Annotated in this window: 211 protein-coding genes and 2 pseudogenes (2 of these 213 running past the window's edge); 122 read left to right on the top strand and 91 right to left on the bottom strand. The window is 61.3% G+C overall.

Annotated features, from left to right (window positions below):
• The 8 genes in view from trbE to AC1DXU_RS03450 are tightly spaced (at most 32 nt apart) and all read left to right on the top strand, a layout consistent with a single transcriptional unit that may run on beyond the window.
• Window positions 1–392, top strand: partial view of a conjugal transfer protein TrbE gene (trbE, locus tag AC1DXU_RS03485; RefSeq protein ID WP_477364400.1) — the 3' portion only. 2161 nt of this gene lie to the left of the window's left edge; the window shows 392 of its 2553 coding nt (coding positions 2162–2553); its start codon lies off the left edge, out of view; it ends in the stop codon at window positions 390–392.
• Window positions 393–424: 32 nt separating this feature from the next.
• Window positions 425–1138, top strand: a complete 714-nt coding sequence (trbJ, locus tag AC1DXU_RS03480; protein ID WP_477365985.1) for a P-type conjugative transfer protein TrbJ — start codon at window positions 425–427, stop codon at window positions 1136–1138.
• A 22-nt stretch (window positions 1139–1160) separates the two neighbouring features.
• The gene (trbK-alt, locus tag AC1DXU_RS03475; protein WP_477364397.1) at window positions 1161–1475 is read left to right on the top strand and encodes a putative entry exclusion protein TrbK-alt; all 315 of its coding nucleotides are present in this window, start codon (window positions 1161–1163) and stop codon (window positions 1473–1475) included.
• Window positions 1472–2842, top strand: a complete 1371-nt coding sequence (gene trbL / locus AC1DXU_RS03470) for a P-type conjugative transfer protein TrbL (RefSeq protein ID WP_477364394.1) — start codon at window positions 1472–1474, stop codon at window positions 2840–2842. Before trbK-alt ends, trbL begins: the two co-directional genes overlap by 4 nt.
• Complete coding sequence (gene trbF / locus AC1DXU_RS03465; RefSeq protein ID WP_477364391.1) at window positions 2839–3525, top strand: conjugal transfer protein TrbF; 687 nt, start codon at window positions 2839–2841, stop codon at window positions 3523–3525. The genes trbL and trbF overlap by 4 nt, the downstream gene beginning before the upstream one ends.
• Window positions 3522–4583 (top strand): P-type conjugative transfer protein TrbG, encoded by a 1062-nt coding sequence (gene trbG / locus AC1DXU_RS03460; protein WP_477364388.1) that lies wholly within the window; start codon window positions 3522–3524, stop codon window positions 4581–4583. Before trbF ends, trbG begins: the two co-directional genes overlap by 4 nt.
• Window positions 4580–5794: a TraB/TrbI/VirB10 family type IV secretion system protein gene (locus tag AC1DXU_RS03455; protein WP_477364385.1), complete on the top strand. Its 1215-nt coding sequence runs from the start codon at window positions 4580–4582 to the stop codon at window positions 5792–5794. The genes trbG and AC1DXU_RS03455 overlap by 4 nt, the downstream gene beginning before the upstream one ends.
• Window positions 5791–6018 (top strand): DUF2274 domain-containing protein, encoded by a 228-nt coding sequence (locus AC1DXU_RS03450; protein WP_477364382.1) that lies wholly within the window; start codon window positions 5791–5793, stop codon window positions 6016–6018. Before AC1DXU_RS03455 ends, AC1DXU_RS03450 begins: the two co-directional genes overlap by 4 nt.
• Here the strand turns inward: AC1DXU_RS03450 and AC1DXU_RS03445 are convergent.
• From AC1DXU_RS03445 to AC1DXU_RS03425, 5 genes are all read right to left on the bottom strand, one after another.
• Window positions 6010–6504 carry a LysR family transcriptional regulator gene (locus AC1DXU_RS03445; protein WP_477364379.1) on the bottom strand — a complete coding sequence of 165 codons (495 nt, stop codon included), beginning with the start codon at window positions 6502–6504 and terminating at the stop codon, window positions 6010–6012. The genes AC1DXU_RS03450 and AC1DXU_RS03445 overlap by 9 nt on opposite strands.
• A gap of 47 nt (window positions 6505–6551) precedes the next feature.
• Window positions 6552–7160: an acyl-homoserine-lactone synthase gene (locus tag AC1DXU_RS03440; RefSeq protein WP_477364376.1), complete on the bottom strand. Its 609-nt coding sequence runs from the start codon at window positions 7158–7160 to the stop codon at window positions 6552–6554.
• Between the two features lie 79 nt (window positions 7161–7239).
• Complete coding sequence (locus AC1DXU_RS03435; RefSeq protein ID WP_477364373.1) at window positions 7240–8028, bottom strand: helix-turn-helix transcriptional regulator; 789 nt, start codon at window positions 8026–8028, stop codon at window positions 7240–7242.
• 425 nt (window positions 8029–8453) lie between these two features.
• Entirely contained in the window at window positions 8454–9515 is a 1062-nt protein-coding gene (locus tag AC1DXU_RS03430) for a peptidase M14 (protein ID WP_477364370.1), read from the bottom strand.
• Between the two features lie 66 nt (window positions 9516–9581).
• Complete coding sequence (locus tag AC1DXU_RS03425) at window positions 9582–10766, bottom strand: pyridoxal phosphate-dependent aminotransferase (RefSeq protein ID WP_477364367.1); 1185 nt, start codon at window positions 10764–10766, stop codon at window positions 9582–9584.
• 400 nt (window positions 10767–11166) lie between these two features.
• On the opposite strand from AC1DXU_RS03425, the gene AC1DXU_RS03420 reads away from it, so the two are divergent.
• From AC1DXU_RS03420 to AC1DXU_RS03405, 4 genes are all read left to right on the top strand, one after another.
• Complete coding sequence (locus tag AC1DXU_RS03420) at window positions 11167–11982, top strand: ABC transporter ATP-binding protein (RefSeq protein WP_477364364.1); 816 nt, start codon at window positions 11167–11169, stop codon at window positions 11980–11982.
• A 74-nt stretch (window positions 11983–12056) separates the two neighbouring features.
• Entirely contained in the window at window positions 12057–12791 is a 735-nt protein-coding gene (locus tag AC1DXU_RS03415) for a transporter substrate-binding domain-containing protein (protein ID WP_477365982.1), read from the top strand.
• 179 nt (window positions 12792–12970) lie between these two features.
• A complete protein-coding gene (locus tag AC1DXU_RS03410) occupies window positions 12971–13639 on the top strand; it encodes an ABC transporter permease (protein WP_477365979.1) in 669 nt (222 codons plus the stop codon).
• 71 nt (window positions 13640–13710) lie between these two features.
• Window positions 13711–14448, top strand: a complete 738-nt coding sequence (locus tag AC1DXU_RS03405) for an ABC transporter permease (RefSeq protein ID WP_477365976.1) — start codon at window positions 13711–13713, stop codon at window positions 14446–14448.
• A gap of 32 nt (window positions 14449–14480) precedes the next feature.
• Here the strand turns inward: AC1DXU_RS03405 and AC1DXU_RS03400 are convergent, their stop codons facing one another.
• The 7 genes from AC1DXU_RS03400 to AC1DXU_RS03370 form a co-directional block, all read right to left on the bottom strand.
• Complete coding sequence (locus AC1DXU_RS03400; RefSeq protein WP_477364361.1) at window positions 14481–15344, bottom strand: helix-turn-helix transcriptional regulator; 864 nt, start codon at window positions 15342–15344, stop codon at window positions 14481–14483.
• A gap of 550 nt (window positions 15345–15894) precedes the next feature.
• Window positions 15895–16083, bottom strand: coding sequence for an aldehyde dehydrogenase family protein (locus AC1DXU_RS03395; protein ID WP_477364358.1), 189 nt, complete (start codon window positions 16081–16083; stop codon window positions 15895–15897).
• A 32-nt stretch (window positions 16084–16115) separates the two neighbouring features.
• Window positions 16116–16778, bottom strand: coding sequence for a 3-oxoacid CoA-transferase subunit B (locus AC1DXU_RS03390; RefSeq protein WP_477364355.1), 663 nt, complete (start codon window positions 16776–16778; stop codon window positions 16116–16118).
• Window positions 16778–17500, bottom strand: a complete 723-nt coding sequence (locus tag AC1DXU_RS03385; protein ID WP_477364352.1) for a CoA transferase subunit A — start codon at window positions 17498–17500, stop codon at window positions 16778–16780. Before AC1DXU_RS03385 ends, AC1DXU_RS03390 begins: the two co-directional genes overlap by 1 nt.
• 102 nt (window positions 17501–17602) lie before the next feature.
• Complete coding sequence (locus AC1DXU_RS03380) at window positions 17603–18403, bottom strand: 3-hydroxybutyrate dehydrogenase (protein ID WP_477364350.1); 801 nt, start codon at window positions 18401–18403, stop codon at window positions 17603–17605.
• A 440-nt stretch (window positions 18404–18843) separates the two neighbouring features.
• Window positions 18844–19626, bottom strand: a complete 783-nt coding sequence (locus AC1DXU_RS03375; protein WP_477364347.1) for an HpcH/HpaI aldolase family protein — start codon at window positions 19624–19626, stop codon at window positions 18844–18846.
• A gap of 24 nt (window positions 19627–19650) precedes the next feature.
• Window positions 19651–20535, bottom strand: coding sequence for a beta-keto acid cleavage family enzyme (locus AC1DXU_RS03370; protein WP_477364344.1), 885 nt, complete (start codon window positions 20533–20535; stop codon window positions 19651–19653).
• A gap of 735 nt (window positions 20536–21270) precedes the next feature.
• Between AC1DXU_RS03370 and AC1DXU_RS03365 the strand changes: the two genes are divergently transcribed.
• From AC1DXU_RS03365 to AC1DXU_RS03345, 5 genes are read left to right on the top strand one after another with little or no spacing between them, the layout of a single operon-like run.
• Window positions 21271–22056: an amino acid ABC transporter ATP-binding protein gene (locus AC1DXU_RS03365; protein ID WP_477364341.1), complete on the top strand. Its 786-nt coding sequence runs from the start codon at window positions 21271–21273 to the stop codon at window positions 22054–22056.
• A 27-nt stretch (window positions 22057–22083) separates the two neighbouring features.
• Window positions 22084–22860, top strand: a complete 777-nt coding sequence (locus AC1DXU_RS03360; RefSeq protein WP_477364338.1) for a substrate-binding periplasmic protein — start codon at window positions 22084–22086, stop codon at window positions 22858–22860.
• A 25-nt stretch (window positions 22861–22885) separates the two neighbouring features.
• Complete coding sequence (locus AC1DXU_RS03355; protein ID WP_477364335.1) at window positions 22886–23566, top strand: amino acid ABC transporter permease; 681 nt, start codon at window positions 22886–22888, stop codon at window positions 23564–23566.
• Window positions 23567–24277, top strand: a complete 711-nt coding sequence (locus AC1DXU_RS03350; RefSeq protein WP_477364332.1) for an ABC transporter permease subunit — start codon at window positions 23567–23569, stop codon at window positions 24275–24277.
• A gap of 32 nt (window positions 24278–24309) precedes the next feature.
• Window positions 24310–25692, top strand: a complete 1383-nt coding sequence (locus tag AC1DXU_RS03345; RefSeq protein ID WP_477364329.1) for an FAD-binding oxidoreductase — start codon at window positions 24310–24312, stop codon at window positions 25690–25692.
• On the opposite strand, the gene AC1DXU_RS03340 is transcribed toward AC1DXU_RS03345, so the two are convergent.
• Window positions 25689–26603, bottom strand: a complete 915-nt coding sequence (locus tag AC1DXU_RS03340) for a LysR family transcriptional regulator (RefSeq protein WP_477364326.1) — start codon at window positions 26601–26603, stop codon at window positions 25689–25691. The two genes, AC1DXU_RS03345 and AC1DXU_RS03340, sit on opposite strands and share 4 nt — an antisense overlap.
• A gap of 95 nt (window positions 26604–26698) precedes the next feature.
• Here AC1DXU_RS03340 and AC1DXU_RS03335 point away from each other — a divergent pair, with 95 nt between their 5' ends.
• The 9 genes from AC1DXU_RS03335 to AC1DXU_RS03295 all read left to right on the top strand — a co-directional run bounded on the left by AC1DXU_RS03335 (window position 26699) and on the right by AC1DXU_RS03295 (window position 36653).
• Complete coding sequence (locus tag AC1DXU_RS03335) at window positions 26699–27898, top strand: acyl-CoA dehydrogenase family protein (protein WP_477364324.1); 1200 nt, start codon at window positions 26699–26701, stop codon at window positions 27896–27898.
• Entirely contained in the window at window positions 27895–29013 is a 1119-nt protein-coding gene (locus AC1DXU_RS03330) for an acyl-CoA dehydrogenase family protein (RefSeq protein ID WP_477364321.1), read from the top strand. Before AC1DXU_RS03335 ends, AC1DXU_RS03330 begins: the two co-directional genes overlap by 4 nt.
• Window positions 29010–31100, top strand: a complete 2091-nt coding sequence (locus AC1DXU_RS03325; protein ID WP_477364318.1) for an acetate--CoA ligase family protein — start codon at window positions 29010–29012, stop codon at window positions 31098–31100. The genes AC1DXU_RS03330 and AC1DXU_RS03325 overlap by 4 nt, the downstream gene beginning before the upstream one ends.
• Entirely contained in the window at window positions 31087–32064 is a 978-nt protein-coding gene (locus AC1DXU_RS03320) for a 3-hydroxyacyl-CoA dehydrogenase NAD-binding domain-containing protein (protein WP_477364315.1), read from the top strand. Before AC1DXU_RS03325 ends, AC1DXU_RS03320 begins: the two co-directional genes overlap by 14 nt.
• Window positions 32061–32516, top strand: a complete 456-nt coding sequence (locus tag AC1DXU_RS03315) for an acyl-CoA thioesterase (RefSeq protein WP_477364313.1) — start codon at window positions 32061–32063, stop codon at window positions 32514–32516. Before AC1DXU_RS03320 ends, AC1DXU_RS03315 begins: the two co-directional genes overlap by 4 nt.
• A gap of 31 nt (window positions 32517–32547) precedes the next feature.
• Entirely contained in the window at window positions 32548–33324 is a 777-nt protein-coding gene (locus tag AC1DXU_RS03310) for an enoyl-CoA hydratase-related protein (protein ID WP_477364310.1), read from the top strand.
• Window positions 33325–33485: 161 nt separating this feature from the next.
• Complete coding sequence (betC, locus tag AC1DXU_RS03305) at window positions 33486–34997, top strand: choline-sulfatase (RefSeq protein WP_477364307.1); 1512 nt, start codon at window positions 33486–33488, stop codon at window positions 34995–34997.
• A gap of 4 nt (window positions 34998–35001) precedes the next feature.
• Window positions 35002–35967 (top strand): SUMF1/EgtB/PvdO family nonheme iron enzyme, encoded by a 966-nt coding sequence (locus AC1DXU_RS03300; protein ID WP_477364304.1) that lies wholly within the window; start codon window positions 35002–35004, stop codon window positions 35965–35967.
• Entirely contained in the window at window positions 35967–36653 is a 687-nt protein-coding gene (locus AC1DXU_RS03295) for a GntR family transcriptional regulator (RefSeq protein WP_477364301.1), read from the top strand. The genes AC1DXU_RS03300 and AC1DXU_RS03295 overlap by 1 nt, the downstream gene beginning before the upstream one ends.
• 144 nt (window positions 36654–36797) lie before the next feature.
• Here AC1DXU_RS03295 and AC1DXU_RS03290 read toward each other — a convergent pair whose 3' ends face one another.
• Window positions 36798–37361, bottom strand: a complete 564-nt coding sequence (locus AC1DXU_RS03290; protein WP_477365973.1) for a maleate cis-trans isomerase family protein — start codon at window positions 37359–37361, stop codon at window positions 36798–36800.
• Between AC1DXU_RS03290 and AC1DXU_RS03285 the strand changes: the two genes are divergently transcribed.
• Window positions 37341–37619 (top strand): hypothetical protein, encoded by a 279-nt coding sequence (locus AC1DXU_RS03285; protein ID WP_477365970.1) that lies wholly within the window; start codon window positions 37341–37343, stop codon window positions 37617–37619. The genes AC1DXU_RS03290 and AC1DXU_RS03285 overlap by 21 nt on opposite strands.
• Here the strand turns inward: AC1DXU_RS03285 and AC1DXU_RS03280 are convergent.
• Genes AC1DXU_RS03280 through AC1DXU_RS03245 form a run of 8 tightly spaced genes read right to left on the bottom strand, consistent with a single transcriptional unit; the run spans window position 37596 to window position 45912 of the window.
• Window positions 37596–38510 (bottom strand): dihydrodipicolinate synthase family protein, encoded by a 915-nt coding sequence (locus AC1DXU_RS03280; protein ID WP_477364298.1) that lies wholly within the window; start codon window positions 38508–38510, stop codon window positions 37596–37598. The genes AC1DXU_RS03285 and AC1DXU_RS03280 overlap by 24 nt on opposite strands.
• Window positions 38511–38537: 27 nt before the next feature.
• Entirely contained in the window at window positions 38538–39245 is a 708-nt protein-coding gene (locus AC1DXU_RS03275) for a ribonuclease activity regulator RraA (RefSeq protein WP_477364295.1), read from the bottom strand.
• 8 nt (window positions 39246–39253) lie between these two features.
• The gene (locus tag AC1DXU_RS03270; RefSeq protein ID WP_477364292.1) at window positions 39254–40039 is read right to left on the bottom strand and encodes an SDR family oxidoreductase; all 786 of its coding nucleotides are present in this window, start codon (window positions 40037–40039) and stop codon (window positions 39254–39256) included.
• 4 nt (window positions 40040–40043) lie between these two features.
• On the bottom strand, window positions 40044–41435 hold the full coding sequence (locus AC1DXU_RS03265) for an amidase (protein ID WP_477364289.1): 1392 nt from the start codon (window positions 41433–41435) through the stop codon (window positions 40044–40046).
• Window positions 41425–41883, bottom strand: a complete 459-nt coding sequence (locus tag AC1DXU_RS03260; protein WP_477364286.1) for a RidA family protein — start codon at window positions 41881–41883, stop codon at window positions 41425–41427. Before AC1DXU_RS03260 ends, AC1DXU_RS03265 begins: the two co-directional genes overlap by 11 nt.
• Window positions 41880–43013 carry a M20 family metallopeptidase gene (locus tag AC1DXU_RS03255; RefSeq protein ID WP_477364283.1) on the bottom strand — a complete coding sequence of 378 codons (1134 nt, stop codon included), beginning with the start codon at window positions 43011–43013 and terminating at the stop codon, window positions 41880–41882. Before AC1DXU_RS03255 ends, AC1DXU_RS03260 begins: the two co-directional genes overlap by 4 nt.
• A 39-nt stretch (window positions 43014–43052) precedes the next feature.
• Window positions 43053–44357, bottom strand: a complete 1305-nt coding sequence (locus AC1DXU_RS03250; RefSeq protein WP_477364280.1) for an alanine racemase — start codon at window positions 44355–44357, stop codon at window positions 43053–43055.
• Window positions 44358–44388: 31 nt separating this feature from the next.
• Window positions 44389–45912, bottom strand: coding sequence for an aldehyde dehydrogenase family protein (locus tag AC1DXU_RS03245; protein WP_477364277.1), 1524 nt, complete (start codon window positions 45910–45912; stop codon window positions 44389–44391).
• 273 nt (window positions 45913–46185) lie between these two features.
• Here AC1DXU_RS03245 and AC1DXU_RS03240 point away from each other — a divergent pair, with 273 nt between their 5' ends.
• The 8 genes from AC1DXU_RS03240 (at window position 46186) to AC1DXU_RS03205 (ending at window position 54921) form a co-directional block, all read left to right on the top strand.
• Window positions 46186–47082, top strand: a complete 897-nt coding sequence (locus AC1DXU_RS03240) for a glycine betaine ABC transporter substrate-binding protein (protein ID WP_477364274.1) — start codon at window positions 46186–46188, stop codon at window positions 47080–47082.
• A gap of 167 nt (window positions 47083–47249) precedes the next feature.
• Window positions 47250–48158, top strand: a complete 909-nt coding sequence (locus tag AC1DXU_RS03235) for an ATP-binding cassette domain-containing protein (RefSeq protein WP_477364271.1) — start codon at window positions 47250–47252, stop codon at window positions 48156–48158.
• On the top strand, window positions 48149–50131 hold the full coding sequence (locus AC1DXU_RS03230; RefSeq protein ID WP_477364268.1) for an ABC transporter permease: 1983 nt from the start codon (window positions 48149–48151) through the stop codon (window positions 50129–50131). Before AC1DXU_RS03235 ends, AC1DXU_RS03230 begins: the two co-directional genes overlap by 10 nt.
• Before the next feature lie 27 nt (window positions 50132–50158).
• The gene (locus tag AC1DXU_RS03225; RefSeq protein WP_477364265.1) at window positions 50159–51751 is read left to right on the top strand and encodes a GMC family oxidoreductase; all 1593 of its coding nucleotides are present in this window, start codon (window positions 50159–50161) and stop codon (window positions 51749–51751) included.
• A 71-nt stretch (window positions 51752–51822) separates the two neighbouring features.
• Window positions 51823–52485, top strand: coding sequence for a gamma-glutamyl-gamma-aminobutyrate hydrolase family protein (locus AC1DXU_RS03220; protein WP_477364262.1), 663 nt, complete (start codon window positions 51823–51825; stop codon window positions 52483–52485).
• Between the two features lie 11 nt (window positions 52486–52496).
• The gene (locus AC1DXU_RS03215) at window positions 52497–53753 is read left to right on the top strand and encodes an FAD-dependent oxidoreductase (protein ID WP_477364259.1); all 1257 of its coding nucleotides are present in this window, start codon (window positions 52497–52499) and stop codon (window positions 53751–53753) included.
• A gap of 26 nt (window positions 53754–53779) precedes the next feature.
• Window positions 53780–54658, top strand: a complete 879-nt coding sequence (locus AC1DXU_RS03210; protein ID WP_477364256.1) for a LysR substrate-binding domain-containing protein — start codon at window positions 53780–53782, stop codon at window positions 54656–54658.
• Between the two features lie 122 nt (window positions 54659–54780).
• Complete coding sequence (locus AC1DXU_RS03205) at window positions 54781–54921, top strand: hypothetical protein (RefSeq protein WP_477364253.1); 141 nt, start codon at window positions 54781–54783, stop codon at window positions 54919–54921.
• 283 nt (window positions 54922–55204) lie between these two features.
• Here AC1DXU_RS03205 and AC1DXU_RS03200 read toward each other — a convergent pair whose 3' ends face one another.
• Window positions 55205–56497, bottom strand: a complete 1293-nt coding sequence (locus AC1DXU_RS03200; protein WP_477364250.1) for a ComEC/Rec2 family competence protein — start codon at window positions 56495–56497, stop codon at window positions 55205–55207.
• Entirely contained in the window at window positions 56497–58611 is a 2115-nt protein-coding gene (locus AC1DXU_RS03195) for a S8 family serine peptidase (protein ID WP_477364247.1), read from the bottom strand. The genes AC1DXU_RS03200 and AC1DXU_RS03195 overlap by 1 nt, the downstream gene beginning before the upstream one ends.
• A gap of 441 nt (window positions 58612–59052) precedes the next feature.
• On the opposite strand from AC1DXU_RS03195, the gene AC1DXU_RS03190 reads away from it, so the two are divergent.
• Entirely contained in the window at window positions 59053–59679 is a 627-nt protein-coding gene (locus AC1DXU_RS03190) for a matrixin family metalloprotease (RefSeq protein ID WP_477364244.1), read from the top strand.
• Between the two features lie 294 nt (window positions 59680–59973).
• Window positions 59974–61158: a hypothetical protein gene (locus AC1DXU_RS03185; RefSeq protein WP_477364241.1), complete on the top strand. Its 1185-nt coding sequence runs from the start codon at window positions 59974–59976 to the stop codon at window positions 61156–61158.
• Window positions 61159–61381: 223 nt separating this feature from the next.
• Here AC1DXU_RS03185 and AC1DXU_RS03180 read toward each other — a convergent pair whose 3' ends face one another.
• From AC1DXU_RS03180 to tatA, 3 genes are all read right to left on the bottom strand, one after another.
• A complete protein-coding gene (locus AC1DXU_RS03180) occupies window positions 61382–62314 on the bottom strand; it encodes a hypothetical protein (RefSeq protein ID WP_477364239.1) in 933 nt (310 codons plus the stop codon).
• Window positions 62315–62377: 63 nt separating this feature from the next.
• Complete coding sequence (locus tag AC1DXU_RS03175) at window positions 62378–64081, bottom strand: DUF4403 family protein (RefSeq protein ID WP_477364235.1); 1704 nt, start codon at window positions 64079–64081, stop codon at window positions 62378–62380.
• Between the two features lie 412 nt (window positions 64082–64493).
• A complete protein-coding gene (gene tatA, locus AC1DXU_RS03170; RefSeq protein ID WP_477364233.1) occupies window positions 64494–64763 on the bottom strand; it encodes a twin-arginine translocase TatA/TatE family subunit in 270 nt (89 codons plus the stop codon).
• A gap of 342 nt (window positions 64764–65105) precedes the next feature.
• Between tatA and AC1DXU_RS03165 the strand changes: the two genes are divergently transcribed.
• The 9 genes from AC1DXU_RS03165 to AC1DXU_RS03125 all read left to right on the top strand — a co-directional run bounded on the left by AC1DXU_RS03165 (window position 65106) and on the right by AC1DXU_RS03125 (window position 84647).
• Window positions 65106–74972, top strand: coding sequence for an AAA family ATPase (locus tag AC1DXU_RS03165; protein ID WP_477364230.1), 9867 nt, complete (start codon window positions 65106–65108; stop codon window positions 74970–74972).
• The gene (locus AC1DXU_RS03160) at window positions 74972–80473 is read left to right on the top strand and encodes a hypothetical protein (RefSeq protein ID WP_477364227.1); all 5502 of its coding nucleotides are present in this window, start codon (window positions 74972–74974) and stop codon (window positions 80471–80473) included. Before AC1DXU_RS03165 ends, AC1DXU_RS03160 begins: the two co-directional genes overlap by 1 nt.
• A gap of 45 nt (window positions 80474–80518) precedes the next feature.
• Complete coding sequence (locus AC1DXU_RS03155; protein WP_477364224.1) at window positions 80519–80908, top strand: hypothetical protein; 390 nt, start codon at window positions 80519–80521, stop codon at window positions 80906–80908.
• A 33-nt stretch (window positions 80909–80941) separates the two neighbouring features.
• Window positions 80942–81217 (top strand): M35 family metallo-endopeptidase, encoded by a 276-nt coding sequence (locus tag AC1DXU_RS03150; RefSeq protein ID WP_477365967.1) that lies wholly within the window; start codon window positions 80942–80944, stop codon window positions 81215–81217.
• Between the two features lie 49 nt (window positions 81218–81266).
• A complete protein-coding gene (locus AC1DXU_RS03145) occupies window positions 81267–81653 on the top strand; it encodes a hypothetical protein (RefSeq protein WP_477364221.1) in 387 nt (128 codons plus the stop codon).
• 363 nt (window positions 81654–82016) lie between these two features.
• The gene (locus tag AC1DXU_RS03140) at window positions 82017–82400 is read left to right on the top strand and encodes a sunset domain-containing protein (RefSeq protein WP_477364218.1); all 384 of its coding nucleotides are present in this window, start codon (window positions 82017–82019) and stop codon (window positions 82398–82400) included.
• Window positions 82397–82984, top strand: a complete 588-nt coding sequence (locus AC1DXU_RS03135; RefSeq protein ID WP_477364216.1) for a hypothetical protein — start codon at window positions 82397–82399, stop codon at window positions 82982–82984. The genes AC1DXU_RS03140 and AC1DXU_RS03135 overlap by 4 nt, the downstream gene beginning before the upstream one ends.
• A 1030-nt stretch (window positions 82985–84014) precedes the next feature.
• The gene (locus tag AC1DXU_RS03130; RefSeq protein WP_477364213.1) at window positions 84015–84296 is read left to right on the top strand and encodes a hypothetical protein; all 282 of its coding nucleotides are present in this window, start codon (window positions 84015–84017) and stop codon (window positions 84294–84296) included.
• Between the two features lie 21 nt (window positions 84297–84317).
• Window positions 84318–84647, top strand: coding sequence for a DUF4236 domain-containing protein (locus AC1DXU_RS03125; RefSeq protein ID WP_477364210.1), 330 nt, complete (start codon window positions 84318–84320; stop codon window positions 84645–84647).
• A gap of 234 nt (window positions 84648–84881) precedes the next feature.
• Here the strand turns inward: AC1DXU_RS03125 and AC1DXU_RS03120 are convergent, their stop codons facing one another.
• From AC1DXU_RS03120 to AC1DXU_RS03110, 3 genes are all read right to left on the bottom strand, one after another.
• Window positions 84882–86066 (bottom strand): hypothetical protein, encoded by a 1185-nt coding sequence (locus AC1DXU_RS03120; protein WP_477364207.1) that lies wholly within the window; start codon window positions 86064–86066, stop codon window positions 84882–84884.
• Between the two features lie 363 nt (window positions 86067–86429).
• Complete coding sequence (locus AC1DXU_RS03115; RefSeq protein WP_477364205.1) at window positions 86430–86696, bottom strand: beta/gamma crystallin-related protein; 267 nt, start codon at window positions 86694–86696, stop codon at window positions 86430–86432.
• 248 nt (window positions 86697–86944) lie between these two features.
• Window positions 86945–88387, bottom strand: a complete 1443-nt coding sequence (locus tag AC1DXU_RS03110) for a hypothetical protein (RefSeq protein WP_477364202.1) — start codon at window positions 88385–88387, stop codon at window positions 86945–86947.
• A gap of 1375 nt (window positions 88388–89762) precedes the next feature.
• On the opposite strand from AC1DXU_RS03110, the gene AC1DXU_RS03105 reads away from it, so the two are divergent.
• Entirely contained in the window at window positions 89763–90338 is a 576-nt protein-coding gene (locus tag AC1DXU_RS03105) for a hypothetical protein (protein ID WP_477364199.1), read from the top strand.
• Window positions 90339–90407: 69 nt separating this feature from the next.
• On the opposite strand, the gene AC1DXU_RS03100 is transcribed toward AC1DXU_RS03105, so the two are convergent.
• Window positions 90408–91457, bottom strand: coding sequence for a hypothetical protein (locus AC1DXU_RS03100; protein WP_477364196.1), 1050 nt, complete (start codon window positions 91455–91457; stop codon window positions 90408–90410).
• Between the two features lie 110 nt (window positions 91458–91567).
• Window positions 91568–92695 (bottom strand): hypothetical protein, encoded by a 1128-nt coding sequence (locus AC1DXU_RS03095; RefSeq protein ID WP_477364193.1) that lies wholly within the window; start codon window positions 92693–92695, stop codon window positions 91568–91570.
• Window positions 92696–92848: 153 nt separating this feature from the next.
• Between AC1DXU_RS03095 and AC1DXU_RS03090 the strand changes: the two genes are divergently transcribed.
• Window positions 92849–93451, top strand: a complete 603-nt coding sequence (locus tag AC1DXU_RS03090; RefSeq protein ID WP_477364190.1) for a M35 family metallo-endopeptidase — start codon at window positions 92849–92851, stop codon at window positions 93449–93451.
• Window positions 93452–93762: 311 nt separating this feature from the next.
• Complete coding sequence (locus AC1DXU_RS03085) at window positions 93763–94836, top strand: phospholipase D-like domain-containing protein (protein ID WP_477364188.1); 1074 nt, start codon at window positions 93763–93765, stop codon at window positions 94834–94836.
• A gap of 21 nt (window positions 94837–94857) precedes the next feature.
• On the opposite strand, the gene AC1DXU_RS03080 is transcribed toward AC1DXU_RS03085, so the two are convergent.
• The 4 genes from AC1DXU_RS03080 to AC1DXU_RS03065 all read right to left on the bottom strand — a co-directional run bounded on the left by AC1DXU_RS03080 (window position 94858) and on the right by AC1DXU_RS03065 (window position 97931).
• Window positions 94858–95721: a DUF2182 domain-containing protein gene (locus AC1DXU_RS03080; RefSeq protein ID WP_477364185.1), complete on the bottom strand. Its 864-nt coding sequence runs from the start codon at window positions 95719–95721 to the stop codon at window positions 94858–94860.
• 9 nt (window positions 95722–95730) lie between these two features.
• Window positions 95731–96369, bottom strand: a complete 639-nt coding sequence (locus AC1DXU_RS03075; RefSeq protein WP_477270555.1) for a DUF1326 domain-containing protein — start codon at window positions 96367–96369, stop codon at window positions 95731–95733.
• A gap of 143 nt (window positions 96370–96512) precedes the next feature.
• On the bottom strand, window positions 96513–96812 hold the full coding sequence (locus AC1DXU_RS03070) for a putative quinol monooxygenase (RefSeq protein ID WP_477270557.1): 300 nt from the start codon (window positions 96810–96812) through the stop codon (window positions 96513–96515).
• 42 nt (window positions 96813–96854) lie between these two features.
• A complete protein-coding gene (locus AC1DXU_RS03065) occupies window positions 96855–97931 on the bottom strand; it encodes a class I SAM-dependent methyltransferase (RefSeq protein WP_477270559.1) in 1077 nt (358 codons plus the stop codon).
• Between the two features lie 177 nt (window positions 97932–98108).
• Between AC1DXU_RS03065 and AC1DXU_RS03060 the strand changes: the two genes are divergently transcribed.
• The 3 genes from AC1DXU_RS03060 to AC1DXU_RS03050 all read left to right on the top strand — a co-directional run bounded on the left by AC1DXU_RS03060 (window position 98109) and on the right by AC1DXU_RS03050 (window position 100997).
• Window positions 98109–99014: a LysR family transcriptional regulator gene (locus AC1DXU_RS03060; protein ID WP_477270561.1), complete on the top strand. Its 906-nt coding sequence runs from the start codon at window positions 98109–98111 to the stop codon at window positions 99012–99014.
• 134 nt (window positions 99015–99148) lie between these two features.
• Window positions 99149–99448: a hypothetical protein gene (locus AC1DXU_RS03055; RefSeq protein ID WP_477270563.1), complete on the top strand. Its 300-nt coding sequence runs from the start codon at window positions 99149–99151 to the stop codon at window positions 99446–99448.
• 190 nt (window positions 99449–99638) lie between these two features.
• On the top strand, window positions 99639–100997 hold the full coding sequence (locus AC1DXU_RS03050; RefSeq protein ID WP_477270565.1) for a chloride channel protein: 1359 nt from the start codon (window positions 99639–99641) through the stop codon (window positions 100995–100997).
• Between the two features lie 25 nt (window positions 100998–101022).
• Here the strand turns inward: AC1DXU_RS03050 and AC1DXU_RS03045 are convergent, their stop codons facing one another.
• From AC1DXU_RS03045 to AC1DXU_RS03030, 4 genes are all read right to left on the bottom strand, one after another.
• The gene (locus AC1DXU_RS03045; RefSeq protein WP_477364181.1) at window positions 101023–101544 is read right to left on the bottom strand and encodes a GNAT family N-acetyltransferase; all 522 of its coding nucleotides are present in this window, start codon (window positions 101542–101544) and stop codon (window positions 101023–101025) included.
• On the bottom strand, window positions 101541–101981 hold the full coding sequence (locus tag AC1DXU_RS03040) for a GNAT family N-acetyltransferase (protein ID WP_477270569.1): 441 nt from the start codon (window positions 101979–101981) through the stop codon (window positions 101541–101543). The genes AC1DXU_RS03045 and AC1DXU_RS03040 overlap by 4 nt, the downstream gene beginning before the upstream one ends.
• The gene (locus tag AC1DXU_RS03035; protein ID WP_477364178.1) at window positions 101978–102409 is read right to left on the bottom strand and encodes a DoxX family protein; all 432 of its coding nucleotides are present in this window, start codon (window positions 102407–102409) and stop codon (window positions 101978–101980) included. The genes AC1DXU_RS03040 and AC1DXU_RS03035 overlap by 4 nt, the downstream gene beginning before the upstream one ends.
• Window positions 102410–102699: 290 nt before the next feature.
• Complete coding sequence (locus AC1DXU_RS03030; protein ID WP_477270573.1) at window positions 102700–103245, bottom strand: carboxymuconolactone decarboxylase family protein; 546 nt, start codon at window positions 103243–103245, stop codon at window positions 102700–102702.
• Between the two features lie 120 nt (window positions 103246–103365).
• On the opposite strand from AC1DXU_RS03030, the gene AC1DXU_RS03025 reads away from it, so the two are divergent.
• Entirely contained in the window at window positions 103366–104280 is a 915-nt protein-coding gene (locus tag AC1DXU_RS03025; protein ID WP_477364174.1) for a LysR family transcriptional regulator, read from the top strand.
• Between the two features lie 142 nt (window positions 104281–104422).
• Window positions 104423–104812 carry an MAPEG family protein gene (locus tag AC1DXU_RS03020; RefSeq protein ID WP_477364171.1) on the top strand — a complete coding sequence of 130 codons (390 nt, stop codon included), beginning with the start codon at window positions 104423–104425 and terminating at the stop codon, window positions 104810–104812.
• 707 nt (window positions 104813–105519) lie between these two features.
• Here AC1DXU_RS03020 and AC1DXU_RS03015 read toward each other — a convergent pair.
• From AC1DXU_RS03015 to AC1DXU_RS02995, 5 genes are all read right to left on the bottom strand, one after another.
• Window positions 105520–105993, bottom strand: coding sequence for a DoxX family protein (locus AC1DXU_RS03015; protein ID WP_477364169.1), 474 nt, complete (start codon window positions 105991–105993; stop codon window positions 105520–105522).
• 11 nt (window positions 105994–106004) lie between these two features.
• On the bottom strand, window positions 106005–106790 hold the full coding sequence (locus tag AC1DXU_RS03010; protein ID WP_477364166.1) for an HvfC/BufC family peptide modification chaperone: 786 nt from the start codon (window positions 106788–106790) through the stop codon (window positions 106005–106007).
• Window positions 106777–107805 (bottom strand): MNIO family bufferin maturase, encoded by a 1029-nt coding sequence (bufB, locus tag AC1DXU_RS03005; RefSeq protein ID WP_477365964.1) that lies wholly within the window; start codon window positions 107803–107805, stop codon window positions 106777–106779. The genes AC1DXU_RS03010 and bufB overlap by 14 nt, the downstream gene beginning before the upstream one ends.
• Window positions 107806–107849: 44 nt before the next feature.
• Window positions 107850–108119, bottom strand: coding sequence for a BufA1 family periplasmic bufferin-type metallophore (locus AC1DXU_RS03000; RefSeq protein WP_477270585.1), 270 nt, complete (start codon window positions 108117–108119; stop codon window positions 107850–107852).
• Between the two features lie 231 nt (window positions 108120–108350).
• On the bottom strand, window positions 108351–109196 hold the full coding sequence (locus tag AC1DXU_RS02995; RefSeq protein ID WP_477364163.1) for a patatin-like phospholipase family protein: 846 nt from the start codon (window positions 109194–109196) through the stop codon (window positions 108351–108353).
• Window positions 109197–109234: 38 nt separating this feature from the next.
• On the opposite strand from AC1DXU_RS02995, the gene AC1DXU_RS02990 reads away from it, so the two are divergent.
• The 5 genes from AC1DXU_RS02990 to AC1DXU_RS02970 all read left to right on the top strand — a co-directional run bounded on the left by AC1DXU_RS02990 (window position 109235) and on the right by AC1DXU_RS02970 (window position 113325).
• Complete coding sequence (locus AC1DXU_RS02990) at window positions 109235–109705, top strand: hypothetical protein (RefSeq protein WP_477364160.1); 471 nt, start codon at window positions 109235–109237, stop codon at window positions 109703–109705.
• 234 nt (window positions 109706–109939) lie between these two features.
• The gene (locus AC1DXU_RS02985) at window positions 109940–110854 is read left to right on the top strand and encodes a LysR family transcriptional regulator (protein WP_477270591.1); all 915 of its coding nucleotides are present in this window, start codon (window positions 109940–109942) and stop codon (window positions 110852–110854) included.
• Window positions 110855–111048: 194 nt separating this feature from the next.
• Window positions 111049–111531: a cupin domain-containing protein gene (locus AC1DXU_RS02980; RefSeq protein ID WP_477270593.1), complete on the top strand. Its 483-nt coding sequence runs from the start codon at window positions 111049–111051 to the stop codon at window positions 111529–111531.
• Window positions 111532–111621: 90 nt separating this feature from the next.
• Complete coding sequence (locus AC1DXU_RS02975; RefSeq protein WP_477270595.1) at window positions 111622–112824, top strand: MFS transporter; 1203 nt, start codon at window positions 111622–111624, stop codon at window positions 112822–112824.
• 36 nt (window positions 112825–112860) lie between these two features.
• Entirely contained in the window at window positions 112861–113325 is a 465-nt protein-coding gene (locus AC1DXU_RS02970) for a DUF302 domain-containing protein (protein ID WP_477270597.1), read from the top strand.
• Window positions 113326–113386: 61 nt separating this feature from the next.
• Here AC1DXU_RS02970 and AC1DXU_RS02965 read toward each other — a convergent pair whose 3' ends face one another.
• Window positions 113387–114298 (bottom strand): LysR family transcriptional regulator, encoded by a 912-nt coding sequence (locus AC1DXU_RS02965; RefSeq protein WP_477270599.1) that lies wholly within the window; start codon window positions 114296–114298, stop codon window positions 113387–113389.
• Between the two features lie 278 nt (window positions 114299–114576).
• Here AC1DXU_RS02965 and AC1DXU_RS02960 point away from each other — a divergent pair, with 278 nt between their 5' ends.
• The 4 genes from AC1DXU_RS02960 (at window position 114577) to AC1DXU_RS02945 (ending at window position 118980) form a co-directional block, all read left to right on the top strand.
• On the top strand, window positions 114577–115359 hold the full coding sequence (locus AC1DXU_RS02960) for a 3-hydroxybutyrate dehydrogenase (protein WP_477364155.1): 783 nt from the start codon (window positions 114577–114579) through the stop codon (window positions 115357–115359).
• 80 nt (window positions 115360–115439) lie between these two features.
• Window positions 115440–116540: a patatin-like phospholipase family protein gene (locus AC1DXU_RS02955; RefSeq protein WP_477270603.1), complete on the top strand. Its 1101-nt coding sequence runs from the start codon at window positions 115440–115442 to the stop codon at window positions 116538–116540.
• An 81-nt stretch (window positions 116541–116621) separates the two neighbouring features.
• Entirely contained in the window at window positions 116622–117974 is a 1353-nt protein-coding gene (locus AC1DXU_RS02950) for an NAD(P)/FAD-dependent oxidoreductase (protein WP_477364152.1), read from the top strand.
• 301 nt (window positions 117975–118275) lie between these two features.
• Window positions 118276–118980, top strand: coding sequence for a peroxiredoxin-like family protein (locus AC1DXU_RS02945; RefSeq protein WP_477270607.1), 705 nt, complete (start codon window positions 118276–118278; stop codon window positions 118978–118980).
• Here AC1DXU_RS02945 and AC1DXU_RS02940 read toward each other — a convergent pair.
• The 6 genes from AC1DXU_RS02940 to AC1DXU_RS02915 form a co-directional block, all read right to left on the bottom strand.
• Window positions 118964–119869: a LysR family transcriptional regulator gene (locus AC1DXU_RS02940; RefSeq protein ID WP_477270609.1), complete on the bottom strand. Its 906-nt coding sequence runs from the start codon at window positions 119867–119869 to the stop codon at window positions 118964–118966. The genes AC1DXU_RS02945 and AC1DXU_RS02940 overlap by 17 nt on opposite strands.
• A gap of 469 nt (window positions 119870–120338) precedes the next feature.
• Window positions 120339–121394, bottom strand: coding sequence for an ABC transporter ATP-binding protein (locus AC1DXU_RS02935; RefSeq protein ID WP_477364147.1), 1056 nt, complete (start codon window positions 121392–121394; stop codon window positions 120339–120341).
• A 3-nt stretch (window positions 121395–121397) separates the two neighbouring features.
• Entirely contained in the window at window positions 121398–122177 is a 780-nt protein-coding gene (locus AC1DXU_RS02930; RefSeq protein ID WP_477312536.1) for a carbohydrate ABC transporter permease, read from the bottom strand.
• A 64-nt stretch (window positions 122178–122241) separates the two neighbouring features.
• The gene (locus AC1DXU_RS02925; RefSeq protein ID WP_477364144.1) at window positions 122242–123042 is read right to left on the bottom strand and encodes a carbohydrate ABC transporter permease; all 801 of its coding nucleotides are present in this window, start codon (window positions 123040–123042) and stop codon (window positions 122242–122244) included.
• Window positions 123043–123225: 183 nt separating this feature from the next.
• On the bottom strand, window positions 123226–124491 hold the full coding sequence (locus tag AC1DXU_RS02920; RefSeq protein WP_477364141.1) for an ABC transporter substrate-binding protein: 1266 nt from the start codon (window positions 124489–124491) through the stop codon (window positions 123226–123228).
• Window positions 124492–124526: 35 nt separating this feature from the next.
• A complete protein-coding gene (locus tag AC1DXU_RS02915) occupies window positions 124527–125690 on the bottom strand; it encodes a mandelate racemase/muconate lactonizing enzyme family protein (protein WP_477364138.1) in 1164 nt (387 codons plus the stop codon).
• A gap of 350 nt (window positions 125691–126040) precedes the next feature.
• On the opposite strand from AC1DXU_RS02915, the gene AC1DXU_RS02910 reads away from it, so the two are divergent.
• A complete protein-coding gene (locus tag AC1DXU_RS02910) occupies window positions 126041–126739 on the top strand; it encodes a GntR family transcriptional regulator (protein ID WP_477312528.1) in 699 nt (232 codons plus the stop codon).
• 33 nt (window positions 126740–126772) lie between these two features.
• Here AC1DXU_RS02910 and AC1DXU_RS02905 read toward each other — a convergent pair whose 3' ends face one another.
• From AC1DXU_RS02905 to AC1DXU_RS02895, 3 genes are read right to left on the bottom strand one after another with little or no spacing between them, the layout of a single operon-like run.
• Complete coding sequence (locus AC1DXU_RS02905; protein ID WP_477364135.1) at window positions 126773–127591, bottom strand: alpha/beta hydrolase; 819 nt, start codon at window positions 127589–127591, stop codon at window positions 126773–126775.
• On the bottom strand, window positions 127588–129036 hold the full coding sequence (locus AC1DXU_RS02900) for an NAD-dependent succinate-semialdehyde dehydrogenase (RefSeq protein WP_477365961.1): 1449 nt from the start codon (window positions 129034–129036) through the stop codon (window positions 127588–127590). Before AC1DXU_RS02900 ends, AC1DXU_RS02905 begins: the two co-directional genes overlap by 4 nt.
• 58 nt (window positions 129037–129094) lie before the next feature.
• A complete protein-coding gene (locus tag AC1DXU_RS02895; protein WP_477364132.1) occupies window positions 129095–130321 on the bottom strand; it encodes an iron-containing alcohol dehydrogenase in 1227 nt (408 codons plus the stop codon).
• Window positions 130322–130494: 173 nt separating this feature from the next.
• Here AC1DXU_RS02895 and AC1DXU_RS02890 point away from each other — a divergent pair, with 173 nt between their 5' ends.
• Together AC1DXU_RS02890 and AC1DXU_RS02885 are read left to right on the top strand one after the other, a co-directional pair.
• Window positions 130495–131193, top strand: a complete 699-nt coding sequence (locus tag AC1DXU_RS02890; RefSeq protein WP_477364129.1) for a GntR family transcriptional regulator — start codon at window positions 130495–130497, stop codon at window positions 131191–131193.
• A 167-nt stretch (window positions 131194–131360) separates the two neighbouring features.
• On the top strand, window positions 131361–131954 hold the full coding sequence (locus tag AC1DXU_RS02885; RefSeq protein ID WP_477364126.1) for a DJ-1/PfpI family protein: 594 nt from the start codon (window positions 131361–131363) through the stop codon (window positions 131952–131954).
• Window positions 131955–132028: 74 nt separating this feature from the next.
• On the opposite strand, the gene AC1DXU_RS02880 is transcribed toward AC1DXU_RS02885, so the two are convergent.
• Complete coding sequence (locus AC1DXU_RS02880) at window positions 132029–132919, bottom strand: GntR family transcriptional regulator (RefSeq protein ID WP_477364123.1); 891 nt, start codon at window positions 132917–132919, stop codon at window positions 132029–132031.
• Between the two features lie 269 nt (window positions 132920–133188).
• On the opposite strand from AC1DXU_RS02880, the gene AC1DXU_RS02875 reads away from it, so the two are divergent.
• From AC1DXU_RS02875 to AC1DXU_RS02855, 5 genes are all read left to right on the top strand, one after another.
• The gene (locus AC1DXU_RS02875) at window positions 133189–134139 is read left to right on the top strand and encodes an ABC transporter permease (protein ID WP_477365958.1); all 951 of its coding nucleotides are present in this window, start codon (window positions 133189–133191) and stop codon (window positions 134137–134139) included.
• Window positions 134136–134921 carry an ATP-binding cassette domain-containing protein gene (locus AC1DXU_RS02870; RefSeq protein WP_477364121.1) on the top strand — a complete coding sequence of 262 codons (786 nt, stop codon included), beginning with the start codon at window positions 134136–134138 and terminating at the stop codon, window positions 134919–134921. Before AC1DXU_RS02875 ends, AC1DXU_RS02870 begins: the two co-directional genes overlap by 4 nt.
• A gap of 94 nt (window positions 134922–135015) precedes the next feature.
• On the top strand, window positions 135016–135930 hold the full coding sequence (locus AC1DXU_RS02865) for a sugar ABC transporter substrate-binding protein (RefSeq protein WP_477364118.1): 915 nt from the start codon (window positions 135016–135018) through the stop codon (window positions 135928–135930).
• 72 nt (window positions 135931–136002) lie between these two features.
• Window positions 136003–137013 (top strand): zinc-binding alcohol dehydrogenase family protein, encoded by a 1011-nt coding sequence (locus AC1DXU_RS02860; RefSeq protein ID WP_477364115.1) that lies wholly within the window; start codon window positions 136003–136005, stop codon window positions 137011–137013.
• Window positions 137014–137165: 152 nt separating this feature from the next.
• Window positions 137166–138062 carry an aminoglycoside phosphotransferase family protein gene (locus AC1DXU_RS02855; RefSeq protein ID WP_477364112.1) on the top strand — a complete coding sequence of 299 codons (897 nt, stop codon included), beginning with the start codon at window positions 137166–137168 and terminating at the stop codon, window positions 138060–138062.
• An 88-nt stretch (window positions 138063–138150) separates the two neighbouring features.
• Here the strand turns inward: AC1DXU_RS02855 and AC1DXU_RS02850 are convergent, their stop codons facing one another.
• From AC1DXU_RS02850 to AC1DXU_RS02825, 6 genes are all read right to left on the bottom strand, one after another.
• Window positions 138151–138894 (bottom strand): ribonuclease activity regulator RraA, encoded by a 744-nt coding sequence (locus tag AC1DXU_RS02850; RefSeq protein ID WP_477364109.1) that lies wholly within the window; start codon window positions 138892–138894, stop codon window positions 138151–138153.
• 23 nt (window positions 138895–138917) lie between these two features.
• Window positions 138918–140081 carry a mandelate racemase/muconate lactonizing enzyme family protein gene (locus AC1DXU_RS02845; protein WP_477364106.1) on the bottom strand — a complete coding sequence of 388 codons (1164 nt, stop codon included), beginning with the start codon at window positions 140079–140081 and terminating at the stop codon, window positions 138918–138920.
• Window positions 140082–140115: 34 nt separating this feature from the next.
• The gene (locus AC1DXU_RS02840; RefSeq protein ID WP_477364103.1) at window positions 140116–141213 is read right to left on the bottom strand and encodes an ABC transporter ATP-binding protein; all 1098 of its coding nucleotides are present in this window, start codon (window positions 141211–141213) and stop codon (window positions 140116–140118) included.
• Window positions 141214–141223: 10 nt separating this feature from the next.
• Window positions 141224–142114, bottom strand: coding sequence for a carbohydrate ABC transporter permease (locus AC1DXU_RS02835; RefSeq protein ID WP_477364100.1), 891 nt, complete (start codon window positions 142112–142114; stop codon window positions 141224–141226).
• Window positions 142111–143070: a carbohydrate ABC transporter permease gene (locus tag AC1DXU_RS02830; protein WP_477364098.1), complete on the bottom strand. Its 960-nt coding sequence runs from the start codon at window positions 143068–143070 to the stop codon at window positions 142111–142113. The genes AC1DXU_RS02835 and AC1DXU_RS02830 overlap by 4 nt, the downstream gene beginning before the upstream one ends.
• A 78-nt stretch (window positions 143071–143148) precedes the next feature.
• Entirely contained in the window at window positions 143149–144630 is a 1482-nt protein-coding gene (locus AC1DXU_RS02825; RefSeq protein WP_477245051.1) for an ABC transporter substrate-binding protein, read from the bottom strand.
• Between the two features lie 212 nt (window positions 144631–144842).
• Here AC1DXU_RS02825 and AC1DXU_RS02820 point away from each other — a divergent pair, with 212 nt between their 5' ends.
• The 11 genes from AC1DXU_RS02820 to AC1DXU_RS02770 all read left to right on the top strand — a co-directional run bounded on the left by AC1DXU_RS02820 (window position 144843) and on the right by AC1DXU_RS02770 (window position 156239).
• Window positions 144843–145553, top strand: a complete 711-nt coding sequence (locus AC1DXU_RS02820) for a GntR family transcriptional regulator (RefSeq protein ID WP_477312498.1) — start codon at window positions 144843–144845, stop codon at window positions 145551–145553.
• A gap of 54 nt (window positions 145554–145607) precedes the next feature.
• A complete protein-coding gene (locus tag AC1DXU_RS02815; RefSeq protein WP_477364095.1) occupies window positions 145608–146774 on the top strand; it encodes a mandelate racemase/muconate lactonizing enzyme family protein in 1167 nt (388 codons plus the stop codon).
• A 63-nt stretch (window positions 146775–146837) separates the two neighbouring features.
• Window positions 146838–148196 carry a mandelate racemase/muconate lactonizing enzyme family protein gene (locus AC1DXU_RS02810; RefSeq protein ID WP_477364092.1) on the top strand — a complete coding sequence of 453 codons (1359 nt, stop codon included), beginning with the start codon at window positions 146838–146840 and terminating at the stop codon, window positions 148194–148196.
• 102 nt (window positions 148197–148298) lie between these two features.
• Window positions 148299–148625 (top strand): NIPSNAP family protein, encoded by a 327-nt coding sequence (locus AC1DXU_RS02805; protein WP_126043553.1) that lies wholly within the window; start codon window positions 148299–148301, stop codon window positions 148623–148625.
• A gap of 9 nt (window positions 148626–148634) precedes the next feature.
• On the top strand, window positions 148635–149834 hold the full coding sequence (locus tag AC1DXU_RS02800; RefSeq protein WP_477364088.1) for a mandelate racemase/muconate lactonizing enzyme family protein: 1200 nt from the start codon (window positions 148635–148637) through the stop codon (window positions 149832–149834).
• Window positions 149835–150023: 189 nt separating this feature from the next.
• A complete protein-coding gene (locus AC1DXU_RS02795; RefSeq protein ID WP_477364085.1) occupies window positions 150024–150440 on the top strand; it encodes a hypothetical protein in 417 nt (138 codons plus the stop codon).
• A gap of 90 nt (window positions 150441–150530) precedes the next feature.
• Window positions 150531–151457, top strand: coding sequence for an ArsR/SmtB family transcription factor (locus tag AC1DXU_RS02790; RefSeq protein WP_477364082.1), 927 nt, complete (start codon window positions 150531–150533; stop codon window positions 151455–151457).
• Window positions 151458–151562: 105 nt separating this feature from the next.
• Window positions 151563–153068: an arabinosylfuranosidase ArfA gene (gene arfA / locus AC1DXU_RS02785; protein WP_477364081.1), complete on the top strand. Its 1506-nt coding sequence runs from the start codon at window positions 151563–151565 to the stop codon at window positions 153066–153068.
• Window positions 153069–153181: 113 nt separating this feature from the next.
• Entirely contained in the window at window positions 153182–154456 is a 1275-nt protein-coding gene (locus AC1DXU_RS02780; protein ID WP_477364078.1) for an extracellular solute-binding protein, read from the top strand.
• A 59-nt stretch (window positions 154457–154515) separates the two neighbouring features.
• Window positions 154516–155400 (top strand): carbohydrate ABC transporter permease, encoded by an 885-nt coding sequence (locus AC1DXU_RS02775; RefSeq protein ID WP_477364075.1) that lies wholly within the window; start codon window positions 154516–154518, stop codon window positions 155398–155400.
• Window positions 155397–156239 carry a carbohydrate ABC transporter permease gene (locus AC1DXU_RS02770; RefSeq protein ID WP_477364072.1) on the top strand — a complete coding sequence of 281 codons (843 nt, stop codon included), beginning with the start codon at window positions 155397–155399 and terminating at the stop codon, window positions 156237–156239. The genes AC1DXU_RS02775 and AC1DXU_RS02770 overlap by 4 nt, the downstream gene beginning before the upstream one ends.
• Before the next feature lie 55 nt (window positions 156240–156294).
• Here AC1DXU_RS02770 and AC1DXU_RS02765 read toward each other — a convergent pair whose 3' ends face one another.
• From AC1DXU_RS02765 to AC1DXU_RS02725, 9 genes are all read right to left on the bottom strand, one after another.
• Window positions 156295–157380, bottom strand: a complete 1086-nt coding sequence (locus tag AC1DXU_RS02765; RefSeq protein ID WP_477364069.1) for an ABC transporter ATP-binding protein — start codon at window positions 157378–157380, stop codon at window positions 156295–156297.
• Between the two features lie 141 nt (window positions 157381–157521).
• Window positions 157522–158463 carry an aldo/keto reductase gene (locus tag AC1DXU_RS02760; RefSeq protein ID WP_477364066.1) on the bottom strand — a complete coding sequence of 314 codons (942 nt, stop codon included), beginning with the start codon at window positions 158461–158463 and terminating at the stop codon, window positions 157522–157524.
• Between the two features lie 75 nt (window positions 158464–158538).
• A complete protein-coding gene (locus AC1DXU_RS02755) occupies window positions 158539–159129 on the bottom strand; it encodes a cysteine hydrolase family protein (RefSeq protein WP_477364063.1) in 591 nt (196 codons plus the stop codon).
• 13 nt (window positions 159130–159142) lie between these two features.
• Window positions 159143–160729 carry a gamma-glutamyltransferase gene (gene ggt, locus AC1DXU_RS02750; RefSeq protein ID WP_477364060.1) on the bottom strand — a complete coding sequence of 529 codons (1587 nt, stop codon included), beginning with the start codon at window positions 160727–160729 and terminating at the stop codon, window positions 159143–159145.
• A 73-nt stretch (window positions 160730–160802) separates the two neighbouring features.
• Complete coding sequence (locus AC1DXU_RS02745) at window positions 160803–161834, bottom strand: extracellular solute-binding protein (RefSeq protein ID WP_477364057.1); 1032 nt, start codon at window positions 161832–161834, stop codon at window positions 160803–160805.
• Window positions 161835–161859: 25 nt separating this feature from the next.
• On the bottom strand, window positions 161860–162666 hold the full coding sequence (locus AC1DXU_RS02740) for an ABC transporter permease (RefSeq protein ID WP_477312470.1): 807 nt from the start codon (window positions 162664–162666) through the stop codon (window positions 161860–161862).
• Complete coding sequence (locus tag AC1DXU_RS02735; protein WP_477364054.1) at window positions 162656–163582, bottom strand: ABC transporter permease; 927 nt, start codon at window positions 163580–163582, stop codon at window positions 162656–162658. The genes AC1DXU_RS02740 and AC1DXU_RS02735 overlap by 11 nt, the downstream gene beginning before the upstream one ends.
• Window positions 163566–164711 (bottom strand): ABC transporter ATP-binding protein, encoded by a 1146-nt coding sequence (locus tag AC1DXU_RS02730; RefSeq protein WP_477364051.1) that lies wholly within the window; start codon window positions 164709–164711, stop codon window positions 163566–163568. Before AC1DXU_RS02730 ends, AC1DXU_RS02735 begins: the two co-directional genes overlap by 17 nt.
• 1 nt (window position 164712) lies before the next feature.
• Window positions 164713–164988 (bottom strand): hypothetical protein, encoded by a 276-nt coding sequence (locus tag AC1DXU_RS02725; RefSeq protein ID WP_477364048.1) that lies wholly within the window; start codon window positions 164986–164988, stop codon window positions 164713–164715.
• Between the two features lie 156 nt (window positions 164989–165144).
• On the opposite strand from AC1DXU_RS02725, the gene AC1DXU_RS02720 reads away from it, so the two are divergent.
• Window positions 165145–165876 carry a GntR family transcriptional regulator gene (locus AC1DXU_RS02720; protein ID WP_477364045.1) on the top strand — a complete coding sequence of 244 codons (732 nt, stop codon included), beginning with the start codon at window positions 165145–165147 and terminating at the stop codon, window positions 165874–165876.
• A 78-nt stretch (window positions 165877–165954) separates the two neighbouring features.
• Here the strand turns inward: AC1DXU_RS02720 and AC1DXU_RS02715 are convergent, their stop codons facing one another.
• The 11 genes from AC1DXU_RS02715 to AC1DXU_RS02665 all read right to left on the bottom strand — a co-directional run bounded on the left by AC1DXU_RS02715 (window position 165955) and on the right by AC1DXU_RS02665 (window position 177624).
• Window positions 165955–166938, bottom strand: a complete 984-nt coding sequence (locus AC1DXU_RS02715; RefSeq protein WP_477364042.1) for a beta-ketoacyl-ACP synthase III — start codon at window positions 166936–166938, stop codon at window positions 165955–165957.
• Complete coding sequence (locus AC1DXU_RS02710; protein ID WP_477364039.1) at window positions 166935–168200, bottom strand: adenosylmethionine--8-amino-7-oxononanoate transaminase; 1266 nt, start codon at window positions 168198–168200, stop codon at window positions 166935–166937. The genes AC1DXU_RS02715 and AC1DXU_RS02710 overlap by 4 nt, the downstream gene beginning before the upstream one ends.
• Window positions 168200–168835: a dethiobiotin synthase gene (bioD, locus tag AC1DXU_RS02705; RefSeq protein ID WP_477364036.1), complete on the bottom strand. Its 636-nt coding sequence runs from the start codon at window positions 168833–168835 to the stop codon at window positions 168200–168202. The genes AC1DXU_RS02710 and bioD overlap by 1 nt, the downstream gene beginning before the upstream one ends.
• The gene (locus tag AC1DXU_RS02700; RefSeq protein WP_477364033.1) at window positions 168832–169971 is read right to left on the bottom strand and encodes an 8-amino-7-oxononanoate synthase; all 1140 of its coding nucleotides are present in this window, start codon (window positions 169969–169971) and stop codon (window positions 168832–168834) included. The genes bioD and AC1DXU_RS02700 overlap by 4 nt, the downstream gene beginning before the upstream one ends.
• Window positions 169968–170909 (bottom strand): biotin synthase BioB, encoded by a 942-nt coding sequence (gene bioB, locus AC1DXU_RS02695; protein WP_477365955.1) that lies wholly within the window; start codon window positions 170907–170909, stop codon window positions 169968–169970. The genes AC1DXU_RS02700 and bioB overlap by 4 nt, the downstream gene beginning before the upstream one ends.
• A 176-nt stretch (window positions 170910–171085) precedes the next feature.
• The gene (nadC, locus tag AC1DXU_RS02690) at window positions 171086–171940 is read right to left on the bottom strand and encodes a carboxylating nicotinate-nucleotide diphosphorylase (protein ID WP_477365952.1); all 855 of its coding nucleotides are present in this window, start codon (window positions 171938–171940) and stop codon (window positions 171086–171088) included.
• Window positions 171941–171942: 2 nt separating this feature from the next.
• Window positions 171943–173478, bottom strand: coding sequence for an L-aspartate oxidase (locus AC1DXU_RS02685; protein WP_477364030.1), 1536 nt, complete (start codon window positions 173476–173478; stop codon window positions 171943–171945).
• Window positions 173475–174449: a quinolinate synthase NadA gene (gene nadA, locus AC1DXU_RS02680; protein ID WP_477364027.1), complete on the bottom strand. Its 975-nt coding sequence runs from the start codon at window positions 174447–174449 to the stop codon at window positions 173475–173477. The genes AC1DXU_RS02685 and nadA overlap by 4 nt, the downstream gene beginning before the upstream one ends.
• 66 nt (window positions 174450–174515) lie before the next feature.
• Window positions 174516–175466, bottom strand: a complete 951-nt coding sequence (locus AC1DXU_RS02675) for an NUDIX hydrolase (RefSeq protein ID WP_477365949.1) — start codon at window positions 175464–175466, stop codon at window positions 174516–174518.
• A 161-nt stretch (window positions 175467–175627) separates the two neighbouring features.
• Window positions 175628–176845: an NAD(P)/FAD-dependent oxidoreductase gene (locus AC1DXU_RS02670; RefSeq protein ID WP_477364024.1), complete on the bottom strand. Its 1218-nt coding sequence runs from the start codon at window positions 176843–176845 to the stop codon at window positions 175628–175630.
• A gap of 14 nt (window positions 176846–176859) precedes the next feature.
• Window positions 176860–177624: an HpcH/HpaI aldolase family protein gene (locus AC1DXU_RS02665; protein ID WP_477364021.1), complete on the bottom strand. Its 765-nt coding sequence runs from the start codon at window positions 177622–177624 to the stop codon at window positions 176860–176862.
• 112 nt (window positions 177625–177736) lie between these two features.
• Between AC1DXU_RS02665 and AC1DXU_RS02660 the strand changes: the two genes are divergently transcribed.
• The 20 genes from AC1DXU_RS02660 to AC1DXU_RS02565 all read left to right on the top strand — a co-directional run bounded on the left by AC1DXU_RS02660 (window position 177737) and on the right by AC1DXU_RS02565 (window position 200208).
• The gene (locus tag AC1DXU_RS02660) at window positions 177737–178627 is read left to right on the top strand and encodes a 2-hydroxy-3-oxopropionate reductase (RefSeq protein WP_477364018.1); all 891 of its coding nucleotides are present in this window, start codon (window positions 177737–177739) and stop codon (window positions 178625–178627) included.
• 4 nt (window positions 178628–178631) lie between these two features.
• The gene (locus tag AC1DXU_RS02655) at window positions 178632–179444 is read left to right on the top strand and encodes a shikimate dehydrogenase family protein (RefSeq protein WP_477364015.1); all 813 of its coding nucleotides are present in this window, start codon (window positions 178632–178634) and stop codon (window positions 179442–179444) included.
• Window positions 179437–180243: an SDR family NAD(P)-dependent oxidoreductase gene (locus tag AC1DXU_RS02650; protein WP_477364012.1), complete on the top strand. Its 807-nt coding sequence runs from the start codon at window positions 179437–179439 to the stop codon at window positions 180241–180243. The genes AC1DXU_RS02655 and AC1DXU_RS02650 overlap by 8 nt, the downstream gene beginning before the upstream one ends.
• A gap of 12 nt (window positions 180244–180255) precedes the next feature.
• Window positions 180256–180603: a RidA family protein gene (locus AC1DXU_RS02645; RefSeq protein WP_477364009.1), complete on the top strand. Its 348-nt coding sequence runs from the start codon at window positions 180256–180258 to the stop codon at window positions 180601–180603.
• A 135-nt stretch (window positions 180604–180738) separates the two neighbouring features.
• Window positions 180739–181527: a FadR/GntR family transcriptional regulator gene (locus AC1DXU_RS02640; protein ID WP_477364006.1), complete on the top strand. Its 789-nt coding sequence runs from the start codon at window positions 180739–180741 to the stop codon at window positions 181525–181527.
• Window positions 181528–181816: 289 nt separating this feature from the next.
• Window positions 181817–182527, top strand: coding sequence for an SDR family oxidoreductase (locus tag AC1DXU_RS02635; protein WP_477364003.1), 711 nt, complete (start codon window positions 181817–181819; stop codon window positions 182525–182527).
• A gap of 11 nt (window positions 182528–182538) precedes the next feature.
• The gene (locus AC1DXU_RS02630; protein ID WP_477364000.1) at window positions 182539–183288 is read left to right on the top strand and encodes an SDR family NAD(P)-dependent oxidoreductase; all 750 of its coding nucleotides are present in this window, start codon (window positions 182539–182541) and stop codon (window positions 183286–183288) included.
• 82 nt (window positions 183289–183370) lie between these two features.
• On the top strand, window positions 183371–184318 hold the full coding sequence (locus AC1DXU_RS02625) for a LysR substrate-binding domain-containing protein (protein ID WP_477363997.1): 948 nt from the start codon (window positions 183371–183373) through the stop codon (window positions 184316–184318).
• Window positions 184319–184407: 89 nt separating this feature from the next.
• A complete protein-coding gene (locus AC1DXU_RS02620; RefSeq protein ID WP_477363994.1) occupies window positions 184408–185442 on the top strand; it encodes an amino acid ABC transporter substrate-binding protein in 1035 nt (344 codons plus the stop codon).
• 81 nt (window positions 185443–185523) lie between these two features.
• On the top strand, window positions 185524–186687 hold the full coding sequence (locus tag AC1DXU_RS02615; RefSeq protein ID WP_477363991.1) for an ABC transporter permease subunit: 1164 nt from the start codon (window positions 185524–185526) through the stop codon (window positions 186685–186687).
• A 3-nt stretch (window positions 186688–186690) separates the two neighbouring features.
• Window positions 186691–187770, top strand: a complete 1080-nt coding sequence (locus tag AC1DXU_RS02610) for an amino acid ABC transporter permease (RefSeq protein ID WP_477363988.1) — start codon at window positions 186691–186693, stop codon at window positions 187768–187770.
• Window positions 187771–187779: 9 nt separating this feature from the next.
• Window positions 187780–188544 carry an amino acid ABC transporter ATP-binding protein gene (locus AC1DXU_RS02605; protein ID WP_477363986.1) on the top strand — a complete coding sequence of 255 codons (765 nt, stop codon included), beginning with the start codon at window positions 187780–187782 and terminating at the stop codon, window positions 188542–188544.
• Between the two features lie 58 nt (window positions 188545–188602).
• A complete protein-coding gene (locus AC1DXU_RS02600; protein WP_477363983.1) occupies window positions 188603–190009 on the top strand; it encodes an FAD-binding oxidoreductase in 1407 nt (468 codons plus the stop codon).
• A gap of 116 nt (window positions 190010–190125) precedes the next feature.
• Window positions 190126–191796, top strand: a complete 1671-nt coding sequence (locus AC1DXU_RS02595; protein ID WP_477363980.1) for a thiamine pyrophosphate-binding protein — start codon at window positions 190126–190128, stop codon at window positions 191794–191796.
• Window positions 191793–193889, top strand: a complete 2097-nt coding sequence (locus AC1DXU_RS02590; protein ID WP_477363977.1) for a hydantoinase/oxoprolinase family protein — start codon at window positions 191793–191795, stop codon at window positions 193887–193889. The genes AC1DXU_RS02595 and AC1DXU_RS02590 overlap by 4 nt, the downstream gene beginning before the upstream one ends.
• Window positions 193886–195505, top strand: a complete 1620-nt coding sequence (locus AC1DXU_RS02585; RefSeq protein WP_477363974.1) for a hydantoinase B/oxoprolinase family protein — start codon at window positions 193886–193888, stop codon at window positions 195503–195505. Before AC1DXU_RS02590 ends, AC1DXU_RS02585 begins: the two co-directional genes overlap by 4 nt.
• Complete coding sequence (locus AC1DXU_RS02580; RefSeq protein ID WP_477363972.1) at window positions 195502–196704, top strand: pyridoxal phosphate-dependent aminotransferase; 1203 nt, start codon at window positions 195502–195504, stop codon at window positions 196702–196704. The genes AC1DXU_RS02585 and AC1DXU_RS02580 overlap by 4 nt, the downstream gene beginning before the upstream one ends.
• Before the next feature lie 3 nt (window positions 196705–196707).
• Complete coding sequence (locus tag AC1DXU_RS02575; RefSeq protein WP_477363969.1) at window positions 196708–197520, top strand: NAD-dependent epimerase/dehydratase family protein; 813 nt, start codon at window positions 196708–196710, stop codon at window positions 197518–197520.
• A 467-nt stretch (window positions 197521–197987) separates the two neighbouring features.
• Window positions 197988–199028, top strand: a complete 1041-nt coding sequence (locus AC1DXU_RS02570) for a proline racemase family protein (protein ID WP_477363966.1) — start codon at window positions 197988–197990, stop codon at window positions 199026–199028.
• 190 nt (window positions 199029–199218) lie between these two features.
• Window positions 199219–200208, top strand: coding sequence for a GlxA family transcriptional regulator (locus AC1DXU_RS02565; RefSeq protein ID WP_477312404.1), 990 nt, complete (start codon window positions 199219–199221; stop codon window positions 200206–200208).
• Window positions 200209–200438: 230 nt separating this feature from the next.
• On the opposite strand, the gene AC1DXU_RS02560 is transcribed toward AC1DXU_RS02565, so the two are convergent.
• Window positions 200439–201308, bottom strand: a complete 870-nt coding sequence (locus tag AC1DXU_RS02560; protein WP_477363963.1) for a LysR family transcriptional regulator — start codon at window positions 201306–201308, stop codon at window positions 200439–200441.
• Window positions 201309–201543: 235 nt separating this feature from the next.
• Between AC1DXU_RS02560 and AC1DXU_RS02555 the strand changes: the two genes are divergently transcribed.
• Together AC1DXU_RS02555 and AC1DXU_RS02550 are read left to right on the top strand one after the other, a co-directional pair.
• Window positions 201544–201699, top strand: a complete 156-nt coding sequence (locus tag AC1DXU_RS02555) for a YjiS-like domain-containing protein (protein WP_477312402.1) — start codon at window positions 201544–201546, stop codon at window positions 201697–201699.
• Window positions 201700–201836: 137 nt separating this feature from the next.
• Window positions 201837–202829: a DUF930 domain-containing protein gene (locus tag AC1DXU_RS02550; protein ID WP_477363960.1), complete on the top strand. Its 993-nt coding sequence runs from the start codon at window positions 201837–201839 to the stop codon at window positions 202827–202829.
• A gap of 179 nt (window positions 202830–203008) precedes the next feature.
• Here AC1DXU_RS02550 and AC1DXU_RS02545 read toward each other — a convergent pair.
• Window positions 203009–203248: pseudogene (locus AC1DXU_RS02545) on the bottom strand (2-oxo-hepta-3-ene-1,7-dioic acid hydratase); the annotation flags it as partial.
• Between the two features lie 234 nt (window positions 203249–203482).
• Between AC1DXU_RS02545 and hpaR the strand changes: the two are divergent.
• Window positions 203483–203887 (top strand): homoprotocatechuate degradation operon regulator HpaR, encoded by a 405-nt coding sequence (hpaR, locus tag AC1DXU_RS02540; protein ID WP_477365946.1) that lies wholly within the window; start codon window positions 203483–203485, stop codon window positions 203885–203887.
• Between the two features lie 48 nt (window positions 203888–203935).
• Here the strand turns inward: hpaR and AC1DXU_RS02535 are convergent.
• The 4 genes and pseudogenes from AC1DXU_RS02535 to AC1DXU_RS02520 all read right to left on the bottom strand — a co-directional run.
• Window positions 203936–204007: pseudogene (locus AC1DXU_RS02535) on the bottom strand (flavin reductase); the annotation flags it as partial.
• 134 nt (window positions 204008–204141) lie between these two features.
• On the bottom strand, window positions 204142–204399 hold the full coding sequence (locus tag AC1DXU_RS02530) for a hypothetical protein (protein WP_477363956.1): 258 nt from the start codon (window positions 204397–204399) through the stop codon (window positions 204142–204144).
• Window positions 204396–206288 carry an ABC transporter ATP-binding protein gene (locus AC1DXU_RS02525; RefSeq protein ID WP_477363953.1) on the bottom strand — a complete coding sequence of 631 codons (1893 nt, stop codon included), beginning with the start codon at window positions 206286–206288 and terminating at the stop codon, window positions 204396–204398. Before AC1DXU_RS02525 ends, AC1DXU_RS02530 begins: the two co-directional genes overlap by 4 nt.
• Window positions 206288–208150 carry an ABC transporter ATP-binding protein gene (locus AC1DXU_RS02520; protein WP_477363950.1) on the bottom strand — a complete coding sequence of 621 codons (1863 nt, stop codon included), beginning with the start codon at window positions 208148–208150 and terminating at the stop codon, window positions 206288–206290. Before AC1DXU_RS02520 ends, AC1DXU_RS02525 begins: the two co-directional genes overlap by 1 nt.
• 332 nt (window positions 208151–208482) lie before the next feature.
• Here AC1DXU_RS02520 and AC1DXU_RS02515 point away from each other — a divergent pair, with 332 nt between their 5' ends.
• From AC1DXU_RS02515 to apnL, 7 genes are all read left to right on the top strand, one after another.
• Entirely contained in the window at window positions 208483–209310 is an 828-nt protein-coding gene (locus tag AC1DXU_RS02515; protein WP_477363947.1) for a phosphogluconate dehydrogenase C-terminal domain-containing protein, read from the top strand.
• Window positions 209311–209638: 328 nt separating this feature from the next.
• Window positions 209639–210580 carry a substrate-binding domain-containing protein gene (locus AC1DXU_RS02510; protein ID WP_477363944.1) on the top strand — a complete coding sequence of 314 codons (942 nt, stop codon included), beginning with the start codon at window positions 209639–209641 and terminating at the stop codon, window positions 210578–210580.
• A gap of 95 nt (window positions 210581–210675) precedes the next feature.
• Entirely contained in the window at window positions 210676–211320 is a 645-nt protein-coding gene (locus AC1DXU_RS02505; protein ID WP_477363941.1) for a DUF2291 family protein, read from the top strand.
• Window positions 211317–212864 carry a sugar ABC transporter ATP-binding protein gene (locus tag AC1DXU_RS02500; RefSeq protein WP_477363938.1) on the top strand — a complete coding sequence of 516 codons (1548 nt, stop codon included), beginning with the start codon at window positions 211317–211319 and terminating at the stop codon, window positions 212862–212864. Before AC1DXU_RS02505 ends, AC1DXU_RS02500 begins: the two co-directional genes overlap by 4 nt.
• Window positions 212857–213921, top strand: coding sequence for an ABC transporter permease (locus AC1DXU_RS02495; RefSeq protein WP_477363935.1), 1065 nt, complete (start codon window positions 212857–212859; stop codon window positions 213919–213921). The genes AC1DXU_RS02500 and AC1DXU_RS02495 overlap by 8 nt, the downstream gene beginning before the upstream one ends.
• A 2-nt stretch (window positions 213922–213923) precedes the next feature.
• Entirely contained in the window at window positions 213924–214958 is a 1035-nt protein-coding gene (locus AC1DXU_RS02490; protein ID WP_477363932.1) for a Gfo/Idh/MocA family protein, read from the top strand.
• Window positions 214955–216793, top strand: coding sequence for a D-apionate lactonase (apnL, locus tag AC1DXU_RS02485; RefSeq protein WP_477363929.1), 1839 nt, complete (start codon window positions 214955–214957; stop codon window positions 216791–216793). The genes AC1DXU_RS02490 and apnL overlap by 4 nt, the downstream gene beginning before the upstream one ends.
• A 1-nt stretch (window position 216794) precedes the next feature.
• Here the strand turns inward: apnL and AC1DXU_RS02480 are convergent, their stop codons facing one another.
• Window positions 216795–217508, bottom strand: a complete 714-nt coding sequence (locus AC1DXU_RS02480; RefSeq protein WP_477312627.1) for a transcriptional regulator NanR — start codon at window positions 217506–217508, stop codon at window positions 216795–216797.
• 188 nt (window positions 217509–217696) lie between these two features.
• Here AC1DXU_RS02480 and oiaX point away from each other — a divergent pair, with 188 nt between their 5' ends.
• The 3 genes from oiaX (at window position 217697) to AC1DXU_RS02465 (ending at window position 221526) form a co-directional block, all read left to right on the top strand.
• Window positions 217697–218947 carry a 3-oxo-isoapionate-4-phosphate decarboxylase OiaX gene (oiaX, locus tag AC1DXU_RS02475; RefSeq protein ID WP_477312629.1) on the top strand — a complete coding sequence of 417 codons (1251 nt, stop codon included), beginning with the start codon at window positions 217697–217699 and terminating at the stop codon, window positions 218945–218947.
• Window positions 218948–218951: 4 nt separating this feature from the next.
• Complete coding sequence (locus AC1DXU_RS02470; RefSeq protein ID WP_477363926.1) at window positions 218952–220286, top strand: four-carbon acid sugar kinase family protein; 1335 nt, start codon at window positions 218952–218954, stop codon at window positions 220284–220286.
• A gap of 196 nt (window positions 220287–220482) precedes the next feature.
• Entirely contained in the window at window positions 220483–221526 is a 1044-nt protein-coding gene (locus AC1DXU_RS02465) for a LacI family DNA-binding transcriptional regulator (protein ID WP_477363923.1), read from the top strand.
• A 142-nt stretch (window positions 221527–221668) separates the two neighbouring features.
• Here AC1DXU_RS02465 and AC1DXU_RS02460 read toward each other — a convergent pair whose 3' ends face one another.
• Together AC1DXU_RS02460 and AC1DXU_RS02455 are read right to left on the bottom strand one after the other, a co-directional pair.
• Window positions 221669–222700 (bottom strand): L-idonate 5-dehydrogenase, encoded by a 1032-nt coding sequence (locus AC1DXU_RS02460; RefSeq protein WP_477363920.1) that lies wholly within the window; start codon window positions 222698–222700, stop codon window positions 221669–221671.
• Window positions 222701–222714: 14 nt separating this feature from the next.
• The gene (locus AC1DXU_RS02455) at window positions 222715–223683 is read right to left on the bottom strand and encodes a 2-hydroxyacid dehydrogenase (RefSeq protein WP_477363917.1); all 969 of its coding nucleotides are present in this window, start codon (window positions 223681–223683) and stop codon (window positions 222715–222717) included.
• Between the two features lie 125 nt (window positions 223684–223808).
• Between AC1DXU_RS02455 and AC1DXU_RS02450 the strand changes: the two genes are divergently transcribed.
• The 6 genes from AC1DXU_RS02450 to AC1DXU_RS02425 all read left to right on the top strand — a co-directional run.
• Window positions 223809–224546 (top strand): SDR family oxidoreductase, encoded by a 738-nt coding sequence (locus tag AC1DXU_RS02450; RefSeq protein WP_477365943.1) that lies wholly within the window; start codon window positions 223809–223811, stop codon window positions 224544–224546.
• Window positions 224515–225093, top strand: a complete 579-nt coding sequence (locus AC1DXU_RS02445) for a gluconokinase (RefSeq protein ID WP_477363914.1) — start codon at window positions 224515–224517, stop codon at window positions 225091–225093. The genes AC1DXU_RS02450 and AC1DXU_RS02445 overlap by 32 nt, the downstream gene beginning before the upstream one ends.
• Complete coding sequence (locus tag AC1DXU_RS02440) at window positions 225090–225974, top strand: NAD(P)-dependent oxidoreductase (RefSeq protein WP_477363911.1); 885 nt, start codon at window positions 225090–225092, stop codon at window positions 225972–225974. The genes AC1DXU_RS02445 and AC1DXU_RS02440 overlap by 4 nt, the downstream gene beginning before the upstream one ends.
• An 80-nt stretch (window positions 225975–226054) precedes the next feature.
• On the top strand, window positions 226055–227551 hold the full coding sequence (locus AC1DXU_RS02435; RefSeq protein WP_477363908.1) for a sugar ABC transporter ATP-binding protein: 1497 nt from the start codon (window positions 226055–226057) through the stop codon (window positions 227549–227551).
• A gap of 19 nt (window positions 227552–227570) precedes the next feature.
• Window positions 227571–228626 carry an ABC transporter permease gene (locus AC1DXU_RS02430; RefSeq protein ID WP_477363905.1) on the top strand — a complete coding sequence of 352 codons (1056 nt, stop codon included), beginning with the start codon at window positions 227571–227573 and terminating at the stop codon, window positions 228624–228626.
• A gap of 28 nt (window positions 228627–228654) precedes the next feature.
• Window positions 228655–229127, top strand: the 5' portion of a protein-coding gene (locus AC1DXU_RS02425) for an SMP-30/gluconolactonase/LRE family protein (protein ID WP_477363902.1). The gene runs 463 nt beyond the window's last position; the window shows 473 of its 936 coding nt (coding positions 1–473); it begins with the start codon at window positions 228655–228657; the stop codon falls past the right edge of the window.

The raw sequence follows: 229127 nt of genomic DNA, 5'->3' as shown, positions 1-229127 counted from the left end.
TCGCACCGGCCATCGTCGAGAGCTGTCCGACGCGGCTGTTCCTGCCGAACGAGCGCGCGATCGAGCCACAGATCACTCAGATATACAGACGTTTCGGCCTCAACGACCGCCAGATCGAAATCGTCGCGCGGGCAACGCCAAAGCGCGACTACTACTGCCAGTCACGGCGCGGCAACCGGTTGTTCGAACTGGGCCTTGGTCCGATCGCGCTCGCACTGTGCGCCGCATCGTCCAAGTCCGATCAAGCGGCGATCGATCGGATCATCATTGAGGCTGGCCGAGACCATTTCCTCGAGGCCTGGCTTTCCGATCGCGGTCTTTCCTGGGCCGCTGACCTCATTCCCGATCTCACCAATGTCATCGACCATTCCGCAAAGGAGGTTTCTCCATGAAGTCCGTTCTTGCACGTCACCGCATCCGCCGCATGGCCACCGCCGGCGCACTTGCCGCCGCTGTTGCGCTTTCAGTGGTACCGGCATCGGCGTTCATCGTTTTTGACCCCAGGAACTACGCCGAGAACCTGCTTTCAGCATCGCGAGCCCTCGAGCTGATCCAGAACCAGGTCACCTCGCTTCAGAACGAAGCGCAAATGCTGATCAACCAGGCAAAGAATCTTACCTCGCTGCCGACCTCGTTGCTTGGCCAGATCGAAAGCAATTTTTCCGAGATGAAGAACCTGCTCGGCGAGGCCGACAGACTCGCCTACAGCGTCCAGGACATCGAGAGCCAGTTTACTTCGACCTACGAGAATTTCGGCTCGGATCTTTCCAGCCAGCAGCTTGTCGATGGCGCGCGTGAACGCTGGCAGACATCTGTCTCGGCCTTCGAGCATTCCTTGAAGGCCGGCGCCGTCGCCGTCGACAACATCGAAGGGACACAGCAACAGACGAGTGCTTTGGTCGACGCCAGCCAATCGGCCGTCGGCGTGCTGCAGGCGACGCAGGCCGGCAATCAGCTTCTCGCCGTGCAGGCGAAACAGGTCGCCGATCTCACAGCCATGTTGGCTGCGCAGGGCAGAGCCGATGCCCTGGAGCAAGCGAGGAAAGCTGCGGCTCAGGAGCAGGCACGGGAACAGTTCAACCGCTTCATGACCGGCAGTGGTTACAGCCCGTCCTCGGTCCGCATGTTCCACGACTGAGGTTTTTCCCATGGACCTGAGAATGACGGCGCGACTTGTCGCGGTGACGGCGCTCGCGCTGGCGGTCGCCGCGACCATCGTGTCGCGCAACGATGACAGATACACGTCACCGCCGATCTTGCGCCCGGCCGATCCCGATGGCGGACCGCTCGCCCGCGAGCTTAAGCGTTGCCGCCAGCTCGGGGAGCGCGCGGTCGACGAAGCGGCGTGTAAGGCGGCCTGGGAAGAGAATCGCAAGCGCTTCTTCATGCCCGCCGACAGCGACAAGCCGGCTTGGCCAGCGGACGACCGCTTCGACCGGATCGACCGTTCGATTGGCGAGAACAAGAAGCCATGAACGACACCGGCGTTATCGACCGCTTCCTGGAGACCTTTACCCGCTACATCGATTCCGGGTTCGGCTTGCTTGGTGGGGAAGTCGCGTTCCTCACCTCCACCCTGATCGTCATCGACGTCACGCTCGCCGGCCTGTTCTGGGCCTGGGGTGCTGACGAGGACGTGCTGCACCGGCTGGTGAAGAAGACGCTCTATATCGGCTTCTTCGCTTTCATCATCGGCAACTTCAATTATCTCGCCGGCATCGTCTTCGAGAGTTTTTCCGGGCTCGGCCTGAAGGCTGGAGGATCCGCACTTTCGGGCTCCGCACTGCTGCAGCCGGGCCGCGTCGCGCAGGTCGGCATCGATGCCGGCAATCCGATCCTCGAGGCCGCGAGCCAGCTGATGGGCTACGTCTCCTTCTTCGAAAATTTTGTTCAGATCGCGGTGCTGATGATCGCCTGGGCAATCGTCCTGATCGCCTTCTTCATCCTCGCCGTCCAGATCTTCGTAACGCTGATCGAGTTCAAGCTGACGACCCTTGCTGGCTTCATTCTGATCCCTTTCGCGCTGTTCAACCGGACCGCCTTCCTCGCCGAAAAAGTGCTCGGCAACATCGTCGCCTCGGGCGTGAAGATTCTGGTACTCGCCGTCATCGTTGGGATCGGCTCAGGCCTCTTCAGCGAGTTCACTCAAGGTTTTGGCGGGGAGCAGCCGACGATCACGGATGCGCTGTCGCTTGTGCTGGGCGCTCTGTCGCTGATGGGGCTCTCGATCTTTGGTCCGGGCATTGCGACGGGCCTGGTTTCCGGTGCCCCGCAACTTGGCGCGGGTGCTGCCGTTGGTACGAGCCTCGCTGCCGTGGGCCTTGGTGCCGCCGGCGCCATGGGCGCTCGAGCCACCTTGAGCGGTACCGCGAGTGCTATCGGGGCCGGAGGGCGCATGTCGGCGGCCGCGGCGCGTGGTGGAGCGCATCTAGCCGGCAGCACCTCGACAGCCTGGGGACTTGCCGCCGCCACATCCGGGCAGAGCAGCCCAGGTTCAATCGCCGCCGGCGTGGCGGGTGTCGCCAAAGCGGGTGCCGGCTCCGCCATCCAACCGGTGAAGCAGGCAATGTCGCGTGCGGCCTCAGCCCTGTCTTCCAGCCAGCAGGCCGGCCGTTCTGCCGCCTGGACCGCGACCGGTGGAGTGCAGCCACCGGGAACTGCCTCCCCAGCTGGTGTGCCGGCCGCCGAATTCGGTGCGGGATCGCCGCCGGCCTGGGCCGCTCGCATGAAGCGCGGCCAGACCATGAGCCATGGCGCCAGCATGGCAGCCCACTCCGTCCGCTCCGGCGACCACGGCGGCGGCTCGACGAACGTTTCCCTCAATCAGGATGATCGCCGATGAACCTCTTCAGACGAGCTTCCGTTCGTTACGGAAAGACCCCGCAACCTGAGACACCCCATCAGCGTGCAGCCCAAGTCTGGGATGAGCGCATCGGCTCGGCTCGTGTGCAGGCGAAAAACTGGCGCTTGATGGCCTTCGGCTCGCTCGTCCTGGCCGGCGGTTTTGCTTTCGCTTTGGTCTGGCAGTCGACGCGCGGCACCGTGGTTCCCTGGGTGGTACAGGTCGACAAATTCGGTGAGGCGCAGGCCATCTCCCCGGCCACTGCCGACTATCGTCCAACCGATCCGCAGATCGCATGGCATCTCGCCCGATTCGTCGAGCAGGTCAGAAGCATCGCGGACGATCCCGTCATTGTCCGTCAGAACTGGTTGCGCGCCTACGACTACACGACCGATCGCGGCGCCGTCTCTTTGAACGACTACGCCCGCCTGAACGATCCTTTTACCAAGGTCGGCAAGATCCAGATCGCGGTCGATGTCTCCAGTGTCATCCGCGCCTCGGAGGACTCGTTCCGCGTTGCCTGGATCGAGCGCCGCTATGAGAACGGCAGTCTCGCCAACACTGAGCGTTGGACTGCCATCCTCACAATTGTCATCCAACCACCCCGCGACGCCGACCGGCTGAAGACCAATCCGCTCGGCGTCTACGTCAACGCCATCAACTGGTCGAAGGAACTTTCATGATGCGTGCGGCACGAACACCCAAAACGACGAGACAGATCGCCCGCAACGTGATCAAAGCGCGGCTGCTTGCCGCGGCACTGCTGTCGGCGACAGCGCTCGCCGGCTGCGCCTCGAGAAAATACATTCCGCCCGAGATCCAATATGACGATGCGGTGCCTGCGGTGCGGAAGGTCGACCCACCTGGTCCCGTAAAGGTGGTGGAATTGCCGAAGCCCATGCCGCTCCCCGGCCAGTTGAAGCCTGTCGAGATCAGCAAGGCCAAGGCGGAACCAGCCGATCCCAAACAGCGGATCAGCCAGGCAAATGAGGCGGCGCGGATGCAGCCGGTCCGCAATGGCTTTGTCAACGCGATCCAGCTCTATCCCTGGAGCGAAGGCGCGCTCTACCAGATCTACGCCGCGCCCGGCCAGGTCACCGACATCGCCCTGCAGCCGGGCGAGCAGCTTGTCGGCTCCGGTCCGGTCGCCGCCGGCGACACGGTGCGCTGGATCATCGGCGACACGCAGAGCGGGGCAGGGGATCGGCTTCAGGTCCACATCCTCGTCAAGCCGACAAGGCCAGAGCTCCAGACCAACCTTGTCATCAACAGCGATCGCCGCACCTATCATCTCGAGCTGCGATCGACCGAAAAGACCTACATGGCCTCCGTGTCCTGGCAATACCCGCAGGACCAGCTGATCGCGCTCCGGCGCCAGAACGTCCAGGCTTCCGCAGCACAGCCTGTCGCCGCCGGCGTCGACATCCAGAAACTCAATTTTCGCTATCGCGTCGAAGGCGATGCAGCACCCTGGAGGCCACTTCGCGCTTTCGACGACGGCGCAAAGGTCTACATCGAATTCCCGCCGGGCATAGGCCAGGGGGAGATGCCGCCGCTCTTCGTCATCGGCCCGTCGGGTGGCTCCGAACTGGTCAACTACCGCGCCCGCCAGAATTACTACGTTGTCGACCGGCTGTTCGCCGCCGCCGAACTGCGGCTCGGCGACAAGACGAGCGAGAAGCGTGTCCGTATCGTTCGCACCGACGGCCGACCCCAGCGCAGTGTGGGGCTGTTCCGATGAGCGGCGCTGCAAATGTCCCGAACCCGGACATCAGGGCGCAACTGCACCTGCGGCCTGAACCCGCTGGGGTAACGCGGCTGTCGCGCAAAGTGCTGATCGGACTTGGAGGTGTCGTCAGCGTTGCGATCCTTGGCACACTGATCTGGGCGCTTGATACCAGACGACGCGGCAACGAGCAGCCCTCGGAGCTCTTCACTACGGAAAACCGTGCCACGCCTGACGGGCTGCAGGCGCTGCCAAAGGATTACTCCGGCGTCCCGAAACTTGGCCCCGCGCTTCCCGGCGATCTCGGACGGCCGATCCTGCGCGCGCAGGAACGTGGACAGCCAGCCGAGGTGCCGGACATCAGCGCGCCGCGCGCCGATCCTGACGAGCAGCGCCGCCGGGCAGAGATCGAGGCAGCGCGCGTCGCAAAACTGTTTGCCGACTCCAATGCGCGGGCAAATCCGGTGCGACAGGGTGCTGGTGCAGGACATACCGTTGCGGACGCCATGTCCGGCTTGACGGGGCCGGCCGAACCGCCGGCAATCGATCCAGGTTCCGCTCAGAACGTGCAGGACCGCAAACTCGCCTTCGTCAATGCCGAACCAGACCGACGCACCGTCAGCTCCGATCGTCTCGCCGAAAAGGCCTCGCCCTATATCGTTCAGGCCGGCACGATCATCCCTGCCGCGCTCATCACGGGAATTCGTTCCGATCTTCCCGGCGAGATCACAGCTCAGGTCACCGAGAACGTCTACGACACCCCGTCAGGTTCGTACCTGCTGATCCCCCAGGGCGCAAAAATGATTGGCCAGTACGACAGCCAGGTCGCCTTTGGACAGTCGCGCGTGCTCCTCGTCTGGAACCGGCTCATCATGCCGGACGGCACCTCCATCGTCCTGGAGCGTCAACAGGGCGCGGATGCTCAAGGTTTTTCCGGGCTCGAGGACGAGGTCGACCATCACTGGGGGCAATTGTTTCGCGCCGCGGCGCTCTCGACCCTGCTCGGCATCGGGACATCGCTTGGTTCCAGCAGCGATGAGAGCGACATCGCCAAGGCCATCCGCGAAGGTGCGCAGGATTCGGCGAGCAATATCGGTCAGCAGATTGTGCGCGACCAGCTGAACGTCCAGCCAACACTTACCATCCGGCCCGGTTTTCCGGTTCGTGTCATCGTCAATCGCGACCTTGTACTGGCGCCCTATGGCACAGCAAAGGAGCCCTCATGATCAAGCTGAAACTTTCCGCCATTCCCGATGATCGGCCGGTCAAGATCACAGTCGAACTGCCCGCGACCGTTCACCGCGATCTCGTCGCCTACGCCGAAGTGCTCGGACGCGAGACGGACCAGAAAGTTGCCGATCCGGCAAAGCTGATCGCGCCGATGCTGGCACGATTCATGACGACCGATCGTGCGTTCAGCCGAGCCCGACGCGTCTCTAAGTCAGGGTAAGCGGGTCGCGGCACGTTTCTCTTCCACGAAGCGCAGGGCAATATCCGGCCTGCTCCGAATGAAGTCGGCAACTGCATCCAGAAACTCCGTTGCGTGCAAGGACGCGTCGAAGCCGATCGACACCCTGTCGGTTTGTCCATCTCGGGCCGTCTTGACCATGGCGAGTGTGCCGTCGAGGTCAGTCAGAACGCGGCGAAGGTTGCGCAGGAATTCGACGCCAGCCAGGGTTGGCCGAACACCGCCTGTGTGACGTTCGAACAGAACCGCTCCAAGCGAGTGCTCAAGGTCACGGACGCGCCGGCTCAGAGCAGAATGGTGGATCCCCATGCGTCGAGAGGCGCCGAGGAAGCTACCTTCTTCAGCAATGACGAGGGCGCAATCGAGCGTAATGAGCTGGACGCGTCGCCGCATCGCGCTTTCTGGAGACGTCTTGATCCACCCGCCAGCGTCCGTGAAGTGCTGCGTCGCCTCGTCCGTCGGCTCCATTGAAATATCTGGTTGTCGGGTGCTCCTCTCGGCCACGTTGCGAGCGTTCAACTGTCGACTGCGCCAGCCTGCGGGCCCGCCTTGCGCATTTCATGCAATCTGGCGAGTGTCCGCTCGTCGAAACTCGCGGTCACCGCCACTGTTTCCTCGTTGCCGATGATCCGCGGCAGGCCGAGCGGTGTGACCCTGAAATGCAGTTGCACGAGGCGGAGGAGCCAGAGTGGGTTCATCTCGATGATGATCGTATCGACGCCCCGGTCGAAACCCCATTCGACAATGCCGGAAAGGAGTGCATTCGCTACGGGGCTCAGCATCCTGCCGCGCTCGCGGTGGCCGGCTTCGACACAGTAACGCGTCCACTCCCAGATATTCGGACCGATGGGCGTCGCGCCTTCGCAGAGATCCGACAGGACTTCCGTGAGGAGGTGTGGCCTGGTCGATGGGAGCATCCGTTGATAGCCGACAACGCGGTTTTCAAACGTAAAAAGCATGTGGACCGCGTGCTCGTCGTCGAAGCGGTCGGTCTCGCGACCGTCCTCGCTCGCGAGTTCGGTCCAATTCTTTTCTTCGACGAAAACCCTATGTCGGAGTTGGAAGGCTTGGTCCATCTCGGCGCGATAGAGGTCGATATTCTCGCTTGTCACGATATGCAGCATCGGTTGTTCTCCGTTATGGAAGCCAACCGATTCTGGGCGTGCTAACAGGATTTCGGCATCACGAGATTCCGTGAGATGTCTAACTGATCAGGCCGAGTCGGAAGGCTTCGGCGACGGCGTGAATGGTGCTCGATACGCCTAGCCTCTCCCGGACCGCACGCAGATGAGTGTCCGCTGTGTTGCTGCTGATGTTTAGGCGCTCGGCGATATTGTCGAGAGTGAGTCCTTCAGACGCCCAATGAAGTACGTCCCGCTGCCGTGGCGACAAATGAACAGGATTGTAGTGATTTGGGGGCCCTGCGAGAACGTGCGCGCAACCAAGGGCGTAGGCACCCACGAGTTGGAGAGCTAGCTGCTCGCAAGGGTCGGGGTCCAGTTTGTCTCCGGCGATCGAGAAGCCGACCTGGTGTCGCTCGATAGTCGAGAATGCTATGGTCAAACCTTCACTCAGGCCAAACTCGGTTGCCTCCTGCATGATGCGGCGACCAAACGGGCAGACCTTGCATTGGGCGCTAACGTCGCTCCAACGAAACGGCCCGCTGGCCCTCCTCACGAGCAGGATCGTCGGATCACGGTAAAGATAGCCGTTCGAGAAGTAGCGGCTTGCCCATTCCTCAGGCCAAGCGTCAAGCACCACGTGCGACAGTTGCTCGCGCCGCGACAGACTTGGCGGCGGAATTACTCCGGCAAGTAGGTTCGTCGCGCCGAAGCGTGCTCCATAGGAGAGCAAGCATGCGCAGATTTCGGCGGCTTTACGGCTTCGCCGAATTTCCTCGAAAAGCCCGTACGTGTCGGCAAGATTACGTCGCCAGCTCCGGACTTGGTGGTTCGGTTTTGTCGAGGCCGTGCTTGGCTTCTTTTTCCCCATCGCTACTCACCTGAGATCGACCGACATCGCCCTATCCTTGGCGATCAGATCAAGTGCTCCGCGCCCTCAAGATGCTGAGTTCGCGGAGCTCGAGGGCCTGGGAGCCAAAACGTGGCGTGTTCCATAGTTGCGTGCGAGACCACCTTGAGCTTTGAAAATCGACATCCCTGTAGCCCATACATCTGGGACGCGCGCGATATTCCTTCGGGGTGCGAATGGGTTCAGTCGATGAAGTCTGCGACGCGGACGACGAAGACGCAAAGCCACGATTTATCTTCCCGTAGGGTATCGCGATGTAGATCAAGCATTCATCTTGCCGACGCGCGCTGCTCGAAGATCGGCTTTTTGAATCGCTACTACGCTCGCTCCCAGACCCAGCGCGCCGGCGTCGCCGTCCCGGCTTTCCACATCGGTAATGTTTCCGCCTAATCCTCTAGCGTCCCGTGCTTGGCTGCGGCGCTCGGCGCATCGCCGGCGAGCTTGAGCAGATCGTCCCCAGCCCGTGTCGAACGATGGCTGCGGCGCGTGAAGATGAAACCGGACTGGGGGGCGAGGACATCCACGCCGCCGCCTTCTTCGCCCGGCGCGTGCACAACGCTCGCCAGTCGCTGGCCTTTCTCGACTCGGTCGCCGGGCTTGACGTCGTAGAGGATGAAGCCTGCCTTCGGCGCAGGAAGTGTTTCGATCGTTTCGGTCGTCGCAACAGCACCGCTGAAGGGTTGCGGCGCGAGAACAGTAGGATCCTTCACGACGCCGCGCAGTACAAGAAACCGATAGAGGCCGCTCGCGTCGGATTCGGCCTTCGCCCGGTCCACGTTCCGGACGCCGCGATATTCGATCGTGGCGACAACGAGCCGGTCGAGGCGCGCCTTGTCTCTTGGCAATCGCAGATAGGGATGGACGGATGCTTCCTCGAAAGATCGCCCGCCTTCACCTTCGCGCCACAAGATCACCCCTTCCAGTCCCAGGGCTGCGGCGCAGTCGCTCATGGCAGGCCATAGCGCAGCGAAGGTATAGAGGTAGGCTACACCTTCGTCGTCGCAATGCAGATCGAGCACGATGTCATGCCCCACCGAAAGTTCGACGAGGCGCCTTTTCAGCCTTGCGTCGGCCATCGCCCTTGGATCCGGCGGCGGCAAGCTTGCGGCCTCCGGACGGGACGGCAAGGGAAAGTCCCGATTGAAGTTCGTGCGCGTGCCGAGGTGAAAACGGCCCTGGATCGTGCCAAAGAGGTGTTGCTCCCTACCAATGGGATTGGCCTGCGGGACAAGGGTGATATGTCCTCTGATCCTGTTCTCTGCCTCGGCGTTTCGCAGCATCGGCATCAGAACGTTTATCGCTGCCGTTCCAGGCAATTCGCCTGCGTGCAGTGCCGCCTGAAGGTATGCCCTTGGTGCGCATTCGTCGTTTCCCTTGAAACGGAACACGGGAAACGCGTAGCTCGCGCCCTCGGTATCACCCGAGATCGTCTCGACGGACTTTTCCATTTTGGGCTTCTCCTGGAAAGGAACTATCCGCGCCGCAGGCGCAAACCCCATCGGCCTCCACGCCTCTCAAGCGGCAGCGATCCCGGACTTGTGCGAGTTGATCCACAAAGCCAGTCTGTGAGCGGCTTCCTCGAGTTGGCCGACCTCGCGGAGGAAGCAAAGTCTGAGATAGGCTTCTCCTTCAGCGCCAAATGCACTGCCGGGCGCCAAACCGATATTGGCGTGATCGACAATATCGAAAGCAGCCGCCCGGGAATCGCGAACGCCCTCAACGGTGAAAAACAGGTAGAATGCGCCTTGCGGGATACTGAAGCGCGCGCGGCCAGACTTGCCGAGAATATCGCAGACCATGTCTCTAGCCTTGCGCGCGGCAACGACCTGCGACGCAACGAAGCTGTCGCCATCGTCAAGCGCAGCGACCGCACCGCGCTGCAGAAACTGTGCCACCCCAGAGGATGAGTACTGGATAAGATTCTCGAAAGTGCGTGACAAGGACGGATGAGCGGTCAGCCAGCCAACCCGCCAGCCCGTCATGGCCCAATTCTTGGAAAATGAGTTTACGAAGATAACACGGTCCTCGGGATCCACAACGTCGAAGAATGAGGGCGCGCGACCGGTATCATACTCAAACAGGGAGTATATCTCATCCGCAATGATCCACAGCCCGTGCTTGCGAGCGAGATCCAGGATTGCCTGGAGCGTCCATCGGTCCGCAACCCAACCGGTTGGGTTTGAGGGCGAGTTTATGAAAATTGCTTTCGAGCGCGGCGACAAGGCCGCTGCGATGCGCTCCACGTCGCAGGTCCATCCATTGGCTCCGTCCCGCAGCGGAACCGCGACCGGTTTCACGCCAGCGATAGCCGCGGCCATGTTGATGTTCGGCCATCCAGGCGTGAGATACACCAGCTCATCGCCGGCGCCGGCGGTCGCCTGCAACGCGAGCGTGATTGCCTGCATGCCGCCGATAGTGACGACGAACTCGTCGGGACTGAATGCGCGACCGAAATGCCGTTGGTGGTACCGGGCAAGGGCATCACGCAACTCCGGAAGGCCGCCTTGCCAAGTGTAAAAGGTCTCGCCCCGATCCAAACCTTGAATAGCCGCCTTGCGGATGAAATCCGGCGTCGCAGCATCACCCTCACCGTTCCATAGGCCGATCAAACCTGGCCGATCGCGGCCATAGTTTACGACCGCCTCAATACCGCTGACCGGCGCGTTGCGAGCTTCCGCCCGTAAGGCATTGATGATCATGATCTACTCTCCAACCAAGGGGGCGGGTCGCGAAGCCTTGGGCTAATCCGGCTGTTTGCTTGATAGAATGCCGAAGCCGTTTTGAACCAACGAGATAATCCGAATTCAGATCGAGGCCGCGTCCCGCCCCAGCCCCATCATTCTGTTTCGGACTATCATCACGCTCTCGGAAGCTGCCATCCCCCCGAAGAACGATGCGTCGTTTGGATTGACCATACCGAGACCTCCCCCTGCGGGGGGATGGCGGGGGTCTGCAACGTCGCCGAACATGCGAGAAGAGGCGACCTTGCCAAGATTGTCAGGTCTCAATGCCTAATCCAATGGCCGCCTGAGCAGGACATCTCATGGAAAGCAACTGCACCTGGAGCATCCGAGATACGCAATCAGTGGTAGGCTGCACATGACCAGCCAGTATGCAACGCGCAATCAACACCAGCGCGGGATTTCTTCTGCACCGGAAGCCATTCACGTTGAGAACTTACACAAGAAGTTCGGCCAACTTCATGTTCTCAAAGGTGTGTCCCTTTCAGCTAGCGACGGCGATGTCGTGGCCATCATCGGCGGGAGCGGCTCGGGAAAGTCGACGTTCTTGAGATGCATCAACTGCCTTGAGAATCCCACCAGCGGAATAATCCGCGTGAATGGTGAACACATCAAACTGAAAACCGAGAGCCACGGCAACAGCGTGCCTGCCGACCGCCGGCAAATCGAACGCGTCCGCTCCAAGCTCGGCATGGTGTTCCAGAGTTTCAATCTTTGGAGCCACATGACGCTTCTTCAGAACGTCATCGAGGTTCCAATCCATGTGCTCGGGCTCAAGCGCGATGTCGCCATCGCCACCGCCGAGGCCCTGCTCGATCGCGTTGGACTTCGCGAGAAACGTGACGTCTATCCCGCCTTTCTTTCGGGAGGCCAGCAGCAGCGCGCCGCCATCGCGCGGGCGCTCGCCATCCAACCAAGGGTTATGCTGTTCGACGAGCCTACATCGGCTCTCGATCCAGAGCTGGTTGGAGAGGTTCTTCGCGTAATCGCCGATCTTGCAAGGGAAGGCAGGACGATGGTGCTGGTTACGCACGAGATGAAGTTTGCCCGCGAAGTCGCGACACACGTGATCTACCTCCACAACGGCATGGTGGAAGAGGAGGGCCCACCGGAGCAGATTTTTGGCAATCCCCGCTCCGAGCGCCTCAAACAGTTTATTCGCAACGTCGGCTAAATAAGGCCGAGCAACAGGGGAACCAGAACATGAATGTATGGATCAGAACGCTGGCGACAGCCGGAATTGCGATCATGGTCAGCATGGGCCACGCAGCAGCGGAGCCGCTCAAGATAGGCGTGGCCGCCGAGCCCTTTCCTCCGTTTGCCTCGCCGGACCCCTCGGGCAAATGGGTCGGCTGGGAGATCGACTTCATGGCGGCTATCTGTGCGGAAGCCAAGCTTGACTGCGTGACCACGCCGATAGCGTGGGATGCCGTCATCCCGGCACTGACGACGGGTAAGATCGATGTCTTCGCCAACTCCATGTCGATTACCGAAGAACGCAAGAAAATCATCGATTTTTCAGACAAATACTACGAGTCGCCGGTCGCAATTATCGGCCCAAAGGGCGAGAACTTCCAGCCAACGCCTGAGGGTATGGCCGGCAAGATCATTGGAGTGCAAACGGCTACAACGCACGCCGCATACGCCAAAAAGCACTTCCCGGCGGCAGCGGAGATCAAAGAATACCAGACGATGGATGAAGCCGTGCAGGATCTCGCTGCCGGCCGCGTTGACGCCGTCCAGGCGGAACAGTTCGCCTTGGCAGAATTCCTAAAGACGGACCAGGGCAAACAGTGCTGCGAGATCAAAGGCAAGATTGCACCCGATGTCGATATTTATGGGCCTGGAGTCGGCGTCGGCCTTCGCAAGGGCGATGCTGAACTGAAGGACAAAATCAACGCTTCCATCAAAACGATCCGCGCGAACGGAAAGTATGCGGAAATCACGAGAAAGTATTTCGATGTGGATATCTACGGACAATAGATTCCGTTGAAGTGATGAAGTGGGCCTCTTCTACCGGACTCGTCTGGTTGCGGGCATCAGCTTCAGCCCTGCACTGATATCCACAGATAGGATCGCGGATTATGGATACGTCAGGCGTCTCTTTTGCGACAGCCACGATCGAACTGCTGTCGCCTTTTGGAGGCTGGGGAAGCAATCTTCTGCGCGGATTGCTTCATACTATCGAGATCGCCGCCGGTGCGTTCAGCCTCGGATTGGTGATCGGTATTTCTGGTGCGTATGGCAAGCTATACGCTGGACTGATCGTGCGCGACATACTTCAGGTTTACACGACGCTGGTGAGAGCGGTACCGGAATTGGTGCTGATATTATTGCTCTACTACGCCGGAGCCGATCTAATAAACCACCTGCTACGCGCATCGGGATATCAACCAATCGAGATAAATGGTCTCGCAGCTGGCATCCTGGTTCTTGGTTTTGTGCAGGGAGCCTACTCCACCGAAGTCATACGTGGAGCCATTCTAGCCATACCGCAAGGCCAGATCGAAGCAGCACGCGCATATGGAATGCCGCCTCTCCTTACCCTCCGGCGCGTGACAATTCCGGCGATGCTGCCCTTCGCGTTGCCGGGTCTTGCCAATCTTTGGCTGATTGCAACCAAGGACACAGCCCTGCTGGCCGTGGTTGGCTTCAGCGAACTCGTGCTGGAAACGCGTCAGGCAGCGGGTGTCACAAAGGCGTATTTCACGTTCTTCTCGGCGGCGGGCGTCCTCTATCTGCTGTTGTCGATCGGGTCCAACGCGTTGATCAGCCGCCTCGAAGAACGGGCTAGGCGCGGTATGCCCAAAATGCGGGAGGCCTCGCTTTGACGACAGGCGCGGATGTCGTCAAAGCCGTCTCCAGCCGCGATGCGTCGTGGCTCCGGCCTCATCGCGTTGTCATGATAGGGATGGCCTTCGCACTCGTGACGGCGGCCGCAGTCTTCATGCGCTGGGACTGGCTGCCTCGGTATTATGAGTTGGGTCTGGTTGGGTTGTGGCGCACTTTGTGGTTGCTCGCTGTTACCAGCGTCGTGGGTTTTATTCTCGCCGTTCCGATCGGGCTGGTGCAAGTTGTCGGACCTGCTTGGTTGTCGGCTCCGGCCAGAATTTTCTGCACCATTATAAGAGGCACGCCACTTCTGCTGCAGATTTGGATGCTGTATTACGGACTTGGGTCGCTGTTCCCGCAAGTTCCCTGGACTCGAGAATCTTGGCTCTGGCCTTATCTGAGGCAAGCTTGGCCCTACGGTGCCGTGGCTCTTACTCTCAGCTTTGCCGGCTATGAAGCAGAGGTCATGCGAGGAGCGTTCGCAGGCGTCCCGCGCGGACAACTCGAAGCCGCCCGTGCCTTCGGTATGTCACGGTTCACTGCCTTCCGCCGGATATGGCTCCCCCAAGCCGTTTATCGAGCGTTGCCAACTCTGACGGGAGAGACTGTGCTTCAACTGAAGTCGACGCCACTGGTCGCGACGATCAGCGTCATCGACATTTTTGCCGTATCCTCAAAGGTCCGGCAGGATACCTATCTGACCTACGAGCCTTTGTTGCTGCTTGCCGTCATATACATGGGAATCACATTTGTGCTCGTGTTCCTCTTCCGCCGGCTGGAAGCAAGGATCCCTGTGAAAATCGGTTGATCGACCGTGATGCGTTATCAAAAGGAAATTCCTTAGCCGTGCAGCCTGTCGCCAACGGAATCAGTGAATAGCGTGAAAAGTTCAAATTGGGTCGCGATGCCAAGTTTCGCATAAAGGTTCTTGCGATGCGTTTTGACGGTGCTGATAGAAATGCCAAGCCGCAGGCTGATGGAGAGCGTTGAGTTGCCGCGCAACAGCAGCAAGGCGATTTCTCGCTCCCGAGGACTCAATGTGCCTGTCAGACTACCGATCCCCAAAACGGTTTTGCGTTCAGCGGCGGTGTGGGTAAAGCGGGCCTGGCGCCAATGGCGACGGAAGGCAGCCGCCAGAAACGGTATCACTGTCCTTAACTGCTCGATCTCTCCCGCCGAAAAACCACGATCCCCCCGCTTTCGCGCTAATGTGATCGCGGCGCATTCCTCGCCTTGCATTTCGAGCGTTAGGCAAACCTCTTCTCTTCCGGCCAGCCAACTGTTCGTCAGATGTCCAATTTCTTCGTCAGCCTTCGGAGAAGCCCTGTATTTGGCGGGATCATCGGAATTGGTACCACAAGATTTTGCGAGATCTCGCACGCGGTACGCGCCGGACCGCATACCGGCGCAGTACATCCTGTAAACAGGGTCTATTAGGTAGCTGCTCTTGAGGTAGTTGGTAATGCCGGGCGCATAACGTGCCTCTATCTCACCGTCATATACGAGGATTGGGTTGGCGTTATGACGATACACCATCTGTTCGCAGTGCTCGAACGGAAGAAGTGTGTTCAATGCGCGCGCGAGCAGTTTGGGGAGCACCGGCTCCTCGAGGCATTCGATGATCTCCGCAGTGGCGTCGGCCCAGGCGCCTGGCAGATATTTAGCGCTGCCAGTTTCCGCTTGATATCCTAGAATGTTATACACGTCAGCTCCTTCGATGAAAAAACAAGAGACGCTAGTAACCCTTGAACATTCTCGTAAAGAGCCAGGATGAGCCGGCCAATGATCCGATGGGTTGCTGGTCGACTGGTGCGGGTATCTATCCTTCAGATCAGTAGCCGAGCCGTCCGGGGCTCTTCAAGTCGTCGGTGCCTTTAAGGGGCGGGTTGAACACGCTCACCAACACGAGGTCCTCACTCTCGCCACCGCGAAGGTATGCTTCCAGGTGCTTCCGATGTTGGTGCATGCTTGCCGTGGCACAAGCCCACGTTAGCCGGAAGCGTCGGGTAGAAATATCGACTGCGCGGCGGCAACCACAAACGACGATATCTTACGGACCTGAAAGTGACTGTTACAGATTGGGCTGTCGCTCCGCCTCAGCGACCGCTCCATCAGGGCGTTTCTCGGAAGGCCCGAGCACCTTCAATGAAGTCGTCAGAGGTCGACATCCGTTCGTACATGGGAAGACTGCACCGACCAAGTCTAGCCAAAGCTTCGGTCGCCGGCATCATTTCGATGTGACGCAGGACTTCTCTCATTGCCGCAAGGCCGCAAATGCTGTCGTTAGCCTTTGCGATAGCTCGGCCTCATCCTCAAATGGAAACGCTGCCAGGATCGGTCCAGAAATCTCTTCCCGAACGATCGGCGAGGCATTGTCCTCAAGCGCATAAAGCGTCGGTTCGACAAAATAGCCTAGCTTTTTCTGCTTTGCGCCGCCGAACAAGCGTGCGGTGTTGCTAACAACGCGCAAAGCGCCTAGGTCATGGCACCGGGCGAACCAAGGGCAATGGAAAATTCTGCTGCCGTTTTCGAACGAATTTCATCCACCGTTACGCCATCCGCCAACCCTGTAAGTGTCATTTTGACGTCGCCACGCTTTTGGATTTCGAAAGTGCCGAGGTCGGTTATGACGAGATCCGCCACGCGCTTCCCGGTCAATGGGAGCGTGCATTCGGATACCAGCTTGGGTTGGCCTTTGGCCACATGTTCCATAACGACGACAACACGCTTGACTCCAGCCACAAGATCCATCGCACCACCCATGCCTTTCACCATGTGACCAGGGATCATCCAGTTCGCCAGATCGCCGCTTGAGGAAACCTGCATCGCACCGAGAATGGAAAGATCGATATGTCCGCCGCGAATCATTGCGAAACTATCGGCACTCGAGAAGTAGCTTGTTGTCGGAAGCTCGGAGATCGTTTGCTTGCCGGCATTGATCAAATCAGCGTCCTCGTCGCCCTCATAGGGGAACGGGCCCATTCCCAACATGCCATTTTCGCTCTGCAAATTGACCCTCATTCCGCCGGGAATGAAATTTGCAACCAGCGTCGGAATTCCGATGCCTAGGTTGACATAGTATCCGTCGCGCAATTCCTGACCCGCGCGTGCAGCCATCTGTTCGCGTGTCCACGCCATTAAACTGCTCCATCCGACATGAGTTCGCGCCTGCGTATTGTCCTTTGCTCGATATGCTTTGACGGATTTGGGTCGTGAATGACTGCCGAGACAAATATCCCTTGGGTGTGAATCTGGTCGGGATCCAGTTCACCGATCTGAACAAGGTGTTCGACTTCAGCGACTGTTACGTTGGCGGCGGTGGCCATCACAGGATTGAAATTGCGTGCCGTTTTTCGGTAAACGAGGTTGCCCTCAGCATCGCCCTTATAGGCGTGCACCAGTGCGATGTCGGCCCAAAGACTCCGCTCCATGACATACAACTCTCCGTCGAATTCCTGAGTCGGCTTACCGTCGGCAATAAGAGTTCCGACCCCGGTTTTCGTGTAAAATGCCGGAATGCCAGCACCTCCTGCGCGGATCCGTTCGGCGAGGGTGCCCTGCGGATTAAATTCGAGTTCGAGATCGCCCGACAGGTACTGTTGCGCGAAGAGTTTGTTCTCGCCCACATAGGATGAGATCATCTTTCGGATTTGACGCGTCTCAAGCAAGCGACCAAGGCCGATCCCATCAACACCCGCATTGTTTGAAATGAATGTGAGGTCTTTGGCCCCGGACAACCGCACAGCTTCGATCAGGCTTTCCGGGATGCCGCAGAGTCCGAATCCGCCGGACATAATTGTCATGCCGTCCCGGATAATTTCAGCCAGCACGTCGTCGGCCGCAGATCGAACTTTGCTCACGTAGTCCTCCTCAATCTTGGTCAGACACTGCATTCGCACCTTGCTTCCCGCCCTATGAAGCAGAGCTGGTGTCGTAGATCGTGGGCCGTCCGGACCGTCTTCTCAGACTACGATGCTTGCGCCATCGACCGGCAATGCCACGCCCGTTATCGAGCGCGCCGCATCGCTGCACAGGAACAGCATTGCGGCGGCAATCTCTTCGGTTTCCACGAAACGCTTTGTCGGAAGATCGCGCAGGAAATGCTGACGTGCCGTTTCGTCAAAGGTCAAGCCAAACGCCGCGGCCTTTGCCTCAACCTGCTTTCGAACCAAAGGCGTCAGCACCCAACCCGGGCAGATCGCGTTACAGGTGATGCCGAGCTCCGCTCCTTCAAGCGCGATCTCCCGCGTCAGTCCCAGAACGCCATGCTTGGCCGAAACATAGGCCGCCTTGCGTGGCTCCGCCGTCATGGCGAGAGTCGATGCCGTGTTGATGATCCGCCCCCATCGGCGTTCGCGCATTCCCGGCCATGCGGCGCGGATCGCGGTAAAGGCCGCCGTTAGGTTGACGGCGATCAGCCGGTGCCATTCGGCATCGGGAAAGTCCTGAATATCGGCGACGTGCTGGATACCCGCATTGTTGATCAGGATATCCACACGCCCCATCTCCGCAATCACATCCGGCACCAAGGCGGCACCCTGATCGTGCACGGAAAGATCGTGCCCGAAGTGGCGCGCCACTGCACCAAGACCTCCGAGTTCGTTCAGGACCGCTGCGATCTCGGCGCTGTCTCCCAGACCGTGAAGCGCAACCGACGCGCCGTTACGGGCCAGTACGCGGGCAGTCTCTAGTCCCATGCCGCTGGTTGATCCGGTGATCAGCGCGACCTTGCCTTGCAAGGGAACGGCAATGTCGATGGCCATCGGTTCCTCTCAATCCGGTAGAAATTGTGTGTGGTTGGGCCAGCTTTCAGCAGCGGCGCCCGGGCGAGCAGTCCTAAGATCTGGCCTCGTTGGTACCGTGCCTTGCCAGCACGTTTCGGGTATCCGCTCCATATTTGCGCGGATAGCCGGGGGCAGTGACAGGCGAGTCCCGCCCGCCCAACCGGATGGTCGGCATGACGGATGAAGGCCACGTTGTTCGCAGCTTCTGACCCGGTCAAAGCCAGTTGCTTGCGCAGATCGGCATAGCGCGCCAACGGCTCACGTTTCCCATCGGAGGCGACATAGGCATCGCCGTCGATCCGCCCAATTGCGATCCGGCGCCGGACCTTTCGCTTCACTGGCCCAGAGGAACGCCATCTGCACGGCGCAGTGCAGGACGACGCGAGTTCCGCAAAGTGACTGATATCGCTTGTCACGCATCAGCGGCCGCTATTGATCGTCAGTTTGGCTCGTACTTCCGCCATTGCATCACGCCCGCCCAGCACCAGAAAGCCGGTGTCAGAGCCAAACGTGAAAACGCTGAAGCCCAATGCCATGAAAGTGGGGATGAAATCGGAAGAGGCCACGTCGATGCCAGCCACAATACCTTTTTTGGCCGCTGCAGTAGCTACGCTTTCACAGGCGGCCAGCAATTCGGGATGAAGCTCGCCGGGCTTTAATCCCAGCGATAGAGCGAGATCCGCCGGGCCAATGTAAAGTACGTCGACGCCCTTAACCGCCGCGATCCCGTCGATATCTTCAACCGCCTCGCGCGTTTCGATCTGCAGGATGACCAGGGTGAGCGTATCCGCAGTGGCAAAGTACTCTTTCTCGTCGAGATAATAGTTCGATGCGCGCCATGCGCCGGCGCCACGCGTTCCCAGTGGCGGGTACTTTGTAGAGGAGACGGCAGCGCGCGCTTCCGCCTCAGAGTTGATCATCGGAACCATGAGGCCCGTCACGCCTTGATCGAGCGCGCCTTTTATCAACTCCGGCGTTTTCCACCGCACGCGGTAGATCACGGGCATATTGTGAAGTTCCGTGGCCGGCAGAAGCGCACCCAGACTGTCGGGCGGAATGGGAGCGTGTTCGCCATCGACCAATAGGAAGTCGGCGTTTGTCTGAGCCAGGGTTTCGGCCACCATGGGGTGGGGAATGCCCATCCAGATGCCAAACACAGTCTGGCGGGAACGTATTTTTTCCGCGAAAGCCTTGCGATCCACGCGCGTCTCCTTGGGTTGAGAAACTCAGGCTTTCGGTTGAAGACCAAGCCGTTCGCGGGTGGCATTGGAAGAAAGGACTTTGGCGCCCATGCCTTCGACAATAGTCTTGGCCCGCGCGACCAGCTGGGCATTGGTGGCCAGAACGCCGCGCTCAAGATAGAGATTGTCTTCGAGACCGACCCGGATATTGCCGCCCATCAAAACCGCCTGCGCGGCCATCGGCAACTGCAAAGCGCCCAGGCCGAAGCCCGCCCAGATCGCATTTGCCGGCAGGGCATTCCGCATTGCCATCATCGCATCGGGCGTTGCCGGCGCGCCATATTTGATGCCGAGGCAAAGCTGGAAGATCGGTGGCTGCCGAACAATGCCTTCCTTGATCAGCTGCTTTGCGAGTTCGATATGGCCGAGTTCGAAAACCTCGATCTCCGGTACCACACCACTTGCCTGGTAACCGGTGCACATTTTGCGCAACCAGGTCGGGGTGGTCGCATAAAGCGCCTCGTCGAAATTGAGCGACCCGGTATCCAGGCTGGCGATTTCCGGCTTGAGTTCGACAATGTGCTGCATGCGTTCTTCCGGGCCAACGAAATCCGTGTCCGGCGTCGGAGGGAAGGGCTTTTCGGCCGGTCCGAACAGGATCTCTCCGCCCATGCCGCCGGTGAGGTTGATGATGACGTCCGTGTTGCGTTCGCGGATGATCGTTACGAGTTCCCGGAAAAGGCCAGGGTCACGGCTACCAAGCCGGGTTTTCGGATCGCGGACATGTAAATGTACGATGGCCGCACCCGCCTCATGGGCTTCGAGCGCACTGTCGGCTATTTCCATCGGCGTGACAGGGACATGTGGGCTTTTGCCGGCGAAGTCGCCGCCGCCGGTCACGGCGCAGGTAATAAAAGGTTCGCGGTTCACCGCTGTCTCCACCCGTTGCGCTGCCTGCATCAATCCGACGAGTCCGCAGGTTCGCGGCACGGTTCATCGGGCAGGCTGAGCGATTGTCAAATCGGTGGCATTGTTTCTGAAGCCAGCAACGCGATGACGTGTCTGTTCTGAAACCTAGAATGCCTGGCGCACCTAAGGGCGACAATCACACCGGCGACAAGTGAATGGTGTCGTTGGAAGTTGAATCATTTCGACGAGAGATGCTTTGTGAGGACAAGCACGAGCCCGTGCGCCGGTTAAGATGGCCGGGCGGAACGGCAACGGCGGCTGTGCGGATCATATTTGTTCGAATAAGCTCTCGGATTGTGACAGGGATAGCCGATTTCCGCTGTTTCTGGCTGCTCCGCGCCGGCGAGGCTGATCACGCGACGTCGCCGTTCGACGTTAGGATTTGTCAGCCGCTACAGGCAAGATAGAGCGCCGCCGAATACGCGATCGCATGCCGGGCAGTCGCCGGATAGGCAGATATTACTCACATATTGCCACCAAAAAATCAATTGATGCCCCGGCTACTTTCCGAGAGCTTTCGGGTGCAAGGCAAACGCTGGTGGCGGTGATGGCGCCGCCTGGGTGAGAAAGGAACGCCTTCAGCATTTAATTGCATGCCGCGCCGAGCAATCGACTGCTGTATACAGCTATTGACAACGGTCGGAATCTGCACCAGCCTGTATACAGGTAGGTCAGTTTTTTAGCACAGGATACTTGATGGAGCAGGGCTCAGCAGTCGCGGATCGACCCCTCCTGGAGGTTCGAAATCTCAGAAAATCCTTCGGTCCGCTGGAGGTGCTCAAAGGCGTCAACCTTGCGGCGAACAAAGGAGACATCCTGACGTTGATCGGCAGTTCCGGGTCTGGCAAAAGCACGCTGATCCGCTGCATCAATTTTCTGGAAGAGCCGACCGCGGGCGATATCGTGCTGGACGGCGCGGTCTTTCCGGCGGTTCAGGGCGGCAAGCGGTCGCGCAGACAGAGCGGCGAGCTGGTCATTCTCAGGCGCAAAGTCGGCATGGTCTTCCAGTCGTTCAACCTCTGGCCGCATCGCAGCGCCATTGAAAACGTGATGGAAGGGCCGCTCCAGGTGCTGCGCGTATCCAGGAAAGAGGCGCATGACCGTGCGAGCGCCTATCTGGACAAAGTGGGGCTTACCGACAGGAGCGGTCACTATCCGTCGCAGCTTTCCGGCGGCCAGCAGCAGCGTGTCGCAATCGCCCGCGCGCTGGCCATGGAACCGGAAATCCTGCTGTTCGACGAACCGACATCGGCGCTCGATCCCGAACTTGTCGGCGAGGTGTTGCGCGTGATGCAGCGCCTTGCCGTCGAAGGCCGGACGATGGTGATCGTGACGCACGAAATGCACTTCGCCCGCGAAGTGTCGTCCGAGGTCATCTACCTATCGGGGGGGAACATCGAGGAAAGAGGCAAGCCAGAAGACCTTTTGACGGCGCCGAAATCGCCGACACTGGCATCCTTTCTGCAGAGATATCGATCGTAAGTGAACCACAACAAAAAGGGGAACAAAATGAAAATGCGTAACCTGCCGGCAGCAATCTTCATGACTGCCGTGAGTCTCATGCCTTTCTCGACGGCCAATGCCGACGAAGCAATCAAGATCGGCATCGATGCAGCCTACAAGCCCTTCGCCTTCATCGACGCCAATGGCGAGTTGACAGGTCTTGAGCCGGACCTCGTCAAGTTGGTCTGCGCCGAGATCAAGGCAAATTGCGAAATCTCCAGCGTGCCGTGGGATGGCATCTGGACGGCCCTGGAAACCGGGACGATCGACATGGTCGGAACGACTGTCACGGAAACCAAGCCGCGCCTTGAAAAATATGACGCGACGCGGATCATCTACAAGGTTGGCTACGCCTTCCTGGTGCCTCAGGACGCCGACATTTCCGCGGGCATCCCCGGACTGAAGGGCAAGCCGATCGGCACCATCGTCGGAACGCAGTCCTACTACGATTACATCAAAGCCACACTTGGCAACGACACCGAAATTCAAGGCTATGAAAGCCCGGATGCCGCCGTTCTCGATCTTGATGCCGGACGCATCGCAGCGTTCCAGAACGACAATCTGCAACTCCAGCAGCAGTTCGTCAGCACCGGAAAATACAAGCTGGTGGACAAGCCCAGCTTCGACAAGCAGTTCGTCGGCGATGGCCGCGGCTGGTTCTTCCGCAAGGGATCAACCGACCTGGTCACCAAGTTCAACACCGGCCTCGACGCGGTGATCGCGTCCGGCAAGCTCAACGAACTCGGTGAGAAATACCTGAACACCAAGCTCCAGTCCGAGTGATGCTTCTGGGCTACGGTGACGTGCAATGATCTATATCGTTGCACCCTATTTTGTCTTTTGGTTGAAGGGCGCAGCCTTGACCCTCGGGTTGTCGGCTGTGTCCTTTCCCATCTGCGTTGCAATCGGGCTGGCGGTTGCGTTCGCCAGTTTCTCACCGAGCCGGCCGGTCGCGATGTTGGGGGCCGGATATATCAATTTGTTCCGCGGTCTGCCAGAAGTGATTGTCATCTTCATCGTCTTCTACGGCTCCAACATCGCGTTCGCGGGGATCGGCAAGGCCATCGGCTTTCAGCTTGGTGGAACGAACCCCATGATCGCCGCCGTGGTAGCGCTGTCGGTCCAGTTTGGTTCCTACGCAGCCGTCATTTTCAAGGACTGGATGGGCGTGCTTCCCCGTGGATACACCGAAGCGGGGCTGTCGATAGGAATGACGCCCTTCCAGATCCGCCGGCGCATCGTCGTGCCGCTGGTGTTGCGTTCCGCGACGCCAGCGCTCGGCAATTTGTTCCTGGTGATGCTGAAGATTTCCGCGCTAGCTTCGCTCATAGGCGTGCAGGAACTCAGCCGTACCACCACCATCATCGCCGGATCAACGCGTGAGCCTATGTTGTGCTACATGATCGCGGCAGGCATGTATCTTGCCATTTCTGCCGTGTCCGGCCTGATCCAGCATCGCTTCGAAGCAATTATCGATAGGTCTCGATAAATGCTGAATTTCGCAATCCTGAACACGCAGGTTTTCTGGTTGGCGGTCGCCAATGGCTTCATTGTTACCGTCGCGCTGACCGGGCTCAGCATGGTGTTCGGTTTTCTGCTCGGCGGTATCCTGGCGTCGATGCATGAATATGGCCGACAGACGGTCCGCCTCATCGCCAAGGCCTATATCTTCGTCTTCCGCGGCGTGCCGCTGCTGATCCTGCTGTTTCTTGTCTACTACGGCATGCCGCGAATCTCCTGGCTGCGTGGCGGACTGTTCTGGGACCTTGTGCTCAGTTCGCCGTTCCGCACGGCAGTCTTCGTGCTCAGCATCAACAACGCGGCCTATCTGGGCGAGACAATCAGAGGTGGTTTGAAAATGGTGCCACGCGGACTGCTCGAGGCAGCCCTTGCCATCGGCATGACGCGGACCCGCGCCTTTTTCCGCGTTCACGCGCCGCTTGCGCTGAGGTCGATCCTGGGAAATCTCGGCAGCGAAACGGTCGCCGTGGTCAAGGCCTCAGCCATAACAAGCGTCATCACCGTTCACGATTTGATGGGGGGACCGACCGTCCTTGGCAAAGTCTATCTTGATCCTTTGACGCCGCTGCTGGTGGTCGGCGTCGTCTATATCGTCATCGTCCAGATCATCGATCATGTCGTAAAGCGGATCCATCGGCATCTGACCATTCCCGGCGCGGTACACACGCAGCACCTCTAGCTACTGGTTCTTTTGTCCACGAAGGAGATGCGATGGATCTGATCGAGACCCTGAAGGCAGGCATCGGCGCGGACAACGTGCTGGTCGGCGACCAGGTCGCTGCCCGATACTGGACGGACGCGGCAGGACTTGAACCGAAAGGTCCGCTCGCCGTGGCGCGGCCATCCACCACGCAGGATGTTGCTACCATTCTTAAGTTGTGCAGCGCCGCGTCCCAGCCCGTGGTCATCCAGGGCGGGCTGACCGGCGTCGTCGGTGGCGCACACCCTCTAGCGGGTGAAATCGCCGTTACAACGGACAGGATGTGCCGGATCGAGGAAATCGACCCCGTCAACAGGACGATGACGGTACAGGCCGGGGTCACGCTGGCTGCCGTGCAGGAGGCGGCGCGGAAAGCCGGCTTTTTCTACGGCGTCGATCTCGGCGCGCGCGGTTCCTGCACGATCGGCGGCAACGTCGCCACCAATGCCGGGGGCGTACAGGTGCTGCGCTACGGCATGACACGGCAGCAGATCGCCGGCGTCGAAGCGGTCTTCGCCGATGGCACGGTGCTGTCATCGCTCAACAAATCGGTGAAGAACAACACCGGTTATGACTGGCCGCAGCTGATGACGGGCAGCGAAGGCACGCTTGCGATCATCACGCGTGTCTGTCTGCGGCTGATGCCGTTACCCAAGCCCTTACAGACCGCTCTTTGCGCCGTGGATAGTGTCGCATCCGCGCTTGTGATCCGAAGCCGGCTGGAGGAGCGTTTCGACGGCAAGCTCGTCACCTTCGAAGGGATGTGGCGCGACTATATGCAAGCCGGCGAAAAATGGGGCTTGGTCGTACAGCCCTTCGAAAGCCCATGCGAAATCACCCTGCTCGTCGAAGCGGCGCTGGGCCACGATGGTCAAGGCCAGGTCTTGTTCGAAAAAGGGCTGTTCGACCTGATGGAAGGGGGCCTGTTGCAAGATGCGCTGATCGCGCGTTCGGACGCCGACCGGCAACGCTTCTGGGCTTACCGGGAAGCGAACTACGAATTTTACCGCTACGCACCGGGCGAGGTTCATTTCGATGTCAGCCTGCCGCTCAGCGGCATCGCCGAGGCGGTCGAGGAAATCCATCGCAGCGCTGCCAGGGACATGCCGGGCGGACTCGCGCTCATCTACGGCCATCTTGGGGACGGCAACCTCCATGTCGCCGCCTACCCTGGCGATGCGGCCGCCGACATGGGCCCGTTCAGTGTGTCGGTCTACAATCTGGTGGGCAGGCTTTCCGGCAGCATATCGGCCGAGCACGGGATCGGCATGCAAAAGCGCAAATACCTGCGCCAGACGCGGTCGGCAGCCGAAGTCGCCTTTATGAAGGCGATCAAGCGGATGGCCGATCCAGGGAACATCCTCAATCGAGGCCGGATATTCGAGCTTTCCTAGTCTCTGGTAACACCGAGCTTGATCGTGCCCGGCAGGGATTGCATCCACTGCGCAAAGACAAGCGCGCTGCGCGGCACGGGCCGAGATATCGGTGTGAGAACCAGATAGGACTTGTCTTCCTGAACGGCGATATTCGAGAGCGATATCAGCGTTTTAGCTCGCAGTTGGGAACGCACCACGTCCCGCGGCAAGAGCGCAACGCCATCTCCTGCCAGACAGCCGGCCAAGGTTAGATTGCCATCCAGATAGACCGGTCCCGTTTCCGCCAGATCGACGTCAAAATCGTAGTCAAGAGCGGTTTTCTTCAGCCACATGCGCCAGAAGCTGCGGTCGGCATCATGCAGCAGCGTGAGCCGGGCGATATCATTCAAATCCGTGTAACCGACTTGGGCAAGGTAGTCAGGCGACGCGACGGGGATGGTCAGTCCTTCCAGCAGCGGCATTGCGACGAAATCGGGAAAATCGCTCGAGTTCCCATGCTGGACCGCAACGTCCACCTTGGCCGGATCGATGGTATTCTCAGCCCTGGAATATTGAACCGCGACCTGAATGTCTGGATGCTTGCCCCAAAAGTCATGCATCTGCGGCATGAGCCAGCAGACCGCGAACATCGGCAGGCATGACACGCGTATCAATGGCGATGCCTCGCGCTGGCGCAGCAGCTCGGTCTCTCCATGGATCATATTGAAGGCTTCGCAGACCTTCACCTTGTAACGCTCACCGGCCTCGGTCAGACGAATGCCGCGGCCGCTTCGCTCGACAAGTGCCATCCCCATCCATTCTTCGAGTTTTCGGATCTGGTGACTAACGGCGGAATGCGACACGCAGAGCTCTTCAGCGGCCCGAGTGACACTGCGCATCCTTGCGACAGCCTCGAACGAACGGAGTGCCTGCAAGGGCGGGAGCTTCATGCCGATAGGTCTATCATATTCACATTTCGCCAGACAATACGAAACAATCTGTGGCCATCGGGACTGCTATCAATCTCATAGTGGAGGTTTTTGCAATGGACGCGCTCAGCCGAGATTTGACTGATCCCCAGGCGATTGAATTCCGCCGCAAGATCAGGACATTTCTTTCCGAAAATCTGCCGGCTCATATTCGCGATCAGGTCAATTTCGAACGCATGGACCTGTTCAAGGAAGATCAGCGCATTTGGCACAGGATCATTCGTGCCCATGGGTTCGCCTGCCCGGCATGGCCCAAGGATCACGGCGGCGCGGGACTTTCCGATAGCGAACTTTACATCCTGGAGCGCGAGTTTGCGTTGGCCGGCGCGCCAAGGCCGATGATCTATGGTGCATCCATGCTTGGGCCAGCGCTGATTGCTCATGGCACGCCTGAGCAGAAGCAACGTTTCCTGCCGGGAATCCTCGAAGGCGACACCTTCTGGTGCCAGGGGTTTTCCGAGACCAACGCCGGATCGGACCTTGCCAGCCTGAAGTGCAGCGCGCGGCGGGACGGCGATGAATATGTCATCAACGGTCACAAGATGTGGACCAGCGAAGGACATATAGCCGACTGGATGTTCGGTATTTTCCGCAGCGACTCCTTAGGCCGCAAGCAGCAGGGCATCACGTTTCTGCTTCTGGACCTCAAGAGCCCAGGCATCACGGTACATCCGATATGGACCTTCGATGGCACAGGCATCGAAATCAACCAGGTCTTCTTCGACAATGTCCGCGTGCCGGTGGACCAGCGCATTGGCGAGGAAGGCGCTGGATGGGAGATCGCCAAGAGCGTTCTGACATCAGAGCGTTTTGGCAACGCAGAGATTTCGCGCTCTATCGCGTCGCTCGAACGCCTCAAATCATACTGCCGCAACCAGTGGATCGATGGTCGGCGGCTGATCGATGAGCCGAGCGTGTCGCGGCAATTGGTCGAGCTCGACATAGCCCTGAGCGCGGTCGAACGGACCGAACTGCGGTTTCTTTTCCGGGCTGGCGAGGAATTGGGTGCCGAGGCAGCCTTGCTGAAATTGCGTGGCACCGAGGTGCAGAACGACATTCTCGCCGCCGCTGCCGACATGTACGGGCCGAGCGCCTGCATTGATATTGATGAGGCAGCGTCGTCCGATATGCCCCAAGACCATATCAGTGCCAGCTACGCGCTGAAGGCGCATATGAATTATCGCAAGACGATGATCTATGGCGGCTCGAGCGAAATCCAGCGCAACATTTTGGCGCGGGGAGTGCTCGGCCTATGATCCGCTCCCTGGGGCTGAACGAAACGGAGGCGCAGGTCCGCGACATGGTCGCGGGCCGGCTTGCCTCCCTGCTGAATGGGATCGAGGGGAGCGGCAATCTCTCGGGCGCAGCTTTCCAGGCACTTGCCGAATTGGGGGTTCTTGCAGTGCCCTTACCCGAGGTTTTGGGCGGCATGGGCGAGGGGCTTGGCAACGCCGCGCTCGTTCTCGAACCGCTGGGCCAGCAGGCGCTTGTAACGTCCTATCTCGAAAGTGTTTGCGTGCCGGCGGCGATTGCCGAGTTCTATCCCGCATTCGCGCGCCTACAAGCGTCGCTGGAAATGGCGGCGAGCGGGAAGGCAGGTGCAGTCATGGCCTGGATGGAGAAAGGGCAGGGCTGGAACCGGACGCCTCGTTTGACCAGTGCTGTCAGGAGCGGTGCAAATTGGGTGTTGAGCGGCCACAAGACGCTTGTTCGTTGTGGTGATCTTGCCAGCGCCTTTCTGCTGACGGCCAACGTGAACGGCGCACCCGCGCTTTTCTGGCTACCAGTCAATACCAAGGGCGTCGGGGTGACATCCTACCATGCCGCCGATGGTCGCGGGTTGGTCGATATCGAACTCGACGGTGTCGTGCTCGCACCAGAGTGCCGCATCGACGACGGCAATGCCGAAGCCGCAATCGACTACGGTGTGGATGCGGGTTCCGCACTTTCGCTTTGCGAGGCGGTGGGCCTGATGAACCGATCGCTGGAGTTGACTGTCGACTACCTAAAGACGCGGGAACAGTTCGGCAATCCCCTGTCAAAAATGCAGGCGCTGCAGCACCGGATGGTCGACATGTACGCGCATGTCGAATGCGCATGGTCGCTCGCCCACGACGCAGCATGCTGCTTGTCCATGAAGACACCGGTCTCGATCCGGCATGCCACTGTCTCCAAGGCGAAGGCCTATGTCGGACGGACGGGTCGGCGCGTGGCGCAGGAAGCGCTGCAGATGCACGGGGCGATAGGGATGACGAAGGAATATCCGCTCGGCAGCTACCTGCAGCGGCTGACGGCCATCGATCTCGATTACGGCGACAGCAATTGGCATATCCGTCGCCTGGAGTGCGCCTTGCAGGGGGATGAGGCATGAGCCGGAATTTGATACCGCTCTTTGCACCATCTTCGGTTGCCGTGTTCGGCGCCAGCGGGCGCGAAGGCCGACCTGGCTATGAGATCGTAAAGGCGCTCAAATCCTACGGCGGACCGCGGCGAATCTACCCAATCACGCCGAGCTACGCGGATATCGAAGGGATTGTCTGCTTTGCCGATCCGCAGGCGATCCCGGAAAGGATTGATCTGGGCGTCATCGCCAGCGGCCCGACGCGGATTCTCGACGATGCTGTTATTGCCCTGTCGCTCGGCGCGCGTGCATTGCATGTCATGGGCGACCTCGATGCCAACGCCTGCAGGCACCTGGCAGCCCTTGCCAAGGATGCCGGTTCGCCGCTGCTTGGTCCCAATTCCATTGGCTTCATCGACTATGTCGGCCGGACCGCGTCGACCTGGGTGATGCCGCCAGAACGGCATAGAAGTCCCGGCAACATCGCGCTCATCATGCAATCCGGCGCGCTGTTTTCCTACGCAAACGCTATCGATCCACGGCTTAAATTCTGCGCTACCTTCCATCTGGGACGGGAAGCTGACGTCACACTGGTCGACGTCATCGACCATGCGTTGTCGATGGATGAGACGAAGGTGATCGGCATCTATCTCGAAACGGTCGGTAACGGCACCGCGTTCGTTGGGGCACTGGAACGGGCTGCCCTTCGGGGCGTGCCGGTCATCGTACTGGCGCCCGGTCAAACGCCGGAAGCCGCCGAAGCGATTGCCACCCATGCCGGTCGAATGGCTGGCGGAAAGGCTTCGCTGGAAGCGCTGTTCCGGCGGCACAATGTGGTTGCCTGCGTTTCGCTCGACCAGTTCTGGTGCACGCTGCACCTGTTTTCCAAAGGGATCATTTTCGACCGGGGCGGCGCCGTGATCGTCACCGATTCCGGGGCGCAGCGTGCCATGGCAATCGACGCGGCAAGCCGCGCAGGACTGCCGCTGACCCGGTTCTCCAAGGCGACCGAGGACGCCCTTCGCGGTACCCTTGCGCCGGAACTGACGACGGCCAATCCCGTGGATATTTGGTCCGGCGAAAAAGACGTCGCCCTGCATGTCGCCACTTGCCTGTCGACTGCGTTGGCCGATGCCGGTGCTTCCGTCGGCGTCGTCCTCACGGAGTTCGGTGCCTCGGAAGTCGATACGTTCGCGACGCATATGGCCGAAGGCGCTCTGCGCCTTGCAGGCGGCGAAAAACCCGTTATCGCCATTGGTTTTTCGACGCGACATTTCAATGCCGAGCGCATTCTCCACATGGAACAGGGCGGGCTGCCAGTGCTCGACGGACTGGAAACGTCATTTGCGGCGTTGGCGCAGCTCCGTCACTATCAAACGCGCAAGCGCTACCTTTCTGTAGCCGGCTTTTCGGAAATACAGAGACGCCACGTCGGCGAAGCATTGGAGCGGCTTACTCCGAACGACGAGAATGCTGCCCTTGACCTGATGGCCGCCGCCGGCATTCCGACAGTAAGGCGCAGTTTATCCATGGCTCTAGACCATGCTCTCGAAGCGGCTGAGGCCATCGGATATCCGGTGGTCGTCAAGACGGCGGAACCGGTCGCGCATAAGACTGAGCAACGCGGCGTCTGGCTCGACATCGCCGATCCAAAAGCGCTCGAAGAAGCTTTCCTGGACCTCACTTCCCGGCTTGGTCCGCGTGTGCTGGTCGCGTCGATGATCAAGGGCGGCGTGGAACTGGCGCTGGGCGCCGTGGTCGATCCGCTCGCCGGCCCTATGGTCATGGTCGCCGCCGGCGGCGTGATGGCGGAGCTTTTGGCTGACCGGCAGTTCGCGCTGGCGCCTGTCAGCCAGGACGAAGCCCGTGATATGGTGCGCGCGCTGACAGTCAGTCCTACCCTTGATCCCTACCGTGGCAAGCCTGGCATCGATCGTGAAGCCGTCGCGGGCGCCATTGTCGCGCTGTCGCGATTGATCAGCGACTTTCCGCATGCCATCGCCGCCGTCGACATCAATCCGGTCATCGCCACTGCGCAAGGCGTGGTCGCGGTCGATGCCCTTGTCTCGCCGAAGGGCGAACACTCAACGATGGAGTTGCTGAATGTCGCATCCTGATAGCTCCGCTGCGCGCAAGATCACCAAGGTAACCTGCGTCGGAAGCGGTCTGATCGGCGCCGGGTGGGCCGCGCATTTCATGCGTGCCGGCCTGGACGTCGTGGTTCATGACCAGTCTCCCGAACGAGAAGCGTTTCTTCGCCAAACCCTTGCCAAGGCCATGCCGGTTCTCACCGAGCTTGGGTTGGCGCCGGGCGCCACGCCCGAGCGGGTCTCCTTCACAACCGATCTCGTGGAAGCACTCGACGACACCGGATTCGTCCAGGAAAGCGCCACCGAAGATGTCGACGCCAAGATCGCGCTTATCGCGCAAATCGACGCACTCACTGCCCCCGACGTCGTTATCGCGTCGAGTTCGTCCGGCTTTCTTACCGGACATCTGGCCAGCAAGGCGCAACGCCCCGAACGCATCCTTATCGGCCACCCCTTCAACCCGCCTTTCCTTGTGCCGCTGGTTGAAGTCGCCGCCAGCGAAGCGGCCAGGCGAGCTGCGGCCGAAGCCAGCGCGTTCTATCGCTCGACAGGTTGCGAGGTTGTCCAACTGGACCGCGAGATCGACGGCTATATCGGCAATCGCGTCCAGATGGCCGTTTTAAGGGAAATTCTCTATCTGATGTCGCAAGGCGTCGCCGACCTTGCGGCGATCGACAGGGCGATCGCTACCGGTCCGGCCATCCGCTGGGCGGTCATGGGACCGTCGTCGGTGTTCTTCCTGGGCGCGCGCGACCCATCCCTCTATGGAGAGTTCGTCGACCTTCTCGCCCACGAAATGGCGAGCGGTTATCTTGCCCCGCCAGAGTTCCAACCGGACAGGAAGCTGATGCGCGACTACGCCGATCAGGTTGTGCGAGGTTTGGGAGCGGGCGGACAGGCGGGGCTGATCGCCTTGCGCGATTCCGGCGTAGCCGGCATTCGAAGCGCTTTGCAGCGCGTCAAGGCAACGCTTGACGGCGGCGCGACATGACCTGGGTCACCACCCTGGAGGCGGTTGTCGAAAAGGACTGGCTCGACGAACTCGACCACGTCAATTTTCTGACCTACCAGCGCATCGCCGATCTCGCCAGCATGGAAATCTGGCGGTGTGCGCGAGAGGGTGATGCATCTGCGTCCCATCTCGAATTTGTCATGACCGAGACGCATGTCCGCTATCTCCGCGAACTGCGGCTCGGCGCACTGGTCGAAATCCGCACGGGGCTGATCGCCTTTGACACGAAACGGTTCCAGCTTCTGCACCGCATAGAAAGCGMAGGCGTCGTCGCCTGCACGGTGGAAACGCTCAATCTCTGCTTCGATCCGGCAAGCCGCAAAGTCACCAATTTCACGGCAGCCATGAACGGCTATTTCATCTCCTGGGGAAGCCCACCGGATGACGCCACCCCGCAGCTGCCCCTAGACCGGAGGCTGGCTCATGCCTGACCCTATCGTTCTCACCCAAAGGATCGGCAACGTGCTTGAGATCATGCTCAACCGTCCGCCGGTCAATGCCATCAACCGTGAGATGAGCAGGACGATCCATTCCGCACTCAAGACCTTGCAGGACGACCCGGAGATTCGCGTCGGCGTCATCATTGGCGCCGGCGACCGCATTTTCTCGGCAGGCTGGGATCTCAAGGACGCCGCCATGCCAGGTTTCGACCCGGCTGCGGATGCGGACAACGAAACCGGCCATGGGCCCGGCGGCTTTGCGGGCATCGTCGAGTATCATGGTTTGCTGAAGCCCGTGATTGCCGCCGTCAACGGCGTTGCCGTCGGAGGCGGCTTTGAAATCGCGCTCGCTTGCGACATCATCGTCGCGGCCGATCATGCCTATTTCGAGCTTCCAGAAATGCAGAGGGGCTTTTTGGCGGATTCCGGTGGTGTCCAGCGCCTCCCGAAGCGAGTGCCTTATAATGTTGCGAAGGACTTGCTGCTGACCGGCCGGCGGATGACGGCCAGAGAGGCGTTGAGCTGGGGCCTCGTCGCGTCTGTGCATAAAAGCGCGGATTTGAGGCGCGCCGCGCTCGATCTTGCGGCTACCATTGCGAAGGGCGCACCCCTTGCGCTGCAAGCGATGAAAGAAGTCATGGCGCATATCGAGACCATGCCCACCGCCGACGCCCTGACACTCACAAAGCCGGGCAAGAGCGGGCTTGCGATGTATGAACGCATGGCTCAATCGGAAGATTTTCTGGAAGGCCCAAAGGCTTTCGTCGAAAAGCGGCCGCCGGCGTGGAAAGGCCGATAGGTTTCCTCCACCGCCAGCCCTTTGACCGGCAATATGACGCCTTGGGATGCTGTATACAGCTATTGACTTGCGCAGTTTTTTGCGCGTAGCTGTATACAGGGCGATCGCTTTTTTAACGATCGGCGACAACGCGCCGCCCGGCGCTATCCAATGGACGAGCGATGAAGCCGAATATTCTTCTCATCATGGCCGACCAACTCTCGGCCAGTGCACTGCCCTTCTATGGCAACCCGGTGGTGCATGCCCGCAATCTCTCGGACCTCGCGGCGAACGCAGTGATTTTCGATGCCGCTTATTGCCCGAGTCCGCTCTGTGCGCCGTCGCGCTTCGCGACGATGACCAGCCGTCTGCCATCGCGAATCAGCGCCTATGACAATGCAGCGCATTTCGGCTCCGACCTGCCGACATTCGCCCATCATCTCAGAAATGCCGGTTACAAAACGGCATTGTCCGGCAAGATGCACTTCGTCGGTCCCGACCAGCTTCATGGCTTCGAGGAACGGCTTACGACCGACATTTATCCGGCGGATTTCGCCTGGACGCCCAACTGGGCGGATGCCGACGCGACGGCAGACTGGTCCTACGCGCTGCCGGCATTCATGGAAGCCGGGCCATGCATCCGCTCCAACCAGATCGACTACGATGAGGAGGCTGTCTTTGCCGCCCGCCGCTGGCTGTATGACCGCGCACGTTCAAAGGATGGTCAGCCCTTTGCGCTCACCTTGTCACTCTCGCATCCGCATGATCCGTATTTCATCGGCGAGGACTATTGGAGCATGCATGAGCTCGACGAGATCGACCTGCCGAAATGTCCGAACAACCCGCTGGCGGACGATCCACATTGGCACCGGCTGCGCACGCTCAACATAGGTGTCCGCCCGGAGCATGTTGTCACCGACGATATCGTCCGGCGTGCGAGACGGGCTTATTACGGCGCCATCGAATTCGTCGACGACCAGGTAGGACATATCTTGAAGACGCTGAAGGATTGCGGCTTCGACGACAATACGGTCATCGTCTTCACCGCCGATCACGGTGACATGCTGGGCGAGCGCGGGCTTTGGGACAAATCGACGTTTTACGAGAATGCTGCGCGTGTGCCGCTGTTTTTCCATGCACCCAAGCAGTTCAGCCCGGGACGCGTGAAGAGCGCGGTTTCGACGCTCGACTTCCTGCCGACCTTCGTGGAGCTCGCGACTGGCGTGCCGATGGAACAGGGTGTCGGCGATATTGACGGCCACAGCCTCGTTTCACAACTGAATGGTGGATCAGGTCATGACGAAGCCGTTGGCGAGTATCTTGGCGAAGGTACACATTGGCCATTGCTGATGATCCGTCGCGGCGACTACAAATATGTCCGCTGCCATGGCGATCCCGAGCAGCTTTTCGATCTCTCCAACGATCCGCTGGAAACGCGCAATCTTGCAGGCGAAAATCCAGACAGTCCTGTCCTGCGGGCTTTCCAGGCCGAAGCGGACGAGCGCTGGAAGGAATCGGAGCTGCGTGACGACGTCATCGACAGCCAACGGCGCCGGCGGCTGATCGACCGTGCGCTCATAACCGGCAAGCCGCACCCGTGGGATTTCCAGCCTTTCGTGGATGCCAGCACCACATACATCAGGGAACGCGGCACTCTGGATGTGCGTGAGGCGCATCGACGCCTCATCGGGTAACAATATGCACAAGCCTGCTCGCCTCGATGATGCGCCCGCATCATGTTGCCTGCGGTCGGGACGAAAATCGGAAGAGGTTTTACGTCTCGAGCGAGAGTTTTTGCCGCAAGCACGGCCAGATCGGCTCGTACGGATATCGCGGCGGCAGGTTCTGGTGGGCACCGACACGCCCATTCTACCGCATGACGGTGAGGGACCCGTACGCCGCCTGCGCGTCAAGGCGTTCGAGATCGATCCCTATGCCGTCACCAACGAATGGTTCGCACGCTTCGTCGCGCAGACCGCTTACCGCACCGATGCCGAGAGGTTCGGCTGGTCGTTCGTCTTCCATCAATTTGCTGCGCGATCGCCAAGGTCTGAGACCGTTGACGGCAGCGAATGGTGGGTAAGGGTGGAAGGCGCGACATGGCGGACACCCTTCGGCCCGCGGTCAACCCTGGATGGCCTGTCACATCATCCTGTCGTGCATGTCTCGCGCAGGGATGCACAGGCTTTCGCGGACTGGGCGGGCGGGCGGCTCCCAGCTGAAGCCGAATGGGAGGCCGCGGCGCAAGGCACGATGCGTTGCGCACGCTATCCCTGGGGCGATCGCGAGCCCGACGACGAAAGCTTTTTTCCGCTGAACATATGGCAAGGCACCTTTCCCACCCGAAACACCGCAGGGGACGGATTTAGCGCAACGGCCCCCGTTGACGCTTTTGCACCCAATTCGATCGGCCTGCACAACATGTGCGGCAATGTCTGGGAGTGGACAGCGGACAATTCGGGGGGCGGAAATGGTCCTGCCGGAGGCAACCGCGCCCTCCTCAAAGGCGGCTCATATCTCTGCCACCGGTCCTATTGCTGGCGCTATCGGATCGCTGCCCGGATTATGGTAGAGGAGGCCACATCGACGGGTCATATCGGGATGCGGCTGGCCTTCGATGGCGACCGAGGGGAAGGATTTCGGATGAGTAAGGTCGGAGCTTGATGTCGTTGGGATTAATGCGCGGTGGCGATCTGCGCGAGGAGCGGAAGGGGCTCGCCTACCGCATGCTGTTGCTAAGGATTTGCGATCTCGAATATCCGCCGGGAACCATATTGAGTGAGACATCGCTCGCGGACGAGTTCGGCATCAGCCGCACACCGCTTCGCGAAGTGCTGCATCAGCTTGGCTTCATGGGCCTTGTCGCACCGAAAAACGGCGTCGGCACCGTCGTCACGGATCTCTCCGAGCAGGAGAACGCCGAGCTCGGGCATCTGAGGTTGTCACTGACCGAAATCCTGCCGAACATGCTCGACATGTCCGGCGCAGACGCGGTTCGCCGGCAGTTCTTGGCGTTGAAGGAAACGAATCTGCAGCTTCTTAAGCGACAGGATTTCCACGCCTATGCAACCATCGGCGTGGCGATACAGGAGGGTGTTGGTGGGCTGATCCACAACCGCGAGTTTCGCAGTATCTGGGACAAAGCCTATTACAGGCATTCCCGATTTGCCTACAAACTCATGAAGCTCGATTGGGACCGCTGCATCCTTGGCCAGGATGCAGAATTGCAGGGTTTCATCACTGTCTTGGAAAAGTCTGACCCGCATAAGTTGGCGGCGCACTACCGAAAGACTTTTGAGTTTTGGATGTCGTTCGCCTCGAGTGTGGGAGGCGACGACCACACGCTCTAATGGTTCAAAACCACAGCTTCCATGCCGCCGATGCGACAGGTTTTGGCGAAGGTCGGTGGCGGCCATGATACTGGTTCATACCCTTGGTAGTCCTCCGCGGTGTGCGGGTTCTCCTCCACTGGATTTTTTTACTGCTGCCATCAATTACCACCAAGTTCTGAGAAGCTGGCCGAAACCAGGGATGGGCTCTTTCCAACCTGCAAGTCGTAGCGCGTGCCAGAACGCGGCCTGATTGGACGATACGCAAGGCAGTCCCGTTGCGGCTTCGATCTCATCGATGGCGTCTAGTGCCTTGGTCGCCGTGCAGGAGATGAAGATCGCTTGCGCGTCCCTGTGGTCTGTGTTGCGGGCTTGCTCGAGATAGGCTGCGCGTGGCACCGAACCGATGTCCATGTCGGTATCGAAGCCGAAACATGAGACTTGAACCGGCTCGATGCCCCCGTCAGTGAGCATGCGCACGACGTTCGCGGTGTTTGCAACTGTATATGGTGTAATGACCGAAACGCGCTTGGCTCTCAGTGTCTTCAGCGCGGCGATGGCGCCGCTGCCAGGGTTGGTGACGTTTACCCCCGGCCGGGCGCTGCGCACGAGGTCGGCGACGCGCGCCTCGCCGATGTACGATGTTGCCGAAGTACACCCGAAGACGATCGAATCTAACCTCAGCAGCGGACACAGGAGCTTTACCGTATCGGGAATTCGATCGGCCATATCCAGAAAAGTGCGCTTCGAGTTAGGCTGCTCCAGGAAGATCCGCGACGTGACGAGGGCCACGCGGTCATCAGGTATCATTCGCGCGAAATCGCGATCCACCGCAAGATCGTCGCACAGAGCGATCAGTCCGACCCGGACCTTGTCGCCGTAATTGTCTTCCATCTTGCCGGGAACTGGCACTTGGCGGATTTGGGGCGTCGCTTGGGTGGCGGTCATCAAGTCATCTCCTCGTCAGTGCGTGCCGCGTTGGATTGAAAGTCGGTCAAGCTCTTGTAATTCGGATTCCAGCGTCATCGCTTCCGTAGCCATGAGGCCTTCCAAAGGAGGCCTCACACGTGCCCAGCTCAGATGCTTGTCGCGCCGCGCCAGCATTGCCTTCATGGCCGGAATGGGCCGATGACGCTGAACGGTAAGGCGATAGCGATCGATCTCAGCCTCGCGTTCAAGCGCGTCCGGCGCGTCGGCAGCCTTAGCAAGCGCCGAGATGGCCGACGCGTTGACGTTTGCCGTTGCGGTGATGCAGCCTTTGGCGCCGGCCTGGATCGATCTGACCAGCCGCAATTCGTTGCCAGGAAAGACTGTGAAATCCGGAACTCCGGCAAGAAACGCTGCCGTGTTATCCCAGTCGCCGCCGCTATCCTTGATGCCTACGATGATGCCTGGAAAATTCCCGACCAGACGCTGGACCAGCGGGATCGAAAAGCCGACCTTGGCCACTGGCGGGATATGGTAGAGATAAATCCGTAGTGTCGTCTGGCCAACGCCTTCGATGAGCCGGGCGAACCAATCGTATAATCCATCGTCGCTGACCTCTTTGTAGTAGAAAGGCGGCAGCACCATCACTCCCGATACGCCAAGTTCCAAGGCATGACGGCAGAGCCTGACGGTGTCGGGCAAGGCGGTGAGGCCGGTGCCGGGTATCAGCCTATCGGGTGCGACGCCGGCGGCGACCAGGGCTTCAAGCAGAGCCATGCGCTCATTCATACCCAGTGACGCGGCCTCCCCTGTGGTGCCGAAGGGAGCGAGCGCAGTGCAGCCGTCCGCCAGCAGACGCTTGGCGTGCACAACGTAAAGCGCGGCATCCAGTGAAAGATCGGCGTTGAACGGGGTCAGATTGGGCGCAATGACGGCGCGATCAAAATGCATGGCGGCACCTGGGATAGTTTCTGGGCTTCAGCTCCCGCTCGCCGTGAAAGCATCATAGCGAGCGCGCGTTTCGGCATTCATTGGATAGAGGCCGGGCAACGGCACACCGCGTCCGACTTCCAGCATGATCCAGGCTTCCATGCGTTCCTGTTCGACAGCTTCACCAACAACATCGGCAAGCAGGGCCACGGGAATGACCACGGCGCCGTCGTCGTCGGCGACAATGGTGTCGCCGGGGAAGATGGCCACGCCGCCACAACCAATCGGCTCCTGCCAGTTCACGAAGGTCAGACCTGCGACCGAGGGTGGTGCGGCTATGCCCTGGCACCAGATCGGTAGGTTGGTGGTCAACACGCCGGCGAGGTCGCGCATCACGCCATCAGTAACAAGTCCCGCGACACCGCGATGGGCCATGCGCGCCGCAAGGATGTCGCCGAAGATACCCGCATCGGTGATGCCCATGGCGTCGGCCACGGCGATGCAGCCCTCCGGCATGGCTTCGATAGCTGCGCGGGTCGAGATCGGCGACGACCAGCTTGCCGGTGTTGCCAAATCTTCGCGTGCAGGCACGAAACGCAACGTGAAGGCTTCGCCCACAAGGCGGCGCTGGCCTTTGGCCAGGGGCGCGCTGCCGCGTATCCAGACGTTTCGAAGACCTTTCTTAAGAAGAACGGTGGTCAGCGTCGCTGTCGAGACGCCTTCGAGGGCAGTGCGGTTGTCGGGGGTCAGGGTCATGGGTCCTCTCAGATGCTTGGGATCAGGCCGCCATCGACGCGAATGACGGAGCCGGTGATGTAGGATGCGCGGCGCGATGCAAGAAAGGCTACCGTCGCCGCATATTCGGCCGGTTCGCCGTATCGGCCTACAGGAATGGTGCCGGTGCTTTCGGTTGTCACTTCAGCCGTGGTACGGCCCTCACGCTTGGCCTTCTGTTCGTCAAGGAACAGGATGCGGCCGGTGGCGATGCGGCCCGGCAGGATGATGTTTGTGGTGATGCCGTCCTTGCCGACTTCACGCGCCAGCGTTTTAGACCAGCCGACCAGCGCCAGGCGAAGCGCATTCGAAATGCCCAGGTTTGGGATCGGTGCAACCACACCGGACGACGTCGAGGTGATGATACGGCCCCAGCCGGCGGCGCGCATACCGGGAAGGACGGCGTCCGTAACCGCGATGACTGACCGCACCATCTGGTCGAAATATTTCGACCAGATTTCCGGCGATTGACCGGAGACAGTGGTGGGCGGCGGCCCACCTGTGTTGTTGACCAGAATGTTGATCGTGCCGCACGCGGCCTCGATCGTGGCAAGCCGCTCGGAAAGCACGTCCAGATCGCCGATGTCCCAGACCAGCGCCTGCGCCGTGCCACCCGCCATCCGGATTGCAGATACGGTCGCTTCCGCTGCGGCTGCGTCGATATCGGCAACCGTGACCTTGGCGCCCTCGGCAGCAAGCTCCCTGGCGATCGCGCCGCCGAGGCCGCCACCTGCGCCAAAGACCAGCGCACACGTTCCCTTCAAGCCCAGATCCATATGGTCAATTCCTCCAGAGGCGGTGCAGTACGGTTTCGACCGCTTGCGCGGCAGCCAGCAACTTGCGGTCGGCGCCGCGCCGACCGATCATCATCAGCCCGACCGGCGGCTGGCCGGGGTCGCTGATGGGAAGCGAGATGGCGGGAAGGTCGAGGATGCTTGCAATCAAGGTGTTGCGCAGCGCGGCCGCGTTGAGCGCGAAGAAGGTCTCGTCGTCGTCGAGTTCAGCCAATCGGGGCGGCAGGATGGCCACGGTCGGCATCAGGATCGCATCGAAACCCTCTGCCGCCGCATCGAACTGGCGCCTGAGCGCCGCGATGTGTCGCTTTGCACGGACATAGTCGGTCGCCGGGATCGTTTCGCCAGCGCGCATGCGGACGATGACGCGCTGGTCGTAGCGATCGTGTTGGTCGAACAGGGCGCCGTGCGCCACCAGTCCCTCGACTGCCGTGATCTGCCCGGCACGCAACGCCGTTGCCGGCGCAGCCCAGTCGAAATCGCCGAAAGCGTCGATCCGCGCTCCAGAACCAGTCAGCCGGTCAAGCGCCGCGGCGATTGCCATGGCAATCTCGGGCGCAAGATCTTCGAACGGCATGCCGTCTGCCCGGCCAAAGCGGAGCGCCGATAACGGCGGCACCGCAACATCGTCGGCTCCGGCGCCGGTCAGCACCGCGTCGAGCAATCGGCAATCCTCGGCGGTGCGCACGATGAGGCCGGGTGTGTCGAAACTGGCTGCGAGAGGGAAGGCGCCATCGCCCGGCATGCGCCCTTGTGAGGGACGCCAGCCGATCAGGCCGCAAAAGGCCGCTGGTATTCGAGTCGAGCCGCCGGTGTCGCTGCCAAGCGTGGCATAAGCCAGGCCATCGGCCACAGCTACGGCTCCGCCGGAGGTCGAACCCCCGGGTGATCTGCCCCTGCCTACATCGATCTCGCGCTGCCAAGGCGAGCGCGGCTGTGCAAAATGCGGATTGGTGCCCAAGGCCGAAAAGGCAAACTCGTTCATATGGGTGCGCCCAAGGACCACCGCGCCGGCCTGGCGCAGCCGCGCCACCATGGCCGCATCCGCCTCGGCAGCCGGGGCATCAGCCAGAACGCGCGAGCCCGCCGTCGTCACCTGACCGGCAATGTCGAAAAGGTCTTTCACCGCGACCGGCAGACCAGCAAGCGGGCCGGCCTTTCCGTCGTTGCGCAGGCGATCCGCGGTACGAGCAGCAGTTCGCGCGCCCTCGGCATCGACCGAGAGATAGGCGCGTTCGCCCTCGCTGCCTGCTGCGGCAATACTCTCGAGCAAAGAGTCGACGAGAGCCTGTGCCGTAAGACGTCCCTCGGCCAGGGCGGTCAGGACCGCACTGGCCGAGGGTGGCAGCGCCAGGGAGGATGCGCTTTCAACGGACATGGAAGATCGCCTCGACCTCGACGGTCACGCGGCTGGGCAGCGAACCCATGCCAACGGCACTACGTGCATGCCGTCCCTCCTCGCCAAATACTTCGACGAACAGGTCGGAAGCGCCGTTCACGACCTTGGGATGGTCGGCGAAATCCGGCGCCGCGTTGACCATGCCGAGCAGCTTGATCACCGATAGCCGGGAAAGCTCACCTGCGGCTGACTTGGCCACCGCGATGAGTTGCAGGGCGCAGGCTCGAGCATGCTGGTAGCCTTGCTCGACAGTCGTATCCACGCCCAGGCGCCCCACCATGGGCTGTCCGTCCTGTCCGCGCGGGACTTGGCCGGACAGGAACAGAAGCGATCCCGCGAATCGGAAGGGGATATAGTTGGCTACCGGAACCGGCACCTCGGGCAAGGTAATGCCCATTTTGGCAAGGCGCTCTTCAGGAGTGGTCATGCCAGATACCTTTCGGCGATGCTGCGGTAGACACGCACCGACGATTCGAGCTTGTCGATTTCGCAATATTCGTCGGGCCGTCCGCTGTGGCCGACCTCGCCCGGTCCGATGATCACCATCGGCAAGTTGAGCACAGGGGCAATTACCGCGCAGTCAGAGTAGTAAGGTACGCCCTCCGGACCATCGCCATACCCCGTCTCGTCTTTCAGCGCGGCGAGGCACAGCTGCACGAATGGGTCGTCGTCAGGTGTATCCACCGGCGGCTTCGAATCGAGAATGGACAGCGCGATATCTGGTCCAGCTACGGCCTGGAAAGCCGCCAGCACCGCTTCGGGCACCAGTCCGGGAACAAGCCTGACGTCGATGTCGCAGACCGCGCGCGGCGGCGTCAGCGGCGTCGACAAGCCACCCGAAATCATACCCGGATTGATTGTCGGCGGCTTCAGGTTGCGATGCGGCGGCGCCTTCAGGTCCAGGTCGTGGATGCGATCGATGAAACGTGCCAGCCGCACGATTGCGTTGCCGCGATCACCGGTCTCTCCGTCGCGGAAGGCCGAGTGACCAGTGTCGCCGCGCGCAATCGCGCGAATCCAGACGGTGCCCTTCTCGGTCACGAACAGGCGCATCGACGAGGGTTCGGAATTGAGCAAGGCGCCGACGCCATCAAGATAGCCGCCTTCAACCAGCGCCTTCGCGCCGAGCAGGCTCGAATTCTCGGCCGCCGTGAAATGCAGCACGAGATCGCCGCGGAGGGGTGTTCCGGCGCGCTTGATCTCGATTGCGGCCATCGCCATCGCCGCGATCCCGCCCTTCATGTCGGTGGAGCCGCGACCGTAGACGCGGCCATTTTCGACTTCTCCGGTGAAGGCGTTTCGCGTCCAGGTCGCTGGGTCGACGCCGATCGTGTCGAAATGTGCCGACATCGACAAGGCAGGGCGGCCGCCAGTGCCTTTCAACCGGGCGATCAGATTGGTGCGGCCGGGCGCGATCGTCTGAAACGTCGATTCAATCCCCTCAGCCGCCAGCACGCGCGCCACGATCTTGGCCGCCACCTCTTCGTTGCCAGGTGGATCGATCGTATCGATCGCCAGCATCTCACGCGTGAGCTTCAGGACTTCACTTTCGTTCATAGCTCGCTTGCCTCTCCAGCTGGGCTCGACCGTTGCGCCTCAAAAATAGGTCCGGACCGCGCCTGTCACGCGGTAGTCGTCGTCAACAAGCAGCACGGATCGCCACTTGTCGAAGGTGGTACAGACATGGCTCACCCCGAAGCCGATCAGATCGCCGAGCTGGAAGGGTGAAGGGTCAGGCACGCGCAGGAATGCATGCTGGTCGTTCAGGCGCGTGACGAATACGCCGGGTGGAACCGGGCAGGGTGCTGAGTCGCGGCCGGGCCGGAACCAATGCACGGGTACCGGCATCTCGATATCATAAGAAACATCGCGCTTGCCCATCGTGGCGAAGCCCAGGCCGGGCTCCGGCTGCGACTGCACCGCAGCCCAAACTTCCAGCGCCGGTGTCAGCCCCGGCCCAATCTCGGCAAGTCCGGGATCGCGGACCAGCATGCGTTCAAACATCTTGGCGAAAGACAAATGGTCGTGCGTCAGATAGCAGCCGCTGCGGATCACCGGGATGACCTCGCGGCCGGCGATGCCGCCCGAAAGCGCCTGCGCAGCAAGGTCGAAGAATTCAGTGCCGCCCGCGGTCATCAGGATCGGACCGTCTGCGAAAAGGCCTTCGCCTGCGGCGACATGGGCAAACGTCGCGACCTCTTCGACCATTTGGCGTGCCAGCGCTGTGCGGGAATCGGGAGCGTGGTCGCCAAAGACACCCTCGTAAGCCTCGACGCCCGACAGAGCGAGCCAAGGATGCAGCATTGCGATGTCGCGAGCCAGCACCAGTGCGGCTTTGCCGCCGCGTACGCCGGTACGGGCTCCCAACGCGCCAATTTCGATCAGGACCCGAAGCGGCCGCCTCAGCTTTCCATGCGCACGAACGGCATGCGCCAGGAGGTGCGCGCCTTCCGCGGAATCGACGAGGCACCACAGGTCGAGGTTGGGGTATTGTGCGATCAGCTCAACGACGACGCGGATGTTCTCCCGGCCGACAAGCTGATTGGCAAGAATGATGCGACGTATGCCGAATGCGGCGAAGGTGGCCGCCTGCTGGGCGGTGGCCGCGGTGATGCCCCACGCACCATCCTGCATCTGCATTTGCGCTAGGGCAGGGGACATTGGCGTCTTGCCGTGGGGCGCGATTTTGACGCGGGTTCTGGCGAGAAACGCCCGCATCCAGGCCCGATTCTGAGTCAAGGCCGATTGGCGAAGCACTGCGACCGGCAGAGGCAGGTCGCCGTCAAGCAGCGAGAGCCCCCTGGTGGCCACGCTGGCGAAATCGCCCGTCATGTCGGACGGGATACCCTTGACGGTTCCGTCCAGGGTCAGGGTGGCTTCGAGGGCGAGCCGTCCCGCCATAGCTGCCGCGTCGTGACTTTGCCTTAACATGTCACCCTGCCAGGCCAAGTTCTATGCCCGACACGAGCAGGGTCTTGGTTTCGAGATAGGCTTCCATCTGCTCGGCGCCCATATCCTTGCCGAAACCCGACATTCCAAGTCCGCCGAACGGGAAAGAGGGATCGAGGAAGCCGTGGCCGTTGACGTAGATGGTGCCGGCATCGATTGCACGGGCCGCGGCCAGGACGCGGCCGATGTTCCGGGAATAAATCGCGGCGCCGAGACCATAGCGGGTATCGCGCGCCTGTCGAAGAACGTCTTCGGCGCCGTCGGCGCGGCTGAGTGCCAGGACCGGGCCGAAAATCTCCTCGCGCCAGACCGGATGCGTTGTCGGAACCTCCTCAACGATCACCGGACCGACGAAGTGGCCGCGATTGTGTACCTGCGATCGATCCAAGGCGAATGGAAGACCATCACCCTGCGCCCGCTCCACATAGGACATCACCTTCGTGCGGTGGGTGTCCGAAACCATCGGCCCCATGTCGCTGCCCGGATCGAGACCGGGAAGGACTTTTACCGAGGACGCGAGACGGACCAGACGCTCGCGCACTTGGTCATAGAGCCGCGCATCTACGATCGCCCGCGATGTGGCGTCGCAAACCTGGCCGGCATTGAAATAGATGCCGTTGTACAGTCCCTCGACGACCGCATCGACGTCGCTGTCGGCAAAGACCAGAGCCGGAGACTTGCCTCCCAGTTCCAGGGTCAGCCGCGTCATGTTATGCAACGCGGCCTCGCCCACGCGCAATCCGGTCGCGGTCGAGCCGGTGAAGCTGACCTTGTTGACGCCGGGGTGGCCAACAAGGGCCGCGCCCGTCACCGCGCCGGTGCCGTTCACCACATTGAACACGCCGGACGGGAACCCCGCTTCTGCGATCAGCTCGGCGAGGCGAAGCGTGCTGACGGGGGTTACTTCGCTGGGTTTTGCCACCACCGCGCAGCCCGCGGCGAAGGCAGCGCCGATCTTCCAGATCAGGGTTTGAAGCGGAAAGTTCCAGGGTGCGATGGCCGCGACGACGCCGACCGGCTGGCGCAGCGTCAGCCCGAGGAAATGCTTGTCATAGGCGGCCATATCGCCGGTGCGGCCGGAAATCTTGGTGGCCCAGCCGGCGAAATAGCGCAGGCAGTCGATCGCACCGCCGATGTCGATGGCCAAGGCTTGCGAGCGCGGCTTGCCGACGTCGACGGATTCGAGGAACGCCAACTCGTCCTGATGCGCTTCCAAGCTGTCGGCGAGCTTGAGGATCAGGGTCTGCCGGTCCAGGGGACGCAGGGCGCTCCAGGCGCCGTCAAAGGCACGCCGTGCCGAAGCGACGGCCCGGTCGACAATCTCGGCGCCGGCCTCGAACGTCTCGGTCAGGCGGCCGCCGGTGCTGGGCTCGGTCACCGCGATCGGTGCGCCCGAAATCAATGGCGCGCCGTCGATCCAATGCGCCACCGGACGGCGAACGAGCGCCGAACGCTCGGCGGGAACCTGCCAGCTGGTGAGATAGTCGGTGACGAGGGTGTCGGTCATCGTTCAGCCCGCAGGGTTCGAATGACCCGATACTGGTTGCGGACCGGCCTGATAAAAAGCAAATTCGGTGAACATACCTGAACAAGAATATTACACCTCAATGCCGAGAAAGGAGGCAGATGGGATCATTCAGCCCAGTGAGATGTAATAGGACGTTACAGATTGGTTCACGTTCATTGTTTGTCGACGACCTGCCGGTTTCGTATTGTATCGACAACGCCGTCACAGAGCGGTGCAAGGCAGCCGCGGCTGCGCCAACAGGGGAACATGGGCATGCACTACAAAAGCGCGACCATCAAACTGCTGGCGGCAGCCAGTTTCGCAATGATTGCAGGATCAGCCCTGTCGGCGCCCGAAATACGGGAGCCGGTGAAGATCCTTTACATAGGCTCTTCCGACAGCGACTTCATCAACGCCGTTTATGGTGAAGTGATCAAGGAGTACGGTTATCGCGTCAAATATGTGCAGTCGGACTTTTCCGCGCACTTCCTGGCGCTGGAGAACGACGATATCGACATTTCCTTGGGTGCCTGGCAAACCATACCCGAGATGACGAAGGCGGCGCTGGCCACTGGCAAGGTAAAGGATTTCGGTCCAACCGGTGTCAAGGTGGTCGAGGGCTGGTGGTACACCAACGAACTGGTTCCATTCTGTCCTGGCCTGCCTGATTGGACGGCATTCAAGAACCCGGATTGCATCAAGGCGCTCGCAAGTGCGGATACGGCCCCGCTCGGCCGCTATCTGGATGCGCCAGCGGATTGGGCGAGTGACTCCGCCGATTTCATCAAGAAGGAAGGGCTGCAACTCTCGAACGTCAATTCGGGGTCTGCCGCGGCGCTCGTGGCTGAACTGAAGTCGGCGATCGACCAGAAGAAGCCTTTCCTCGGCTGGGGCTTCGAGCCGCACTGGGTTTTGAATTCTAGCCTTGGGGGCTATGTACATCGCCCCGGGTTTCGTCCTGACAACGAAGTGCTCAAGCTTGGGAACATCGAAGCGACCTCCAGGATTCCCGACGCGGTTCACATCCTCGAGCAGTTCCACCTCAGTCGTGAGGAAGTTGCTGCGGCAATGGACCGGATCGACAACGGTGGGCTCTCTGCCGTGGACGCAGCGAAGGAGTGGATGTCGTCACACGACTCCGTATGGAAGGCTTGGCTTCCTGCCCAATAAGTCCGCGTGACGAGAGCGCGAGGTAACCTCGCGCCTTCTGCTTTGGCTGCAGTCCACGGAGATGGTGCATGGTTGATGCGATTCTGGAAGCGCGCAGCGTCTGGAAGGTGTTTGGCCAGCGCGCCGAAAGCCTAAAGCGCGATTCCTCATCATGGGAAGCGGATGACTTGCGGCGACAGGGCCTCATCGTCGGGGTTGAGGATGCGACCTTTTCCGTCAAGCGCGGCGAAAGCTTCGTCATCATGGGCCTGTCGGGCTCCGGCAAGTCCACGTTGCTGCGCTGCCTGACCGGGCTCTATCCGGCGACGCGCGGCCACGTGCTGATTGACCAGATCGATCTGTCGCAGGCATCGCGGCAAAGGCTGGTGACACTGCGCCGGCAGAAGGTCGGAATGGTGTTCCAGTCCTTCGCGCTGCTGCCGCATCTGACCGCGCTCGACAACGTGGCGTTCCCGTTGCAGGTTACCGGCATCGCCCGGACCGAACGGCGTGGGCGCGCTGAGGCGGCGCTCTCGCTTGTGGGACTGAAAGGGTTGGGACACCGGTTCCCAAGCCAGATGAGCGGCGGGCAGCAACAACGCGTAGGTATAGCCCGCAGCCTGATAGCAGATCCGGCTGTGTGGTTTCTCGATGAGCCATTTTCGGCACTGGACCCATTGATCCGCCGCGACATGCAGGACGAATTTATGCGTCTGCAGTCGCAACTGCACAAGACGATAGTCTTCGTGACCCATGACCTGGAGGAAGCGGTTCGGCTGGCCGACCGCATTGCGATCATGGCCGAGGGTCGCATCCTCCAAATTGGCACCCCGGAAGAAGTTGTGATCAATCCAGCCACGGATTATGTGCGTCGCTTTGTGTCCGGCATTCCAAAATCGCGCGTTGTACGTGTCGGGCGCGTCATGGGGCCGGCACCTGTCAAGCCGGACCCAGCAGCCCCGACATTGCCGGAAACGGCGACCCTGCACGAGGTGATGGGCCGCATACTGCAGGCCGAGGGGCCAATCCAGGTCGCTGACGGCAACGGAAAGATCGTCGGCGCGCTCTCGCGCGGCGAGGTGGCGACATGGCTTTGAGCCCATGGAATACCACGCCATATGTGCCGCGCTTCCCGCCAGTCTTGCTCTGCATCCTCCTTGCCGTGGCGTGCTGGTTGCTTTCGCCAAGCGTTCCAGCTCTGGCACGCTGGCCGCAAGAGGCGGTCTTGCCGCTCGGTGAATGGCTGAATGGGGTGCTCAATCATCTTCTTCGCGAGGTAACCATCGCTGGACATTCCATCACGGACTATTCGCGGGGAGTGGCGGATGTGTTTGCGTGGCCGGTCAACTGGCTGATCGAAGCCGTGACAGAGGGCCATTTCTACGATCTCCCCGACGGAGGGGAGTTCTGGCTCGCGCCTCCGCCCTGGTTCGGCATCGCGCTGACGCTGATACTCGTGGTGCATGCGCTCGGCGGTAAGGGCCCTGCCGTGATGGCGCTGGCAACGCTAGTTTTCGTGGTATTGCTTGGGTTGTGGCCGAGTAGCCTGACGACATTGATAGCTGTGCTGTTTTCGGTTCTCGTCAGCGTGGCGGCAGGTCTCTTCTTTGGCATCTGGGCATTCCGCAGTCCGCGGGTGAGCGCCGTTCTCTCCCCGATCTATGATGCGTTACAGACAGTCCCGGTCTTCTCCTATCTCGCACTTATCATCCTGGTCTTTGGATTCGGACAGGTCGCGGGGCTGATCGCCACGGTCATATTTGCCATGCCGCCCATGGCCAGGGCCACAGAACTCGCTTTGAAAGACGTCCCGGCGGAGCTCCGGGAGCTTTCGGAAATTACCGGTTGCAGTCCGCGGCAGAAGCTCTGGCTGGTGGATCTGCCGGCCCGCAGCTCAGTTCTGCTGTTGGGGGTCAACCAAGTGATCATGCTGTCGCTGGCCATGGTCATTATTACCTCAGTGATTGGAGCTGGTGGTCTGGGTGGCGACGTCATCTCGAGTCTTCGCTCCATGCGCCTGACCGAGGCGCTGCTTTCGGGTCTCGCCATCACCCTCCTGGCAATCGTCTTGGATCGTACCACACGGGCCTGGGCAACCAGATCGGAGGTTCCGCGCATCTGGGGCGTGTCGAGCTGGCGACTGGCACTGATCGTCATGGCCGCCTCGGTGATCTTCGGTCTCATCTTTCCCGAAGCTGGGCTGCTGGACGACCATCCGATCGTGAATGTAGGCCGGCAACTCGACAGCGCGCTCAACGCTTTCAATGCTGCCGCTGGACCGGGCCTAACCGCCGTACAAAATGTTTTTATTACCTGGGTTTTGCGGCCGGTCCGCGAAGGCTTCGCGGCGATACCATGGACTGTCGCAACGCTCTTGCTCGCGGCTCCTGCCTTGCTTGCAAAACGGCCGCGCCTGGCGCTTGCGATCGCGCTGATGCTGGTTGCGGTGGCGGCTTTGGGCTTGTGGGATAAGGCGATGATCTCGCTCTATCTGGTAACGCTGTCGATCCTGGGCGCCTTCTTGATCGGCCTGCCGTTCGGAATTGCAGCCGGGCTTTCCGACTGGGTCGATCGCGTGGCCACCATCGTTGTCGATCTCATTCAAACCCTGCCGACTTTTGTCTATCTAATCCCGGTGGTAGCACTTTTCGGGGTCGGCGACTTTGCAGCCTTTCTGGCGATCTTGATTTTCGTCATAGCTCCGATCGTGCGCTACACGGCAGCGGGCTTGCGGCAGGTTCCGGTGCAATTGTCGGAGGCAGCCACCATGGCTGGCTGCACACCGTTACAGAAACTGAGGCTGGTGCTGATGCCAGCCGCTTTGCCTCAACTGATCCTTGGCCTGAACCAGGCGGTCATGCTGGGCTTTTCCATGCTGGTCATCACCGCATTGGTCGGTTCGCGTGGGCTTGAGGAGATCACACTCGTCGCCGTTTCGAAGGTACGGCCCGGCGATGGCATTGTCGCGGGTTTCAGCATCGCGGCGCTGGCAATCATCCTCGACCGGCTGCTTGGCCTGGCAGCACAGGAAGCCGAACGCCGGTTCGCCCCAGCTCAGAGCGCTCACTGACGCGGAATTCGGAAAGGGACTGCACGGATGGAAACTTTCGACTTCGTCGTGGTTGGCGCCGGATCCGCGGGTTGCGCGCTGGCCTATCGGCTTAGCGCTGACCCGAAAAACCGCGTCCTCCTTCTGGAGGCGGGCCCGCGCGACTGGAACCCTCTCATCAGGTTGCCGGTCGGCGAGGCTCTTACCATAGGCGGAGCGATCGATTGGAAATTCCGGACCGAACCCGAGCCCGGCCTTGACGGGCGCGCGATAGACGCACCGCGCGGCAAAGTGCTGGGCGGATCCTCTGCGATTAACGGTCAGCTTTATGTTCGCGGTCACCACGGCGACTTTGACGAGTGGGAAGGCCTCGGCTGTCCCGGCTGGGGCTATGATGACGTGCTGCCCTACTTCCGGAGGGCGGAAAGCTGGGCTGGCACTCCCGACCAGACACGCGGTACGATGGGTCCGTTGAAGACGATCCTCGGCCGCTATCGTACGCCGCTTTACGAAGCCTTCCTCGATGCGGGCGCCGAGCAGGGATACTCCGTTGTCAACGACTATAATCGTGGCGATACAGAGGGCTTCGCCTGGGCCCAATTTACGCAGGAGCATGACCGGGCACGGCGCTGCTCTTCAGCGCACGCCTATCTCAGGTCGGCGGCCGGTCGCAAAAATCTTACGGTCCGTACCGGTTGCCATGTCACCGGCCTGACGCTGGCCGGCAGCACCTGCACAGGACTTGGCTATGTCCAGGGCGGACAGGCGCAAAACGTGTCGGCGGCCGAGGTCATTCTTTCCGCGGGCGCCTATCAATCGCCGCAGATCCTGCTTCTGTCAGGGATTGGAGACGGCGCGGCGTTGCGTCCGCTAGGTGTCACGCCACGGCATCAGCTTCCCGGCGTCGGCCAGAACCTGCAGGATCATTGCGGCGGCTTGATCCAGTCACGCTGCAAAGAGCGGATGACCTACCATCAGTTTCGCAATCCGCTCCGCGCCCTGGGTGCGGTCTGGGATCTCTATGTCAATGCGCGCGGCCCGCTGTCCGTGTTTCCCATGAACGCGGTCGCTTTCGTGCGCAGTGATCCCGCCGAGCCGAGGCCGGATCTCGAATTCCTGTTCTTTCCGGTCGCAACCGACATCCAGGGCGGCTCGGGCAGCTACGCTGCCTTCAACGGCTATGCCATCACCTGGGGCATCATGCGGCCGCGCTCGCGCGGGTCGGTGACGCTTGCCTCGTCGGACCCCTTCGCCAAGCCGGTCATCCAGCACAACTACCTCACCGATCCGCATGATGTCGCGGTCAACAACAAGGGCCTGCGCGTCGCGCGCGAACTGAACGCGTCCAGGGCTTTCGACCGTTTCCGCGGTGAGGAGGTCGATCCGGGGGTGGACTGCACGTCGGAGGAAGCGATATCGGCCTACAACCGCCGCACCATGGGCAGCCACTTCCACCCCTCAGGCAGCTGCCGCATGGGCAGTGACGACATGGCGGTGGTGGACCCAGCGCTGCGCGTGCGCGGCCTCAGGGGCCTGCGCGTCGCCGATGCGTCCATCATGCCCCGCGTGACGTCAGGCAACACCAACGCCCCTTCGATCATGATCGGCGAGAAGGCCGCTGATCTGGTGCTGGCCGGCTGAACCATTCCCCGCGGAAATTACGAGTAAAGCCGATGAGCGCACCGCAGCCGGCATCTGCCGGATCGTCTCCGATGATAGCGATTACGCCCGATTGCACGACGGAGGAATTGGTACCGACCGAAGCGGCCTATGTCGTGCGCGCCAACTATGCCGCCGCACTTGCAGCGGCCGGCGCTCTGCCGGTGGTGCTCCCCTATTTGCCGGATCGCATTGCCGAGATTGTCAGCCGCTTCGATGGCTTCCTCATCTCGGGCAGCACGCCCGGCATTTCGGAAATACCCGGCCGTACTGATTTCGAATTGGCCTTGATCCGGGCGGCGCTGGCGGCGGGGAAGCCGGTCTTGGGCATCTGCAATGGCATGCAGATGATAGGGCTCGCATTGGGTGGCGGCTTGATCGAAAAGCTGGACCCACCCGCGCCAGGAGGTCCCGATCATATGCCGCAGCCGGTGCCATCCTCTGCGGCACATTCCATCACGCTTTCTGTGGGAAGCCGCTTGGCCGGGCTAGCCACAGCCGGCTCGATGGAGGTCAACAGCCTGCACCGGCAGGCCATCCGGCCGGATGGCGACTTCCGCGTTGTTGCAACGGCGCCGGACGGAGTGGTCGAAGCCATCGAGAGTGCAGGATCAGGCTACATGCTGGGCACGCAGTGGCACCCGGAATACCTGCTCACAAACCTGGACCGCGCCCTGCTCGCCGACTTTGTCGCGGCAGCCCGCCGGCGCAGCTGAGGACATCCAAGATGGGAAAGTTCATTGTTGTCGGCGCCGGCGTCGTAGGTGTTGCAACGGCCTGGCAGTTGTGCCGGACCGGGCATAGCGTCACGCTCGTGGATCGCAATGACGGTCCCAGTGGCGGAGCCAGCAGGAGAAACGGTGCCCAGCTCAGCTATTCCTATTGCGACGCCCTGGCTTCGCCTGGGCTGCTTGCCCGGATGCCCTCGATCCTGTTTGGACGCGACGATGCTTTTCGGGTCAGGATTCAAGCCGACCCAGCCTTCCTGTTGTGGGGCCTGCGGTTTCTTTTAAACTCGACCCCGAGCGCTTTCAGTCGCAATACTGCGGCTTTGTTGACGCTCGCATCGGCCACCGCGCGGCTCGTGCCTCAACTCATGGCTGAGTTTCCGTTGTCTTTCGACTACGCGGTCGCTGGAAAACTGGTGCTCTGCCATAGCGCGGAAAGCTTTTTGAAGGCGCGCGCCAATGTGAAAATGAAGTCCGTGCTCGGCGTCGACGTCGAATTGCTCACCCAGGCGGAGGCAGTGCGGGTGGAGCCAGCGTTGGAAGGCTATACGGATAGATTTGCCGGTGCTGTCTATAGTCCGAACGACGCTGTGGGCAGCCCAAGCCGCTTCAGTGAGGAATTGGTTGCCGGTCTGGTCTCTCGATACGGCCTCCGCACCTTGTACCGTTGCGAAGCTCGCGAAATAATCCTCGAACACGGACGGGTGGCTGGAATAGCCTTCCGCAATAACGAGACCGAACGCTGCGACGGCGTTGTTGTGGCGACTGGCTATGATACGCATCTGCTTGGCAAGCGAACGGCCTTTGCCAGCATCTGGCCCGTTCAGGGCTACTCCGTCACTGTTCCTGCGCGTTCGGACGCCATGCGGGTATCGATCACCGACCCCAAGCGCCGTCTGGTGTTTGCGCGCCTTGGCGAGGCGATAAGGATCGCCGGCATCGCCGATATCGGTTCGCGGCAGTTCACATTTGATCAGTCGCGGTTCGAAACCCTCAAACGGGGCGCGGCCTCGGCATTTCCCGGTAGCTTTGATCAGACTGCCGATGGAGCATGGAGCGACGCCCGGCCTTGTACACCATCCTCGCAGCCGTTGATCGGACGAGGAAAAGTACCCGGACTTTATTTGAACCTCGGCCATGGGACGCTCGGCTGGACATTGTGCCTGGGTTCGGCCGAACGGCTTGCGGCAGTGATTGCCGACGACAGGGCACGAGGCATGTCGGGACTTCTGGATTTGAAGGAACGCGCGCCGTAAGCTAGCGGCAAAGCAGGGATGGCGCCATGAAACTTCCGCCGATGAACACGCTGGCCACCTTCTGTATCGCGGCGCATCGGATGAACTTTTCGCAGGCCGGCGAAGAACTGAACATCACCCATGCTGCCGTCAGCAACCAGATGAAGCGGCTGGAGGAGTGGTTCGGGCGCAAGCTTTTCGAGCGCTCTGGCCGGGGTCTCAAGCTCACTGCTGCTGGGCAGGAATTGCTGCGCACGGTCGATGCATCCTTGCTGGCCATTTCGGCGACAAGCGAAAAACTGCGCGTATCGCGCGACAGGCGGCAAATTTCCGTGGCCTGCCTGCCGTCTATCGCCACCCGCTGGCTGGTGCCGTCGTTGAGCGAGTTCATGCAGCGTTATCCGGGGGTGTCTGTCGAACTCTCCTACGCTGAGGCCTACCAGACGTTCGATCCCGAACGGCATGACATCCTGATCACTCACCTCACCCAATTGCCAGAACGGGCGCAAACCACGCAGATCTTCGGCAGAACCAGCAAGCCGGTTGCCAGTGCGGCTTATGTGCGGGAGCGCGGGGAGGGGCTTGAAGGTCGTCTCGAAGGGGCACGGCTCCTGCACGATGCGACGACGCAGGATTGGGAAGATTGGTTCGCCGCAGCCGGATTTCGGCCCTCGGGCTTTACCAACGGGCCAGTATCCCCAGACTTCAATTACCTTTTCACCGCCGTCCTGGCAGGCCATGGCGTAGCCCTTTGTCCCGTCGAGGTTTTCCGCCAGGAAATAGAGCGCGGCGACCTTGTCGTCCTTTCCGATATCGCGACCCGCAAGGACCAAGGCTATTTTATCGTCACGCCCGAGCGGCGGGTGCCGACAGTCGCGAATTTTGTCAGGTGGTTTCAAGAGCGTGTGTCGGCAGGAGTTGTGTGACTATCTAAATCTTGCCTAGCGAGGCGGTGTGCCTCGCCGCATTTTGCACTTCGTTGCCGCGCGTAGCACCAGCAATCACGCACGGCTGAATAGGATCACTGGTTCTTTCGGATCACTGGATCATGAATCGCGAGCTGAACGGCAGGCTCGCCGCGCCAACAGCCTTCGGGCTGATGGTGACCCGCGCCGGCAACGCTTCGATAGCAGCGAATTCCCGGCTGATGTCGGCGCACAGCGCCTTGGCGATCTTCTGCGATGCATAGCTGGAGAGGACGACCGTTCTGAATTCGACAAACTGGGTCAAAGCGGAAATGGAAGCCTTTAGGCGATCAGAACATTCACCCAGCCACTCGCTGTAGGCCTCTCCAAGGTCAGGCCATTGCGGGCTGCTGCTCCAGATGATTTCGGAGGGGCGCCCGCGCTTGGTGAGAATTCTAGGTTCGACTACTTGGTCTCACCGATGATGCTGTCATCGTCGAAGCACACTAACAGCCTGAGTCAGGATCGCAGTCTACAACGCCGCCGCCACGCGTCTTCTCGATGCACCTAAATCAGATCCAGCGTGTGCCGAGTCGCGTTCTTCGCGAGCAACCGCAGCTTAACGGCAGGTGCGATGCCGCCAGCTCCGAAGGATCCTTCAATTTTTTGCCAGAGGTTCAGGTGCTTGGTAGCGCAGCGACCTGTCGAGCAGTTGAACCAGAACGTGGTGTCGCCGCCGGCGATCAATGGCGTCGCCTTCACGGCTTTGAGATATCCCTCAACCACATCGGGCTCTGGATTGTGATGCTCGCCATCGCCGCAGAAGACATAGTGCCTAGCGCGAATCCGATCGACGAATTTTTCCGAATAGCTGTTGTTGGCGCCGTGATGAGGCACCTTCAACACGTCAACTTCAAGCCGCTTGTTGTCCGCTATTAGCTTCGCGGCGGTGAGATATTCAAGCAAGCTCTCGTCGCCGGCGTCGCCCGTTAGCAACACCCGCCTACCGTTTTCCTCAACGAGAAGCACCAGCGAGGCGAGATTGGGCGGGGTCACGTCCTTTTCAGTCGCAAGCGCCAACTCCTGGGTAAGCCGCGCGACCTCCATCGGCGACAGCCCAGAACGCAGATCCTCGATATCCCCTTGATGCTGCTTGCGCAGAGTGTCTATGTAGCTCTCGTTCGCCTCCAGCCAGGCGATCCACTCCTTCTTCAGCACCTCGAGCTGCAATTTGGTTGGGCCAAGCACGGTGATTGTCATCGATCCGAGCTGGATCGGCTTCTTGGGGCGCGCCACCATGAACTTGCCGGCAAACTCAGGATTGAGGGGGATGTTTAGTTGATCGTCGCCAATCCGCCAGTTGACCTCAATGGCATCGCCCACGCTCAGCGCAAGCATCTCAACTCGCTCCGCCCGCCGCACCACGTCTGGATCGCCTAAGCCTGCCGCGTTGACCCCGGCCATCGCGTTGGCGCTTGCCGCCAGCGCGACCGCAAGTTGAACGCCCTTGGATTTGGCGACGTCGTCGAGGAACGCATTATGCCAGAGCACGCGAATCTCCGGCGGCCGCGGCATCTTGGGCTGCTTGAACTTTCTTCCGTTCAGTTGCATGTGGTCGAACACCCGCCATTTCATCTCGTCATCGAGCATCCTCAAAATGCCCCCGATGTGGTCGCGGTCGATGTGCGAGACGTAGGCGACGTCGATCGCCTTTTGCGCCGCCCGCAGCTCGGAGAGTGGGGCGGCAATGAAATCATCATAGGCGTCCGGCAGACCGGCGTCGGCCAACAGGCGCTTCTCGTCACTTGAGGTCAACAGCAGGCAGTCGCCGCTGCCGGCAGGAAAGACTTCGATGCGCATCAGGTACCGCCCTTCATGAGCTTTTGTAGGCCGTCGGTGAGGTCGTCGACCGGCTGCACCATGCGGAGCACCTCGCGCAGGCAGGCCGCGGGGTCGATGACGCCGAAGCCTGACCCGTTCTGCCATTCGTAGCCTGAGCCGGGAAGCGGTCTCGACGTGCGCTGGACAATTCCCCCAATCTGGGCCGCAGTTAGCTGCGGATTAAGGGAGAGCATCAGGCCGGCAACCCCCGTGACATAGGGGCTTGCCATGCTGGTGCCGGTCATTTCAATCCACTTGCTTTGGGGATCGAATGCGCATGCCGCCACGATTTTGGTGCCTGGCGCCGCGATCTCGGGCTTCATTCGCCCGTCGCGGGTTGGCCCTTGGCTAGATGAGATGTTGAGCAGTTCGCGCGCCTCATCGAGATTGGCAACCCCGGTCACCCGCGGACCACAGGCGAGCGAACTCAGCGTCGAATTATCGACGAAGGTGTCCGGACCGAAGAATGAAGGTAGTCGCCATTGCGTGCGCACGCGGCCGCGGGCCGGATCGTCGCGCTCGATCCACGCGTGATAGGCGCCATTGCGGACGACCTTTCCGGTCAGCCGCACCTTCCAGCTTCCGGCGGTGATCCCGACGATCGGCTCGCCCATGTACGGGCTGAGATAGATCGAGATGCGGTTGTCGCCGTTCTTGGGGTCGCTCAGAACGTTGTAGATGGAGACGATTGTTCGATCGGCGAGGAGCAGGTTCTCGACCCGCTGGCCGGGCGAGATCGGCCCGATCCTGCGCCCGCCTGGAGTGAAGAGCTCAACATCGAAGTCGTCCTGCGCGCTGTACCAGATCTCCAGCTCGTTCTCGGATACATCTTCGATGCCGTTCCCGACCACTACCCATTCCAGATCGCGCCGCAGCGCTGCCGATGGAATGCGCCCACTCGAGTGGATACGACCTGACCAGAAGCCGGTGTCGCCCTTGAACTCCGGCGCCTCCTGGCCCGAGTTACCGGCCGCTACACAGATGGAGCGGCCTGGCTCGGTCATAGACACGTCGATCCAGCGCGACAGCAACTCCGAGCCGTCATGGGCGCCGCCATTGGTCCCAAGGCTGATGTTGATTGAGACTGCGGCGATGTCCTGTTCGGCCTCGGCTAGTGCGAAGAGATAGGCGAGACCGTCGACGATGCAGGTCGTATCGTAGAACGACTTCCGACGCTCATTGTCGGCATCGGGCAGCGACACCAAAACGGCCGCAATCTTGGCCCGTTTGCAGAGGCCGGAACGACCGGCCGCAATACTCGCCACGTGTGTTGCATGTGAGCCTCGTATCTTTTGGGATTGCGGCGCGAGATCGTAGGGCGACACCCGGGCGACCTTGGCCTCCCTCAGCGCGAACGCAATGTCCTCTGCCTTGATCTCAGATCCGCGGGCAGCCGTCGTGTCCGCCTTCCCCTCGGAGATCGGCAACTGCGGCGGGTCGAACGCGTCGCCCCCTTGATCCCAGATTCGGATCACGCGCGAGTTGCCGGCATCGTCCATGAAGTCTTCGTGCGCAAAATCGATACCACCAACGTCGATAATCCCAATTAGAACGTTTTTGCCGATATCGTTGATCGATCGACCCTTGCCACCGGCGGTCGCGATTGTGCCGGAATTGAACGCGGCGTACCGGTCTCGGTCCGGTTTTGCCGGAACGGTAGCGCCGATCCTGGGATCTGGTACGCGCAAGGTCTCGGCAAGTTCGATCGCCTGTACAGCTGGATCGGAGTCAAGTTTGTGGAGATCGGCGATCGTCACCACCGCTGAGCCGACCCGGCCGCTACGCCGCGTCACAAGGTCTGGCGTCTTTGCGCTTTCGCGGTTGAACAACACAAAGACACTCACTTCGACATCTTGGGGCAGACTCTTCTGCTTAGGCCCTCGCCCAATATTCCTGATCGCCGATTTCATCTGCTTGATACTGTCGTCGGTGGTCATGCCGATGATATCCGGCACACGCAGCTTCTGTGCCGCCGGCTTCAGTCGCACCGCGCCATTCTGCTGGGCGCGGACTGCATTGACTTCTGAATCGCCGTTGGCGACACAGCGCAGGCGGCTATGCAGCTTCCGCATCTGGTCAAGTGGATTTGCCATCTCGCCTCCCGAAGATCCCGAAACCAATTCTACTATCATCGGCCACTTTGTATTGTTTCCGAATGTGCTGAGGACTGTACGTCGACTGGAGGTCAAAGGCGAGACTGTCGGTGCCCCTAGTTAACGTATTCTCTGCCGGTAAACCCTGTGACTATAACCGTTGCACGAACGATCTGGGCAGAAGGGTTCGTTTCGCCAACCGAGCACCTCTACGAGCGGCTCTTTCTCGACAAGCGCCTGCACCTTCGCAACGCGTGCGTGCAACGACAGCGCGCGCGACACCGGAGGGTCGACATGTGGGCAGTCTAGCCTTAAGCGGCATCGATCGTGCATTCATCCGAAAGAAAAAGACTTGAAAACGCTATTGCGGCATATATTGTCGATCTACTTTTCTGGCATGTCATTTGTTTCCTTGTTCTGCAATGACAATTGGAGGGTGTGATGGTGGCGGTGATGCGTTTGGCTTTTGCGGCACTTTTTTTAGCCTGCGCATTGTTAACCCCGACAACTCTTTTTGCATATACGAAACACGGCTCTTCCTGGTCATACCTGACCAAACCCCGAGTCGTTACTTACAGCATCTGTGACGACGGACTGTCAGCGGCCGCGAAGACCCGCATCAAGGAAGCGGCCGCACTTTGGAACAATGGAGACAAGTTCAAGTTTCAGTTCGACGCCGGAACCTGCAGTGACAATCCAAATTGGAATACGTGCGGCCAGAAGCATGTCATCGACCGGGGACCGCTGACAGCCGATATCGAATTGATGCAGACGCCGGCTGCCGCCTCTGCGGTATGCGCCAAGACGGACGACAAAGCCAAACTTGGCGATTGCGATATCCGCATTAGTTCGTCTGTGAAGCTTTACGAGGGCACGGGCAGCGTGCCGGCAGACGCCTATGATCTAACAAGCATAGTGGTTCATGAGTTTGGCCACTGTGTAGGGCTGGCCGATCAGGCCGCCGGGGGCGATTCGACCTCTGTCATGAATCCCGACATCACACAGGGTCAGAAGCGGCGGAGCTTGTCAGCGGACGATATTGGCGGACGCAACGCGATTTATCCTTAGGATCAACACTGAGGGTTTCGCTGTGGAGGGCCGATATCGATGCGGAGTTCGCGGGTTGCGGTTGAGACAAGGCGTGATCTGCCCCGGACGAGCTTCGAATAAGAGAAATGGCGCCGAGCATTGGTCGCCCTTGCGTAATTTGCTGATTTGTTGTTGGCGAGTACTCATAAACGTGCGGTTCGGCGCAGCTCAATCATCTCGAAGCCAGGATGATCGATTGTGTAGAATAGTTAAATAATATACCATTTCATGGTCTAGTGACATACTGCGGGTAGGTCACGGCGGGGGGTCTAAATGTTTAGTCTTTCTCTCTGGGATCGCGTTCCGAAGCGCCTCCGCTTGGGTCTCATTCCAATCCTGACAACGGCGCTCTTGGTACAATCCGGAGCCCAGACGGCGACACTGCTGTCATGCCTGTCGCATGGGACCCCTTTTTGCAATGATCCTAGCAAGCTCTCGGTCATTGACATCCAGGGCCTTCTGATCCTGGTGAATTTCGTAGTTGTGTTCTGGTTCGCCTATCGGGCGCTAGGGGATACTCTGGCGAAGTCCGGCCAGATCAGCCTTGATGTCAAGGTGATCGGTTTGGGAACGGCATTTCTGAGCAGCCTTGAGATCTATGGGTATGCCTTAAAAAATGGCGTCCCCGAGCGATTGGTGTTCGCACTCCCGGTCATCTTTTTCGTGTTCATTGTGCCCTTCATTCTACTGCGGAACGCCCAACCCACCGAGGATTTCGATGACCCGCGCGACACAACCCGGCAAGCCTATTCGTCTTTGCGGCAAGTTGTCATTGCACTTGTCGTGTGCGTCGTGGCAACCGTCGCGGGTTCGGTTTATTACGTGCTGCTGACTGAGGGGCTGCACTTCGGCTCCACCGTTTTCCTAGCTCCGCTCGTCAGCCGAGGGGCGTGGGTCTTCAATCCGGCGATCCTTGGCATGGGGTGGATTCCCGTTCTCGTAATGACGCTTAGGCCTGACGGATCCAACGCCGATGTGGTACCACTCTGCACGACCAGGGCTGGCGCCCTCTGGCTGCTGATTGGTCCTTTACTGATCAACGCAGCCATAGGGATGGTCTTGATTGCCGACAGCAGCATCTTGGGTCCCACCGTGGCAGGAAACGAAACCTGGTCCCTTTGGCTTGCCAAAGCGGGCCTGGGGGCGGGCCTGACTGTCATTTTCATCGCGGCCTTTTTCTCCAGCAAAAGAGTCGGCTTCGATACTTCCGCGGGAATGCTGACGGGTGTCGCTATTTTCGCAGCCGCTGGCGCCATTGCCGGGTTGGCGGCTTCCAGCCTTCAGACAAGGTTCGGCGGCCCCGCCGCCTGGAGCACTACCGCGGCGATCCAAGCGGGTGGATTTGCGATTGCCTACCTAGCTGGCGTCCTGGCTCTTCGTTGGATGCGGGGCAGCTTTCCTGATTTGATCCTCAGCGACGCAATCGCCCTTCCTCCTCGAACTGCCATTGGAGGCTGACATGGATGCCTCTCTTAGCGTCGACCCTCTTTGCCATCGGGCTTATGGCTTGGATGATTGGGTCCATCGCCGTACGCGCGTGTGACGAGTTCCTGGGACGATCGTTCCAACGCCGTCGCTCGTTGGGACGACAAGAGCGATGGCGATGGCGGTCGCGTAGATCGCATAGGCCCAAACAGATGCGCTGGTATTTCCGTCGTTGGCCGCGCTCTGTGAAACCGATTCAATGCCCCTTCCGGATTCCTGCCAAAAGCGCTTGAAAAAGCCGGAGGCCGAGTGACCCGTCGACGACGGCCGACATCTCGAGCTGAGCTGCAAGGTGTCCTTCTTTCTCGACAAAAGTTGCGGCCGACAGATTTGGTTCGATTCCAGCGATCGAGGGTACTGCCTGGCGCAGGTCATCCGGATCAACTGCCCGCTGAAGCGCCTCACCGGCCTTGGCGTTGATATCGACCCCGGCCAAGGACAGGATGCCTTTGGTGATCGAAGCGTACTTCCCTCCGAGGCTGATTGTGGGCTCGTCGAGCTCTACCCTTATCGACTTTGCATCTGACACGATAAGCCGCACCGGGATCTCTGCATCAAATGGCTGCGAGGCAACGATTGTCTTGATCGGATCGCCGGGCCCCATGTCCACCACAACAGGAACCTTAGTCTTAACGCCAAAACCGAGATCCTGCATCTGCATCTCGACTTTTGTCTTGTGCACCGGATTCTCAAGGCAAGCCCAGATGACGATAGTTCCCCCCAATGCCAGAACAGCCTGGCCTGACCGATAGTGGAGGCTGGATCGATCGAGTGACACGACCGGATTGTCCGGGCTGAAGGATCTGCAATTGTCTCTTGGCAGTGGGAGCGTAGCCAGAATGCGCCCGATGTTTGCGGCAATATCGTTCAGATCGGCGGCGATGGTAATGTCGATCCTTAGCCTCTTCTCCACCGCGAGTGGTGTGACGATGACGTTGTATGGAACATGGACGTCCACGCCATTGAAATTCTGGGTTCGCTGAAATGGGCCGAGCGATATGGGTTGCAGCAAGTCTGCTGCTGCAGCGCCGGACGTGACCAGTGAGAAGAGCACAATTCTAGCAATGCAATGCATAGTGGCATCCCTCTTTGGCTGCGCGACTGCCCCTTCAAGAGAATAGACAGCCATCGTCTGTCCGCGGTGCGTTGCACGGGCGCCCTTGCCCATCTGAATTCCCTTCGGGATCACAGATCAGGGGTTAATGGCCAAGGTGACTGCTCCTTTCGCCTCCGCCCACAACCGAAGGTCCTGGTCTTGAACCCAAATGTCTTTGGGATCGATGGTATCGATTGTCCCGGTGATCTTAGTGTTTTTGCCGCTGCTCTCGAACTTGGCGACCTCCCCCTGCAGCTTCGCAAGCTCGCCCCCATACGCAAATCTCGCCTTGTCTTCGATGATGTCTTCCAGAACGCCATCCGCAAACTTAGCTATGAACTTAACCGCCACACGCTTTGAATCCGCGTCAAGGTCCACATCCGCTAGCCTAACCTCCTTGGCTGCCGCATCTAGATACGGCTTTGCGAGAAGGTAGAGCTTGCCTTCTTCTTCTCCACCCGAGCGTTTGACGAATGTCAGTGCCAATGCCAGGCGATCACCACTTTGGTAAAGATCAATGTCTCCTGCTGTGACAGGGACGTCAGAATATTCCTTGTCCAGAAACGCCTGCACCTCTTTCAGCAGTTTGGCCGCAGCGCTCTCGAGATTGACCGCGCCTCCGGCTCCCAGGATGAAGCTCGGCGGTACTTTTGCAGCAATCTTTACCGGAAGCTTTCCTCCTTGCGAGAGCGCAGGTTCAGGCCCCAACTGGACGGCAGGCTTGGCCCGGAGACCTACCTGAAGCACCAACTTGTTATCGGCACCCGATCCAGATGATCCAAATTGCGAGAGCGAGAGTTCCTTTGGATTGATGCTCAGCCAAAGATCGTCTCCCAGCTTAATTGGCTTCCTCGCATCCTGACCTATCGCGTCCAGATCATCTGCAAAATTTAGGGAGTCACCTGTCGACTTCTTCAACTGCTTGTTTAGTTCCTTCAGAATGATTGGCTTCAGGGTGTCTTCAAGCAGGTTCTTCTGGATTATCGTAGCTGGATCGAGCATCGCCAGGTTAGTGAGTTCGACGGCTCCCGGAACACAAAGCTTGTCGATGCCGATGTTGAAGTTTTCAGCCTTCACCTCGACCGAGGGTGCATCCGTTACGTTTGTCGAGAAGTCCGCATCTATCTGGGTAGACAGGTCACACGCCAGCGCTCCCTTTACGGTGACAGCCTCATAGAGAATCCCTTGTTTCACATCGATCGAAATGTTGATGTCGATTCTTGCCGACAGGTGCAGATTCTGGCCATTAGCCTCAATATCGGCTCCGCGCAGCATTACTTTATGGCTCAACCAAAAACTTGTGGGAAACAGCTTCTCGTGGATCTCGGTAACAAGTTGCTTTTGAGATTCGAATAGGGCTTTCGCTTCAGGCCAACACTCTTTAACGACTTCGTCGCATGGAAAGCTAATGGTCTTCCAACAGTCAAAAGGATTGAGAAGATTTCCACATCTCTTCAAGATTTCTCTTTTGCAAGTTTTAGGAATGTTCTTATTGACGCATCCGGCCGCTTTGGCGGGAGCAATAAGAACGTCAACAATTCTTTCTTCAGTTGTCTTTTCATTGAGAAAAAGTTTTCCGCTGATCTCATCGGAACGACCGCTGCTCAGTGGCTCATTCGCATACTTGGCGAGCAACTGTTTTTCAACTTCAGCGGTGCTAGCCATTACGTCGACGTTAAATACAGATTCTGGGATTTCAACCATCTTCTGGCCAACAGATGTGACAGGAGGAGCCTTTGCGTCCCAATCGGTACATGCAGAAAGCAATATTACCAGACCAATGACAAAAATCTTGCCCATGACCCCCCCATCGAAGCCTGGTCTGGCATCGATATTTCTCTAGTGCTCATCTGTTGCGAAGTCGTTTTAAGATCTGATCTCTTATATGACCATAAAATTGTGCTACAAGAGCGCTTCCCCTCAAGTCACTGCCCGCGACGATATTGCTCCATTGGTTGACCAATGTCGATAGTAATTTGTTGCCACTACAAATCCGTAGCCTGTCGGTCCGACCCAACTCGACTTTAACCACACCGGATTGGGCACACCAAGATCGAGTGCTCGGTGCGGTACCTCGGCGTCGCCCTAGAAGATGCGCTGACGCTGGCTGAAGCAACGGAGATGCGTAGCTAACAGTACTTTTCGACTCGACAGACGCGCTTCGACACTTTGTGCGGCGATTGCGCGCTAGACCACCTGAGGCTTGAAGGGATTATGGGGAAGGCGGCGGCCTGTCTGGCAATGCACCCTCTTTGCTTCCAACGGGTTGTCCGCCGGCTTCGACAGGAGCCGGAATGGCCCCGGCGACGGACGAAGCCTTGTGCGACGCGCGATGGCTGCCGGCGACGTCGCGCACCTCGCGACGAAAGCTGCCAATACCCTTGCCTACATCACCCATGAGCGCAGAAATGCGGCCTCGACCGAAGAGCAGAAAGATGATGGCCAGGACAATTAGCCAATGCCAAGCACTAAGTGATCCCATGCGTTTCCAAATCCACTAGCTGCGTTTCATACGGCTTCTGCACCGCTTCGTTGTGATGTCATAAGCGTGGATTGTTGCCGAACCTTTCCGCTGCCAACAGGTTCCGCAAAGCTCCGCCAGCCGCCTACCCCTACAACAAAATAAGTTGGGGTTGCGCATTGTCACGCAGCATCCCGTCGCCTTCATTTCAGGCGTATTATGACCTGGAAAACAAAAAAGGCAATGAAAGCCGCATGAGAACTTGGCTCCAGTAGAATTCATATTGACGGATGCAGGTCAATACACCAATTTAGGCGGCTTGGCCGGGGGAACTTAGTTTAGCGCGGCCAATAGGGGGATATTTTGGCCCGTTTGCTCGAAGGCGGCGGATCGCTGCTGCGTGGGAATTTGCCTGTTGGTTGGCACGAGATTGTCAACCCCAAGCTTACTCGACGTGCATTGCTTGGTGGGCTGGTTGCCTCTCCCGTCGTTCTCTATTCTGGCGTTGTATCCGCAGCGGCGCAATACAGTTCGAGCTGGTACGATCTTGAACTGGTCATCTCCGAGGACCAGTCCTCCGTCACTGTTCGCGAGATCAAGGTCGACGTATACAAGGAGATCGTCGACAAGGATGGCAAGCCTACAGAGGTGGTCTCCGAAGTTCGCTGCGCCGCATGCTTGTGGGACGTGCCAGCAGGGGCATTCGGCAGGGACGCGTTTTTCGACATGGCTCAACCGGACGCCCGCCCGGCCGATGCTAAAAATGGCTATGAACAAGTCCTCTATGTCAGGCGCGTCCAATATGGTCTGCGTTTCACCGGGCAGGACCCCGATGGCAAGACGCCGACCATCAAGGATGGTAAGGTCAACAAAGCCGGTTATGTCGCCTTCCGGTTCACACGGTCCGGACTGCGCTGGAAGATAGCCTATGAGACGGATTTGTGGCTCCGCTCCAGCGGCAGCACCGAGTCGATCGTCAGCAGCGGCTCCGTCGAGTTGGAGCACTTCATCGGCGAGACACTAACGCAGCCCGACAAGGCGCTGACCAATGGTAATCCGACAGTATCAACCGGCCGGCTGCGTCCCGCTGAATTCGTGGAGGCTGGCCGGGTAGGCAAGACGTTGCAGGTCACGTTCGGCCAATTGGTCTCTGCGGCCGCACCATCGAAGAGCGTCTTCGACGTATCCCTTGACCGCCATCTCGTATGGCATATCGAGGCGCTCGACTCGGCGAGGCTGCTCGCCCATGAAGGAAAGATCAGGACGTCCAGGCTGAGCTTTGCCTGGCGGCGGCTCAAGAAGCAGGAACCGAAAGCGGGAAGTGCAGACGACGAAGAGCCTGGTGACAAAGCCGGCGACGGCAAGGCGCCAGTCGACGCGGGAGGCGATGCCAAGCCAGCCCCCAGCGTCGCCATAGGCGACGTGGAGGCGGGGGCCGCACCCGACATCGTGTATTTCTCAGGCGAAGCGGAGGGCGAAGGCCTATCACTGGCGGCAACGGACGGAATATACCGCCATGGCAATGCCGGTGCTCACCATCTCGGCATAAGGTTGCCGCAAGGCAGCACGTCAAGGCTCGACGTCATCGTTGGCGCGGCGACCTTCCTGCCGTCGCAATCGCAGGCAGTTTGCGCGCTGACCCTGACGGCGGCGGTCCTGGCCGTCCGCTCCGGCGAGACTGCGCTCGTGGATCGCGTCGCGGCGGACAGCTTGACGATCGCCCAGACCATCACTCCGGGCGCACGCGGCTTGAAGCGTGTCCTGCGCACGGTGCTTTGGGGCAATGCGAACGGCGCGGGCGAACCCCTTGTCCTCAGGGCCGAGGTGCCGGAAAGCGTGGCGCCGAAGCCGAAAGAGGAGGGGCCGGAAAAGGAATTGGGTGGTGCGGGAACGATCGATTCTCCGATCGGCCCCCTTGCTGTCGACAAGCCCGTCCTGCGTCTTGATCTCAAAAAGGATCCCGAGCCCCCGAAAAAGGAGCCGGTGGCAACCAGCAAGAAGGCGGAAACGGCTGCCGGGCAACCCGCTGAGAATGTGTGCAAGCCTCCCAAGATCGGCGAGGAGGTGCCACGTGCTGAAGAACAGAATCGCAATCGGCTGGCTCGCTTTTTCCAGGCTGCGAACGGCGATCGCGGCGGCGTGCCCGAAGCCTCGATCCATGCGCTGGCCGACCGTGACCTGCCAAGCCCTGGCGACTCGCGCCTGAGACGGGTCCATATCGACCTGACGCTGCTCGGCGTTGCCACCGCATTGCCGGACGCCAGCTTCAGCAGGCTGGCTTTCAAGCGAACAGAACTGCGTCTGGCCTTTGAGGACGGCGAACCAATCAAGGAACTGTCGGGCGGCGAATATCCGCGCTCATTGTCGACCAGCTTCGTGTGGATCGGCGCTCCCGCCGCGCTCGCGAAGCCGCTTGCGGTGATTGATCTTTCGCGTGCGACGTTGACCTGCGCCCGTGACTACGACCTGATGAAGGTGCGCCTGCGCTTCCACGATCTGCTGCTGCATTACAGTCCCAATCCGAGCATCAGGCCTGTCCGAGATGACGCCCGGGTGCGCGTGGGCGAGGACGGCGCGGTTCAGGACAGCCGTCCCATTCTCGTTGCGGAGTTTGATCCGCAACACGTCATGGAGGAGGCGGTATTTCTCCCGGAAACCCCGCAATTGCCGGATATCGATCTTAAGCCCGGGGATAGTCCCGAAATCGGGGACAAATGTTCGCGCCAGCAGATCCTGGACCATCTCGCAAGCCTCTCGGACGAGCAGGCCCGGGTCGAATACCGAACGCAGGTGCAGAACGCCAAGAAGAATAAAGAGGGGACGCAGGGTCCATTCCATGAGATTGCCGACGGCTTGCCCGGCGAGATCGGAAAGTTGCCCAAGCCCTCGCCTCCGCCAGCGGACCAGAAGGTCTATATCGGCCCATTTGCTCTCGACCCCGACGCAATGGGCGCCGCTCGCCGGCTGATGCGAGACAAGGGTAAGGCGGGTGTCAAGCAAAGCCTTGAGGACATGCTGGAGCGCGTGAAGGCGCAGATTGCCGGGCCGCTGGCGCCCCGGTTGGAGAAAATTGACAAGGTCAACGAGGGCAATCTCCCTGACAACCAGGAAAACTTTGCGAATGCACTGCGCAACGAGGCGCTGCTCGAATCGCTTGAGCCATTCTATGGCGTGTTCCGTGCCTTCTGGCGAGAAGCCGTTTCAGGAGACCCTTCCGCCGTTCCGGGTGGCGTTCCGCAGTTCGATCCGAAACTCTGGATGCAATGCGAATATCTGAGCGACAAAAATCGACCGGCAACCTACGGCGACATCAGCGCGCTGTATGACAGGATCGTGGAGGCCTTCCTCGATCGTGCGTTGGGCCGGGATCCGCTGAAAGACCTGATGAACGCACGTCTGTCGGGTCCAAGCCGTCTCGCGTTCCGCGTCAACGGAGAGGCGCAGATCGGCGTCGACGCGCGCGAAGCGGGCACGTTACCTTCCAGCGGCGATGGCCCAGCCGGTGCCGGCGCGGGCAACACGCAGTTCAGGCCCATTCCATTCACGTTCGAAGGTCTGACGGAGTGGTCCCGGTTCGAGCCCGCTGTGACGAAACGTGCGCGCAAGCTGTTCCAGACCCTGCCGTCCGGCACGCTGCCACGACCCGGTAACCGGGCGGAGAACCCTAGCGACCAGGCGATGATGCGCTTCCAGGGCTTTACGGAGGCGCCGACCACTGGTGAAGCGCGAATGGCCGAAGTACGCGGCGCGCTCAAGAGTGAGCGCATTGCGTCGCTCGAAGACGGCCACGACCGTCCCTTTCCGGGCGAGCCGCTGGACTTCGAAACAGCTATCGAACTGCCATCGCGGCTGATTCTATCCACAGCGCAGGATGCGGTGTGGTACACAAACCGACGAATGCCGAAATCGGTCTTCGGCTCCGACAAGACGACGCCTGTCGAGGTGCCGCCGGCCAACGAGGCCTTGCCCGAGCTGGAGAATGGCGCTTCCGTCGCTGGAAACCCTCTCACCAACGAACTTCCCTACGACTTGTGGTCCGTGCGGCTTGCAACGCAGGGCCAGAACCCGTGGGTCCGCGCCGTTTCCTCGCCGGACCTGCGTACGACGGCGCTGACGCCGCGTCGGCTCGACACCATCCCAAGGCTCCCCGGAGAAGGTCCGCCGCCGCGTGGCCCCTATGCCCCTTGGTTCATCGGCCTCGAACAGCTCGAAAACCAGAACCTCAACGAGATTGCCGCGCCGAGATTTCCCGGCTCGCGGCTAGCGCGCTGGCTTATGGAGCGTATGAAGTTCCGCAAGGACATTCAGAAAAGCGGATACACCTATTTCCGAACATCGCTTGACGCGTTCGACAGGCACCAACTCGTACTGCTGACCTCCGCCTACGGCCTGCCGGTTATCGGCAAGCGGCTGCCAGGCCCGGACAAGGACTCCGACGATGGCGGCGGACTGATCGCGGAATCTGGGCAGATCGAACCAGGGGAAAGGTTCGTGCTGCTGGACGCAACCGACGACCAGGCTCTGCACAAGCCCGTGCCACTTGATGTGAAGGCATTGTCGCTGACGGCACTCGGTGGGTCGTTCCTCCACGAAACGGCCTTCAAGCCCTCGGCCGGGGCAAACGACATCTTCGGCCGCAAGATTTTTGAAGGCTTCTCCATCGACACCCTGCAGCAGGACATCGTGCTGGGACGCGATATCCGCACCGAGGTGGTCTACAAGGGCTATCTGCTGCCACTCGGCCATAAGGCGTCGTTCGTCAAATTGACCGAGCGCATCTTCTTGCGCGTTGAGGGCCACGGCATCAAGGCCATCCTGCGGCAACGCATGTTCCTGCGCATGGCGGACCCGGTAAAGCTCTACGGGGCCATGGGACAGCCGCATGGCGGGCGCTTGTGGTGCGCAAAGAAGGTGCGTCTGACGACGGACAAGACGCCGGACATCCTTGACCCGACATTCCCTATTGATGGCGAGGTGAACCGCGCCAACCAGGTCAGCCTCAGCGGAAAAATCTGGTTGAACGACGGTCCCGGCTTGGCGTTCTGGCCACGCACGGACGTTACGGACCAGGGCGTTTTCCGTTTCCCTGTCACCATCGACGGGTCACCGACCGAACTGCCGATGCTGTTTCTCGACAATATCGCGGCGACGTCTTCCCAATCGCTAAAAGCCGCCTGTGACTACTACAACAGCCTCGTGCCGGAGGTCGATGTGCAGCCGGGCGCGTTGCGACCGCCTCACACTCGCACGCTTCGGCTGGCTGGCCGCAAGATCGACTACGCGCCGAACAGCAAGAGCGGCGAGGCGCAGTTCGAAACCGAGAAGATCGTTGTGCGCGCGCAAGGCCGCCTGCTGTCTGCAAGCAGCGATAGCTGGGCCGGCCAGCTCGAAGCCGAGGATAATTTCGCCACAACAGGCGTGCTCGAAGGCGCGAGCCAGCCTCCCTTCTATCCAACGATGCAATTCGCCAGAATCAGATTGGGCCAGGTTGAGCGCCTGAGCGGCGGCATCCCGGCGTCGGTCGAGGTGCAATTTGACGGCCACTATGTCCTCTATGGCTTTCCCGGAGAGGAGCCGCCCAAGGGGCATTCGAAGCCGGAAGGAAAGGGCGCCAACCCGCAGGAAGTATTCCTGGTGCTGCGTCACGTGTACAAGCTCGACATGGGCAACAGCGGCGACCGCTCCGGCGGTATTGCGCGCCCCAACTCCAACATAGTCGGCATCAGCCGTAGCAAAGGCCCACTCGGCGGTGATGAGGCGACGTGGTGGAGCACAGCACCGGGACAAAAAGCGCCGGATGACCTGACGCTGCCTCCCTCAAGCAAGGCCGGTGAGCCCGATCAGAAAACACTTGATGGGCTCGTTGAGCGTGGCGTGCTCGTTTCGCTTGCGCCGTATTTCAACGTTGCGCTTCCGCGTCCGGGCATCAAGAACCCACCTCCGCTGGAGGACGAGGACAAGGATCCCTACGACGCCATCGACGTATCGGATACCATCAAGCAGGTCCAATCCTTCTTCAGCATGGACGCCAAGCTGCTTGGCACCATAAAGCTGAAGCACCTGATGCGGTTGCTGGGCCTGTCGTTTGATAGCATCCCGGTTCTCAAAGAATTGCAGGAGTTCGGCACCGCCGCGCTTCGCGAGGCCAATGAATTGAGCGGCGACATACGCACCCGGGTGCTTGTTCCCCTGCGCGACGCCGTGGCCCTTTTGCGGCGAGAGTGGGATCTCTTCGACGAGAAGGTGCAACGAACCTCCTCCAATCTGCAAAACGGGCTGGAGGAATTGGGCGGGAACAATCCGCTCAGCCTCAAGTCCATCTACCCTGAGGTCGATGGTGGGCTCACCAAGCTCGAGGCGGCGCTCGACGACGCGCTGGCGACGGAAGACGCCGCCAGCCTCATTCCCAAGCTTGCCGCCGTGCATGCGGCTGCCAAGCAGCTTATCCGCGGCCTTGCGATCATAGCGTCCAACCCGATCGAACGCCTGGAGGAGGCTGTAACCGCGAATCTGCGGGAAAAGATCGCTTCTCTTGAAGCAATTCTGAAAGAGCTCAAGGGGCTTGCGGCCACATTCAAGCTACTTGTCGATCAGTTCGTCAAGGCAGCACCCGACACTGCCGCCGAGTTCGTCACGAATTGGATACTCGAGAAGCTTGCGCGCAGTTCCGAGCCGGACGTCCGGGATACAAAGGGTCCTTCAGAACTGGCCAGCCTTATGCCGCTGGCGTCTCTTTCTCCGGATCTGCGCGAATTGACGAAGCTGCTGGTCGTCGACGTTCAGAACACTGCCAAGGCTTTCTGGGACGCCGTTTCGAAGCAAGACGGCATTGCCGACACACTGGTTGTCGATATCCGGAAGGTATCTGAGGACGCGCTCAAGTCGACCTTGACCAGCGCGCTCGCCAAGGTGTTCCGCGGGGAGGATTCTGGTCCGGCCCTCGAGGAGGGCCTGAAAACCTACCGTGAAGCGGTCAAGGCCAAGGCCCAGGACGCGGTCGCCACCACCAAGCAAGCGCTCGACATGGCCGCGGTCGCGGCCGACGCCGTGGTCAAGAGTGCCGTCACGCAATTGAAAGCCGCGCTCGACATCTATCTCCGGCAACTCGAAGAGCAGGTGCTGGACGCTGTCTTCGATATCGCTGGCCAGTTTCCGGATGAATTGAACGCCATCGTGACCGGTATCGACAGGCTCAACGTCACGGTTCGCGAAGGCAAGGCGTTCGCGAAGGCGCTCGAAGGAGGCGATAGCGAGACGATCCTGAAAGCGAGCGGCGCATTTGCCCAGAACGTGCTCGGTATCGACATCGCGGCGGTCCAGGCCGAGGCCGAAGGCATCGAGAAGAAGCTGGTCGCGGAAATCGTTACCCGGGCCAAGGTCATCTTCAAGGAGGGCACCTTCGCGATCGTCCCAAACGACGGCCAGGGCGCAGTCCTTGCCAAGGAACGCGACGAGCTCGATAAGCTGCGGGCTCCAGGCTACGTGCCTGTAACGCCGGGTCCATTGCCGCTAAAGAACAGCCAGAACTCTTCAATCGTCATTGCCAGCAACGAGTTGCTGGCTGCCATCGGCCGACAAATCAGCGAGTTGGACAGCCTTCTCCTTCAGCCGTCCGAATCTACGACCTCGCTCGACATCCTCAGATTGCTGATCGAGGGCAACAGAAGCCAGATCGACGATGCCGCCAAGAAGGTCGGCGAAACCGCGTTCGGCGCCGACGGTCTCTTGAATTTCGTCGCCGAGGTCCGTTCACTCGCCCAGGGTATAAACCTTGACAGAAAAGACTGCCTGATCTCCGACCTGGAAGGCCTCTACGGCGATATCGTCGATATCGTCGTTACGACCCGTGCCTTGCAGAACTTCCCCGATCCGGACCCGAAAACCGTGCGCGCGCTGCAGACGGAACTCGGCGATCTCATGCGTCGGCTTCGCCAACTCGGCGAGAGGCTCGGCAGCAGGCTGGAGAGCATCGTCAAGCGTCTGGCGCAGTTTGGAAACAAGCCGAGCAACAAACTGATCATGGCGGCCGGCGGGATTGTCGGCGGCGCCGCGGTCGTTCTCCAGGCCTATCTAGACAAGAACCAGCTTGAGAACATATCCGACGACGTCAGGCAGACGATCACCAAGGCCAAGGCCGCATTTGAAAAGACGGAAAAGGAGATCGTTACCCAGCTCACGACGGTCACGAACTTTGCGCTTGGGCTCGTCGGCGTCTCGGTGCTCGGCGCTGCCGACGCAGTCGGGAAAGTCGAGCAAGCCTTGCCGAAGCTGGTGCAGGTCGCTGCTAGTTTCGGCTTCGACCTCGGCACGGAAACACAGGCGCTGACCGCAGCAGTCGCCCGGCTCCGGACCAAGTTGCTTGGCTTCAAGGATGTGTCCGTTCCCACCGGCCTCTCCACACTCAAGGAATTCATCGTCGCTTCCGTCGGGCCTGACGGCGGCAAGACGAAGGTCTTGGAACTGTTCAATCCAGACGGTGCGGCCAAGAGTTATCATGCGGTGGAAGCAGCGCTGAGAGACGAAGAGACCGCCGTCATACGCGAGTGGCGAAAGCTCGAGGAGCGCATCGCCGGAGCACCCGAGAGGCTGCGGCAGGAGGTCGAAAAGGCTCTCCTTTCAACTGGCGTCTTTTCTGCCCTCGACGCTGCTTATGGTGAGATCAAAAAGCAGCGCAACGACCTGCTCGAGCTGGCCGAGAGCGTGCCGGTCTTCAACGTCGCGGCGCGTAAGGCGCTGCTTGTCACACCCGTCCAAGTCCTGGCCCGCGACGAGAACGAAAGCCTTGACCAGTGCAAGATAGACGATGCGACATCCGTCAACCCGATGACAGATTGCGACCGGCTGGCACAAGAGGCCAGCGTGGCCGAAGACGTCGCGGCGATCAAGGACGGCAAGCTGGAGCAAGGCCACCGCCGCCGCCTCGTGGCGCTTCTAAGCGGCTGGTCGGCCAAGACGGCGGCGCCACTGGTGATCCTGTCGCAGGCCGACGACATGGCCAAGGACCTGATGCGCGGCGATGTGCTTGCCGCGATCGACTTCGGGGCCTTCCGTGACCACATCGAGGACGCGATCTCCAGCCTCATCCCCACCAAGGTCAACCTCAGTTACGATTTCAATTCGACAGTTGACAAGGACCCTGGCGCCGGGGCGATCTTCCGGCCTCTGGTGGGCTCGTCTTTCGGCATCACCATGCGTGCGTCCATCGACCTTCTGAAGCAGAAGTCCGACTTCAGTGCCACGGCAAGCCTCGGCCCGTTCGAAATCTACCTGATCGGCGGAGTGGTCGACGCGCTGCGGCTCAGATTCGGTGGCGCAGCCTTCACCGTGGCCAGCAACACCAGTTCACGCTTCGATGTCGTTTACCAGGATTTCGTGATTGGCCGGGACCTGGAATTCGCACAGAAGCTGCAAAGCTACCTGTCGCCAAAGGAGGGCAACGGCGTCTTCATCCAGCCGATGACGCGCACGGCCGGCATCGAGGCCGGCTACGGCATCAATCTGGGAACGATCGGCATCGGCGTGACGTCCTTCTTCAACGTCTCGCTCAACGTGTCGGCCGAGCTTCCCTTCGGCAACGAAGAATCGCTGTTCAAGGTATCGCTTGGGCGTCGGCTTTCGCCATTCACCATGGGCGTCTTCCCGTTTGTCGGCTCGGGCTATTTTGCCATCTACGCAGCCGCCGACGGCGTCAGGGGCTTCGAGGCATCGTTCGAGTATGGCGGCGGTGCGGCCATCGGGTACGGTCCGTTCGAGGCAAGCTGCCGCATCCAGGTCGGTGTCTTCGTGCGGGTCATCAAGGCCGATGGCAAGAAGACGACCGAGCTGTACGGCACCTTCTTCGCGGGTGGTTCGGCCAGCATCTGGATATTTCACTTCGCGACGTCGCTCTCTGTGAGGCTGGGGACGGCGGCGGGCGGCGAGATGTATGGCGAGGCGACCTATTCGTTCTCATTCTCGATCGGCATCGCCGACTATGATTACTCGATCACGGCGTACAAGAAAGAGAAGGCGCTTGGCAAACAGACGTCGTTGTCCGGGGGAAAGACCCGCTTCGCCGCGCTTGACTCGGACATTGATTTCACGACGACCGGCTCGATCGACCCAACCGGCACAGCCGCCTTCGGTGCGCCGGACGTCTCCGCGATCCTGATCAAAGCCGTCGACCAGGCGCGCGACTGGAAAACCTACGCAACCTATTTTGATACCAGCCTGACCAAGGAGTTCATGTGATGAGTGGTTCCAAGGTCAAACCGCTGTTTCGCGTCGTGGCAAACGGCCTCAAGGACGCAAAGACTCTGCGCCTGACGGTGATCGCCACGCCTCAGCAGAGTACCGAGGCAGGGGCATTCGAACTGGCGGACTGGCCAAAAGCGATGGCGCAGGGATTGAGGGACGGGGTTTCACCATTTCCGCATGGCGGGCTGGTGCTTTGGGTCCGGGAGATCGGAGGCAAGATTCCCAAGATCGCGGAACATGACTGGACGAAGGTGACGATGCGACCGAGCCGAGCGGCTGCGTACTCGAAACCTTCGGATTGGCTGAAGATCAACGAACTGTGGAACAAAGCGCTCGTCGATCCGCGTGCAACTTGGGAGGAACTCGCTACCGACATCGCCAGATCGCTCAAGGGATCAAAACACGCGGCCGATCTGAAGGACAGCTATTCGGGTAAGGAAGGGAACGATCAGGAAATCGAAAAAGCCGACGAGGCAGCGGCCAGAGCCACCCTGGCCGACGACGGCTCGATCGCCGTGCATCGGCCGAAGTCCGAAGATTCGTTGACGGTAGCCGCGGTCCTGCCGATCCGGCAAAGTGACATCGCGGTGGAGGAGGAGACGGTTCGCGCGGCTCGTGTTCTGGCAAAGCAATATGCGGGACCGTTTTCAGTGCTCGACGAGCGCAAAATGGATCTCGGGGCCGTCGGTTCGGCGAAGGACCGCTTCGTGGCGGCCATCAAGGCTACCCGGGACGAGCGGATCTTCTCCAAGAAAACCTACGACAAGATCAAGGAGGCGCTCGGCTCGGATACCGCCACGGGGATCGCGGAGGGCGCACCCGTGCGGCCGTTCCTGGTCCCAGAGGTTGTCGATGTCGTCGCTCCGGAGGTGGAGGAGGAGGACGATGGCAAATCTCCGCGCAAGAAGCGCCGGGCCACGCAGGAATATGGCGGCTGGCTGCAGCGCCGCTATGGTCTGACCGGCAAGAAGGATGAAGACGGCAAGGAGGGCGGCGCAATCACTCCGCCCGTCATCGACGATCAGGCCCTAAAGGACGATGACAAGACGGCCGCGCTGATGGCGATCCGAGGCACCTATTTCGCCATGCAGGGCGATCCGATGCTGTCGCGCCTTTTCGGCCTTGCTTTCGATTTCGAAGCGCCGCTCGACAAATTTCCTTCAATCGCCTTCCTTTCGAAGCCCGGTTTCGAACTGCGACTGCACCTTGCCGTCTCGGCGGACGCGGGCGCGTTGTCCGATACTGGCCAGGTGGCAACAGCCGCGAAGCTCCATCTCCACGGCTTCTGGCCCGTCTCGGTATTCGACATCAAGGCGCCCGGGCAGGAAAACAAACAGGCGCACCTGGTGGAGCAGTCGGACGGCATCTGGAAGCTCGGCGCAACGACCGTGGACGGACCACGCTACGAACTTGCTTCACTGGACATTCGTCGGTCAGTGGATTCCAAGTCGCAGGGTCGAGACCGAGGCGAAGCCCATCGAACCGGGGGGTTCACCATCTTGGATCGCGGCAGATCAGAACAGATCGCCCGCGATATAGCCCTCGCCAATATCAATCGCGAGAAACTTCACCAGGATGAACCTGTGGTCGTCCTTCATGCCGAGGAATTGACAATAGGGCGGCGGATCGACGTGGCCGTGGCCTCTGCGAACAAGCCACTCGATACGCTTGTCTGGCGAAGTCTCATGCAGCGCTTCGTGGACCTGAATTTCGGCAAGAACGACAAGCTCGTCGAGTCAGTGCTCTATGCGCTGATGGGGACAAAAACCAACAGCAAGGGCCTTCTTGAGGAAACCTCGTTCCAGACCGCTGCCCGCTTCGTGCCGAAGACCTCGGACGATGGCATGATTTCCGGATTCGAAGCTGTGGCCGATGAAGCCATATTCCTGTGGGACGGCACACCGGCCAGTGTCCTCACCGACGGCCGCCCAGGCAACGAGTCGATACCCAGCGGCTTGCCTTTCGGCCGTACACTGGACCTGCCAGGGTCCGGCGCCGGCGAAGCGGGGTTGCGTCCTCCGCCACTCCGCTTCGGGGTGCCTTACCTGTTCCGCTTCCGCTCCATGTTCCTTGGTGGCGGCTCGCCGTCATCGTCAACGCCGACCGAGCATGGAACGTTCGTTCCCGCCGAGCAGCACGTCATGAAAGACGGACACTACGTCAAGGCGGTCACGCCCCGGCGGTATCTGCGCCATGAATCCATCGGCGCGCCGATCTTGCTGCTGCCACGGCATCTGGCCGACTATTGGTTGAAGCAGATGGGATACGAGTTGGTCGACCAGGCGATCGTCCGTTCTTGGAACGATGAGAATTCGAAACTTACAGACATCCTGCTTCCGGACGATATCAAGGGCGAATATGTCGGGAAGGACATCCGCACCAACCCGACGGAAACGATCCGCGTCTTCATCGCGCCAGAGGCGCCGCACGAACTTGTTTCGGCCCATGGCAAGCTCGACAATCCCAATGCCGTTGAGGTCCGGAAGGGGGGCCTGCGCGATATAAGCTACACGCCACGCAAGAACCACGGCGGTGCCGTATCCCCTCAGGACGAAAGCGAGAGGCCGAGCGGGTTTCCTGTCGCGGTCAGCACGCGGCGCGATTCGCTTGACGACGAGGGCGTCATCTATCCGCGAACTGTCTTTCCGGTGAAAGACGGTACGCCGCGCGGCATCCCGGTGTTCGAGCCCGGCGGCCAGAACACCACCCAAACGGGTGAGGTCGGGTACCTCCCCGACCCCGCCATTGTCGAATACAGCCTTCGGGCCAAGATAACTGGCAGCGATAAGTATCTGAAAGGTGCGCAGGCCGTCCCGCTCTATCAAGGAAATAGCTATCCCCACGCGCTGCCCTTGGCCGTGAAAGTGGTTCGTGTCGCCGCCGTCCGCATTTCTCCACCGGGCTCGATATCTGACATAGCCAAGGCACCGCAACTGACCTCAATGGACCTCGCCGGCAAGATTCCGGCCAAGGATGCGAGACGCGCCCGTGTCCAGTTCGTCGAAATCACGTTGTATCAAGGCGAGGACTTCGAACTCGAGGTGAGCTGCCTGCCAGATGTCGCCACGCTTGCTGACAGGTTCTCGGTGCCCGAGACGATGGCGATGCAACTGAGCTGCGCCGCCAGCGACGAGGAAGCGCGGGAACGTCTTCGGGAAATCTGCGGCGACTCGGTGCTTGCCGCCTGCACTCCAGGGGGGGCAGACAGCCTCACCGGATTGGGCGGACAGCAGGTACCCGTCCCCAGCTATCGGCGCAAGGTCGCCGAGGCGCTGCTCGACGCCATGAAGTCGAAATGGCCGGTCGAGGAAATCGCCGAGCTCAAGACCCTTCGTGTTCATCACGCGCTCAACAAGCCGCTAGCAAAGGCGATTCGCTGGCTGTCGGACGACCCAAAGCTTCGATCCATCCGTACGCAAAATGCGTCAGTTTGCGACAACATCCCCAACAAGAACAGCGATGAGCCGGATGCAACCGACCTCATTATCGACGGCACGGTTGAACTCGACCTCGATTTGGTCGAGTCCTTCCACGTCATCGCCACCACCGTCGCCACTAGCGGCTTCCAAATCGACGCAGCTGAGAGGGGACGCAGTCTGATCTCCAGACGTTCCGGGAGATGGCCTGTCGTCACAAACCCCGATGGCGCCGACGCCTACGCCATGCCCACCGACGTCGTCGGCTTCGCCGTCGCCGAGGACGGCAGGGTGACGCTGCCGCGGGAGCCGGTGACGCTCCTGAGCCTAGCGAACCTGCCATCGACCAAGGCTATCGGCCCGCTCTTGCCGGTAAACGGCGATGCCTGCACGGCAAACGTTTTCACCCTGCCGAAGGACGGGGCGCGGCTGGCGGGAGTGTCACTGCTGCCGCTGTTTGCCGCCGCGATCAGCGGAACGCCAATCGAACAGTCGGTCGCCATGCTGCCCGAAGGCCACGACCAAACCAAGAGGAAGAAAGCGCTGCAGATTAGGCGTCCGCATATTTTCAAGGACACATTGGCCCGCAGGTTGACGCTGGATCTCGTCGCGGTGTCGCGCGGCGCGGCCGCCTTCGAAACGGCACCGACCTATATCCAGGGCAAGGAGCAGACCTTGTTCCGCCGCCAGCCCCTCAGGCGCATCGATCAGGCGACGCGGTCCGCCACACCCATCGAACTTTGGATGAAGTCGACGAAGGCGCCAGCCTCTCCAGAGGCCCGACGGCCAGAGCCTTCTTTCATCTTCCGACGGTCGGCCACGGCGGTCACAGGCAAGACGACGATCGAACACGTCGTGCAGCGCCATGCGTTGGCGCGCATCTATCTCGGTCGCGGCTGGTTCAGTTCCGGCGAGGGGGAGCGTCTGGGCATCGTGCTCTGGCCGCCGCGATACGACGAGCTCAACTGGCAAGAACTGGACAACAACCTGGTCCTGAACGGTGGGCGGACGATGGAACTCAAGGACTTCCAAGACCGCGATCTGGGAGCCGCCGGCGCCTATGTCACACGATGGGGCGGGGACCCCATCCGCCTCGACAAGAGCGTCCAGGAGGGCAATTTCATTCCGCCCAACGCCTTCGCCGACATGCCCTTGGTGGATAAGTCGGCCGGCTCGAAGCATGGCGACGATGTATCGTCTCTCAGCGAGGTCACATCCAACCCGCATCGGCCAAAATTTGTTTCGGAAGCGCGCATGCCCGTCCCAAAAGCCGCTCCGCCGAAGAAGGACGACGAAAAGCAGAAGGCTGCGCCGGAAGATGGAGAACGCGAGTTCCTTGCTGTGTCACTCCTGACTTATGAGCCGTGTTTCGATCTCGATCGCGAGGAATGGTATGTCGATGTCGATCTAAGGGCCAACCGCGCCTCGGAGCCGTTCGTTCGCTTCGGCCTCGTGCGCTACCAGGAAAATGCGATCTCGCCGGACCTGATGACGTCCGAGCCCGTCGCCCTGCAGCTGCAACTCCTGCCGAAGCGCAAAGTTAGCGTTAACGTGGAACTGTTGAATGACCCGGCGCCTGCCGCCGGCCGCAAAGTGACAGTCGAGGTTTCGGGTCGTGGTTCGCGCGGCATTAAGGAGCTCAAGTTCGACGATCTGCCTGCGGAGACGGCTAAAAAGCAGCCAGAATGGAAAAACAATTTTGACAGGCTGAAACTGCCGAAGATCCGAGCCGTCGTGTTCCACGAAAGCGGCGATGCCGGCAACCGTATCCGTAAGCCGATTAAGCCGGAGGGGTGGTCCATTGCCTTTCCGGAAGGCGATCTTCCGCTGGAAATGCCGGAGGCGAATGTCGACGGGGACCCTGACCTGGTTTGGAAGCAGTGTTTCGACCTGTCTGGTTCGGCGCTGGGCGAACTGGGGAAGGGACAGTTGGTCATCTATCTCGAGGAAATCGATCTGCGTATGCCAGCTGCTTATCGCGAAGAGCCGGTCACACTCGACAAGATGTTCGACAAGACGACTTTCGTGACATCAGGCCCTCGTTTCAGTGCCAGAGTGCCGTTCCTGGAGCTGCCGTAAATAGGCTGTCGCGACCATCGCCGACCAAACTAGAGAGGCGTCCTCATGGCTGTAAGCTATCGAACTTTGTGGAATGCAAGGCTGCGGTCTTTTATCGCTGAGGCGAGTGTCGTGCGCTTTGGCCTTATTCAGGTCCCCGTCCTGATCTCGCTCGCCACGCCTCACGCGGCGCTTGCGGACGGCTACGACAAATATCGGATAAAATGCAGTTCGAGTGAACTCACGGCACTTTCCGATGCTGTTGCAAAGGCAAAGGACCTTGCGAGTGGGGCGAGCGCAGAATTGCCGCCGAAAGAATCAACAGGGGGCGCTCGCTTCAAAAAGTGGTTCGGCGGCCCGGAAGGCGACTACGATGCCGTCGTCAAGACCGTGTATGATGAAATGGCGCTTAACCTGATCTTTCAGAACTTTTGGTGCCTGCCTCCCAACAGCTAGACACCGGAAAAGTGGTTCCACACCAACGCCTTCATTCTGCGAGGGTCGGTCGGCGAGATCTTTGTGACATCGAATTTTTTCCAGTTAGGGACGTCAGGGCCAAAGTCGCAGGGTGGGACTATTGTGCACGAGGTTTCTCATCAATCATCGCACCGCAAGATCGTCGACGACGACATCGATGGAGACGGCAAGAACGACTATGGGCCGACCGCGGTGAAGCAGAGAGCCGCAGCGTCCGCCGCCAAAGCACGAGCCAACGCCGACAGTTACAAGTATTTCGCCGAAGACGTCGCATATGGCGTACCATGAGATCGAATAGTAACTCTCAAGCATAGTAATATATAATCAGGAGAAAAATATGATAATCTCAAAAATATCGATGCTGTCTGTCGTGTCAACATTGCTAACATTTTCTGTGTCACCATCGACTGCCGCCGATACTACGATCCGAATCACGGGTACTGATGGTGAAACGGCTTCCGTCTTCCTGGACGCAGACAACGGAAAATGGGCGGGAACAAATGGTCCGAAAGGGGATCTACTCAAGGCACGGAGCGGTATTTATAAGTCAGGTACAAATGTTGTCCCCGGTTTCGCGGTAAAAGGCACGGGTTTGTTTGTAGGTAACGACGAGAAGCAGGTAGAGGCCTTTTTCTACAACCTGATTCCAGCGGAGACTGCCGTCGTTACGGGCGACGCACATTTGTTTGGCACCACCAAGACAGGCAAGTGGACTCGTCGTTGATAGGCCCGGATAGGTCCTAGTTGCCGTTGTTTCGTCAGAGCGGACTCGATGCGATGACGTGTAGTGGATCGTCGAGCCAGCAGACGGCGCTGGATTCTGGGCTCTGAAATAGGGGCTCTGATGCACCGGTCGACAGAGCTCCAAAGTTAGGCTGACCGTACTTTTTCGACGGCGATTTGGAAGCACTGCCGAGGACTGAAATTCAGAAAGTCTTTCGATTGGTCCCGATAGTTGGTGAAACCTCAAAATATATTTCGCGACGATTTTCCCTTTAAAATCAAAAGCGTAATTTTTTGACGACTTCTAGTGTCGGTCTTTTCGCGGATACGAAGAATATTTGCCAGTCTCAGGGCGATTGCAGCGATGGGCAAGGTCCAGCGTCATCAAGGTGCTGATCAGGCCGACCGCTGGCGAAGAAACGCCAGGAGGCATTGGGCGCGTCTCCGACCTCAGTATCTATTCGCGTTGCTGATGGTCCCCTTGGCCGTGTTTCTCACGGCGAGACCACAAACCATCGACGCTGTCGCCGGCTTCGTCCCCGCTGGCTGGCTCACAGCCATCGCGGACGGCAGCGCCGGCACTTGCGACATCAAAGGCAACATTTCGATTAACACCGGCGAACGCATCTACCACGTCCCCGGCCAAGAACATTATTCCGAAACCAAAATCAGCCCGCAGTATGGCGAACGCTGGTTCTGCAGTGAGTCAGAGGCGCGCGCTGCAGGCTGGCGCAAGGCGAGGCGATGACGGACACCAGTCAATGGCCGGCCGCCCTGGTCTACAGCCCTCGTGACTACGCTCTCATCCTCAAGCTTTCGGAAGTTGGTGATCTGCCGCCAACGTGGGAGGAGTGGTGGGAGAATTTCAAAGCGTCTGAAGCTGAGCAACGACGGCAAGGCTTTCCCGCTATCAGGGTGAGCGTCCACGCCGGCAAATTCAAAGCATGGCTACAAGCGAACTCACTTTCGTCGTCGCAACAGACACGGCAGCAGTTCGCTCAAGAATGGCTGGATATGAAACGAGAGAGAAAGGCTGCGCGTCTCGCTGCGGAGTTACCATTTGGCGAGCGGCTGTGGGCTCCAGCTCCGCCGCCGCCCGCGCCTTGGTCACATAGAGCGATCGAGATTTGCGCGTTGACCCTATTGGCGATTGCGATCTCTTTCGCCGCGGTCGTTGGCGCGATGCTCGCCACATCGACAGGGGTTCTCTATCACCAAGAGAAAGCGGCGGACGGGGCTCTGTGTCACTACTTCACGGGCATCGGGACGTTCACGACGCCGAGCTACACGGTAGACGGCTGCCCGCGCTTCATCAGCGTCGGAGCGCACTAGTGAAGCGCGTTTGCCTGGCGGCACTATTCGTAACGGCGGCTCTACCTGCTCACGCCGATGGCGAGCGCTGGAGCATGATACCTGCTTGCGTGTCGGCAGTCGGGATGATTTCGGCGCTCAGGACCGTTTCGGCAGTAAGCAGAAAATTCAGGAGCGTTCGCCCTTACGACGGCTATCGGCTCCTGTATGCCGAGGAAGATTTCGCGGGGCGTATCACGAGGATTGAGTACGCTACGCGGGACGACCACGGCACATTCGTCCATCATTCGGCCCAGTGCCACTTTTCGCATGGGCGCTTGAGTGGGATGAGCATCGACGACGATGTCGAGGGACACATCATCATTGATTGACTCGCGGCGCCTGGAGCCCCGCCAAGCGCGCGCATTAGCTGCCGCTTGTATTTCGCCTGACGACCGGTGCTAATTGTGATCGCCTTGGCAATCTGCTTTGTCCTATGGGACAGGCTGGCGAATGACGGCAGGTATACAGCCGAGGTGGAACGCAGCTTCCGTCAGGTGGCGGCAGAATCTACCAAGTGGGTCATACGGCCATGAGATCCGGTTCAATCGTGACCTCATGAAAGCATTGAACTCGCGCCAGCGAGGTCGCCCAAACTGTCGCTCTGAGGGAGGGCATTTCGATGCGTCCAATACTCATCGTAATTACCCTGGTGGCCTGCTTTTTCCTATGGGACGGCTATTCAACAAAGGAATATATACGGCAGCAGTGGGACACAGATACCGGGAGGCAGTGGCCGATCTGCCGACCGGTTATAAGCGTTGAATCTACGCACAGCCTTGCCACAGCGACGTTCCGTCGGCCGCTATCCCTACACCGCCGAAGTGTCTCCCTCGCTCTGGCGCCCAGCTGATCGGCCGCAAGGGAGGCGGCCGGCGTCGAGTTCAGCCCTGAGAACGGTGGCGGCGCCGGAGTGAGATTGAGGAAGCTCTAAGCATCCACTCTTTGGGGGATCGTCTTGCATGCGCCTTAGGGTTGCGCGATGGTTCCACCTCCTGAGGGGGGATTGGCCATGAAGATCGAAATCCAGAGCCAGCAGAATTTCACTGGCGCCGGCAGCGCAGGCGTCCTCATGTTCCTAGGCGGGCCGATCCTCAGCGGCATTGCCTACGGCGAGATGTTGGGAGCTACCTACGGTTCCATGACGGGTTACTGGATCACTATTTGGCTCGGTGCGATCGCCTTTCAGGTCGGCTGCGTCTTCATGCTGGTTGGCAGGAAGTATGACCATGAAGTGGTCGTGCAGCCGACGCAGGCGGCCGCAAAGAAGGGTGAGCCTGCTGAGTTGAAATAACGCTAAAGGGGGGGCGACGTTATGGGGTGGCGTTTTCGTAAGTCGATAAGGCTTGTGCCGGGCGTGCGGCTCAACGTCGGCAAGAAGGGGGTCAGCATTTCCGCCGGGCCTCGCGGTTTTAAAACAACCGTCGGAACATCGGGGCGCACGACAACGGTCGGTATTCCGGGTACCGGATTTTCTCATACTTCGCGCAGGAGCCGCAAGGTCGAGGCGCCGCCCCAGGTCGCCGCGCTCGCCAGCATCGACGCGGTGTCCGAACCGGTGAAGAGGTTGCCGGGGAGACGATGGGTAGGCTGGGCAATCGTGCTGTTGATAGCCCTTTGCTTGTTTGCACGGTATTCAGGCTAGACGCGGGGCGCACACGTGAAAATCGAAATCCAGAGCGAGCAAATATTGGCATGGTTTTCCGTCGCCACGAATTGATTTACGTCGGTACTGCCTTGGCAGTGTGAGATTCCGCCCTTGTGGCCACTGCATGGGGTATTTGAGGCGGGGGATGGTAGAACAACGCAGCGACCATGACGGCGCCCACTGTGCATTGACGCCAACCCTTTGCGGTCCCAGCAAGTGCCGGCCTCCTTCTCACTTGGGTCCTTCGGGTGAGTCGTCGAGATCGTCGGGGGGCTTATCATCGGTCTTCGCCGGCGGCTGCGCGCGCCCAGGAACTTTCTGCGTCTCCCCCAAGGAAACACTCTTAAGCCCGCCATCGTCGGTGGCGGCGATAGCGAGTGATAGCTTGCTGAATGGCCTACGCACTACTGGGATCAGGGTATAGGTCCCAAGTTGGGGAAAGGATTCGATACTCGACGAATGGATATTGCTCCGTTTCGTCGGCTGGCATGTACCGACGCAAAGGATAACCCTTGCTAAGCCGGGCGTTCTAAACACAATTCCATTGGCTGTGGCCGGTGGTTCTCCCGCGGGAAGCTGACCCTGCTCGACTTTGTCGATTTGCACATCAATAGAAAGCAGGGACGCAGCGGCTTTGATGACTGGGCCAAGCCCCGTCGAACCGAGGAACGGGCGCACCAGACCCGTCCCAGGTGTCGTAATGGCCGTATTCTTAGATCTGGGAATCAGAAGCATGGACTCAGAATAGGAAAGGACCCCATTTGCAATTGAGTTCAGGATGGATCGACGGTCTTGGTCTGTTAGTATCTCAGCGGTCTGCTTCAATTTCAACGCAGCGACAACGCTCGCGCCGCACTGATCCTCAACAGACAAGCTCAAACCAGGCTCACTCTGCGGGGGGACGTGGACCGCATACAATTCGCTCTTGGCAGGCGATACCAGCGGCAATGCAACTACATCTGCTGTACTATTTAGAACAAATTCACGAATGAAACCTTGAGAGGTTAACTTGACGCCAATCGTGTTCGAGAAAGCCCAATCAAATATGCTTCCCTCAGTAATAACGTACGAGATTGTTGGATCGGGGATAATGCGACTTTGAACGTCCGTCGAGACTTGCATGACTACGTTAAAGAGACGCGTGTCCACATCAAATTCGCAAGAGACCACGTCCCAGTCTAATTCGATATTTTCGGTCCTTAACGGAAGATTGTAAACGATGCCTTGGTTTTTGAGGCTTTCGTTTCTAACCGAAATAACGGGGGCGTCAAGAATAGAGGATTGCCTAACAATAATGTAAATAGCAAGTAATCCCAACGAAGCCAGAATGCCGCTCTTGATGAGAAGTGAAATGGCATTGCTTAGCAGTGGGTTATTATACCATCTTCTTTTCTTGACATCGGTTGTTTCAACCATGGTGTCTTTCCCCCTCCGGGGATACTAACAGCAAGCTGGCGAAGAGGCAATTTTTGCGGCGTCGAAGGTTCTGCTGACCTAGAGGCATTCTGGAAACAAAGGCCGCTCCGCTTAACGAGGTATCATTGGTGCGTGGACTCGCGCCACAGCCCGGACACGCATGCTCTTGACTGCGCTAGAAGGGTCGCAAGCTCCTCCTCATCGCGATTGCGCTGCATAGCGCCGCGCGACGGCGAGGCCGGCATCATCGAAAACATCGAACTGTAGGCCGACTGGCCAGCGAAGCAGTCACGCAAGCCGAAGTCCTCGCAGTGCTGGCTGTGGTCAATGCGCGGAACATGCCTGACCTCGTGTCCGCCGGCTCTACTCTCCGGCCAGATAGATCGATGACATAGTGTCGTTTGCCAGACCAAATTCGTCGGGAGTTTGGTATTCTCCGGGTCCCAGGGGACCGCTGGTTCGGCCCTTGTAGTCAATGTGTTCAAAGAAGTGCCAGACGCCGGACACTACTTTGACCGATGATACTCGGTCCCCCCAACCCATGGCGGCCAAATTTCGAATCTCTCGATCGATTGGGTGCCGGTCATCACCAATGCAACCCGCTTCTTTAAAGATCCAGCACAACGCCATTGTTTCCCCCCAAGTTTAGAGCCATCAAATCACGCAAATGTAGAGCTGACAATATGCCTGACCTGACGCACAAGCCTCGCCTGAATCAGCGCCTTTGCGGGGGCAAAGCATTTGACGTTCAGTACATGGAGGGGGAATCAGCATGCGCAAGATCCATATTTTCGCGGTGGCCGCTACCATCATTACAACCGGCTGCTCCGGTTAGGGCATCGTCTGTTTTTCTGAGTGCGCCGCGTGAGTTAAGGCCCTCAAAGATGCCACCCTAAATCATCAATTACCTTGCCTGGGTGAGGAAGGTCTCTCAACTGGTTAAGTATTTGTTCAGTTCTCCCAAGGGGATCTGGGTGCTCCAGCTCATTTCTAAATGACTCGATCACGGGATTGGTCGGGTCCATTAGAGCAATGATCTGTTTCAGGAGATGCTGAGCCTTTCCCAACTTGTCGGAAAAGTCCTCTAACGCCTTCTTCAATTCGGACCTAAGGCTCTCCTCAGTGGAATTGTCATCGGGCGGAGTCGTGTCATTCGCCGTGTACATGGCAGCGATAAACATGCAGTCCCAGTACATGGTATCAGTCCACTCCTTCTTTGCCGTGTCGCGCTCCCATGACCACTGTCGCCGAAGATGCGGATGAATAAGATCCATCGCAGCAGATGGGCACTCGGCAAGGATAAGAGGCAGCATGCTGTCCTTGTTACTCCGGCGGTGTGCCACATACTGGAAGAACGGGTTGAGGGGTTCACTCTCTACTGCGCTCTTGGCTACGCTGCTCATCCAGTTGGTTCCTGAGCCCCAGTCCTGCAGCATCATGATCTGGAGTAGCGCGTTGTGTCGTGGAAACCCACGGTCATTGAATTGTCCGGACAACGCCTTCTCGATCTGAGGCAGGTTTTGTCGTTGAACCACCTCCGCCGCAAGCTTAGTACGCAAGAGGTCAATCGGCTCAATAGCGTCCTCGTACGCTTTCAATGCTTTCTCGAAATTATCCCTCAAGGCTTTTAACTCAGGGGGCTGCACCGGAAACTTTCCGACAGTCTGGTCGTAAGCGTTCCTCATCGCGTGGGCCATATTGGCAACGGTCGGTATAGTTCCCGCCGGGCTGTCCAAACAGAAGGGTAGGGCGACGTTTAACCTGCTCGCGAGCAGGAGGAGCGTCTGGCAATCCCCGATCCTGAATACGCAGCGGTCATTTTTGCAGTACCTAGGCGTACCGACCGGCATGGGGCCACAAAACGTCAAGCATCGCTCGTTCGAGTCGATCCAGTGGACCCACCGCCTAAAGGCGTTCGGATCGCCCTTGAACCCGAAGTAAAGGAAAAGCCCCGCAGCGTGGTCACCACTAAAGGTGGTCTCTCCGCTTTTGAGCCCGACAGCTTCCACGGGATGGGTTCGACGCTTCTCTGGGGACCTCCAAAATCGACCGGTGTCGTCTTGCGAAAGTCCAATGGCGTTGCAGCCTCTAGGGTCGCCCGCTCGGCAGAGAAGGGCGTTGAACATGACAGAGTCACCGTCGTCGCACGATGGCGCGCCGCTTTCGGCCTCCTTCGAGGGAAAGGCTGCTGCGGGTGAGGGGCAGTAGAAGGCCCGGCTCTCCCAATAGGCCATCCTAATTTCAAGCTCCGATGCGTTTGGCGAGAGGCGCGTCCACACAGAGCCGTTATCCCAGTTTATGGAGATTCCGTCCGCACTCACAGTCGCCCCCACTCCCCAACCGATGGCCTGTATGCGTCCTCCAGAACCGGTTAGCGCTGTCTCCTGGCCGCACTCGTTGCGAGCCGAGCCGTGGGCGGCGGAAATAGACGCGTAGCGGTGGGGAGACGCAGGGCTGCAACCGCACCCAGACTGGCAAATCCAGGTTCCATCTAGGTTGGAGAGATTTTGGGCCGCGACGCGTCCCACAGAAACCAATAAGACGATGAATGCGAACGATATGGCAAGACGCATCATCTCAACCCCAAGAGTTGTTGCAGCAGTCCATCACGCGGAGCATAGCGACTGCAACCATGCCCCAATAAGCTTATCACAAGTCGCCTACGCGACGACAGGCCGAGGCGGTATCAGCGGGCTCACAACGCCCATGAGGGGGGCGAACGCGCAGCGTCGACCTACGAACCACGAAGGCGGGTGATGACGGCAGCCCTGGAGACGATGTCAAGTTCGTAAGTTAGCTCTTGTTCCAACAGAGCGAGTAGGGATCGAGAGACTACAGACGCGGTCAGACAGTCGGGGGCCGAATGGCAACGCGCGCGGGCTCGCTTTCACGATGCCGCCGCCGAACCTACGATCAGGCGCAAGCCTAGGCGACGGCAGGGCGCTACGCTAACGTCTCGAGCATCCTCGGGGTTTTGTTGAAAAGACGACGTCCCTTCGGGGCCTGCCACGACCATTGATTCTGCAACGAAAAAATGCACCTGTTTGAAGCAGTGACGGTACTTTTCGAGACGAACTAAGTCGCGCTGTCGAACGCCACAAGCTGCAAAAATCGTCCGATTGTTCTCGATGGTTGGTGAAACCTCAAAATATTTTTTGTGGCGAATTTCCCTTTAAAATCAAAAGCGTAATTTTTTGACGGTCCTGGTGTCGGACTTGTCGGCGCTGATGAATCGATTCAACGCTTGATTGCGTAGAGATCGCAAATATTTACCCGTCATAGGCGGTAAAGAGCCGACCGACTGCCGCGTGGATATTGGTGTTCGGCGGGGTCCGCGATGGCTTTGATTTCGCACGGCGCAAGGCATTTTCTCAAGCTGCGATCGTCGGTAGGGGAAACAGAAGGCGCGCGACATATCGATCGCGCACCCAAATCGCTCACTCCCTTCCAGCTTCGATGCTCGAGGAGGCTTATGTGATGCCCAGGGCGACCTTCGATGATGAACCCAGGGCCGACGTCCCCGATGCCGACAAGGGAATAAGCGATCCATCCCGTTGGCAGGAGTCCGGTCCGCGATTTGCGGTGCGGCTGGAGGTTTGAATGAGTCGCGCGCGACCAGCGAGATTTGCCGCAGCGCATACTGATGGAAGCAGGTCCGATCACCTTTTCGGTCGAGCAAGATCAAAGGAGAGCACAATGAAGATACTGGTTCCATTGATGTTTCTGTTGGCTCTTGGCTCCCAGGCCGTTGCCAAGGAAGTCGATCTGAGGAACCAGACGGATGCGGACGGAGAATACAACATAGCCTTCTGCGCCCGGCCTTCGCCCGACAAAAGCGGGCTGCCCGGCCATATGTTTGTTGCGTACAGCAGGGTCACCAACACAGGAGAGCGCACTTTCGTCGCGATCGGCCACACCGTGGAAGCCGGTGTCGGCGTAACGCCCGCTGTCTGGTCCTATTTCGGCAGTCCGGTGAATGGTCTGCTCAAGCATGAAATGTACACCGCAATCGAGCAAAAGTGCCTCGATACGCGTGTCAACCAGGCCGATTTCGACAAGGCGTTTGCCTTGACGGTCAGTCCGCTCGCCGCGTTAGGCATCAGCACCGGACAGGATGTGGTTCTGGAGCAGTATTCGCTCGGCGAGGAACATTGCATGACATTTGCCCTCTCCGTCGCGAACCTGCTGGTGTCCCGAGGGCTCGTCGTGCCGGACAGGGGAGCGGTAGAAACCCCAATGAAGTATATTCAGCGGCTGATAGACGCCAACTAGTTTGCCGGCACGCTGCAAGCGACATTGGAGTGGCCTAACCAAGCTGAGAGTTGGCGCAGAATCTTCCGACTAAGTCTTGGTTTTCGCCCGCGCGCGCGGCCACGCGAATGTGAAGCCGTCACTCTCGTTGGGCCACGCTAGGCCGAATCCATTGTCGAATGCGAGCGCCCGATCGTCGGCATTCTTCACCTCGGTCTCGACGACGATCAACTGCTTGCCGGTCCAGCATTGGTGCTGCCTGTAATCGAGGAGCTGTCCAATCGCAGCCCGGATTGCGAACCTCACGGTCGCCGGTTCGGTGGGCTTGATCTCGGCCATCACATCCTCGCCTTTGTCATCGATGTAGCGCAGGTCGTCGCGAAAGCTCTGTGGGAAGACACCGTCGGGAAAAAGCTTTTTCAAGCACGCCTTGAACCGATTTTGCAGTTCGTTGTGCCGGGGGTTGACGATAGCCTCATATTCCCTGACGTAGCGGGAATATGCACTCGATGCGGCTTCTCCTGCTCGCCCCCTCCTTCGATTGACGGGTCGCTTACGGCCGTTGGAATTGGGAGCGCCGTCAAGAAGCCTCTTGACGGAACGGACAAAGTTCCGCGCCCTCTGGTTCGTCGAATCCTCCGCGTACCACCAACTGGTTTGGCCGCTCCAGCCAGGCCCGCGCTCAAGCGTCTTGTCTCGCTCACTGAAAGGCAAGAGCCGAACATCTTCGACCTTTGCTCTCACTCGGAAACTCTTGATTTCATCCACCATGTGCTGGGCTGAGGGGTATTGGTCGTTGAACATCTGCCGAGGACGATAGATGCGCGCGTTCCGGTACCATCCAACGACACAGCGCGGATCGTTGCCGCCGACCGGAGCCGTCCAAACAATGTCTACGCCATCAAGAAAGTCGTCGTCGCGTCCCGCTCCCAGGCGCTCAATGTTGACCTGTCGGTCCTCCTCCCCCTTGATGGTCTCGAAGTGGCCGTAGACGTAACCGTCTTCGCACGCGACAAAGTTCAGCTCCTCGCCGCAATATCCCTCCGACACCGGGAAACCGCCACCGCCCTTGGGTGGATCGTTTGGATCCCTCCCCGAATAATGGTCCATCCATGCGATGTTGCAGAAGAGCAATGGCATTCGTGTATCCCCACACCGGTCCTGTCTGCGCTCGACATCGGCCCAACATCCCCGTGCGAGCAAGATACCGCTGCACCCCGCAAATGAGGCAGCAGGCGGCTGAGCTCATCCTAACGGGATATTTGGGCAGCGATCGCCTCTGAGATCACTCGCCGCTTCGCAGCGCGCTCCACTGCCAGCGTATCCTCGCCGGACTCCTTGAGCCATTGAAGGAAGCGGTGGATCGCGCTTCGAGTGGTTGTGTCGTCGCGGCAGTTTCCAAGCAGTGCAAACTGGATCTGCTGCACGTTATCGGTAGCGAAGATGCCGAAACCAGGGGTCACGAAAGTCGCGTCGGGAAAGCCAAGCATGGTGCGCGCCTGGGCCTCGGTTGCGCTGCCGTGGCAGCCGATGACATGAACTGGTCCGACGGCGCCTCTCGGATAATCCGCGACGCTGCGATGATCGTCGAGAAAAGGACGCCCAACCATTTCGCGGCTCGCCGCGATCGCCAGGCTGGCCGGCGCCGCATGCAGATGCAAGACTACCGATCGACCCTCGATAGTGGCGATCACTTCGTCTGGTGCGTGTTGCGTGCCCCCGCTTTCCACCAGAGCGGCGGCCATAGTCGCGCGCATACGCGCGATCCGATCGGAAAAAGACAGCCTGCTCCACTCCAGCGCGTCGCCCTGGGCAAAGCCGCCTTTGACTGCCTCGCGGACGCCCAAGCCGACCAGCGAGGTGATCGCATCCGCAACCGCTTGATCCACGGCGTTCATCAGCTCCGGCTCGGTTCTGACCGAGACGCGGAAAGGATTGATCCGGTCCACGTAGCGCCGGAAAAGTTCGTTTGACTTCGCAAGCTCATCTTTGAGCGGCGCGGTGCCCTCAAGCTTTATGAGCCTGATCTTGGCAGGCGCTGCGTTATGGGCGGTCATCAACTCGGCATGGCAAATGCCGATATCGCCGTCGGATGGCGCCCAGCCTCCGTGCCCGGTTGCGAGCACGATGAGTATGTCTGCCTTGCGGACCTCTGCGAGACAGGCGTCCCAGCTGTTTTTGTCGGTGCCGCGGCCCGGGGAATCCTCGTTGATCCAGACCTCCAAGACGTTGTTGCCGAGGAGTTTATAGCGTTCGAGACGGTCGCGCATGTCCCGGCGTATTTCTGTCAAAGTCCTTCCGCCAGGAGGAAATTCTCGATTGCATTGGCTGGAAATCATGATCTTGATTTTTCGCAATGCGGTCGATCGTTTGGCCATGCCTCCTCCACACTCCCCAAATGTTGCAGCGCAACTGCTCCGTATACAATTAGCCGGCGGAAGGACAGGCCGTTCATGCTCAGAATCTTCTCGTCAACGGAAGAACGTGATGTACAATGTGGTGGACATTGATCTGCCATTCGGAGCAACACGATGAAGAGGACAGCTTTCATTGCCGCGACACTGTGCTTGACACTTCAACTGCCAGCAAACGCTTGGGCTGGCTTCGTCGACTGCTCAGCGGACCAGCAGCCGATAGTTCAAAGCGCTATCGATAGCTCGCATGCCTGGATCGACAACGCGCTGACCAACATGGCTCTTCCGCAACCCAACGCGACGTATGCGAAATGGTTTGGCTCCTATAATGACAGCAACTTTTCTACGGTTAAAACAAATCTGCAAACAATACGATCGCACCTGCTGATCGGCGTGATCTCGGCACACTGCCAGTGCCCCGCATCAGCTGACGCCGACCAAGATTACGCGCTGGTGGATAGTCCCAGTGACGGGATAAAGAAAACTCCATATAACGTCTACTTTTGCAATAGGTTCTTTGCAGGGACGACACCTGATACAGGCGTCGACTCGCGCCCGGGCATCGTGATACACGAGATGTCGCACTTTGATAACGTGGCCGACACAATTGACGAGTGCAGCTCGTCCGCGAAGTGTGAGACCTTGGCGGGGTCGTTGCCGGATCACGCAATTGTAAGCGCTGGTAACTACGAGTATTACGTCGAGGAGGTGCAGCCCTGAGCCTTGCGGTGACTTCGGGGTTGAGCGACTTTCGACTTCTCCGACACGAATTGACTTGCCGCAGCAGACATTTCGGTGCCTCCGTCTTCTAGACCATCGCCCCTTTGAACCGAAGCGCTCCGTATTCTCCGAGCATCTCTGTTCGTCATGCCCAATTGAAACGCTTGCATATGACAAGCAATTGAGATGTACTCTCAAAGTTGGGAGGCGTCACCATACTTTACTCTACTTGCTTCGCTTGGCGACCGCCCGCATTTCTTTCTCATAAAAATTCTGCGGTCACGTTGAGTGACCGGAAAGAAGGGAATCGTATGCGCGCAAAGGCTTCTAAAGACGGTTTGACGCTGCGGGTCATCACAGGCACCAGCAACGCCTTGCTGGCGATGGACTTAAGTGATGCAAAGCGCCAAGGTTGCTTGGGCTTCACTATCGAACGCACCGACCTGGATACCGGGGACCGCCGCTGGTTGCCCAACATGCTGCGGTTTCCTTCAGACCCGGATCCGAAATCTGTGACCGCGGCGCGAGCGCCGCTGCAGACATTCCGATGGGGTGACTATACGATAGAGGCTGGCAAGCGCTACCGCTATAGAGCGATCGCACGCTACGGCTCCGCTGCCGATATCCTGAGCGAAGGAAGAAAGGCGGAGAAGCCTGGGTCTTTCGAGGCGATTAGCGGCGGTGCGGTCATCGAGGTAAAGGCCGAAAATTCCCGCGACGAGCACACTGCTGTGTTCTTCAACCGAGGTGCGGCGGCCAGCGAGGTCTACGTTCGAAAATTCGGAAACAATGACCCTTCCAAGATACCTGACGCCCTGGTTTGGCTATCAAGAGGACTGGAGGAGGCCATCCTTGCATTCATGGCAAAGGCAAGTGACGAGCAATTCGCGTTGCACGCGGCCATCTATGAGTTTCAAAAGCCAAATTTGCTCAAAGGCCTGCACGATGCGCACCAGCGCGGTGTGGAGGTAAAGGTTGTCTATCACGCGCGAGACAAGGGCGAGAAGGACAAGACCCGAGAGAAAAATGAAGCCGCGATCGCAGCGGCGCATCTGGGTTTCACCCAACCCAGGAGGACCGACCCTCAGGGGGCGATCATGCACGACAAGTTCGTCGTGCTGCTGAAGAGGGGCGCAGACGGGGCCTTGCAGCCAGTGGCTGTGTGGACTGGTTCAACCAATTGGACGGATGGTGGAATCTACGGCCAGCTGAACGTTGGGCATGCCGTCTACGATCCCGATATCGCCGACAAGTATGAAAAGCTTTTCCAACTTCTCACTCAGGACTTGGACGAAAAGGACTCGCACGCGGCGCTCAAGAAACTCACTCCGGTTCCCACCGGCGTCGCCCAAATACAGCATGGAATCACCCCGATGCACAGCTGAGATGCTTATGCCTCTATTCGTCTAGCCGATCATCCAAGGCATATCGATCGCCCCGAGCGATACAACGATCCCGAGGGCCACCAAAGCAATCCCCAAACTACCTTCGAAGCGGCGGCCACGGGGCAGCAGCTTCTCGACGAAGACGAGCAGCGTCAAAAGCAACATCCAGGCGACGCTCATCACGCCGGTCGCGACCAGCACGGCAAACAGCGCCCAGCAGCAGCCAAAGCAATAGAGACCATGGCGCAGCCCCATCTTGAGCGCGCCAACACGCCCGTCGCGCCAGTGCTGCGCAACGAAAGCGAGCGGCGAACGGCAATGGCTGAGGCAAATGTGCTTGAGGGTCGTGAATTGATAGAGCCCGGCGATGCCAAGCGTGGCGCCGAGCGCGAGCGGTGCCCATTTCGCACGCTGGGGCGGATCGAGGCTCGTTGCAACGTCGCTACCGAGCTGGACCAGGACATATACGAGAAGGCCCGCCCCCGCCCAGACGAGCAGATAGCCCGCGACGAAGGTCCACGTCGGGATGGCCACATGTTGTTCGCGCCTAGCCTGCGCCGCCGCGAACATAAATATCATGGGCGCCGCGGCTGGCAGCATCATAGCCGCCATCATCACGGTCCACACAGCAAGAAAAGCGGCGGCGCCGGCAAATGACCAGTCGTCGGCGGCAATTCCGGCCATCGCCATGCCAGCCATGCCTTCCATACCCTCCATACCGCCGCGCACGGCAATGCCCATGGGCATATCCATGCTGAATGTCTGGTAGAGGGTGAGCGTCCACGCCGCTGCTGTCAGCCCGACGAGCGATGCGAGTAGACCGAGCGGGATCCCGCGCAGATTCCGGGTGAACCGCCGCGACTTCCTGGGGAACGCGTCAGCCATTGTCACGCCCTAGTTCGGGCCGGTCCAGTCGAACGGAATGTGCTTGCTTGAGCGGGCCGTGCCAGTCCAGTCGAGCCCGAAGCCCTTGGTGCTCACTTCGACAGAACGCCCCCAGGTGGCAACCTGGCCCGGGCCGACCTCCGAACCCGGCGGGTTGATCGTCTGCACTCGCTTGCCGGGTGGTGTGGTCGGACCGGAAAGCGCCTCTGCGCGTCCAACGACGAGACCAGGAATTTCGACCCGCCAGGTGGCCAGGTCGCCCGCCACGTCGAAAGTGATTGGCACGAACTCCATGCCACGCATCTCCCCGATATTGGCGGCAAAGCCCGCCGGCCAGCCGCCGGCGTGGCCGCCGAAGATCACCTGCAGGGCTTCGCGCTGCTGCTCATCAGCCTTCTCGTCGAGATACATGCCCATCACGGCCTTTGCCTCGCCGGCCCACAGATTGCCTTCGAACTCGCCGAGCGCCACCAGCGTCAGGCCGTCGAGCTTCACGCCGCCATACTGACCCTCACGCACATGCCAGGCGAGCACGCCCTGGCAGTGATTGCCGGTTGGCCGCTGGGCGAACTCGCAAGGGCAAGGGATATCGCAGCTGCAGATGTCGAACCAGTCGCCTGCGAGCCGCCATTGAGGCACTGCATTCATGGCTCGTCCTCCGAAGATTGGCCCTAGTTATACGCCGAAGATTGGTCGCGCTCCAGCAGTTCGTGCGTCGTTCGCTGACTTTGATGGAAAGGCCCCCACATTGGTGGTCGAGCGGTTCACACCAAGCCTGCAACTGGACCACTTCAGCTCCCGATTTCGACAACCACCGTTCCGGAGACGGGATCCGTCACGCCGAGGTCGCCGCCGAGATCCTCCAGCATGTCGCGCATTGTATCCAGAAGGCCAATCATCTGCGGCCGCGCCGCCGCGAGGCTGTCCATGTCATTCCATTCACCGACAACACAGAAGGTGCGGTCACCTGTCTTGATCAGTTCGGCCTTTCGGAATCCCTTGACGTCGAGGCTCGCCTTCTTGTGCGCGTCGATGAAGGCCTGTTCCTTGCCGGGCTTGGTGCGAAACCGAACGACATTGCAAGCGGTCATGCCTTCCTCCAATCCATAGCCAAATTGACAAATCGACCAGGCTTACGGTCGGGCCTCCAGGACCATGTTGAATGGCGTCTCGGTGGCGCGGCGGAAGCGGCGGAAGCCGCCGCTCGTAACCACCTTGCGCAGTCTGGCCTCGCCCGCCTGGGCGCCGAGGCCGAGCCCAACCTCCTGCGATAGCGAGGCAGGTGTGCAGATGAAGGTCGAGGCGGCGTAATAGATGCGGCCGACCGGATTGAGGTTCGCTGAAAGCTTGTCATGGGCGAAGGGTTCGACGATCATCCATGTGCCGTCCGGCTTCAGCGCCTTGTGCACATGCCTGGCAGCACCTTCCGGATCGCCCATGTCGTGCAGGCAGTCGAAGAAGGCGACGAGATCGTACGTGCCTGGAAAGTCCTTGGCCGCCGCCACTTCGAAGCTTGTGTTGCCGGCGACGCCGGCTTCCTTGGCGGCGGCGCGCGCCCGTTCGATCGACGGGGCATGATAGTCGAAGCCGGTGAAGCGCGAATTCGGGAATGCCTTGGCCATGAGCACGGTTGATGCGCCGTGGCCGCAGCCGACGTCGGCGACGTCTACGCCACGCTCCAGCTTCTCGACCGTGCCATCGAGCGCCGGCAGCCAGGAGCCGATCAGATTGGCGTTGTAGCCGGGGCGGAAGAACCGTTCCGTGCCGCGAAACAGGCAGGCGCTGTGATCGTGCCAGCCCACCCCCTTGCCCGAGCGAAAGGCCTGCCGCACCTTTTCTTCGTCAAGCCATAGTGCCGAGACGACCTCGAAGGCGCCGGCCATGAAAGCCGGGCTGTCCTCGTTGACGAAGACCTGTTCCTGCTCGGGGCTGAGGTAGAAGCAGTCGCTGGCCTCGTCATATTCGACATAGCCGGCGGCGGCCTGCGCCGAAAGCCATTCGCGGACCAGCCGCTCCTGCGTGCCGGTCTTTTTGGCAAGCTGTCCAGCGGTCATCTTGCTGCCCCCGCTCATTGCCGAAAACAAGCCGAGCCTGTCTCCCAGCAGCACCGCAGCGCCCGTGGTGATGGCGCCCAGATCGCCGACCATTTTTCCAAGAAGCGCTTCCAGCTTCTCCTGGTCCGGCTGCCTTTCTTGATTGCGCTCCAGCATTGGCTGATCCCTCCGGCTCGATCCAACTGCTCGCCCTTTGGCGGCACGCCCAATACCCAGCCTGGCGGCTCGCCATGGACGCGCATGGAAAGTTTACCTAAGGATAGGGGTCGCCGATAATGCCAAATTCTAATTGCGGTGATGCATACCGGACATCAGCATCAAGCGGGGTGTGCCATGGAAATGCACGAAATCCGATACTTCCTGGCCGCTTGCCAGACACTCAACTTCCGCCGCGCGGCCGACCTGGTCCATGTCACTCAGCCAGCACTGACGCGCGCCATCCAGAAACTGGAAGCCGAACTCGGCGGAATGCTCTTCCATCGCGACAAGGGCCATGTCCAGCTCAGCGATTTCGGTCGCTTGATGCGGAGTCATCTCGACGAGATCGCGCAGCGCGCGGAGCATGCCAGGCGCACCGCTAGAAGCTTTCTGTCGCTTGAGACGGCGCCGGTGACGCTCGGTGTCATGTGCACTATCGGACCGCTGCGCTTTATCGGCTTCCTCAATGCATTCCGCGAGCGGTTTCCCGGAATCGAGGTGACCGTAATCGAAGGCGCCGCTGACCACCTCACCGACCTTTTGCTACAGGGCAAGCTGGACATCGCGCTCTTGGCGCGCCCGGAGCCGTTCGATCATCGGCTGAGGGCGGAGCAGGTCTATACGGAGCGCTTCGGGCTGGCCTTCTCAACCGGGCATCCGTTCGAGACGCGGAACACGCTGCAACTGACGGACGTGCGCAACGAGCCCTATCTCGAACGTATCAACTGCGAATACGGCAATCGCATCGACGAGCTCTGCCAAAACCTCGGCTTCGAGATCAAGAGCGCCTATCGCAGCGAGCGCGAGGACTGGATCCTGGCTATGGTAGCCGCGGGAATGGGCGTCTGCTTCATCGCGGAATTCTCCGCCAGCCAGCCGGGCGTCTGCCACAGGCTGGTCGTCGACCCAGAGATCGTGCGCGAGGTGTCACTGGTCTCCGTCGCGGATCGCCTGCCTTCGCCCGCCATCTCCGCATTTGCTAAGGCGGTGATGGAGTATGACTGGCACATACCGATGACGGCGGAATCGACTGGTCTCTAAGTCCGCAGTCCCGCCTTCCGCGTCAGCAAACAGGCGCCATACGATCACATCTTCGTGTCGATGTAACTGACCCTAATTTCCAGCGAAGCCCAGAATGGGGCAACTCTGCCCCTCAAAAAATGGGAGTATTCCGAATGCATTCGTTCAAAATCTTTGTCGCCGTCAGCATTGCCGCTCTTTGCGCCTCGCAGGCATTCGCCGAAGACACAATGGGCACGATGTCCATGATGAAGGGCGGGCAAGTGACAGCCGTCATGCCCGATGGGCATATGGGCACCATGATGCCGGACGCCAAGATGAGCGCCGAAATGATGAAAATGGCCAAGCCGATCAAGCATTGCATGATGATGATGACCGACGCCAAGGGCAAAACCTACATGGTCGATACGTCGACCAAGAAGGCCCAGGCCGAGTGTGAAAAAATGGCGATGTGAGGAGTCATCGCGCCCAGTCAATGCTTCCATCCCGCCGGCACGCGCGCCGGCGGGATGTCCGATCGATCCTGCGCCATCGAGACCATGTCACTGCCGTGGTTGCTGATCCTCGCCAGCCATAGCTTTTGCTTCGCAAGGTTGATCGGCTCGGTGGGTGTGTTAGGCCGGGTCTATTACGAAGGGACCCAACATGGCACGCTTATCGCGACGACATCCGATGCTGCGGCGCTCGCAGGCGATGTGGGTTTCGCGACGCGTCTGGCAGCCGCGCATTGTCTTCTGGGCAGGTGCCATTTCGATCGGGCTGATCAGCGTGCTGTTCGCGATCCTTGCCGACCAAGCACAGGCGCTATTCCATACCGTTATCGACAGCGGTAGCGGCTGGCGCTTTTACCTGCCATTGGTGCTAACGCCGCTCGGCTTCGTTCTCTGCGCCTGGCTTGCGCATTCCTTCTTTCCGGGCTCGCAGGGCAGCGGCATTCCGCAGGCGATCGCCGCGCGCCATCTGCGCGATGACGAAGACCGCGGCCACATCCTGTCGTTGCGGCTGGTGGTGGGCAAGATCGCGCTCACCGTCGTCGGTCTAGGCTGCGGGGCTTCAATTGGTCGCGAGGGACCGACAGTGCAGGTCGGCGCCTCCCTGATGCTGCAGGTCGCGCGCTGGGGCGGCATGGGGCAGGCGCGCGGACTGATCCTGGCCGGGTCCGCGGCCGGCATAGCGGCTGCCTTCAACACACCGCTTGCCGGCATTGTCTTCGCTATCGAGGAGATGGGCCGCGCCTATGAATCCCGCACCAATGGGCTGGTGCTAACGGCGGTGATCCTCGCTGGACTCGCATCATTGGGCCTGGTCGGAAACTACACATACTTCGGCGTCGCCAAAGAAACAGTTTCCTTTGCCAGCGACTGGCCGCTGGTGCTTGCCTGCGGCATCATCGGCGGCGGTGTCGGCGCGCTATTTTCTCTGCTGGCGCTGAAAGCGATGCGCCGCATCCGGCGCTGGAACGCGTTGCAGCCGCTCTGGCGCACAATGGTTGTGGCAAGCATTTGCGGGCTGGCGGTGGCCGCCATCGGGATCGCCTCGAATGGCCTCACCTTCGGCACCGGCTATGCTCAGGCGCGGGGAGCCATCGAAGGCACGCCGCTGCCGGCGTTTTTCTTTGCTGAGAAATTCGCGGCTGGCCTGCTCTCGATGGTTTCGGGCATTCCGGGCGGCATCTTCGCGCCATCGTTAGCCGTAGGAGCCGGCCTTGGCAGCGCGCTTGGCCTACTCCTCGGCGCCGCCACCGGCACCGCTGCGCTGCTTGGCATGGCTGGCTATTTTGCCGGCGTTGTCCAGGCTCCGATGACGGCCTTCGTCATTATCCTCGAAATGACCGGCAACCACGACAATGTCATTGCGCTGATGTGCGCATCGATGCTGGGCTATGGGACAGCGCGATTGATTTCGAACGAGCCGCTTTACCACGCCCTATCTCGCCTGTTCATCGCCGAGGCGATCCGGCGCAGAAGATCCAGAAATCTTGAAACATTCGACTCTGCCGCGTAGAGCCCAGTTTGAGTTGCCAGTAAGCTCAAACTTCAGTGAGCATAAGGCGCATGGCGCAACGTCGGCTTGCCGGCATTCCGTGTTCGACCTCTCGGCGCAGCACCTGTCGAAGCCGCTCTCCGGCCTGCGCGTCATCCATCACCCGAAAGCCCAGCTTCTGGTAAAATGGCGCGTTCCAGATCACGTCTCGGAACGTCGTCAGGGTAATAGCGACAAGGCGACGACGCCTCGCATCCGCAACGGCCTTTTCTAGCAAGGCGCGTCCGATACCCGAGCGTTGTCGATCAAGGCGCACGGCAAGTTCCCAGATGTGCAATGTGTCATCCTGGATCTCCGCGCTCAGGAATGCGACCGGCGGGTCGTCGAGCTCCGCCGCGACCCAGCACGTGCCCCTGGCGATGAGTTCACGGTGGCGCTCGACGGTCTGGTTATCGTCATCGGCAATCCAGGCAAGCTCCTCGACCCCACGGTAAGCTTCACCCGCGGACTGTTCGATATCGGGTAGTGCTTCCGCGTCAGGGTCTTGCGCAATTCGGATGGTGGTCATTGGGTTGCAGTCGGCTCTTCAAGTATTTTGCAGAGAATGACGTTGGAGTGTCCCTCGGGCCAATCCGCAAACTCAGCTACGCGCACGAAGCCGGATTTTTCATACATTCCTGGCGCTTGGAAATCATGGCTCTGCACCCAAATCCGACGAACGCCTCGAGCCTCGGCCTCGGCCGCGAAGGCGTTCAACAACGCTCGCGCATAGCCACGTCCCCTATGCGCCTCGTCGATCCACATCTGTTTGAGTTCGGAAGTGCCTGCCCATGAAAATCCCGTTGCAATGCCGACGATGCGTCCAACCGCGTCGCGGATCACAAAGCCAAGGCCCTGAGCGTCATCACGCCCTACAGCTTCCCGGTTGTAGGCGTAGATCCTGTCTTCGAAGGCGTCGATCTCAATTGCCGAAAGATCGTGCTGGGGTTGGGCAAGGGTGGTCATTTCGAGCGCTCGATTCCCTTGGGTCGAGACAAGACCGTCTCAAGCGACAAACGGCCAGGACCGCCTACTGCAAGCGTTGCAAGGCCGGCGAGGTAAAGCAGGATGATTTCGTAGCCAACAGGCCCGAACCGGATCCCCTCGGCCGTCACCTCAGCAAACTTCACCGAGAAGAACCCATACTGGGAATGGACCGTGAACAATGCAGTCAAAAGCACGATCGCCATCGGCACGCTAACGAGTGGAATGAATGCGCCCGCCAAGACAGCACCGCCGCCGACAAGTTCAACCAGCGTTGTCAACCATGCTAGCGCTTGAGGCTCAGGGACTCCGAGTGTCTGAAGCACGACGCCAAAGCTTCCCGGCCCTCTGCTGAGTTTGGCATAGCCATGGGCAAGGAAGCCAAAGCCCACGATCAACCTTATCGGCAACGGCGCCCATCCGGCTGTGGTGGACGAGAAGAGTCTAGTTCTCGTGACGAGTCCACTGAGATGCATTCCCGGTATACCTTTCTTTGGGCGGTGTGCCTGAGGTTCGGCACTATTCGAAAAAAGCGCGCTATGGCGCGCTAGGGAGACGGCCTCTTATTCGCCCCATGGGAACCGACCGTTACAGCCTCACGGCATCGTTACCGCCGCTGCCGGAGCCTCCACGAGACCAGATCCGAAATCGCCCGGCCCACCCTAGGCGGCGGACCGGGCGTAATGTGGAGCGGGGTCGGTCAGGCAGCTTCGGCGGCGAGAACGACGGGAAAGTCGATATCGGTCCCGGCAACATTGTTGATGAGATTGGTCAGGAAGTTCTCGGCTACGATGGCGACAATCTCGATAACTTGAGCCTCGGTAAAACCCGCCGATTTCACGGCGGCAATCTCGGCGTCCGTTACCTTGCCGCGGGTCACCGCCACCCTGGCCGCGAAACGCACCGCCGCGTCAGCCTTGGGATCGCTCGACCTGCCCTTGCGGTTGAGCGCGATCTCCTCGGGGCTGATCTTTGCCAGATTAAGACCGAGATAGGTATGAGCGGACAGGCAGTAGTCGCAGCCGTTCACCTGGGCAACGGCTAATGCAATGCGCTCGCGGGTCTTCACGTCCAGTGCTTTGGTGAGCGCACCAGACAGGCTGGTCATGCCCGTCAGAGCTGCAGGGCTTATGGATACGAGGCGGAAAAGGCCGGGCACGACGCCAAGCTGCTTGTTCACGGCGTCTAGAATGGGTTGCGAGGCGGTCGGGGCTGCTTCACGGGTCGGGATGGCAATGCGGGACATTTTATAAGCCTCTCCTGTTCGATGATGTCGATGCGACAGGAGCTATCTATTATCTTCCAGGTGGTGAGAGTATTGGATACCTAGGAGATATGACCTCTCAATATATGGAAGGGCTTGCGCGTGGACCGCCTAGAAGCCATGTCAATTCTGATTGCCGCCGTCGAAACCGGCAGTCTCTCAGCAGCAGGGCGGAAACTTGGAACACCGCTTCCAACTGTCAGTCGCAAGGTGGCGGAATTGGAAGCCTATCTCCACACCCGCCTGCTCGTCCGATCGACACGCCGACTTATCCTCACCGAGAGCGGAGCCGCCTACGTCGCAGCCTCCAGGCGAATCCTGGAGCAGGTGGGCGAGGCGGAGCGAACTGCTTCGGGCGAATACAACGTGCCAAAGGGCGATCTGATTATTACGGCACCCGTTGTATTCGGGCGGCTACATGTGTTGCCGACGATAAATGATTTCTTGGCGCGCTTTCCGGACATCAATGTCCGGTTGGTTTTGTCAGACCGCAATGTGAATCTCGTCGACGATCATGTCGACATGGCTGTGCGGATTGGCCCCTTGCCAGATAGCAGCATGGTGGCGACGCGGGTAGGATCCGTGCGCAGTGTGGTTTGCGGCAGTCCGACCTATTTTGCCGACCACGACCTGCCGAGGACGCCGGCCGATCTCTCCGGACTCTCTTGCGTCACGTTTGATGTTGTGGCGTCCGCCACGTCCTGGCGTTTTGCCACGCCAATCTCACGCGCTGAGCAGACCGTAGCGATCCGGTCACGCCTGTCAGTGAATACCGCGGAAGCCGCGATCGACGCTGCCATTGCAGGTGTAGGCGTCACCAGGGTCCTCTCCTATCAAGCGGCAAAGGCGATGGAACAGGGAAAGCTGGTGGCCGTTCTTGAAGAGTTCGAACCGGCACCCATGGCGGTCAGTCTCGTCCATGCAGGTCAGGGACTTTTGCCACTCAAGATGCGATTCTTTCTTGATTTTGTAGCCCCGCGTTTGCGCAAAGCCCTGGTGCCGCCAAAGCATGACTGATGGCGAGGCGGTCTCTCACAGCCGTGCCGAACTCACGTCCTACCATTGCGTGCGAAGCCTTGGCCGCGTCTGTTCCTTGAGTTGCGGGGACGATATGATAGCCGTCACCGCAGGCGCGGCATCAAGCATGTGAAGGACCGAAATGACACTTGAGCTCAAGTTGCTCGCGTTCAGCATAGGGCTGGGATTAGTGCAAATTATCCTAGCCTCGCATGCTGCAAGCCTGCAACGTGGTTATGCTTGGACGGCCGGCTCACGGGACGAGGCCGTGCCAGAATTGACCGGGCTTGCGGGCCGACTGGCCCGAGCGCTGCAGAATTTCGTCGAGACGTTTCCTCTGTTCGCTGCAGCTGTTCTGATCGCACATCTGACAGCCACGCACAGCTGGATGACCGAGTGGGGTGTTCAGCTCTATTTTTGGGCTCGTATCGCCTATCTCGCATTATACGCAGCAGGGGTTTTTCTCTTACGCTCCCTCGTATGGAACGTGGCTGCGCTCGGGATCGTCATGGTCCTTCTTTCACTCATCTGATCCATGGTTGGCCCATCGAATATGCGGCCTGCTCAGGTCTCAATTGCGTTATCATGGAAGCGGCACTGTATGGGGTCCAACCAAAATCGCCTTCCGCTTTGCGAAAACACCGGCCCAACAAGGCTTTTGCGGCTGCGAAATCAGGGAGTTTGATCGGGGAACGACAATTGGATGGTCAAGCCGGCGGGGTATCCTATCGTAAGCCCCGAAACGCGAACGTAGGGATTGGAAGCAAGTCGATCGCGAAGCGCCATCGCCCTCGTAACGGCCCTTTGAAGGTTCTCTCGCAGAACCTCCGGAGCGATTTCGCCGTTGGAAATCCTATATGACGGCAGCGTCTCCTCGATAAACGCTATATCTGCCGCGACTTGCGCGATGGTCTCTTCCCGGTTCATTTGATGTTGGGCTAACGCGGGACACGCCGACAACCCTATCACACAGGTTGCCACGAGGCGCTTCAACATCGACTTCCTTCCGACCATCCTGTTAGCATTGCGCACCCCAGGAGCGCATGCAAGGCGGGATCAATTGCGCAGAGGGCGATCTTGTGCAAGCCCGCAGTGAGATGGCGTCCAGGACGCGCGAGGGCTCCGTTCCCCCCCCGACAGCAACGACATCGTCTTGGAACGCGCTGGCAGTGGGCTGTTGTAAGGGAAATGCGACTGCATCAAAGACCGGCGCTCGCATCGTAATGGCTTGCGGTTTCCTCACTTACTCTGGCTGGTGATACGGTCGGCAACGTAGTCAAACGAGAAGACGCCGGCGCCACGGGTCAGCACGAGAAGCAGCAGCGAGGCCCACAGCAGGTGTTCGGCCCAGTTCTCCGGAAAAACAAAGATCTGAATAACCGAAACGACGCCGAGCAGCATCAGCGCGCCGAGACGCGAGAACAGCCCCAGGAAAAGCAACACCGCCCCGGTGATCTCTGCTGTTGTCGCCAGCGGCGCCGCGATCGACGGATCGATGAGCGGTAGATTGTATTCGCTGGCGAACAGCTGCAGCGTCACCGGCCAGGACGCCAGCTTCGATTGTGCGGACTGCCAGAAGACATGCGCAATCGCGACTCGAGCTGCGAGCTGGACCAGCGAAAATGGGATACGCTCCGGCAACTTGATCATTCGTCGGTAAAGACCAACAAGGCCGGCAGGGCGGGGCGTGGAATATTCCGGTATCGCAGTCATGATCGTCTCCTTCAGTTTGAGAGAGGGTGCAGCGGGACGCGCACGTCGGTGACGAGCCTGTCGCGGAACAGACGCACAAGCGCTGAAACCAGGTCGAAGGCCGGGTCGAGCGCCAAGGCGCGGCCAGTGGCATGCTCAAGGCCGAAGCCGTGCTTCAGCGAATGCCAGAAGGCGAAGCTCGCGCGGTCGAGCAGAAAAAGCCGCACGTAGTTCCCCGACCTCCACAGCGCCACCCGTTCGGGGCGCCTTGTCCAGGTGATTTTTTCATCGACCGCCGTCTCCTGTTGATGCTCCATCCATACCGACAGGATCGACCAGGGGGAGACGATCATTCGCAGTGAAGGCTGGAGCAGGATATCCGGCGCCAGTCCAAGGTCGGTGCTGTCGTATTCGGCGAGACTGCGGGCCGGCAGCGAAGCTGTATCGAGCGCTTCGGCAATGGCCCATTCGAGCCGAGCCGTCTCGGCGACGATCGGCATGTCGGACAGGGTGTCGATGGTCTTCAGGAAGCGAGGGAAGCCCGCGCCATAACGCGCCAGGCGTGACTCCGCCGGCGGATGCCGTCGAATGAACTCGCTCGCCATGAAGCGGAAGAAACGTTCGTCGACGAGGCGGGCCGTAACAGGGAAGACGGCCATCAGCACGGCGGTCAACGAACTGCGCGTGTTGTTCTGGTAGATGCGCAGGCGAGCCATTGGGTCGGCCTTGCCAGCGGTCAGCATTTTCGCGTCGATCAGAGGCTCCATCGCCAGAACCGACCGCGCCACGATGGTCTGCAGATGTTCAAGCGGCAGCATGATATCCTCCCTCGATTGTCGGCAAGGCCATGTGCATGGCCGGTTTGGCTCTGGCAGCGGCAAACGCCGCAAGCACAGGCATGCTGGTTCGCGTGCTTTCGAAAGTTGGCAGGCTGGACACTGGCAGGACCATGGTTGGGACGGTCTGCCTTGCGGCCAGCTTGCGGCTGAACATAATCGAAGCGGAGAGCATGTCGGCCCACATAGCTTCGCCGAGCAACACGTCGAGAATCGGAACGTCGGTATCCCATTCGATCAGCGTAGGGCGCGGCCCGAGATGGCTGATGGCATGGTGATAGAGCCCCCAGACAACTGGCGGCACACGAGAGCCGTGATCGTCGATGAGCACGGTGTCGCCGCCGACCTGATTGGTCGCGTGACCGGCAAGGTGGATCTCACCGATGGCATCGGCGGGCAAAGCGTCGATGAAGGTCTTTGCGTCGTATTGGAGATTGTGCGCCGAGACCTGGACATTGTTGACGTCCAGCAGCAGGCCGCAGCCAGTTTGCGCCACCAGCTCGGCCAGAAATTCAGCTTCATTCATGGAGGAATCCGCAAACGCGACATAGGCGGACAGATTTTCGATCAGCACCTGCCGCTTCAGAGTGTCCTGGACGGTCACCACGTTGCGCACCACAATCGCCAGCGCCTCTTCGTCATAGCGAAGCGGCAGCAGGTCGTTGAGATAGGCGCCGTCGGCAACGCTCCAGGCAAGATGCTCCGAAACGAGATCAGGCTGGAACCGCTCGCAGACCTTGCGCAGCCTTTCCAGATGATCGCGGTCCACCCCCTGTGCGCTGCCCAGGGACAGCCCAACACCGTGAACTGACAGCGGATATATCTGGCGCAGCCGTTCAAGCTCCTCGACGGCGGCGCCGTCGCCCATATAGTTCTCGGCATGCACTTCGAGCCATCCGGCGGAGGGTCTGCGGCTCAGCATCTCGCTGATGTGAGGAGAGCGCAGACCGATGCCCGCGGATGCCGGGATCGTAAGGGGCTGAAATGCATGGGACATCGGTCTGCTCCTTTCCAAAGGGGTTGGCTTGAAGTTTGCGTCGGTCAGGCTTTCGGCTTGTCGCTGCCGCCGGTGATCTTGGCGCAGCTTCCGGCTGGCACGTAGAGCCAGGAATCCGGCTGGTTGTCGGCGGTCGAGGTGCCCGCGCATGAGTGCGTCGCGGTCTGGCAGTCGTTCTGGCCGGCCTTGACGACGCCGTAGCACTTCTCGAACGAGAAGTTGGGCTGAGCGGCCGGGCCGCTATAGGCTGCAGTTGCGGCAAGCGAGGTGGCGGCCGCGAGGGCCGTTCCGATAAGGGTCTTGGTGTTGATCACGGTCGTTTCTCCTGGTTGCGTTTCGAGGGAAGACTGACCTGGCGGCCTGTCTGCAAGCAGTGTCGTCGAAYGCGCGATGAAGCTGAAATGCTGTCTCGGCATGGATTTGATACGCGGTCACTATGTTGAGGAGGATGACGAGCAAAAGCCCTCCGGCGAGGAACCGGAGGGCTTTTGCGCCTGCACTTCGTGAGCGGAGCGAAGCAGGCGCGACTAGGCGGAGGGAGGCGCCTAGACGTATAGATTTTTGCTGTGGACGACTGAGTTTTCGCTCAAGCTTGGATGGTCGGCGAGAAGCCAGTCCTCGGCCTGCTGCCGTCCGCGGTCACGCATGTCGGTCAATTCTCCCCAGTCGGTCCAAGGCCTGGCAAACAAGGCAGCACTTGTTCTGTGTCTGTCGAAGATGGTGTGGACAGACACAGAGTTCACGGCATTTGCGGCGGGACGGTAAGTCGCACAAGGCGTGATGCAGGTGGAGGGTTTGCCGCTTACAATCAGCCATTGCCCACCCTCGATCGGCTGCACGGGCGGCAAGGCCAAAAAATCGCCTTCGCCCCAATATGGATCGCCATCGATTTCCACGGCCGGAAAGAGGAATGGGACTGTCGCTCCCGCCAGGATCGCGTCGATCGACAACTGGTCGCCGGAGAAAATCGTGACGGTGTCGGAGCGGGCGTTCGAAGCCAGGATGTTGAGCTTCAACGGGCAGTTCTTCTTGTGCAACTCGTCAATGTCGATCGACTGTTCCAGGATCGACCTCAGCGGATTGGCCGTAACGGTCGCGAACATCGTTGCATGGCTGACGCGCCGCCAGAAATTGGTGAGCGCGGTCCTTGCCCCACGCCTGCCGCCCAGAGCCAGTCCGTAGGCAAGAACCGCCGCCTCCATGCCTCCGAAACCGGATGCAGTGATGGTGCGGAAGGAAAGGCGAGGCTCATCCAGCAGGCGATCGAGCACGCCCCAGACAAATGCGCCGTGTGCGTCGCTTGCCAGCGTAATGTCGATCGGCTGGCGGTCTTCAATCACCAGTTTCGCACCGGCAATAAAGGCTTGGTTGGTTGCGGCCTGGATTTGCATCTTTTGAGTCTCCTCCCGAAGAACGCCAGGCGAGGCGTTTGATGGAGACACTGCCGCATGATCCTTCATTGGCGAAATGCCAAGGTGGCATGAACTCCATAGGCAGATTGCATTGGCGGCAATCTCTTCCGCGCCGCAAGGTTTGCGAGGCTGGCGAGTATCCCGCGATCTTGCACTGGAGCTGGCGCCACTACGGTCGCCGGCAGGTCCTTAAGCACCAAGAGGAGCTTGTCATGAGAATACGAAATGTCTGTTTGGGGGCGTTCGCCCTCGCTCTTTTAGCCGGGCCTGCATCCGCCGATGCCTTCAGCGATCTGGCGTCGCTGCCGTCATTCTATAGCGATGCCGGCATGAAAACGATGAAGCCGATGGCCGGTTTCAAAAAGGCTTGGCGAGCTGCGCCCCGGGGTGATCGGGACAAGATGATGAAGATGTGCAATGACGCAGCCATGAGCAAGCCGCACGCAGCGTTCTGCGCCAATGTGTTGGCGCTTGGCGGCGCCAACTGAGGTGCACCGACCGTGCCGGGCAACACAGGAATGATGTCACGATGGCGAGCGGTCTGCTCGCCACCGTCTTTTGTGATGGCCAGCTGCTGCGCAACGCAAGCAGTCCGCGGCGCGCTGTCGCGGCGCCATGACGGACCGCTATCGACTTTATAGCCGCAGTGCATTGGCGCCAAAGCAAGCCTTGCGGCAGTCTCCGAAGCGCGAACAACCTCGTGCAATTGGGGACAAATCGGCATGGACATTCACCACATCCGCTACTTCCTGGCCGTGTGCGAGACGCGAAATTTCACGCGCGCAGGCGAAAAGTGCAACGTCACTCAGCCGGCTCTGTCCCGCGCCATCCAGCAACTCGAGGAGGAGGTCGGAGGGCTACTGTTTCGCCGCGAACGAAGCTTGACCCACCTGACCGACCTGGGCGTGCTGCTTCGCCCCCGTTTTCAGCAGATCCTCGACGAACTGACTGGAGTGCGGCGGGAGGCATCGAGGTTTCTGTGCCTGGAAAACGCCAACCTGAAGGTTGGCGTCATGTGCACCATCGGGCCCCGTCGCTTCACCGGCTTGCTGACTGACTTCAACCGGCGGCAGCAGGGCATCCAGCTGCAACTGGTTGAGGGCGTGCCGGCATCGCTCTCGCAACTTCTGGAGTCTGGCGAGATCGACGTCGCCATCATGGCGTCGAGCGACAGCTTCCCAGACCGGTTCGACGTCACACCGCTCTATCGCGAGCGCTTTGTCCTCGCGTTTCCCAACGGTCATCGACTGGCCCGCAACGACAATGTTGCCATTTCCGAACTCGACGGCGAAAATTATCTCAGGCGCCTCAATTGCGAGTATCGCGATCATCTTGCTGGTCTTTGCAATGATCGTGGCGTCAAGCTCAGGATTTCCTATGCCAGCGAACGCGAGGACTGGATCCAGAACATGGTTTCGGGGGGCCTCGGAATCTGCTTCATCCCTGAATTTAGCGCAGTTATCCCGGGCCTGCAGGTCCGGCCGGTTATAGACCCCGAAGTCTGGCGGGAGGTGTCTCTGGTCGTCGTCGCGGGGCGCAGGTTCTCGCCCGCGGCGTCGGCCTTCGTGAACAGCGTCAAGGCGCATGGCTGGCCTGAGAGCGCAATAGTCCAGGCGATCCACAAGACCGCAGCCTGAAGCAAAACGATCAAATTCTGGTAGCGCGCGATAAGTCTTGTCGTGCGCTTTTTTATGCTCTCGCGACGTTCGACGATAGCTTTCAGGTATCGATTTGAGAGCCAGTCAGCATTTCTCTTTTCTGGTCGCTCCGGTCACTCTCCCCGTCATGCCCCGCCTCCCGCGTTTGGGCACCGACAAAGGAGAAATACAAGATGGCTACCAAGAAACTCACCCTTGCGTTTGCGGCAGGTCTGCTTTCGGCAACCGCTGCATTTTCCTCTGCTCCGGCCTTCGCCGGCGACTGCCCTGCCGGTCAGGCCGCAACGACCGATATCCAGGAACATCCCAGCAAACCGGTTGGCGTTGTCGACACGGTTCTCTCGGCCATCGATCTGAGCAGCAAGGGCGAGGCCTGGAAAGGTAACATGCTGCGTCTTCGCAAGCTCGTCGTTCAGCCCGGCGGCGTCGTGCCATGGCATGAGCACAATCTGCGCCCGGCCAACATCCTCATCGTCGAAGGTTCGATCACCGAATATCGCAGCACCTGTAAAGTGGGCATCGAGCACCCGGCTGGCGATGTGACCGCCGAGTTCGGCCAGCTCGCCCATTGGTGGAAGAACAACGGCAAGGTGCCCGCCGTGCTCTATTCCGCCGACGTCCTGCCGCCCGCGATGCCCGACGACCACATGATGTGATCCGAACATTTCGGCGAACAATCCCACCTCAGCAACCGAAAGCGCGTCCTCAGGTGATCACCTGGGGACGTCCGGCCACGGAGCCTCGTCATGACAACCAGTGAACAGACAGAGACGGCGCGGTTGCACACGGTGGCCACAGATAGTTGGCGCTTTGGCCTTGTTGCGCTGATCGCATTTCTTACGCTTGTCGATCTGTTCGCCACCCAGGCAATACTGCCCTCACTGGTGATAAAATTCGGCGTCAGCCGTGCAACCATGGGCTTCGCCGTCAACGCCAGCACATTCGGCATGGCGGTGGCAGGTATCGCCGTTGCCCTATTCGGGCGCGGGATTGATCGCCGCAACGGCATCTGGATCAGCCTGGCCATATTGGCGATCCCGACGACACTGCTTTCGCAGACCGACAGCATAGTCGTCTTCGCCCTGCTGCGCGTAGCGCAAGGCCTATGCATGTCGACTGCGTTCACGCTGACGATGGCCTACCTGGCCGAACATTTCTCCGCACGGCAGACGACCAGTGCGCTCGCTGCCTATGTAACGGGCAATGTCGCCAGCAATTTCTTCGGACGGCTAATGTCGGCCGCCGTTGCTGACACGTTCGGCATCTCCACCAACTTCCTGACCTTCGCCGCCCTCAATCTGTTTGGTGCCGCTCTTGTCTGGTTCACGCTGCAAAGGACATCCGCAATGATGTGCGCCGACGCGAAGGGCGGTCTCGCCAACACGACTTGGAAAGGCCCGCTGGAAAGCGCCGAGTTGCGCGCCTGCTTCGTGATCGCCTTCCTGATCCTCTTCGTCTTCATCGGCACGTTCACCTATGTGAACTTCCAACTCGTCGCCGCGCCGCTATCACTGTCGCCGATGGCGCTGGGGCTGGTGTATTTCGTCTTCCTGCCCTCCATGCTGACCACGCCGCTCGCCGGGCGCGTCGCTGCGAGCCTTGGCCCACGGATCGGCATCAGCGTTACGCTTGCGCTGGCGGTCCTGGGTTTGCTTCTGCTGATCGTGCCCCGCCTGCCGATCGTTCTTGTAGGGATGGCACTGGTCGCCATCGGCACCTTCCTGGCGCAGGCGATAGCCACGGGGCATGTCAGCCGGACCGCCTCGCGCGACCGAGCCGCCGCAAGCGGTATCTACCTCGCCTCCTACTATGCGGGTGGGCTCGCCGGCAGCTTCGTCATCGGCCAAATCTACGACCGGATCGGCTGGACCGCATGTGTGGCGGTGCTCGCCACGGTCCTTGCCGGTGCGATCGTGATCGCGCGCATGCTGCAAACGTCAAAGATCTAGCATCCGAAATTTGACCATCCAACAAAGGAGACTGACATGACCACTTACCTGAAAACGTTGTTTGCCGGCGCCGCCATGATTGTGGCGATCGTCGTCCCGGCTGCCGCTTCGGACGGCGTCGTTACGGTGAAGAGCGACTATTCCGTCACTGAAACCGTCGCCCGCATCAAGAAGGATGTCCTCAAGAAAGGCATCAAGTTCTTCGGCGTCATCGACCAGGCAAAGCTTGGCAACAATGCCGGCAACGATGTCAGGCCATCGCGGCTGGTGATGTTCGGCAACCCGGCGCTCGGCACAACCTTCATCACATCCAATCCCGAAGCCGGTCTCGACTGGCCGGTGCGCGTGCTGGTCTACCAGACCGCGGATGGCACGGTTTACGCCGCCTATAGCGATTTCGACTGGATCGCCAAGCGTCATGGCATCACGGACCGCGCCCCGCAGTTCAAGATGGCGACCGAGGTCATCCAGTCCGTGACCTCGACGATCAGGAAGAACTGAGCGTGGACATGCGCCGGAGATCCCTCGCTCTGGCCTGGGAAAGAAGGTCTTTGCGCAGAGGCTATTCCGCGGCGGATAACGCCTTTGCACGCTCGCCGAACCACTTCTTCTGCGTGGCCTCGCGCACGAGTGCGCCAACTGCCGGCGAATGCCTGCGGCCGCGCACCGTGACGAGATTGACCTCGCGCCAGAATTCCGGATCGGTGATCGGCAACGGCACCACTCCGGGGTGCTTGGCGGTATGCTCGGGCATGAATCCGAAACCAAGCCCGGCGGCGATCATCGCGAGTGTCCAATCGTCACGATCGCTCCAGTAAACGGGACTGACCGTGACGCCCTGCTCGGCAAGAATGGCATCGGCATAACCGGCAAATTCACAATTGTTGCGGTGGATGTAGGTCTCATTGCTCATATCCGTCACCCGCACGCTGCGCTGGTTGGCCAGGCGATGGTTGAGATGAACGACCATCACCATCTGTTCCTGAAACAAGGGCAAGGAGTGAACCTCCTCGTCGGGCGCGTTTGACGGCAACGCGTAAATTGCCGCCTCGAGGTCGCCTCCAAGCAGCCGCCGTCGCAAGCTCGGTGCATCGGCGTCGCAAAGATGAAGCTCCACACCAGGATGGTGCGTGCGCACGGACGAAATGAGTTCGATGATTTCATCCGGAGCAATGGTGCTCATGATGCCGACCCGGAGAGGCGTCTTCTTGAGGTGCACATATTGCTCGGCGATCTGCTTTGCCTGCCGGGAGTTCTCAAAAACGCCTTCGAGATAGGTCTCGACCATGCGACCGAGTTCCGTCAGATGTGTAAAGCGTCGCTCACGGTGAAAAAGCGCGCCGCCGAACTCGTCTTCGAGCAGCTTGATTGCGCGCGACAGTGCCGGCTGCGTAACGTTGCACAGCTCGGCCGCCCTGGTGAAATTCAGTTCCTTGGCGACGGCCAAGAAATACCTGACCTGGCTGATCTCCACTGCGCGCTCCCCCAGCGGCTGGCATACGGCACGAGCCGCATTGCCGGGTGATCTTACTAGCTGCCCCAACGTCAAACAACCCGATCCGGCGATTGATATCCCAGGCGACAGATTGACGATCTGACCGTGGGCTATCGAATCCATGTCTCAACGGCATTTCCGCTGTCCCGAGCCAACCGCCATACTTGGCCCAGAAGTCGAGACCCGGGTGCTAAGGCCCGTTGCTCGCAGCCGTTTGCAGGCCATTTCGGCTGCAGCTTCAACCGTAGGAAACAACCATGCTCAGAGGAAAGACGGCACTGATCACAGGCTCGACCAGCGGCATTGGCCAAGGCATCGCCGAGGCCTTCGCTGCGAAGGGCTGCAACATTGTGTTGAACGGCTTCGGCGATCCCGGTCAGATCGAGTTGCTGCGGGCAAAGCTTGCCGCGGACCATGGGGTGATTGTTCGCTACGACGGTGCGGACATGAGCAAGGGCAGCGCGATAACCGCGATGATGGACAAGGCAATCGCCGAGTTCGGCGCGGTAGACATCCTCGTCAACAATGCCGGCATCCAGCATGTCGCACCGATCGATGACTTTCCGATCGAAAAATTTGAAGCAGTCGTGGCGATCGACCTGATGTCGTCATTCTACACGATCCGGCGCGCGCTACAGGCCATGAAAGAACGCAAATGGGGTCGCATCATCAACGTTGCGTCCGCCCACGCCCTTGTCGCCTCGCCTTATAAATCCGCATACGTCGCTGCCAAGCACGGCGTCGCCGGTCTGACCAAGACGGTCGCACTGGAGGTTGCCGAACAGGGTATCACCGTCAATGCGGTTTGCCCCGGATACGTGCTCACCCCGCTGGTCGAAAAGCAGATACCGGATACGGCCAAGGCCCGCGGTATCACAGAGGAGCAGGTCATCAAGGATGTGCTCCTGTCGGCCCAGCCGACCAAGCAGTTCGTAACCGTAGCCCAGGTCGCGGCGCTTTGCCTGTTCCTGGCCTCGACCGATGCGGCCTCGATCACCGGCGCCATCATCCCGATAGAAGGCGGCTGGACCGCTCATTGAACCGGCAACGAGGAGTAAAGACCATGAACAAGATTACCCGAAATCCTCCGACCACTGAACCTTTGCCGGAGGTCGTCCATATGGCCGATGCTGCCGTTCAGCGGCAAACAGTGCTGGTGCTGCAAGGCGGCGGCGCTTTGGGTGCCTATCAGGCTGGTGTATACCAGGCGCTCGTCGAAGGCGGGATCGAGCCGGATTGGGTCATCGGCACCTCGATCGGCGCCATCAACGCGGCGTTGATTGCCGGAAACGAGCCAACGGTTCGGCTGGCGAGGCTTCAGGAGTTCTGGGAAAGCGTTAGCCGTATCAGCCCGCTCGACGAGTTTTTCCGAATGATGGTTCCAAGCAATGTCTTTGCCAACATGGGCACCGTGATGCGCGGCATACCGGGGTTCTTCGAACCGAATCCAAGTGCCATGTTCGGAGTGAACCGCGAAGTGGGTGTCGAGAACGCCTCCTACTACACGACCGATCCACTCAAACGGACGCTGAATGACCTGATCGACTTCGACTATCTCAACCGGCGCCATACCCGGCTGACGGTCGGGGCGGTCAACGTCAACACTAGTGAACTCAAATACTTCGACACCCGCGAGATGACCCTGTCGGCGGCGCACATTATGGCGTCGGGCGCCTTGCCGCCGGCGTTTCCTGCGGTCTGCATCGACGGCGAGCCCTACTGGGATGGCGGCATCTATTCGAACACGCCCATCGAGGTCGTGCTGGACGCGCGTCCGCGGCGCGACGCGCTGATCTTTGCCGTCAACATGTGGCAGCCCCTCGCAACCGAGCCGAAGTCGATCTGGCAGGTGATGGGGCGGCAAAAGGACCTTCAATTCGCAAGCCGCGGCAAGAGCCACGTGGCCCGGCAGGAGCAATTGCATCGTCTGCGCCACGTCGTGCGTGAAATGGGAAAGCTCGTCCCGGACGAGCGGCGCGAGGATGCAATGTTCAAGGAACTCGCCTCCTATGGTTGCCCGTCTGTCATGCACCTGGTCAGATTGCTTTCACCACGCCTCGACGGCGAAGACCACACCAAGGACATCGACTTCACCCGCGCCGGCATCCGCTCCCGCTGGCAGGCCGGCTACGAGCATGGCCAGCGCGTCCTCTCGGAGAAACCGTGGGAGTGCGAAGTCGACATGCTGCAGGGCATCGTTATCCACGAATCGCAAGAGTGACTTCTTCGAGCGCGGCGGGAAGAAAGACGGAGAATACCGATGCAGATCATCACTCCCGGGATGCGGCTGGTTCCGGAAGCCGTGCTCGCCAACAATGCCGCGATTTTCCGCGCGATACCGGAGACTGCGTCCCATGCGGATAGCTCGCTGCATCGCGTGGTCATTGTCGGCGGCGGTGCGGGCGGACTGGAACTGGCGACGCGGCTCGGCCATAAATTCGGCAAGCGGCGTCTTTCCGTTACGCTTGTCGACCGCAATCGCACGCACATCTGGAAGCCGCTTCTGCACGAGGTCGCCTCAGGCGCACTGAGCGCGTCTACCGATGCGGTGGAATACATTGGCCATGCCAGTCGCCATCACTATCGATACCGGATTGGCGAAGTCGTCGGCATCGATCGCGCCAAACGCCAGATCTTCGTTGCGCCGAGCTTCGACGACGAAGGCAGGCAGATCATACCGCCACGTGTGCTGGGCTACGATACACTGGTGCTGGCTGTCGGCAGCGTCAGCAACGATTTCGACACGCCAGGGGCGGCGCGTCACGCGATCGCGCTCGACACCGCTACCCAGGCCGTCCGATTCAACAAGCGCATGATAGATGCCTGCCTGAGGGCCAATGCTCAATACGAGCAGCTGTCGCCGGGTCAGCTCCATTGCGTCATCGTTGGCGCCGGGGCGACCGGCGTTGAACTGGCGGCCGAGTTACACAAGTCGATGCGGGTGATCGCCTCGCACAATCTCGACAACATCGATTTCGAGAGGCTGATCCGCATCACCATCGTCGAGGCCGGACCGCGCATCCTGCCGGCATTGCCGGAACACCTTGCGCGCTCTTCTGCCCGCCGGCTCGTCGATCTGGGTGTTCAGATCCGATGCGGCATCAAGGTTACCGAAGTGACGGAAGACGGTATCAAGCTTGGCGAGAAGTTGTTCGTGCCGGCCAAACTCGTCGTGTGGTCTGCCGGGATCAAGGCGCCGGATTTTCTGAAGCAACTCGATGGCCTCGATACAGATCGCATCAACCGCCTGGTCGTGGATGAGACGCTGCGGGCGATAGGAGACGAAAACGTGTTTGCGATCGGCGACTGCGCGAGTTGTGTATTGCCCGGCAGCGAAGATCCCTTGCCGCCGCGCGCCCAGACAGCCCATCAGCAAGCCGATCATATGGTCAAGGTGATCGTGGCACGCCTCGAAGGGCAGGCGGCACCGGCGTTCCGTTACCACGACTACGGTTCCCTCGTTTCACTGGCCGATTACGGCACCTTTGGCAACCTGATCGGCGGACTGAGGGTCGAGGGTCTGCTTGCCCGATTGATGTATCGCTCGCTCTACAAGATGCATCTCAAAGCAGTGCACGGGACCTTCAAGGCCATGCGAGATACGGTCATCGGGGTCCTGTCACATCGCACCAAGCCACGGGTCAAATTGCATTGAATCTCGGTAGGCCAGGACGGTGGAAAAACATGATGTCGTCATCCTTGGTGGCGACATGCCGAGATGGCTGTGAAAGTCGCTATATGTGCTGCCGGCCTGTCGGTGGCGATGATCGAGGCGCGCGGCCTCGGCGGCACCTGTCACATCCGCGGCTGATGTAACAATTCGAGCGGAAATACCGAACAGAAGATGAATCCCCGCGGTTTCGATGCACGCAAGGCATCGACTCCATGCAAGAAAAGCATGGCCGCGCCCGTGGGGCTTCAATGATAGGCTGTATGCAAATTGCGAAAGTGCAGAAATGGCCGCCGACGACCAGCCAATGACATTTGAACAGTCCGTCCAGGCTGCCATAGAACTGGATGCACCTCTCAACGAGCGGCTGGCGGTAATTGCCAGGGCAGTGCGCAGACTGAACGCGGATTTCGCGGACGCGGTTGACCGGCTGGTAGCGCGCCTCCGGGAGCAGGGAGCAGGCGCAAGCGCGCCCGTGCCCGGCGATGTCATGCCCGCATTCCTGCTGCCTGACGACGAGGGCAGGCTAGTGAGCCTGGCTGAAATCCTTGCTCACGGGCCGGCCGTTATAACCTTTCAGCGCGGACATTGGTGTCCCTATTGCCGCCTGAACGCGATCGGCATCGTCGAAGCCCAGCAGGAGATCACGAGTTTGGGCGGCCAGGTCGTGGTGATCATGCCGGAGCGGCGCAAATTCGCGAAGGCGATGAAGGCATCGGTTGGTGCACTTTTTCCTTTCCTGACCGATATGGACAATGGCTACGCTTTGTCCCTCAACTTGGCGATCTGGGTGGGAGCCGAAATGGAGCGGCTGATGGGCCTTGGCCTCGATCTGCCGAACTACCAGGGCAATAACAGCTGGTTCCTTCCGATTCCTGCCACTTTTGTTGTCGGGATTGATGGCTTCATCACAGATCGGTTCGTCGATCCCGACTACCGTCGGCGGATGGACATCGACGACTTGATCGCGGCGCTCAGGCGGGCTCGCTGACACCAAATGTCGACCAGTCGGTCGATCGCAGCAGGTTGAGGAGCGTCATGGCCACCTGCGAGCGATGTCGTCCGGCGACTGCGTAGACGGCGACGATCCGAGAAACATCCAGATCACGCAGCTTGAGCCTGCGGACGTTGGGCGAGCGGGGTGCCGTCATCGAGACAAAGCCAACGCCTGCATTGGCTTCCAGCAGCGCCAGCAAATCCTGGTCGGTTTCAACCTCATGTGTGGTGCGAGGCGTAATTCCTTTGGCCGCGAGACCGCGCGACAGATCTTCGCTCGTTTCCCAGTCAATGCGGCTGAGCACGGGTTCTGCGGCCAACTGGCTCAGCGCGACGTCCGCTTCGTTTCGACGGGCAAGAGGGTGATCGGAATTCACGACGAGCTCGATCCCTTCCTGGAAAAGTGGCCAGGTGTCGAGCCGATCCCAGGCCTGTCCCAGCGGGCCGGCAACCGCTAGTTCAACCTCACCGTTCTTGAGGGCTTCGATGACAGCGGTGGGCGAACCGCGACTGATTTTGAGATGCACACCTGGGTAGGCCCGGAAAAGCTCGGTGAACGGTGAAACCAGAAGCGCTATGTTGATACTATTGGAAATGGTGACGTTGAGTGGAGCGATGTCACTGCTTTGCACTGCCTTGGCAAGAGATTTTGCGGAGGTGGCAGCATCGTAACATTGTTGCAGAAGGGGCAGCATGCGCCGGCCGAGCTCGGTCAGATGGGAATGCTGGCGCTCGCGCCGAAGCAGCTCCCCGCCCAACTCGTCTTCAAGTGTCTTGATTGCACGCGTCAGAGCCGGCTGCGTGACATTGCACTCTTCCGCTGCTCTGGTGAAATTAAGCGTGTTGGACAGGGCCAGAAAATAGCGGACCTGCTGCATCTCCATGAATTTTCGCCCCCTCAGCGAAATGGTCTATCAGCGATGGCGCATATTCGAAGATTAACGCAATGGGTCGTTCTCAGCAAAGTGGCCCGCACCATAGGTGCGAATGGCGGCGGCGCCAAGGCAACCATAACCCAGAGTCATGATGAACCAAGCGATCTGCTCAGCCACTCGGCGAAGCCTCTGGTCCGCTTGATCGGCTGGGCAGAGCCGGACAGTCCGCTTGCGGCCAATTTCGCTCATTCATTACCAGGGAGTTCCTGGCCACCTGCGGCTACATCGGCGATACCTCGAAGCCTGTAATTAGTCGCGTTCATCGTCCTTAGGTTCGCCAGACCATACGAGAGAATACGAAGTAAACGGCTTGGCGAACCATCCGCTAACGTATTGATTTTGTGTAGAAAACGCTGACCCTCCGGGCCCACCAACTATCAGTAGCTCACGCTTAATTCTCGGTGAGTCGCGTGAAGGCTCACCGGATGCGTTCTCCGTCGTCGCTGAAGAGCCGCGCCGATGCGGGCGCGAAATGCAGGGTGATCTTGTCGCCGGTCCTTGGTTGTGACGACCGCCGCTCCGCGATGATGGTCTCGCCGCTCGCCAGCGTGGCGTGGACGTAGCATGTGGAGCCCATCGCTTCGACGAATTCCACGCTTGCCTCGAGGTCGATGCCCTTGTCCTGGTCGAGATGCTCGGGCCGCAAACCGAGCTGCAGTTTCCGTCTGGGCTCAAGCGGGGTCTGTGCCGGGCTGTCCATCTCTCGGCCGCCAAATGCAAGGCGCCCCCCCGCCTGCACAGTGGCGGTCAGAAAGTTCATCCGGGGAGAGCCGATGAAACCCGCGACGAACGCGTTGTCGGGATCTTGATAGAGATTTTCGGGCGTGCCGATCTGCTCGATGCGGCCACTGCGCAACACGACGATCCGATCGGCCATGGTCAGCGCTTCCGTCTGATCGTGCGTCACATAGATCATGGTGTTGCCTAGGACCCGGTGGAGCTTGGCCAGCTCCACGCGCATCTGCACCCGCAGCTCGGCATCCAGATTGCTGAGCGGCTCATCGAAGAGAAACACTTTCGGGTCGCGCACGATCGCGCGTCCAATTGCAACCCGCTGGCGCTGTCCTCCCGAGAGATGAGCCGGCTTGCGCTGCAAATAGTCTTCGAGCTGCAGGATCTTGGCCGCGCGCCCGACCTTGTCGGTTATTTCCTCTTTCGGGCGGTGCGCCATCCGCAGGCCGAAGCTCATATTGTCCGCCACCGTCATATGCGGATACAGCGCATAGGACTGGAACACCATCGCCACGCCCCGGTCGGCAGGCTCCGCGTCGGTCACGTCGTCACCGCCGATGAAGATCTCGCCCGCGCTGGTCTCTTCGAGCCCGGCAATCATGCGCAGCAGGGTGGATTTTCCGCAGCCCGACGGCCCCACGAACACGGCGAACTCGCCCTCTTCGATCGAAAGCGAGACACCGCGGATAACCTCCGTCGACCCAAAGCTCTTGCTGACATGTTTCAGTTCGACACGCGCCATCGACTAACCTTTCACTGCGCCCACGGCGATCCCCGAAACGATTCGCCGTTGGAACAGGATGTAAAGAACAACGATCGGCGCCGCCGCGATGACGATGCCAGCGGTAAACAGGGGTATCTGGTCCGAGTACTGGCCCTTGAGCGCGGAAATCCCCACCATAAGGGTGCGGTGCTTCTGCATGACCAGCAGGGAAATCAGAATGTCGTTCCAGCAGCTGAGGGTGTTGAGGATAGCCAGCGTCACCAATGCCGGCATTCCCAGGGGCAGCATCACGTGCCACCAGACCTGCAGCAAACTGGCCCCGTCGATCCGCGCCGCTTCGATCAGCTCGCGCGGCAGTCCGGAGTAGAACGCCGTCATCATGTAGACCGAGAAAGGCAGGAAAAATGCGGTGTATGACAAGATGAGCCCGAGATGCGTGTTGACGAGATCGAGGGCAAGCATCGTGCGCATGAAGGGCACGAGAACGACCTGCACCGGGATCATCAGCGACGACAGGATGACCGCAAACAGCAAGCGCCGATAGGGAAAGCGCAGCGACGCCAGGGCAAAGCCGGCCATGGAAGACACGACCATCAACAAGATGACCGCCCCGAGCGTCGCAATCACGGAGTTGAGGAAGTACTCGTTGAGGTGCGCGCGGGTCCAGGCCTGGACGAAATTGTCGAACGTGGGCTGCAGGGCCAGCCCGAAGCGGTCGCGCATGTAGTCATCGCGGGTCTTGAACGCGTTGTTGATCGCGAAAAAGATCGGGTAGAGGCAGCTCAGGGCCAGCAGCCCCATTGGGACCGCCGCAATCCTGAGGGCCAGCCTCTGTCGTTTTCCTGCTCCTGACACAACGCCCCCTTCAGATATTCGCGTTGCGTGACAAGATGCGGATCTGCAGCCAGGCGAGAATGCTGGTCATGACGAACAGGACCATCGAGATGGCCGCGGCGTAGGCGGGGCGATTGAGCCTGCCCTGGGCAGCCCAGATGAGATATTCGGGCACCGTCGTTGCTGTGCCGGGTCCGCCACCGGTCAGCACGTAAATCAGGCCGAACATCGATGTAAGCAGGCCGATGGTCGTGATCACCGTCGAGAACTCGATGATCGGGCGAAGCTCGGGGATGATGACATGCCACCAGATTTGCCACATCTTGGCGCCGTCGAGACGCGCCGCCTCCACCATCTCCTTTGAAACGGTCGACAGGCCGGCAAGGAAGATCAGCACACCCATGCCGAAGGTTGACCAGCATTGGATCGCGAGCGTCACCGGAAGGGCGGTCGCCGAGTGCCCCAGCCAGTCCACACTCTTGATGCCCGCGAGGTTCAGCAGCGCGTTGAGGTTGCCATTGAAGCTCAGCACCACGCTGAAGATCGAGCCGATGATGACGCTCGAGAGAATGGCGGGAAAGAAATAGACGGAGCGAAAAAACGTCCGTCCCGGCACGCCCTGATGGATCAGGATGGCCAGCAGCATAGGGATGGTGACAAAGATCGGCACCGAAAGCAGCACCACGACGGCGTTGGCCATGGCGGAGCGGAAATTCGGATCGTCCAGCGCCCGCAGATAGTTGCCGGCGCCGATGAACTGGCCAGGGTCGGTCGACGTCGCGCTGGTCAGGGAGATGCCAAACCCCCAGAACAGCGGGAAAATGCGGAACACCAGAACAAGCAGGATTGCCGGAAGCAGGAACAGAAATGCTACGCGGGCCTCTGCTCGGCGGCCCCTATTCCGGCGGGAACGGAGCCGCGCGGCCTGGCCAGTCTGGTGTAGCGAATTGGCGGTCATGCACTGGTCACTGAGCTTGGGGATGGGGGCGCATGGTTGCGCCCCCACCGAGAAAGATTACTTTTGCGGCTTGGCCTCAGCCTGGACCTTGTCCAGAGCAACCGCGGCCTCGTCCACCGTGGTTTCGCCATTGTAGAGAAGCTGGCTCTGGCGGTGCCATTCATCGAGCTCTGGCGCCGAGGAATTGGCGTGCGTGGTCGGAACGGCTCTGGTTGCAAGCCAGCCCATGATCTGCTTGAGGCCGGGGCTGTCGATACCGGAAGTGTTGACTTCGGTGTTTGCGGGCACCGATCCGGTGTCGTTGACCAGATAGGACAGGACCTCCGGCGAAGCGAGGATCCGCACCGCGTCAACGGCGAGATCGATGTTGGGAGAGTCCTTGTTGACGCCGTAGCCGACGCCGCCATCAAGCGGCACGCCGGGAGCGCCTTCATGCTGATCGGCGGCAACGGTCGGCGAGGGCATCGGATAGACGCCGACCTTGTCGACGCCCATGTTCTTTTCAAACTGCTTCCAGTGCGCGACGTTGGAGAGCAGCCCCATCACGTTGGCCCCGACGCCTTGTTCGAAGAGGGCGAACTCATCCATGAACATGGTCTGCGAGTTGCCGCCCTCCTGATACCAGCCGTTCTTGGCGGTATCGACCCAGGCCTGCAGGATCGCCTTGATCGGCGGATCCGACCAATGGAGCTTGCCGGCCAGCCAATCGGCCTGCTGCTGGGCTGTCAGCGACTGGTTTGCGGCCTCCGACAGGAAGAACTCGGCGTTGTAGCCTTCCTTGTTGGCCATCATGAAGCAGGCTGGCTTGCCCTGCGCCTTGAACGCGTCGCAGACCTTGGTCAGCTCGGCCCAACTTGTCGGCGGCTTCTCCGGATCGAGCCCCGCGGCCTTGTAGAGCGCCTTGTTGTAGTAGACGACGTGACCCTGCAGCGTCGTCGGGATGAAGTACAGCTTGCCGTCAGGTCCGGTGAACGCAGACTTTCCAACCAGCTTTGAGATCAGGTCGGGCAGCTTGTCGTCGAGCGGGATCAGCCCGCCGACCAGGGCCTTGGCCTGGGCGCCACCATTGGCCCAGATGACGTCAGGGCCGGCTTTCGAAGCGATCGCCGTACCCAGCAGCGTGTAGTACTCCGCGTCCGGCTGGGACAGGAGGTTGAGCGTTGCTCCTGGGTGCGCGGCCTCGAATGCGGCCTTCGCATGATCGTAGTATGTCGCGTGGGCGGCATCGTCCACGTTGACGTCCCATACGGTGATTTCCTGTGCCAGTACGGGCGAGGCGACTATCGTGGTCGCAATGGCAGTCAATATCTTCAGTTTCTGCACGTCATTCCTCCCTTTTTATCCAACAAGCTTTCGCTTCATCCAGCGCTCGCTGCGAGTTTGGGACGCCCATCAACCCGCGGGTTGACGGGCGCATCGCCAAGTTCTTCGCGCGACAGGATTTCAGGGCGCGCCCAGGCCAGACGCGCAGTCTCCGACAAGACCAGGCCATGGCCCGGTCGATCGGGCGCATAAATCCAGCCGTCATGAATTTCGATTGTCTGCTCGACCAGGTGGTCGAAGTTCTGGAACGAGTATTCGAGCCACTCGACTTCGGGCAGCGCGCAGGCCATGTGCACGCCGATCTCAAGAAACGTATTGCCAAGCGTCACCGGAACACCGAGTTCAGCTGCCAGCCAGCCGATCCTCATCACGTCGGTCACCTGCCCATGAACATTCAGCATGTCGGTCGCCCCGGCCTGCATCAAAAGGCGCTTGCCGGCGGCGTCGAGGTATTCGCCTGAATTGATCATGGTCCACGGCGTTGCCGCCTTGAGGTTGCGAAGGCCGTCGAAGTCATGGCGCAGAATGGGGTCCTCGACCCATAGGAGATCATAACCAAGGCTATGAATCTTCTGCAGTTTCGCCGATGCCTCCTTGGCTCCCCAAGCTTCATTGGCGTCAATCATGATCGACGAGCCGGGCCGTACCGTCTTTCTCAACAGCTCCAGCCGGGACAAGTCCCGGTCGAAATCGGGATGCCCCACCTTGATCTTGAATGCGCGGTAGCCGAGGGCCTCGGCATTGGCAAAGAATGCCTGGAACTCATCGTCGCCAAGGTGGAAATCGAGGCCGGATGCATAGGCTTTCACGCGCGTGCGCCGGCTTCCCAGGAGCTCGTGCAACGGCAGGCCGACCAGCTTTGCGCTTAGATCCCACAACGCAACCTGCAGGGCTTCCTCGAAAGGCAAGCCAAAGGCGCGCCTGTTCCCGCCGCGGGGCCGGTGGACCCGATGTACCAGCGCCAAAGGCGATTGCCCGACAAGGCTGGGCCAGGCCTCCTCGTCAAAGACCCGAACGATCTCCGCCTGGCTCGGCAAGGGATGAAACAAGCTCTGGATAAAGCCCAGCCCGACCAGGCCATTCTCGGCAACGAGCTCAAGCGCGGCCACGTGAGCCGTATCGATGCGAACCTGACTGTCGCCGATGGTTCGGTCACGAGCGAATTGATAGCGGGTAATACGATACTCTGCGATGCGCATACGAGATCTCTGATATGTCAGAACGCGCTTTAGATATTTCAGTTTCGGAAAAGAGGCAAGTGGCCAGGCGCAAAACAGACGGCCGACCGGCACGCCAGCGCAGTGGACAGCGCCTTATCGACCGGACATCTGCGTGAATTCCCGATGTATTGGGGCGCAAGGGAAAGCGCTCCGTGTCGCGAGGCGATCCCTAAGCAGCCCAGGAAACCGGCTGCGCGCCGCGCGATGCAGCCAGTCAGCCATGTCCGGCACAAGTGAATTGATAAATGATCATGCGATATTCTACGATGCGCACGATCTGTAATGTTTCAGATTAATGTTTAGATATTTCAGATTCGGAGAAACAAAAGGTGGCTCAGCACGAAGATCAGTCCGACGAGCCCGCTGGAGCAGCGGGCCAACGTCTTGGCGATCGGGCCTACACGCGAATTCTTGAAACGCTGTTTGAGCGGAAGATCCCTGCCGGGGCCTTTCTGTCGCAAGGCGATCTCGTCAAGATGCTGCAAATCCCGGTTGCGCCGCTGCGCGATGCACTCAAGCTGCTCGAGGCCGAGGGGATCGTCATCATCCATTCGCGCTCGGGCATCCAGTTCGTCAAGCCCGGGTTCGAACTGACCAGATCGACCTATCAGTTTCGCAGCATTCTGGAGCGTGCGGCGACAGGCGTTTACGCGCAAACAGCCGAAGAGGCGGAATTGGCGGAACTGGAACGACGACACCTGGCGGCCATCGAAGAGATCGAGCGCAGCGGGCTCACTGACCGGGGCAGGGCCGACCTCGAGCAACTCGAGACCTTGCTACATCACTCCATCATTGCCAGCCTGAACAATCCATTGATCGACAGTTCGTACAAGCGGCTGCACAATTACGTTCGGCTGATCCGGTTGGACAGAAAAGTCACCGTGCCTCTCGTGCTGCAATCGCTGCGCGAGCACATGCAGGTCATCCTGGCATGCAAGGCGCGCGACCCGGAGGCGGCCGCGGCGGCGATGCAGGCGCATCTGGCGTCGGCCCTGCAACGCGGTCTGGGCCTCTACTACGGCTACTAGGCTCAGGGAGGCTCACGAAACCGCTTTCAGGTTTCAGACGGCCACGAGGCGGGCCAACAGTGACGCCGCATCGGTGCCCGCCACGCCAAAGTCGCGGACGCTGCTCATGTGGTTGGTTGCCGCAAGGGTGGTGCGTGAAACAGCCAGTCCTTGTTTTTCCAGGTGGTTCGCAAAGATCGCAGCCTGGCTGTGGAAGGGCGGCGTTTCATCGGCGCCGACCGCGATCTCAACAGCCACGGATGGATCGAAGCTGTGGTTGATCGGCGAGAACCGGCTGACGTCTTCGTCAGTGATCGCGATCTCGGCGGCAAGGAACGAGGTCTGCAATGGCTTCAGGTCGTAAAGGCCGCCGAGCAGCAGTGCGGCTTTGATGCCGGACGGCCGGCTGTCGAAAAGCATCGTTGCCAGGTGCGCGCCGGCGGAATGACCGCTGACGGTCAGCAGGTCGGGATTGCCGCCATGGTCTGCCATATGGTCGAGCACCCATCGCCTGGCGCGGCGCACCTGGTCGACGATCCTGGCCATCCTGACGGCCGGCATCAGCGCATAGTCTACGATGACCGCGATCGCGCCTGCGTTGGTGACGGTCTCGGCGACATAGGAATAGTCGCGCTTGGAAAACATGCGCCAGTAGCCGCCGTGGATGAACATGTGCACCGGCAGGCGGTCTCGTTTGCCCTTGGGAAAGAACAAATCCATGGTCTCGGTGGCGTCGGGCCCGTAGGCGACATCGGCGACCATTGGAACGTTCGCCCTGGTAGCCTCGCTTCTGCGCACGATGTCGGCGACGATGTCGTCGAACTCGACGACATGGTCGCGAATGCGAAACGGATCTTTGGCGTGTCCGCTCACAGGGTCACGGCGATGTACTTCGCCTCCATGAACTCGGCAACGCCATGCTTCTGACCGCCTTCGCGGCCCAGCCCGCTCTGCTTGACCCCACCGAATGGAGCCGCCGGATCGGACATCAGGCCGCGGTTCAGGGCGATCATGCCCGACTCGATCTTCGATGCCACGCGCATCCCCTTGGCCAGGTCGCGCGTGTAGACGTAGGCCGCCAGACCGTATTCGGTGTCGTTGGCCTTTGCGATGGCATCCGCCTCGCTGTCGAAACGCATGATCGGAGCCACCGGACCGAATATTTCCTCGTGGACCATTGCGGCGTCAGCAGAGACGTCGCGAAGCACCGTCGGCGGGTAGAAGTAGCCTTTGCCTTCGGCAATCGCTCCTCCGCACAGCACCCTGGCGCCACGGGCGACCGCGTCCTGGACGAGCCGGTCGATGTTGTGCACGGCTTTCCTGTTGATCATCGGTCCGCACTCGGTTTCTGAATCTGTGCCCGGGCCGACGTTGAGGGCCGCCATGCGTTTGCTCAAGCCTTCCGCAAAAGCATCATGGATGCCGGCCTGCACGTAAAGCCTGTTGGCGGCCGTGCAGGCTTCGCCGGCGTTGCGCATCTTGGCCACCATCGCACCGTCGAGCGCTGCGTCCAGGTCGGCATCGTCGAAGACGATGAACGGCGCGTTGCCGCCAAGCTCCATGGAACAGGAAATGACGTGTTTTGCAGCCTCGGCCAGGAGCGCGCGGCCGACGCCGGTTGAGCCGGTGAAGGACAGCTTTCGCACGCGTGGATCGGCCAGCATAGCTGCCGTCACCGGCATCGGGGTCGAAGTCGTCAGCACGTTGACGACGCCGGGCGGCACGCCGGCTTCCTCGTAGAGAGCAGCAAGCGCATAGGCCGTCAGCGGTGTCTCGCTGGCGGGCTTCAGGATCACAGTGCAGCCGGCCGCGAGCGCCGGCGCGATCTTGCGTGTCGCCATGGCGGCCGGAAAATTCCACGGCGTGATGAGCACGCAAATACCGATGGGCTGGTAGTCGACAATGATCCGGTTCGCGCCCGAGGGCGCCAGGCCGAACTCGCCGCTGATGCGGACCGCTTCCTCGGCGTTCCAGCGAAAGAACTCCGCCGCGTACGCAACTTCACCGCGCGCGTCGCGCAACGCCTTGCCATTCTCCAGCGAGATCAGCGCAGCCAATATCTCCGCCCGTTCGGTCATCAGTTCGAAGCAGCGCCGCAGGATTTCCGAACGCTTGCGTGGCGGGGTCTCGCGCCAGCCGGCCGCAGCCTTGGCGGCCGCGTCGACGGCGGCGGCGGCGTCGGTGAGCGTGGCATCGGGAACCGCCGCGATCACGGCTTCGGTCGACGGATCGACCACCTCGATCACACCGCCCTCCGACGCGGGTCGCCAGCGTCCGCCGATGTAGAGACCGTGCGAGGCCGTGGCGTAGTCGAACATATCTTGATCCTCGTCGGATATGCCTGCGGCGATATTCATAGGATGAACTCCTGGTCGATCACATCATGGTGGCGGACATGTCGCCGTCATAAGCAGCCCTGACCAGCCGTCGAATCGCGGCGAGGTCGAAGGGACGCGGATTGTTCTTGATCAACCGGTCGATGCCGAGCGCCTGCTCGGCCGTCCAGTCGATCTTGTCCTCGGCAAGGCCAAGTTTGGCCAGGGTCGATGGGATGCCGATGGCGCCAAACAGCCGGCTCACCTCCCGGATGGTGGCGTGCGCCGATGCATCGGCGTCGCCGCTCTTAAGGGGAAGGCCGAGGGCAGCGCCGACTTCGGCAATCTCCGCGGCCGCGGCGGCAAGGTTGTAGGTCATCACATAGGGCAGCATGGTGGCGACGCCCAGACCATGCGCAGTATGGGTAAGCGCGCCGACAGGATATTGCACCGCATGCGCAGCGGCTGTTCCGGCTGTGCCGAAGGCGCAACCGGCGGCCAGCGCTCCCATCATGACGTCGGCGCGCGCATCCTCGTCCGATCCGTCGCGATATGCCTTTTCGAGACTGCGGCCGAGCAGCCTGATGGCCAGAAGCGCGAAATGATCGGTCAGAGCGCTCTTGCCGACGAAGACATGCTGCTGCGGCAGATGCGGATCAGCACCGCGTTTGGCCGCGGTGAAGGCCTCGATTGCGTGCGTTAGCGCGTCGGCGCCTGCGATAGCCGTCAGCGAGGGTGGACATGTCGCCGTCAGGTCCGGGTCGCAAAGCGCCACGACGGCAATGAGATGAGGGCTCGCAATACCCACTTTCAGCGTCCGATCCGGATCGGAGATCACGGCGACGGGGGTCACCTCGGAGCCTGTTCCGGCCGTGGTCGGCACTGCGATCACGGGAAGGGTAGGGCCTGGTACCTTGAACTCGCCATAGTAGTCTTCGAGCCTGCCGCCATGGCTGAGCAGCAGCGCCGCGCACTTGGCCATATCGAGGCAACTGCCGCCGCCGATCCCGATCACCATGTCCGGCTTGAAATCCTTCGCCTCCGCAATGCCGGCGGCGACGCTGTCGCGGGGCACGTCAGGCATCGTTCGGTCGTAGACCAGCGTGTCTATCGCCGCCTTGTGCAAGCCGGCAAGAATTTCGGCGAACTGCGATGTCGACGCGAAACGCTCATCGGTACAGACGAACGCGCGCCGCCCATATTTGGCGGCAATGGCAGGCAGCACATGACGCTGGCCTTTGCCGAACAGGATCTCGCGCGGCAGGCGCGCCGCTGCAAACAAGCTCATGCGCAGGATCCTTCGACGACGGATGAGGAGCCAGGACAATTGGCTTTGTTCCGGAGACCGGCCGCGACGCTCCGGGTCATTCTCAGGCCGTATCCTCTATGAAATCGTATAGGATATAGGATTGAATTGGGCGGAGCATCGTGTTAGTGGGTGCTTCTGTCAAGAGGCAAACGATGCAGAACACGGACCTGACGGTTGACAATGAAGCCCGTGCGACCGGCCGCATCCAGCGCGCCAACAGCCTGGCCGGCGACGTTTACGAGGCAATCTTCGCGCAACTCATGTCTTTGAGAATTGCGCCGGGATCGCGCATCACCGTCGACAATCTCGTCAAGGAATTCAACGTCTCGCATACGCCCATTCGCGAAGCGCTTGGCCGGCTGGAGGGGGAGGGCCTGGTGGAGAAGACCCACCTGATCGGCTATCGCGCCGCCCCGCAAATCACCCGCCGGCGCTTTGACGAACTGTACGAGCTGCGCCTTCTGCTCGAGCCCGCCGCGGCCGCCAAAGCCACCACCACAATGGACGACGAGCGTCTTGCCGTGCTGCGGGAGGCGGCTGGCGTCATGACCCGACGGGAGGGCAAAGACGAACGCCTGCGCTATTCGAACTTCGCTCGGCAGGATGCGATCTTTCACGACAAGATCGTCGAGTTCGCTCGCAACGAGCTCATTCGCGAGACGCTGAACCACCAGCATACCCACTTCCACATCTTCCGCCTGATGTACCACTCGCGGGTGACCGAAGAGGCGCTCGACGAGCACGAGGCCATTCTCGCCGCCTTCTCCGCGGGCGATCCGGCCGCTGCCGAAAAAGCCATGCGTGTGCACATCGAGAATTCGCGGGATCGGCTCCTGCCTGCGTTCGAGTAGCCGTTACGATGTCGGCTGTCCGCGAGACCCTCAAGCGCGGCGCGCCGCCGATTATCCGGGCCAACGCCAAGGACTGTTCCCCCGCCGCCCCGTTCTGATCCGATCCGATTCCCAACCGGCGAGGCGCGACGTGCACCTCGCCCTGAAACAAGCCAAGAGGAAGCGCCATGCCAAGCAAGAAGATCCTGATGTTGACCGGCGAATTCACCGAGGAATATGAAATCTTCGTCTATCAGCAGGCGATGGAAGCGGTGGGGCACACCGTTCATGTCGTGTGCCCCGACAAAAACGCCGGCGACACGATCAAGACGTCGCTGCACGATTTTGAGGGCGATCAGACCTATACCGAAAAGCCCGGTCACAATGCTCTGATCAACAAGACGTTTTCCGACGCCGAGAAGCAGCTCAGCCAGTACGACGCTGTCTACTGCGCCGGCGGTCGTGGCCCTGAATACATCCGCACCGACAAGCGCGTGCAGGCGATGGTGCGTCATTTTCACGAGGCCCAAAAGCCGATCTTCACGATCTGCCATGGCGTCCAGATTCTGATTGCGGTCGACGGCGTCGTCCGTGGCAAGAAGGTGGCGGCGCTCGCGGCTTGCGAGCCGGAGGTGACGCTTGCCGGCGGCACCTACATCGATCTGTCCCCCACCGATGCCTATGTCGACGGGACGATGGTTTCAGCCAAAGGCTGGACGGCGCTTGCGGCGTTCATCCGTGAATGCCTGAAGGTGCTGGGAACGGAAATCCGCCACGCTTGAGAGCCTCTTTGTCCCGACGCATTCCTGAGGGGATGCGTCGGCTCCCACAACGGCGCCCTGATTTCCGTCATTCATCACGTCCAGATCAGCGAACGCATCAGCGTTGCTCTTGCCGAAGCGAGATGCGCCTCGCAGGCCTGTTTGATGCGCTCGGAATCGCGACTTTCGAGTGCGTCGATATAGGCAACATGCTCGAGGATTGCTGCCTGATTGCGCTGCTTTTCATCCTGCTTGTTCCACTGGTAGTGGTAGTGGAAAATGAAGCTGATGATGTCGTAGAAATCGTCGATGAAGCGGTTCGGTGAAGCCTCGTTTATGAGCCGATGAAAGCGGTTGTCGAGGCCGGAAAAGTCGTGAAAGCGGATTTCAATCTGCTTCAGCAGTTCGGCATGCGCAATCTTGAGCGCGGCGAGCTTGTCCCACAGGGGAGATGTGTCGGGCTGCCGTGAAAACAGATGCGCCGAGCGCAGCTCGAACATCACCCGGATCTCGAACAGCTCAAGGGCGAAATCCTCCGTGAAGCCCTTGAAAAGCCAGCCCGTGTTCGGTCTCTTCTCGATCAGCCCAAAACGGCTGAAGCGGATCAGGAATTCGCGAATTCCGTTGGTCGCAACACCGAATTGCCGCGCCAGCTCAAGCTCGTTGATGCTTGTTCCGGGTCTGGTGTCACCCCGCAGCATCCACTCCATGAATTGCTGTTCGACATGCTTGGCCCGCGGCGTGGTTTCGGCGTCGGGATAGCAGTCATTTTCATCGACCTCTCGTCCCACTGTCCTGATGCCGTTGTGTACAGTGACAAGTTCGCGGCGAACAAGTTCTTGCAGAACCTTTCGGACGGTGGTGCGGCTGACGCCGATGAGCCGCCTCAGCTCATTTTCGGAGGGAAGTTCGCCGGCGATTTGTCCATCGCGCAGCATAGTTGCAGTTCGATTGAAGGCCTTCTTGTAGACGGTGTCGGTTCGCATCGCACCTTCCTCCAAACAATACCTTGTCCTTTTTAGCATGAACTTTATCCATAAAAAACAACTTGACCCAATCAAGACTGTTGTTTTTTATCGATAAGAAGAGGACCTAGGCACGATTTGAGTTTTTGACGACGCGGCTCGAACGAGCCTCGGCGGGGAGGGGAATTTTGCCTGAAACGGGAAACACCGGCACCACTGCCGGCGAGGCCGCGTTGCCGGCGTCCAGGAAGCAGGAAGCTGTTCCCGGCCTTGCGCTTGGCCTGGCCCTGCTGAGCGCTGGTCCGGTCGTCATCCTGGTGTTGCTGATCGTCATTCTCAGTTTTCTGTCGCCCTATTTCCTGACGGGGCGCAACCTCAGCAACATCCTCGCCCAGACCGCCGTCATATCGGTTGTGGCGATGGGGCAGCATCTGGTCATCCTGACACGCGGTATCGATCTCTCCGTCGGCTCGAATGTTGCGCTGGCTTCCGTCGTCGGCGCGCTCAGCTTTCATGCCGGTGCTCCCGCCTTCGTGGTGATCGCGGTGATGGTTGGATGCGGTGCGGCGGTCGGCGCCATCAACGGTCTCTTCTACGTCTTCGGCCGCCTGCCACATCCTTTCATCATCACCCTGGCGACATTGAGCATCGCCAAGGGATTGGCGCTGCAGCTGGCCGACGGACGAGCCATCCCTGGCATGCCGGATTCGATCGACGCGCTCGGCCGCGAGGCGGTCTGGGGTCTGCCTGGATCGGTTTTCGTGGTTGCCGGCGTTGCAGCGGTCCTTTTCGTGATGGCCAAAACGATGGTCTGGGGGCGCTGGATTTATGCCGTAGGCGGCCGCCCCGATGCCGCCGTGCGCATGGGAATTCCCGTCTCCTGGGTTCTGGTTTCGGTCTATGTGATCTCAGGGCTGTGCGCGGGCATCGGCTCGGTCATCCTTGCCGGCCGCACCGACGCCGGTTCGCCCTTGTTCGGCAATCTGCTGGAACTGGATACGATCGCGGCGGTGATCATTGGCGGTGCCAGTTTTCTCGGCGGCCGCGGCCATCTCGGCCATGCCTTGATCGGCGCCATCATGATCGGCGTCATCCGCAACGCGCTCAACCTGCTCAACGTCAACGTCTTCTTCCAGCTCATCGTCATCGGCGTGGTCATCGTCATTGCGGTCGAGTCCGACGTGCTGCGCAACTATCTCGAAGGGCGCGTGCGCGTCATGCAGGCCGGGAGGCAGTCATGAGCGCCGTTGCCTCCACTGTCGACCATGCAGTCATCGCCGACCATCCTGTGCTGGCGGTGCATGGCGCCACCAAGCGTTTCGGTTCGGTCGTGGCGCTCGACGACGTCAGCATCGAGGTCCGGCGCGGCGAGATCCTCGGGCTTCTCGGCGACAACGGGGCCGGCAAGTCGACGTTGACCAAATGCATCAGCGGCGTCCATCAGCTCGACGCCGGCGCCATTGTTCTTGATGGTGTGCAAACGCAGATACGCTCGCCGGCGGATGCGCGCTTTGCCGGCATCGAAACCGTCTACCAAGACCTGGCGCTGTTCGACAATCTGACGCCTGGACAGAACTTCTTCGCAGGTCGCGAGTTGGCCTGGCCGCAATGGCTCCCGCGCGGCCTTCGATTTCTTCAACAGCGCAGGATGGACGCCGAGACCCGCGTATTATTGACAAACCTCAAGGTCACGCTGCCGCGGCTGGACGCCGTCGTCGCCATGATGTCGGGCGGTCAAAGGCAGGCCATCGCCGTGGCCCGCTCGACCGTGTTTGCCCGCAAGGTTGTGATCCTGGACGAACCGACCGCCGCCCTTGGCCTGCGTGAATCGCGGCAAGTGCTCAACCTTGTCGCAGCGCTCCGCGACCAGGGCAACGCCGTCATCCTGATCACCCACAATATGGAGCATGTCGTCGAGCTTGCCGATCGCGCCGTGGTGCTTCGCCAGGGCCGCAAGGTCGGTGAACTTGTGCCGACCAGGGACAACAAGCAGGAGCTGGTTTCCATGATCGTTGGAGCCTGATCCGTTCGAGATTTGGGGATCGTTCCGGTCCGCAAATGCCTGAAGCGACTTCCGTGGGAAGACGCCTCAATTCCAAGGGAGGAATGGAATGCCAATGAACCTGAAACTGTTCGCCGGGCTGGCGATCGCCGTTACGTTTGCGATGCCGGCTTCGGCCGCCGACAAGGTCAAGGTCGGCCTGATTACGAAATTCCCGGTGCCGTTCTACTCGACCATGGAGGATGCCGCCAAGAAATACGCGGCCGCTCATCCCGAAATCGAACTGGTCACCGGCCAGGGCCAGGCGGCCACCGACATCGAAGGCCAGATCGCCCTGATCGAATCCATGATTACCCAGGGCGTCAAGGGTCTGGCGATCACCCCGGTCGATCCGACCGTTGCGCCGGCGCTCGACAAGGCGGTCGCTGCGGGCATCAAGGTGGTTCTCGTCGACAACAGCATCCCGAACTGGAAAGGCGCGACAGCGCTGGTTTCGACCAACAATCTCAACGGCGGCAAGATCGCCGGAGAGTATCTGAAGACGGTTCTCAAGAGCGGCGACAAGATTGGCATCCTGCAAGGGGTTCCCGGTGTGCCGGCGCTGGACGACAGGGTCACCGGCATGATGGAAGGCCTCGGCGACGTCAAGGTCGAGGTCGTCGGCAAGGGCGCAACCAATTGCACGCTCGAACTCGGCACGTCGGTGACGGAAGACATCCTGACCGCCAATCCCGACCTCAAGGCGATCTACGCGGCTTGTGGCCCGCCGATCCCGGGCGCCGTCAAATCGATCAGCAATGCCGGCATTGCCAACGACAAGATCATCCTGGTCGGCTTCGACGCCTGCTGCGGTGAGATCGAAGCGATCAAGTCCGGCGCGGAAGATGCCAGCGTTGCACAGTTTCCGGCAAAAATGGGCGAGCTTGGCATCGACACCGTCGTCCAGGCGATCCGCGGGGAGGCCGTCGAGGCCAATGTGGATACCGGTGCCGGCCTGGTGACGCTGCAGAACGTCAAGGACTTCGAATAGGCTCCACACCTTGGCCCGGCGGTCCATCCCAGCCGCCGGGTCCTTTTTTTGCAACATTTCAGGATGGCCCGGATGAAAGCGCTCGTGTGCCGAAAGCCCGGCGAACTGATCTTCGAGGATCGCCCGGCACCCGGCCGGCCCGGCGCCGGATGGGCGCTGGTCAGCATCAGCCAAGTCGGCATCTGCGGCACCGATTACCACATTTTTGAAGGCAAGCATCCTTACCTCGCCTATCCGCGTATCATGGGGCATGAGCTCTCTGGCACCGTGACCGCAATCGGCGAAGGCGTCGCCATCGAGGTTGGCGAGCGGGTCGTCGTAAATCCCTATTTTGCCTGCGGCAGATGCATTGCATGCCGTCACGACAAGCCCAATTGCTGCGTATCGATCGAAGTGTTGGGCGTTCATCGCGACGGCGGCATGTGCGAAGAATTGCTGGTGCCTGCCGGCAACCTCTACCCGGTCGCCGGACTGTCGCTTGTCGACGCGGCAGCTGTCGAATTCCTGGCGATCGGCGCCCACGCGGTGAGGCGCTCGAGGCTTGCTGGCGGCGCACGGTCGCTGGTCATCGGCGCCGGGCCGATTGGACTGGGTACGGCACTGTTTGCGCGTATTGCCGGCCAGGCGGTGACGATCATGGACATGAGCAGGGAACGGCTCGACTTCGCCGAAGGACTCGGCTTTCCCGTTATCGATGGTGCGTCGGTGTCACCTGTCGACCTGGTGCGGCAGCGAACCGACGGCGACTGTTTTGACCTTGTCTTCGACGCCACCGGCAGCAAGGCCTCGATAGAGGCCGCTTTCGCTTATGTGGCGCATGGCGGCGCCTTGGTAATGGTCAGCGTCATCAAGGACGAGATCAGCTTCTCCGACCCCGAATTCCACAAACGCGAGATGATGTTGATCGGCAGCCGCAACGCGCTTCGCGTCGACTTCGACCACGTCATGGCGGCAATGCGCGATGGCGCCGTTCCCGTGGCCAAGCTGATAACGCACCAGACGACCCTTCAGGACAGTGCGCATGATATTTCTCGTTGGGCCGATCAGAAGTCGGGACTTATCAAGGCGATGATCGCCTTTTAACCCCGCGCTGGGACACGACCGCCGCTCGGTGCCAAAACGTCCGAGAGACGATGTCAATCACCAATAGCTCAGCCTGCTTGACGTCACGTAGCGAAGAAAGTGACGCTTGTATCCGCTATTCGGCGAGGAATTGGCAGGGAGACACCAGCAGCATGATGCACCGCGATCAGGTCCATATCGATGCTGAAATCGTTCGCCAGATGATCTTCGACCAGTTCCCGCAGTATCGCCGCGAGCGGATCGAGCCGCTTGATGCCATCGGCACGGTCAATGCAATCTTCAGGATTGGACCCAGTGTAGCGGCAAGGTTCCCGCTCCGCACAACGGACCCGGTCGAATGCGCCAATATGTTGCGCAAGGAAGCCGCCGCGATGACGGAGTTTGCAACGCATTCTCCGTTTGCCTGTCCTCGACCGATCGGGGTTGGTCAGCCGGGTCCGCTCTATCCGTTGCCTTGGGCAATGCAGAGTTGGATAGAAGGTGAGGTTGCCACGCAAGATGGGCTTGCTGCCTCCACGACCTTCGCACTCGACATTGGCAAGCTGATTGCGTCGCTACGCGCAGCGAACACACATGGCCGTCGTTTTGATGGGCAAGGGAGGGGCGGCAGTCTTCCTGACCACGACGACTGGATGTCGACCTGTTTCAAGAACAGCGAGGGTCTCCTGGACGTGTCTCGGCTCCGTCGCATCTGGGCTCGGCTGCGTGAACTGCCGCCGTCCGGTCGCGACGTCATGAGCCACCGCGATCTTATTCCGGCCAACCTCCTCGTGCGTGGGGACCGCCTTGTGGGCGTGCTCGACAGCGGCAGCTTCGGACCGGCCGACCCGGCCCTGGATCTCGTTGCGGCATGGCATCTTTTTGATCGCAGTCGGCGCGAAACCGTGCGCACCCATCTTGGATCGAGCGAAGTCGAGTGGCAGCGCGGAGTGGCATGGGCCTTCCAGCAGGCAATGGGCCTGGTCTGGTACTACCGCAGCAGCAATCCTGCCATGAGTGCACTTGGCCGCACCACGCTCTCGCGCATCATCGACGATCTGGGAATCTGATCCGAACCTGAGCGTCGGTCGGGTCAGAACAGGCGAGCTGCGTTGGTGCAAAAATCGCATCTGTAGGAAGACACGGTCATCCTCGTGTCTAAGAACATTTGGAGTTGGCTTTTCGCCACTCCTCGTACTCTCCGCGGGCGTCGTCATGCAGTGGATAATAGCGTTGCAATGACCCGCCCTGCATGAGCTTCTCTCGCGAGAACTCTTCCCAATCGTGATGCTTCTTCGCTTCTTCGATTACCTTTGCGGCCATTGCGACGGGAAGTACCACCACCCCGTCGTCGTCGGCGATGATGATGTCGCCGGGGATCACCGTGACACCGCCGCAGGCAATCGGAACGTTGACGGCATTGGGATAGATGCTGGTCTGCACATGGTAGTTGGGCGTCCAGCCACGCAGCCACAGGGGCAGATCGAGCTTTTCGACATTGGGCCGGTCGCGCATGCATCCGTCGATGACGATGCCCGCGCCGCCTCTGCCCTTGAAATACGTCGACATCATATCGCCGAAGACGCCCGAACTCATGTCGCCGCGCGCGTCGACCACGACCACATCGCCTGCCTGCGCGTGGTAGAGCACGTGCCGGTGTAGTTGCGTCTCCGGATCGGCATATTCTCCCTCGTTGAACAGGTCCGGCCGCTGCGGCAGGAACTGCAGCGTCAGCGCCGGCCCGACGATCGACTTGCCGTGGTTCTGCGCCACCGGACCGACCATGTGCGGATTGCGGAAACCCATGTGGCCAAGCGTGCCGGCAACCGTCGCGGCGCCGATCTCCCTTAGCGCGTCGATCAGCTCTTTGGGCGGCCGCGTGATGTCGGGAGTATGTGTCATTTTGGACTCCGGTTGAAATGGAACTACCAATTGGTAACGGAACCGTCGCGGCGCCTGAGGTGAGGCGCTTCCCAGAAACGAAAACTCGCCGACTGGACTGCCGCTTCGTTGACCTCGACGCCGAGCCCCGGCAGATCGCTGACCGGATAGCAGGCGCCGTCGAGCCGTGGTTGCACGGGGAAGAAGTCTGAACTGTCGAAACCCAGCTTTTTTTCGGGCTCCCTGGTCTCGAGCCACGCGAAGTTGGGTACCGCGGCGGCGAGATGCACGGTCGCCGCCGTGCACACCGGACCAAGAGGATTGTGCGGCATCAGGTCCACATAGTGCGCCTCGCTCCAGCCAGCGACTTTCATCGCCTCGGTGAACCCGCCGACATTGCAAATATCGAGCCGGTTGAACTGATGGATGCCACGCTCGATGTAGGGCAGGAACTGCCACTTGCTGGCAAATTCCTCGCCGATGGCGAACGGGATGTCGGTCATCGTGCGCAGCGATTCGTAGGCCTCCGGCGTCTCGTCGCGTATCGGCTCCTCGAGAAAATCAAGCACGCCGCGGCCGAGCTTGTTGCAGAAGCTCGCCGCCTCGGCCACCGACAGCCGATGGTGATAGTCGATGCCGAGGACGGCCTCGTCGCCCAGCGCCTCGCGCGCCTTGTTCAGCATGCTCGCGGTGGCGCCGATCGACTCGCGGGGCTCGAAGATGTCCCTGCTGTTTTGCCCGACGGGGAAGAAGCGGATCGCCTGCCAGCCTTGTGCGCGCAGTTCGCGGGCTCGTTCGATGGCAACATCGCCCTCGGCCTCGTCACCGGTCGAGGCGAAGGTGGGGACGCGGTCGCGCTGCTTGCCGCCGAGCAGCTCGTAAACCGGCACCCCCAGCGCCTTGCCCTTGATGTCGTGCAGGGCGAGGTCGATGGCGGAAATCGCCGCCTGGAGAACCCGCCCGCCTTCGAAGTACTGGCTGCGATAGACCTCCTGCCAGATCCGGCCAATCTGCATCGGGTCGCGGCCGATGAGAAACTCGCGATAGTGCTCGACCGCGCCAGCCACGGCCCTCTCTCGACCGCTCAAGCCGCTCTCGCCCCATCCGAAGATGCCCTGGTCGGTCTCGACCTTGACGAGCATCTGGTTGCGCGTTCCCACCCACACCGGATAGGGCTTGATCGCGGTGATCTTAAGCTTCGTAGTCATTCACGCCCACGTCCGACATGCATCCGTCCCTGTCTCAATCGGCCTTGAGGGCCATTTCGGTTTCGCCGTCGAACAGATGCATGCGCTCCTGGTCGAACTCGAGCCAGATCTGCTCGTCGGGCGCGACTGCAATGGTCGGCGGCACGCTGACATTGACGATGGCGCCGGACAGGAAGGCCTGCACGAAGGTGACGTCTCCGGTCGGCTCCACCGTGTAGGCCTTGGCCGGGACGCTGCCTGGCACCGCGCTCTTGTGGAGCTTGATCGTCGAGTGACGTGCGCCGAGCACGACTTTCCGGGTCGTTGCCCTGGCAACCTTCTGGGCGTTGTGCTGCGAGAGCTCGAGACGCCAGCCCTCCGCGCCAGTCAAAACGGTGTTGCCGTTGGCCGTCGATGCTTCCAGCGCGATAAGGCTCATCGCCGGGCTGCCGATGAAGCTGGCGACGAACATGTTCACCGGATGGGCAAAGACCTGCGCCGGTGAATCATATTGCTGCAGGAAGCCGCCGTTCATCACCGCCATCTTGTCGGCCATGGTCACGGCTTCGAGCTGGTCGTGCGTGACATAGATGATCGTCGCCTTGAGGTCCTGGTGGAAGCGCTTGATTTCCGAGCGCATCTGCACGCGCAGTTTGGCATCGAGGTTGGAGAGCGGCTCGTCCATCAGGAACACTGCGGGGTCGCGGACGAGGGCGCGGCCGAGCGCCACACGCTGCTGCTGCCCGCCCGAAAGTTCGCGCGGCTTGCGCTCGAGCAGGTGCGTCATGTCGAGCACCCGTGCCGCTTCCCTGACCTTTTTGTCGATCTCGTCTTTCGGCAATTTCCGCATCTGCAGCGGGAACGCCAGGTTCTTGTAGACCGATTTCTGCGGATAGAGCGCGTAGTTCTGGAACACCATCGCGATGTCCCGGTCCTTGGGGTCGAGGTCGTTGACCACCCGGTCGCCGATGACGATGTCGCCCGATGTGATCGGGATCAGCCCCGCGACGAGATTGAGGGTCGTTGTCTTGCCGCAGCCTGAAGGGCCGACCAGCGCAACGAACTCGCCATCATTGACGGTCAGCGAAACGTCGTTGACGGCTTTGAAGCCGCCATAGGTCTTGACGAGATCTCTCAGGACCACGTGGGCCATAGCCAACTCCCTAGTGTTTGACCGCGCCTTCTGTAAGGGCGCGTACGAAGTATCGTTGCAGGACGAGGAACAGCACCACGACGGGCACGCTCATCATGAAGCTGGCCGCCATCAGGCCCGGAAAGTCCGTCGTATTTTCCGAGAAGAAACGCTGGATGCCGACCGGCAGCGTCAGCTGCTCATTCTTGGAGAGGAAGGTGTAGGCGTAGATGTACTCGTTCCACGCGCCGATGAAGGAATAGATCGCGGTGGCGATGATGCCCGGCGTCGAGAGCGGCATGACGATCAGGATGAAGGCCTGGAACCGCGTTGCCCCATCGATGCGTGCCGCCTGCTCGAGCTGCACCGGGATGTTGTCGTAGAAGCCCTTCAGCAGCCAGATCGCCAGCGGCAGGCCGAAAGTGAGATAGGTGAGGATCAGCGAGCCATGCGTGTTCACCAGCCCGAGCATGCGCATCAGGATGAAAAGCGGCACCAGAAAGATCACCGCCGGGAACATGTTGCGCAGCAGCACGGCGAAGAACAGGAAGTTCCGGCCGGGGAAACGGAAGCGCGAAAACGCGTAGGCCGCAGGGACAGCCACGATCACGGAAAGGATCGTCGTGGCGGTCGACACGAAAAGGCTGTTCCAGAAGAAGCGGAGGAAATCCTGGCCGACGCTGTTCTGCGGATCGAGCAGCTTCTGATAGCTGGCGAGGGTCGGCTCGTCCGGCCACCATTGCGGCGGGAATTGCATCGCCGCGAACCCGGACTTGATCGATGTGAGCAGCATCCAGACCATCGGCAGGGCGGTGTAGAGCAGCATGAACACGAGAAAGAAACGCCCCGCCCACCGCCATCCGTCGACGCGCATGCGCCGACGTGCCTGACCTCGAGGGACTGTCCCGGCGATCGTGCTCATGTGCCCCCCTCTTTGCGATCGTTGCCGCTCAGCGCACGGACGTAGAAGTAGCCCAGCGTCATCAGCATGAGGAACAGCAGCACCGAATAGGCGGACGCCACCCCCCACAGCTGTCGTCCGAAGGCGAGCTCATAAATGTGGGTGATCCAGATATGCGACGCATTCGACGGCCCGCCGCCGGTCATGATCCAGGGGATGATGAAGGAATTGAAATTGGCCACTGCGAGCAGCAGGATCGTCACCGTCGAGACGCTGCTCAGATGCGGGAACGTGACGTGCCAGAAGCGCTGCCACGCACTGGCGCCGTCGACTTTTGCGGCGCTCAGCAATTGTTCGGGAACTGTCTGCAGGCCGGCCATCATCATGATCATGGCAAACGGAAACTCGCGCCAGATATTGACGACAATCAGGGAGGGCAGCACCGTGCTGACGTTGTCGATGAAATTCGGCGGCCGGTCGGCCAAGCCGAGGCCGACCAGCACCGCGCCGATGATCCCGAAATCCGAATGGTAGATCCACTTCCAGATGTAGGAGGCGGCGACCGCGCTGATGACCCAGGGAATGATCAGGATGGCGCGCATGACACCACGGCCGACAAAGTCGCGGTGGAGCGCCAGCGCGGCGGCAAACCCCAGGACGAAGGAGATGAACGTCGACGCCAGTGTCCAGATCAGGGTGTTCCAGGTGACTTTCCAGAACACCCGGCTGGTGAGGATGGCCGTGTAGTTGTCGAAGCCGATGAAGGTCTTGTCGCGGAGCTGCAGGCCAGGCGGCGTCTTAAAAAACGACAGCTCGATCGTGTAGTAGATCGGATAGGCGATGACGATGAGCATCACGGCGATCGCCGGCAGCACGTATGCGTAGTCGGCGCGGTGCTCCCACACACTCCGCAGCACGCCGGACCTGCCGGTTTGCAATGTTCGGCGAGCCTCGGCCTTGCCGGTCACGATCGTCACTGTGGCGCGCCCTTGTTTTCTTGGAGCTAGCCGGCTGCACCCTCGGTGCAGCCGGTCAGATCATGTGTCAGGCTCAGGCTAGAGTTTGCCTTCCATCAGGTTCTTCACCTTCTCGGCCGCGTCGTCCGCTGCCTGGTCGACGGTCATCGCTCCGGTCAGGGCATTCTGCAGCATGTCCGGGACGATGATGTTCATGATCTCGGGGGCCTGCGGCAGCGCTGGAAACGGGATGCCGTATGGCAGCATCGAGGTCGTGACATCGAGGAACTTGATCTTCTCCAGACGTTCCTTCATCCATTTGGTCTTGAAGCCGTTGAGGTTGCCTGGGTTCGAGCCGGCATAGGCCATTTTCAGCGACCATTCGGGGCTAGTCCACATGCAGATGATCGCCTTTGCGGCCGGCTCGTCCACCTTGCCTCCCTCGACATATTCGGGCTTCAGGATGTGGATGTTCGAGCCGCCGAACACGACGGCGCGCTTGCCGTCGGGGCCGGTCGGGATCAGACCGTAGCGCATGTTGTCGATGACGGTCTGCGCCTTGTCCTTGTCGGTGCCCGTCGCCTTCTTCTGCAGGTCGAGCATGACGTTGTAGTCGGACGGGTGCGAGATCATCATGCCGAGCTGGCCGGCGACGAACAAGGGCTGGTTATCGGCCTGCTGGTTGGTGAGAGCCGAGACCGGAACCGACTTGTCGCGAACATACATGTCGTACGAGGCCTGCAGCGCCGCCTTGCTTTGCGGCGTATTGAGCTCGACCTCCTTGTAGGTCGGGCTCGCCGAGGCTTCGTCAAAGACGCCGCCGCCATAGCCCCACAGCTGCGGCATGAAACGGTACGGCGTGTTGCCGGCATTCTTGCGGGCCACGAGACCGTAACCGGCAATGCCGAGCTTGTCGTGGATCTGCTTGGAATACTTGACGACGTCGTCCCAGGTTGCCGGAGCCTTGTCCGGATCGAGGCCCGCTCGCTTGAAGATATCGGCGTTCCAGATGAACGCCATTGTCTCGTTGTTGGTCGGAATGCCGTAGGTCACGCCATCCCAGGTCACGGCCTTCATGGCGCCGGGCCAGAAATCCTCGGTCGAATACCCCACATCCTCGGGCTTGAGCGGCTCCAGATAGCCCTTTGATGCGAACTCGGTACCACCCAGGATTTGCAGGCGGACCGCCATTGGCGCCGCATTGCCCAGCAGCGCGGTGCGGAACTTGTCGAGCAGGTCGTTATAGGTGAGGGCCTGTTCCTCGAGCTGGATGTTTGGATAGGTCTTGCGGAAGGTCTCGAAGAACTCCTTGTAGTACTGGCGCAGCAGGTCGGGGTCGCCCTCGAACACACCCTGGTACCAGAAGGTCAGCCGCCCCTTGTAGTCGAGCGGGGTGACCTTGCCGCAATCGGCCGCCGTATCAAACTCCTGTGTGCCCGCAATGGAGCGCACATATTCCGGCGACCACTTGCTCAAATCGACCGGCGGCGCGCCGAGCGCCGACGCGGACATCAACGATACCATCAATGCAGTGGAGACAGTGCCGCGCAGGACGGCACCGCCGAGCGTAATCCTCGTCATAGGTATCCTCCAGGTTTTCTCCCATGCCGCTCTGCGTCGAGGCAGGCGGTCGGTTCGTTCGATCGCGGGACGTCTTGCTGTTTTATGTATCCCTTCGGTCACTTCATACGTTTTCAGATAGTAGATTGCGTGTCAACGCGCTAAATCATACATTGTTTATGGAAACCGTGCGTGATATCGATCAAGGCGTGTATTGATTTGGGGAGCCGGCCTTGGCCGAAACAAGCGATTTCAAAGCAGAACCGCCCCAGGGGATCGACCCCATCGGGGCCTCCAGCGAGGGAGCCTCGCTCTATCAGCTGATCAGGGAAGACATCATTGAGGGGCGGCTCGCCGCCAACGAGCGGCTTGTGGTGACCGATCTCGCCCGGCGTCATGGCACCTCGACCAACCCTGTGCGCGAGGCCCTGCAGCTTTTGCGCGGGGAGGGGTTCGTCACCTTTCTCCCCAACCGCGGGGCGCGCGTCCGGCCAATAGATCAGGATTTTGTCCGGGATATCTACGAGATCGGGGTGCTGATCGAGCCGGCTCTGACGCGATGGTTTGTGAACATGGCGACCGCAGAGGACATTGCCGAACTCGAACGCATCCAGGGCCTGATTGAAGAGAACAACTTTGCCGACACGTTCAGGCACAGTGAGCTGGATACCGCCTTCCACACCGTGATGTACCAGCGGCACTACAACCGCCATGCCGCCGAGCTTTGGTGGAAGCATCGCGAAGTGCTGCGGGCCGTGAGCCGGCGTTTCAATTTCACGCTTGCCCGGCGTGCAGCGATCATTCGCGAGCATCGTGAACTCATCGCGCACGTGAAAGCGGGAAATGCCGATGAGGCAGCCGAACTCATCGCACGCCATGTCGAGGGCTCCGGCCGGCATGTCCTCGAACACATGCGAGCGCGTAACGCCGCCCGGGCAGGATAGAAGATCCGGTCTGGAACAGCGCCAGCCTGACCCATTCCAGAAGAGGTAATTGAGATGAAGATCACGAGCATTCGGCCGTGGCTGATCAAGTCCGATGCTTCCTACTGGGGAGAGTTCCTGTTCGTCGAAGTGACGACCGACGAGGGGGTGAGCGGCTGGGGAGAGATCACCACGACGACAAGGCTCGCCAACCGCGCTCTCTGCACGATCCTGCGGCAGATCGGCGTGGCCGTGACCGGCGAGGATCCGGCGCGCATCGAGTATCTCTGGCACAAGATTTTCCGCAGCTTCACCTACATGGGCAGCCGCGGCGCTGCCGTCGAATGCGTGAGCGCCATCGACATCGCCCTCTGGGACATCCGGGGCAAAGTCCTTGGCAAGCCGATCTACGAGCTGCTGGGCGGACCGGTGCGCGATGAAATTTCGCTCTACACCCATCCCAATCAGGCCAAATTCACCAGCAAGGAGGCTGTGGTCCGCGAAATTCTTGATATCGTCGAGTCCGGACACACGGCGCTCAAGTTCGACCCGTTCCCGCATCAGGGCCGCAGCGCCGACGGGCAGTCGCGCGAACAGCGGGACGGCTACCTCGATGGCGGCATGACACGCAAGGACGAGCGCGAGGCTGCCGAACTGACCGCGCTGATCCGCGAAACGGCGGGCCCCGATGTCGACATCCTCATCGATGCGCATGGCCGCTTCGACGTTCCCACCGCCATCCGCCTCTGCCGCAGCCTCGAGGAAGCCGGCCAGATCGACTGGTTCGAGGAGCCCTGTCCGCCCGAGAGCCTCAACGCCCTCAAGCAGGTGCGTGAGAAGGTCAGTGCCGCCATCTCATGGGGCGAGCGCGGCCACACCAAATGGGATTTCGTCCCGGTGCTCGAGAACAAGCTCGCCGACTACATTATGCCGGACGTCACCTGGACCGGCGGCATTACCGAGCTCAAGAAGATTTCCGCTTTGTGCGAAGCCTACTACATCCCGGTCTCGCCGCATGATGCCGCGGGGCCGATCAACGTTGTTGCCGGCGCGCAGGTGATGATGACCGTTCCCAACTTCTACAAGCTCGAGACGTCGGAGTGGAACCTGGGCAAATACGATCACCTGATCGACCGACCGCTCGACGTTTCGAACGGCAGCCTCAAGCTGACGTCGAAGCCTGGTCTCGGTGTTGAGATGAACCGCGACTACCTGCAGGCCCATGAGATTGAGCTAGGCTAGCGACGCTCCACGCCGGCGCAGCGTGCGGGCGACAAGCCCCGCCGACCAGTACGAGGATAAGCCATGCCAAAGACGAGTGGAGCCGACGCCGCCCTCAATCGGGTGAACCCGCACTCCAGGCCGTCCGATCTTCGCATCACCGACATGCGGGTCGCCGAAATCGTCGGCGCGCCATTCACCTCGGCGTTGCTCAAGATCTACACCAACCAGGGCATTGTCGGGCTAGGCGAAGTGCGCGACGGCGCCAGCGCCACCTATGCGCTGATGCTCAAGAGCCGGTTGCTGGGCGAGAACCCCTGTGACATCGATCGGCTGTTTCGCCGCATCAAGCAATTTGGCGGCCATGGGCGGCAAGGTGGCGGCGTCTCGGCAGTCGAGATCGCGCTGTGGGACCTCGCCGGTAAGGCCTATGGCGTCCCCATCTACCAGATGCTCGGCGGACGGTTCCGTGACAAGGTGCGCGTCTATTGCGACACCGACGCCGACAAGCCCAGCGGCACCGAGACCGGAAAGCGGCTCAAGGCGCGGATGGATCTCGGTTTCACCTTCCTCAAGATGGACCTCGGGCTGGCACAAATCTCGCATATCCCGGGCGCGGTGGTGGCGCCTGCCGGCGTGCTCGACGGTTTCCGCACCCATGCCGCTCGCGGCCCGGCACGCACGCTGGATGAGCGCCGGGCGCGCAACGCCGCCTATGATGCGCAGAACGTGCCGCATCCCTTCACCGGTCTCCATTTCACCGAAAAGGGCATCGACCTGCTCGACCAATATATCCACGAGGTCCGCGAGGTGATCGGCTACGAGATCCCGCTCGCCATCGACCATGTCGGCCACATCTCGCTGCAGGACGGCATTCGTCTGGCCCGGCGCATCGAGAAGTATGCACCAGCCTGGCTCGAGGACGTGATCCCCTGGCAGTACACCGAGCAGTATCGGCAGTTGCAGCAGGCAACGTCCGTGCCGATCTGCACGGGTGAGGACATCTACCTCAAGGAAGCATTCGAGCCGCTGCTCAACGCAGGCATCTCGGTCATCCACCCGGACCTGCTCACGTCAGGCGGCATTCTCGAGACCAAGAAGATCGGCGACGCGGCGCAGGACCATGGCGTTGCCATGGCCATTCACATGGCGGAAAGCCCGATCGCCGCGATGGCTGCCGCCCATGTCGCGGTGGCCACGGAAAACTTCATGGCGCTCGAATATCACAGCGTCGAAGTGGACTGGTGGGACGATATCGTCACCGGCCTGCCCAAGCCGCTGGTCAAGGACGGCTTCATCACCGTGCCCGATAAGCCGGGGCTGGGCATAGACGATGTGGTCGACGAGGTGATCAGCCAGCATCTGCAGCCCGGTGTCACGGGGATATGGCAATCCACCGAGCATTGGGACAATGAATATAGCTGGGACCGGACCTGGAGTTAGCCCAGACCCCCGCCCACATTCCCCCCAGGCTCACAGGGCCAACGACCGACCATTCGTGTCGACCTCTCCCAAGGGAGAGGCAAAGAAAGAAACGGACGAACCATGATCTACGAACTGCGTATCTATGACTGCCTGCCGGGCAGGCTGCCGGCTTTGCTCAAGCGCTTTTCCGACCAAACGCTGGCCATCTGGGAGAGGCATGGCATCCGCCAAGCCGGGTTTTTCACCACGGCGATCGGCGAAAACAGCAATCGCCTCACCTATTTCCTCGCCTGGGAATCGCTGGCCGAGCGTGAGGCGAAATGGGCGGCTTTCGTCACCGATCCGGCATGGCACAGGGCCCGGGACGAGTCTGAGCGCGACGGGCAGATCGTTGCCAATATCAGCAGCCAGCTGCTCACGCCGACAGCTTTCTCGTCTGTGAAATAGGACTGCGCCATGAAGATCACCGACCTGCGCTGTGCCGTCATCGGCAAGCATCCCATCGTCCGCATCGTTACCGACGACGGCCTCTATGGCCTTGGCGAGGTCGAGTACACCAAGCCTTATCTCAAACCCTTTGTGCTGCATTTCCGCGAGGCCTTGATCGGCGAAGACCCGACCGACGTCGAGCGGGTGATGCTGAAGATCCGCCAGAGGGGTTCGTTCAAACCCTATGGCGCCGCCGTCAGCGCCGTCGAGCATGCGCTGTGGGACATCGCCGGCAAGGCAGCGGGTGTTCCGGTCTACAAACTGCTCGGCGGCAAGGTGCGCGACAAGGTGCGCGTCTACAACGGCTCGATCCGCCGGAAGCGCGCCGGCGACCGGCCCGAGGATTACGCCGCTGACGTCAAATGGATGATGGAGCGGCCCGAAGGCTTCTTCATGGTCAAGCAAGGCATCTCGTTCCATTCCAACATGAAGGATAGCATCGAGGGCTTTCACTACGGCGTGACGCAGAAGAAGGCCGGCTATCACGGTGCCATGGATCAGGGCATGATCAGCGAGCGCGGTTTCAACCACATGCTCGACTGCGTGATCGCGATGAAGGAAGTGCTGGGCGACAAGGTCAGCCTGGCGCTCGACTGCGGTCCGGGCTGGATGCTGCCCGATGCGATCAAATTCGCTCGCGCGGTCGAAAAATACAATTTGATGTGGCTCGAGGACATGCTGACCGGCGACTATGTGCCGTGGGTCAATCCGCAGGCCTATCGGGAGCTGACCACCTCCACCTCGACGCCAATCCATACCGGCGAACAGATCTACCTCAGGCACAATTTCAAGGAACTGATCGAGACGCAGGCGGTGCGCGTCATCGGCCCCGATCCCGCCGATGTCGGCGGCATTGCCGAGCTGAAATGGATCGCCGAGCACGCTTACATGCACTCCATCCTGATGGCACCGCACGGCACCGCCAACGGCCTGCTCGGCCTCGGCGCGCTGATCAATGTCTGCGCCACCTTGCCCGCCAACTACATCGCTTTTGAATACCCGAGCGCTTCCGACCCCTGGTGGGAGGACATCGTCATCGGCCTGCCGTCGCAGATCGTGAAGGAAAGCATGGTGGACCTGCTGGAAGCGCCGGGGCTGGGCCTCGATATCGATGCCGAAGCAGCCAGAAAGTATCTCAGGGAAGAGGATGTGGGCTTCTTCGACTGAGCAATCCTTCGTTAGCCTGCACCACGCGGGCAGCTTCACACCCGTTTTTCGGCTCATGAGATACTGCAGCTCGAGTTCGATGACGTCCTGGATCTCGAAAGAGGCCTGACATCAGCCGGCGCTCTGGCCTTCCTGGCCGAAGCCGACAGATGGCCGAGCCTGAAGGGCACGAGCACCTCGCACCAGGCCATGCTGACGCGCCGTTATCCGGTGGCGGAGCCTGCCATCGCTTCGCCCGACGGCTCCGCTTTGTCCTACATGGTCGAATATGACGGCGTCACCGCGGATTGGAACGCTTGGCATCTGGCCTATAACGCCCGGCATCCTTTCCTGCTGGCGAAGTTTCCCGGCATCAGAGCGATCGAGATCTACACGCCGGACACGATCGTGTGCGGTCTTCTGATCCGGACGCGCGGTGCCATGCAGCGCAACAAGACCGTCTTCGACAGCCCGCAAGCCATGGAAGTCGTCATGGCCAGCAAGGCGCGGCCGGCCCTGCGCGCCGATTTCCTGACCCTGCCGCCGCTTGAGGGCCGCAAGGACCATCTGCCTTTCCACGCTGTCGAAGTGAAAGGGCCATCGGCGACCGGAGACATAGCGCGATGAGGCAGCATCGCCGCTCAATTCATAACGCCCCCGTCTTTATTTGTATCTGATCTGCTGATACATAACCCCGTGTGACGAGTGCGGGGCGATATGTCGAATGAAATCATGGTTGTCGATCCGCTTGAGCGGCTCGACTTGTTGAAGAGCCTTGCGAGCGAGGTCCGGGTCCGGATTCTCGATCTGCTGCACCGCAAGGGGCCGAAAAACGTCAATCAAGTGGCCGAAGAACTGGGTCTTCCGCAATCGACGATTTCCGCGAACATCCAGGTTCTTGTCGATGTCGGTTTGATCGAGACGAAATCACAGAAGGCGCGCAAGGGAAGCCAGAAGGTCTGCTATTCTACCTTCTCCGAGTTGGTCGTCGTCTTCAAGGACCGCACCCCGGCGCAGGATTCCGGCGTCATAGAAGTGGCGATGCCGCTTGGACTCTATACGAGATGCGAAGTTTCCGCTCCCTGCGGCCTGTGCTCAAAGGACGGCGTCATCGGACTTCTCGATGTGCCCAACACCTTCCTCGATCCTGACCGTATGCGGGCCGGGCTGCTGTGGTTCACGCGCGGCTTCGTCGAATACCAGTTTCCCAATAATGCGACGCTTGCCAATGCCAAGGTCGGCGGGTTGGAGCTGGCGATGGAACTTTCGTCCGAGGTGCCGGGCACCTCGAAGGATTGGCCATCGGACATCACGGTCGCGATCAACGGACACGAGATAGATACCTGGACGGCGCCGGCCGATTATGGCGACAAGCGCGGCAAGCATACGCCCGGCTGGTGGAAGCTGGCCGGATCGCAGTATGGCGACCTCGCACACTGGCGCGTCACGAACAACGGCACCTATCGCAACAATGACAAGGTCTCCAAATGCTCGCTGGCTGATCTGGAGCTCGAGCGGCACCGCTCGATCCGGATACGAATCGGCGTGAAGGAAGATGCGCGTCACCCCGGAGGGATAAACATCTTCGGCAGCGGCTTCGGCAATTACAGCAACGACATCGTTCTGCGCCTGCTGAAGGCTTGAGAGCAAATTGGGCCCTTGACGGGCGGACGAACTCCACCCTTAACTGACCCCACGATCCGGATATAGACCGGAAAGTCGGATTGATAGTCCGCAGTGGGAGGGATCATGAAGGCCAGAGTCACGGCGAACGCGGCCTATGCCGTCGCGGATATCGACAAACGTCTCTACGGGTCGTTTCTCGAGCATCTTGGCCGGGCGGTCTATACGGGCATCTACGAGCCCGGACATCCGCAAGCGGACGCAGAGGGGATGCGCAAGGACGTGATCGAGCTGGTGCGTGCGCTCGACACGCCGATCTGCCGTTACCCAGGTGGCAACTTCGTGTCCGCCTACAATTGGGAAGACGGCATAGGCCCAAAGGAGAACCGCCCGCGGCGGCTCGATCTTGCCTGGCGCACCACGGAGCCGAACCTGGTTGGAATCCACGAATTCGCCGACTGGGCCGAAAAAGCCGGCACCGAGATGATGCTTGCGGTCAATCTCGGTTCCCGCGGCCTCGACGAGGCGCGGGCCTTCGTTGAATACGTCAACCATCCGGGCGGCAGCTACTGGTCCGACCTCAGGGCCAAGAACGGGCGCGCGCAACCCTGGAACTGCCGCCTCTGGTGTCTCGGCAATGAAATGGACGGTCCCTGGCAGGTCGGCCACAAGTCGGCAAGCGAATACGGCCATCTCGCCAACGAGACCGCCAAGGCGCTGCGCGGTCTCGACCCGACGGTGGAACTGGTCGTCTGCGGCTCGTCGCATTCCAACATGCCGACCTATCCGCAGTGGGAAGCAACCGTGCTGGAAGCGACCTACGAGCAGGTCGACTACATCTCTCTCCACATGTATTTCGAGAATTACGAGAAGAATACGGCCGAGTATCTGGCTCTTCCGGCCAAGCTCGACCGCTACATTGGCACGGTCGCGGGCATCATCGACTATGTGAAGGCCAAGACCCGCTCGAAGCGGGACGTGAAGATCTCCTTCGACGAGTGGAACGTCTGGTACCATCAGCGCAAGCAGGACGCCGAGCGTATGCGCGGCTGGGACTGGCCGGAAGCGCCCAGGCTTCTGGAAGACATCTACAATTTCGAGGACGTGCTGCAGGTCGGCTGCATCATCAACACCTTCATCCGCCGGTCGGATATTGTTCGCATCGCCTGCATTGCGCAGCTGGTGAACGTTATCGCGCCGATCATGACAGATCCCGGCGGCGCCGCCTGGCGGCAGACGATCTATTGGCCTTTCATGCTCGCCTCCAGGCACGGCCGCGGCACCGCGCTGCGCCTCGCGGTCGAGGTGCCCACCTATGACGCGGCCGCGGCCGACAAGGTGCCGTGGCTCGACATTACAGGCGTGCACAATTCGGACGCCGGCACGCTGACCTTCTTTGCAATCAACCGGCATGGGTCCGAGACGATAGAGGCCGACGTCGCCCTCGAGCGGTTCGCCGCCAAGTCCGTCGAGCATACGATCATCCGTCATGACGATCTCGAGGCCTGCAACACGAAGGACGCGCCGGACAACGTATCCCCTGTCAAAGGCAACGGGGCAACGCTCAGCAGCAAGGGAATGACGCTGAACTTGCCGCCGCACTCCTACTCAATGGTGTGTGTGACGCTCTGAGTTAATATCCGACTATCAGATATATACCGTAAAATCCGTTGCAGGTGGATTGGTTTGGTGTAGCATTGAAACGTTCAAGGCGGATCTAACCGCCGTACTCGGGAGGAGCTGAGATGAACTTTCGCAGGATGATGGCCGTAGCGGTGGTTGCGGCCGGAGGATTCTGGGCCGTCGCGGCCCAGGCCGAAGAGACCGTCATGTGGTGGGATTTCCTCGGCGGCGGTGACGGTGTGCGCATGAAGCAGATGATCACCGACTTCAACACCGCCCACGCCGGCAAGATCAAGATCGACGCCACGACGCTGGAGTGGGGCACGCCCTTCTACGCGAAGGTGCAGACCTCGGCCGCGGTCGGTGAGGCGCCAGACGTCATGACCTATCACGCCAGCCGCATCCCGTTAGCGGTGAGCCAGGACATTCTCGAAGAAATCACCGCCGACGACATGAGCAAGATGGGCCTCTCGGCCTCGGACTTCGCCCAGACGACAATGGGCGCGGTGACGGTCGACGGCAAGCAATACGCTGTGCCGCTCGATACCCATCCAATCGTCCTCTACTACAATCGCGACCTTCTGAAGAAGGCAGGCGTGCTCGGCGACGACGGCCGTCCCGTGGGCATGAAAAACAAGGAGGAATTCACCGCGACATTGCAGAAGTTGAAGGATGCCGGCGTCGAGTTCCCGCTGGGCAGCGTCACCGCCGACGGCAACTTTATGTACCGCACCATCTATTCGCTGGTGTGCCAGCAAGGCGGCGAGCTTCTGACCGGCAACGAGTTCCTCGCCGGTGACAATGCTGAAAAGCTGGCGAAGGCGCTGGCGGTTCTGCAAGGGTGGACGAAGGCCGGGCTGCAGTCGACTTATACGGATTATCCCGCAACCGTCGCCTTGTTCACCTCGGGCAAGGCCGCAATGATGATCAACGGCGTCTGGGAAGTTCCCACGATGACCGACCTCGCCAAGCAAGGCAAGCTGTTCGACTGGGGCGCCGTCGAGATTCCGGTGATCTTCGACAAGCCATGCACCTATGCGGACAGCCACTCGTTCGCGATCCCAAAGAACAAGGGCAAGGAGATCAGCCCGGAAAAGCGCGCCGCCGTTCTCGAAGTGATCTCATGGATAGACAAGCACTCGCTGTTCTGGGCCACGGCAGGCCACATCCCGGCATACAAGCCGGTCACCGAGTCGGCCGAATACAAGGCAATGGAGCCCAACGCGACCTACTCGACGCTGACGGCCAACATGATCTTCGATCCCAAGTCGCCCAAGGCTGGCGTCGCCGGGCCGATCTTCGACATCATGTCCAATTATTTCGTGCCGACCCTCAACGGAGAGATGGACCCGGGCGAGGCGGTGAAATCCATCAAGGAAGAGCTGAACGGCATGTAGGAGCTCAATGGCTGGGACCGTCCTCCCAGAGCGGTCCCAGCCATATTTGAGGTAGAGCCGTGCTTCGCAACTCCCGCACTGAACGTCTTGTCGCGCTGGTGCTGGTCGCTCCCTTCCTGGCGATCTACCTGCTGGCGTTCGTCTATCCGACGGTTCAGATGTTCCGCATCTCCTTCACCGATGCGCCGCTGATTGGCGCGGGTCAGTGGGTTGGCCTCGACAACTACCTGCGGCTCGACAACGACCCGATGTTCCGGCGCGCGGTCGGGAACACCGCTTACTTCGTGCTGATGACGGTCATCCCAGGGACACTCATCGCCCTGTTGATCGCGCTTGGTGTGTCACGCCTCAAAGGCCGCTTCCAGGCGATCGTGCTGGCGCTGTTCTTCCTGCCCTATATCCTGCCGGTGTCCGTGGTCTATCTGATCTGGGACTGGACGCTGAATTTCCAGTTCGGGATCGCGATGCATGTGCTGGACTGGCTGGGAATTCCGCGCGTACCGGTCTTCAAGTCGCGCGTCTGGTTCTTGCCGGCTGTGGCCGGAGTGACGATCTGGTGGACCGCGGGCTTCTCGATCCTGCTCTTCCTCGCCGGACTGCGGTCCATACCAGTGGAGATCTATGAAGCCGCGGCGCTCGACAACTCGACGCGATGGACCACGTTCCGGCGTATCACCTGGCCGCTGCTGTGGCCGATCACCTCGCTGGTATTCACCATCCAACTCATCCTGCAGCTCAAGATTTTCGATCAGGTCTATCTGTTCTCGATCGGCGGCCGGCCGAACGACAATATGGTGCTCGTCTACTACGTCTTCCAGAAGGCCTTCCAGCAGAACCAGGGAGGCAGGGCGGCGGCCGTCGCCGTCACGCTCTTCGTGCTTGTGGTCGTCGTCTCGGTGCTGCAGTTCCAACTACTCCGGTTCGCCGAAAGGCGGCGCCGATGAATGCCCTGACCGCGCAACGCTGGAATTTTTGGGGCGGCATAATCACGGCACTGACGCTCGTCTGGGCCATCCTGTGGGCGTTTCCGCTCTATTGGGCCGTGATCTCATCGCTCAAACCGGACGACGAGGTCATCCGGCCTTACATCGAACTCTGGCCCGAGACGCCGACGCTGGAGAACTACATTGACGCCCTGACCACCACACCGATCGGCATCTGGTACGTCAATTCGGTGGTGGTCGCGGTCGGCGTAACGGTCATCACCATCTTCATCTCGATGCTGTGCGGTTACGCGATTTCGCAGTTGCGGTTCCCCGGCCGGATGGCGCTGTGGTGGCTGATCCTCGCCTCCTTCATGGTGCCGATTTCGGCGCTGATCATCAATCACTTCGTGCTGGTCGCCAACCTTGGCCTGCTCAACAGCTGGGCCGGAATCATGTTGCCGCAGCTTATCCACCCCGTCATCATCATCGTGTACAAGCAGTTCTTCGATCAGGTCCCGAAGGATTTCCGCGAGGCCGCGGTCATGGACAATGCGTCTGAATTCGGGATCCTTTTCAAGATCTACATGCCGATGAACTGGGGGGTAACGACGGCGCTGTCGATCGTCTGCTTCATCTGGACGTGGAACGCGTTCTTGTGGCCATTCCTCTCGGTGACCCGCACCGAGATGATGACGATCACCGTCGGTATCACGCAGGTCAATGACGCCTTCGGTGTCTACTACGCGCGCCAGCTGTCGGCAGCCGTACTGGCCGGCCTTCCGGTGGCGCTAGCCTACCTTTTCTTCCAGCGCCGGGTAACCGAAGCGATAACGCTCTCGGCAGGTATCAAGGGCTAGCCTCGACCCGCAAGCGAACCGCAATACCAGAGGGCACGCCCCCGCTCGGCAGGGTTCAGGCTCCGTCGGCGCGCGCGTGCCAGGTCGATCCGTCCGCAGCGAAGAGATGGAGGGCCGTGGTGTCGAACTTCAGCCGAACGGTGTCGCCCGGTTTGACGCTCGAAAGCCCGCGGTCCTGTGCCGTAACCTGCGTCCCGTCCGCAAGCCGCGCATAGATGAGCGTTCGCTCGCCAAGGCGCTCGACAACGGTGGCCGTGGCGGATGTTTCATTGCCATCGGAGACGACAGTCAGCGATTCCGGTCGCACGCCCAGTTCGCGCCAATCCACGGTGACCGGCGCGCCAGGAATTTCGACGAGCGATCCATCGGTCAAGCGCGCATTGAGCCTGTCGCCTGAGCCTGAAACCGTAACAGGCAGAATGTTCATCGCCGGAGATCCGACGAAGGTCGCGACGAAACGCGACGCCGGACGTGCATAGACATCGACGGGTCTTCCCATCTGCTCAATCCGGCAATCGTTGAGGATGACAATACGGTCGGCGAGCGTCATCGCTTCCACCTGGTCGTGAGTGACGTAGATCATCGTCGACTTCAAACGCTGATGCAGCTCGGCAAGCTCGACGCGTGTGCGGGCTCGAAGTGCCGCGTCCAGATTGGAGAGTGGCTCGTCGAACAGGAACGCCTTGGGCTCCTTGACGATCGCACGCCCGATGGCCACGCGCTGGCGCTGCCCGCCTGAGAGCTGCGACGGCCGCCGCTGGAGCAGCGCTTCGATCTCCAAGATACGCGCAGCCTCGGCTATCCGTTGGCGTATGACATCCGGCGCGACCCGAATGTTCCTCAGCCCAAAGGCCATGTTCTCCGCGACTGTCATATGTGGGTAAAGCGCATAGTTCTGGAAGACCATCGCAACGTTGCGCCTGCCAGGCGCAAGGTTCTCGGAGCGCACCCCATCGATCGTCAGCGTGCCCTGGTCAATGCTTTCGAGGCCGGCGATCATCCGCAGCAGCGTCGTCTTGCCAGAACCGGACGGACCGAGAAACACGACCAGCTCTCCCGGCTCAATGTCCAGGCTCACGTCGCGGATCACTTCGACAGCGCCAAAGTGCTTCGATACGCCCGACAGCGCGATTCCCGTCATGCTTGCGATCCTTCTTTCCTGCATAATTTCGGATAAATACCCGATGTCAAGGAACGTGGAGCTACGTTTTGGGCCGACTGACTTTCATGGTGACCGAACCTCAGGGGTGCCGATTGGCAATGGGGGTCGCGAGGCCGTGCATCAGATGGCGAGTTGCAGGCATTCCTGCGCGCTAAGCCGCAAACCGGCAGCACGAGCAAAACTGCTGATATGCTCGGGCTTTGTTGCCGAAGCAATCGGCGCGATCACCCCGGGCTGCGCCATCAGCCAGGCCAGTGCGACCTCGCTGAGGCTTGCTCCGTGTCCAGCCGCAACCGCTTGAAGCGCGTCCAGAAGGGCGAAGCCGCGCGGCGTGAGAAACTTCTCGACGTCCTCTCCGCGGACCGACTTCGACAAATCCGCCTTGTTGCGATACTTTCCGCTGAGAAAACCCGAGGCCAAGCTGAAATACGTGACTGCGCCGACGCCTTCCTGCAGGCAGAGGTCTTGCAGCGGCCCTTCAAAGTCCGAACGGTCGTGAAGATTGTATTCAGGCTGCAAGACCGTATAGCGGGGCAAGCCGCTACCGGACAGGGCCAGGGCCGCCCGCAGCTGGTCCGTATCGAAGTTCGACGCGCCGATCGATCGGATCTTGCCGGCCTCAAGAAGCGCGCCGAAGGCCGAGAGCGTTTCTTCCTGGGGTGTCTCGGAATCCGGCCTGTGCGCGAAATAGAGATCAATGACGTCGGTCCCGAGCCTGCGGAGGGAGTGTCCGGCGGCTTCAAGGATCCACCGCCGCGACAATCCCTTCCGGCCTGGTCCGCCCATGTCGGAACCAACCTTGGTGAAGATCACCACCCGATCGCGCATGCCCGGCCGGGCCTTGAGCCAACGGCCGATCATGGCTTCGGATTCACCGCCTGAATTGCCAGGCGCCCAGTTGGAATAGACATCCGCGGTGTCGATGGCATTGAAGCCATGATCGACAAACGCATCGAGTAGACGAAATCCCGTCTTCTCATCGACGTTCCAGCCGAAGACATTGCCACCAAATACCAGGGGCGCGATGGAAAGGCCGGATTGGCCAAGCGTGCGTTTGATCATGGTTCTTCCGACGTTGAAGGGGGAGGGGTTGGATTACGGCGGTGCAGCCAACCGGCCGCATTTCCGGCCTGCCGGTCAGGCTGCTGACCCGGCGAGCCATTCTGCGGTCGTCATCACCCTGGCGAAGCCGGCAGCCAGCGTCGCGGCGGTCGCCGACTTGATCGCATTCTGCGTCGCGGTTTCGGACAGATCGGGACAGCCGGTCGCATCGACGGGAAAGTCAACGAAGTAGTCGAGATCATGACCATGCCTGGCCGTGGCCTCGCAGCAGAAATTCGTCATGAAGCCGGTTACGACGATCCGGTCCACCGACCTTTCCCGCAGCACCCGGTCCAGGCCGGTGCCCACGAAGCAGGAATAGCGCTGCTTGCTGATCGTCAACGCACCGGCCGGGATCTTGAGCCTTGGGTCGTCTTCGACTTCCTCTGTGCCCGCGACAAAGCCGAGTTCTCCCGCCTCGCCAGTGAAATCGAACATGCGGCCGGCATCCGCCCCGTCCGCGCGATGAACGTGGCGGACATGAACGATCAGCTCGCCCGCGGCTTCCGCAGCGGAAATGATCGCATTGATGTTGGAAATTGCTTCGGCATTCCCCGCACAATGCAAGGGCGAGGCCGGGTCGGTGTAGATTTTCTGGACATCGACCACGAGGATTGCGCGCGCCATAACGTTTCCTTTGCTAGTAACCTGAAGCCATTCCATCTTTGCGATGATCCGAGGCTCCCGTGAGCGTACCGATTTCCCAGTCGATCCAAACGGCCTGTCCGCCTCCGAAAGGTTCTGGCGCTTCCTCCACCTTGTGTCCAAGCGCCTGCAATTCCCTTGCAGTGGCGTCGGAAACGCCTCTTTCCGCCTTGATACTCCCCTTCGTATGGAAGAGGCGGGGACTGTCGAGCGCGGCCTGCACATCCATGCCGAAATCCAGGATGTTGGTCAGAAAGTGAACATTACCCATCGGCTGGTAATCGCCGCCCATCACGCCGAAGGGCATGACGGCACGGCCATTCCTGGTGAGCATGCCGGGCATGATCGTGTGCATCGGCCGCTTGCCGGGTGCCAGCGCGTTGGTGTGGTTCGGATCCATGCGGAAGCTCGAACCCCGATTTTGCAGGACGATGCCGGTCGACGGGCAGGTAATTCCACTGCCGAAGGAATCATAGGTCGAGTTGATGAAGCTGATGGCGTTGCGATCCTCGTCCACCACCGAGATATAGACAGTGTCCGACCGCCTGAGTTCGACTTCGGGAAGATCGGTCATCGCGTGGTTCATGCAGATTTTCTGGCGCAGGCGGGCGGCATGGCCCTTCGACAGAAGGGATTCGATCACCGGGCTTGAGGGATCAAGGTCGCCAAGGCGGTTGTCCCGCTCGCGATAGGCAAGGCGCGCCGCCTCCACCTCCAAATGGAAACGCCGTGCATCGTTCGGGCCGAACGATGACAAATCGTCCTGGGCAAGGATGTTCAGCATCAGGAGCGCAGTCAGGCCCTGATTGTTCGGCGGCATCTGGTGCACGCGATAGCCGCGGTAATCGACAGAAACAGCACTGACGTAATCGCAACTGGTTGCGGCGAAGTCAGCAAGGGAGTGCAGGCCGCCCAGTTCCCGCAACCGTGCGACCATGGCCTGCGCCACCGGTCCTTCGTAAAAGCCCTTACGGCCCAGTTCAGCCACGCGCCGCAGGGTGGCAGCCAATGCCGGCTGGACGTGTATGTCGCCTGCCTCGAGCGCCCGGCCGTTGCGCAGGAAGATTGCCGCTGAATGCTCGTCCTGCTCCAGCAGGGCCTTGGCCTCCCGCCAGTCGAAGGCCACGCGGTCGTGCACCACATAGCCCTTCTCCGCATAGTGAATGGCGGGAGCGAGCACGTCGGCCAGCGTCTTCCTGCCATGATCCCGGATCAGCCGGTCCCAGGCGTCGATTGCGCCCGGAATCGAGACCGAATGGGGTCCAAAGGTGGGGACTTCCGCCATTCCCATGGACCGAAAGCGATCGATGGAAGCCGCGGCCGGGGCTCGCCCGGAGCCATTGAGCGCTATCACCTCGTCCATACCGCCTGGGCAGTACAGCACGAAGCAATCGCCGCCGATCCCGGTCGATTGAGGCTCGACGACGGCCTGCACGGCGCTTGCGCAAACGGCCGCATCCACGGCGTTGCCACCGGCGCGCAACATCTCGACAGCTGCCTGGGTGGAGAGAGGGTGGGACGTCGCGGCCATTGCGCCGGTTGTTCGAACGGGTGAGCGCCCGGGTAGTTGGAAGTCACGCATGTCTGCTAGGGCCTCTGGACAATTGAGTTTCGGGGGCTCCGGCGGAGAATGGGCCTCCGCCGGAGCACGCACATCACTTCATCAGTTCGGTCCAGATTTTGGTGTAGAGTTCGTCCACCTCGGCGGGGCAGACGTCCTGCCATCCGCCGGCGGCAATGTACTCCGCTGGAATGTTCAGTTCGGGCGCGACCTTGATGTCGTCACGCATGAACTGGGTCGAGCCCTTGATGCCGTTGGCATAGGTCGCGAAGTTCGAAATCAGGGCCGCGTTTTCGGGCGCCATGATGAAGTTCAGGAACTTCTTGGCATTTTCCGGATGCGGCGCGTCGGCGAGGATTGCCACACTGTCCATGAACAGCGAATAGCCTTCCTTGGGGAAGCCGAGCTTTACGTCGGCATTGATCTGCCGCGCCCGGAATGCGGCGCCATTGTAGTAAAGCTGGGCCAGCGTATCGCGGCTGTCCATCTTTTCGATGCCGTAATCCATCGAGACCCAGGATTTCTTGGCTTCGAGCAGCTTGTCTCGAACCTTCTTCAGGAGTGCCTTGTCTCCGGTGCACCAGGTGCCGCCCATGTACCGGATGGCGGCATAGAGAACATCGTTCTTCTCGGGCACGACATTGATCTTGCCCTTCAATTCCGCCGGCGGATCGAGCCAGATTGCGCTGGTGTTGATGTCACCCTTGTAGAAGGACGTGGCAACGACCGGCCCAGTCATGCCCCACTGCCACGGCACGGAATAATGACGGCCCGGATCCCAGCCGACATTCACCCAGCGTTCGTCGACATTCTTGAAATTCGGCATCTGGTCGGGCCGGGCTTCAAGGAGAAGACCCTCCTTGATCCAGATCGGCACGAAATTGGCCGACGGAACCACCATGTCAAAACCCGAGCCGCCCGCCCTGACCTTGGACAGCGCGGTGTCGTTGGAGTCGTAGTCCGTGACTGTGACCTTGATGCCGGTTTCCTTCTTGAATTTTTCCAGAAGTTCCGGGCTGGTGTAGTTGCCCCAGTTGTAGAGGCTCAATTCTTCCTCGGCGAGGGCCGCTGAACTTGTTACCGCGAGCAGTATCGCCGATGTCAGCGTCGTCAATATGGATCGCATGCTTGTCACTCCTCTGTAAGGTTGATTATTTCTTGCGGTTGATCAGATGCACGGCCGTCACCAGAAGAATCGAAGGCACCAGGAGCATGGTGGCGGCGGCATTGACTTCGGGGGTCATGTCACGACGGATCTGACCCAGCATGTAGGTCGGCAGGGTTTCCTGTCCGCCGGACTTAACAAGATCGGTGATGACGACATCATCCAGGGAAACAACGAAGGCCAGCATGAAACCCGCTATGATGCCGGGCGCGAGTCTGGGAAGCGTCACATGCAGGAAGGTCTTCCACGGGTCCGCATAGAGATCGGCCGCCGCAGTTTCGAGGGTCAGATCCATGCCTTCCAGCCGAGCGCGGATCGGCAGATAGGCAAAGGGGATGCAGAAGGCCGTGTGCGCCAAGACCAGATAGCCGGTTCCCGAGTAGCCGGTTGCCGACTTGACCGCGGCGAACACGATCAGAAGCGAGATTGCCGTTACGATTTCAGGAACGATCAGCGGCTGGTTGATCAGGGCGTAGGAGATCGTCTGCCCGCGATAGGCGTCGGTTCGGGTCATGGCGATGGCAGCCATCGTGGCCATGACCGTCGCCAGCACGCCGGCTACGGTCGCAAGAAACAAGGAGAAGAGGGCGGCATTGATGATCAGGTCGTTGTGCCAGGCCTTGACGAACCAATTGAACGAGAAGCCGCCCCAGACACCGAGCGAGGAGGTCGCGTTGAAGGCGAACACGACGAGGAGAAGGATCGGCAGATAGAGAGCGACGATCGCCAATCGCGCAACAATGCCGAAGCCTGGCTGCGCCTTCAGATCGAATGCGTGCTGACTAGCGGCCATGCGCATTCTCCTTAGCCGAGCTTCCGCGGATGTAGATGATGAGCGCTACCGTCACGATCAGCAGGAGGCAGATGGAAAGTGCTGCGCCGAGGGGCCAGTTTCGACCCTGACCGAACTGCAGTTCGATCAGGTTGCCCATCATCATGTTCTTCCCCCCGCCCAAGACGCGCGGCGTCACGTAGGCACCGATTGCGGGGATGAAGACGAGGATCGATCCGGCGATCAGGCCCGGCTTGCAGGAGGGAATGACGATATGCCAAAGCACCTTTGAGCGCGTCGCATAGAGATCGTATCCTGCCTCTACAAGGCTGAAATCCATCCGCTCGAGGCTCGCATAGATGGGCAGTACCATGAGCGGCAGGTAGACGTAGACGAGTCCCAGGAGAACCGCCCCGTCCGTGAACAGCATCTGCATTGGCTTATCGATCAACCCAGCCCAGATGAGGATGTTGTTGATCGGCCCCTGATTGGACAGGATGCCCATGATCGCGAAGGTGCGGATCAGGAGATTGGTCCAAAAGGGGATCGTGATCAGCAGCATCCATTGCGACCGGACCTGCTCGGGCCGGGTCGCGATGTAATAGGCGGTGGGGAAGCCGATGAGCAGCGTGGCCAGCGTCGTTATCAGTGCCAGTTCGACGGAACGCCAGAAGATGATGAGATTGGCATCGGCCAATACGAGCACGTCGTCAAAGGGATCGCGCTCCACAAAGACGTTCATCCAGCCATCGAGACTGAACTGACCGAGCGCGACCCCGCCGAAGTCGCCCTTTGCCATCACCGAATAGACAAGCATCACTGCAAGCGGGCCGACAGAGGCGATCATGATGGTCACAAGGGCCGGCGCCTTGAGCAACCAGCGGCGCCGGCTTTCGGCGGCTCGGCGTGTGGCCGCCATCTCAGTGATGCTGGACATGGTCGCCTCCGAGCAGCCGGGCGCTATGGCCATGAATTCGCAGCCACACCTGCGTGCCAGACGTCATGATTTTCTCTTGTTCCGGGCTGTTGGTCAGGCGCGCCGTGAACGTCGAACCGTCGTTCAGGCGCAGTTGAAGGCGTGTGTCCGTCCCAACGAAAACCTCGCCTTCAATGACCGCAGGAATGCAGTCCGATGACGGGGAGTGGAGGACGTCGACATGTTCGGGGCGGATCAGGACCTGAACCGTCCCGTCGCTGGACGTTCCGGCTTTGCCGTAAGCGGTGGTGACAGTGCCAGCAATATTGACCCGGTGAGCATCCGGAGCGGCCTGCCCGACAAGGCGGCCGCTCAGAATGTTCGATTCACCGATGAAGTCGGCGACGAACCTGTCCACCGGAGCGTTGTAGATTTCCCTCGGGCGGCCAACCTGGAGCACCCGCCCACGATTCATGACGGCGATGCGATCGGACATCGCCAGCGCCTCCTCCTGATCGTGCGTCACGAAAATAAACGTGATGCCGGTTTCGGTTTGGAGCCGCTTCAATTCGACCTGCATCTCCTTTCTCAGCTTGTAGTCCAGGGCCGACAACGGCTCATCCAGCAAAAGCACTTCCGGTTGCGGAGCCAGAGCGCGGGCCAGGGCGACACGGTGCTGTTGGCCGCCGGAGATCTCGCTGGTCCGCCTGTCGGCCAGCGTTTCCATCCGCACAAGCTTCAGCATCGCGGCCACGCGATAGACGATCCTGGACTTCGTCCAGCCCAGCATTTTCAGTCCGAAACCGATGTTCTCGGCGACGGACATGTGGGGAAAGAGTGCGTAGTTCTGGAAAACCGTGTTGATCGGCCGCCGAAACGGCGGAAGCGCCGCAATATCCTTGCCACGGAGCAGGATTTGTCCGTTGGTCGGAAAGTTGAACCCGGCGATCAGTCTTAAAAGCGTGGTTTTTCCGCAGCCGGACGGACCCAGCAATGTAAAGAACTCGTTTTCGGTAATGTCGATCGACACATCGTCAAGCGCCAGAAAGGCCGAGGCGCCGGTGCCGTAACTCTTGTGCAGGCCGATCGCCTGGACCGCCAGGCGACGATCCGCGGTTTGCTGCTGGGCGGGTTGGGATAATGCCAGCATATCAGGCCTCGAAGGTCACGCGACCGCCGCAGACGGTCAGTGCCGGTGACAGGGTGTTGATCTCCTCGGGTGCAACGGCCTCGATATCGCCGGATGGCAGCAGGCTTCGACCGGCACCGTCGATTATCCGTGTCGAATTGCCGGCAAGTGGCAGGACTTCGGTCGCATCGCCAACAGCGAGAATTCGCCCGTTTGCGACTGCCATCGCAGAGGCCGCCGGCCTGGCAGGGTCCATGGTCAGGATCCGTGCGTTCGTGACCACGATGTCTGCCTGCATTTCTGACGCTCCCCCAGCCTCCCCAACCCCCTTTCGGTTGCGGCGGCGATTGACTACATTTTATGAATACTTTGTTGTATACATTATGCGGTTGCGAATGCGCGAGTCAACCGGTATCTATTGCCGCGTTGACGCCTGCTGGTGTTAGGAGCCCCCATGAACGAAGTTGGCCGCGGCCATTTGCGTCAGTCGACCTATGAATCGATCAAGGCGATGATCGTGACCGGGCAGCTGTCACCGGGCAGACGAATTACGGAACTCGAGCTCGTCGAACAGCTTCAGGTTAGCCGGACGCCGGTGCGCGAGGCCCTTAATCGATTGGAGCGCGACGGGCTTGTGGTCGAACGTCCCCGCACGGGATTTGCGGTGGTGCAATTCGACGTAACGATGCTGCGCAATGTGTTCGACATCCGGGCAGAGTTGGACGTCTATGCGACGACTTTGGCGATCGCCCGCATCACCCCCGATGAAGTGGAAATGCTTCGTGGCCTGGTCGCAGACTGCGAGCGCCTGGCGCAAACCGATCCATCTCCCCGTGCCCGGCTGGAAGAGATGCAGACCGGCATGGAAATCCATCGCGCAATCGCGCGATTTAGCGCCAACGCCATGCTCGCGGAAATGCTGAACGGACTTTTGGACAAGTGCCAGGTCTATGTCTGGATGGAATTGACCCAGTTGAACGACTGGCAGGCGGCGCGTGACGACCATCACATGATTGTCGAAGCGATCGCTGCCGGGGACGTCGACACAGCCTGCCGTGAATCCCGCCGTCATATCCGGCAATCGAGGGATGGCATCCTGGAGCTCATGCTCAGGCAGCGCGATCTGCGCGACCTGTATCTGTCGCGAAACGAGGAGTTGCAGACGCGACCGGGTCTGGCCGTATAGATGCCGGCATGCGGCCCGGCTGACGGCTGATCGACGCGTGGGGCTTAGCGGATCGGCTTCTCGCCGCCCCGCCGGTCGCTAAATTCCGACGACGAGCGCACCGCCGCTGAGACCCGCACCCGCCGCTGCCAGAAGAACTTTTTCGCCCGACCGAAACGGCTCCGTCAGATTGGCCAGCGACAGGGAGAGGGGGATCGTTGCGGCCGAAGAGTTGCCGTATTCGGCGATCGTCTTGACGATTGCTTGATCTGCTATGCCGAGGTTTTTCCCGACCGCATCGAAAATGCGGGCATTGGCTTGATGCGGCACGAACCTGCCGACATTCTGTGGTCGCACTCCGGCAGCGGCAAGCGCGCTTATCGAGCAATCGGTCATCATCTCGACGGCCTTGGCGAACACTTCGCGACCGTCGGTCATCGTCATGCGGGTTTGCCCGAGGTCGAGGTCGCCATGGAACGGGATGTTGCTTCCGCCCGCCGGGATATGGATCAGCCCGTAGCGCGAGCCGTCGGAATCCACCGATGCGCCGAGAATGCCCCGATCAGGGTCCTCGCACGGACCAATCACCACGGCGCCGGCGGCATCGGCAAACAGCACGGCGCTGGCGCGCTCGGCCGGGTTGATCCGGCGGCTGAGGATGTTGGCGGCGATGACAAGGCTCGCTTTGCCGTGCAGGCGGGTGAATCCGTCAGCAAACATCAGCGCATAGATGAAACCGGCGCAGGCGCCGGTCAGATCGACCGCGCCCGCACGCACCAGCCCAAGCCGATGCGCGACCAGGGGTGCACTGGGCGGCAGAAGGTGGTCGGGCGTCGAGGTGGCAAGCAACAACAGCCCGATGTCGCTGCGGTCGATGCCGGCGTTCGCCAGCGCCATGTCGCCGGCTTGAGTGGCGAGGCCCGACAAAGTGTCTTCGTCCGTTGCCCAGAAGCGGGAGCGGATCCCGGTACGCCTTTCGATCCAGCCCGGCTCGAGGCCGAGATTGCTCTCGATCTCGGCATTGGCCACTTTGCGCCCAGGCGCATGATGGCCGAACCCGAGCATGCGCGACGATCTGCTCATGGCCTCGAACCGAAGCGTTCACCGGCCTCCTCGATGGCGCCATAGAGCAGGTCAAGCTCGTCGCCGGTGATGCAATAGGGCGGCATGAGATAGAGGACATTGCCGAGCGGGCGCACGAGCAGCCCGCGCTCGAGGAAAAATGCCCGCAGCTTCGGCCCGATCTCGGCCAGATAGCCGGCGGAGCCGGTCCGCAGATCGAGAGCCGCAATCGTCCCGGTCGCCCGTATGTCGGCGAAGTAGGGATTGTCGCCAAAGCGCCGAAGCCCGGCGGCCTGTCGAGCACTCAGCGCCGCGACCCGCTCGGCCACCGGCTCGTCCTGCCAGATCTCGACATTGGCGAGTGCCGCGGCGCAGGCAATCGGATTGGCGGTGTAGGAGCTCGAGTGGAAAAACGTCTTCGTACGGTCCTGCGAATAATGGGCCTGGAAGATGGCATCGGTCGCAAGCGTGGCGGCCAACGGGATCACGCCGCCGGTCAGGCCCTTTGAGGTGCACAGTATATCCGGAGAGATGGATGCCTGCTCGCAGGCGAACATGGTCCCGCTACGCCCCCAGCCGGTCATCACCTCGTCGGCGATCAGCAGCGTGCCGGAGGCTTCGGCGATCTTCTTCAACTCGGTGAGAATCCAGGCCGGATACATCAGCATGCCGCCGGCGCCGAGCACCAGCGGCTCGACGATCAGCGCGGCGGCGTTCCTGTCGCGGGAGGCTGCCTCGAACCGATCCAGCGTCTCCTGCTCGCGCCCGGCGGCCGGGAAGGGGATGGTGTCGACCTCGAACAGCAGCGGCTCGTAGGCAGCGTTGAACACGCCGCGGGCGCCGACGCTCATCGTGCCGATCGTGTCGCCATGATAGCTGTGCTCCATGACGACGATGCGCGAGCGCGGCGCGCCGATGTTGCGGAAATAGCCGAGCGCCATCTTCAGCGCGACCTCGACCGAGGTCGAGCCACTGTCGGAATAGAACACCCAGTCGAGGCCCGGCGGAGCGAGCCCGACAAGTGCCCTGGCCAGGCGTTCGGCCGGCTCGTGGGTGAAGCCAGCGAAGATGATCTGGTCGAGGCTCGCCGCGGTCGTCTCGATGGCCTTGATGATGCGGGGATGGCGGTGGCCGTGGGTGACGACCCACCAGGAGGAAATGGCGTCCAGGATGCGCGTGCCGTCGGCCTTGTGGAGGTAGGCGCCTTCCGTCCGGACGATTTCAGGGATGGCGGGCTCGAGCGCGTGCTGCGTGAAGGGATGCCAGACTTGAGACTGCGACATCATTCGCCTCCCGCGATCGCTGTGAGGTCGAAGCCGGCAACCATCGCTTCCCGCAGCGTCTCACTCGTCAGCGGATCGATTTGCGGCAGCCTGCCAAGCTGGCGCACGCCGCTGAATTCCACGATTGTTCTCTGCGTATCGGCCACCTCATCGCCGATGAAGGCAATGCCGATGAGCGGGATGGAACGGGCCCTGAGCGCCTCGATCGACAGCAGGGTGTGGTTGATCGTGCCGAGCCTGGTACGGGCGCACAGGATGACCGGCACCCGCCACTGAGCGAATATGTCGATGAACTTGGTGCGCCGGTTGAGCGGCACCATCAGTCCCCCGGCACCTTCGATGACGATCGGCCCCGGCAGGTCCGGAAGCGAGAGTTTTGCCACGTCTATCGCGACGCCGTCGAGTTCGGCTGAACGATGCGGCGACAGCGGCTCCTTCAGGCGATACACTTCGGGTAGCACGCGCCCCGGCGGCAGGCCGGCGAGCCGTTCCACAACCTCGCTGTCGGTTTCGCCGTCGAGGCCCGATTGCACCGGCTTCCAGTAGAAGCCGTCGAGCAGGCCGGCCAATCCGGCCGAAAACACCGTCTTGCCGATGCCGGTATCCGTTCCGGTGATGACGATGCGCTTGGTCATGCCGAGGCCAACACCTCGACGAGCGCCTCGACCATGGCGGAAATGTCGGCTTCGCCGACATTGAGCGTCAGCGAAATGCGCAGCCGCGACGTGCCCTCGGGAACCGTCGGCGGACGAATGCCGCGAATGTCGAAACCGCGCGCCTGCAGTGCTGCCGCCACCGCCATGGTGCGCCTGTTGTCGCCGATAACAAAGGGCTGGATCTGCGAGCCGCTGGCCTTCACGCCGCAGCGCTCGGCCAGTTGGCGGCCCGCCAAGGCAACGCGCTCCTGCAACTGGACACGGCGTTGGGGTTCATCGGACAGCATGGCAATCGCCTCGCGCGCTGCTACGGCCATCAGTGGCGATGGCGCGGTGGAATAGATGAATGGCCGGCAGCGGTTGACGAGATAGTCGCACAGCAGTCCCAGCCCGGTGACCAGTGCACCCGACGCGCCGAGCGCCTTGCCGCAAGTATGGAGCGCAATGATGTTGTCGCGGCCCTCGAAAGTGGCGGCAAGGCCGCGGCCGTCCGGTCCCCAGACGCCGGTGGCATGCGCCTCGTCGACGACGATGAATGCCTCGTGCCGATCGGCAAGCGCGACCAGGCTCTCCATCGGCGCGCGGTCGCCATCCATGCTGTAGAGGCTTTCGACCACGATCCAGACGCGCCCGGTGCCGCCCTCGGCGCGCCAGCGCGTGATCGCATCCTCGAAGGCATCGACGTCGTTATGTGCGGCGAGCTTGAACTCGGCGCGGCTGGCGCGGGCCCCCTCATGCATGCTGGCGTGGGCGAGCTCGTCGAGGACCAAAAGGTCACCCTTCTGCGGCAGGGCGGTCAGCAGAGCGAAGTTGGCGATGTAGCCGCTGCCGAAGAACAGCGCGCGTTCAGCGCCGAAGAACACTGCAGCGTCCGCCTCCAGTGCCTCGTGTTCCGGCGCATTGCCGCGCAACAGCCGCGATCCGGTGGCGCCGACCGGCGTGCCCCGCGCAATCGCCGCCGCAACCGCGTCGCCGAGCCTCTTCGAACTGGCAAGCCCGAGATAGTCGTTCGACGAGAAGTCGAGCCCGGTACGCGGCGATAGTGTCCGCAGCCGGTCCTTGCGCGCCAGTCCCTGCAAGGTCGCGTCATAGCGGGCAAGCGGTGCCCCGTTCATTGCGCCTCGAGTTCCATCGGCTCGATGCCGAGGCGGCGGAACAGAAGGCTGTCCTTGTCTTCGCCTGGATTGTTCGCCGTCAGCAGCGTGTCGCCGACGAAGATCGAATTGGCGCCGGCAAAGAAGCACAGCGCCTGCATCTCGTCGGTCATGGCGGTGCGGCCGGCTGAAAGCCGGACATGCGATTTCGGCATCATGATGCGCGCCAGCGCGATCACGCGCACGAATTCGATCGGCTCGATCGGTTTAGCCTCGGCAAGCGGGGTGGCGGCGATCGGGATCAGCATGTTGATCGGAACGCTTTCGGGATGTTTCGGCAGATTGGCCAGCGTCACCAGCATGTCGATCCGGTCCACCGGCTCTTCGCCCATGCCGACAATACCGCCGCAGCAGACCTTGATGCCGCTGTCGCGGACATTGGCCAGCGTATCCAGCCGGTCGGCAAACGTCCGGGTCGAGATGACCTCTGAGTAGTAGCGCTCGGAGGTGTCGATGTTGTGGTTGTAGTAGTCGAGGCCAGCCTCTTTCAGTTGCTGCGCCTGGCCGAGGTCGAGCATGCCGAGCGTCATGCAGGTCTCCATGCCCAGCGCCTTGACACCTTCGACCATCGCCACGACCGCATCCATGTCACGCGCCTTGGGATTGCGCCAGGCAGCACCCATGCAATAGCGGGTGGCGCCGGCGTCACGCGCCTTGGTCGCCTCGGCGATGACGCGCCGGACCTCCATCAGCTTTGACGCCTTCAATCCGCTTTCGTGATGCGCCGATTGGCTGCAATAGCCGCAATCCTCCGGGCAGCCGCCCGTCTTGATGCTGAGAAGCCGGCTGAGCTGGACCTTGTTGGGATCGAAATTCTGGCGGTGGACGGTCTGCGCCTGAAACAGCAGGTCGTTGAAGGGTGCGTCGTGGAGAGACTGGGCCTCTTCAAGGCTCCACATCCGGCGATCGCCGAGGGATTGAATTTCAGGCGCGGTCTTTTCCGAAATCGCTGCGTGCATTTCCATCCTGTTCCTTGCGTTGTGGCGACATGGGCGCCTTCCAAACTGGCGGCCCCCGTCGAGAGGAGCTGGGTCGAGAGGAGCTGGGTCGAGTGTAGATGGTCAGGGTCTCACGATCAAAGCTCACGGTAATCGAGGCCGATATCGAGGATCGGGGCGCTGTGAGTCAACCAGCCGACTGAAATCAGATCGACACCGGTCGCGGCGATGGCAGGCGCCGTCGCGGCGGTGATCCTGCCGGACGCCTCGGTGATCGCCCGGCCGGCAACCATCACCACGGCCTGACGCAAATCGTCAACCGACATATTGTCGAGCAGGACAGCGTCAGGGGCAAGCGCCAGGGCCTCTTCCAGCTGGGCCAGCGTATCGACCTCGACTTCGATCTTGACGAGATGACCGACGCTCATTCGGGCCCGCTCGATTGCCGTGCGAATTCCACCGGCGATGGCGATGTGGTTGTCCTTGATCAGGATGGCATCGTCGAGGCCGAAACGGTGGTTGGATCCGCCACCTGCACGCACGGCGTATTTTTCGACGGCTCGTAGACCAGGCGTCGTCTTGCGCGTGCAGACGATCTTTGCGCCGTGATCGCGGACCGCCGCGACGACCGATGCCGTCGCCGTGGCGATGCCGCTCAGATGACAGAGAAAATTGAGCGCCGTCCGTTCCGCGGTGAGAATGGCCCGGGCCGGCCCGCTCACCGACGCAATGGTGTCTCCTGCGGTGACTTCGTTGCCGTCCGCTCGCTCCACCGTCATCTCGACATTCGGATCGATCAGCTTGAAGGCAAGCATCGCCAGATCGAGACCGGCGACAATGCCTCGCTGGCGAGCCGCAAGCACGGTCGTCGCGTGGCGTTCCTTCGCCACGATGGCATCCGTGGTCAAGTCACCGGCTCTACCAAGGTCTTCGAGCAGAGCCGCCCGTACCAGAGGCTCGAGCATGATTGCCGGAAGGGGCGAGAGGTTCATCATCATGTGACGTCTTCCGGCAGGGGTTCGAGTTCCCGCGCTGCGGCAATGGCCGCTTCGAGCGTGATTCGCGAGCGGCGGGCGACGGCCGCATGATGTGGAAAGTCCGTCCGGAAATGAGCGCCGCGGCTTTCCCGGCGCCGCAGGGCGGCAATCGTGATCATCAGCCCGACAGCGGCGGGATCGGATGCTGCATCGTGCTGCTGAACCAGCGGCAACAAGGCCTGCACAGCCTCTTTCAACCCTTCGCCATCACGCGTGACGCCGAGGGCACGCGACAGCATAGGCCGCACAGGCCTTGGGTCCGACGCGGGGAGGTGAGGTGCCATGGCTGGCTTTCCGCCGCTGTCGGGCGAACCGGCTACACTCTCGGCGACCCAGCGCGCGCAGACGACGGCTTCGGTCAGCGAGTTGCTGGCAAGCCGGTTGGCGCCGTGCAGCCCGGTCGAGGCGACTTCGCCGCAAGCCCAAAGTCCCGGAACCGACGTCCGCCCTGCCAGATCCACTGAAACACCACCCATGTGGTAGTGCTGGGCAGGACGAATGGGAAGGAGGTCGCGCGCCGGATCGATGCAGGCCTTGGCGCAGGCCGACGCGATCGTCGGGAACTGGCGCGTGAAGGCCGGGCCGGGCTTTTCCCGCACATCGAGAAAAACGCGATGGCCATCGGCCAGGTGCTTCCAGACAGCGCGCGCGACGATGTCGCGCGGGGCGAGTTCCGCGCCCCGCAAGCCGTCGAGGAAACGTCGGCCCGTCTCGTCGACGATCACAGCACCTTCGCCGCGAACCGCCTCGCTGATGAGCGTCATGGGGCGGTTCGATCCATCAAGCGCGGTCGGGTGGAACTGGATGAATTCCATATCGGCAAGTACAGCCCCCGCGCGGGCCGCGAGCGCCAGGCCCCGTCCGCAACTGCCCAGAGGATTGGTGCTGTCGAGAAACAACCCGCCGATCCCGCCGGTGGCGAGGACGACCCGTCCCGTGGTGAAGACCACCGGGCCTGTCGGACCGCTCGCCAGAACACCGGCGATTGTGCCGTCCTCCACGGCCAGCCGGCGCGCTTCGACCCCCTCGACGACCTCTATTGTCGGCGTCAAGCGGACGGCCGCGACCAAGGCACGCATGATTTCGCGCCCGCTGCCGTCGCCGTGGGCATGAACGATGCGGCGCCGGCTGTGCGCGGCTTCCAGCCCGAGACGCACCGTTCCTTCCGGCGTGCGGTCGAAGCGGACCCCGAAGCCCGCCAATGTCTCGATCGCGCCCGGCGCCGCGTTGAGGATGCGGCTCGCCATCTCCCTGTCGCAAAGCCCATCGCCTGCGGTGAGTGTGTCGGCAAGGTGGAGTGCTGGATCGTCGTCGTCGCCTAGGCTTGCCGCGAGGCCGCCCTGTGCCCAGGTGCTGGAAGCATCAGCACCCAGTGGCGTCCTGGACAGGAGAAGCACCGGCTCGGGCGCCAGATTCAGCGCAGTCATCAATCCGGCTATGCCGCCGCCGATAATTACCGGCCGGCCGGCGAGAGGGTGGACGTCCATGCTCATACCGCCAGCATCCGCTCGACGGCCAGCCGGGCGCGCCCGGCAATCTCCGGCTCGATAGTCACCACATGGCGGTTCTGCTCGAGCGCTGCACGGATGTTGGTGAGCGTTATCCGCTTCATATGCGGGCACAAATTGCAGGGCCGGATGAACTCGACCTCGGGATGCTCGACCGCGACGTTGTCGCTCATCGAGCACTCTGTCATCAGCACGACGCGCGGCGGCTTTTGCCTTCCGACATAATCCGACATGGCGGCGGTCGAACCGGAGAAGTCAGCTTCCGCGACGACTTCCGGAGGGCACTCGGGATGTGCCAGCACCGTCACGCCGGGATGGTCCTCGCGCAACTGGCGGATGTCGGCTGGCGTGAAACGCTCATGCACCTCGCAATGCCCTTTCCAGGCGATGATCTCAACGTCGGTCTGGGCGGCGATGTTCTGGGCCAGATACTCGTCCGGCAGCATGATCACACGGGGAACACCCAGCGACTCCACGACGCTCTTCGCATTGCCTGAGGTACAGCAGATATCGGACTCAGCCTTCACCTCGGCTGATGTGTTGACATAGGTGACGACCGGCACGCCCGGATAGCGTTGCCGCAGCAGCCGGATGTCCTCGGCGGTGATCGAGTCCGCCAGCGAACAGCCGGCACGCAAGTCGGGGATGAGCACCGTCTTTTGCGGGTTGAGAAGCTTCGCCGTCTCGGCCATGAAATGCACACCGGCCAGCACGATGACATCCGCGTCGGCCGTCATCGCCTTGCGGGCGAGCGCCAGGCTGTCGCCGACGATGTCGGCGACACAGTGGAAGATCTCTGGCGTCTGGTAGTTGTGCGCCAGGATGACGGCATTTCGCTGCCGCTTCAGATCGAGGATCGCCTCGATATCGCCGGCGAAGGCCGGCCATTCGATCGGTGGGATGACCCGCCGCACCCGGTCGTAGAGCTCGGTCGCACGTGCGGAGGTGGTCAGCATAGCCAGCGCCAATATTCTCGAGTTGAGTATAACTAAGACATATACTTACCTTGAGCATAAGGAAAGTCAAGCGCGTGAAAGTGGCAATTTCGTTCCCGCAATGGCACGTTCCGCCAGAACGCCGTGGCGGAAGCGGAAGAGCTTGGCCGGCCGCCCACCAGTTTCCGAAGTCACCGAGCCGGTCTCCTCGACCAGGTCCTGCTGTTCGATGAGACGTCGAAAGTTTGGCTTGTGAACGAGCCTGCCGGCCAGCGCCTCCACGGTTCGCTGCAGCTGCAGCAATGTGAACGTTGCAGGCATCAATTCGAAGACGACGGGGCGGTATTTGATCTTGGCGCGTAGCCTGGCAATGCCGGTAGCCAGAATGCGACGGTGATCAGCCTGCATGGCTCTGCCGAAGACCGACGCTAGAGTGTCTGGACCGTGGTTGCGGTCTGCTTCCTCGACAAACGCCGCCTCGTAAAGCAGTTCGTAGCGCTGCAGCACCAATTCCTCATTCCAGCCATAGCCATCAAAACCGAAGGCGATCGCCGCTCGCTGCCAGCGGTCATCGTGCGTAGGGCGATCGTCGGCGGCATCCGCCCATGCCTTCAGGCGCGGAACGATCACGTCCGGCAATGCGGAGGGAACACCAGCACGGTGATCTTCCCAAGGGAAATAGTCGTACCAGTTGCGCCAGGCGGCTTTGTCGGTAGGGGCAGCCTGCTCCTCCCGAGCCAAGGCGAGATAGCTGATGGAAACCACGCGTTGCGCGCTCCCGTTTGCTGTCCTGTCGCGATCGGCGAAAGTGTAGAGCTGCTCGATATAGCCCAACGGGTGGCGTGTCTGCTGTTCGACCCAATCCCTCAGGCCCGACTGGAGGGAACGATGTCCAAGTTCGAATGGGCCGGAAGGCAAGGATTGACCACGCTCGATAGTCATGACGCGCGGGTGACCAATCGTCACCGCGACCAACACCGCAATCAGTTCCGCCGCGATAAAATGCTGTTGGCCGCTTTTTGCGGGCTGCCTCACAATGTCTTCCGCCTTATTTTTGGGTAGTCCTCGAACCCGGTGGGTATTGTCTGCCTTGCGGCTAAGAGTGATTCTGAGCGTGAACCGGGCCGTGGCGGCAGTCAACGTTTCGACCAAGGCATCGGGCCAGCAACCGACGGTTCAAAGCTGCTCACTGGATCAAATCAGATCACTGCTTCTTCCAGGAACGGTTCATCGCGCTCTATGCGTTCGTAGCTGAATGGCGACAGGTCGAGCGTCTGAAAGGCTCCGTGGATAATCAGCTCCGACACTGCCCGGCCTACGGCCGGTGACTGTTGCAGGCCGTGCCCGGAGAATCCGTTGGCGAACATGAAGTTGGTCACCTCGGGGTGGAAGCCGACAATGCCGTTGTGGTCGAGCATGTTGTATTCGTAGTGGCCGGTCCAGCTGGTCTGGACCTTCAGCGCGTCGAAGGCCGGAATGCGGTGCCAGAGCGCCGGCCAGATGTAGTCGTCGAACTCCTCGAAATGCATCTCGAAGTCGTCATAGCCGGCAGGACCGTCGCCCTGCGGCGTGTTGCCGGTGAGGAAAAGCTCGCCTTCCGGACGCACGAAGGTGCCGGAAAGGTCGATGACGTTGGGCATCCGGCCGGGGATCGGATTGGCGCTGGCGAAGACGAAGCTGTAGCGCTTGTAGGGCGCGACCGGGATGGAGAGACCGGCCATGGCGGCGACCAGCTGCGCGCGCGGGCCGGCGGCGTTGACCAATGTGCCGCAGGCGACCGTCTGACCGGTCGCCAAGCGTACCGAGACGACCCGCCCATCGGCAAGATCCAGTGCGGTCACGGCGTTGTCGATGTATTCGACACCGCTGGCGCGGGCGGCGCGGCGGAAGCCGTTCATCATGCCCATGGAATCGAACCAGCCCTCTTCCCGCGAGCCCCAGGAACCGCCGCCGAGATCCTCGACATTGAGCCAGGGAAAGCGCTCCTTCAGCGGGCCGGGCTCAAGGAAGACGGTATGGGCGCCGAGGCTGCGCTGCAGGTCGACGCGCTCGCGCGCCGTTTCGACGCCCTCGGGCGAGCAGCAGTAGAGATAGCCATGCTCGCGAAAGCCAAGGTCGGGTGCCGGCTCGTCCTTGTAGAAGGGCGCCATCCGCTCCTGGAAGGTGCGGATGATCTCGATGCCGAACTGGCTGATCTTTACATTGATCGGATTGGAATATTGCTGGCGGATGGCGCTGGTGGAGAGCGCCGTCGAGGAAAACTCGTAGCTCGAGTCGCGCTCGGCGACGAGGATCGAGGCGCCGCTGCCCAGCGCCTGGCTCAGCCAATAGGCCGTCGACGAACCGATGACCGCGCCGCCGACGATGACGATGTCGTAGGCGTTGCGCGACGGCGCTTTGTAGGGGGGGATTGCCACTGTCTGTCTCCGGTCTACTGGTTGAATGAGGCGATCAGGGCATCCGAGCCCCGCACCAGCAGGCCGAGGTCGGAACCGACCGCGACCATGGTGATGCCGTCGGCGAGATAGCGGTCGGCATCGGCCTTTGCCGGCGCTAGGATGCCGCTGGCCTTGCCTGCCGCGGCGGACGCCTTACGCACCAAGGCGATCGCTTCCTGCACATGCGCAGCATTGGGATTGCCCATCGCGCCCATATTGGTCGAGAGATCGCCAGGGCCGACGAAAAGCACGTCGACGCCGTCGACGGCTGCGATCTCGGCGGCGTTCGACACGCCCATCTCATCCTCGATCTGCACGGCCAGCAGCTGCTGCTCGTGCGCCTTGGCGTGATAGCCGGCAATGCGACCGAAGGCATTGGCGCGGTGACCGACAGAGAAGCCGCGGAAACCGCCCGGAGCATAGGTCATGGCGGCAACGATCGCGCGCGCCTGATCGGCCGTCCGCACATTCGGGATCATCAGGCTGCGCGCGCCGATGTCCAGTGCCTGCTTGATCAAATTGGCGTCGTCGGCGGGCAGCCTCACGACCGCCTCGCTGTCGAAGCCGCCCATGACCTGCAGCTGCGCCATGATGCTGCGCAGATGGTTGGGACTGTGCTCGCCATCGATCAGCACCCAGCCGGCTCCGGAGCCGGCGACGATCTCGGTGGTGAGGGCCGAAGCCAGCGAGCACCAGATGCCGATGTGAGCCCGGCCGGCCGAAACGGCGGCCTTCAAGGTGTTGCGGCGCTCCTGCATTTGCGATCGATCTCCCTGAAGAAGGTCCATTGAAATTTGTATGATGTCCTATATCATACGGCTGACTTTGGCTGCAAGGCCAGTTCGCACGAGGTCCGAAAGGGAGTTGGACATGAAGATTGGTTTCATCGGGCTTGGCGTCATGGGAGCGCCGATGGCGCACCACCTAGCCAATGCCGGGCATGAGATCGCCACCGTGCTGAACCGCTCCCCTCTGCCGAAGGACCTGACGGCATCGGTCGTCGCGTCCGCCGCCGAGGTGGCGCGGATATCCGATATCATCATCACCATGCTGCCCGACACGCCCGACGTGGAGCGCGTCCTGCTTGGGCAGGACGGCGTGCTGCAGGGGATATCGGCGGGCAAGCTGGTCATCGACATGAGCTCGATCAGCCCGATCGCCACGGCGGAATTCGCGACGAAGATCCGACAGGCCGGCGCCGGCTATCTCGATGCGCCGGTGTCGGGCGGCGAGGTTGGCGCCAAGGCGGCCAGCCTCACCATCATGGTTGGCGGGCCTGCCGCCGAGTTCGAACGGGCGCTGCCGCACTTCGAAACGCTCGGCAAGAACATCACTCGGATCGGCGAGCAGAATGGCGCCGGCCAGACCTGCAAGATCGCCAACCAGATCATCGTCGCGCTCAACATCGAGGCGGTGGCCGAGGCGCTCGTCTTCGCCAGCAAGGCGGGTTGCGATCCGGCCAAGGTGCGCGGCGCGCTGATGGGCGGCTTTGCCTCGTCGCGCGTGCTCGACGTGCATGGCGAGCGCATGATCGCGCGGACGTTCGCGCCGGGCTTCCGCATCCGGCTGCACCAGAAGGACCTCAACCTGGCGCTGGAAAGCGCCCGCGCGCTCGGCGTCGCCCTGCCGAACACGGCGACAGCGCAGCAGCTGATGAATAGCTGCTCGGCCCGAGCCGGTGGCGCGGAGGCCGACCACTCGTCCCTCGTCCAGGCGCTCGAGATGCTGAGCGACCATGAACTGTCAAACGGAAAGGAATAAATCGATGCGCGGAACCGGCAAGGCCGATGTCTTCGTGATGCTGGCCCATCCTGTGGGCCATGCCAAAAGCCCCGGCATGTTCAACGAGATCTTCGAGCAGAAGGGCCTCGACAGCCTGATGGTGCCGTTGAGCTGCCGCCCGGAGGATTTCGACACCTTCTGGGCCGGCATCACCGCGGCCGAGAACATCCGCGGCGTCATCATCTCGGTGCCCTACAAGGTTCCGGTCTATCACAAATGCAGTGCCGCGCACGACCGCGCGGCGCGGGTGCAGAGTGCGAACTCCGTGCGCAGGCTGCCCGACGGAAGCTGGTACGCCGACAATTTCGACGGCGTCGGTTTCATCGACGGCCTCAAGGCGGGCGGGCACCAGATTGCCGGCCGCCGCATCCTCCAGGTCGGCGCCGGCGGCGCCGGCGCGTCGCTGACCTATTGCCTGGCCGAGGAAGGCGCGGCGGAGATCCGGCTGACCGACATCGACAAGGATCGGGCTGGAAAACTGGCGGCGCTGGTCAGCAAGTCCTTTCCAAAATGCCGTATCGAGATCGGCCAGCCCGATCCGTCCGGCATGGACATGGCGATCAACGCGACGCCTGCCGGGCTGAAGGCCACCGATCCGCTGCCCATGGACGTGACCAAGCTGACGCCGGACATAACAGTGGTCGACATCATCATGGAGCCGGCCGAGACGGCGCTGCTCAAGGCGGCGAAGGAGATCGGCTGCCGCATCCAGCCCGGACGCCCGATGATGGATTTCCAGGTCGAGGCCATGGCCGAATTTTTCGATATCGAGCGCAAGGATCGCGGCCATGGTTGAGACTCTGAGCGCCGTCGTCATCGGCGGCACCTCCGGCATAGGACGTGCAATCGCCCTGCGCTTCGCCGAGGAAGGCCATCAAGTCGTCGTCGCGGGCCGGGATGCGATACGGGGCAAGGAGGCGGCCGGCGCCTGCGAGACGGCGGGCGCGCCGCGCGCCCTGTTCGTTCAGACCGATGTCGCCGATGCGCAGTCGGTGGAAGCGCTGGCGCAAGCCGTCAGCACTGCGTTCGGCGCGCCGCATGTCGTGGTCAACTGCGCCGGCATCCTGCAGAGCGGCAAGCACGTGCTCGACCAGGACCTCGACGAAGACGAGAGGATGTGGCGGGTGAACTATCGCGGCACGCTGCTGGGGTGCCAGGTGTTCGGCCGGCTGATGTCGGCCGCCGGGCGCGGCGCGATCCTGAATGTCGGCTCGCTCGCCTCCTTCGCGCCGCTGTCGCTGCCAGCCTACACGCCCGGCAAGCATGCGGTTCTGGCGCTGACCCAGATCCTGGCGGCAGAACTCGGCCCGCACGGGGTCCGCGTCAATGCGGTGGCGCCCGGCTACACGCTTTCAGACGGACTGAAGGCCAAGATCGCCAAGGGCGAACGGAACCCCGAAGCGATCCAGGCCACCACGGCGCTGCGCCGCTTCGTCGAGCCGCGCGATGTCGCCGAGGCCGCGCTGTTTTTGTGCTCTGACCGCGCCGCGTCGATAACCGGCGTCACCCTGCCGGTCGATGCCGGCTGGCTCGTTCAGGCGCCCTACGCGCAGTACCTGCAGGGCAACCCCATCCGGCCGACGCCGGCAATCTGAGAAGGAAATCCAGTGAGCGATATCCAACGCTTCGACTTCGACACCCGCATCCACCACGGCGTCATCCACAATGGCACGCTCTATCTCACCGGCCAGGTCGCGAGGCCCGGCCAGTCGGCGGCAGACCAGATGCGCGAGGTACTGGAGAAGATCGATGCGCTGCTTGCCAAGGCAGGCACCGACAAGACCCGCATCCTTCACGTGCAGATGTGGCTGGACGACATCAGGGATTTCGACGAGGTCAACACGGTCTGGGACGCCTGGATGCCGAAGGAGCACGCACCGGCGCGCTCGTCCGGCGAAGGACGAATGGCGAAAGCCGGAATGCTGGTCGAGCTGATCGTCACCGCGGCGGTTTGAATGGTCGTGCCGGTTCGGGCATCATCGCGAATCTGGGCCGAGCGTTTCACGGAAACGCTCTATCTCTTTGTTTCTACGCAATTCCGGACGGAAAACCGTTAGACACTTTTCCTGGAATTGCTCTAGGGGAGACTGATGACGAAGCGTAAGCCGCTTTCCACCGTCGTGGCGGAGAGCCTGTCCGAAAAGATCCGTTCCGGATCGCTGCTTCCGGGCGCGCAATTGCCGACCGAGGCGGAGCTTTGCGCCGAATACGATGTCAGCCGCACGGTGGTGCGGGAAGCGGTGGCGCGACTGCGTTCCGAAGGCATGGTGGTGCCGCAGCAAGGACGGGGCATGTTCGTCAGCGAAACGCCGGCGCCGCGCAACTTCTCGATTCCGGACGAGGCGCTGAGAACCTTGCCGGAAACCATCGCTTTGCTCGAGTTGAGGTTGAGCGTCGAAGTGGAGTCCGCCGGGCTCTCCGCGGAACGGCGCACCGACGCGGAGGCGAATGCAATCCGTGCGCTGATGGAACAGGTCGATGCCCAGCATGCGGATCCCGCCGCCGTCCAGATCCACTACGACTATGATTTCCACCTGGCGATCGCCAAGTCCGCGCGCAATGAATTCATCCACGGCTTCCTGAGCTATCTCGGGCCGATCATCGTTCCGCGCTTCAATCTCGGGTATGTCGTCGCGCCCGAGCTCAAGGACAGCTACTACGTGCGCATCCACAACGAGCACAAAGCCATCGTCGACGCCATCGAGAGGCAGGATGGCCGCGCCGCGCGCCAGACCATGCGCAAGCATCTGCACAACAGCCTCGGCCGCGTGCGCGCCCTGGCCCGGGCCTCGGGTGTCGAGGCAACGGACGCGGAGCAGAAAGCGGCCGCGGCCTCTCTGTTCACCGATCTGAAAAGGCCTGTTCCGACGGGCCGATAAGGCCTGGGAACTCGATCGTATACGCAAGCGCCTGGACTAATTTAGCCGCGCATTGCGAAAGCCATGTTTTTTGTTCTGTCGGCTGGCAGCAACCGCATCCGCTTACCTGAGGGGCTCGTTTTCCTGTTGTTTCCGCTGGTTTGCGGCACTGACATCCAGGAGCACACCGGTCCAGGTTTCACACGGGAAAAGAAAATTCGAAAGTTTATCTTTCCTTTTTGCTGGTTTTCTTGGTTTCGCGGCATCGGTCCACGCCGCACACTGAAACCAGGTAGTCAGGAAAGCCCACGTGACGACAGCCTTCATCACAGGAGCGACAAGCGGTATCGGGCGGGCCATGGCGATCGCGTTGAGCGACGCCGGCTATGACGTCTATGCCGTCGGGCGCAGCCAGGCCGCGCTCAAGGAGTTGCAGGCCGAGCGGCCAGGCATCGTGCCGATCGCCGTCGACATCACCGACCGCGAGGCGCTGGAAGCGGTTCTGGCGGATCTCACCATCGACGTGCTGATCAACAATGCCGGGATCATGCCGCCGCTGGGCAATTTCGCCGACATGAAAATCGCCGACATCGACACCACGCTTGAGGTGAACCTCAGCGCGGCGATCCTGCTCACTCGCCTCGTCGTACCGCAGATGCGCGAGCGGCAGTCTGGCCATATCTTGTTCACCGGTTCGACCGCCGGCCACGCGGCCTATTCCAACATTGCCGTCTATTCAGCCACCAAGGCGGCGATATCAGGCTTTGCCGCCGCGCTGCGCACCGACCTCTCCCCATCAGGCATACGCGTCACCGAGATCGTCGCCGGCCGTGTCGAGACGCAGCTCTACCAGGACATCCTCGACGCCAAGGCGCGCGCCGCCATGTACGCCAGCAAAGTGGTGCAGCCGGAGGACGTGGCCAGGATGGTCGTCGCGGTGCTTGCGCTCCCCGCATGGGCCGACGTCACCCGTTTCGACATCATGCCGACCTGGCCGACATCGCCAAGCGGCACCAAGTAAGGAAAACTGGAATGAAAGATCTTTCCGTTCTGATCGTTGGTGGCGGCGCCGGCCTCGGCGCTCTTCTGGCCGAGATGGCTGTCGAGGCCGGGGCGGCAAAGATCGGCATCATCGACATCAATCAGGAGGCAGCCGAATCCGCGCTCGCGCCGGCGAAGGCCAAGGGCCTGCCGACGGCGGCGGCGGCATGCGACATCCAGGTCGGTCCGCAATGCCACACGGCCTTCGACGCCATCGTTTCGAAGCTCGGGCGCGTCGACACGCTGATCAATTGCGCCGCGATCTATCCGCGCCGCCCGCTTCTGGAAATCAGCGACGCCGATTGGGACGCCTCCAACGGCATCAACATCAAGGGCACCTACCACATGATGGTGGCGGCGGTTCGCCATATGCAGACGCAGGAGCCGAAGAGCCATGTTCGCGGCCGCATCGTCAACCTGACCTCGGTCGACGCTTTCAAGGCGCATCCGCAGAACGCCCACTACGCTGCGACGAAGGCCGCCGTCGTCAGCTTGACGCGCTCCTTCGCCCATCACGTCGCGAAGGACGGGATCCTGGTGAATTCGGTGGCGCCGGCAGGCATGGCCACGGAGAAGGCAAAAGCCCTTGGCTTCCTCGAGGAACTGGCCAAGGCGAGCCCGCTCGGCCGTGGCGCCGAGCCGACCGAGATCGCCGAGTGGGTGCTGATGACCGGTGGCCCGAAAAACACCTACATGACCGGCGAAAACGTAATTGTTTCAGGCGGTTATATCTACGCCTGAGGCAACATTCCGCAGCCGGCGGCGGCGGAAATACGGCAGTGCATGATCAGCGGAGTCTCGAGCAAGGGAGGCGGAATTCACGATGACCGGCAAGCTTCGCCTTCCTTCGCTCAACGCGCTTCGCGTCTTCCACGCTGTCGCGCAGCACAAGAGTTTCAGGCAGGCGGCCGGCGAACTGCTGGTGACGCCGCAGGCTGTGGGACAGCAGATCAAGCTGCTGGAAGACACGCTGCAGGTGACGCTGTTCGAGCGCAAGGGCCGGTCGATCGAATTGACCGAGTCCGCCATCCTTCTCTCGCATTACGTCAAAGCCGGCTTCGACGAATTCTCGGAAGGCGTTCGCCGCGTCACCAAATCGACCTACCGCGACCGCATCAACCTCAATGCCAGCCCGTATTTCGCCACGCACTATCTGCTGCCCAGGCTTTCGCTGTTCCGCGAGATCCTGCCGGGCGCGGATCTGCGCCTGACGACGATGGTCGACCTGCCCGATTTCGGCCGCGACGACATCGATATGACGGTGCAGTGGGGCTACGGCAGCTGGCCGGACTACGAGACCACGCTGCTGGTGCCGGACCCGAAGATCATCTGCTGCACGCCTGATATCGGTGAGAAGATCAAGTCGGCGCATGACCTGACGAAGTTCACGCTGCTCGACACCGTCAAGTCGAAGCGCCTGTGGCCGGACATACTGCGCCATCTCGGGGTGGAACTGACCGATGGCGACCGCAGCATCAGCTTCGACGACGCGGCGACCATGCGCCGGGCGACCCTGCAAGGCATCGGCGTGGGCCTGGTCTCAGTCATCGACGCCGAGGAGGATTTGCGATCGGGCGCGCTGGTCGCGCCGGTCGGCCGCGACGCCATCGCCGATATGAAGCCGGAGGAAGTCCCCGGCTTCTACCTCGTCGTCCCGCGCGGGCATCTGCGCGTCAAGGCGGTGGCAGCCCTGCACCGATGGCTGGCCCAGCAGGACTGGCGGAGCGATCTGAAGCTCCCCTTGCCGAAACCGACCCCGCTTTCCGAGTAGGAAGCGGCTTCGCGACTGAAGTCCGAAGGGCACCTTTCGGACCTCCAACAACAAGAAACGGAACAACCTCAACAGTGGAGACAATCAACATGAAAATGATGCAATGGGGGGCTGCGGCCCTGGCGCTTGGCCTCGTGCATTTCGCGGCGCCGGCTGAGGCCGCCGGCGGCAAGACGCTCGACACCGTCAAGGCGCGCGGCGTGCTCAACTGCACCGGCCATGACGGCTCCTATCTCGGCTTTGCCGAAGTGGACGACACAGGCACCTGGAAGGGTATGGACATTGACCTTTGCCGGGCCGTGGCCACGGCCGTCTTCGGCGATCCGGCGAAACTGAAGATCGTGCCAATCAGCTGGGCGCAGCGTTGGCCCTCTCTTCAGTCGGGCGACGTCGACATCGTCATCAAGGCCTCGGGCGGCACGCTGAGCCGCGACACGGAACTGGGACTCCAGTTCTCGATGTCATACTACCTCGGCACGACCAAGGTGATGGCGCACAAGGAGCTCAACCTGAAGTCGCTCAAGGACGCACAGGGCGGCACGATCTGCATCCCTGCCGGCACAACCATCGAACAGCAGGTCGCTGCCTACAGCCAGAAGATCGGAATCAAGCTTGAGCCGGTCGTCATCGAAAAGACGGAAGAGCTCGAACAGGCCTACTTCTCCGGCCGTTGCGACCTCTATGCGCAATGGGGCCCGGTCCTCGCCATCGCGCGTGTGGCCAAGGGCAAGGTCGAAGACCATGTGATCCTGCCCGACGTGATCGCGGTCGAGCCAGAGGTCATGATCGTGCGGCAGGGCGACGACAATTGGGTCGACGTCGCCAACTGGACGCTCAGCGCCCTGCTCTTCGCCGAACAGGAAGGTATCACCTCCAAGAACGTCGACGAGATCAAGGCCAAGCCGACGTCGCCGGCGGTCGCCAAGTTCCTGGGTGCGGCACCGGGCATGGGCAAGGGTCTCGGCCTGCCTGACGACTGGGCCTACAACGTCATCAAGAAGGTCGGAAACTATTCGGAGATCTTCGATCGCGATCTCGGCAAGGACTCGCCCTACAAGATGGATCGTGACCTGACCAACCTCTGGAACAATGGCGGCGTCCTGTTCCCGCTGGTGATCGACTGATCCACGTCTGAACGCATCCCACCCTCGCTCCGCCCGGCTCATGCCGGGCGGGGTCGGCGACAATTCGGGAAGGATCGGTCAATGAGCAGCCTGCTGAGAAATCAGAAGGTCCGCAACGCACTGTTGCAGGTCCTCTATGTCGGCTCGCTTGCCGCGCTGGTGCTTGCCGGTGTGGTGATCGCGCGGCGTAACCTTGCCGAGCAAGGGATCACTTCCGGCTTCGACTTCCTCTACAAGTCGACGGGCTGGGACGTGAACTTCTCGCTCCTGCCCGCCACGGCCAACGATCCCTATTGGTGGTTCTTCCTCATCGGCATCATCAACACGCTGTTTTTGGGCAGCGTCGGATTGATGCTGGCGACGCTCGTCGGCACGATCGTCGGGTTGGCGCGGACCTCCTCCAACGAGTTGGCGCGGGTGCTCGGCCGCACCTATGTCGACATCTTCCGCAACATCCCGCTGATCCTCCAGGTCTTCTTCTGGTACGCGCTCATCACCCACCTGCCGACACCGCGCGCCGCGCACGAAGCCTGGGGCTTTATGCTCACCAGCCGGGGGCTTTATGTCCCGTTCCCGAATGTCGGCGGCGTGGCAATGGCCCTGGCCATACTGGCCGTGATTGCCGCCATCGCGCTGCCGGCCTGGCTTGGCCGGACGTCACGTCTGAGCCAGCCAGTCGGCCAGCGTTCCTCCATACAGCTTGCCGCCGCCGCAGCGGCACTGGCCGTTGCGGCCATCATCCTCGTTGTCGGCCGCCTGCCCGACGCGCCGCTGCTCGATTTTCCCGCCCTCCAAGGCCTCAACCTGCGAGGCGGCCTGCGCATTCCACCGGAGTTTTCGGCGCTCGCGGTCGCCATCGCCATCTATGGCGGCTCCTACATCGCCGAGATCGTGCGCGGCGGCTTCAAGTCAGTCGGCAAGGGCCAGGTGGAGGCCGCACTCTCGCTGGGCCTCAGCCCCTGGCGCGTGTTCACGCTGGTCAAGCTGCCGCTTGCGCTGCGCGCCATGCTGCCGATCCTCGCCAACCAGTATGTCTGGCTGATCAAGGCGACGACGATGGGCATCGCAATCGGCTTCACCGACTTCTTCATGATCGTGTCGCTGACCATCAACCATTCCGGCCAGACCCTGGAATCGATCGGCATCCTGATGGCAGGCTTCCTCGCCATCAACCTCAGCCTCGCCGCCATCTTCAACCGCATCAACAAAGCAATCGCCCTCAAGGGCAATCAACTGAGGGGATGAGAGATGGAGATGGTCGTTGTCGCTCCGCCCGCTCCCGGAAAGCTCGAGGACCTGAGACGGCGCTTCTTTGCGACGCCGCTTCAGGCCTTGCTGTCGCTGGTCTCCCTGGCGATCATGCTCTTCCTGGGCTGGAAGCTCCTGAACTGGGCGATCTTCTCGGCGGTGTTCACCACCAGCGGCGGGCCGGAAGCCTGCCAGGCGGCGGCTGGAGCCTGCTGGTCGGTCATCGCGGCCAGGTGGCGCATCATCCTGTTCGGCCTCTACCCCTTCGACGAGCAATGGCGCTCGGCGCTGGCCTGCGTTACCGTGGTGGTGATGACGGTGCTGAGCTGCATCCCGGCCTTCTGGACCGGACGCCGCATCGCGCTGGTATGGGGAGCTGGAGCTGCCCTTTATTACGTGTTGATGAAAGGCGGCGTGCTTGGCCTTGCCCATGTCGGTGAGGAGGCCTGGGGCGGACTGGCGCTGACGCTGTTCATCTTCGTCACCACCTGCCTGATCGGCTTTCCGCTGGCGATCTGCCTGGCTCTGCTGCGCCGCTCGGACCTGCCCTGGATATCGCGGACCACCGGCCTGATCATCGACGGGGTGCGTTCGCTGCCGCTGATCTCGATCCTGTTCACCTTCGCCATCGTGCTGCCGTTCGCGCTGCCGCAATGGCTGCAGGGCGACAAGCTATACCGGGTGATCCTCGGCTCGGCCTTGTTCTTCTCAGCCTATCAGGCGGAGATCGTCAGAGGCGGCATGCAGGGCGTCCCGGCGGGACAGGAGGAAGCCGCCATGGCGCTCGGCATGAGCTATTGGCAGCGCATCGGCCGCATCCTCTTGCCGCAGGCCATGCGCAACGCGCTGCCGGCGACGATCAACCAGTTCGTCATCTCGTTCAAGGAGACCTCGCTGGTGGTCATCGTCGGCTTCTTCGAGATCCTGGCCTCCGGCAATGCCGCCTATGGAACCGGCGAGTGGCGCTTTGCCTATGTCGAAGTCTACGCCTTCATCGCCATGATCTACTTCGTCTTCGTCTTCAGCCTGTCCCGCTACGGTGCCTTTCTCGAGCGCCGCATGTCGGTTGGCGAGCGGTAGGAGGCGCATATGATTCCAAGCAATTCGTCGCAATCCGCCGGCCCTGCGGTCCAGATCGAAAACCTCGACAAGTACTACGGCACGTTCCACGCACTGCGGAAGGTGAGCCTGTCCGTAAAGCGGGGCGAAAAGATCGTCATCTGCGGTCCTTCCGGTTCCGGCAAGTCGACCATGATCCGCTGCATCAACCGCCTCGAACAGCATAATGGCGGCCGCATCACCGTTCTCGGCACCGAGCTCAACGACGATGTCGGCAACATCGACGGGATCAGGCGGGAAGTCGGCATGGTGTTCCAGCACTTCAACCTGTTCCCGCACATGACGGTGCTGGACAACTGCATGCTTTCGCCGATGATCGTGCGCAAGCAGCCGCGCGCCGAAGCCGAGGCAACCGCAAGGCGCTATCTGGAGAAGGTCCGCATCCCCGAACAGGCGATGAAGTTTCCCGGCCAGCTCTCCGGCGGCCAGCAGCAGCGGGTCGCCATCGCGCGCGCCCTTTGCATGCAGCCGCAGATCATGCTCTTCGACGAGCCGACCTCGGCGCTCGATCCGGAGATGATCTCCGAGGTGCTGGACGTCATGGTCACGCTTGCCTCGGAAGGCATGACGATGATCTGCGTGACGCATGAGATGGGCTTTGCCCGCCGGGTCGCCGACAGGGTGATCTTCATGGATGGCGGCGAGATCGTCGAGCAGGCGCCGCCGGAAGAATTCTTCGCCGCGTCCCGCAACGAGCGCACCCGGCAATTCCTGTCGCAGGTGCTGGGTCATTGAACGGCATTTGGGAAGATGCAACGTTCACCCAGCACGCCACATATCTCCAGGTATCTTCATGACTGACCCCGCAGCCGCGTTGCGCGAGATTCTCGGGCCGAAAGGCTGGCTTTCGGGCCATGACGCCGAGCCCTACCAGCGCGATTGGCTCAACCGCTATGGCGTCGCGCCTCTGGGCGTTGCGCGGCCCGCGGACACGTCAGAGGTCGCCAGCGTCGTCAAGCTGTGCCGGGAGGCCGGACTGGCGGTCGTGCCACAAGGCGGAAACACCGGGCTTTGCGGCGGCGCTGTCGCGGAGCAGCCGAACGCGGTGATCGTCTCGCTGTCGCGCATGACGGCAATCGGCACGCCCGATCTCGACAGCGGATCGATCGCCGTCGAGGCGGGCGTCGTGCTCGCCGCGCTGCACGAGGCGCTGGAGCCGCATGGCCTGATGTTCCCGATGCATCTGGGCGCCGAAGGCAGCGCCAGGATCGGCGGACTGATCGGCACCAATGCCGGCGGCAGCCAGGCCTTCCGCTATGGCATGATGCAGGATCTTGTCCTCGGCCTCGAGGTCGTGACGCCTGATGGCGCGGTGTGGGACGGGCTGCGCGCGGTGCAGAAAGACAATGCCGGCTATCAGCTGCGCAAGCTGTTCTGCGGCGCGGAAGGCACGCTCGGCATCGTGACGCGCGCGCTGCTGCGGCTCTATCCAACGCCAAGGCAGCAGGCGGGCGCGCTGCTTGTCATGCCCGACTTTGCCGCCGCCATGTCGTTCGGCGCCTTCCTGCGCGGCGAGGCCGGGGAATTCCTGACCGGCCTCGAATTCTTCTGCGATCTCGGGCTGGAGCTGGCGCTCAAGCATCTGCCTGACCTCTCCTACCAGTTGGAGACGCGGGGCGACGTCTATCTGCTGGTCGAACTGGCTTCCGGCTCGCAACGAGTTCCCCTGGACGAGATCCTCGGTTCGACGCTGGAATGGGGGATGGAGCAAGGGCTGGTGCTGGACGGCACGCTGGCGACATCGGGCGCGCATCGGGCGCAGTTCTGGCGGCTGCGCGAGGAACAGCCGGAAGGACAGCGGCTGGAGGGCGAGCAGCTCAAGCACGACATCTCGGTGCCACCGGGCGCGATCGCCCGCTTCATCGAGGCCGGCGCGAAGATCTGCGACGACATTCTTCCGGGCGTGCGGATCAACCCGTTCGGGCATCTCGGCGACGGCAACATCCACTACAATTTGTCGCCTCCGGAAGGCCGCGCCGATTTCGACGGCAAGGCCGGACAGTTCGCCGAAGCGCTGTCGGCGCTGGCCACGGCGATGGGCGGCAGCTTCGCAGCCGAGCATGGACTTGGCCGCGCCAAGATCGCCATGGCCGACCGAAATCGCGGCTCGGTGGAGCGGGAGCTCATGGCACCGCTGAAGGGCGCGCTCGATCCAAGGGGCACGATGAACCCCGGTGTTCTGGTGCGATCGGCACTGTAAAGAAAAACTTTCGAATGGACCGCATTTCTTGATTTCGCCCCGACCCGCCAGAGTGCAGGTATAAACCGAAAAGGCAGGCTCGGTCCGCTTGCCGCCAATCTCGAGGATGTCGAAGCATGATCCGCAATGGCGGTCGCCTTCTTGTCGAATGCCTGATCGCGCTGGGCGCGACCAAGAGCTTCGGCGTTCCCGGCGAAAGTTACCTCGCCGTCCTCGACGCCCTGCACGACACGCATGGCAGGCTGGACTACGTGCTTTGCCGCAACGAAGGCGGCGCGGCGTTCATGGCCTCGGCCTATGGCAAGCTGACGGGCACGCCGGGCCTCTGCTTCGTCACGCGCGGCCCGGGTGTCACCAATGCCAGCATCGGCGTCCACACGGCGATGCAGGACAGCTCGCCGATGATCCTGTTCGTCGGCCAGGTCGGCACCGATATGCGGGGCCGCGAAGCCTTCCAGGAGATCGACTACCGGGCCGTGTTTGGAACCGTCGCCAAATGGGCGGTCGAGATCGACGACGTGGCGCGGCTGCCGGAGATCGTGGCGCGGGCCTGGACCACCGCCACGACCGGACGGCCCGGCCCGGTCGTCGTCGCGTTGCCGGAAGACATGCTGACCACCCTGACCGAGGCCGCCCCGCTCAGCGGCCCGGCAGCGATTTTCGAGCCGGCGCCGAGCGCGGACGCGATCGCTTCGGCGCTCAAGCTGCTGGCGGCGGCCGAAAAGCCGGTGCTGCTGATGGGCGGCGCCAACTGGTCGGCGGAGGGACGCGCGGCGCTGCAGGCTTTCGCCGAGGCATCCGACATCCCGGTCGTGGCCGCCTTCCGTTATCAGGACCAATTCGACAACCATTCGCCGGCCTTCGTCGGCGAGGCCGGCGTCGGAATGGTCGCGCATGTCAAGAAGCTGATCAGCGACGCCGACGTGATCCTGGCCGTCAATGTGCGCTTCGGCGAGATGACCACGGACGGCTACACTCTGCTCTCCGTGCCGCAGCCGCGCCAGCAGCTGATCCATGTCCATGGCTCCGACCGCGAGATCGGCAAGATCTATGTGCCGGCGCTCGGCATCCATGCCGGCCCGAACGCCTTCGCCAAGACACTGACACCGGTGAAGGGGACCTGGGCGGAGTGGCGCGCGGCGGCGCGCAAGGCCTATGAAGGGACATTCTCAGCACCCGTCCAGCCAGGCCCGGTCGATATGGTGGCGGTGAGTGCCTGGCTGCGCGAGACCTTGCCCGCCGACGTCATCCTCACCAATGGCGCCGGCAATTTCACCGTGTGGCCGAACAAGTTCTTCAAATTCGGCCCGCAGGCACGCCTGCTCGCCCCACAGTCCGGCGCCATGGGCTACGGTCTCCCGGCGGCGGTCGCCGCAAAGGTCGCGTTTCCGGAGCGCACGGTCGTCTGCTTTGCCGGCGACGGCGACTTCCAGATGAATTGCCAGGAACTCGGCACCGCCATGCAGGCGGGCGCGCAGCCGATCGTGCTGATCCTCAACAACGGCATCTACGGCACGATCCGCGCGCATCAGGAGCGTCACTATCCGGCCCGCGTTTCAGGGACGTCGCTCGAGAACCCCGATTTCGTGACGCTGGCAAAGGCCTATGGCTTCCACGCCGAACGGGTCGAGTCGACCGGGGATTTCGCCGCCGCGTTCGGCCGGGCGCTCAACTCGGCGACCGGCGCCGTTCTCGACATCGCCATCTCGCCGGAGGCGCTGACGCCTCGACAGACCCTTTCCCAGATGCGCGACGCCGCGCTCGCTTCCCAGAAGGCCAAGGCATGAGCTCCAAGAACGACGACATCCGTCTCGGCGCGGACATCGGCGGCACGTTCACCGATATCGCCCTCGATTTGCGCGGAACGATCTTCTCCACCAAGGTGCTCACCAATTATACGGCGCCCGAGCAGGCGATCCTCGACGGCATCGACATCGTCACCCGCGACGCCGGGATCTCGCTGGCCGAGATCGGCATCATCATCCACGGCACGACGCTGGCGACCAACGCGCTGATCGAGCGGCGCGGCGCCAAGACCGCACTGGTCACGACCGAAGGTTTCCGCGACGTGATCGAAATGCGCACGGAGAACCGTTTCGAGCAGTACGATTTGAACCTGCAGCTGCCACCGCCGCTGATCCCGCGCGAACACCGCTTCACGGTCAAGGGCCGCATCGGTGCCGAAGGCCAGGAACTGCAACCGCTCGACGAGACTGCTCTCGAAGAGATCGCCGAGCGGATCGCGGCCAGCGGCTTCGGCTCGGTGGCGATCGGCTTCATCCACGCCTACACCAATCCGGCCCATGAGCGGCGCGCGCGAGAGATCCTTTCGCGCAAGCTCAGCATCCCGATTTCGATCAGCGCCGAGGTCTCGCCGCAGATGCGCGAGTTCGAGCGCTTCAACACGGTCTGCGCCAACGCCTATGTGCGGCCGCAAATGGCCGATTACCTCGCCCGTTTCCAGACGCGGCTGAAGGACATGGGCGCCGAGTGCCCGGTCTTCATGATCCATTCCGGCGGCGGCCTGATTTCGGTCGAAACCGCTTCGGAATTTCCTGTGCGCCTGGTCGAGTCCGGCCCGGCCGGCGGCGCCATCTTCGCCGCCGACATCGCCCGGCGCTTCGGCCTGGAGAAGGTCGTCTCCTATGACATGGGCGGCACCACCGCCAAGATCTGCCTGATCGAGGACTATGCGCCGCGCACGGCGAGGACATTCGAGGTGGCGCGCACCTATCGCTTCTGCAAGGGCTCGGGCATGCCGATCTCCGTTCCGGTGATCGAGATGATCGAAATCGGCGCCGGCGGCGGTTCCATCGCCTGGGTCGACGCCATGGGCCGTATCCAGACCGGACCGGAAAGCGCCGGCTCGGAACCGGGTCCGGCCTGCTACGGCCGCGGCGGCAAGCGCCCGGCGATCACCGACGCCGACCTTGTCCTCGGCAAGCTCGATCCCGACAATTTCGCCGGCGGCGCGATCCGGCTCGACACCTCCGCATCCGAACAGGCCATCTTGCGCGACGTTGGCGAGCGTCTTTCGCTCGATGCCATGTCGACGGCCTTCGGCATCTGCGAGGTGGTGGACGAGAACATGGCCAATGCCGCCCGCGTCCACGCCGTCGAGAACGGCAAGAACATTTCCGACAATCTGATGATCGCCTTTGGCGGTGCGGCCCCGCTGCACGCGGCAAGGCTCTGCGAAAAACTCGGCATCGACCAGTGCATCGTCCCCAAGGGCGCCGGCGTCGGATCGGCGATCGGCTTCCTCAGGGCGCCGTTCGGCTACGAGGCGCTGGCGTCGAAGCTGACACGCTTGTCAAAGTTCAAGCCAGCAGAAACCAACGCCTTGCTCGGCGACCTCAAGGCCTCCGCCGAGAGCTTCGTGCGCACCGGCGCCGCCGGCAAGATAATCTGCGAGATCACCGCCTTCATGCGTTATGCCGGCCAGGGCTGGGAAATCCCCGTGCCGCTGGCGGACGAGCCGTTCGGCGACGATGCCGCCACAACGCTCAAGGAGCTGTTCGAGGCGAACTACCAGCGCTTCTTCGGTCGTGCCATCGAAGGGCTCGACGGGTTGGAGATCGAGATCGTCACCTGGTCAGTCAAGGCGACGGACGTTCGCCCCGCCGTCGCCAGGCACGAGCTTACCACCGGCAAGCGGACCAGCGCGCCGGTGACAACCCGCGCGGTCTTCGACCCGGCAAGCGGCGCGCCGCAGACCTATGGCATCGTCGAACGCGAGACGCTCTGCGCCGGCGACCGCGTGGCAGGCCCGGCCGTCATCGTCGAGCGCGAGACCTCCACCGTCATCACCACCAGCTTCGACGCCGTGATCCAGAGCGACGGCGCGATCCTTCTCACCCGCAAAGGCAGCCAGGCATGAGCGACATCGGCGAAATCCGCATGCAGGTGATGTGGAACCGGTTGGTCTCAGTGGTCGAGGAGCAGGCGCTGACCTTGCTGCGCACCGCCTTCTCGACCTCGGTGCGCGAATCCGGCGACCTCTCGGCCGGTGTGTTCGATCCGCGCGGCCAGATGCTGGCGCAGGCCGTCACCGGCACGCCCGGCCACGTCAACACCATGGCCGAGGCCGTGCTGCATTTCATGAACGAAATCCCGCGCGACAACATGTTCGAGGGCGACACCTACGTCACCAACGATCCCTGGCTGGGCACGGGCCATCTGCACGACATCACCATGGTGTCGCCATCGTTCCTGAACGGCGAGTTGGTGGCGTTCTTCGCCTGCACGGCGCATGTCGTCGATGTCGGCGGGCGCGGCTTCGGCGCCGACGCCAAATCGGTCTACGAAGAAGGCATCCAGATCCCGATCATGAAGTTCGCGGAGAAGGGCAAGGTCAATCTCGACCTCGTCAGGATCCTGCGCGCCAATGTGCGCGAGCCGAACCAGGTGGTCGGCGATTTCTATTCGCTCGCCGCCTGCAACGAGGTCGGCCATCGCCGCCTCGTCGACATGATGAAGGAGATCGGCCTGACGTCGCTGGACGGGCTCGGCGGCTTCATCTTCTCGCGCACGCAGGATGCCATGGTCGAACGCATCAAGGCGCTGCCCAAGGGAAGCTGGTCGAACGAGCTGGTCACCGATGGCTATGACGCGCCGGTGAAGCTTGCGGCGACCGTCACGGTTCGCGACGGCGGCGTCGATGTCGATTTCACCGGCACAGACCCGATGAGCCGCTGGGGCATCAACTGCCCGATCATCTACAGCAAGGCCTATGCCTGCTATGCGCTGAAATGCGTGGTGGCCCCGGACATCCCGAACAATGCCGCTTCGCTTGCCTTCTTCACCGTGTCGTCGCCGGTCAACATCCTGAACGCCGTGCGGCCGGCGCCGGTGGCGCTGCGGCACATATTCGGCCACATGGTCCCCGACCTCGTGCTGGGTGCGATCTCCCAGGCGATGCCCGGCAAGATCCTCGCCGAAGGCGCCGGTGCGCTGTGGAACATCCATATCTCGGCCCGTCCGGTCGCTGGCGGCTCTGGCCGCCGCGCCGAGGTGCTGATGTTCAACTCCGGCGGCATGGGCGCGCGTCCTGGCCTCGATGGATTGTCGGCGACGGCGTTCCCCTCCGGCGTGCATACGATGCCGATCGAGGCGACCGAGCATACCGGTCCGATCGTCATCTGGCGCAAGGAGCTGCGTCCCAATTCCGGTGGCGACGGCGAATTCCGCGGCGGTCTGGGGCAGGTTATCGAGATCGCGGCGACCGAAGGCCACGAATTCGACTTCTCGGCCATGTTCGACCGCGTCAACCACCCTGCCCATGGACGCAATGGCGGCGAGCCTGGCGTTGCCGGCGTGGTCAAGCTCGACGATGGCACGCAAATGCGGCCCAAGGGCTGGCAGCACGTTCCGGCCGGTCGCCGGCTGATCCTGGAACTACCGGGCGGCGGCGGCTATGGCGATCCGGCGAAACGCGGCGCCCAGGCGCGGGCGAACGACCGGTCCAAGGGCTACATCTCGGAGAACGACCAATGAGCTACGTTTCCTCGCGCCTGGCGGTGGTGAAGCCTTCGGCTTCGATGGCGGCCTCGCAGGCCGCCAAGGCGCTGCGCGCCAAGGGCGTAGACGTGATCGATCTCGGGCTCGGCGAACCGGATTTCCCGACGCCCATGCACATCATCGATGCCGCCCATTTCGCGGCGAAGGCAGGCCAGACGCTCTACACCGGTGCCGCCGGCACGCCCGAGGTGCGCGAAGCCGTGGCCAGCAAATTCCGGCGCGAGAACGGGCTGGACTACACGGCCGACGATATCGTCGTCGCCAACGGCGCCAAACAGATCATCTTCAACGCGCTGCTGGCCACACTCGAGACCGGCGACGAGGCGATCCTGCCGGCGCCGTACTTCGTCTCCTATCCCGAAATGGTGAAGCTGCTCGGCGGCACGCCAGTCGTCGTCGAGTGTCCGGAGACATCAGGTTTCCGGCTGACGCCGGACGTTCTGGAAAAGGCCATCACGCCGAGGACGAAGTGGCTGTTCCTCAACATGCCGGGCAACCCGTCTGGCGCGATCTATTCGGAAGCGAATCTCAAGGCGCTGGGCGCGGTACTGGCAAAACACCCACAGGTGCTCGTCCTCTCCGACGAAATCTACGAGCACATTTTGTTCGATGGGCGCGAATTCGTTTCCTTCGGCAAGGCCTGCCCCGAGCTCAAGGACCGCACGCTGATCGTCAACGGCGTCGCGAAGTCCTATGCGATGACCGGCTGGCGCGTCGGCTATGCGGCCGGACCGACGCCGCTTCTCAAGGCGATGTCGACCATCCAGAGCCAGTCCTGCACCTCCGTATGCTCGATTGCGCAGGCCGCGACCGTCGCCGCGCTCAATGGCCCACAGGATGAGGTGGCGCGCTTCCGGCAAGCCTTCGAGGCGCGCCGCGACCTGGTCGTGGACGGGATCAGGAAGATCAATGGCCTTACACTCTCGCCGCCGGAAGGCGCCTTCTACGCCTATATCGGTTGTGCCAGCCTGATCGGCCGCAAGACGCCCAAGGGCGTCGTGCTTGAGAACGATACGGCGGTGGCGAATTATCTTCTGAACGAAGGCCGCGTGGCGTCGGTTCCTGGCGTTGCTTATGGACTTTCACCCTATTTTCGTATCTCGACGGCGACCAGCGAAGAGGTGCTGACCGAGGCGATCGCGCGCATCAATGCCGCCGTCGCGCAAGTGGAGTAAATCATGCCGCACTACGAACGTATCCTGATCACCGGCGCCGCCGGCCGTCTCGGCTCGGAGCTGCGCAAGGGGCTGGTGCCGCTGGCGAAAACGATCCGCCTGGCGGGACGCGAACCGTTCGGTGATCTTGCCCCGCACGAGGAGGAAGCGATCTTCGATCTCGCCGACATGGAGGCGACGATCGCGGCCACCATGGATTGCGATGCGATCGTGCATTTCGGCGGCGCGCCGCTCGAATGCGAATGGCAGACGATCCTGGATTCCAGCATCCGCGGCTCCTACCACATCTACGAGGGTGCGCGGAAACATGGGGTCAAGCGCGTCATCTACGCCTCCTCGGTGCATGCCATCGGCTATCACGAGGTCGAGGCGCATATCGGCGTCGACGCGCCGGTGCGGCCCGACAGCCTCTACGGCGTGTCCAAGAACTTCGTCGAGAGTCTCAGCCGGCTCTACTGGGACAAGTTCGGCATCGAGACGGCGTGCCTGCGCATCTTCTCGTCCTTTCCCGAACCGGCCGACCGGCGCATGCTGTGGTCGTACCTTTCCTTCGCCGACTGCGTGCGCCTGGTCGAGGCAGCGCTTGTCGCGCCGCGTGTCGGCCACACGATCTCCTTCGGCATCTCCGACAACAGACTGAAGATGGTCGACAACAGCGGCGCCAACCATCTGGGGTTCATCCCGCAAGACAGTGCCGAGCCATTCCGCGGGGCGGTAGAGGCGAAAACCCCCGTTCCCGATCCGACAAGGCCATCGGTGAAGTATCTCGGCGGCTGGTTCTGCGAACTCGGCCACCCGGACGACAAACCGGCATGAAGGTCAAGTAACGAGACAGCCAACTCGCGGCTCGGATGCAAAACTCCGGGCACTGCGGCGCAATCCGCAATAGCTTCCATTCGGCCACCGAAGCGCCCGCCAGCATTGCTTCTTCTGTTCGAGACGACCAGCCAGCTGGCGCTGTCGCCCAGCGCCGAACGACAGTCCTCGTGAGACCAGCAGAATCCAGAAAAATCAGAGAGAAAGTCGGCCGTTGGCCAGCTCAGGCCGAGAACGGCCGTACGCAAGGAACCAATGCTTCCGAACCAACGTTCGGCGGCTGCTCGGGTTTGCATGCGAAGCTCTTTTGGACCAAACTCGTTCTTTGCACATTCCATTCTCGCTGGTCGTGTTGGAGAACGATGGTCCTTTCCCAGAAGGGTTCACCGTGGGAGACATCCGGGCCTGAACTTCGGGACTCGCTGCTCGTTTCGCAGTGAAGGCAATGAAATCGACAAGGAACAACAATGCGTACGAAAGCCTCCATTCGTGTCGTCGGCTGCCATGCCGAAGGTGAAGTCGGCGACGTCATCGTCGGCGGTGTCCTACCGCCGGCGGGCCGCACGATGATGGACAAGATGATCACGATGGCACGCGATCACGACCATATAAGGCGGATGCTGATTTGCGAACCGCGCGGCAGCGTTGCGCGGCACGTCAATCTGCTGGTTCCATCGACGCGCGAGGATTGCGTCGCCGGCGCCATCATCATGGAGCCGACGGAATATCCGCCGATGTCCGGTTCCAACACGATCTGTGTTGCCACCGTGCTGCTCGAGACCGGCATGGTGCCGATGCAGGAGCCCGAGACACGCTTCAAACTCGACATGCCGGGTGGCGTCATCGAGGTGCGCGCCGAATGCCGCGACGGCAAATGCCTGTCTATCACTTTCCGCAACGCGCCCGCTTTTGTCGATCGCCTGGACGCCAACATCGAGGTGGAGGGGCTCGGCACGCTCACGGTCGATATCGCCTATGGCGGCATGTTCTATGCGATCGTCGATGCCAAGGCGCTCGGCTTCTCGGTCGCCCCCGACGAGGCTCGCGAGCTGGCGGTAACAGGCGAGAAGGTCCGGCGGGCCGCGCGCGAGCAACTCGATGTCGTGCATCCCGAATTCGACCATGTGCGCGGTGTATCGATCGTGCAGTTCGCCATGCCGTTCCAGGGCCCGGGCAAAGTCACGCGCAACACCTGCATCGTTTCGCCGGGCCGCTCGGACCGCAGCCCGACTGGAACCGGCACATCGGCCCGCATGGCCGTGCTGCAGGCGCGCGGCTTGATGGAAATGGGCGACGTCTTGATCCATGAATCGATCATCGGCTCGCGCTTCACCGGCAGGATTGTGGAGCTGACGCGGATCGGCGACCGCAAGGCAATCGTTCCGGAGATCACCGGCCGAGCCTGGATCACGGGCGAGCACAGCTACTATCTCGATCCAACCGATCCCTACCCGCAAGGCTACGTGCTGTCGGATACCTGGGGTACCTCCACCTCGGTGAAGCAGTAGGTGCACCGACGGCAAGGGCTGTGCGACGATGGCAAAGGGTAAGGAGTTTGTGGATTGCCGGTGGACGATTGTATCGGCGAACCACTGCAGCCGATCGCAGCAGGGTGCGATCACTCGTTCCGATATTCGCTTGCGGGCATGGTGACATCGTCAGATGCTGTCGGCCCAATAAGCACAGAGGCAGGCGGACATGAAATCAGCCAATGAGGTTCCGGAGATCGACCGATTGAAGATCGGCTTTGTTCTGGCTCGCTCCTTCACGCTTTCCGCGTTTGCGCTGTTCGTCGACACGCTCAGACTGGCGAGCGACGAGACCGACAAATCCGGCAGGGTTTTCGCTGATTGGCAGCTCCTGGCGAGCACTCGAAATCTGATCACATCCAGTTGCGGAGTCCAGGTCGCGCCGACATCGGATTTCGTCGACCCGGGTGAGTTCAACTATATCGTGGTCGTCGGCGGGCTGCTGAACAGTGAATTCCCGGTCGACAGCGAGACAGTCAGCTACCTCAAGAGGGCCGCTGCTGCGAAGGTTCCCTTGATTGGGGTCTGTACGGGAACGTTCATCCTGGCCGAGGCTGGCCTGATGAAGCACCACCAGACGTGCGTCAGCTGGCTCCACTTTCAGGCGTTCCGCGAGCGCTTCCCCGATCACGCGGTCAGGGCGGACCGTCTGTTCAATCTTGATCGTACCAGGGGATCATGTGCCGGGGGCAGCAGCGCGGCAGATATGGCGGCGTCTATCGTCAGGCGCCATATCAGCAGGGAGGCCGAGACAAACGCACTCGAAGTGCTGCAGATCGAGAAGGCGCGCTCGGCTTCGGACATCCAGCCGCGCAGACCGCTTTCCATCGAGAGCCATGATCCCAGGCTCAAGGCGGCGCTGATCATCATGGAGAACCATGTCGAGAATAGGATCTCCATTCCCAAGCTGGCGGCCTTGGTCGGACTGTCCCGAAGACAACTCGAGCGCCTCTTTATGGAGAAGACAAAGAGCTCTCCGGCGGTCGTCTACACAAGGGTGCGTCTGGAGCGGGCGAAGCACCTGCTGATGCAGACCCGGGCTCCGATGATCGAGATCGCCGTCGAGGTCGGGTTTGAGAACGCCTCGCATTTCTCGAGGCTCTTCCGCCAGGCCTATGGTCAACCACCCAGCAAGTTCAGATCAGCAGCTTCGAACTGACTTGCCTATTCTCCGGAATGAAGCACGCTTTGGAGCCTCCGCTGGAGGCGGAACTGGTTTCCCTACTCCCCCAGATAAATTCCCTGTTAGATCCACCAGGGAACTCGACAGCTAAGCGATTGAAATCATGCTGCTAGCTTCGGTCGAAAACCGGTGTCGCATCTGATAGCGGCGGAGCCCGGCCATGTGCCAACATGCGGCTCGGCTGACGGCCGATCGACGCCTGGGGCTTACCGGATCGGCGTCTCGCCGCGAAACAGCGGCTGGTGCGCCCGCATCAAGCCGGCAATCCGGTTGGCGACCTTTCGCACCGGCGGGGCGTGACGTTCCTCGTGATGGGTGACGATCCATTGGTCGGTTTCGAGTTCGGGGATGGGCTGAGCGACGCGCACCAGCCGCGGATCGCTGTCGCCGACGAAGCACGGAAAGATCGAAAGGCCGGCGCCGGCGGCCACCAGTTCGCGCACCGAATGGGTGTTGTTGCCGCGCACGGCGATGCGGTCGCCATGATGGGCTTGCAGCCAGCGCGCCGAGGCAATGTTTGCCCCTTCGCCGGTGACGCCGACGAACAAGCCGGCGGCGATGCCGTTGATCAAATGGCGTCCGGAATAAATGGCGTGGGCGACCTTGCCGCTCTGACGGCCGGCCAGCCACTGCTCGGTCGGTCGCTCGCTGCGGATGCCGATGTCGGCGGCACGGCGGCCGATGTCGACCCGGTCGGTGGTGGTGATGAACTCCACCCTTATGCCGTCATCGACCGTCCAGATCTCGCCGATATGGGCGGAAATGAAGGCCGAGGTCCATGGCCCGGCCGAGACGCGGACAATGCGGTCAGGTAGGGTTCCCTCGCGCCAGCGGGTCAGCGACTGCATTGCAGCCTCGACGTCTTCGGCGCGCCGCAGCAGTTCTTCACCGACCGGTGTCAGCTGGTAGCCGGTCTGCTGACGCACGAACAGCGGTTCGCCGATCTGCTTTTCGAGCGCGGTGACGCGTCGTCCCAAGGTGGCCGCGCTGAGGCGCGTGGTTGCCGTCGCTGCGCTCAAGCCACCCAGCCGCGCCACGTCGAGAAACAACCTCAGATCGTCCCAGCCAATATCCATCTTTCAGAAATGAAAAACTCCTTGCGGCCACGGCTGTAGCGCGAAACGGGCATCCCGCGCAAGTATGCAGGCATTGGAGGCATTGAACAATCCTGCCTGGCGGGACAGTGACAAGCGCCTCAGCTGACCAGGAAGCCAGCGCAATCCTTTCGATCACGCAAGCGCCTTGCGCAGATGCTTTGCGTTTTCAAGAAACCCAGGCGGGCGGGCATTCTGCGCGCCAAAGGAGACGATCATGCTGTACGAGCTGCGACACCGTTTCGCCCAATGGCTTGTCTATCGCCAGACGCTTGCGAGGCTGAGGCAGGCCTCAGACAGCACATTGGCCGATGCCGGCATTTCTCGCGAAGAGATTCGCGCGCGTGCACGCCACGCCAGCCTGCGCCGTTGAGAAAATGGAGGCGGGATGACCGAGATCGACGGCGTGCTGAATGTTGCCGGGACCGCCTGGTGCTGAGCGGCGGCTAAATTGCGCCAATCGGGTGGCCATGCTTGATGCCGCCGCACTTTCACTCCACATCGTGAGGGATGAAGGACGAGACAGTTGAGCGGCGTCGGACTTTGCTGTGGGCGTTGCCCGCATCGCTGATCCTGCATGCGCTCATCATCGCGTTCCTGGTCTACGGCCTGCCCAGTCGTCCCCAACAGCCGCAGGACGAGCAAGCGGTCAATGTCGCCCTCGTGCCTCCGCCGGATCAGCCAAAACCTGTTCCTACGCGGTCTCCAAACAAACCCGAGGCCAGAAAGCCACCGGAACCGAGAGTCGAAAAACCTCCCGAGCAAAAGGTCGAAAAGCCGCCTGCACCGGAAAAGCCATCGGAAATCGAGGTCCTGAAGCCGGTCTTCCAGTTCGGCGACAAGGACACCGGCCCCAGGAAATCTCTGGATGGGGCCAGCGCTCAAGACAACTCGCCGTCGCCGGCCAAGGACGACGATCCAAAGCCGCTTGTGATGCCGAAGGATGAAGAGACAAAAGCGGCCGCGTCGGCAACGCCGTTGACTGCTGCCGGCGGTGACGGTGAGATCGAACTTCCCGCGTCGGCTCAAGCGCCGAAGGCCAGACCTGAAAATGCGCCGCAATCTGCAAAGGTCTCGAAGCCTGTAAAAGCTAACGCCAGGACGCCAGACTCCGCGGATGTGGTCGCCGCCCGGGCGTATTCGGGTCTTCCGGGTGTCCGCAAGCTTTATTCGAAAGGTGCGACCGCCAGTGCGTTCGCTACGACCGCGATGGATGACATGACGCGTGATCAGCGGGTTGACAACCTTTGCGCCAGCACGATGCAACAGCAACTGCTGGATGCCTCTTACTTTCCCGATCTGGTGCCACGCATTCCGGTGAAGACAGGCAATGTCTTCGACGTCCCGAACGCCACTTTCCATGCACAAGGAAGATGGTACCGGCTGAGCTTCCGGTGCGAGATCGACACCAATGCGACAAAGGTCTTGTCTCTAAACCTTCGCGTCGGAGCTGCCATCCCGCCTGACGAATGGGCCCGCCTTGGACTACCTGATCTGCGGTAGTAGAGCATTCCGGCGGAGACAGGATCGTCTGCAATGCTCTAGCTCCTCATTTTCATGCAAGCAGGTGTTCCCAGGGGGCAGCTGGCGGACAAGGCGGCTTGTCTATCGCACCCCATTGATGACGATATCCAGTGTACGCGGGGTAGGGCAGTGACCGCCTGCAAGGCCGACGTAGGCTGTCAGGCAAAAGCGAGGCTGATCGTTCCGAACGGCTCGAAATCGGCGACGATGCTGTCACCGTGGCGCGCTTCGACCGGGCGCACGAACGAGCCCGACAGCACCACCTGTCAGGCGGCGATCCGCATGCCTTACTGGTGCAGCCGGTTGGCTAGCCAGACGATGCCCTTGGCCGGATGATCGAGCACGCCGGCGCCAAGGCCGGTTTCCTCGACCTCGCCATTGCGCGAGACGATGGCACCGGCAAGGGTTCCTACGCCTTGTAATTAACATATGAATTATGTCTTGACTGCGGAATGTTGAGCGTAGTTCTCTGTGTAAAACCGCTGCCGTTCGCCCGGGATTTGCCGCTTCCGGCAAAATGACGGATATAGCTCAGTGTCGCGTCCCGGGGGCTGCGTGCCGGCGGCGGAACCGAATTGGAATCATCTGGAGACCTGATCGTGCTACCGCCCAGCACTAGCCGCTCATTGCCGATGGCTCTGCTTCGCGCCCGGGAAGTGATCATGGCGCATTTCCGGCCGATGCTTGCCCGCCACGACATCACCGAGCAGCAATGGCGCGTGCTGCGTGTGCTTGCCGAAGCCGGTCCGCTTGAAGCAACCGAGCTTGCCAATCGCGCCTCGATCCTGCCGCCGAGCCTGACCCGCATCATCAAGGCGATGGAGGAACGGCAGTTCATCACCCGCAACAAGGTCAAGGACGATGGACGCCGGGCGCTGCTCGCCATCAGTCCGGCCGGACTGGCGCTGATCGAGGATCTGTCGCCCGAGCGTGCCGCGATCTATGCGGCGATCGAGCAACGCTACGGCGCGGAGCGGCAGGGGCGCCTGCTTGATCTTCTCGAAAGCCTGATCCAATCGGAGTCGACTACGGATTAGTCTTGCCTTCCTGCTCGCCCGTCGCTGGCAGACAAGCAGCGCCGGCGGATCTTCGGAGACGCTGCATATGGCGGTCGCGGTGAGACAGTCGCGACCCGCCGGACCATCCGTGGTGACGATGTTGACGCCGCGAACGCCCGCAGGCGAAGATCGCGGAGGTCGTCAGGTCGCTCGATCCGGCGATCCTCGAGCAGACGCGTCCGTTTCGCCAGTGCGGCTGAGAAACAGCGGCACGGCGCTCATGCCGTGGAACGTCAGCGACGGGCGGCGCTTGGCGCTGGCGGCATCAAGGCGCCAGCCTGGCGCGCGGGTGACAGCGCCTCGATCATCGCTGCGATCTCGATGCGGGCGACATGCTGACCGAGGCAGACATTCAGGCCGGTGCCGAAGGTCATCGACGAGGCTGGCGAGCGGGTGAGGTCCAGCCGGTCGCCGTCCGCGAAGACGGCGTCGTCGCGGTTGCCGCTGCCGATCACCGGTACCACACCCTCGCGAGGTGATCGTTGATTCACGTCGCTTTGCCGACCGCCGCGTCCAGCTCCAGCTCGCTGTCTGAAATATCGTCGAACGAGGCGTAGTTCATGTTGTAGAGGCGGGCGTAGAGGCCTTTTCCTGCCATCAATTGCTCATGGTTACCGCTTTCGACGATCTCGCCATTCTGCAGGACGATGATGCGGTCGGCGCCGCGAATGGTGGCCAGTCGGTGGGCGATGACGAGGCCGGTGCGGCCTTCCAGCAGCTTTACCAGCGCCTTCTGGATCAGCATCTCGGTGTAGGAATCGATGCTGGCCGTGGCTTCGTCGAGCACGAGGATCTTGGCATCCGCGACCAGCGCGCGTGCGAAGCTGATCAGCTGGCGCTGGCCGAGCGAGAGATTGCCACCGCGTTGCTCGAGCTCGGTGTCGTAGCCATCGGGCAGTTGCTCGATGAAGTGGTGCGCGCCGACGGCCTGTGCGGCGCGCACCACCTCTTCGCGGCTGGCGGATGTCTTGCGATAGCGGATGTTCTCCAGCACCGAGCCGGAGAACAGGAACGGTTCCTGCAGCACCATGGCCACCTGGCCGCCGAGCGAGTCCTGCGTCACGTCGCGCACATCGTGGCCGCCGACCAGAACCTGACCTGACCAGACATCGTAGAAGCGGTGCACCAGCGCCATCGAGCTTGACTTGCCCGAACCGGTCGGGCCGACGAGCGCAACCGTCTCGCCCGGATTGACGCGAAACGAGATGTTCTTCAGCACCGGCAGGTTCTGCCGATAGCCGAAGGTGACGTTCCTGAACTCGACCGAGCCGTCCATGTCGCGCGACAGAGCGACAGCGCCTTGCCTGTCGCTGACGTCCACCGGCACGTCGAGCACTTCGGAGATGCGCTGGCCAGACGCCATGGCGCGCTGCATGACGCTGTACTGCATGGTGAGCGAGCGGATCGGGTCGAAGAAACGCTGGATGTAGAACAGGAACGCCACCATGACGCCGATGTCGAGGTTTTGCGAAAGCACCATCGAACCGCCGACGACAATGACCGTCGCCATGGCGATGCCGGTCAGCGTATCAACGATCGGCACCATCACCTGCGCATATCTGGCAGACCTCAAATGGGCGTTGAGATTGGCCAGCACCTTCTCGTCGTAAAGGTCGAAATTGACGTGCTGGCGCTCCAGGCTCTGCACGGTGCGCACGCCATGAATGCCTTCCGCCAGCGCGCCGTTGGCGATGGAGTTGGTTTCGTGCGCGGCCATGAAGGCGACCTTGGCGCGCGGCAGCCAGAACAGGCGCACGATGAACAGCACCGGCATGGTCGACAGCGTCAGCAGGCCAAGCCTGAAATCGAGCCACAAGAGGACGCTGACGATGCCGAACAACAGCACGATGTCGCCCACCGACATCACCGATGTTTCGAGGAATTCCTGCATCGAATTGACGTCGCCCTGCAGGCGCGACATCAGCCGTCCCACCTCGGTTTTGTCCATGAAGCTCAGCGAGACCCGCTGCAAATGGCTGAACATGGCGCGGCGCAGGTCCGACAGCACATTCTCGGCCACCTTGCCGACGACGCTTTCCTGCACGTAGGAGGCGGCATAGTTGACGAGGACGACCACCGTAAAAGCAGCGATCGCGGCGTTCATCACCGACCGGTCGAGCCTGCCCGCCGTCATGCCATGGTCGATGGCGTAGCGGATGATCAGCGGGATCGCCAGTTGCGTCAGCGTGAACACCAGCACCGCGGCGACCGAGATGAAAATCCTGGCCTGATACGGCTTCACGAAGCTCCAGATACGCCTGACAATGCGCGGATCGTAGGCCTTGCCGAATACCTCTTCCTCGTCGCGATGCGAGCCGACGACCGCCTTTGCCGGCCGTCCGCTGGTATCGTCCTTCTCGTCGTCGCTCTGTGTCGACATCATGCGGCTCCCAGCGCCACAGGCCGGTCGTCGTCGGGCCGCAGCTGCAGGTCGTAAAGCGCGCGATAGCGTCCACCGAGCGCCAGCAACTCCTCATGCGTACCGCGCTCGACGATGCGGCCGTTCTCCACGAACAGGATCTGGTCGGCATGCATCAGGGAACTCAGCCGGTGCGAGATGATGAGCGTGACGCGATCCCTGGCGAAGCGCTTCATCGCCGTCCTGATGCGCTGCTCGGTGCCGGCGTCGATTGCCGCGGTGGAATCGTCGAAGACCAGCACCGATGGCCGCAGCATCAGGCTGCGGGCGATGGTCAGGCGCTGGCGCTGGCCGCCGGAAAGCGAGGCGCCGCGTTCGCCGACGACAGTGGTGTAGCCGGCGGGAAGACCGATGATGTAGTTGTGCAACTGGGCAAACTCGGCGGCTTGCCCAATGCGGGTTTCTCGCGCCCAGGGATTGCCATAGGCAATGTTGTTCTCGATCGAGGTGGTGAACAGGAACGCGTCCTGCTGCACGACGCCGACGGCCTTGCGCAGCGATTGCAGCGTGACCTCACGGATGTCCTGGCCGTCGATGGTGATCGCGCCTGACGCGACATCGTAGAAGCGCGGGATCAGGTGGGCGATGGTCGACTTGCCGCTGCCCGGCGGGCCGACAATGCCGATGGTCTCGCCGGACCTGGCCTCGAAGGAAATGCCGGACAGCGTCTCCCGCTCGCCCGCGCCGGCATAGCGGAAGCCGACATTGTCGAAGCGCAGCACGCCGTCGGTGACGACGAGATCCCTGGCGTCAGGCGCGTCCTTGATGTCGAGCTCGGCGTCGAGCAGTTCGAACAGCCGCGTGCCGCAGGTCGAGGCGCGCGCGAACGAATTGACCATCAGGCCGAGCTGGCGCACCGGCATCTGCAGGATGGTCATGAAAGTCAGGAATTGGGCAAGCGTGCCGACGCTGATCTGCCCCGCGATCACCTTCTGGCCACCGAACCACAGCACCAGGCCCATGGCGACGAGGAACGAGAAATTCATGGCGCTGGTGTTGGAGACGCGAATGTCGACGCGCTGATTGGCGAGCTCCAGCGCCGACAGCTTGGCGCGGTCGAATTTTTCCAGCTCGTGCTTCTGCGCCGCAAAGGCCCGCACGACACGGATGCCGCCGAGGTTCTCGTCCATCACCCGGCTCAGCACCGACAATCGCTCCTGCAGCGTCAGCCAGGTGCTGCGCAGTGCCAGCTGGGTGACCGAGGATCGCCACGCGACGAACGGCACGAAGCTCAGGCTGAGCAACCCGAGCTCGAGGTCGGTGCTGATCAGAAGGTACGAGCCGACGCCGATCAGCACGCCGAGCAGAACCACGCGCAGGATGCCGGTGGAAAAGAACATGCGCACGCCGTCGAGATCGAGCAGCCCAAGCGTGATGAGATCGCCGGTGTGGACCCGGTCGTGAAAGGAGAAGCTGAGGCGCTGGATCTTCTCATAGAAAGCCAGGCGCAGTTCATAGCCGGTGCGATGGCCGACGGCCTCGCCATAATAGTTCTGCGCCATGGTGAAGAGACCGCGCAGGATGCTGACGACGAGCAGCGTGAGCGCCGTGTTCCATAGAGCGTGCTCGGCCGCCACGCCGGCACCCGCAACGATCACGCCTTGCGCCTGATCGATGGCGCGCCCCAGCAGACGCGGAATGAAAAGCTGCAGCGTCGCGGCGATGAAAGTCGAGACGATGGTGATGGCAACCTGCCAGGGATGGCGAAGCGTCATGCGGGCGATACGCAGCAAGGTGCTGAGGCCCTTGCCCCATGAGGCTTCCGCCACATGGGCAAACGATTTGCCGCGCTTCCCCGCGCCGCTGGCCGCATCGGTATTCAAGGAAAATATCCAAATCCGCCCGGGGTTTAGCCCGGACTAGTGAAGCAGACTCAATGTGAGCGGTTATTCGGCGCGATGTTACGCGTGTCCGGCTCGACCGTTCAAGAGCCAATGACGGCCTCGCACTGTGCCTGCTTCAGCACAGTCTGCCGCCTGACATGGTTCGACGTCGCGAGCGGCAATAACAATGCTGCGGCGCCGCCCAGAGGCCTGACCAGCGGGGCCATCGATTCCATCGCTACCCGAATTGCCAAAACATGGTAGAGTGATTATACCAGTTGATAAGATGACGATCGGTTGAGCCATCGTTGGAAAATCAGGAGCAGGATTACATGACAACGATTGCGCTGTTCGGTGCCGGTGGGAAAATGGGTTACCGCCTGTCGACCAACTTTCGCGGATCGGACTACACGATCCGCCATGTCGAGGTCAGCGAGGCCGGCCGCGAGCGGCTGAAGACCGGACTGGGCTTCGATGCGGTCAGCGCCGACGAGGCGCTCAAGGGCGCCGATGTGGTGATCCTGGCGGTTCCGGACACGCATATCGGCAAGGTGGCGGCCAGCATCGAGAGCAAGCTTGCATCCGGCACGATGGTCGTCGTGCTCGACGCAGCCGCACCGTTCGCCGGCCATTTGCCGAAGCGGCCGGACCTGACCTATTTCGTCACCCATCCCTGCCATCCGCCGATCTTCAACGACGAGACCGATATGGCGGCCAAAAAAGACTATTTCGGCGGCGTCAAGGCCAAGCAGCATATGGTCAGCGCGCTGATGCAGGGGCCGGAAGAGGACTACGCCAAGGGCGAGGCGATCGCCAAGATCATCTGGGCGCCGGTGATGCGCTCGCATCGCGTCACGGTCGAGCAGATGGCGCTGCTCGAGCCAGGGCTTTCTGAGACGGTATGCGCCTCGCTGCTCGTCGTCATGAAGGAAGCCGTCGACGAGGTGGTGGCGCGTGGCGTCGACAAGCAAGCCGCGCTCGACTTCCTGCTCGGCCATATGAATGTGCTTGGCGCCGTCATCTTCGGCGAAACCAAGGGCGTGTTCTCCGACGCCTGTAACAAGGCGATCGAATTTGGCAAGCCGGTGCTGATGCGCGACGACTGGAAGCGGGTGTTCGAGCCGGAAGAGATCGCCGCGAGCATTCAGCGCATCACCTGAGATCCACACGCTTGCCGGAATGCCTGGAAGCGTCGGCGCATCGTCGCCGATGCTCAGCTTTGAACGCTCATCAGGTACATATCATCTGAATTTGTGATTGACTCATCATACCAGTTGGCTTAGCTGTTCATGGCTCGGATCGACAAGGTTTCGCAGGGAGTTCGAAGCCTGGACGAGTGGAGGGACGGCCGGGGAGCAACGATCGTTTGGGGGAAGCCGGCAAATGGCCTTTGAGCCCGAAACGATCGGCGGCCCGCGCTGCGCGACGAATTCGAATGCAGACAATGGCCTTGGTTGATCAAGGCAATTTTTCAAACGGGAGGACATCATGAAACTCACACGCAGAATGACACTTGCGGCTTTTGCCGGCATGCTGGCGCTTGGCACGGCGGCACCGGCCTATGCGGCCGACCTGATCGCCATCATCACGCCCTCGCACGACAATCCGTTCTTCAAGGCGGAAGCCGTCGGCGCCGAAGCCAAGGCCAAGGAACTCGGCTATGAAGCGCTGGTGCTCGTCCATGACGACGACGCCAACAAGCAGTCCGAGCTGATTGACACGGCGATCGGTCGCGGCGCCAAGGCGATCATCCTCGACAATGCCGGCGCCGACGCCACTGTCGCAGCCGTGCAGAAGGCCAAGGACGCCGGCGTGCCCTCCTTCTTGATCGACCGCGAGATCAACGCCACCGGTGTCGCCGTGGCGCAGATCGTCTCCAACAATTACCAGGGCGCCCAGCTCGGCGCGCAGGAATTCGTCAAGCTGATGGGCGAGAAGGGCAATTTCGTCGAACTGGTCGGCAAGGAATCCGACACCAATGCCGGCATCCGCTCGAAGGGCTATCACGACGTCATCGACGATTATCCGGACCTGAAGATGGTCGCCCAGCAGTCGGCCAACTGGAGCCAGACAGAGGCCTACGCCAAGATGGAATCGATCCTGCAAGCCAACCCCGACATCAAGGGCGTCATCTCCGGCAACGACACGATGGCGATGGGCGCCTATGCGGCGCTGGTCGCTGCAAACCGCAAGGACGTCATCGTCGTCGGTTTCGACGGATCGAACGATGTGCGCGATTCGATCACCGCGGGCGGCATCAAGGCTACCGTGCTGCAGCCGGCTTTCGCGCAGGCGCAGATGGCGGTCGAGCAGGCCAACGACTTCATCAAGAACAAGAAGTCGCCGGCCAAGGAAAAGCAGTTGATGGACTGCGTTCTGGTCAATGGCGACAATGCCCCGAAGCTGGAAACTTTTGCGCTGACGAACTGAGCCGGCGTGACATGAATAGCGAGGGGCGACCCAAAGGTCGTCCCTCGCCGCCATTTTCCGTGGGTACCGCCCACCATGCTGAGCAACAGGCCGCCATGCTGAACAACAAGCCGATCTGGCCGATCCTTGCCGTGACACTCGGCGTCGGCCTGACCGCCTGCAAGATTCTGCCGACGCAATCTGGGAACAGCGGCAACGCTGCCGCCTTCAATCCCGACAAGATGGTCGAGGAGATCTGGGCGGCGAAGGTGGTGCCCTATCTCCAGCGGAAAGCCGGGCCGTTTGCCGAGGTGCACGCGCTGGCGAAAACCGATCCCGCTTCCGCCGGCGCCAAATATGGCAATCCGAGCAAGCAGGCGAATTCGCCCTGGACCTTCGCGGTTCACGTTGAGGGCAAGATCATCGCCGCCAACACGGCGTCGCGCGCGGCGACGATGGATATCGATGTCGACGGCGACGGCAAGGCGGATGCGCGGGTGCAGATCGGACCGGCGATGCGGGGAACCGCGCTGCGCGACAGCCTCGATTTCATCCAGTTCAACGATTTTACCAACCAGATCGACTTTGCCCAGTTCGGCAAGGCGTTCAACGCCTTTGCCGACAAGACCGTGCTTTCCAAACTGCCGCGCGACGCGCTCGAAGGCCGGACTGCCAAGGTTCTCGGCGCCTATACGCTCGAAAGCGGCCAGGACCTGCCGCTGGTGACGCCGGTGGAGGCAGAAATCGGGCCGAAGCCATGAGTGACCACGATGTCATTCTGAAGCTGGAAGACGTCTCCAAGGTCTATTCCGGCACTGTTGCGGTAAAGCGGGCGAATTTCGAGGTGCGCAAGGGCGCGGTCAACGTGCTGGTCGGCGAAAACGGTGCCGGCAAATCGACGCTGATGAAGATCATCGCCGGCGTCGAACAGCCGACGCTCGGCCGAATCCTTCTGGAAGGGGAGGAAGTTTCCTTCTTGTCATCGGGAGATGCAGTGAACCGCGGCATCGGCATGGTGTTCCAGGAACTGAACCTGTTCGGCAATATGACCGTCGCTGAAAACATCTTTGCCACGCGCGAGATCACCAACCGGTTCCGCAAGATCGACCGCAAGGAACAGGAGCGTCGCGCCACGCAATTCCTCGAACGCCTGCAGGCCGGCATCCGTCCGGACATGCTGGTCGAGGATCTGCGCATCGGCCAGCAGCAGCTGGTCGAGATCGCCAAGGCGGTTTCGCTCGATGCGCGCATCCTGATCATGGATGAGCCGACGTCGGCGCTGAGTGCGGCGGAAGTCGAGATCCTGTTCAAGGTGATTGCCGACCTCAAGGCGCGTGGCGTGGCCATCGTCTACATCTCGCATAGGCTCGAAGAGCTGATCCGCATCGGCGACTACATCACCGTGCTGCGCGACGGGCACATCACCGGCCAGGAGGAGATGAAAAACGTCGATACACGGTGGATCGTGCGGCAGATGATCGGCTCCGACGCCAAGGATTTTGCCAAGGCCGACGGCCATGTTCCCGGCGAAGAAATATTCCGCGCCGAGGACATCTGCCTGCCGCGCGCGACCGGCGGACTGGCCGTCGACCATGTCTCGCTGTCGCTGCGCGCCGGCGAGATCCTCGGCATCTACGGCCTGATGGGCGCCGGCCGCAGCGAGCTGTTCGATTGCATCATGGGCCGCCATGGCCAGGCCACCGGAACCATCTTCATCGCCGGCAAAAAGGTCAAGGAGCGCGACACCACGCGGCGCATCCGGCGCGGGCTGGCGCTGATCCCCGAAGACCGCCAGCGCGAAGGGCTGGTGTCGATCCTCTCGGTCGCCAGCAACCTGACGCTGGCCAGCCTGTCGCGGTTCGTGCGCCTGTTTCATATTCGCGGCGGCCCCGAAAAGCAGGCGGTGGCGCAGATGGTGCGGGAGCTGGCGATCAAGGTTGCCGATCCGGCACAGGAGGTCTCCTCGCTGTCGGGCGGCAACCAGCAGAAGGTGGTGATCGGCAAGGCGCTGCTCACCGGACCGAAGGTACTTCTGATGGACGAGCCGAGCCGCGGCATCGATGTCGGCGCCAAGGCCGACGTCTTCCGCACCATGCGCAAACTGTCACGCGACGGGCTGGGCATCCTGTTCGCCACCTCTGATCTCGATGAGGTGATGGCGCTGTCCGACCGCATCGCGGTGATGAGCAATGGAAAACTGACCGGCATGTTCGATCGCGCCGAGGCGACGGAGGCCGCCCTTGTCGCGGCCTCGGCACTCGGCCACGGACCGGCCCCGCATACGGAGAACCCCGCCCATGACTGACATCCCGGCCAAGGCGGCTGTTCCCTCCGTCTCGAGCGGCTCCATGTTGCTGACGTTGATGAAGCTCCGGACCTTCATCGCGCTGATCGCTGTGCTGATTTTCTTCTCGATCGCGGCGCCGAACTTCCTGTCGACCGCCAATCTGATCCTGATGTCGAAGCATGTGGCGCTCAACGCGTTCCTCGCCATGGGGATGACCTTCGTCATCATCACCGGCGGCATCGACCTCTCGGTCGGCTCGATCGTCGGCCTGTGCGGTATGGTCGCCGGCTACCTCGTGTTGAACGGCATCGACCTGCAGATTGGCTACACGATCTATTTCAACGTGGTCGAAATCGCGCTGATCACGCTGGCGGTCGGCATCGTGATCGGCGCCGTCAACGGATTGCTGATCACCAGGCTCAATGTCGCGCCGTTCATCGCCACGCTCGGCGTGCTCTATGTCGCGCGCGGCCTGGCGCTGCTGTCGTCGGATGGCCGCACCTTCCCAAACCTCGTCGGCAAGCCTGAGCTCGGCACCACCGGCTTCGGCTTCCTCGGCGCGGGCCGGCTGCTCGGCCTGCCGGTGGCGATCTGGATCCTGATCGTCGTTGCGCTGGCTGCGGCCTATCTCGCCAAGTACACGCCGCTTGGCCGCCACATCTTCGCCGTCGGCGGCAATGAACGCGCGTCGCGAATTTCCGGCGTGCGTGTCAACATGGTGAAAATGTTCGTCTACATGTTCTCCGGCTTCTGTGCGGCGATCGTCGGCCTGATCATCTCGTCCGAACTGATGGCTTCACACCCGGCGACGGGCGAAAGTTTTGAGCTCAACGCGATCGCAGCGGCCGTGCTCGGCGGCACCTCGATGTCGGGCGGGCGCGGCACGATCGGCGGCACCATTGTCGGCGCGTTCGTCATCGGCATTCTTTCGGACGGGTTGGTGATGATGGGGGTGAGTTCGTTCTGGCAGATGGTGATCAAGGGCCTGGTCATCATCGTCGCCGTCGTCGTCGACCAGGTGCAGCGCCGGCTGCAGAGCCGGGTGACGTTGATGCAGATGGCAAAGGCAGGTTGAGCATGGCGGAGGTGCGCGGAGCGCTGATCGGCTGCGGCTTCTTTGCCGTCAACCAGATGCATGCCTGGCGCGACATCAAGGGCGCCGCGATCGTCGCCATCTGCGACCGCGACCCGGAGCGGCTCAAGATCGTCGGCGACCAGTTCGGCATCGCAAAGCGCTACACCGACGCCGCAGAACTCTTTGCCGGCGAGAACCTGGATTTCGTCGATATCGCCACCACCGCGCCCAGCCATCGCCGGCTGGTCGAGGTGGCGGCCGCCCACCGCGTGCCGGCGATCTGCCAGAAACCGTTCGCGCCGACGCTTGCCGACGCCAAGGCCATGGTGAAGGCCTGTGTGGACGCCGGCGTGCCGCTGATGGTGCACGAGAATTTCCGCTGGCAGTCGCCGATCCAGACGGTACGCGCCGTGCTCGACAGCGGCGAAATCGGTACGCCGTTCTTCGGGCGCATCTCGTTCCGCTCGGCCTATGATGTGTTTTCCGGTCAGCCCTATCTCGCCAAGGGCAAGCGCTTCATCATCGAGGATCTCGGCATCCATAGTCTCGACATTGCCCGGTTCCTGCTCGGCGACGTGTCGACGATCACGACGCGAACGGCGCGCATCAACCCTGATATCGCGGGCGAAGATGTTGCGACGATGCTGATGGATCACAAGAGCGGCGCCACGTCAGTCGTCGACTGCAGCTATGCGACGAAGCTTGCGGTTGAGCCATTTCCCGAAACACTGATCGAGGTCGACGGCAGCGACGGCACGATCCGGCTGGCGCAGGGATATCGGCTCACCGTCACCGGCAGGAGCGGCACGAAGATCACAGACGTCTCGCCGCCGCTGCTGCCCTGGGCGTCGCGGCCATGGCACAACATCCAGGAGAGCGTCGTTGCCATTCAGCAGCACTGGGTCGACTGCCTGGCAAAGGGAATCGAGCCGGCGACCTCGGGCGCCGACAATCTCAAGACCTTCGCGCTGGTCGAGGCCGCCTATCTGGGCGCCGCGAGCGACGAACCGGTCCGGCTCGACGCCTTGCTGAAATGACAGCCGACGCCTTCCTTCTGTACGGCACGCATGCTGTCGAGGCCGAGCCGGTCAGGCTGAGTGCGGGCCTGCTCAGCGCCGACCTCGTCAACGGCAATCTGCGCACCATCCGACATGGCGGCACCGAAGTGCTGCGCGCCATCGCCTATATCGTCAGGGATCGCGACTGGGGTACTTACGAACCTGAACTGACCGACCTTGTCATCGACCGGAACGCCGAGGCCTTCTCAGTCAGCTATTCGGCAAACTGCAGCGGGCAGGGTGGAATCCGGCTCGGCTTCCACGCTAGCATCAAAGGCTACGCCGACGGCCGTCTGATCTTCGATGTCAGCGCTCTGCCCGAAAGCGATTTCGAGACCAACCGCTGCGGCTTCTGCATCCTGCATCCGATCGCTGGGCTGGCCGGCAGCGCGGTCACGGTCGAGCATACCGACGGCCGCGTGGTGGATACGAAGCTGCCGTTGCTGATCGATCCCTGGCAGCCCTTCAAGGACATGCGCGCCATCACGCATGAGGTGCGGCCCGGCGTCAGCGCCGAATGCCGGATGGAAGGCGATACTTTCGAGATGGAAGACCAGCGCAACTGGTCGGATGCGTCCTACAAGACCTATGTGCGGCCGCTGGCGCTGCCATGGCCCTATATGCTGCCTGCCGGTCAACCCGTCCGGCAGACGATCAGCCTGCGCATCACCGGCGAGGGGAAAATGCCGGCTGCCGCAGCAAGCACCGAACCGGTGCGTGTCGAGCTTGGCGAGGCCGGGCAGAGGCTGCCGGATATCGGCGTGATCATTTACCCGGATGAGGTCGAAGCAGCACTCATGAACCTGCCGGTGCTCTCTACGCTTGGCCCGCAACAGCTGATCTTCCACTACGATCCGACGCGTGGCCATGGGCTCGACGCTTTGCGCTCCTTTGCCCGGCTCACAGCAGCCTATCCAGCCGACACGACGCTGGAATGTGTCGTCGCCTGCGCGGGCGATCTAGACGCTGAACTTTCAGCCGTCGCGAATCTGGTGCGGCAGGCCGGGCTAAAACTCTCGGCCATCGCCGTCTCGCCTTCGGTCGACCGGCAGTCGACGCCGCCGGGCAGTGCTTGGCCGGACTGTCCGCCGCTCGAAGAGGTCTATGCCGCGGCGCGGCGCGCGTTTCCCGATATCCGCCTTGGCGGCGGCATGTTCAGCTACTTCACCGAACTCAACCGCAAGCGCGTGCCGGCGGGCTTGCTCGACTTCGTCACCCATTGCACCTGCCCGATCGTGCACGCCGCCGACGATCTCAGCGTCATGCAATCGCTGGAGGCGCTGCCCTTCATCACCGCATCAGCGCGGGCGATCTTCGGGGAAAAGCCGTACCGCATCGGCCCGTCAACGATTGCCATGCGCCAAAACCCCTATGGCGGCGCGACCAAGGCCAATCCTGGGGGGCAGCGCATCGCCATGGCTGATCGCGATCCTCGCCATGCCGGCCTGTTCGCTGCCGCATGGACGATCGGCTATGCCGCGCACGTGGCGCCGGCCGGGTTGGAACTGCTCACGCTCTCCAGCTTCACCGGGCCATTCGGTGTGCTGGCGTCGTCCGGCGAACCCGTCGCGGAAGGATCACCTCGGCCTGTCTTCGAGGCCATAAGAGGGCTTTGCGACATGGCCGGCCTTGCGCATGTGGCGGCAAGGACGAGCGACGAGACCAAGGTGCTGGCGCTGGCCGGGCGCTCCGCTTCGGGCAAGACAATCGCCTGGCTGGCGAACCTGACAGCGGGTGACGTGCCGGTCGATATCTCAGCGCTTGGCCGAGGCCAGTTCGCGATGGCGCCCTACGCGATCGCCCGGTTCGACTGACCTATTTTTCGGAGTTCATCACATAGAGCGCGCGCGAGCGCTCGAGATGCTTGATCATCGCCTTCTCGGCGCCGTCGGCATCCTTCTTCTCGATGCGGCCGATGATCTCTTCATGCTCGGTCAGCGTGAACTGTTCCTTGCCGGTCCAGATCAGCATCTCGGTGTGATATTCCTTCAGCCAACCCAGCATCGCCTCGCTGACGGCGACATAGATCGGATTGCCTGAAATCGCCGCGATCTGGGTGTGAAACTTCATGTCGGCGGAGATGAAGGCCTCGGAATCGCCGCGAAAGCCGCGCTGTTCGGCCACGGTGGCCCGCAGCCGCTCGACGTCCTCGGCGGTGGCGTTTTCGGCGGCTTCCCTCACCATGCCGCGCTCGAAGAAGATGCGCGCGGTTTTCAGGTGCTCCAGCGTGTCCTTCGATGACGACAGGATGATCTTGGCGGCGCCGTCGACCTGTTTGATGATCGACTTGGCGGTCAGCTGCAGCACCTTGGCGCGCTCGCCGTGCGAGATGGCGACGAGGCCCATATTGCTCAGCGCCTGCATCGCCTCGCGGATGGCGGGACGTCCGACCTCGAAACGCTCCATCAGCTCGCGCTCCGACGGCATGTCGTCGCCCGGCGTCAGTTCTCCGCTGGTGATCAGGCGCTTCAGCCGCAAAAACACTTCGTCGGAAAGCTTGCGCCGGACGATCGGCTCCGAACGGTTCATCGTCGCGAATCACTCCCTTGACCTTGTGTCTATCTAGCACTGCCACAGCTATTCCCGGAATGGCTGTCGCCCCGATCGGCCATAGCCTCAAGACAGGATATTGCTTGCAAAGCTTATGTACTCATTATACCAGATTTCGACGATCAAGGAACTCTTTTCGAACCTCCTTCGGCCTCAGACAACGAACCATGATCACGCTCACCTACCGTATCGAGACATCAGGCAGCATCGAGGCGCTGGCGGCCAAGATCGCCAGCGACCAGTCGACCGGAACCTTCGTTGCGCTGCCCGGTGAGACCGAGGAACTGAAGGCCCGGGTGGCGGCGCGCGTGCTGGCGATACGGCATTTGCCGGAGGCTGACAGGCCGTCGCTTCCCGAAGCCGGCGACGGGCCGTTCAAGCGCGCCGATGTCGACATCGCCTTTCCGTTTGATGCCATCGGCACCGACCTGTCGGCGCTGATGACCATTGCCATCGGCGGCGCCTATTCGATCAAAGGCCTGTCCGGCATTCGCGTCGTCGAGATGAGGCTGCCGGAGCAATTCCGCTGGGCGCATTCAGGTCCGCAATTCGGCGTCGCCGGGAGCCGCCAGTTGACCGGTGTCACGGATCGGCCGATCATCGGCACCATCGTCAAGCCCGCGCTAGGGCTCAGGCCACATGAGACGGCGGCAATGGTGGGTGAGCTGATCGCCGCCGGCGTCGATTTCATCAAGGACGACGAGAAGCTGATGAGCCCGGCCTATTCGCCCTTGGCGGAACGGGTGAAAGCAATCATGCCGCTGATCCTCGACCACGAGCAGAAGACCGGCAAGAAGGTGATGTATGCTTTCGGTATCTCGCATGCCGACCCCGACGAGATGATGCGCAACCACGATCTTGTGGCCAAGGCCGGCGGCAATTGCGCGGTGGTCAACATCAATTCCATCGGCTTTGGCGGCATGGCTTTCCTCAGGAAACGCTCCAGCCTGGTGCTGCACGCGCACCGCAATGGCTGGGACATTCTCACCCGTCATCCCGGCCTCGGCATGGATTTCAAGGTCTGGCAGCAGTTTTGGCGGCTGCTCGGCGTCGACCAGTTCCAGATCAACGGCATCCAATCTAAATACTGGGAGCCGGATGCGTCCTTTGTCGAGTCCTTCAAGGCGGTGACGACGCCGATCTTTTCGCCCGATGATTGCGCCTTGCCGGTCGCCGGTTCCGGTCAATGGGGCGGGCAGGCGCCAGAGACCTATGCACGAACCGGCCGCACAGTCGATCTTCTCTATCTCTGCGGCGGCGGCATCGTCAGCCATCCGGACGGGCCGGGCGCCGGCGTGCGCGCCGTGCAGCAGGCCTGGCAAGCTGCGGTCGACGGCATTCCGCTGGCGGACTTTTCGTTGAGCCATCCTGAGCTGGCGCGGTCGATCGAAAAATTCGGCGACGGCAAAGCGGCCTGAAGCGATGCGAGATCTGCTGCTCAGCTACTATGGCGACGACCTCACCGGCTCGACCGACGCCATGGAGGCGCTCGAACTCGGCGGCGTGCCGACCGTGCTGTTCATGCGTCAGCCGGACGAGGCCATGCTGGCGCAGTTCAACCATTGCCGCGCTATCGGATTGGCCGGTACCAGCCGAAGCGAGACGCCGCACTGGATGGACACGAACTTGCGCGATGCGTTCGCTTGGCTGGAGACGCTGAACGGGGCGATCTGCCACTACAAGGTCTGCTCGACCTTCGATTCCAGCCCGACGATCGGCAGCATCGGGCGCGCCATTGAAATCGGCCGCTCGGTCTTTGCGCAAGACAGCGTGCCGCTGCTGGTCGGCGCGCCGCAGCTCAAGCGCTACACCGCCTTTGGCCATCTGTTCGCGGCCTATCGCTACAAATATTTCCGCATCGACCGCCATCCGGTGATGAGCCGCCATCCGACGACGCCGATGGACGAGTCCGATCTGCTGATCCATCTGTCACGGCAGACGGCGCTGACGTTAGGGCTGGTCGATCTCGCGACACTGCAGTCGGCGGGCCGGTCGGAAGCCTTCGATCGCTTGCTTGCCGACGGCACCGCCATCGTGCTTGTCGATGTCGACAGCCGCGAGACGCAGGCACTTGCCGGCAAGGAGATCTGGCGCGTTCGCAAGCCGGGCGGCTCTTTTGTCGTCGGCTCGTCCGGCATCGAATATGCGCTGCTGGCCGAATGGGTGTCGAACGGGACCGTCAGCGCTGAACCAAAATTTTCTCCGCCGGGTGCGGCCGACCGGATCGCGGTGGTGTCGGGAAGTTGTTCGCCGACGACCGAACGACAGATCCGGCATGCTTTGACCGACGGCTTCGACGGCATCGAGGTCGATCCCGTCGAACTGGTTTCGGAGGCTTCAGGTGAGGCAATCGCGCGCGCAACAGCAGCTGGCCGCGCCAGCCTGGGAGCCGGCCGCAGCGTCGTTCTCTACACCGCCCTTGGACCCACGGCGGATCGGGGCGCGGAAATCGACCGCCAGGAAGGCGCCCGCCACAAGCTCGGGCGCGGCCTTGGAGAGCTGCTTCGCGCGCTGACGATCGAACAGCAGTTGCAGCGCGTCGTCATCGCCGGCGGTGACACGTCGAGCCACGCGCTCGGCCAGATGGGCGTCGATGCGCTGACGGTGCGGATGCCGCTGCCGGCGTCGCCGGGTTCGCCGCTTTGCGTCGCCCATTCGCGCATCACGGCGATCGACGGGCTGGAGGTTGCGCTCAAGGGCGGCCAGGTCGGAACCGATCGCTATTTCTGTGCCATCCGCGATGGCCTCGGTGGTTGATAGCTCCTCCCTTCAATCCGAGGTTTAACCGTGACTTGGCATGGGGTTGTTGCCAGCCATTCATGATATCGATAACATACCCAGCCTGATCCGATTCCACGGGGTGGCGCATGAACGAGGCTGGACGCCAGAGGGAGCTTGTGCTCGATAGTCTGGCGTTTGCCTGGAGCAAACCGGCGCCATCAGGTGGAGCGGAATGATGGCCAAGGCTGCCATATCGAGGCCGGGCGAAAGCCATACGCCGACAATGGTCGACGTGGCGCTGCGGGCCGGTGTGTCGACCATGACGGTGTCGCGCGCCTTGAGGGAAGGCAGCCGGGTTTCGAAGGCGACGCGCGAAAAGATCATGGCTGCGGTCAACGACCTCGGCTACGTGCTCGACCAATCGGCCGGCAGCCTGTCCTCGCGCAAGACGGGGTTCGTCGCGGCGATCGTCCCCTCGATCAACAATTCCAACTTCGCCGATACGGCGCGCGGCATCACGGACGAACTTGAAAGCACCGGGCTGCAGCTCCTGCTCGGTTACACTGACTATACGGTCGAGAAGGAAGAACAGCTGATCGAGGCGATGCTGCGCCGGCGGCCGGAAGGCATCATCCTGACCGGCGGAGCGCATACCGACCGCGCCCGCCGTCTTCTCAAAAGCGCCGGCATTCCCGTGGTCGAAACCTGGGAGTTGCCTGCCAAGCCGATCGATCAGGTGGTAGGGTTCTCCAACGAAGAGGCGATGGGGCTGCTGGTCAAGACGCTCGCCAAAAAGGGCTACCGGAAATTCGGCTACATCGGCGGCACGACCTCGCGCGACACCCGCGGCAGCCAGCGGCGCGAAGGCTTCGTCAGAGCGATCGAGGAACTCGGCCTGCCCACCGGCCGCCTCGTTTCCTTCGGCGTGCCGCCAATCTCAATCGAGCAGGGCGGCCAGGCCGTCGTCTCCATGCTGGAGCGCTGGCCGGACACGGAGGTGGCGCTTTGCGTCTCGGATCTTTCGGCCTTCGGCGCGCTGATGGAATGCAAGCGCCGGGGCATGCGGGTGCCGCAGGACATCGCCATCGCCGGTTTTGGCGACTATGAGGTCGCTGCCTTTTGCCACCCTGGCATCACCACCGTGAATGTAGACTGTTACGGCATCGGGCAACAGGCCGCCCGCAGATTGATCCAGGTGATCCGCGGCGACGGGAAACGGCACGGCCAGGAAATCGTCCTCACCGGCTATCGCGTCGTCGAGCGCGAAAGCACCTAGAGCGTTTCACCGTTTCACAGAAACGGCGAACCGCTCTATCTCTTTGTTTTTGCGCAATTCCCTTCGGGAAAGCGCTACACGCTTTCTCCGGGGAAAACCGTTCACACTTTTCCTGGAATTGCTCTAACGTTGCCGTGTCGGTTCAGAAAGCGATCTGGACCTTCATCGACTTGTTGCGGTCACCGGCTATCTCGAAAGCGGCAACCGCCTCGTCGAGCGGATAGATGCCTGATAGCAGCGGTTTGACGTCCACCCGGCGGCGGTTGATCAGCTCGACGGCGAGCGCGAACTCGTCGTGGAAGCGGAAGCTGCCGCGCATCTCGATTTCCTTGGCGACGATCAGGTTCTGCGGGATCGACACGTCGCCGCCGAGGCCGAGCTGCATCAGCACGCCGCGCGGCTTCACCACATCGAGGCCGGCCCGCACGGCGCGTTCGTTGCCGGAGGCTTCGAACATGACGTCGAAACTGCCCTTGTCGACATTGTAGGCGGCGAGCTTTTCGCCGCTGGTCGCGACATTGATGGTGCGGTCGGCGCCGATCTCCAGGGCCTTTGCCAGAACGCCGTCCATGACATCGGTGGCGACGATCTCGCGCGCGCCGTGGGCTCTGGCTGCCAAGATGCAAAGCGCGCCGATCGGCCCGCAGCCGGTGACCAGAACGCGCTTGCCGAGCAGTGAGCCGGCGCGGTTCATGGCATGCAGCGTCACTGCAAAAGGCTCGGCGAAAGCGGCTTCATTGATGGAAACGTGGTCGGCTATTCTATGGCACTGCCACGCCTCGGCGACCAGGCGCTGGCGGAATGCGCCCTGGATGTGCGGCATCGGCATGGCGCTGCCGTAGAAGCGCATGTTGAGGCACTGGTTCTGCATGCCTTGCAGGCAGTAACGGCAGGCATTACAGGGGCGGCTGGGCGAGATGGCGACACGGTCGCCTATGGCAAGCGCGGAAACGCCGCCGCCTACGGCTTTCACCGTGCCGGCAACCTCATGGCCGAGGATCATCGGTTCGCGCAGGCGGATCGTGCCGAAACCGCCATGATTGTAGTAGTGCAGGTCCGAGCCGCAGATGCCGCCGGCTTCGACTGATATCTCGACCTGCCCATCGCCGAGGACGCCCGGGTCGGTCTCTTCGATCCTCAGGTCCTTGGCGGCGTGGATGACGATCGACTTCATGATGTGATCCTGTCTCAGACGACCGGCGTCAGCAAGGTCTGACCACTGAAATGGGCCGCGAGATTGTCGCGAACCAGCTGACCCATGGCCTTGCGGGTCTCCACCGTGCCGCTGCCATGGTGCGGTTGCAGCACGACGTTGGAAAGCTTCGCGAAGCGCTCGTCGATCGTCGGCTCGTTCCAGAACACGTCGAGCCCGGCGCCCTTGACCGCGCCGGATTCCAGCGCGGCGAGCAAGGCTGTCTCGTCGACCGTGCTGCCGCGCGCAATGTTGATCAGGATGCCGTCCTGCCCGAGCGCTGCCAGAACCTCTGCATTGACGATGTTCCTGGTGCCTTCGCCGCCGGCCAGAGTCACGATCAGGAACTCGCTCCGGCGTGCCAGCTCGACCAGATCGCCAACGAATTCGTAAGGTAGGTCGTCGTGCTTGCGGGTGCCGAAATAGGCGATCTCGCAGTTGAAGGCAGAAGCGCGTCGGGCCACCGCCTTGCCGATGCGGCCCATGCCGACAATGCCCAGCCTCTTTCCATACACGCGCGTGACCAGCGGCATGTTGGCCTTGCGCCAGCTGCCGTCGCGGACATAGGCGTCGGCCTGCGGAATCTGCCGCGCCACGGCGAGCAGCAGCCCGATGCCGATATCGGCGACATCCTCGGTCAGCACGTCCGGCGTGTTGGTGACGCGGATGCCGTTTTCCCTGGCATAGGCCAGGTCGATGGCGTCGGTACCCATGCCGTAGCAGGCGACGATTTCGAGCTTCGGCAGTTTCGCCATCAGCGCGGCACTGGCACCAAGCTCGCCGCGCGTCGCGATGGCGCGGATGGCATCGGCATGGCTTGAAATCAATGCGTCCTTGTCGTCGGCCTGCCAAAGCTTGTGGACGCGATATTTCGCTTCGAGATCTGCCATGTCCCAGTCCGGATAGGGGCCGGTCATCAATATGTCGGTCACGGCGTCGTCTCCCGCGCATCTGCATTTTTCCATTGACTATGTTATCGATAACATTCATGTCAATAGGCACTGGCGGCGGCGCGGCGGAAATCGTATCCCGCTTCAGGGACATTCCTCGGGAGGAGCACTTGAGCAGTTCGTTGTTCGATTTGACCGGCATGCGGGCGCTGGTCACCGGTTCGGGGCAGGGGATCGGCCTGGCCTTGGCGGAAGGGCTGGCGCAGCATGGCGCCGAAATCGTGCTCAACGGCCGCAGCGCCGAAAAAGTCAAAACGGCCGCGGATGCGCTGGCGGCGAGAGGATACAAGGTCCATAGCGCCGTCTTCGATGTCACCGATCATGTGGCGGTGGCGAATGGCGTCGCCGAGATCGAGGCGACGATCGGCGCCATCGACATCCTCATCAACAATGCCGGCATGCAGTTCCGCACGCCGCTCGAGGATTTTCCCGCCGACAAATGGGACGAATTGCTGCGCACCAACATCTCGAGCGTGTTCTTTGTCGGGCAAGCGGTGGCGCGCCACATGATCCCGCGGCGGCGCGGCAAGATCATCAACATCGCCTCGGTGCAAAGCGAACTGGCTCGGACAAACATTGCGCCCTATACGGCCACGAAAGGCGCGGTGCGCAACCTGACGCGTGGCATGTGCGCCGACTGGGCCAAGCATGGCTTGCAGGTCAATTCCATCGCACCGGGCTACTTCAAGACGCCGCTCAACCAGGCGCTGGTCGACAATCCCGAATTTTCAGCCTGGCTGACCAACCGCACGCCGGCGGGACGCTGGGGCGACGTCGGCGAACTGGTCGGCGCGGCGGTGTTCCTGGCCGGACCGGCCTCATCCTTTGTCAATGGACACACGCTCTATGTCGACGGTGGCATCACGACCTGTCTTTGAACCCGCGCTCATCGTCGTGATGGGCGTCAGCGGCTGCGGCAAGACCAAAGTCGGCGTCGAGATCGCCGCGCGGCTTGGCCTTGCCTTCGTCGAAGGCGATACGCTGCATCCGCGCGGCAATGTCGAAAAGATGTCGGCGGGCATCCCGCTTGCCGACGACGATCGCTGGCCCTGGCTGGATCTGGTCGGCGCAGCCTTGCGCCAGGCGGGCGAGGAGGGCCGCGGGCTCGTCGTCTCTTGCTCGGCGCTGAAGAAGTCCTATCGCGATCGGCTTCGCCATGCGGCGGGCGCGCCACTGTTTTTCGTATTCCTCGAGGGATCGCGCGCTTTGCTGCAAGCCAGGCTCGCCGCGCGCCGCGACCACTTCTTCCCGCCGGCGCTGCTCGACAGCCAATTCGCTGCGCTGGAACATCCCGGCGACGAAAAGCTGGTGGCCACAGTGGACATCGACGCCCCTGTCGACAGCATCGCCGATGCGGCGTTGCAAGGCCTCGGCGCCTTCGGGATCGCCCCCGCCAGGATCAAGGAAAGAGGCTCGTTGAGATGACGCAAGCTGCAAAAGTCGCCGTTGTCGGCGCCGGCATCATGGGGTCGGCAATAGCCACCCGCCTGATCGAGGCCAAGCAGGCGGTGACGGTGTTTGATCTCGACAAGGCCAAGGTAGCTGCCCTGACCGAGAAGGGGGCGGCGGCCGCCGCGTCGGTTGCCGAAGCAACGCGGGCCAGCGACTTCGTCATCCTCAGCCTCAACCATGCTGATATCGTGCGTTCGGTGGTGTTCGGCGATGCCGGTGTCGCCGCTGCGGCGTCATCCGCCAAGCTGCTGATCGACATGTCTTCGATCGACCCGGCCGACACCGCCGAGATGGCGAAGAAGCTCGCGGCCGAGACCGGCATGAAATGGCTCGACTGCCCGCTGTCGGGCGGCGTTCCCGGCGCGCTGGCCGGCCGGCTGACCGTCATGGCGGGCGGCGAGGCGGCAGACTTCGAACAGGCGCGCACGGTGATGCAGCATCTCTGCACCAACTACACGCTGATGGGGCCGAGCGGGGCAGGGCAGACGACCAAGCTGATCAACCAGCTTTTCTGCGCAGTGCTGTTCCAGGCCGTCGCCGAAGCGGTGAAGATTGCCGAAGCGGGCGGCGTCGATCCGAAAGCCATCCCGGCCGCACTCAAGGGTGGGCGCGCCGATTCCAGCATCATGCAGGAGTTCATGGCGAAATTCGCCGCCCGCGATTTTTCAGCCACCGGCCGCATCGACAACATGCTGAAGGATCTGGATTCGCTGCAGGCCTTTGCGCTGAAGACCAAGACACCGATGCCGATGACCGGGCAGGTGGTCGAGATCCACCGCTTGCTCTGCGCCGCTGGATTGGGGCCAAGGGATTCGGCCGAAATGATGCGCCTGATCGACGGCAAGATCAGCTAAGCGGCGGGCTCTGATTTTGTCGCTTGACGCTCAGAAATGTTATCGATAACATCATTTGGCGATCTCGGGAGGAACGCTTTGTGTCTGAAGAAAAACTGATCGAGTTCAAGTCGATTACCAAGGAGTTCGGCGGCACCCGCGCGCTCTCCGATGTGTCGCTCGATCTGCACAAGGGCGAGATCCTGGCACTGCTCGGCGAGAATGGCGCCGGCAAGTCGACGCTGATCAAGACGCTCGCCGGCATCTACCGTCCCGATGGCGGCAGCATCCTGTTTCGCGGCGAGCCCTATCATCACCGCCCGCCGCGGCCGAACCAGCGCCAGTCCGTCGCCTTCATTCACCAGGATCTCGGCCTGATCGAATGGATGACGGTCGGCGAAAATGTCGGTCTCGCCCAAGGATTTTCGCTGCGCTCCGGCCTCATCGACTGGCACTCCACCGAAAAGCGGGCGCACGAGGCTCTGAAGCTGGTCGGTTGTGATTTCGATCCGACGACGCGCGTCCAGGATCTGACCCGCACCGAAAAATCGCTGGTCGCCATCGCCCGGGCTCTGGCCACCGAAGCCGATGTTCTGGTACTCGATGAACCGACCGCCAGTCTTCCGGCCGACGAGGTCGACCGCCTGTTCGACGCCATCCGTCCGCTCAAGCAGCGTGGCGTCGGCATGATCTATGTCTCGCATCGCCTCGATGAAATTTTCCGCATCGCCGACCGAGTCGCCGTGCTGCGCGACGGCAAGCTGGTCGGTCAAAAGAAGGTCGCCGACACCAGGCCCGACGAACTGGTCGAGATGATCGTCGGCCGCCCGATCAGCCAGGTTTTCAGCAAGGCTCAGACGCAGGCCGGCGAGACGGTGTGCGCCGTCCGCGACCTGGTCTGTGCCGGTGCCGGCCCGGTGTCGTTCGACGTGCGCAAGGGCGAGCTGCTCGGTCTGGTCGGACTGCGTGGCGCCGGGCAGGAACTGGTCGGCCGGGCGCTGTTCGGCTGCCAGGCCTTTTCCGGCTCGGTGACGATCAACGGTGTTGTTCCTGACCTGTCGAGCCCGATCGCGGCGATGTCGGCCGGCGTCGGCCTCATCGCCCGCGACCGGACCGAGGAATCCATCGCGGCCTCCTTGTCGATCCGCGAAAACAGCTTTCTCAATCCCGGTGCTGGCAAGCGTGGCCTGTTCTCCTTTCTGGCGCCTCACAAGGAGGCTGCGCTTGCGCAAGTGATCGGCGGCTCGGTCGGGTTGCGCCCCAACGATCCGAACCTGCCGATCGAAGCGCTTTCCGGCGGCAACCAGCAAAAGGTGGTCGTCGGCCGCTGGCTCCACACCGGCCGCACATTGCTGATCGCCGAGGATCCGACGGCCGGCGTCGATGTCGGCGCCAAGGCCGAGATCTACCGGCTGATCGGCCGCGCGCTTGAAGCCGGTCTCGCCGTCGTCGTGGTGTCGACCGATTTCGAGGAGATCGCCCATATCTGCCATCGCGCCTTGGTGTTCTCACGCGGACAGATCGTGCGCGAACTCACCGGCAACGACCTGACCACATCCGCCGTGATCACCGCGGCATCGGCTTCCGAAGCCGCCTGATTTTTCTGGGAGCGAACCCATGCAATCGATCGAATCCAGCGCACTCGAACCGACCCGCGGCGAAATGGCGGGTTTATCGTTGGGGCAGAAGATCATCCGGCTGCTGCCGGTCTACGGGCTGGTGATCCTGACGGCGCTGCTGATCCTTTTGTTCTCGATCCTGCTGCCGAACACCTTTCCGACGCTGCTCAATTTGCGCTCGATCATCTCCGACAAGGCGATCATCGCCCTTTTGTCGCTGGCGGCGATGATCCCGATGGCGTCGGGGCGCATCGACCTCACCGTCGGCTACGGCATCGTGCTGTGGCACATCCTCGCCATCAGCCTGCAGACCATGTTCGGCGTTCCGTGGCCGCTGGCGGTGATCATCGTGCTGCTTCTTGGTGCTGCAACGGGCTTCCTCAACGGACTGCTGGTCGAAGTCGCCCGTATCGACTCTTTCATCGCCACGCTCGGCACCGGCACCGTGCTCTATGCGCTGGCGCTTTGGCACACTGGCGGCCGCCAGGTGGTCGGGGTGCTGCCCAACGGGTTCTACGCGCTCAACGGCACGATGGTGTTCGGGCTGCCGATCACCGGCCTCTATGTTTTGGCCATCGCCGTCGCGCTGTGGATCATCCTCGAATATCTGCCGATCGGCCGCTACGTCTATGCCATCGGCGCCAATCCGAAAGCTGCTGCGCTGAACGGCATTCCAGTGCGCCGCTTCGTCATCGGCGCCTTCATCTCGTCGGGTTTCCTGACGGCGCTGACAGGCGTGCTGCTCGCCTCCAAGCTGCGCATCGGCCAGGCCAGCGTCGGGCTGGAATATCTGCTGCCGGCTCTCGTCGGCGCCTTTCTCGGCTCGACCACCATCAAGCCCGGACGCGTCAATGTCTGGGGCACGATGACTGGCGTCATCATCCTGGCGGTCGGTATTTCCGGCATCCAGCAGTTCGGCGGCTCGTTCTTCGTCGAACCGCTGTTCAACGGCGTGACGCTGCTCGTCGCCATCGGCATTGCCGGCTACGCCCAGCGCAAGCGAGGCGCCGCGCACAGAGCCAGGACCAAGACCGTAGCGCAGTCCTCGAAGTGACCAGCCGAACCCATCCGGGAATAATGGAATGAGCGACTACGAGATTCTGGACGATCGCTTCCGAAAGCTGACGATCGGGCATGCCAAGCTCGAACGGCTGTGGACCGGCAGCCGCTGGGCGGAAGGACCGGTCTATGTTCCCGCGGCAAAGCATTTGCTGTGGTCGGACATCCCCAACGACCGATTGCTGCGCTACGACGAAAGCGACGGCTCGGTCAGTGTCTTCGAAACCCCTTGCAACAACCAGAACGGCCACACGCTCGATGGCGAAGGCCGCGTCGTCGCCTGCGAGCATCGCGGCCGGCGCATCTCCCGGCTCGAGCATGATGGGCGCTGGCAGCCGCTTGTCGAGGCCATCGATGGCAAGCGGTTCAATTCGCCGAACGATGTGGTGGTCAAATCCGATGGGACGATCTGGTTCACCGACCCGGTCTACGGCATCGACAGCCACTATGAAGGCATGATTGCCCGACCGGAGATCGGCGGGTCCCATGTCTACCG

The organism is Mesorhizobium sp. P3_A10 (genome assembly GCF_056403175.1).
Note: the sequence above shows the minus strand (reverse complement) of the source record. Positions and strands in the feature narration are given on the sequence as shown.

What these genes read in the sequence shown, in the direction of transcription:
- trbG (WP_477364388.1), top strand. Translation starts at nt 3,522, where the DNA reads ATGATGCGTGCGGCACGAACACCCAAAACGACGAGACAGATCGCCCGC.
- AC1DXU_RS03105 (WP_477364199.1), top strand. Translation starts at nt 89,763, where the DNA reads ATGAAGATACTGGTTCCATTGATGTTTCTGTTGGCTCTTGGCTCCCAG.
- AC1DXU_RS02810 (WP_477364092.1), top strand. Translation starts at nt 146,838, where the DNA reads ATGCCAAAGACGAGTGGAGCCGACGCCGCCCTCAATCGGGTGAACCCG.
- AC1DXU_RS02660 (WP_477364018.1), top strand. Translation starts at nt 177,737, where the DNA reads ATGAAGATTGGTTTCATCGGGCTTGGCGTCATGGGAGCGCCGATGGCG.
- AC1DXU_RS03195 (WP_477364247.1), bottom strand. Translation starts at nt 58,611, where the DNA reads ATGGCAAATCCACTTGACCAGATGCGGAAGCTGCATAGCCGCCTGCGC.
- AC1DXU_RS03265 (WP_477364289.1), bottom strand. Translation starts at nt 41,435, where the DNA reads ATGTCCGTTGAAAGCGCATCCTCCCTGGCGCTGCCACCCTCGGCCAGT.
- AC1DXU_RS02885 (WP_477364126.1), top strand. Translation starts at nt 131,361, where the DNA reads ATGCCAAGCAAGAAGATCCTGATGTTGACCGGCGAATTCACCGAGGAA.
- AC1DXU_RS02445 (WP_477363914.1), top strand. Translation starts at nt 224,515, where the DNA reads ATGTCGACGGTGGCATCACGACCTGTCTTTGAACCCGCGCTCATCGTC.
- AC1DXU_RS02700 (WP_477364033.1), bottom strand. Translation starts at nt 169,971, where the DNA reads ATGAACGGGGCACCGCTTGCCCGCTATGACGCGACCTTGCAGGGACTG.
- AC1DXU_RS02615 (WP_477363991.1), top strand. Translation starts at nt 185,524, where the DNA reads ATGAGCAGCCTGCTGAGAAATCAGAAGGTCCGCAACGCACTGTTGCAG.
- AC1DXU_RS02870 (WP_477364121.1), top strand. Translation starts at nt 134,136, where the DNA reads ATGAGCGCCGTTGCCTCCACTGTCGACCATGCAGTCATCGCCGACCAT.
- AC1DXU_RS03440 (WP_477364376.1), bottom strand. Translation starts at nt 7,160, where the DNA reads ATGCTGCATATCGTGACAAGCGAGAATATCGACCTCTATCGCGCCGAG.
- AC1DXU_RS02525 (WP_477363953.1), bottom strand. Translation starts at nt 206,288, where the DNA reads ATGTCGACACAGAGCGACGACGAGAAGGACGATACCAGCGGACGGCCG.
- AC1DXU_RS03280 (WP_477364298.1), bottom strand. Translation starts at nt 38,510, where the DNA reads ATGCATTTTGATCGCGCCGTCATTGCGCCCAATCTGACCCCGTTCAAC.
- AC1DXU_RS02995 (WP_477364163.1), bottom strand. Translation starts at nt 109,196, where the DNA reads ATGCAAATCCAGGCCGCAACCAACCAAGCCTTTATTGCCGGTGCGAAA.
- AC1DXU_RS02915 (WP_477364138.1), bottom strand. Translation starts at nt 125,690, where the DNA reads ATGCGCATCGCAGAGTATCGTATTACCCGCTATCAATTCGCTCGTGAC.
- AC1DXU_RS03085 (WP_477364188.1), top strand. Translation starts at nt 93,763, where the DNA reads ATGCGCGCAAAGGCTTCTAAAGACGGTTTGACGCTGCGGGTCATCACA.
- AC1DXU_RS03355 (WP_477364335.1), top strand. Translation starts at nt 22,886, where the DNA reads ATGATCTATATCGTTGCACCCTATTTTGTCTTTTGGTTGAAGGGCGCA.
- AC1DXU_RS03455 (WP_477364385.1), top strand. Translation starts at nt 4,580, where the DNA reads ATGAGCGGCGCTGCAAATGTCCCGAACCCGGACATCAGGGCGCAACTG.
- AC1DXU_RS03230 (WP_477364268.1), top strand. Translation starts at nt 48,149, where the DNA reads ATGGCTTTGAGCCCATGGAATACCACGCCATATGTGCCGCGCTTCCCG.
- AC1DXU_RS03240 (WP_477364274.1), top strand. Translation starts at nt 46,186, where the DNA reads ATGCACTACAAAAGCGCGACCATCAAACTGCTGGCGGCAGCCAGTTTC.
- AC1DXU_RS03200 (WP_477364250.1), bottom strand. Translation starts at nt 56,497, where the DNA reads ATGCGCATCGAAGTCTTTCCTGCCGGCAGCGGCGACTGCCTGCTGTTG.
- AC1DXU_RS03060 (WP_477270561.1), top strand. Translation starts at nt 98,109, where the DNA reads ATGGAAATGCACGAAATCCGATACTTCCTGGCCGCTTGCCAGACACTC.
- betC (WP_477364307.1), top strand. Translation starts at nt 33,486, where the DNA reads ATGAAGCCGAATATTCTTCTCATCATGGCCGACCAACTCTCGGCCAGT.
- AC1DXU_RS02640 (WP_477364006.1), top strand. Translation starts at nt 180,739, where the DNA reads ATGACGAAGCGTAAGCCGCTTTCCACCGTCGTGGCGGAGAGCCTGTCC.
- AC1DXU_RS02585 (WP_477363974.1), top strand. Translation starts at nt 193,886, where the DNA reads ATGAGCGACATCGGCGAAATCCGCATGCAGGTGATGTGGAACCGGTTG.
- AC1DXU_RS03255 (WP_477364283.1), bottom strand. Translation starts at nt 43,013, where the DNA reads ATGAACGAAAGTGAAGTCCTGAAGCTCACGCGTGAGATGCTGGCGATC.
- AC1DXU_RS03435 (WP_477364373.1), bottom strand. Translation starts at nt 8,028, where the DNA reads ATGGGGAAAAAGAAGCCAAGCACGGCCTCGACAAAACCGAACCACCAA.
- trbL (WP_477364394.1), top strand. Translation starts at nt 1,472, where the DNA reads ATGAACGACACCGGCGTTATCGACCGCTTCCTGGAGACCTTTACCCGC.
- AC1DXU_RS03210 (WP_477364256.1), top strand. Translation starts at nt 53,780, where the DNA reads ATGAAACTTCCGCCGATGAACACGCTGGCCACCTTCTGTATCGCGGCG.
- AC1DXU_RS02490 (WP_477363932.1), top strand. Translation starts at nt 213,924, where the DNA reads ATGGCGGAGGTGCGCGGAGCGCTGATCGGCTGCGGCTTCTTTGCCGTC.
- AC1DXU_RS02850 (WP_477364109.1), bottom strand. Translation starts at nt 138,894, where the DNA reads ATGACACATACTCCCGACATCACGCGGCCGCCCAAAGAGCTGATCGAC.
- AC1DXU_RS03175 (WP_477364235.1), bottom strand. Translation starts at nt 64,081, where the DNA reads ATGGGCAAGATTTTTGTCATTGGTCTGGTAATATTGCTTTCTGCATGT.
- AC1DXU_RS03335 (WP_477364324.1), top strand. Translation starts at nt 26,699, where the DNA reads ATGGACGCGCTCAGCCGAGATTTGACTGATCCCCAGGCGATTGAATTC.
- AC1DXU_RS03160 (WP_477364227.1), top strand. Translation starts at nt 74,972, where the DNA reads ATGAGTGGTTCCAAGGTCAAACCGCTGTTTCGCGTCGTGGCAAACGGC.
- AC1DXU_RS03135 (WP_477364216.1), top strand. Translation starts at nt 82,397, where the DNA reads ATGACGGACACCAGTCAATGGCCGGCCGCCCTGGTCTACAGCCCTCGT.
- AC1DXU_RS03145 (WP_477364221.1), top strand. Translation starts at nt 81,267, where the DNA reads ATGATAATCTCAAAAATATCGATGCTGTCTGTCGTGTCAACATTGCTA.
- AC1DXU_RS03275 (WP_477364295.1), bottom strand. Translation starts at nt 39,245, where the DNA reads ATGACCCTGACCCCCGACAACCGCACTGCCCTCGAAGGCGTCTCGACA.
- AC1DXU_RS03350 (WP_477364332.1), top strand. Translation starts at nt 23,567, where the DNA reads ATGCTGAATTTCGCAATCCTGAACACGCAGGTTTTCTGGTTGGCGGTC.
- AC1DXU_RS03365 (WP_477364341.1), top strand. Translation starts at nt 21,271, where the DNA reads ATGGAGCAGGGCTCAGCAGTCGCGGATCGACCCCTCCTGGAGGTTCGA.
- AC1DXU_RS03380 (WP_477364350.1), bottom strand. Translation starts at nt 18,403, where the DNA reads ATGGCCATCGACATTGCCGTTCCCTTGCAAGGCAAGGTCGCGCTGATC.
- AC1DXU_RS02805 (WP_126043553.1), top strand. Translation starts at nt 148,299, where the DNA reads ATGATCTACGAACTGCGTATCTATGACTGCCTGCCGGGCAGGCTGCCG.
- bufB (WP_477365964.1), bottom strand. Translation starts at nt 107,805, where the DNA reads ATGTCCCATGCATTTCAGCCCCTTACGATCCCGGCATCCGCGGGCATC.
- AC1DXU_RS02650 (WP_477364012.1), top strand. Translation starts at nt 179,437, where the DNA reads ATGGTTGAGACTCTGAGCGCCGTCGTCATCGGCGGCACCTCCGGCATA.
- AC1DXU_RS02835 (WP_477364100.1), bottom strand. Translation starts at nt 142,114, where the DNA reads ATGAGCACGATCGCCGGGACAGTCCCTCGAGGTCAGGCACGTCGGCGC.
- AC1DXU_RS03065 (WP_477270559.1), bottom strand. Translation starts at nt 97,931, where the DNA reads ATGCTGGAGCGCAATCAAGAAAGGCAGCCGGACCAGGAGAAGCTGGAA.
- AC1DXU_RS02780 (WP_477364078.1), top strand. Translation starts at nt 153,182, where the DNA reads ATGAACTTTCGCAGGATGATGGCCGTAGCGGTGGTTGCGGCCGGAGGA.
- hpaR (WP_477365946.1), top strand. Translation starts at nt 203,483, where the DNA reads ATGGCTCTGCTTCGCGCCCGGGAAGTGATCATGGCGCATTTCCGGCCG.
- AC1DXU_RS03130 (WP_477364213.1), top strand. Translation starts at nt 84,015, where the DNA reads ATGAAGATCGAAATCCAGAGCCAGCAGAATTTCACTGGCGCCGGCAGC.
- AC1DXU_RS02575 (WP_477363969.1), top strand. Translation starts at nt 196,708, where the DNA reads ATGCCGCACTACGAACGTATCCTGATCACCGGCGCCGCCGGCCGTCTC.
- AC1DXU_RS02935 (WP_477364147.1), bottom strand. Translation starts at nt 121,394, where the DNA reads ATGGCGCGTGTCGAACTGAAACATGTCAGCAAGAGCTTTGGGTCGACG.
- AC1DXU_RS03205 (WP_477364253.1), top strand. Translation starts at nt 54,781, where the DNA reads ATGAATCGCGAGCTGAACGGCAGGCTCGCCGCGCCAACAGCCTTCGGG.
- AC1DXU_RS02685 (WP_477364030.1), bottom strand. Translation starts at nt 173,478, where the DNA reads ATGAGCATGGACGTCCACCCTCTCGCCGGCCGGCCGGTAATTATCGGC.
- AC1DXU_RS02845 (WP_477364106.1), bottom strand. Translation starts at nt 140,081, where the DNA reads ATGACTACGAAGCTTAAGATCACCGCGATCAAGCCCTATCCGGTGTGG.
- AC1DXU_RS02960 (WP_477364155.1), top strand. Translation starts at nt 114,577, where the DNA reads ATGCTCAGAGGAAAGACGGCACTGATCACAGGCTCGACCAGCGGCATT.
- AC1DXU_RS02760 (WP_477364066.1), bottom strand. Translation starts at nt 158,463, where the DNA reads ATGATCAAACGCACGCTTGGCCAATCCGGCCTTTCCATCGCGCCCCTG.
- AC1DXU_RS03405 (WP_477365976.1), top strand. Translation starts at nt 13,711, where the DNA reads ATGATAGGGATGGCCTTCGCACTCGTGACGGCGGCCGCAGTCTTCATG.
- AC1DXU_RS03220 (WP_477364262.1), top strand. Translation starts at nt 51,823, where the DNA reads ATGATAGCGATTACGCCCGATTGCACGACGGAGGAATTGGTACCGACC.
- AC1DXU_RS03295 (WP_477364301.1), top strand. Translation starts at nt 35,967, where the DNA reads ATGTCGTTGGGATTAATGCGCGGTGGCGATCTGCGCGAGGAGCGGAAG.
- AC1DXU_RS03010 (WP_477364166.1), bottom strand. Translation starts at nt 106,790, where the DNA reads ATGCTGCCGCTTGAACATCTGCAGACCATCGTGGCGCGGTCGGTTCTG.
- AC1DXU_RS03050 (WP_477270565.1), top strand. Translation starts at nt 99,639, where the DNA reads ATGGCACGCTTATCGCGACGACATCCGATGCTGCGGCGCTCGCAGGCG.
- AC1DXU_RS03445 (WP_477364379.1), bottom strand. Translation starts at nt 6,504, where the DNA reads ATGGAGCCGACGGACGAGGCGACGCAGCACTTCACGGACGCTGGCGGG.
- AC1DXU_RS03215 (WP_477364259.1), top strand. Translation starts at nt 52,497, where the DNA reads ATGGGAAAGTTCATTGTTGTCGGCGCCGGCGTCGTAGGTGTTGCAACG.
- AC1DXU_RS02665 (WP_477364021.1), bottom strand. Translation starts at nt 177,624, where the DNA reads ATGCAGGAGCGCCGCAACACCTTGAAGGCCGCCGTTTCGGCCGGCCGG.
- AC1DXU_RS02815 (WP_477364095.1), top strand. Translation starts at nt 145,608, where the DNA reads ATGAAGATCACGAGCATTCGGCCGTGGCTGATCAAGTCCGATGCTTCC.
- AC1DXU_RS02860 (WP_477364115.1), top strand. Translation starts at nt 136,003, where the DNA reads ATGAAAGCGCTCGTGTGCCGAAAGCCCGGCGAACTGATCTTCGAGGAT.
- AC1DXU_RS03420 (WP_477364364.1), top strand. Translation starts at nt 11,167, where the DNA reads ATGACCAGCCAGTATGCAACGCGCAATCAACACCAGCGCGGGATTTCT.
- AC1DXU_RS03115 (WP_477364205.1), bottom strand. Translation starts at nt 86,696, where the DNA reads ATGGCGTTGTGCTGGATCTTTAAAGAAGCGGGTTGCATTGGTGATGAC.
- bioB (WP_477365955.1), bottom strand. Translation starts at nt 170,909, where the DNA reads ATGTGGAGCCTTGAAGAGGCCCAGTCTCTCCACGACGCACCCTTCAAC.
- AC1DXU_RS02470 (WP_477363926.1), top strand. Translation starts at nt 218,952, where the DNA reads ATGCGAGATCTGCTGCTCAGCTACTATGGCGACGACCTCACCGGCTCG.
- AC1DXU_RS02515 (WP_477363947.1), top strand. Translation starts at nt 208,483, where the DNA reads ATGACAACGATTGCGCTGTTCGGTGCCGGTGGGAAAATGGGTTACCGC.
- oiaX (WP_477312629.1), top strand. Translation starts at nt 217,697, where the DNA reads ATGATCACGCTCACCTACCGTATCGAGACATCAGGCAGCATCGAGGCG.
- AC1DXU_RS03245 (WP_477364277.1), bottom strand. Translation starts at nt 45,912, where the DNA reads ATGACCGACACCCTCGTCACCGACTATCTCACCAGCTGGCAGGTTCCC.
- AC1DXU_RS03360 (WP_477364338.1), top strand. Translation starts at nt 22,084, where the DNA reads ATGAAAATGCGTAACCTGCCGGCAGCAATCTTCATGACTGCCGTGAGT.
- AC1DXU_RS02465 (WP_477363923.1), top strand. Translation starts at nt 220,483, where the DNA reads ATGATGGCCAAGGCTGCCATATCGAGGCCGGGCGAAAGCCATACGCCG.
- AC1DXU_RS02555 (WP_477312402.1), top strand. Translation starts at nt 201,544, where the DNA reads ATGCTGTACGAGCTGCGACACCGTTTCGCCCAATGGCTTGTCTATCGC.
- AC1DXU_RS03015 (WP_477364169.1), bottom strand. Translation starts at nt 105,993, where the DNA reads ATGACTGCGATACCGGAATATTCCACGCCCCGCCCTGCCGGCCTTGTT.
- AC1DXU_RS03450 (WP_477364382.1), top strand. Translation starts at nt 5,791, where the DNA reads ATGATCAAGCTGAAACTTTCCGCCATTCCCGATGATCGGCCGGTCAAG.
- AC1DXU_RS03040 (WP_477270569.1), bottom strand. Translation starts at nt 101,981, where the DNA reads ATGACCACCCTTGCCCAACCCCAGCACGATCTTTCGGCAATTGAGATC.
- AC1DXU_RS02895 (WP_477364132.1), bottom strand. Translation starts at nt 130,321, where the DNA reads ATGAGCTTGTTTGCAGCGGCGCGCCTGCCGCGCGAGATCCTGTTCGGC.
- AC1DXU_RS03140 (WP_477364218.1), top strand. Translation starts at nt 82,017, where the DNA reads ATGGGCAAGGTCCAGCGTCATCAAGGTGCTGATCAGGCCGACCGCTGG.
- AC1DXU_RS02940 (WP_477270609.1), bottom strand. Translation starts at nt 119,869, where the DNA reads ATGGAGATGCAGCAGGTCCGCTATTTTCTGGCCCTGTCCAACACGCTT.
- AC1DXU_RS03075 (WP_477270555.1), bottom strand. Translation starts at nt 96,369, where the DNA reads ATGAATGCAGTGCCTCAATGGCGGCTCGCAGGCGACTGGTTCGACATC.
- AC1DXU_RS02825 (WP_477245051.1), bottom strand. Translation starts at nt 144,630, where the DNA reads ATGACGAGGATTACGCTCGGCGGTGCCGTCCTGCGCGGCACTGTCTCC.
- AC1DXU_RS02900 (WP_477365961.1), bottom strand. Translation starts at nt 129,036, where the DNA reads ATGTTCGACTACGCCACGGCCTCGCACGGTCTCTACATCGGCGGACGC.
- AC1DXU_RS02945 (WP_477270607.1), top strand. Translation starts at nt 118,276, where the DNA reads ATGGCCGCCGACGACCAGCCAATGACATTTGAACAGTCCGTCCAGGCT.
- AC1DXU_RS02550 (WP_477363960.1), top strand. Translation starts at nt 201,837, where the DNA reads ATGAAGGACGAGACAGTTGAGCGGCGTCGGACTTTGCTGTGGGCGTTG.
- AC1DXU_RS03290 (WP_477365973.1), bottom strand. Translation starts at nt 37,361, where the DNA reads ATGGCCGATCGAATTCCCGATACGGTAAAGCTCCTGTGTCCGCTGCTG.
- AC1DXU_RS02795 (WP_477364085.1), top strand. Translation starts at nt 150,024, where the DNA reads ATGCTGACGCGCCGTTATCCGGTGGCGGAGCCTGCCATCGCTTCGCCC.
- arfA (WP_477364081.1), top strand. Translation starts at nt 151,563, where the DNA reads ATGAAGGCCAGAGTCACGGCGAACGCGGCCTATGCCGTCGCGGATATC.
- AC1DXU_RS02970 (WP_477270597.1), top strand. Translation starts at nt 112,861, where the DNA reads ATGACCACTTACCTGAAAACGTTGTTTGCCGGCGCCGCCATGATTGTG.
- AC1DXU_RS02855 (WP_477364112.1), top strand. Translation starts at nt 137,166, where the DNA reads ATGATGCACCGCGATCAGGTCCATATCGATGCTGAAATCGTTCGCCAG.
- AC1DXU_RS03095 (WP_477364193.1), bottom strand. Translation starts at nt 92,695, where the DNA reads ATGGCCAAACGATCGACCGCATTGCGAAAAATCAAGATCATGATTTCC.
- AC1DXU_RS03250 (WP_477364280.1), bottom strand. Translation starts at nt 44,357, where the DNA reads ATGGCGGGACGGCTCGCCCTCGAAGCCACCCTGACCCTGGACGGAACC.
- AC1DXU_RS02495 (WP_477363935.1), top strand. Translation starts at nt 212,857, where the DNA reads ATGACTGACATCCCGGCCAAGGCGGCTGTTCCCTCCGTCTCGAGCGGC.
- AC1DXU_RS03260 (WP_477364286.1), bottom strand. Translation starts at nt 41,883, where the DNA reads ATGACCACTCCTGAAGAGCGCCTTGCCAAAATGGGCATTACCTTGCCC.
- AC1DXU_RS03430 (WP_477364370.1), bottom strand. Translation starts at nt 9,515, where the DNA reads ATGGAAAAGTCCGTCGAGACGATCTCGGGTGATACCGAGGGCGCGAGC.
- AC1DXU_RS02985 (WP_477270591.1), top strand. Translation starts at nt 109,940, where the DNA reads ATGGACATTCACCACATCCGCTACTTCCTGGCCGTGTGCGAGACGCGA.
- AC1DXU_RS02840 (WP_477364103.1), bottom strand. Translation starts at nt 141,213, where the DNA reads ATGGCCCACGTGGTCCTGAGAGATCTCGTCAAGACCTATGGCGGCTTC.
- AC1DXU_RS02755 (WP_477364063.1), bottom strand. Translation starts at nt 159,129, where the DNA reads ATGGCGCGCGCAATCCTCGTGGTCGATGTCCAGAAAATCTACACCGAC.
- AC1DXU_RS03345 (WP_477364329.1), top strand. Translation starts at nt 24,310, where the DNA reads ATGGATCTGATCGAGACCCTGAAGGCAGGCATCGGCGCGGACAACGTG.
- AC1DXU_RS02510 (WP_477363944.1), top strand. Translation starts at nt 209,639, where the DNA reads ATGAAACTCACACGCAGAATGACACTTGCGGCTTTTGCCGGCATGCTG.
- AC1DXU_RS03340 (WP_477364326.1), bottom strand. Translation starts at nt 26,603, where the DNA reads ATGAAGCTCCCGCCCTTGCAGGCACTCCGTTCGTTCGAGGCTGTCGCA.
- AC1DXU_RS03270 (WP_477364292.1), bottom strand. Translation starts at nt 40,039, where the DNA reads ATGGATCTGGGCTTGAAGGGAACGTGTGCGCTGGTCTTTGGCGCAGGT.
- AC1DXU_RS03300 (WP_477364304.1), top strand. Translation starts at nt 35,002, where the DNA reads ATGCACAAGCCTGCTCGCCTCGATGATGCGCCCGCATCATGTTGCCTG.
- AC1DXU_RS03045 (WP_477364181.1), bottom strand. Translation starts at nt 101,544, where the DNA reads ATGACCACCATCCGAATTGCGCAAGACCCTGACGCGGAAGCACTACCC.
- AC1DXU_RS03225 (WP_477364265.1), top strand. Translation starts at nt 50,159, where the DNA reads ATGGAAACTTTCGACTTCGTCGTGGTTGGCGCCGGATCCGCGGGTTGC.
- AC1DXU_RS02460 (WP_477363920.1), bottom strand. Translation starts at nt 222,700, where the DNA reads ATGAAGTCGATCGTCATCCACGCCGCCAAGGACCTGAGGATCGAAGAG.
- AC1DXU_RS03120 (WP_477364207.1), bottom strand. Translation starts at nt 86,066, where the DNA reads ATGGTTGAAACAACCGATGTCAAGAAAAGAAGATGGTATAATAACCCA.
- AC1DXU_RS02800 (WP_477364088.1), top strand. Translation starts at nt 148,635, where the DNA reads ATGAAGATCACCGACCTGCGCTGTGCCGTCATCGGCAAGCATCCCATC.
- AC1DXU_RS02605 (WP_477363986.1), top strand. Translation starts at nt 187,780, where the DNA reads ATGATTCCAAGCAATTCGTCGCAATCCGCCGGCCCTGCGGTCCAGATC.
- AC1DXU_RS02715 (WP_477364042.1), bottom strand. Translation starts at nt 166,938, where the DNA reads ATGAGCAGATCGTCGCGCATGCTCGGGTTCGGCCATCATGCGCCTGGG.
- AC1DXU_RS02505 (WP_477363941.1), top strand. Translation starts at nt 210,676, where the DNA reads ATGCTGAACAACAAGCCGATCTGGCCGATCCTTGCCGTGACACTCGGC.
- AC1DXU_RS03425 (WP_477364367.1), bottom strand. Translation starts at nt 10,766, where the DNA reads ATGATCATCAATGCCTTACGGGCGGAAGCTCGCAACGCGCCGGTCAGC.
- AC1DXU_RS03185 (WP_477364241.1), top strand. Translation starts at nt 59,974, where the DNA reads ATGTTTAGTCTTTCTCTCTGGGATCGCGTTCCGAAGCGCCTCCGCTTG.
- AC1DXU_RS03125 (WP_477364210.1), top strand. Translation starts at nt 84,318, where the DNA reads ATGGGGTGGCGTTTTCGTAAGTCGATAAGGCTTGTGCCGGGCGTGCGG.
- AC1DXU_RS03030 (WP_477270573.1), bottom strand. Translation starts at nt 103,245, where the DNA reads ATGTCCCGCATTGCCATCCCGACCCGTGAAGCAGCCCCGACCGCCTCG.
- nadA (WP_477364027.1), bottom strand. Translation starts at nt 174,449, where the DNA reads ATGCTGACCACCTCCGCACGTGCGACCGAGCTCTACGACCGGGTGCGG.
- AC1DXU_RS02765 (WP_477364069.1), bottom strand. Translation starts at nt 157,380, where the DNA reads ATGACGGGAATCGCGCTGTCGGGCGTATCGAAGCACTTTGGCGCTGTC.
- AC1DXU_RS03090 (WP_477364190.1), top strand. Translation starts at nt 92,849, where the DNA reads ATGAAGAGGACAGCTTTCATTGCCGCGACACTGTGCTTGACACTTCAA.
- AC1DXU_RS03100 (WP_477364196.1), bottom strand. Translation starts at nt 91,457, where the DNA reads ATGCCATTGCTCTTCTGCAACATCGCATGGATGGACCATTATTCGGGG.
- AC1DXU_RS03080 (WP_477364185.1), bottom strand. Translation starts at nt 95,721, where the DNA reads ATGGCTGACGCGTTCCCCAGGAAGTCGCGGCGGTTCACCCGGAATCTG.
- AC1DXU_RS02610 (WP_477363988.1), top strand. Translation starts at nt 186,691, where the DNA reads ATGGAGATGGTCGTTGTCGCTCCGCCCGCTCCCGGAAAGCTCGAGGAC.
- AC1DXU_RS02720 (WP_477364045.1), top strand. Translation starts at nt 165,145, where the DNA reads ATGAACGAAGTTGGCCGCGGCCATTTGCGTCAGTCGACCTATGAATCG.
- AC1DXU_RS02655 (WP_477364015.1), top strand. Translation starts at nt 178,632, where the DNA reads ATGCGCGGAACCGGCAAGGCCGATGTCTTCGTGATGCTGGCCCATCCT.
- nadC (WP_477365952.1), bottom strand. Translation starts at nt 171,940, where the DNA reads ATGAACCTCTCGCCCCTTCCGGCAATCATGCTCGAGCCTCTGGTACGG.
- AC1DXU_RS02500 (WP_477363938.1), top strand. Translation starts at nt 211,317, where the DNA reads ATGAGTGACCACGATGTCATTCTGAAGCTGGAAGACGTCTCCAAGGTC.
- AC1DXU_RS02975 (WP_477270595.1), top strand. Translation starts at nt 111,622, where the DNA reads ATGACAACCAGTGAACAGACAGAGACGGCGCGGTTGCACACGGTGGCC.
- trbK-alt (WP_477364397.1), top strand. Translation starts at nt 1,161, where the DNA reads ATGACGGCGCGACTTGTCGCGGTGACGGCGCTCGCGCTGGCGGTCGCC.
- AC1DXU_RS02625 (WP_477363997.1), top strand. Translation starts at nt 183,371, where the DNA reads ATGACCGGCAAGCTTCGCCTTCCTTCGCTCAACGCGCTTCGCGTCTTC.
- ggt (WP_477364060.1), bottom strand. Translation starts at nt 160,729, where the DNA reads ATGCGTGACTTCCAACTACCCGGGCGCTCACCCGTTCGAACAACCGGC.
- AC1DXU_RS03020 (WP_477364171.1), top strand. Translation starts at nt 104,423, where the DNA reads ATGACACTTGAGCTCAAGTTGCTCGCGTTCAGCATAGGGCTGGGATTA.
- AC1DXU_RS02430 (WP_477363905.1), top strand. Translation starts at nt 227,571, where the DNA reads ATGCAATCGATCGAATCCAGCGCACTCGAACCGACCCGCGGCGAAATG.
- AC1DXU_RS03415 (WP_477365982.1), top strand. Translation starts at nt 12,057, where the DNA reads ATGGTCAGCATGGGCCACGCAGCAGCGGAGCCGCTCAAGATAGGCGTG.
- AC1DXU_RS02890 (WP_477364129.1), top strand. Translation starts at nt 130,495, where the DNA reads ATGCAGAACACGGACCTGACGGTTGACAATGAAGCCCGTGCGACCGGC.
- apnL (WP_477363929.1), top strand. Translation starts at nt 214,955, where the DNA reads ATGACAGCCGACGCCTTCCTTCTGTACGGCACGCATGCTGTCGAGGCC.
- trbF (WP_477364391.1), top strand. Translation starts at nt 2,839, where the DNA reads ATGAACCTCTTCAGACGAGCTTCCGTTCGTTACGGAAAGACCCCGCAA.
- AC1DXU_RS03190 (WP_477364244.1), top strand. Translation starts at nt 59,053, where the DNA reads ATGGTGGCGGTGATGCGTTTGGCTTTTGCGGCACTTTTTTTAGCCTGC.
- AC1DXU_RS02620 (WP_477363994.1), top strand. Translation starts at nt 184,408, where the DNA reads ATGAAAATGATGCAATGGGGGGCTGCGGCCCTGGCGCTTGGCCTCGTG.
- AC1DXU_RS02740 (WP_477312470.1), bottom strand. Translation starts at nt 162,666, where the DNA reads ATGGCCGCTAGTCAGCACGCATTCGATCTGAAGGCGCAGCCAGGCTTC.
- AC1DXU_RS02770 (WP_477364072.1), top strand. Translation starts at nt 155,397, where the DNA reads ATGAATGCCCTGACCGCGCAACGCTGGAATTTTTGGGGCGGCATAATC.
- AC1DXU_RS02480 (WP_477312627.1), bottom strand. Translation starts at nt 217,508, where the DNA reads ATGAACCGTTCGGAGCCGATCGTCCGGCGCAAGCTTTCCGACGAAGTG.
- tatA (WP_477364233.1), bottom strand. Translation starts at nt 64,763, where the DNA reads ATGGGATCACTTAGTGCTTGGCATTGGCTAATTGTCCTGGCCATCATC.
- AC1DXU_RS03180 (WP_477364239.1), bottom strand. Translation starts at nt 62,314, where the DNA reads ATGGCTGTCTATTCTCTTGAAGGGGCAGTCGCGCAGCCAAAGAGGGAT.
- AC1DXU_RS02790 (WP_477364082.1), top strand. Translation starts at nt 150,531, where the DNA reads ATGTCGAATGAAATCATGGTTGTCGATCCGCTTGAGCGGCTCGACTTG.
- AC1DXU_RS02600 (WP_477363983.1), top strand. Translation starts at nt 188,603, where the DNA reads ATGACTGACCCCGCAGCCGCGTTGCGCGAGATTCTCGGGCCGAAAGGC.
- AC1DXU_RS02565 (WP_477312404.1), top strand. Translation starts at nt 199,219, where the DNA reads ATGAAATCAGCCAATGAGGTTCCGGAGATCGACCGATTGAAGATCGGC.
- AC1DXU_RS02955 (WP_477270603.1), top strand. Translation starts at nt 115,440, where the DNA reads ATGGCCGATGCTGCCGTTCAGCGGCAAACAGTGCTGGTGCTGCAAGGC.
- AC1DXU_RS02745 (WP_477364057.1), bottom strand. Translation starts at nt 161,834, where the DNA reads ATGCGATCCATATTGACGACGCTGACATCGGCGATACTGCTCGCGGTA.
- AC1DXU_RS02580 (WP_477363972.1), top strand. Translation starts at nt 195,502, where the DNA reads ATGAGCTACGTTTCCTCGCGCCTGGCGGTGGTGAAGCCTTCGGCTTCG.
- AC1DXU_RS02735 (WP_477364054.1), bottom strand. Translation starts at nt 163,582, where the DNA reads ATGTCCAGCATCACTGAGATGGCGGCCACACGCCGAGCCGCCGAAAGC.
- AC1DXU_RS03155 (WP_477364224.1), top strand. Translation starts at nt 80,519, where the DNA reads ATGGCTGTAAGCTATCGAACTTTGTGGAATGCAAGGCTGCGGTCTTTT.
- bioD (WP_477364036.1), bottom strand. Translation starts at nt 168,835, where the DNA reads ATGACCAAGCGCATCGTCATCACCGGAACGGATACCGGCATCGGCAAG.
- AC1DXU_RS02450 (WP_477365943.1), top strand. Translation starts at nt 223,809, where the DNA reads ATGCGGGCGCTGGTCACCGGTTCGGGGCAGGGGATCGGCCTGGCCTTG.
- AC1DXU_RS03320 (WP_477364315.1), top strand. Translation starts at nt 31,087, where the DNA reads ATGTCGCATCCTGATAGCTCCGCTGCGCGCAAGATCACCAAGGTAACC.
- AC1DXU_RS02930 (WP_477312536.1), bottom strand. Translation starts at nt 122,177, where the DNA reads ATGGGGCTGCTGGCCCTGAGCTGCCTCTACCCGATCTTTTTCGCGATC.
- AC1DXU_RS02455 (WP_477363917.1), bottom strand. Translation starts at nt 223,683, where the DNA reads ATGGAAAAATGCAGATGCGCGGGAGACGACGCCGTGACCGACATATTG.
- AC1DXU_RS02880 (WP_477364123.1), bottom strand. Translation starts at nt 132,919, where the DNA reads ATGCGAACCGACACCGTCTACAAGAAGGCCTTCAATCGAACTGCAACT.
- AC1DXU_RS02590 (WP_477363977.1), top strand. Translation starts at nt 191,793, where the DNA reads ATGAGCTCCAAGAACGACGACATCCGTCTCGGCGCGGACATCGGCGGC.
- AC1DXU_RS03390 (WP_477364355.1), bottom strand. Translation starts at nt 16,778, where the DNA reads ATGGCGTGGACACGCGAACAGATGGCTGCACGCGCGGGTCAGGAATTG.
- AC1DXU_RS03330 (WP_477364321.1), top strand. Translation starts at nt 27,895, where the DNA reads ATGATCCGCTCCCTGGGGCTGAACGAAACGGAGGCGCAGGTCCGCGAC.
- AC1DXU_RS03055 (WP_477270563.1), top strand. Translation starts at nt 99,149, where the DNA reads ATGCATTCGTTCAAAATCTTTGTCGCCGTCAGCATTGCCGCTCTTTGC.
- AC1DXU_RS02560 (WP_477363963.1), bottom strand. Translation starts at nt 201,308, where the DNA reads ATGGATATTGGCTGGGACGATCTGAGGTTGTTTCTCGACGTGGCGCGG.
- AC1DXU_RS02725 (WP_477364048.1), bottom strand. Translation starts at nt 164,988, where the DNA reads ATGCAGGCAGACATCGTGGTCACGAACGCACGGATCCTGACCATGGAC.
- AC1DXU_RS03325 (WP_477364318.1), top strand. Translation starts at nt 29,010, where the DNA reads ATGAGCCGGAATTTGATACCGCTCTTTGCACCATCTTCGGTTGCCGTG.
- AC1DXU_RS02980 (WP_477270593.1), top strand. Translation starts at nt 111,049, where the DNA reads ATGGCTACCAAGAAACTCACCCTTGCGTTTGCGGCAGGTCTGCTTTCG.
- AC1DXU_RS02570 (WP_477363966.1), top strand. Translation starts at nt 197,988, where the DNA reads ATGCGTACGAAAGCCTCCATTCGTGTCGTCGGCTGCCATGCCGAAGGT.
- trbJ (WP_477365985.1), top strand. Translation starts at nt 425, where the DNA reads ATGGCCACCGCCGGCGCACTTGCCGCCGCTGTTGCGCTTTCAGTGGTA.
- AC1DXU_RS02440 (WP_477363911.1), top strand. Translation starts at nt 225,090, where the DNA reads ATGACGCAAGCTGCAAAAGTCGCCGTTGTCGGCGCCGGCATCATGGGG.
- AC1DXU_RS02865 (WP_477364118.1), top strand. Translation starts at nt 135,016, where the DNA reads ATGAACCTGAAACTGTTCGCCGGGCTGGCGATCGCCGTTACGTTTGCG.
- AC1DXU_RS02710 (WP_477364039.1), bottom strand. Translation starts at nt 168,200, where the DNA reads ATGTCGCAGTCTCAAGTCTGGCATCCCTTCACGCAGCACGCGCTCGAG.
- AC1DXU_RS03070 (WP_477270557.1), bottom strand. Translation starts at nt 96,812, where the DNA reads ATGACCGCTTGCAATGTCGTTCGGTTTCGCACCAAGCCCGGCAAGGAA.
- AC1DXU_RS02630 (WP_477364000.1), top strand. Translation starts at nt 182,539, where the DNA reads ATGAAAGATCTTTCCGTTCTGATCGTTGGTGGCGGCGCCGGCCTCGGC.
- AC1DXU_RS02595 (WP_477363980.1), top strand. Translation starts at nt 190,126, where the DNA reads ATGATCCGCAATGGCGGTCGCCTTCTTGTCGAATGCCTGATCGCGCTG.
- AC1DXU_RS02730 (WP_477364051.1), bottom strand. Translation starts at nt 164,711, where the DNA reads ATGCTGGCATTATCCCAACCCGCCCAGCAGCAAACCGCGGATCGTCGC.